Origin of the sequence: Streptomyces sp. NPDC048171 (assembly GCF_043202655.1) — a bacterium.
In the GTDB taxonomy this organism is placed as follows: Bacteria; Actinomycetota; Actinomycetes; order Streptomycetales; family Streptomycetaceae; genus Streptomyces.
Window position 1 is genome coordinate 137,626 of the sequence record NZ_JBIDAU010000004.1, and the last position, 228,104, is coordinate 365,729.

Consider the following 228,104-nt stretch of genomic DNA (forward strand, 5'->3'; position numbering starts at 1 on the left):
TGGGGTGGCGCGTCAGGGTGGGCGCGCCAAGCGGGGCGTCGGGATGGGCGCGCTGGGGTGGCGCGTCAGGGTGGGCGCGCCAAGCGGGGCGTCGGGATGGGCGCGCTGGGGTGGCGCGTCAGGGTGGGCGCGCCAAGCGGGGCGTCGGGACTGGCGTGCCGGAGTGGGGCGTCGGGATGGGCGCGCTGGGGTGGCGCGTCAGGGCAGGCGTGGGAAGCGGGCCTGGAGGGTCCAGATCGCCGGGTTGTCCGCCAGGTCCTCGTGCATGTCGGTCAGGTCGGCGAGCAGATCGTGCAGGAAGTCCCGGGACTCCCGGCGCAGTTCGGTGTGGGAGAAGGACAGCGGGGGTTCGTCCGCCGGCATCCAGTCCGCCTCGATGTCGACCCAGCCGAAGCGGCGCTCGAAGAGCAGGCGGTCCGTGGACTCGGTGAAGTCCAGCTCCGCCCGCTGCGGCCGGGCCGCCCGGGAGCCCGCCGGGTCCCGGTCGACGCGCTCCACGATGTCGCAGAGCGCCCAGGCGAAGTCGAGCACCGGCACCCATCCCCAGGCTGTGGACAGCTCCCGGTCGGCCTTGGTGTCGGCCAGATAGACGTCCCCGCAGAACAGGTCGTGCCGCAGCGCGCGGACGTCCGCCCGCCGGTAGTCCGTCTGCGGCGGGTCGGGGAAGCGGGTGGAGAGGGCGTAGCCGATGTCGAGCACGCAGGTGATGGTGTCACGCCCGACCGGATAGGTTGCCCACGTGATCCTCACCCCCTTGCGGCCCGGCCCCGACCACGACATCCCCGGCCCCCTCCTCACCGAGCTGACCGCCCTCTACGCCGCCCACCGCGACTTCCACGCGCTCAGCGGCGACTTCCCCGACCCGGACGACGTCCGGCCGGAGCAGGTGGCGGCGGCGCTGGCAGACGAGCTGGCGCGACCGGGCGCCGAGGTGCTGCTCGCCAGGGACGCGGGCCGGCTGACCGGCGTCGCGATCACACTCGCCCGGCATCCCGACCCGGCCGATCCGGACCCCTGGATCGGGCTGCTGATGGTGGACGCGGGCCTGCGGCGCCGGGGATACGGCAGGCGGCTCGCGTCGCTCGTCGAGGAACGGCTCCGGGCCACCGGCCGCACCGCCGTACGGCTCGCCGTGCTCGACTCCGACCCCGGGGCCCTCGCCTTCTGGACCGCCCTCGGCTACACGGCCGTCGACCACCGCCCCGACCTGGAGCGCGGCCGTCCCTGCACGGTGCTGCGCAAGGAGTTCGACAGCGACGTGCCGCGCACCCCGCGCCGCGCCGCCCGGGTCGCCGTGCTCGACCCCGAGGGCGCGGTGTTCCTCCTGCGCTACGACAACATCGAGGTCGGCGTGCACTGGGCGATGCCCGGCGGCGGACTGGACGCGGACGAGAGCCCGCGCGAGGGCGCCCTGCGCGAGGTGCGCGAGGAGACCGGCTGGCACGACCTGGAGCCCGGCCCGCTGCTCTGCACCTGGGAACACGACTTCACCCACCTGAGCGTCGGCCCCGTCCGCCAGCACGAGCACATCTACGTCACCCGCGCCCCGCGCCGCGAACCCACCGGCCCCCACCTCGCCGCCGCACACGCCGCCGACGGCATCCTCGAATGGCGCTGGTGGAGCCGGGCCGAACTGGCCCAGGCCCCCGAACCGCTCTGGCCTCCGGACCTGGCCCTGCTGCTCGACACCTTCGAGGGGTGAGACCGCGGGGACGGCGGTGCCTCACGGGCGGTCCGGCCGGCCGTCCCCGTAGAGCCAGTCGTCCCAGATCTCCGTGAAGTCCTCGTCCGGCGCCGACTTCTCCACGTAGGCCGTGAAGTCCTCGGTGTCCGCGTTGCCGTGGCGGTGCGCGCCGGCCCAGCCCCGCAGCAGGGCCAGGAAGGCGTCGTCGCCGACCTTCTGGCGGATCTTGTGCAGGACCATTGCGCCGCGCTGGTAGACGGGGCTCGCGGAGATGTGCTCGGCGTCGGGCGGGTCGGCGGGCGGGAACGCCCAGATCGAGTCGTTCGCGTCCTCGTCGTCGTAGTAGGAGCCGTCGTAGAGCGCGTCGAAGGTCTGCTGGGCGGTGTCGCCGCCCTCGTCCTCCTCCCACAGCCACTCGGCGTAGGTGGCGAAGCCCTCGCTGAGCCACATGTCCCGCCAGGTCTTCGGGCTGACCGAGTTCCCGTACCACTGGTGGGCGAGTTCGTGGACGAGGAGGACCTGGCTGGGGGCGCCGGGGAAGTAGGGCCGGTTCTGGGTCTCCAGCGCGTATCCGGCGTCCTCGACGCGGTCGACGATCGCGCCGGTGGAGGAGAAGGGGTACGGGCCGAAGTTCTCCTCGCCCCACTCCACCACCTCGGGAATCCGCGCCAGCACCTTGCGGCTCGCGTCGGACTGCTGCGGGTCGACGGCCGTGTACACCGGCAGACCGGCGTCGGTGGTGGAGCGGTCGGTCTCCCACTCGCCGACGGCGACCGTGGCCACGTGGCTCGACATCGGCTCGGCCGTGTGCCAGGTGAACGTCGTACGGCCGCCACGGGTCCGCTCGTCCCGCAGTTCCCCGTTGGAGACCACGCCGAATCCCTCCGGCACGGTCACGGCGAGGTCGTACGTCGCCTTGTCCGAGGGGTGGTGGCTGCCGGGGAACCACGCCATGGAGCCGACCGGCTGGCCGAGCGCCACCGCGCCGTCGGCGGTGGGCAGCCAGCCCTCCTCGGAGTCGTCGGGGTCGATCACCGTCTGAGGTTCGCCGGAGTAGCGGACGCTCACCCGGAACGTCTCCCCGTCGCGCAGCTCGTCGGCCGGGCGGACGGTCAGCTCCTGCCCGGCCCGGTTGAAGCGGGCCTCCCGGCCCTCGACCGTGACCTCCTCGACGTCCAGGCCCTTGAGGTCGAGGTCGAAGGCCGACAGGTCCCGGGTGGCGCGGGCGGTGATCGTCGCGGTGCCGGCGAGGTGCTCGTCGTCGGGCTCGTAGGCCAGCTTCAGGTCGTAGTGGCCGACGTCGTAGCCGCCGTTGCCCGCCTTCGGGAAGTACGGATCGCGCACGCCCGAACCACCGGGACCGCCGTCCACCGCGCCGCCACCGCTGCACGCCGCGAGGACGGTGACGGTGGCGGCGGCTATGAGGGGACGGGAGATGCGCACGTCGTGATCCTATGCGGCGTTTCACGTGAAACGCCCGTTGGGACCGGGTGCCGGGGCCCTACGGGCAGCCCCGCTGCCTTCTGGGTCCTGGGACTAGTTCAGGGCCTCGGCGCCGGCCCGCGCGAACTTCTCGTCCAGGGTGCCGGACGGGGCGCCCGCGACACCGATCCCGGCGATCGGTGCCTTGCCGGCCGTGACCGGGACGCCGCCGCCCAGGAACAGGGTGCCCGGGATGTCCTTCAGGTTCGGGGCGCTCTCCAGGCGGCCCTCCAGCTCGCTGGTGGGGGCGTTCCAGGAGACCGAGGTGAACGCCTTCTTCTCGGCCGACTCGTAGGACTGCGGGCCGGCGCCGTCACCGCGCATGGTGAGGATCGTGTTGCCGTTGCGGTCGACGACCGCCACCGTGATCCGCTGGCCCTCCTTCTTCGCGGCCTTCAGCGCGGCCTGCGCGGCCTCGGTGGCGGCGTCGATCGTCAGGTGCGTGGAGGTCGTGGTGGAGCGCGACCCGGCCGAGGCGGGGGCGGCGGACGCGGCGGAGTCCCGGCCGCTCTCCGGAGCGGAGGCGTTCGCGGTCACCGTGCCGAAGGTGCCGGCGGCGACGGCGGCGAGCACGGCGCCTCCGGTGGCGATGCGGGCGCGTCGGGAGAGGGTCTTCTTCATGGCGGTCTGCTCCTCGGGATCGGACGGGGGTCGGACGGGATCGGGCGCTGTGCTGCGTCCCTCTCTCCACCCTCCGTCCCGCCGCCCCGGTGCCCGGTCGCCGTTCCGGCTGCTCCCGGACGGCGGAACGGGCGAGGCCGGGGTCGTCCGATCGGTTGACCCGGACACCCCCCGCACAGGGCACCATGGGTGTGTTCGGGCAGCTCAGCGACCTCCTGCGGCACGTTGGGGGACACGAACCCGGACACGGACCGGACAAAGGACCGGTCACGGACCGGACCCGACGCGGCCAGGAGGCGGAAGGAGGCGGGCGGATGCCGAAGCCGTACGACCCCGACACCCGGTGGCTCGGTGCCGTCATGCACGCGGCGTTCCTCCTGCTGCTCGGCGGCGCCCTCGCCCGCTTCCTGCTGCGCCACCCCGGCGAGCCCCGCACCCCGTGGATCCTCGCCCTGTCCCTCGCGCTGGCCCTGCTGCACCTGCTCGGGCCGGTCCTGAGCGGGCCCGGAGAGCGGCCCACGGGGCGGCGCGTGGCCTGGCTGGGCCTGGTGGTCGCGGTGTGGATGGTGCTGGTCGTCCTCGCGCCCAGCTTCGCCTGGTGCGCGGTGCCCCTCTTCTACACCGGCCTGCGCACCCTGCCGCCCCGGGCGGCGCTGGTGCTGGTCGGCGTCCTGACGGTGTTCGTGGTCGCCGCGCAGCTCCGGCTCGCCGGGAGCTTCGATCCGAACCTGCTGCTGGCCCCGCCCGCCGTCGCCGCCATCGCCACCGCCGTGTTCCTGCACACCGAACGGCAGACCGCCCGGCAGCGCGCCCTGATCGACGACCTGATCCGCACCCGCCGCGAACTCGCCGCCTCCGAGCGCCGCGAGGGCACCCTCGCCGAACGCCAGCGGCTGTCCATGGAGATCCACGACAGCCTCGCGCAGGGCCTGTCCAGCCAGCGGATGCTGCTCCAGGCCGCCGAGCGGGTCTGGGAGTCCGACCCGGACAAGGCCCGCGCCCACGTCAAGGGCGCCGCCTCCGTCGCCGAGCACAACCTCGCCGAGGCCCGCCGCTTCGTCCACGACCTCGCCCCGGCCGACCTCGCCCGGGGCGGCGGCCTCGAGGCGGCGCTGCGCGCACTGGCCGCGCGGGAGTCCGGCGACGACCTCACCGTGCGCGTCCACGTCGACGACGGCGCCCGCGTCCCGCCGCTGCCCGACCGCGTCCAGTCGGCCCTGCTGCGCATCGCGCAGGGCGCCCTGGCCAACGTCCGGGAGCACGCGGGCGCGTCCACCGCCGCGCTCAGCCTCACCCTCCTCGACGACCAGGCCGTGCTGGACGTCACCGACGACGGCCACGGCTTCGAACCGGCCGTCCTGCCCGACGCCCCCGCCGGAGTGCGGGGCCACGGACTGCCCGCGATGCGCGCCCGGCTGCGCCAGCTCGGTGGCACCCTGACCGTCGAGTCCGCGCCCGGCGAGGGCACCGTCCTGTCCGCCGCCGTCCCCCTGGACCCGCCCCGCACCGACCCGGCCGACGCCCAGGAGGCACCCCGATGACCGACCCGGCAGCCGGCGCTCCCGCCCCCGTGCGCATCCTGGTCTGCGACGACCACGTCGTCGTACGGGCCGGGCTCCTCGCCCTGCTCGACAGCGCCCCCGGCATCGAGGTGGTCGGCGAGGCAGGCACCGGCGAGGAGGCGCTCGCGCTCGCCGGACGGCTGGCGCCGGACGTGGTGCTGATGGACCTCCAGCTCGGCGAGGGCATCGACGGCGTGGAGACCACCCGTCGCCTCACCACAGCCCCGGCGGCCGGCTCCGGCGGCCGCACACCGCACGTACTCGTCCTGACCACGTACGACACCGACGCCGACATCACCCGCGCCATTGAGGCCGGCGCCACCGGCTACCTGCTGAAGGCGGAGCGCCCCGAGGAACTGTTCGCCGCGATCCACGCCGCCGCCCAGGGGCGTACGGCGCTGTCGGGGCCGGTCGCCAGCCGGGTCATGGCCAACATGCGGCGCCCGAGGCCCTCCCTCACCGACCGCGAGCGCGACATCCTGGCGCAGCTCGCCACCGGTCTCGGCAACCGGGAGATCGCCCGCGCCCTGTTCATCAGCGAGGCCACGGTCAAGACCCATCTGCGCCGGATCTACGACAAACTCGGCGTCGACACCCGCGCGGGCGCGGTCGCCGTGGCCAAGGAGCAGCGCCTGCTGCCGTGACGCGGACGCCGGAACAAGCCGACCGGCCGCCCGGACACGCCGAAGGCCCCCCGGCCGGACGTCCGGGGGGCCTTCGTACGGAACTGCTCGGCGGGCGAACGTCAGACGTTCACGCCGAAGTCCTGGGCGATGCCGACCAGGCCCGAGGCGTAGCCCTGGCCGACGGCGCGGAACTTCCACTCGGCGCCGTTGCGGTACAGCTCGCCGAAGACCATGGCGGTCTCGGTGGCGGCGTCCTCGGACAGGTCGTAGCGGGCGATCTCGGCGCCGCCGGCCTGGTTGAGGATGCGGATGTAGGCGTTGCGGACCTGGCCGAAGTTCTGCGAGCGGTTCTCCGCGTCGTAGATCGAGACCGGGAAGACGATCTTCTCGATGTCGGCCGGCAGACCCGCCAGGTTGACGTTGATCGCCTCGTCGTCGCCGGCGCCCTCGCCGGTGCGGTTGTCACCGGTGTGGACGATGGTGTTGTCCGGCGTCTGCTTGTTGTTGAAGAAGACGAAGTGGCCGTCGGAGTAGACCTTGCCCTGCGTATTGACCGCGATCGCGGACGCGTCGAGGTCGAAGTCGGTGCCGGTGGTGGTACGGACGTCCCAGCCGAGGCCCACGGTGACCTCGGTCAGGCCCGGAGCCTCCTTGGTGAGCGAGACGTTGCCACCCTTGGACAGGCTTACAGCCATTGTTGGGAGTCCCTTCCCTCGTTTACGTACGGCAAGAAAGCTACAGCTACCCCCATGAACGTCGAGGGGGGTACGTAAGGTTCCAGCTCTCTTTACTTTCTTTACCGAGTGCGGGACCGAGGATATTCGGGTGACGTGACCCGCTCGGGGGCGGGAACATGGACGGCATGTCCGGTCCCCATGTCATCCGCGGTTCCGTCTCCCTTCCCGAGGCCGAGCTGGTCTGGCGCTTCTCGCGTTCCTCGGGGCCGGGCGGCCAGCACGTCAACACCACCGACACGGCGGTCGAGCTGCGTTTCGACCTGGCGCGGACCGAGGCCCTGCCGGAGGTGTGGAAGCGGCGGGCGCTGGAACGGCTGGCCGGGCGCCTGTCCGACGGCGTCCTCAGCGTCCGCGCCTCCGAGCACCGCTCCCAGTGGCGCAACCGCGAGACCGCCGCGGTGCGCCTGGCGGCGCTGCTCGCCGAGGCCACCGCGCCCCCGCCGAAGCAGCGTCGCCCCACCCGCATCCCACGCGGCATCAACGAACGCCGTCTGCGCGAGAAGAAGCAGCGCGCCCAGACCAAGCGGGGGCGCTCCGCGCGGGACTGGGACTGAGCGGCGCGGGGGTTCCCGTCCTGCCTGTCCGCGGGTTCGTCGTGGCTGGTCGCGCGGTTCCCCGCGCCCCTTTCGGGCCGCGCGGTTCCCCGCGTTCCTTTCGGGGCGTGTTCCGCGGTGTTCAGTCCAGCTCCAGTACGCCCACCGTCTCGCCCTCGCTCGTCTCCCCGTTGGGGCGAAAGCCCAGGCCCAGGTAGAAGCCCTCGGGGCCGTTCGGGCCCGGATGCCAGGTCACCCAGCACTCCTTGCCGCCGCGACGGCGGATCTCCTCCACCACCGACTCCACGGCGAAGCGGCCGTAGCCGCGGCCCTGTTCACCGGCCGCGATGTTCAGCCGCCACAGGCCCGAGCGCAGGACGCTGCCGTCCTCGTACCAGTCGATGTCGAGGAAGGCCATCAGGAAGCCGACCGGACGGTCGCCGTCCACGATCAGCCGGGGCCAGGCGACGCCGTGGTGGACGTACGCCTCGGCGAGGGACTTCACCACCGGGTCCACGGCGAACTCCTGCTCCGGGCGCACCCGGATGCCGGTGGCGGCCTCGAAGTTCGCGGAAGTGATCGTCTCCAGGCGGAGACCGGCGTGCGTCGTCATGGGCGCACCCTAGGCAGGCGGCGCGAGGGCGGGCGAGTGAATTGCGGCTCAGCCCAACTGCCGGTACCGGCCCCGGAAGTACGTCAGCGGCCCCCCGTCCGCGCTCGGCAGGGCGGCGGTCAGCACCCGGCCGATGACCAGCACGTGGTCCCCGGCCGGCACCCGCTGCTCGGTGCGGCACTCCAGGGTGGCCAGCGCGCCCCCGGCCAGCGGCGCCCCGGTCGCCCCGCCCCGCACGTAGGGGATGTCGGCGAAGAGGAGGCGGTCGCTGATCCTGCCCTTCATCGCGAAGCGGCCGGCGATGTGCCGCTGGCTCTCGGAGAGCACGGAGACCGCCCACAAGGGCTGCTCGTCGAGCAGGTCGTCCATGCGGGAGCCGGTCCGCAGGCTGACCAGGACCAGCGGCGGGTCCAGGGAGACCGACATGAAGGCCGTGGCCGTCATCCCGACGTCCTCGCCGCCCGGCGCCAGCGGGTCGTCGGCGTCGAGCGGCGGCTCCTGGGCGGTCACCAAGACCACGCCCGAGGCCAGCCGGGACATGGCGGCACGGAATTCCTCGTTGCTCACCCCCTCAGCATGCCCGGCGGCGGGCGACGGCAACGGGAGCGCGGGGGACGCGTGGGACGTGAGAGAGGGAGTATTCGGCACGCCTTCACGCTAATCTCCGGACTCTCGGCCGGACATCGGACCCCGGTCCGAACCGGGACCTAGGACCACGGACGGAGACGTGCGCATAGCCACAAAATTTGCGTTCAGTAAACGCACAGGGAAAACGCAGAAACTCCACTCAATTGTTCATCTTCCGCTGTGACTTGAGTCACAAGGGGCGGTAATTGTTGACCCTGTGTACCGAGTGGGGAGCGCGCTGTGATTCAGTGGCGGGGAACCTGCAAGGGCACCATCAGTAAGGGCGCCGGAGAGATCCCTTGATTCGCTGCGAGGTCTCGGGGGGAGGGCGAGCATGGAGACCGAGTCGGAGCCCTACGTCCGTCTTGCGTCCCTGCGGCAACTGCACCAGGCCATGGCCGACATGAACAAGGCCCGCAGCCTGGCCGACACCCTGCAGGCCGTCGCCGACGGCGTCGTCCAGGCCCTGGGGTACGAGCTGGCCTGCGTCAACCTGGTCCGTCCCGACGGCGATCTCGTCGTCGCCGCCTTCGCCGGCAACCCGGCCGCCGAGGCCCTCATCACCGGCCGCTCGGGCTCCCGCGACTCCTGGGACCGGCGGCTGAACATGGGCGAGCAGTGGGGCGACCTGATCTTCATACCGCACACCGAGGGCTGGATCCTCGACGACGACGACGTCCCGCAGTGGTACACCGACGGACCCGCGCCCCGCTTCGAGGACGAGTGGCACCCCTCGGACCGCCTCTTCGCCCCGATGTACGCGCCGGGCCCGCAGGGCGGCGGCAACAGCGGCGAGCTGATCGGCGTCCTGTCCGTGGACCGGCCGCGCAACGGCCGCCGCCCCGGCGCCTGGGGCCGCGAGGCTTTGCAGATGTACGCCTTCCAGGCCGCCATAGCCATCAGCAACGCCCGGCTCCGCTCCAACATGCAGCGCGCCCTGGTCCGCCTGGAGCGCGACCAGCAGGCGCTCAGGGCCAGCGAGGAGAGCTTCCGCCAGGCCTTCGAGTACGCCCCCTCCGGCATGGCCATCGCCGAGATGGGCGGCGACCAGCACGGCCGGATCCTGCGCACCAACGACGCGCTCTGCCGCCTGCTGGGCCGCCCCGCCTCCGCGATGCGCCGTTACGCCTTCTCCGACCTCGTCCACCCCGAGGACATCGGCACCCTGCTGCGCACCTCCGCCGAGGGCGGCCGGGCCGAGCTGCGCCTCGGCCGCCGCGACGGCACCTACGTCTGGGTCTCGCTGCGCAACAGTGTTGTCGCCGACGCCGCCGACGGGCCGCGTTTCCTGCTCACCCACGTCGAGGACATCGAGGAACGCAAGCGCCGCGAGCTCCAGCTCGCCCACCGCGCCTCCCACGACTCCCTCACCGGACTGCCCAACTCCGCCGAACTGCGCTCCCGCCTGGCCGCCCGGCTCTGCCAGCGCCCGCAGTCCTCGCACGCGGCGATCGCCGACGCGATGGACGCCGCCTACGGGCATCCCGCCGTCTTCGACTCCGGCGGCCACACCTTCGACTTCAGCGCGCCCGCCGAGCCGTACGGGGCCTACGACCACCATGTGCACGCCGTCGCCCCCGAGGACGGCCGCGACGACGGCACCAAGGGCCTCGCGGTCCTCTTCTGCGACCTGGACGGCTTCAAGTCGATCAACGACCGTTTCGGGCACAACGCGGGCGACGCCGTGCTCATCGAGGTCGCCCGCCGGCTCGGCGGCGGCGTCCGCGACGGAGACACGGTGGCCCGGCTCGGCGGCGACGAGTTCGTGATCCTCGCCAACGGCCTCGGCCGCGCCGACGCCGAGGACCTCGCCGTACGCCTGCGCAACGAGATCATCCAGCCGATCCGGGCCGAGGGCCGGGCCGTCCGCGTGGGCGCCAGTTTCGGCATCGGATGGGCACACTGCGGGATGACGGCGGACGAGGTGTTGAAGTCTGCTGACGAACGGATGTACGTCGAGAAACGATCTCGTCCCAAACAGCACCGCCGAGCCGGATGATCACCAGGTCAGCGCGCTGATGCGGTCTGAGTCACCCGTTTGGGCCAGCCCGAGCGGGTAGGCTCGCCATCTCACACCTGTACCGCAACGCACCGCATCTGGTTAGGAGACCAAGGGATGACGCCCGGCAGCAACGGCGCGAGCACGCCCGAGGACGACGACCCCTTCGGCTATCTCTACGCCGACGGGCAGGCCAACGGGGCCCAGCCGCCGTCCGGTGGCTACGGCTACCCGAACTCCGTCAACCGGGTGCGTCCCGTCGGTACACGGCAGTACGGGGCGCCACAGCAGCACCAGGGCACCCAGACCGCCGCCTTCGGCCAGGCCGCCCCGCCCCAGCAGGGTGCCTACGGCCAGCCGCAGGGCGCCTACGGTCAGCCGAACGCGCACTACGCCGCGCCGGAGACGCTCCCCGGCGGCGGTGGCGGTTCTCACACCGGCTCGCCGCAGTCCGGGCACGGCGGGGGCGGGGGACGCCGCGGCCCCAACACCAAGGGTCTGCTGATCGGCGCGGTCGCCGTGGTCGCCGCCGTCGTGATTGGCATCGCCGTCGCGATGACGAGCAGCGGCTCGGACGACGACAAGGGCGACGAAGCGTCGGGCGGCGACCCCACCGCCGGCCAGTCCCAGACCACCGAACCGAGCGCGTCCGCGAGCGACGGCGGTGAGGAAGAGGAGGTCAAGCTGCCCTCCATCGACGCCAAGGCGATGCGGCTGGGCGGTTCCGCCTCCCTCGCGTCGGACGTCGAGGGCGCGCAGAACGAGGGCGGCGTCTACGTCGCGAACCTCAACCAGCCCGGCGCCTCGGTCACCTGGACCGTCGACGGCATCCCGGAGGACGGCCTCTACACCCTCTTCACCGGGTACAGCGCCGCCGGCGAGGACCAGTCGATGACCCTCACGGTCAACGGCAAGGAGTTCGGGAGCAAGCTCAACCTGGGCAACTTCACCGGCGCCAAGGACGGCGAGTTCGACAAGGGCTGGACCAAGACCTACGCCTGGCCCACCCTGAACAAGGGCACCAACACGATCACGCTCTCCTGCGCCGACGGCGACAAGTGCAACGTCCTGCTGGACCAGTTCTCCCTGAAGAAGGGCCAGGTCAAGGACTAGGGCAGGCGGCTCACGCCGCCCCCGCCTCCGCCGTCACCGCGACCCCCCGCCCGACCATCTCCTCGTACGCCGCCCGGTCGAACTCGCCGGCCACCGGTGCGAGGACCGTCGCCGCCGACAGGGCGACCGCGCGGGCCAGCCGGTCCGGCCAGGGCAGGTGCTCGACCAGGCCGGAGAGCAGGCCCGCGACCGCCGAGTCGCCCGCGCCGGTCGGGTTGCCGTGCACGTGGGCCGGCGGCGCGGCCCGCCAGCGGCCCTCCGGGGTCACCGCGAGCAGCCCCTCCGCGCCCAGCGACGCGATCACCGAGCGGGCGCCGCGGCGCCGGGCCGCCTGGGTGGCCCGCAGCGGCTCGTGCGAACCGGTCAGCTCGGCCAGTTCGTCGGCGTTCGGCTTGATCAGGTCCGGCCGGGCGGCGACGCCCCGCCGCAACGGCTCCCCGCTGGTGTCGAGCAGCACCGGCACGCCCGCGGCGCGAGCGGACCGCACCAGACCGGCATAGGCGCCCACCGGGACGCCCGGCGGCAGGCTGCCGCACAACGCCACCGCGGAGGCACCGCCGAGCAGCTCCTCGTACGTGTCCTGGAAGGCGTTCCACTCGGCGGGGGCGACGGCCGGGCCCGGCTCGTTGAGCTGGGTGGTGTCGCCGGTGCGTTCGTCGACGACGGCGATGGTGCGCCGGGTGGCCCCGGCGACGGGCACCAGCGCGTCGGTCACCCCGGGCACGCCGGACAGCCCGTCGCGTACGGCGCCGCCGGTGGTGCCGCCCGCGAAACCGGTGACCGTCACCTCGTGCCCGAGGGCGGCCAGCACCCGGGCCACGTTCAGCCCCTTGCCCCCGGCCCGCTCCGTCACGTCGCTGACCCGGTGGGACGCGTGCGGCCGCAGGGACCGGACCCGGTAGGTGATGTCGAGAGCGGTGTTGAGCGTGACGGTGAGGATCACCGGTACCGACCTCCCCCGATCGCCTCCGGCCGTCTGTCCCGGAGATGTTTTCCGAAGACACGATCATGCCAAACGGACGGCGGTCGGCCCAGTCCCCCCGTCGGATCAGCCCAGTTGGGGCTCGACCACCCAGGCGCCGTGCCGCATCACGCCCCGCACGTCGAAGGCGTCGTCCAGCACCACCAGGTCGGCGTTCTTGCCGGGCTCCAGGGAGCCGATCCGGTCGGAGAGGCCGAGCAGCCGGGCCGGGTTGGCGGAGATCGCCGCGACGACGTCCCCGACGGGCAGCCCGTCGACCGTCACCGCCCGCTTGAAGGCGCGGTCCAGGGTGAGCGTGGAGCCCGCGATCGAGCCGCCCTCCACCAGCCGGGCCACCCCGTCCGCGACCTCGACCTCCATCGGGCCGAGCAGATAGCGGCCGTCGCCGAAGCCGGCCGCGTCCATCGCGTCCGTGATGAAGGCGACCCGGTCCGCGCCCGCGTGGTGGAAGGCCAGCTGGAGCGAGGCCGGGTGCAGGTGCGTGCCGTCGTTGATCAGCTCGACGGTGATCCGCTCGTCCTCGAGGAGCGCCGCGATCGGGCCGGGGGAGCGGTGACCGAGCGGCGGCATCGCGTTGAAGAGGTGCGTGGCGACCGTGGCGCCCGCGTCGATGGCCTGGACCGTCTGCTCGTACGTCGCGTCCGTGTGCCCGACCGCCGCGATCACGCCGTGCTCCGCGAGCAGCCGTACGGAGTCCAGACCGCCCGGCAGCTCGGTGGCCAGCGTGACCATCTTCGCGTGCCCGTGGGCGGCGTCGACCAGCTTGCGGACCTCGGCCGGGTCGGGGTCGCGCAGCAGCTGCTCGTCGTGCGCGCCCTTGCGGCACGGGGAGATGAAGGGCCCCTCGAAGTGGATGCCGGCGATGTCACCCTGCTGCGCCAGCTCGGCGAGCACCCCGGCGCGCCGGGCCAGGAAGTCCAGGTCGCCGGTGACGGCGGAGGCGACCACCGTGGTGGTGCCGTGGCGGCGGTGGGTCTCGACGCCCTTGAGGATGTCCTCGGGCGTGCCGCCGGTGAAGGAGGCGCCGCCGCCGCCGTGGTTGTGGATGTCGACGAAGCCGGGCACCACCCAGTGCCCCGACAGGTCGAGGACTTCCGCGCCGGGGGGCGCCGTGTCCGCGATCCGGGTGCCGTCGACGATCACGCGGCCGTCGTCCACGGTCCCGGTGGGCAGTACCACCCGGGCACCGGCGAGAACCTTGCTTGGGGCCATCAGGTGGTTACCTCCGGGGGAGTCGCGGTCGTGGGGGTGGTGCCGGTCGGTTCGGTGGCGAGCAGGTCCCAGGCGAGCAGCCCGGCACCCAGGCAGCCGGCTGTGTCCCCCAGCGCCGCGGGGACGATCTCCGGCAGCTTCTGGAAGGTGACGCGCCGCCGCACGGCGTCCCGCAGCGGTGTGAACAAGGTTTCCCCCGCCTCGGCGAGGCCGCCACCGATGATCAGGACGCGCGGGTCCAGCAGAGTGAGCGCGGTGACCAGCCCGTCGGCCAGCGCGTCCACGGCGTCCTGCCAGACCGCGAGCGCGCGGGCGTCGCCCGACTCGACGGCCTTGGCACAGTCGGCGGCGTCCGCGGCCGGGTCGCCGCAGGCCTCGGCCCACGCCTGGCTGACCGCCGACGCGGACGCGAACCGCTCCAGGCAGCCGCGCTGCCCGCACGGGCAGGGGATGCCGCCGGGCCGTACGACGACGTGGCCGATCTCGCCCGCGAAGCCGTGCGCGCCGGACTCCACCCTGCCGTCGATGCCGATGGCGCCCGCGATGCCGGTGCCCAGCGGCACGAACAGGAACCGGTCGGCGCCCCGCCCGGCCCCGATCCGCCCCTCGGCCAGCCCGCCGGCCCGCACGTCGTGGCCGAGGGCGACGGGGACGGCGCCGAGCCGGTCGCCGAGCAGGGAACGCAGGGGTACGTCGCGCCAGCCGAGGTTGGCCGCGTACACGGCGGTGCCGTGCTCCTCGTCGATGATGCCGGGGACGGCGACGCCGGCCGCGCGGGCGGGCTCGCCGAACCGGTCGGCGCCGTGGGCGCGCAGTTCGGCGGCGAAGTCGAGGATGCCCGCGACCACCGCCTCGGGTCCGCGCTCGCGGCCGGTGGCCCGGCGGGCCCGGTGCAGCAGCTCGCCCCCGGACCCGACGAGGGCGGCCTTCATCCCGGTGCCGCCCACATCGAGGGCGATGACATGTCTCACGGGGACAGTGTGGCCCGTTGACCCGGGAGAGGTCTAGTCCACTGCCGTGGTGTAGACCTTAATCCGTTAAACGAACAGGCACAGGGTTGGGGATTCAGGGTGCAGCGGCGTAGGACAGGAACGATCGCGGTGGTGTCCGCACTGGGCGTGACGGCGGTCCTCGGCGGCTGCGGCCTCACCGGCGACTCCGGCGAGGTGACCCTGAAGCTGGTCGCCGCCGACTACGGCGACGGCAAGGACAACAGCTCCCGGAACTACTGGGACGAGCTGGTCAAGTCCTACGAGGCCAAGAACCCCGACGTGCACGTGGAGGTGGACGTCTACTCCTGGAACGACGTCGACCGGAAGGTCCGGGAGATGGTCGACGCCGGTGAGGCGCCCGACATGGCGCAGATCGGCGCCTACTCCGACTACGCGGACAAGGACCTGCTCTACGCGGCCGACGACGTGCTCTCGATCCCGGTCCAGGCCGGCTTCGTCTCCCAGCTCGCGGGCGCCGGCCAGGTCAACGGGGTCCAGTACGGACTGCCCTTCGCGGCCTCCACCCGCGTGCTCTTCTACAACAAGACCCTCTTCGCCGAGGCCGGCGTCACCCCGCCCAAGTCCTGGGACGACCTCGCCGACGCCGCCGAGGCGCTCGACGCGAAGGGCGTGAAATACCCGTACGCCCTGCCGCTGGGCGCCGAGGAGGCGCAGGCGGAGACCATGCAGTGGATGCTCAGCGGCGGGGGCGGCTACACCGACGACCTCGGCACCTACTCCGTCGACTCGCCGCAGAACGTCACCACGTTCACCTGGCTGCGGGACGAACTGGTCGCCAAGGGCCTCACCGGCCCCGTCGCCCCCGGCAAGCTCAACCGCGCCGACGCGTTCGCCGCGTTCGCCAACGGTGACGTCGGCATGCTCAACGGCCACCCCTCGCTGATGAAGATGGCCTCCGACAAGGGCGTGAAGTACGGCATGGTGACGACCCCCGGCGCCGACGGCGAGAGCCAGAACACGCTGGGTGTCTCCGACTGGATGACGGCCTTCAAGAAGAACGGCCACCAGGAGGAGATCGGCGACTTCCTCGACTTCGTCTACAGCGACGAGAACGTCCTCGACTTCTCCCGCCAGTACGACCTGCTGCCGGTGACCACCTCCGCCTCCCAGGCCATGAGCACCGCGGCCGAGGACAAGGACCTCAAGCCGTTCCTGGACGAACTGCTGCTCTCCGAGCTGTACCCGGTCGGCAAGACCTCCTGGGCCTCGGTCAGCGCGGACGTCAAGAAGCGGATCGGCCAGGCGGTCGCCCCCGGCGGCAGCCCCCAGGAGGTGCTCGCACAGATACAAGGGACCGCGATGCGGGTGGGCAGCGCGGAGTAGGACCTTCGCAGCGGGCTCTCCCGGGCCGCGCTGTCGGTGCGGGGCGCTACGGTGCCGTACATGGACCTGGGAGAGCTGGCCGAGCGGGAGCGCGGCATCCTCGCACTGGAGCGCCGCGGCTTCCCCGGCCCCGGCGCGAAGGAACGCGCGATCCGCGAGGAACTGGGCCTGGCCCCGGTCCGCTACTACCAGCTCCTCAACGCCCTCCTTGACGACCCCCGCGCCCTGGCCGCCGACCCGGTCACGGTCAACCGCCTCCGCCGGATACGGGAGTCCCGCCGCGCGGAGCGGTGAGGCGGCGGCGAGGTTGCCGTCCGCGTCGGCGGGATAGGTTCGCGGTATGGGCAGCCACCAGGACTCCACCCGTGCCGACTCCCGTGCCGACTCGCCGGACCACCTGCCGACCCCCTCGACGGCGGCCGGACGCGCGGGGCTCGACGCGCTCCTCGCCGACCCCGGCCGCGCGGTGATCGCGCTGGACTTCGACGGCACGCTGGCCCCGATCGTCGCCGACCCCGACCGGGCGCGGGCCCACCCGGACGCCGTCCCGGCGCTCGCGGCCCTCGCCCCGAAGGTCGCCGGCGTCGCGGTGATCACCGGCCGCCCGGCCGAGGTCGCCGTCCGGCACGGCGGCTTCGCGGACGTTCCCGGCCTCGACCACCTCGTCGTCCTCGGCCACTACGGCGCCGAGCGCTGGGACGCCGCCACCGGCACCCTCACCACGCCCGAACCGCATCCCGGCGTCGCCGCCGTCCGCGCTGAGCTGCCGGCCCTGCTGGAGCGGTCCGGGGCGGGGGAGGGCACCTGGACCGAGGAGAAGGGCCACGCGGTCGCCGTCCACACCCGCCGCGCCCCCGACCCGCAGGCCGCCTTCGACGTCCTGCGCGTCCCCCTCACCGACCTGGCCTCCCGGCACGGCCTGATCGTCGAACCGGGCCGCATGGTCCTCGAACTGCGCCCACCCGGCATGGACAAGGGCGCCGCGCTACGGGCGTACGCCCACGACACGAACGCCGCGTCCGTCCTCTACGCCGGCGACGACCTCGGCGACCTCCCCGCCTTCGCGGCGGTCGACGTACTCCGCACCGAAGGCACCCCGGGCCTCCTGGTGTGCAGCGGCAGCGACGAGGTCCCGGACCTCAGGAAACGGGCCGACGTGGTGGTCGACGGCCCGGAGGGAGTGGTGAACCTGCTGCGAGCCCTGGCATCCGCATAGCTGCGGGCAGTCGTGCCTCCCCCAGTGCCTGAACGGCCTGGGAGGTACCCCCAGGGGCGGCACGGGTGGGCGCAGGCGGCACCCCGCTACGCCGGGCCACGAACACCCACCCCCCCAGCACCAGCGCCGGGCACCACCCATCAAGACCTCAGCGCATCCAACTGCTCAAGAAACCACCGCGCCGGAGGCAGCGCCGTACCCGCCGCCGCCAGCCGCTCCGAGCGCTCGGCACGCTCCGCCGCGGGGACGGACAGCGCGGTGTGCAGGGCCTCGGCCGTCCCGGACACGTCGTACGGGTTCACCACCACCGCGTCCTCGCCCAGCTCCTCGTACGCCCCCGCCTCCCGCGACAACACCAGCACGCACCCCTCGTCGGAGACGACCGGCACCTCCTTCGCGACCAGGTTCATCCCGTCCCGCACGGGGTTGACGAGGGCCACGTCGGCCAGCCGGTACGCCGCCAGCGACCGCGCGAAGTCGTCCTTCACGTGCAGCACGACCGGCGTCCAGTCCGCCGTGCCGAACTCCGCGTTGACCGCGTCCGCGACCCGCTGCACCTCGGCCGTGTAGTCGCGGTACACGGCGAGATCCTGCCGCGAGGGGTAGGCGAACGCGACGTGCACCACCCGCTCGCGCCACTCGGGCCGCGTCGCCAGCAGCTCCCGGTACGCCAGCAGCCCGCGCACGATGTTCTTGGACAGCTCGGTCCGGTCCACCCGCACGATCGTGCGGCGGCCCTCGCCGATCTCCTCCCGCAGGGCCGCCATCCGTTCGTCCACGTCCGCCTCGTGCGACCGCTTCCCCAGGAAGTCCGCGTCCGCCCCGAGCCCGTGCACACCGGTCTCCGTACCGCCGAGCCCGCCCACCAGGGCGTCGCAGCACGCGGTGAACGCGTCGGCCCAGCGCCGGGTGAGGAACCCGAGCCGGTCGGCGCCGAGCATGCCGCGCAGCACCTGCTCGGCGATGTCGTCCGGCAGCAGCCGGAAGTAGTCGACCGGCGCCCACGGCGTGTGCGAGAAGTGACCGATCCGGAGGTCCGGCCGCAGCTCGCGCAGCATGCCCGGCACGAGCGTCAGGTGGTAGTCCTGCACGATCGCGACCGCGCCCTCGGCGGCCTCCTCGGCCAGCGCCTCTGCGAAGGCCCGGTTGTACGCCTCGTAGGAGGCCCACTGCCGCCGGAACTCCGCGTCGAAGACCGGCTCCACGGGCGTCTGGTAGAGCATGTGGTGCACGAACCACAGCACCGAGTTGGCGATCCCGTTGTACGCGTCCGCGTGCACGTCCGCCGGCACGTCCAGCATCCGCACGCCGTCCTCGCCGACCCCGCGCCGCACCGCCTCGCGGTCGCCGTCGCCGAGCGCCGAGCACACCCACAGCGCCCCCGCGTCCGGGCCGATCGACGACAGCCCGGAGACCAGGCCGCCGCCCCCGCGTTTCGCGTGCAGCGACCCGTCCTCACGCACCTCGTACGAGACCGGCCCCCGATTGGAGGCGACCAGCACCTGAGCAGCACCGAAGCTTGAAGCCATACGCCTCAACCTAGCCCGGCCCCGAAATGCTCAAACGTGGTCGCACACCACAGCGGTGCCGATCACGCCACCCGCCGCTCCGCGTACTCCGCGATCTCCCTCATCGGCGGCCGTTCCTCCGTGTCCACGGCGTGGGTGCGGGGCTCGAAGCCCGAGGGGCCGCGTTCGAACTGGGTGAGCGTCGGGCGGACCAGGTGGCCGCGGGCCAGGCGGAGCTGGGCGGTGCGGTAGATCGCGGCGGACATGCGGCCCAGGGCCTGGCCGTCCTGGTGGTGGTGGCGCCGGACGCCGACGTCGACCTGGGCGAGGGCGTCCAGGCCGACCAGGTGCAGGGCGTCCACCAGCATGCCCAGCTCGACGCCGTAGCCGACGGGGAAGGGGAGCCGTTCCAGCAGGGAGCGGCGGGCCGCGTACTCGCCGCCGAGCGGCTGCACGAAGCCGGCCAGCAGCGGCCAGTGCAGGTTGAGAAGCGGGCGGGCCACCAGCTCGGTGACCCGGCCGCCCTGACCGGGAGTGGTGCCGAGGGGACGGTCGTACATCGCCTTGACGAGCTGCACGTCCGGTTCCGTGAGCAGCGGCCCGACGATCCCGGAGACGAAGTCGGCGGAGAACTCGCGCAGGTCGGCGTCGACGAAGCAGACGATGTCGCCGCCGGTGACCAGCAGCGAACGCCACAGCACCTCGCCCTTGCCCGGCACCGCCGGGACCCGCGGCAGGATCGCGTCGCGGTGCACGACGCGCGCGCCCGCCGCCGCGGCCACCGCCGACGTACGGTCGCTCGACCCGGAGTCCACGACCACGATCTCGTCGACGAGCGGAGCCCGGTCCATCAGCTCGCGGCGGATCACCGTGACGATCTCGCCGACCGTCGCCTCCTCGTCGAGGGCCGGGAGCACCACGCTGACCGTCTGCCCGGTGGCCTGTTTGGCGGCCAGCAGCTGCCGGATCGGCCGGTCCCCGGCGGACCAGGAACGCGCGCTCAGCCAGCGCTCGACTTCTTCCAGCACGGTCCCAGGGCTCCTTCGTGATCCGTTGTGATCCATCTCGCGGTACGGACGACTATCTCAACCGTCCTGGCCTTCGGTTACAGTCTTGAACAACGCGCAGGACCACCGCATGCCGGGGTCACCGCGCGTACCGCGAAGGACAACAACTTCATACCGCTCATCCAGAGGGGCAGAGGGAAACGGCCCGATGAAGCCCCGGCAACCCTCCAGTCGGTTCTTGTCACACAGACGTGGCGAGGCTCCCGACTAGGGAAGGTGCCAAATCCGTCTCACGGCGAGATGCGTCGTGAGAAAGATGAGGAGAAAGGGCCTCGCCTCCATGGCTGTGCAGACTGCCGAAACCCCCACGAACTCCACCGACGGCACCGTCGACCTCGGCCCCGCCGCCGCGCTGAGCTGCCGCGAGTGCGGCCACCGCGTCCCCCTCGGCCCGCTCTTCGCCTGCCAGGAGTGTTTCGGCCCGCTGGAGATCGCCTACGACTTCTCGGCCTACGACACCGAGGAGCTGCGCAAGCGGATCGAAGCGGGCCCCGCGAACATCTGGCGCTACGCCCCCCTGCTGCCCGTCCCCGCCGACGTGGCCGACAAGCCGAACATCAACCCGGGCTGGACCAAGCTGGTCAAGGCCGACAACCTGGCCCGCGAGCTGGGCGTCACCGGCGGTCTCTACGTCAAGGACGACTCCGGCAACCCGACGCACTCCTTCAAGGACCGCGTCGTCGCCCAGGCCCTGGAGGCCGCCCGCGCCTTCGGCTTCACCACCCTCTCCTGCTCCTCCACCGGCAACCTGGCCGGCGCCGTCGGCGCAGCCGCCGCCCGGGCCGGCTTCCGCTCCTGCGTGTTCATCCCGCACGACCTGGAGCAGGGCAAGGTCGTCATGGCCGCCGTCTACGGCGGTGAGCTGGTCGGCATCCAGGGCAACTACGACGACGTGAACCGTTTCTGCTCCGAGCTGATCGGCGACCCGGCCGGCGAGGGCTGGGGCTTCGTCAACGTCAATCTGCGGCCGTACTACGCCGAGGGCTCCAAGACCCTCGCGTACGAGATCTGCGAGCAGCTCGGCTGGCGGCTGCCGGACCAGATCGTCGTCCCGATCGCCTCCGGCTCCCAGCTCACGAAGATCGACAAGGGGCTCCAGGAGCTGATCAAGCTCGGTCTGGTCGAGGACAAGCCGTACAAGATCTTCGGCGCCCAGGCCGAGGGCTGCTCGCCGGTCTCCACGGCGTACAAGGCCGGCCACGACGTGGTGCGCCCGCAGAAGCCGGACACCATCGCCAAGTCGCTGGCCATCGGCAACCCCGCCGACGGCCCCTACGTCCTGGACATCGCGCGCCGCACGGGCGGTGCGGTGGAGGACGTCACCGACGAGCAGGTCGTGGACGCGATCAAGCTGCTCGCCCGGACCGAGGGCATCTTCGCGGAGACCGCCGGTGGTGTGACGGTGGGGGTGACGAAGAAGCTGGTCGAGAGCGGGGTCCTCGACCCCTCTCTGACCACCGTCGTCCTCAATACCGGCGACGGTCTGAAGACGTTGGACGCGGTTGCGGGCACCGGGCTGACCGCGACCATTCGTCCCAACCTGGATTCGTTCCGCGAGGCCGGGCTCGCGTAAGACAGCTTGTACGTCGTCTGCGGGCGCGGTGGGGGCTGGTCGCGCAGTTCCCCGCGCCCCTGGGTAAGTCATCCCGACCGGAGGTCAAAGTGAGCGTCACCGTCCGCATCCCCACCATCCTGCGCACCTACACCGGCGGCAAGGCCGAGGTCGACGCCCAGGGGGCCAACCTGGGCGAGGTCATCTCCGACCTGGAGAAGAACCACACCGGCATCGCCGCCCGCGTCCTGGACGACCAGGGCAAGCTGCGCCGCTTCGTCAACGTCTACGTCAACGACGACGACGTCCGCTTCGAGCAGGGCCTGGAGACCGCCACCCCGGACGGCGCGGGCGTCTCCATCATCCCGGCGGTCGCCGGCGGCTGATCCGCCTTTTCGTTACCGCAGGTAATCGTGGTGACGCAGAGTTCATCGAATTGCCCCCTCCGTGAGAGAAGCGGAGGGGGCAATTCCATTGGATTGAGCGCGGTAGAGTTGGGGAACGCGCTCCCGATCAAGACATCGGGAACCTTGAATTCCTGCCGCCCACCCGACAAGAAGTAGCCAAAGTGTGGGTGTGTTTCGCGGCTTTTGTGACTTTTGTGTGCCCCGACTTGACCCACATTCAGGGGAAAGCTCGTCATATTCCGGACCGGGTACGTCCAGATTTCTCGTCCGATTGACCTGTTGCAGACGGCAGTTGGACAGATACATTCAGCCGCGGTCGACGCGTTCCGGCGCACGCCCCCAGTCGTGGGGGGCGAGGTCTGACCCGGGTTCGCGAAGTGCGGATCTGTGCAAGGGCCAGTAATAGGGGAGTTAGGCATGGCTCAGGGCACCGTCAAGTGGTTCAACGCGGAGAAGGGGTACGGCTTCATCGCGGTCGACGGTGGTGCGGATGTTTTCGTCCACTACAGCGCGATTCAGATGGACGGCTACCGCACCCTCGAAGAAGGCCAGCGGGTCGAGTTCGAGATCTCGCAGGGTCAGAAGGGCCCGCAGGCCGACATGGTTCGCCTCAGCGCCTGAGACGTTCGGCCACCGCAAGTAAACGGTTCTTCTCCGAAGGGCCCGCACCTCCCCGGAGGTGCGGGCCCTTCGGCCTGCCCGGGACCCGGGCGCGCTCGGTGTTCGCGGGTGGCGGAGAGGGCGGCCGGATCCCCCGGAGGCGCTTGCACTCGATGGGGTCGAGTGCTAATCATTGGCGTTAGCACTCTGAAGGTGAGAGTGACAACGAAGGACCGGGTCGGTGAGGCCCGCAGGCCGGGTGGGGAAGGAACCACGAGGCAGGCGAGCCGTCCGTCGCGGGCGCGGGCGCGGTCCGAAGGAATCACCCCCAGTCCTGGAGGGACCACTTCACATGGCCAAGATCATCGCGTTCGACGAGGAGGCACGGCGCGGCCTCGAGCGCGGCATGAACCAGCTCGCGGACGCCGTCAAGGTGACGCTCGGCCCCAAGGGTCGCAACGTCGTCCTCGAGAAGAAGTGGGGCGCCCCCACGATCACCAACGATGGTGTCTCCATCGCCAAGGAGATCGAGCTCGAGGACCCGTACGAGAAGATCGGCGCCGAGCTGGTCAAGGAAGTCGCCAAGAAGACGGACGACGTCGCCGGTGACGGTACGACCACCGCGACCGTTCTCGCCCAGGCCCTGGTCAAGGAAGGCCTGCGCAACGTCGCGGCCGGCGCCAACCCGATGGCCCTGAAGCGCGGCATCGAGAAGGCCGTCGAGGCCGTCTCCGCCGCCCTGCTCGAGCAGGCGAAGGACGTCGAGACCAAGGAGCAGATCGCCTCCACGGCCTCCATCTCCGCCGCCGACACCCAGATCGGCGAGCTCATCGCCGAGGCCATGGACAAGGTCGGCAAGGAAGGCGTCATCACCGTCGAGGAGTCCCAGACCTTCGGTCTGGAGCTGGAGCTCACCGAGGGTATGCGCTTCGACAAGGGCTACATCTCGGCGTACTTCGCCACCGACATGGAGCGTATGGAGGCGTCGCTCGACGACCCGTACATCCTGATCGCCAACTCCAAGATCGGCAACGTCAAGGACCTGCTGCCGCTCCTGGAGAAGGTCATGCAGTCGGGCAAGCCGCTGCTGATCATCGCCGAGGACGTCGAGGGCGAGGCCCTGTCGACCCTGGTGGTCAACAAGATCCGCGGCACCTTCAAGTCCGTCGCCGTCAAGGCCCCGGGCTTCGGCGACCGCCGCAAGGCCATGCTCGGCGACATCGCCATCCTCACGGGCGGCGAGGTCATCTCCGAGGAGGTCGGCCTCAAGCTGGAGAACGCGTCCCTGGACCTCCTGGGCCGCGCCCGCAAGGTCGTCATCACCAAGGACGAGACCACCATCGTCGACGGCGCCGGCTCGACCGACCAGGTCAACGGCCGCGTCAACCAGATCCGCGCCGAGATCGAGAACAGCGACTCGGACTACGACCGCGAGAAGCTCCAGGAGCGCCTGGCGAAGCTGGCCGGCGGCGTGGCCGTCATCAAGGCCGGTGCCGCCACCGAGGTCGAGCTCAAGGAGCGCAAGCACCGCATCGAGGACGCCGTTCGCAACGCGAAGGCGGCCGTCGAGGAGGGCATCGTCGCCGGTGGTGGCGTGGCCCTGCTCCAGGCCTCCCAGGTCTTCGAGAAGCTGGAGCTGACGGGTGACGAGGCGACCGGCGCCAACGCCGTGAAGCTCGCCCTGGAGGCCCCGCTGAAGCAGATCGCCGTCAACGGTGGTCTCGAGGGCGGCGTCGTCGTCGAGAAGGTGCGCAACCTCCAGGTCGGACACGGCCTGAACGCCGCCTCCGGCGAGTACGTCGACATGATCGCCGAGGGCATCATCGACCCGGCGAAGGTGACCCGTTCCGCGCTGCAGAACGCCGCCTCCATCGCCGCGCTGTTCCTCACCACCGAGGCCGTCATCGCCGACAAGCCGGAGAAGGCCGCCGCGGCCGGTGCTCCGGGCGGCATGCCGGGCGGTGACATGGACTTCTGATCGACCGGTTCCGGTTGATCGAGCGTCCCGCACGAACCGAGGGCGGCACTCCCCGAACGGGGGGTGCCGCCCTCGGCGTTGTCCGGGGTGTGGGCCGGATCACCTCCCGGCGGATGCGGTGGGCGGAATGAGGGCTGGTGGATGTGGGGTTCACGTTGGGAGAGTGTCCATGCACACGCACATACCACCCGGTACCCCCCCCGCCAAGGAGCCCCCACGTGACCGTCACCCCCGTCGAGGCCGCCTCCCGCGCCGCCCAGCTCCTCGCCCGCCCGGCCGCCATCAACGGACTCACCGTGCCGAACCGCATCGCGATGGCGCCGATGACCCGGATGTTCTCCCCGGGCGGTGTCCCCGGTGAGGACGTGGTGTCGTACTACTCCCGCCGGGCCGCCGCCGGAGTCGGCCTGATCGTCACCGAGGGGACGTACGTCGGCCACGACTCCGCCGGGCAGAGCAGCCGGGTGCCGCGGTTCCACGGCGAGGAGCAGCTCGCCGGGTGGGCGAAGGCCGCCGAGGCGGTGCACGCGGCGGGCGGCACGATCATGCCCCAGCTGTGGCACATCGGCATGGTGCGCAAGGCGGGCCAGCCGCCCTTCGCGGACGCCCCCGCCGTCGGCCCGTCCGGGCTGCGCATCGGCGAGGACGAGGTCACCGGCACGGCCATGACCCGGCGCGACCTGGACGACGTCATCGGCGCCTTCGCCCAGGCCGCCGCGGACGCCGAGCGCATCGGCTTCGACGGCGTGGAGATCCACGGCGCCCACGGCTACCTCGTCGACCAGTTCCTGTGGTCCGGCACCAACCGCCGCACCGACGCCTACGGCGGCGACCCCGTGGCCCGGACGAAGTTCGCCGCCGAGATCGTGGCCGCCGTGCGGGAGAAGGTCTCGCCGGAGTTCCCCGTGATCTTCCGCTACTCGCAGTGGAAGCAGGAGGCCTACGACGCCCGCCTCGCCGAGACCCCCGAGGAGCTGGAGGCGATCCTCGCCCCGCTCGCCTCGGCCGGTGTCGACGCCTTCCACGCCTCCACCCGCCGCTACTGGCTGCCCGAGTTCGACGGCTCCGACCTCAACCTCGCCGGCTGGACCAAGAAGCTGACCGGCAGGACCACCATCACCGTCGGCTCGGTCGGCCTCGACGGCGACTTCACCAAGGCGTTCCTGGGCGAGGGCGCGCCCGTCGGCAGCCTCGACAACCTCCTCGACCGCCTGGAGCGCGAGGAGTTCGACCTCGTCGCCGTCGGCCGCGCGCTGCTCCAGGACCCGCTGTGGGCCGAGAAGGTCCTCGCCGGACGCTTCGACAGCCTCGCCCCCTACGACGCGGCGTCGCTGAAGACCCTCAGCTGACCCTCCCCGCCCGCGGTGCGCACCACGGCGTAGGGTCCGTGGAATGACGATCCCTGGACCCGTGGAGTCAGCGGAACCCGTGGTGCGCACGACCGCCGGTGCGGTGCGCGGGCGCGCGGAGGACGGGCTGACCGTCTTCCGCGGCATCCCCTTCGCCGAACCCCCGGTGGGCGAGGGCCGGTTCGCCGCCCCGCGCCCCGCCCGCCCCTGGGACGGCACACGCGACGCGTACGCCTTCGGCCCGCCGCCCCCGCAGGAACTCGGCATCGCGAGCCCGGCCGCTTCGCTTCCCCAGGGCGACGACTGGCTGACGGTCAACGTCTGGACGCCGGAGCCCGATCCGGCCGCCCGCCGCCCGGTGATGGTCTGGATCCACGGCGGCGCCTACAAACTCGGCCACTCCGGAAGCCCCGGCTACGACGCCCGCCGCATCGCCGCCGACGGCGACCTCGTCGTCGTCACCCTCAACTACCGCCTCGGCATGGAGGGTTTCGCCCACATCGAGGGCGCCCCCGCCAACCGGGGTCTGCTCGACCAGGTGGCCGCGCTGGAGTGGGTGCGGGACAACATCACCGCGTTCGGCGGCGATCCGGGCCGGGTCACCGTCTTCGGGGAGTCCGCGGGCGCCGGATCCGTGGCCGCGCTGCTCGCCATGCCGAGCGCCGCCGGACTCTTCGGGCGGGCCATCGCCCAGAGCGTGACGGGCACCTTCTTCTCGCCGGAGCTCGCCCGGGACCTCGGCGCCGCCCTCGGCGCCGAGGCCGGTCTGCGGCCCACCGTCGCCGACCTGGGCACCGTCCCTCCCGAGCAGCTCGTCAAGGCCGGTCAGGCCCTCGCCCCGAAGATGCCCGGCCGCGTCGACCGCTGGGGACGGGCCGCGCCCACCGTCACCCCGTACGCCCCGGTCGTCGACGGGGAGGTCCTGCCGGTCATGCCCTGGCGGGCACTGGCCTCCGGCGCCTCCCGCGACGTCGACCTGATCGTCGGTCACAACCGCGACGAGAACCGCCTGTTCTCCATGATGGCGGGCAAGCTCGGCATGATCGGCGAGGAACGGGCGCGCGCCGCCCTGCGCCTGTACGCGCCGGGCGGCGAGGCGGCCTACCGCGCGGCGTTCCCCGACGCCTCCGCGAACGACCTCTACGAACGCGTCCAGACGGACTGGCTGTTCGGCATGCCCTCCCTCCACCTGGCCGAGGCGCATCTCGCGGGCGGGGGCCGCGCCCACGTCTACGAGCTGACCTGGCCCGCCCCGGCAGCCGACGGCGCCCTCGGCGCCTGCCACGCCCTGGACGTCCCGCTGCTCTTCGGCACCTTCGGGGCCGACCTGGGGATCCTCTTCTTCGACGGCGCGGAACCGTCGCCGGAGGCGCTGGCCCTGTCGGACCGTTTCCGCTCCTCCTGGACGGCGTTCGCCCGCACCGGCGACCCCGGCTGGCCTGCGTACGACACGGAGCGGCGCCTGGTCCAGGTCCTCGACGCCGAGCCGGTCGTCGCGCCCTACCCGGGGGAGACCTCCCGACGCCTCTGGGAGGGCCACGAGTTCACGCCGCTGCCCCTCGTGGGACGGGGCGTGTGAGCGCCGGACGCGCACTGCGCCCGCTCCTGCTGCTCGCGCCCCTGGCGCTGCTCGTCGCGGGCTGCGGGGTGGCCGAGCCCTCCGAGGAGAGGGCGACGGACGAGGCCCGCGAGGTGGCCAGGACGGTGGGCGAACGGCTCTACGGCCAGCGTCCGCGCACGGCCGACGAGGCGGGGCGCGAGGCCGCCGGTATGGAGGGGGTGGAGGTGATGCGGGTCGACGGCACCTCGTCCCAGGACGGGGACGGCCTCGAACTGGTCGTCCGCACGTCCGGCACGGCGTTCAACTCGACCTTCGACATCGAGGAGGTCACCGTACGGCGGTGCTTCGCGGTCCGCGTGGCACCCTGGTCCGAGTGGCGCGAGAAGCCCCGTGACGTGGACTGCCCGGACAGCCTTCCCCTGGTCTTCGGCCCGCCTCCCGAGCCGCCCCGGCTGCCCGAACGGGAACTGCGCGCGAAGCTGCCCCGGGTGCCGGAGGGCGGCCGCGCGGACGAGGCGGAGGTACGCCGTGTGATCGCCGCGCTGGACATGGACCCGGAGATCCGCAGCGAGGTGAAGGCGGAGGACGGACGGGTCGGCGTACTCCTGCTGGTGCCGGGCGACGGTTTCGGCCCGCAGGACTGCCTCCTCGCCCGCGTGGGCCCCGGCGAGAGGGAGGTGTGGGTGCCGCCCCGGATCCAGCGGATGCGCGGGGAGGCCGGCTGCACGGTGTCCAACGCCCTGCACCCGGCTCCGCCGCCGCACTGAACGCCCGACGCCGGGTCAGGACGCCTTGAGGGCGCCTATGAAGGCGGTCCAGGCGGCGGTTCGGAAGCGGAGGGTTGGTCCGTCGGGGGTCTTGGGCGGCTTCGTCCAGAACCACCCACAACATCGGCTCTGTTGGATCGTCCAGCAGGCGCGTCCGCTCCATTCGGGCCGACCCCAGCGACTCGATCACCTCGTCCGGCGCGGTGGGCTGGTACGCGCGGCAGACGGCTCGCGTGTAAGCGGACGTCTGCAGCAGGCCCGGGACGAGCAAGGGGGCGTACTCCCTGATCTCCGTGGCCGTCGCCTCCGCCTCCGCCGCCTGCCCGCACGGGTCGGTGACGGTGGCGGCGACGGACGAGGTGATGCGGGCCCGGCTGCGACGCACGAACCACGAGAGCGCGCGGGGCTGGATATTGCCTCGCCCAAGTGGCCGGCCGCTGGCAGGCTGCGCGGGTGGATCACGCAGAGGCGTTGCTCATCGGTGGACGAGCCGGTGTCGGCAAGACGACGGTGGGGTGGGAGGTCTCGGCGCTGCTGCGCTCCGCGGCCGTCGCTCACGCGATCATCGACGGCGACTTCATGGGGGAGGTGCATCCCGCCCCGGAGGGAGACCCGCACCGCGCGGAGATCACCGAGACCAACCTGACCGCCGTGTGGGCCAACTTCGCCCGGCGCGGATACCGGCGCCTCCTCTACACGAACACCCTGAGCGTGCTGCCGGAGGCGGCGGGCATGTTCGAACGTGCCCTGGGGAGTGGAGTACGCGTCACACGAGTCCTGCTCACCGCCTCCGACGCCACCGCCCGCGAACGGCTGGTGGGCCGCGAACGCGGCTCGGAACTGGAGCACGAGTTGGAAGGAAGTATCCGCAAGGCACGGCTCCTGGACCAGCGGGCTCCCGATGACACCGTGCGCGTGGCGACGGACGGGCGGCTTGTCGTCGACATCGCCCGGGAGGTGGTGGCCGCCACCGGTTGGGCGGCCGTCAGCTCCCCGTGAGTGGCGGCCAGCCCCGCAGGGCGATGTCCGCCACCTGCCGCAGGTCGTCCTGGGCGGCGCCGCCGGCCGCCTGGACGGCGATGCCGTTGGCGACGGTCATCAGGTAGCGGGCGAGGAGGGCCGGGTCGGTGCCGGGGGGCAGGTCGCCCTCGTCGACGGCGCGGTGGAACCGGTCCCGGAGCCGGTCGACGCCCCCGTTGCGCCAGTCGGCGAGCAGGTCGCGGGCGGCCCGGGCGGACTCGCCGGCGGCGAGGGAACCCTGGACGCCGAGGCAGCCGCTCGGGCGGCCCGGGCTGGTGGTGGTGCGCACCGAGCCGTTCAGGAAGGCGGTGGCGACCTCGCGGGCGGTCGGCTCGTCCAGGGCGCGTGCCAGGTAGGAGGCGGGGCCCTCCTCGTAGCGCTCCAGGGCCTTGCGGAACAGGGTCTCCTTGTTGCCGAAGGCCGCGTACATGCTGGTGCGCGTGATGCCCATGGCGTCGGTGAGGTCGGTGAGGCTGGCGCCCTCGTAGCCGTGCTCCCAGAAGACCCGCATCGCGCGCTCCAGCGCCTCGTCGGCGTCGAAGCCCCGCGGCCGGCCGACCGGCGCCTTCTTCCGGCCCCTCTCCGTGGCATCCATGGCATCGAGCATACCTCTTCTGTACCGATCGGTTTTGAAGTGCTACGGTCGCTGTTCAGTACCGATCGGTACTTAAATTGACGGAGGTCATTCCCATGGGGCAGTTCGACGGCAAGACCGCGGTGATCACCGGCGGCAGCAGCGGGATCGGTCTGGCCACCGCCGTGCGGCTGGCGGCGGACGGGGCGCACGTGTTCATTACCGGGCGGCGGAAGGCCGAGCTGGACGCCGCCGTGGAGACGATCGGCGCGGAGCGGGCGACCGCGGTGGTGGGGGACATCGCCGACCAGGCCGACCTGGACCGGCTCTACGAAGCGGTGCGCGCCCGTGGCCGGGGGCTCGACGTGCTCTTCGCGAACGCGGGGTCCGGCGCCTTCGCGACCCTGGAGGAGACCACCGAGGAGCACTACGACCAGATCTTCGGGGTCAATGTGCGCGGCACCGTCTTCACCGTGCAGAAGGCGCTGCCGCTGCTCAACGACGGCGCGTCCGTCGTCGTCAACACCTCGGTCCGCGCCGACGACGGGGTCGAGGCGTTCGGCACCTACGCGGCGACCAAGGCGGCGGTCCGTTCGTACGTCCGGACCTGGGCGAACGAGCTGAAGGGGCGGGGCGTGCGGGTCAACGCCGTCTCCCCGGGCACCATCGCGACCCCCGCGGCCGATGCCGTGGCCGCCGGCACCCCGGACCCGGAGGCGACCAAGGCGCGGTTCGCCGCGGGGGTCCCCCTCGGCCGGGTGGGGCGCCCCGAGGAGGTCGCCGAGGTGGTCGCCTTCCTCGCCTCCGCGCGCAGCAGCTTCGTACTCGGCGTCAACTGGCACGTGGACGGCGGCGAGAACCAGCTCTGAGCCGGCGGGTCAGTCCCGGTCCGGCACCACGATCCGTTCGACCGCCGCCGTCACCAGCCGGTCGCGCTCCTCCTCGGTGAACACGTCCGGGAGGGTGAGCTGTTCGACGATCAGCCAGTTCAGGGCGAGGTAGAGCAGCTTGACGGCCATGGCGTCGCCGGGAAGGCCGGAGCACTCGTGGTACGCGACGTTGGCGGCGACGTCCTCGCGGATGCGCTCGGTCAGGACCGCGCGCAGGCCGGGGCGCCGGGTGGCTTCGAGGCGCAGTTCGAGCAGCGCGAGGTAGCCGGAGCGGAAGGAGGAGATGCGGTCGACGAGTTCGCGCATCAGCCGGACGTAGGTGTCACGGTCGTTCCCGGCCGCGCGCTGGCGGGCGATCGTCTCCTCGTCCGGGTGGAGACGCTCGTAGACGCGGGCGCCGGTCTGGGTGAGCAGGTCGTCCCGGTTGGCGAAGTAGTTGGACGCGGTGCCGGCCGGGACGGCGGCCTCGCTGTCCACCGCCCGGAAGGTCAGGCCCCGAGCGCCCTGCGCGGCCAGTACCTCGATGGCGGCGTCGACGAGGGCGGCGCGCCGCAGGTCGTTCCGTCTGACCACCTCAGAGGCCGCCCATCGGTTCGATGTCGACCCGCACCGGCGTGCCCCACACCCGCAGCACCTCGTAGTCCGTGAACTCGTGGACGAGCCGGTACGCCATGGCCGCGCGCGGGGCGCGCAGTTGGGCCGCGATGTACAGCTCGGCCTCGCGGCGGTCGCGGCGCGGGGTGCCGCACAGCTGCCACGCCTGCCCGTTCCACAGCTCGGGCAGCCAGCGCTGCTGGGGCTGCGGACGGTCGCCCCGCACCCCGTAGCGGGACTGGACCGGCTCGGTGGGCCGGGCCGGGAGGGGGCCGCCGTTGTACTCGGCGCGGCGGGCGCTGCGGCGGCGGGTCTCGCACAGCAGGCAGCGGTCGGGGGCGGCCTCGTCGACGGGTCCCGTCGGATGCTCCGGGCAGCGGGTGCTGGGGGCCGCCGTCGCGACGCTCTCCTCCAGCAGGTCCAGCGCGCGCTTCACGTCCGCGCGGACCTCGTGCAGCTTGGCGTCCGGGGTGTCACCGGTCAGGGCCTCGCCGTGCTCACCGAGGAGGCGCAGGGCGCGGCCCAGGGCGGTCAGCTGGGCGTGGTTCATGTCCTTCAGAATCGCACACGCCGCCGACGGTCCCGGACCGCAGGCCCCGGCGTCGGTCAGCCGTTCGCCGCCGTCAGCGCTGCCCGCAGGTGGCCGTCGGAGTCCGCCAGGAGGCGGGCCGCGGTCGGGCCGTCCACGTCGGCGAGGAGGACCAGGATCGCGTGCTTGACCTCGCCGTCGGTGGCGGTCAGCGCGCGCTCGATGTCGGCGTCGGCGGCGCCGGTGGCGAGCGCGACGATCCGGCGTGAGCGGGCGCGCAGCTTCTCGTTGGACGCGCGCACGTCCACCATCAGGTTCCCGTACGTCTTGCCGAGCCGGACCATGGTGATCGTCGACAGCATGTTGAGGACGAGCTTCTGCGCCGTGCCGGCCTTCAGGCGGGTCGACCCGGTGATCAGCTCGGGTCCGGTGACGACCTCGATGCCGTGCTCGGCGGCGGCGGCCAGGGCGCTGCCCTCGTTGCAGGCCAGCCCCACGGTCAGGGCGCCCACCGCGCGGGCGTGCTCGACGGCGCCGACGGCGTACGGGGTGCGGCCGGAGGCGGAGACGCCGACCACCGCGTCGTCGGCGGTGAGCCCGAGGGCCTCCAGGTCGGCACGGGCCAGCTCGGGCGAGTCCTCGGCGCCCTCGACGGAGGTGACCATGGCGTCCGGGCCGCCCGCGATCAGGCCGACGACCTGTCCCGGGGCGGTGTTGAAGGTGGGCGGGCACTCCGAGGCGTCCAGCACCCCGAGCCGTCCGGCGGTCCCGGCGCCCGCGTAGATCAGCCGCCCGCCGCGCGCCATCCGGGCGGCCACGGCGTCGATCGCACCGGCGATCTCCGGCAGCCGCGCGGCCACGGCGGCGGCGACGGTGGCGTCCTCGCCGTTCATCGTCCGCGCGATGTCGAGCGTGGGCAGCCGATCGATCTCGGCCAGCTCGGGCCGGAACGCCTCGGTGGCGAGGGTCTCCAACTGAGAACGGAGATCGGGGTGATGGGGGGTTGCAGTCATCAGGAAACGGCTCTTTCCAACGTCGGTCTCTGTATTGCCCCAGGGGCGCGGGGAACTGCGCGACCAGCCACAACGACGCGCGGCCGCGAACGGCGATTGCCCCTACGGTCTCCCGCGGAGCGCCCCGTGCCGATGGGCCAGCGCTTCATAGGACGCCGCCAAAGCCGGCGCCGCCGAGTCGTACGTCCGCTGCGCCACCCCCACGAACAGACAGTCCACCACCAGCAGCTGACTCGTCCGGGAGGACATCGCCGCCGGCCGCAGCTCGCTCTCCCGCGACGTCGACGTGGTCAGCACGTGGTCGGCGTACTGCGTGACGGGGCTGTCGGGACGGCCGGTGATGGCGACGGTCGTCGCGCCGCGTTCGAAGGCGGCCCGCAGCGGTTCGATGACGTCCCCGGTCGACCCGGAGTGGGTGATCGCGAGGGCGACGTCCCCGGTGCGCAGCTGCACCGCGTTGGTCACGGCGAGGTGCGGGTCGTTGTGGGCGTGGGCTATCAGCCCTATGCGCAGGAGTTTCTGGGTGAGATCCTGGGCGACCAGGCCGGAGGCGCCGATGCCGTACACGTCGGTGCGGCGGGCGGCCGCCAGCGCGGCGACGGCCGCGCCGAGCTGGCCGGTGTCCAGCCCGGCGGCGGTGTCGGCGAGGGTCTGCTGTTCGTCGTAGGCCAGCTTGGCGACGACGTCGGCGATCGGGTCGTCCACCGCGATGTCCGTCGTGATGGCGGGCGCGCGGCCGGACTGCTGCTGGGCGGCGAGCCCGGCCAGCGCGAGGCGCAGGTCGCGGTAGCCGGGGTAGCCGAGCAGCCGGGCGGTGCGGACGACGGTGGCCTCGCTGGTGCCGGTCAGCTCGGCGAGACCGGTGACCGTGAGGGCGGCGCAGCCGGCCGGGTCGCCGGCGACGGCCTCGGCGACCCGCTGCATGGAGCGGGTCATCGACGGCGCCAGGGTGCGCACCTTGGCCGCGAGGGCGGCGGGCGCGGGCGGCGCGGTCCCGCCGCCGGTGGCGCGGCGGCCCCCGGAGGCGTTCGCGAAAGTTTCCTTCACTTCATCGGTCACTCATGAAAGATATTTTCGTTTCGGTCCGCGGGTCAAGAGTGCGCACAATGGGTGCATGGACCCCATCAGCCCCCTGGAGCAGGTGCTGCACGCCGCGCGCGCCCTCGTACTCGCCGATCTCGTGGCGGGCGAGGTCGCCGAGCCGGACGTCGTGTCGCTGGTCGAGGAGTCCGTCGTGCAGCGGCGCTGGTGGGTCGAGCAGTGGCCCGAGGGCGCGGAGTTCGTGGCCGGGCTGGTCGCGCAGGACGTGCAGGACGCCCTGCTGGAGCGGTACGGCCGCTGGCCGCTCTGCCCGGTCTGCGGCTCCGGCGACCCGCACGCACTGGACGTCGAGCCGGAACTGGGTCCCGACCCGCACTGGGTGTGCGGCAAGGCGGGCGTGAAGGTCGCCGCGGTCGGTTCGCTGGGCGGCGCCACCGGCGGCTCGGCGCAGTGAGGACGTACCGGTGACCGTCTACATCGACCCGCCGACCTGGCCGGGCCACGGCCGCATGTGGTCGCACCTGGTCAGCGACGTCTCCTACGCCGAACTGCACGAGTTCGCCGCGACGCTGGGCGTGCCGCGCCGCGCCTTCGAACGCGACCACTACGACGTCCCCGCCCAGCGGTACGCCGACGCGGTGTCCGCCGGGGCGCTGGAGGTCAGCAGCCGCGAGGTGGTGCGACTGCTGCACGGGGCGGGGCTGCGGCGCCGCAAGGGCTCGGGGACCGGCTCCGGCGCCGGGGCTCAGCCGCGCAGCTCGTAGGCGAGTTGCCCCTCGTCGCCCTCGTCGCCTGCGACCCGGGTGAAGCCGGCGCGGGTGATCACTGCCTGGGAGGCGACGTTGGCGGGCTCGGTCGTCGCGAACACCGCCGTCACCTCGTCCCGCGCCAGCGCCCAAGCGGACAGCGCGCGCAGCGCCTCGGTGGCGTAGCCGTGGCCGCGGGCCGCCTCGACGAGGTCGTAGCCGACCTCCACCCGCCCGTCCTCGTCCGGCGGCCCGTGGAACCCCATACCGCCCACCGCGCACCCGTCCTCCGTGCGCACCAGCACGAAGACACCCCACTCCGGCCGGTGCGCGCCCGCCTCGTACGCCTTGAGCAGCATTCCGGCGGCGTCCCGGGTGCCCTGGAAGGGTCCGGTGCCGGCCCACTCGAACCCGCCGTCGCCGCCCGCGGCGAGGTCGGTGGCGGCGGCCGGGGTGACGCCCTGGAGGGTGAGCCGTTCGGCCGGGATCACCAGGTTGTTGCGCCAGCGCCACTCGGTGACCGGGGCACGTCCGGGCAGGTCGCCGCGGCCGGTGGCCCACAGCAGGGTGCGCCAGGGGTCGGTGCCGGGCTGGACGTGCGGGAAGAGCCGGGCGAGGACGTCCGCGCACAGCCGGGCCGGCGGCTCGTAGGCCAGTCCGAGCCCTTCGGCGATGTCGTGGGTGTGCAGGAACACCTCGGCGATCCCCATCGAGGCGAAGCCCTCGCGGTTCGCGCTGCGGTACGGGTACGGGTGGAAGGCGCGGACCTCGCGCGGGGTGGTGCGCAGGGTCGCGGCGAGCAGCGCGCAGGTCGTCTCGATCACATGGAGCACGCCCTCGTTGTCGGTGCCCTCGTCGTAGGTGATCTCGAAGGGGACGTACGCGTCGGTGGCGCGTCCGGCCAACTGCCCCGCGTAGGCGATGAGATCGCCCGCGACGTGCTCCGCCGTGTACCGGCAGCTCCACTCCAGCCGGCCCGCCCGCGCCGTCTCCCAGTCCCGGTCGACCGCCGTCCGCAGCAGCGCGACGGCGCTCGCGACGGCTTCCTCCACCTGTTCCCCACCCATGGTCCGCATGCCGGGCAGGCTAAGCGTCCGGGGCGTCCCCGAGCGACAGCATTTCCAGCTCGCCGGTGATGTTGTGGCGGGCGGTCGTCTCCCACTCCCGGCGGCCGTGCGGGGTGTGGAACAGCCGGGGCAGGCCGAGCAGCTGCCGCAGGACCGCGGCTCGGCCCTCGCGGAAGGCGTCGTTCGGCACGAAGTGGTACTCCTCGCGCACGGCGACCGTGTAGGCCGCGTACACCGACGGCGGCGAGGCGAGCACCGCCAGGTCCGCGTCGCACAGCACCTGTCCGTCGCGGTCGTCGCCGGCGGGGGCGTGCGTGACGGTGAGGCGGACCAGCCGGGCCACTTCGGCGGTGCGCTCCGCCGGGACCCCGGCCTCGGCCAGGGCGCGCTCGGCGAGCCGGGCCGAGCGCTCCTCGTTCTCGGAGCGCTCGGGGAGGTAGACCGCGTCGTGGAACCAGGCCGCGAGCCGGACGGCGGCCAAGTCGTCGGCGTGCTCGGCCAGTACGTCGACGTGGTCCAGTACGGCGGTCAGGTGCGCGAGCGTGTGGTACCGCCGGTGCGGCTCCTGCCAGCGGGCGAGCAGACGGTCGGCGTACGGCGCCGGGTCGGGGGCGGAACCGGGGGCGGCGGCTTCCTCCAGGGCACGGGCGAAGCGGGAGCGCAGGGCGTCGAGGTCGGCCATGTGCCCATTCTTCCAGCGGTAGCTCTGGTGATAACCTCTAACTCAATCTTGACGATGAAGCGGCGTTGAAGTGACGTTGAAGCGACGTCGCAGCGGAGAGGCGGCGGACCATGCCCGAGGCGCGCACCGGGACCCCGCGCGAGCGCTACCGCACCCAGGTGCGCGCGGAGATCAAGGAACACGCGTGGGAGCAGATCGCCACGGCGGGCGCCTCCGCGCTCTCGCTGAACGCGATCGCCAAGCGGATGGGCATGAGCGGGCCCGCGCTCTACCGGTACTTCGCCGGGCGCGACGAGCTGATCACCGAACTGGTCCGGGACGCCTACCGCAGCCTCGCCGACGACTTCAAGGCGGCCGCCGGCTCCGGCGCCGACCTCGCCGGACTGGCGCACACCCTGCGCACCTGGGCCCTCGCCGACCCCCAGCGCTACTTCCTCGTCTTCGGCACCCCCGTCCCCGGCTACCACGCCCCCGACGACATCACCGGGATCGCCGCCGAGACCATGGCGGTCATCCTCGACGCCTGCGCCGCACTGCCGTCGGACGGCCCCGCCACCGACTTCGACACGCACGTCGACGGCCACCGGCAGTGGGCGGGCGGCCATCCGGCCCCCGCCGCGGCCCTGCACCGCGCCCTCGCCTTCTGGACCCGCGTGCACGGCGCCCTCTCGCTCGAACTCGCCGGACACTTCACCGGCATGGGCTTCGACCCCGCCCTGCTCTTCGCCGCCGAGGTCGACGACCTGTCGGGACGCTGACCGCGAGCCCCGCCCGGCCCTAACGTGGGGCCCATGACGACTCCTGCCGACGTGAACGACGTACGCGACCCCGAGCTGCCCGGGCGGCTGCTGACCATCGAGCGGGACGCACTGGTGCCCCTGCTGCGGGCGCGCGCGGACGCGGACTTCGCACTGCCCGTGGCCGCGTGTCCGCGCTGGACCGTGCGCGACGTGCTGGCGCACTGCTCCAGCGCGCTCGTCCGGGTGGTGGAAGGCCGCTTCGAGGACGGCGTCTTCTCCCCCGAGTCCAACGACCGCGACATCGCCGAACGCGCGGACTGGAGCAACGCCCGTGTCGTGGACGAGCTGGAGCGCGGCATGACCGAGGCCGGTCCGGTGATCGGCGGCGCGGGCGGCAAGCTGGACGGGATCGCGCTGGGGGAGTGGGTGCACGCGGGTGACGTGCGCACGGCCCTGGGCGAGCCGGGCGCGTACGCCGGGCCCGGCCTGCCCGCCGCCCTCGCGCTGCTCGCCACCCTCACCCGCGACCGCGGCCACGTGCCGCTCCACGCCGACCTCGACGACGTGGACGAGCCCCTGAAGCTCGGCGCGGTGAGCGGTGAGCGGCCCCCGGGCCGGTTCATCGGCGACGCCGCCACCCTCGTACGGCTGTACGCGGGCCGGCTGCCGGGCGACGCGGCCGGATACGAGCTGGCCGGGGTGGAAGCGGCGGAGCTGAATCTCTTCGGTGACTGAGGGGGCGCCCCGGCCTGCCGTCTGGGCGTAGTCTTGGATTGGACTAGACCTGTAGCAGGCCGACGAATGGGGTCCCATGAGCAAGCGTGCAGTCCTGGAGGTGATCGCCCTCGACGTCGAGGACGCGGTCGCCGCCCAGGCCGGAGGCGCGGATCGCCTCGAACTGGTCACCGACATGGCGGCCGACGGACTCACCCCGTCGGCCGAGACCGTCGCCGCGATCCGTGCCGCCGTCGACATCGACCTGCGGGTGATGCTGCGCCTCGCGGACGGATTCGCCGCCGGGGACGTCGAACGGCTGACGCGGCTCGCCGGGCGGATGCGGGAGGCCGGGGCGACGGAGTTCGTGCTCGGGTTCCTCGACCCGGACGGGGACGTGGACCTCCACGCGGTGGAGCGGATCGCGGGCGTGCTGCACGGGTGCCGGTGGACCTTCCACCGGGCGATCGACCGCGCCGCGAACCGCGACGCCCTGCGCAAGCAGCTCGGGGACTTCTCGGGCCTTGACACCTACCTCACGGCCGGCGCGGCCGGCGGCGTGGACGAGGGCATGACCGTCCTGCTCGCCGAGGCGCGGCGGCGGGGCGAGCCGGGCTACGAGCAGCAGCTCCTCGTCGGCGGCGGCCTGCGCCTCGAGCACGTTCCGGGGCTCCTTGCGGCGGGGATCGACGCGTTCCACATCGGCGGCGCGGCGCGGCCCTCCGGGTGGGCGGGGCCGGTGTCGGCGGACGCGGTTCGGGAGTGGCGCCGGGTGTTGGGAGACTAATCCCCCCCCAGCTGCGGGCAGTCGTGCCGCTGGGGCGGCACGGGTGGGCGCAGCGGCCCCGGCAAGCGCCGGGCCGCGTCACCCACCCCCGGGCACGCTAACCAAGCTGCGCCGGCAGCTCCGTCGCATGCGTCACGATCAGCCCCGACACCGCACGCGTCAGCGCCACGTACAGCCTCCGCAGCCCCGTCCGCTCGTCCGGCTCGCCGTCCACCACCGCCCGCGGCTCGTCCAGCACCACGTAGTCGTACTCCAGGCCCTTGGCCAGCGAGGCCGGCACCAGGGTCAGCCGCGTGGCGTGGGTGGTCTCCTCGCCCGGCCCGACGTACCCGATGCCCGCCGCGTCGAGCGCCGCCGCCAGCTCCGGCACCCGCGCGTCCGCCGCGATCAGGCCGACGGAGCCCTCGCGGGAGAGCAGCTCACCGCAGGCCGCCAGCGCTCCGGCCGTCCCCGCGGGCGTCGTACGGATGTCGAAGAAGCCCGGGTTCTCGCGGATCGACGCGACCGGCGTCAGGCTCGGCGCGATGTGCGGCAGCAGCCGGGAGGCGTACGCGATGACGTCCGTCGGCACGCGGAAACCGGCCGTCAGCTCCTCCACCACGGCCTCGCCCTTGCCCAGGTGCCCCAGCGCCTCGGCCCAGCTCCGCGTCGCCCACGGCGTGGTGCCCTGCGCCAGGTCGCCGAGGACGGTCGCCGAGCCGGTGGTGCAGCGCCGGCCCACCGCGCGGTACTGCATCGGGGAGAGGTCCTGCGCCTCGTCGAGGACCACGTGCCCGAGCGAGTGGGTGCGCTCGACCAGGTCGGTCGCCTCGTCGATCAGCACGGCGTCCGCGGGCGACCACCTGGCGGACTTCACCGAGCGGGCCGGCTTCACCCACAGCACCGCCTTCTGCTCGTCCGCGGAGAGGACCCCCGTGGCGTGCTCGGCGAGGAAGTCCGCGTCGGAGAGGAGACGCAGGACCAGCTTGGCCGGGTCGACCGGCGGCCAGACCGCCTTCACCGCGGCCTTCACGGCGGAGTTGCGCGCCACCGCGTTCTGCACCCGGTCGTCCGGCGCCTCGCCCGCCCGCTCCATCTGCACCAGCACGAGGTGCGCGATGCGCTGCGGCAGCGCCTCGCGCGCGGCGCCGTAGCGGATGTCGCGGGCGAGCAGCTCGCGGACGATCTCCTCCAGCTCGTACGCGGCCACCCGCCAGCGCCGTGAGCCGCGCACCACGACGATCCCCTCGGCGGGCGGGGAGACGTGCGCGTAGAGGGCCCGGCGCAGCACCTCCGCCATCCGCGCGTCCCCCTTGACCACCGCCGTCGCCGCCTCGTCCGCACCGCGCACCTCGACGTGGCCGACCAGGTCCTCGACGGTGGCCTGGCGGACCGTCAGCTCGCCGAGGGCCGGGAGCACCTGCTCGATGTAGTGCAGGAAGGACCTGTTCGGCCCGATGACCAGCGTGCCGGTGCGGGCCAGACGCTCGCGGTGGGCGTACAGGAGGTAGGCGACCCGGTGCAGGCCGACGGCGGTCTTGCCGGTGCCGGGGCCTCCCTGCACGCAGACCGAGCCGGTCAGCCCTGCGCGCACGATCTCGTCCTGCTCGGGCTGGATCGTCGCGACGATGTCCCGCATCGGCCCGACGCGCGGCCGCTCGATCTCCTGCTGGAGCAGCTTGCTGGTGGTGGCCGCCTCGGCCGGGTCGGACAGGTGCTCGTCCTCGTACGCCGTGAGGTCCCCGCCGGTGTAGCCGAAGCGGCGGCGCAGCGAGACGTCCAGCGGGTCCTTCTTCGACGCCCGGTAGAACGGCTGAGAGACCGGCGCCCGCCAGTCGATCACCATCGGGTCGCCGTCCGCGTCGTGCACGTGCCGGCGCCCCACGTAGAAGCGCTCGCCCTCCGCGCCCTCCGCCTGCTGGGCACCGGGAGCGTGCAGGTAGTCGAGCCGGCCGAAGAACAGCGGGGTCTCGCTGAGGTCGGCCAGCGCCTTGATGCGGTCCTCGATCTGGCTCTCCAGGACCGCGGCGTTGACCCAGTTCGCGGTCACGTCGGAGATGTCGAGGGACTCCACGTCCTCGCGCATGGCGCGCAGGGCGGAGCGCGAGGCGGCCAGGTGGGCGCGTTCGCGGGAGAGGGGGTCGGGCGCGGGGTCGTCGTGGACGGGCGTGGACAAGGCGGTGCCTCCGGGTGACCTGCGGTGCGGTGGGCGCGGGCGCGCGCGGGAAGCCGACCGGTTTCCAACCGGACGACGGCACTCCGTGAGGGAGGCGGGCAAGAGCGGAGATTTTAGGGGAGGAGGCGGCGGGCGGGCCAACGCTTTTTCACCCGCCGGTGTCATCCCCCGCTCGCCCCCTGGTGTGGTGTCATCCCGCTCGACCCCTAGGGGACGAGCCCTCCGACCTGAGGGGCACCCGTCCCCCGGGAGGTGTACGCGGGGGCGGGGCGGGTTCGGTCCCGAGACCGATGCCGGTCGGGGCCGCGCGGTCGCACCATGGAGACATGAGCGCAGCAACCATGTACCCCGCCCCGGCACCGGTCCGTGCGTCCGGTGCCACGCCCGTGGCCGGCAGCCACCGGCACCGGCTCGGCGACGCCGTGCGCGCCGTGCGGGTGTTCGCGGGCGCCGCCTTCGACGTGGTGATCCTCGGTGAGTACGGCGAGGAGGCCGGCGTCCGCCGCCGCTGACCCCGGGCCGCCGGACTTGGAAAGGCCCCTCAGCCCCTCAGCCCCCTCAGACCCCCTCGCCGAGCACCTCGTCCGCGTCCATGATCCGGTACGCGTAGCCCTGTTCCGCCAGGAAGCGCTGGCGGTGGGCGGCGAAGTCCTGGTCGAGGGTGTCGCGGGCGACGACCGAGTAGAAGTGCGCCTGGTGACCGTCGGCCTTCGGACGCAGCACCCGGCCGAGCCGCTGCGCCTCCTCCTGCCGGGAGCCGAAGGTGCCCGACACCTGGACGGCGACCGTAGCCTCCGGCAGGTCGATCGAGAAGTTCGCGACCTTGGAGACGACGAGCACGCTGATCTCGCCCCGCCGGAAGGAGTCGAAGAGCTTCTCCCGCTGGGCGTTGGACGTCTCGCCCTTGATGACCGGCGCGCCCAGGTGCTCGCCCAGTTCGTCGAGCTGGTCGATGTACTGGCCGATGACGAGGATCTGCTGCCCGGCGAAGCGCCGCACGATCGCCTCCGTCACCTTCCGCTTGGTGTCGGTCGTCGCGCAGAAGCGGTACTTCTCCTCCGTCTCGGCGGTGGCGTACGCCAGCCGCTCGGAGTCGGTGAGGTTGACCCGGACCTCCACGCAGTCGGCGGGCGCGATGTAGCCCTGCGCCTCGATCTCCTTCCACGGCGCGTCGAACCGCTTCGGTCCGATGAGGGAGAAGACGTCGGACTCGCGGCCGTCCTCGCGCACGAGGGTCGCGGTCAGACCGAGCCGCCGCCGGGCCTGGAGGTCGGCGGTGAACTTGAAGACCGGCGCCGGCAGCAGGTGCACCTCGTCGTAGACGATCAGCCCCCAGTCCCGGGAGTCGAACAGCTCCAGGTGCGGGTAGACGCCCTTCCGCCGGGTCGTCAGCACCTGGTACGTGGCGATGGTGACCGGCCGGATCTCCTTCCTCGTGCCGCTGTACTCGCCGATCTCGTCCTCGGTCAGCGACGTGCGCTTCACCAGCTCGTGCTTCCACTGCCGGGCGGAGACGGTGTTCGTGACCAGGATCAGCGTCGTCGACTTGGCCTGGGCCATCGCACCGGCCCCGACCAGCGTCTTGCCCGCACCGCAGGGGAGGACGACGACACCGCTGCCGCCGTGCCAGAAGTTCTCCACCGCCTGCTTCTGGTACGGGCGCAGCGCCCAGCCGTCCTCCGCCAGCTCGATCGGGTGCGCCTCGCCGTCGACGTACCCGGCGAGGTCCTCGGCGGGCCAGCCGAGCTTGAGCAGCGTCTGCTTGATCTGCCCGCGCTCGGAGGGGTGCACGGCGACCGTGTCGGGGTCGATGCGGGCGCCGACCAGCGGCGCGATCCGCTTCGACTTCAGGACCTCCTCCAGCACCGGCCGGTCGGTCGTCGTCAGGACGAGGCCGTGCGCCGGGTGCTTGGAGAGGGTGAGGCGGCCGTAGCGGTCCATCGTCTCGGCGATGTCGACGAGCAGCGCGTGCGGCACGGGGTAGCGGCTGTACTCGACGAGGGCGTCCACGACCTGCTCGGCGTCGTGGCCGGCCGCCCGCGCGTTCCACAGGCCCAGCGGCGTCACCCGGTAGGTGTGGATGTGCTCGGGCGCCCGCTCCAGCTCGGCGAACGGCGCGATGGCCCGACGGCAGTCACCGGCCCGCTCGTGGTCGACCTCCAGGAGCAGGGTCTTGTCGGACTGGACGATCAGCGGACCATTCACGGGCGGCACCCTTTCGCGCGTAGGCCGACGGCGACTGGACGGATCGGCCAAACGTCCAGTGTGCCTGATCGCGCCGCCGGACTACTTGAGACCGATGTTGTTGATCAGCGGCCCCTCGATGGTGACGCCCTCGGTGACCAGCGGCTCCACGCCGGTGACCGGCAGCGGGAGCGGCAGCGCGGCGGCCTTGGGGGCGAGCGCGCCGAGCAGCGCCGCGGCGGTGATCAGGGCGGCCACGGAGACGGCGACGGCGGAACGGGCGGTGGAGCGGAGGGGTTCGGCGGTCTTGGGACGCATGAGGAGCCTTCCGGAGCGAGGGGGAGGAGAGGGAGAGCGGGAGTGGGGAGGTGATCCGGAGCGGGCCGGGCCCAGGGGGACTGGGAGCCCGGCCCGCCGGAAGGGGACGTGACGGATCAGCGGGCGGTCAGAGGGTGAGGCCCCCACCGAGGTCGATGCCGACCGCGGCGGCCTCGGCGGCGAACGCCGCGATCAGGGTCGCGGTGGAGGCCAGGACGGTGGCGACTCGGCGAACGGCAGTACGCATCGGGTTCTTCCTTTCGGTTTCGGTGCAGGACACCCCGTGGCTGCCCGACCGCCGAAAGATCGATGCGGTTTATGAAAAAAGCTCCCTCTCAGGTGCGAATCACCCGGCGTGGCGTGCATGAACCGGCGCGTACGCCCGAAAGAGGGCGTGTCACGTCGCGTCGTCGGCCAGTTCCGCCACGCCCGTCACGCGGTGCAGCGGGTAGGTGCGCACCTCGTCCGCCGTGTGGTCGTACGCCGTGACGAAGCCGCCCTCCACCCGGATCGGGGCGATCACGCGCTGGCTGGCGGAGCCCTCTGCGTTCACGTAGCCGATCCACAGCGCCTCGCCGGTCAGCACCGCCGCCTGCATGGTCGCGAGCGTCTCGGCGGCGCCCGTGCGGGGCAGCTCGCCGCCCGCCGCACCGCCCTCGCCGTCCCCGGGGCCCGGCTTGCGCGGGGCCGTGGACGCCAGGTCGCCCGCCCGGACGGCGCGGATCGCGGCGGCCAGCAGGGTGTCGTCGGGCGCCGGCGGACCGTCCGGGACCGGCTCCGGCGCCGCCCGCGGCGGGGTGCGGCGGGCGTCGGCCCGCGCGATCACTACATCGCCCGCGGCGGACTCGGCGGCCGGCGCGAACCCCATCGCGCGCAGCCCCTCGAGCAGCGCCGCCGGCTCGGCCTGCGCGGCCAGCACGGTCGGCGCGAGGCGACGCAGACCCAGCCCTGCGCCCCGCCGGTCGGCGAGGATCTCGTCCAGCGTCGCGTCGTCGTCGCAGCGCACGTACGCCGAGGCCACGCCCACCCGCAGCCGCCCGTGCCGCCGGGCCACGTCGTCGATCAGGTACGTCAGGGGCTGCGGCACCGGCGTGCGGGAGTGCCGGGCCAGGAAGGTGTGCAGCTCGGCGGCGGTCTGCCCGGCGTCCAGCGCACGGCGCACCGAGCCCGGCGTGAACCGGTAGACGGTCGCCCCGCCCTTGGACTCCACGTCCGCGAGCACCCCCAGCAGGTCGGCCAGCTCACGCTCCAGCGGCCCCGGCGCCACCGCCGTCAGGTCGGCCTGGAGCAGCACGTGGTCCAGCGGCTCCGGGAGGAGCGGCGCGAGCAGCCGGGCGGCGGTCGCGGCGGCGGCGGCCCGTTCGCCGGGGGCCGGGGGAGCCGGGGGCGCGGGCGTGCGGTGGTGGACGGGGAGCTTGTCGCCGGGGCCCTCGGGATCCTTCGCCGGGTGCGGCGGCTCGGGCGCCCCGATCAGGGCCCGCCCCGGCGCGGCCAGCGCGCCGCGGCCGGTGACGCCCAGCAGCTCGGCCTCGGACAGCGTCCACCGGGCGAGCCGGGTCCGCAGGTCGTCCTCCCGCCGGTCCCGCTCGGGTCCGCGCAGCGGGCGCTCCCAGCGCAGCCGGGCCAGCACCGACTCCTCGGTGGGCGAGGCCCCCTCGGGCAGGCCCGCCAGCAGGGCCAGCACCCGGTGCCGTACCTCCGGCGCCGCCGAACGGTCCAGGTTCGGGCCCAGCGCGGAGAGGGTCCGGTCCTTCGCGTCCCGCCCGCCGACCACACCCGGCGTCCGGGTCGCCGTCAGCCACGTCTGCGCGAGGTCCGCCCAGCGCTCGGCGGGCGGCAGCTCCCGCCACTCGTCGTACGCCGGGGTCGGCGCGTACCGCTCGTCGGCCTCGCCGTCGGAGGCGATCAGCCCGGCCGCGTAGGCGAGTTCCAGCCAGAAGGCGGCGACCGGCTCGGGCAGGTCCAGGGCGACGGCGGTGCGCTTGAGGTCGCGCACGCTCAGCCCGCCGGCCCGGAGCACCGTCGGGCCGCCCTCGTCCCACTCCTTCAGCAGCTCGGTCACGGTCGCCAGCGCCGCGAGGGCCTGCCCGGCCGCGGTGGCGTCCACAACCTGTGGACGGTGCGTGGCGGCGGCCTCCACCGCGGGCGGGGCCGGTTCGGGCGTCCGGTGCGCGCGGCCCGCGCGCAGGTGCAGGGCGACCTCGCGGGGCAGGACGACCGTGCCGGGCGCGGTGGGCAGCAGCAGGCCGCGGTCGAGGAGCGCGCGCAGGTGCGCCGCCGGGTCGTGGGTGACCTGCCCGTACGGGGGTCCCCACACCAGCCGGGCCAGCACCTCCCGCGACTCCTCGGGCAGTCCGGCCAGGAGGGCCGTCATCCGGCGCCGGTCGGCGAACAGGGTGCCGAGCGCGGTCACCGCGGACACCGAGTCGTGGGTCGAGGGCAGGCCGGCGGTGGTCAGGATCTCCTGGATCCGCCCCGGCGACATCCCGGCGGTCGCCTCCCGCACGGTGGGCCCGAGACCCGTGGGGGACGGGTGCTGCGGGGAGGGCGCGAGCAGCTCACGGGCGGTGCGCACCAGCCGCAGCCGGTCGTCGGCGCCCCACACCAGGGCCTGCTCACGCAGCAGGGCGACGGCCCGGGGCAGCGCCGCGGCGACGGCCGGGTCCTCGTCGTCCCCCGCCATCAGACCGAGCAGCTCGCCGTACGGCGCCGGGTCCGACGCCACGGCCAGCGCCTCCGCCGTCTGGAGCGCGAATCGGTCGAGACGCTCCAGCGCCCGCACGACCGAGGCCCGGGTGCCGGCCCGGGTGGCGAGCTGCGTCAGGTCGGTGGGCACGGGAGTGATCAGGTCGGGACGGCTGCGCAGGAGGGCGGCCAGCGAGACGTCGTCCCGGACACGGAGCGCCTCCGCGAGGGACCGGGGGGCCGCGGACTTCTCCTCGGTGCTCATCCGGTCCACGTTAGCGGGTGGCGGTGACGGTGGGGGGTCGCGTGCGCCGGTGCCGTGCGCGGGGTGTCCGCCGCCCACGGGAGGATTCGGTACCGTCGTCCGACGGGCTGCCACAACACACCGCCCCGGAGGGGACCGTGGGGATCGAGAGCGACCAGGTCGTCTACGAGTATCTGAGCCGCGTCGGCGACGTGGCCCAGCAGCGGCAGCTGCCGTCGGCCGCGCGCATGCGGCTGGTCTCCGAGCTGCGCAACGAGATCGACCGGCACCGGGCCAGGACCACCGTGGACAGTCCCGCCGCCGTCCGGCGCATCCTGGACCGGCTCGGCAGCCCCGACGACCTCGTCGACGCGGCGGGCGGCACGAGCGGGGTCCGCCCGTCGCCGGTGCCGTCGCCGACCGCGGTGCCCGAGCAGCGGGACACGGACCCCCGCGGGGCCGAGCGCCGCAAGGGCCTGCGGCGGAAGGCGCCCGCACCCCCGCCCGAACAGCCGGCCGCCGCCCCACCCCATGTGGCGAGCGCGGCGGAGCTGGGAGGCGGCGGCCGCGGTCCGCAGCCGGACTGGTGGCGGGTGGAGGGCGGCCCGTTCGGCGCCATGGGCGACAGCGTGCCCGGGTTCGTCGGCGGGGTGGAGATCCCGGAGCTGCTCAAGCCGCCGCCGAAGCCGGAGGACGAGGCGGGGAAGGACGGGGCGGGGAAGAAGGACGCCACCGCCGCGAAGCCCGCCGCGGTGGAGCAGGTCGTGGAGCCGGTCCCGGCCGGAAGGAAGCGGAGGCTGCTCCGCCTGGCCCGGCCCCGGCCCGAGGGCGGCTGGAACAACCCCCTGCTGCTCGCCGCCGGGCTCCTGGTCGTCGGCGCCGTCCTCGGCAACCTCGTCGCCCTGGGCCTGGGCTGGCTGATCGCCTACCTGTCACGCCGCCTGACCGCGGCCCAGTCCAAGTGGGCGGTTCTGGGCCTGCCCGGCACGGTCGCCGCCGCCGGTGTGGTCTGGCTGTGGGGCCGCACGGAGGGCCGCTGGGGCGACCCGATCGCCGAGGGCCACATGAACGACGCGGTCACCGAGACCTGGCCCTGGGTCCTGCGCGGCGCCGCCGTCGCCACGGCCCTGTACCTGCTCTGGCACTCCCGCCGCCCGCGCGGCTGAACCCTCCCCGCGAAAGGCGCCGGGCACGCCTCCCGGCCCCGCGGCGCGGATCGCACGGGCCCGGTGCGCCTGCTGGGCGGCTTGGGTGGATGACCGGGGTCTGGTGCGTCTGCTGGGCGGCTTGGGTGGATGGCCTGGGTCTGGTGCGTCTGCTGGGCGGCTTGGGTGGATGGCCTGGGTCTGGTGCGTCTGCTGGGCGGCTTGGGTGGATGACCGGGGCCCAGTGCGTCTGCCGGGCGGCTCGGGCGGATCGCCTGGGCCCGGTGCGTCTGCCTGGGTGGCCCGGGCGGATCGCCTGGGCCGGGGCGGTGCCCTTCGGGCGGCCGGAGTGGGGGCGTCCCGGGTCGTTTCAGGCGGCGGTGGCCGCGTGGTCGCGTGGGGCTTCAGCGCCCGGCCCGGCCGGGCCCGGTGCGGGCACGTCCCGCGGCCGGCCCACCCCGGCCAGGGGCCCGGCCGGCGCCGTCGAGGGGACCTGCACAATGGGGCCCATGGCCTCCACCACCCGCACCGCCCCCACCGTCGGCTTCGATCTCGACATGACGCTGATCGACTCGCGGCCCGGCATCCGGGCCTGCTACCTGGCGCTGAGCGAGCGGACGGGGACGTACGTCGACGCCGACCTGGCCGTGACCCGGCTCGGGCCGCCGCTCGTGGAGGAGCTGGCCAACTGGTTCCCGGCCGAGGAGATCGCCGCCACCGCCGACCTCTACCGGGAGATGTACCCGTCCTACGCGATCGGGCCGACGCTCGCGCTGCCCGGCGCCCGGGAGGCCGTCGCCGCCGTACGCGCGGCCGGCGGGCGGACGCTCGTCGTCACCGCCAAGTACGAACCCAACGCCAAGCTGCACCTGGCGCACCTCGGCATCGAGCCGGACGCCGTGGTGGGCAACCTGTGGGCCGAGCAGAAGGCCGTCGCGCTGCGCGAGCACGGCGCGGACGTCTACGTCGGCGACCACGTCGGCGACGTCCGCGGAGCCCGGGCCGCGGGCGCCCGCTCCGTGGCGGTGGCCAGCGGCCCGTGCGGTGCCGAGGAGCTGCGCGCGGCCGGCGCGGACGTGGTCCTCGCCGACCTGACTCAGTTCCCGGAGTGGCTCGCGGGCTTCGGAGACGGCGAGGGTGACGGGGCGGCCGCCGCGCGGGCCTGACGGCGCCCGGCCGCGATCGACTGGAACACCCCCGCCCCGGCGATCAGGAAGCCCACGCCCATCAGCATGCTCAGGCCGAACATGTAGGTGGGGAACGGCGTCGTCCCCAGCAGCAGCGGGGCCACGGTGACCAGAGTGGCCACCGTACCGACGAAGAAGACGATCGCACCGGCTCGGATCAGTCGGTCACCGGGCGCGGCGGAATTCGATTGGGTTTGTTCACGCACTCGACCAGGGTAGTTCCCAGCCCTGGGGAACAACCGAGGGACGTCTTGTCAGCCGCCCCAGGACCATTAGCCTTGGTACCGGCGGGTCAGGGCGACCCGCCCAAGTGCTATCAAGAGCCGTTTCCGAGCAGTTTTCCGAGCAATTTCCCGACGAGCACGAGGACGAGGACAGACGTGCCTACCGGCAAGGTCAAGTGGTTCAACAGCGAGAAGGGCTTCGGCTTTCTCTCCCGCGACGACGGCGGTGACGTCTTCGTGCACTCCTCGGTCCTTCCCGCCGGAGTCGAGGCGCTGAAGCCCGGCCAGCGCGTGGAGTTCGGCGTCGTCGCCGGGCAGCGCGGCGACCAGGCCCTGTCCCTGACCCTGCTGGACCCGGCCCCGTCGGTCGCGGCCGCGCAGCGCAAGAAGCCCGACGAGCTGGCCTCCATCGTCCAGGACCTGACGACCCTCCTGGAGAACATCACCCCGATGCTGGAGCGGGGCCGCTATCCCGAGAAGACCGCCGGCAAGAAGATCGCCGGCCTGCTCCGCGCCGTCGCCGACCAGCTCGACGTCTGACCCCGCCCGCCCCTCAGGGGAACGCCAGCGCGTCCGGGCCGAGGGCCGGCACCAGTCCCTCGGCCGCCGCGCGCGTCAGCAGGCCCCGGATCGCCGCGTAGCCGGCCTCGCCGAGGTCGGCCGTGAACTCGTTGACGTACAGCCCGATGTGCTGGTCGGCGACGGCCGGGTCCATCTCCTGCGCGTGCTCCATGACGTAGGGCCGGGAGGCCTCCGGGTCGTCCCAGGCCGCGCGGACCGAGGCGCGGACCGCGTCGGCCAGCCGGGTCAGGGTCTCGGCGCCCAGCGCCCGGCGGGCGATGATCGCGCCGAGCGGGATCGGCAGCCCGGTGGTCAGCTCCCAGTGCTCGCCCATGTCGGCGAGCTTGTGCAGCCCGTAGTTCCGGTACGTGAAGCGCGCCTCGTGGATCACGAGTCCCGCGTCGACCTTCCCGTCCCGCACGGCCGGCATGATCTCGTGGAACGGCATGACCACGATCTCGCCGACCCCGCCGGGCACGGTGTCGGCCGCCCAGAGCCGGAACAGCAGGTACGCCGTCGACGTCTCGCTGGGCACCGCGACCGTGCGCCCGCGCAGGTCCGCGTCCGCCTCCCGGGTCAGCACCAGCGGCCCGCAGCCCCGGCCCAGGGCGCCGCCGCAGGGCAGCAGGGCGTACTCGTCGAGGACGTACGGCAGCACGGCGTACGACACCTTCAGCACGTCCAGCTCGCCGCGTTCGGCCATGCCGTTGGTGATGTCGATGTCCGCGAACGTCACGTCGAGGGCGGGCGCGCCCGGCACCCGGCCGTGGGCGAGGGCGTCGAAGACGAAGGTGTCGTTCGGGCAGGGCGAGTAGGCGATCCGGAGGGGCTCAGCGGTCGAGCCGGTCGCGTCGGTCGTGTCGGTCGTGTCGGTCATGATGGGTTCCAACTCCTGAGGACGGGTGCGAGCTTCCCGAAGGCGTCCGTCAGCGCCGCGAGGGCCTCGCCGATGCGCCAGGCGGCGCGGTCGCGGGGGCCGACCGGGTTGGAGACGGCGCGCAGTTCCAGTACCGGCACCCCGTGCGCGGCGGCGGCCTCGGCGACGCCGAAGCCCTCCATCGCCTCGGCCAGCGCGTCCGGGTGGCGGGCGCGCAGCAGCGCGGCGCGTTCGGCGGTGCCGGTGACGGTGGACCCGGTCAGGACGGTGCCGGGGCGGGCGCCGGTCGCGGCGGCGGTGGCGCGTACCAGGGCGGGCGGCGGGTGGTGGGTGACGGTGCCGAAGCCGAGGTCGGTGACCGGCAGGAAGCCGTCGGCGGTCTCCGCGCCCAGGTCGGCGGCGGTGATCGCGTCGGCGACGACGAGCGAGCCGACCGGTGCGTGGGGCGGGAAGCCGCCGCCGATGCCGGCCGAGACGACCAGGCCGTAGGGGGCGCCGTCGAGCGCCGCGGCGGTCAGGGCGGCGGCGGTGGAGGCGGCGGCGAGAGCGGGGCCGACCCCCGCGGCCAGCAGGTCCGGGCCGCCGTCCGGGAGGCGGTGCAGGACCGCGCCGGGGAGGGCCGTCTCGGCGGCCGGCGCCGGGAACGCCCGTGCCACCGCGTCCCGTTCGGCGGGGACCGCGGTGGCCACGAGAACGCGCGTGGAGGACGTGGTCAGTCGTCCTTCTTCAGCTTGAAGGACCACAGACCGGTGGCCGCCTCGCTGTCGTCCTTGCCGTCGCCGGCCTTGATGGTGACCAGCGTGGAGTCGCCCTGGGCGCCGTACTGGGCGTTGAAGAACACGCTGCCCGGGACCGTCCGGTAGGTGTTGTCCGTGTCGTCGGTGAGCTGCTGACCGTTCATCAGGATCGTCCAGCGCTCGTCGGCGACGTCCGGGTCGACGCCGAAGCGGACCGTGTCGTCGGCGTTGACCGAGATGGACTTGACTTTGTCGTTCTGCAGGCACTCCTGGATCTCGGCGGTCTCCAGGGTCTTGCCGTGCCCGCCGCACTCGGCCTCGGAGCTGACCGAGTCACTGCCGACCGTGACCGTGGCCATGGGCGTGGGCTTGTCACAGGCGGACAGCAGGAGCAGTCCGGCGGATACCGCGCCGGCGGCGGCGACGGCGCGGCGGCGCCGCACAGCGCCGTGTCCGAGGGCGGCAGTGCCGCGGAGCAACGTGGTCATGGGCGAAGGCTATCTGGCGCCCGCGGCCCGTCCCCCACCTGGGTACGGCGTGGCGTGATCACGCCACCCTGGGTCGGCTCGGCCCGCCGTGCCGCGCCGAGCCGACCAGACCCCGTACGGTCGTCAGCCACCCGGCGGCGATGATCGCGGCGCCCACCGACAGGCCCAGCGTGCCGTTGAGGGGCAGCACGATGCCGACCGCGCCGCCGAGCACCCAGGAGACCTGGAGCAGCGTCTCCGAGCGGGCGAACGCCGAGGTGCGGACGAGTTCCGGCACGTCCCGCTGGATCAGCGCGTCCAGGGACAGCTTGGCCAGCGCCTGCGCGAACCCCGCGACCGCCGCCAGACACGCCACCAGGACGGCGCTGAAGAACACCGCGGCCGTGACCGCCGCGCCCAGCACGATCGCGACCACCGTCACGATGATGATCTCCGGCGCCCGGGACCGCAGCCACGCCCCGACCGCCGTGCCCAGCGCGTTGCCCGCGCCGGCCGCGACGCCCACGATCCCCAGGGACACGGCCGCGCTCTGCCCGGACAGCGGGTGCACCCGCAGCAGGAAGGCCAGGAAGAAGATCAGGAAGCCGGTCAGGCAGCGGATGGCGGCGTTGGCGGCCAGCGCGTGCGTCACCGCCGGGCCGACCGTGCGCAGCCCCGGCCGCTTGCTCCGCTTGCGCAGCGGACCGTGCAGATGGTTCTCGTCGGCGGCGAGCAGGGCGCGGGCCTCGCCGCGCGCCGAGTCCACCGTGTGCGGCAGCGTGAACGACAGCACGGTGCCCGCCACGAAGATCACGAACGCGCCGTACAGCGGCCAGCGCGGCCCGACCTGCTGGAGCCCCGCCCCGATCGGCGCGGCCACACCGGTGGCGAGCAGCCCGCACAGCGTGACCCGCGAGTTCGCCTTGACCAGGGAGAAACGGGGTGGCAGCAGCCGTGGTACCACCGCGCTTCTGACCACGCCGTACGCCTTCGAGGCGACCAGCACGCCGAGCGCGGCGGGGTACATCTCGATGCTGCCGGTGATGACCGCCCCCGACAGCACCAGCGCGAGCAGCGCCCGCGCGGCCATCGCGCACGCCATCGCCGCGCGGCGCCCGTGCGGCACCCGGTCCAGGAGCGGGCCGATCACCGGGGCGAGCAGCGTGAACGGCGCCATGGTGATGGCCAGGTACAGCGCCACCCGGCCGCGCGCCTCGTCGGTGGGGACGGAGAAGAAGACGGTGGAGGCGAGGGCGACGGTGATCATGACGTCCCCGGCGCCGTTCACCCCGTGCAGCTCGATCAGTTTGCCGAGGCCCGACTCGCCGGCCCCGTGCGCGTGCGTCGCTTTCCGGATACCGCGCGCGGTCCCGGTCACCGGAAGGCGAAGGGCGCGGCCGAGCGCGCGGAACCGCGGGCCGGGGCCACGCCTCCGGCCCCCGCCCTTGAACTCCGTCCGTGCGGCTGCCACCCCGTCATAGTGCCCCGAGAGCGGGGGCTATAGCGTCCCATCGGCACGGATGGCGGTGATCGAGTCGGGTGACACGGACGCCGGAGGCGGGCGGGAAGAGCGGACCTTACCCCGCCGAAACTCCCGTCGGTGTAGGCCCAGCGCACATGAGCAGGTAGCGTGCCTAGCGCGCCGTGGCGAACGTTCTCGGCCGCGCGCCTCACGGCCATCCCGCAGAATGGATGACGTAGGTGTGCCCGAGCGCGATCGGGCGCGGACGTCGACGCGGTCCACAGGTCCGCTCCGTCCGCCCCTCGCAGGCAGCGGCGCACTCGTGAGACGGCGTATGGAGAGAAGCGATACCTGTGAGCGCAGCGACAACGCGAAGCCGCACCCCTGACCGCCTGTGCGCCGAGGCCCTCGACCTCGCCCGCGCCGCAGCCGAGGAGGCCGCCGCCCCCGGCGTCGTCGGCGAGCACGAGGGCCTGGTGTCGGAGGGCGACCGGGTCGTCACCCACTACTTCGCCTGCAAGGAGATGGGGTACCGCGGCTGGCGCTGGGCCGTGACCGTGGCCCGCGCCTCCCGCGCCAAGATCGTCACGGTGGACGAGGCGGTGCTGCTGCCCGGCCCCGACGCGCTGCTGGCGCCTGAGTGGGTGCCGTGGAGCGAGCGGCTGCGGCCCGGCGACATGGGCCCCGGCGACCTGCTGCCCACCGACGCGGAGGACCTGCGTCTGGAGCCCGGCTGGAGCGGCGAGGACGAGCCGCCGCCGAACTCCGTCGTCTCCCACGAGATGGCCGACCTGGTCGAGGCCGAGGACGCGGAGGTGACCGCCGGACCGCCCGCCGAGCTGACCACCGTGCCGGCCCGCGGCACCATCTCGGCGGTCGCCGAGGAACTGGGTCTGCGCCGCACGCGGGTCCTGTCCCGGTACGGGCTGCACGTCGCCGCCGACCGCTGGGAGGACGGCTACGGGCCGAAGACGCCGATGGCCCAGGCGGCCCCCGCGTCCTGCGTCAGCTGCGGCTTCCTGGCCCGGATCGGTGGCTCGCTCGGGCAGGCCTTCGGGGTGTGCGCCAACGAGTTCTCGCCCGCGGACGGGCACGTCGTGTCGCTGGCCTACGGGTGTGGGGGGCACTCCGAGGCGGCGGTGATGCCGAAGCCGCCGCGGGTGGCTCCGCCGGTGATCGACGAGACGCGGGTGGATCCGTTCCCGCTGCGGCCGGCCTCGGACTCGGGGTCCGTCTCCCTGGCGGAGGACGAGGCGTCGGCGGAGCTGGGGCATTCGTAGGTTGCCTCCTCGGCGGGTGGGCCGGTGCGGGTCCGTCGTGGCTCGCGTCCCCGGGGGCTGCGCCCCCGGACCCCCCATCGGCCTTGACGGCCTCGTCCTCAAACGCCGGACGGGCTGAATGATGCGGCCGGGCTGGATGGTGCCGCTCGGCCGCATGACGGCGCCCGAGCGGGATGACTGCGCCCCGGCCGGGTGGTGGCGGCCGCGCCGGATGATGCTGCCCGGGCCGGATGGTCGCGGTCGGGCTGGATGGTGGCGCCTGGGCCGGATTGTGGCGCCTGGGCCGGATGGTGGCGGTCGGGCTGGATGGTGGCGCCTGGGCCGGATGGTGGCGGTCGGGCTGGATGGTGCTGCCTGGCCGGATGATGCCGCCTGGGCCGGATCGTGGCGGCCGGGCCGGATGGTGCCGCCCGCGCCGGATCGTGACGGCCGGGCCGGATCGTGACGGCCGGGCCGGATGGTGGCGGCCGGGCCGGGTGGTGGCGCCCGGGCCGGATGGTGGCAGTCGGGACGGAGGAATGCCGGGCCGGTGAGGGAGGCTCCTCGCGGTACCTTCGTGGTCCGTCGATGAGGAGAGTCACCGTGAGCATGTTCGTGCAGCCTGCCGCCGAGGGGGCCGATCCGTTCGGCACGGGACGTCTTCGGCGCGGGGTGCTGGACGCCTGGGCGACGAGCCCGGCCCGGTTCCGTGAGGACGCCAACGCCGAGGAGGACCTCGTCCTCGGCGGCTACCGCGACCGGCTGGTCGTCGAGCTGGCGCAGAACGCCGCCGACGCCGCCGCCCGGTCCGGCGTGCCGGGGCGGCTCCGGCTGACCCTGCGCGACGGCGTCCTCGTCGCCGCCAACACCGGCGCCCCGCTGGACGCGACCGGCGTCGAGTCGCTGTCCACGCTGCGCGCCTCCGCCAAGCGGGACGCCGGGGACAGCGCCGTCGGCCGGTTCGGGGTCGGCTTCGCCGCCGTCCTGGCCGTCACCGACGAGCCCGCCGTCGTCAGCCGCCACGGCGGAGTCCGCTGGTCCCTGGCCGAGGCCCGCGACCTGGCCGCCGACACCGCCGGGCACAGCCCCGGCCTGGGCGACGAGATCCGGCGGCGCGACGGGCACGTCCCGCTGCTGCGGCTGCCGTTCTCCGCCGAGGGCAGCGCCCCCGGCCCGTACGACACGGCCGTCATCCTCCCGCTGCGCGACACGGCCGCCGCCGACCTCGCCGAACGGCTCCTGCACGCCGTGGACGACGCCCTGCTGCTCGCCCTGCCGGGCCTGGCGGAGGTCGTGGTGGAGGTCGCGGACGACGTCCGCACGCTGTCCCGCCGCACCGAGGGCGCCCTCACCGTCGTCGAGGACTCCCGCGAGGGCACCACCCGCTGGCGCACCGCCGCCGCGCACGGCCCGCTCACCCCCGACCTGCTCGCCGACCGGCCGGTCGAGGAGCGGCTGCGCCCGCACTGGTCCGTGACCTGGGCGGTGCCGGTCGACGCCGACGGCGCCCCGGCCCGGCCCCGCACCAGCCCCGTGGTGCACGCGCCCACGCCCAGCGACGAGCCGCTCGGCGTGCCCGCCCTGCTCATCGCCTCCTTCCCGCTGGACTCCACCCGCCGGCACGCCGCGCCCGGCCCGCTGACCGGCTTCCTGACCGAGCGGGCCGCCGACGCCTACGCCGGGCTGCTCGCCGACTGGCGCCCGGTCACCGCCGGTCTCATCGACCTCGTGCCCGGCCCGCTGGGCAAGGGGGAGCTGGACGGCGCGCTGCGCCAGGCGATCCTCGAACGGCTGCCGCGCACCGCCTTCCTGCCGCCCGCCGCCGGACCGGCCGAGGACGACCCCGACCTGCCCGACTCCCTGCGGCCCCGCGACGCCGAGGTGGTGGAGGGCGCCGGCGCCGACACCGTGCGGGTCCTCGCCGAGGTGCTGCCGACCCTGCTGCCCGCCGGCCTCGAACGCCGGGTGGAGCTGCGCACGCTCGGCGTCGCCCGGGTGCCGCTGACCGACGCGATCGACCGGCTGGCCGGTCTGGAGAAGGACCCGGGCTGGTGGCACCGGCTCTACGACAGCCTCGCCGGCGTCGATCCCGACCGGCTCTCGGGGCTGCCGGTACCGCTGGCCGGGGGCGCCTCCCAGGGCTTCGGGACGGGGGCGGTGCGGACCACCATCGGGCCCCGGCAGGTGCTGCTGCCGTCCCCGGAGGCCGCCTCCCTCGACCCGGAGGTGCTCACCCGCCTCGGCCTGAAGATCGCCCATCCGGACGCCGCCCATCCGCTCCTGGAGAAGCTCGGCGCCCTCCCGGCCACCCCGCGTGCCGTGCTCACCACCCCGCAGGTCCGGGCCGCCGTGGCCGCCTCGCTGGAGGACGACGGCGGCGCGAACTGGGAGGAGGACGCCCTCGACGCCGAGGAACTGGCCGACACCGTCCTCGGCCTGGTCCGCGACGCCGGGCTCGACGCCGGGGACGAGCCCTGGCTGGGCGCGCTCGCCCTGCCCGACGAGGACGGCGAACTCTCCCCGGCGGGCGAACTCGTCTTCCCCGGCGGCCCGTTCGCGCGGGTCATGCGCGAGGACGAGGTCGCCGCCGTGGACGCGGAACTGGCCGAGAAGTGGGGGGAGGACGCGCTGGCCGCCTGCGGTGTGCTCGTCACCTTCGCCCTCGTCCGCGCCACCGACGTCGTCCTCGACCCGGACGAACTGGACCCCCGCGAGGGGGACTTCGCCGAACCCGACGACGCCGGGCTGCTGGACGCCGTGGACGTGTGGAGCGAGGACGTCCTGGACCGCTTCCCGGACACGCCCGTGCCGCCGGTCGCCACCGAGATCGTCGCCGTGCGAGACCTGGACCTGGTGGACGACGACCGGTGGCCCGAGGCGCTCGCCCTGCTGTCCCGGCCGCCCCTGCGGGACGCGCTCGTCCAGCCGGTCCGCGTGCTGCTGCCCGACGGCACCCACGAGGTCGTACGGCCGTACACCGCGTGGTGGCTGCGCGGGCACCCGGTGCTCGGCGGGCGGCGCCCGGCCGGACTGCGCGCGGCGGGCTCCGACCCGCTGCTGCGCGGCCTGTACGACGAGGCCGACGCCTCCGGCTTCGAGGACGAGCAGGTCCTGCGGGCGCTGGGCGTACGCACCTCGGTCGCCGCGCTCCTCGACGAGCCCGGCGGCGCGGCCGAACTCCTCGACCGCCTCGCCGACCCCGGCCGCCCGGTCACGGCCGCCCAACTGCACGCCCTGTACGGCGCGCTGGCCGACCTTGACCCGGATCAGGTCACCCTGCCGGACGACGTGCGGGCCGTGGTCGACGGCGAGGTGCGCGTGGTGGACGCCGCCGACGCGGTCGTGGTCGACTCGCCGGACCTGCTGCCCTTCACCTCGGGCGTGCCGCTGCTGCCGGTACGGCCGGCCCGGGCCGCCGAACTGGCGGAGCTGTTCCAGGTGCGGCGGCTGAGCGAGTCCGTCACCGGGCACGTGGACTCCGAGGGCACCGAGCACGACGTGCCGGAGCCGGTGCGGGTGCTGCTCGGGGCGCGGACCCCGGCGTCGTACGTGGAGCACGGGGAACTGGTCGTCGACGGTGTGGAGATCGACTGGCGGCTGACCGACGACGGGGCGCTGCACGCGGCGACGCTGGAGGGGGTCGCCGCGGGGCTGGCCTGGGCGGCGGGGCAGTGGCCGCGGCGGTTCGAGGTCGCGGCCCTGCTGGAGGACGAGTCCCGCACGGAGGAGCTGGCCAGGGACCGCTGGTTCGACTGACGGCTCCGGACCAGCCGGGGGCGCGGTGGGCGCCCCGCAGGGGCGCGGGGAACTGCGCGACCAGCCACGACGGCGGGGTGGCGGGCAGAGACCGTCACACGGGGAAGCGGCGGTCCACCCACCGCCACACGAGCTCCAGCACCGCCGCGCCCCCCACCGCCACGCCGACGGCAGTCCACGGCATCGTCATCCCCACCAGCTTCAGGGCGAAGAAGTCCTGGAGCCACGGGACCGCCAGGACCACCAGGAAGGCCGCGCCCATCGTCGCGACCAGCAGGACGCGCCACCACGTGTAGGGGCGGGCGATGATCGCGAGTACCCACATCGAGATCAGGAACAGCGTCAGCGTCGCCGCGCTGGTCTCCGCGTCCAGGGCGCCCGGGCCGCTGTAGTGGTGACGGGCGATCAGGTACGTCGCGAAGGTCGCCGCGCCCGCCACCACGCCGCCCGGGATCGCGTACCGCATCACCCGCCGGACGAAGTGGGGCCTGGCCCGCTCCTTGTTGGGGGCCAGGGCGAGGAAGAAGGCGGGGACGCCGATGGTGAGGGTGGAGAGCAGGGTCAGGTGCCGGGGCAGGAACGGGTACTCGACCTGCGAGCAGACCACCAGGATCGCCAGCAGCACCGAGTAGACGGTCTTCACCAGGAACAGCGTCGCGACCCGGGTGATGTTGCCGATGACCCGGCGGCCCTCGGCGACCACCGACGGCAGCGTGGCGAAGCTGTTGTTGAGCAGCACGATCTGCGCCACCGCCCGGGTCGCCTCCGAGCCGGATCCCATCGCCACGCCGATGTCGGCGTCCTTGAGCGCGAGGACGTCGTTGACGCCGTCGCCGGTCATCGCGACGGTGTGGCCGTGCGCCTGGAGGGCGCCCACCATGTCCCGCTTCTGCTGCGGGGTGACGCGGCCGAAGACCGTGCCGTCGTCCAGCGCCCCGGCCATCGCCTCCCGGTCGGCGGGCAGCCGGCGGGCGTCGACGGTGGTGCCGGACAGGCCGAGCTTGGCGGCGACCGCGCCCACGGACACCGCGTTGTCGCCGGAGATGACCTTGGCGCGGACGTCCTGCTCGGCGAAGTAGCGCAGCGTGTCGGCGGCGTCCGGGCGCAGCCGCTGCTCCAGGACGACCAGGGCGGTCGGCGCGACGTCCTCGGCGACGGCGGGGTCGGTCAGGGCGCGGGAGGCGCGGGCGAGGAGGAGGACCCGCAGGCCCTGCTCGTTGAGGCGTCCGGTCTCGGCGAGGGCGGGGTCGTCCTCGGTCAGCAGCACGTCCGGCGCGCCGAGCAGCCAGGTGCCCGAGGCGCCGTCGGGCCCGCTGAACGCGGCGCCGCCGTACTTGCGGGCGGAGGAGAAGGGCAGGGCGTCGGTGCGCTGCCACTCGCCGTTCGCCGGGTAGGCCTCGATGACGGCCCGGAGCGAGGCGTTGGGGCGCGGGTCGGCCGCGCCGAGGGCGCCGAGCACCGTGCGCACGTACGCCTCGTCGGCGCCGTCGAGGAGGCGCAGACCGGTGACGTCCATGCCGCCCTCGGTGAGGGTGCCGGTCTTGTCCAGGCAGACGGTGTCGACGCGGGCCAGGCCCTCGATGGCGGGCAGTTCCTGGACGAGGCACTGCTTGCGGCCGAGCCGGACGACGCCGATCGCGAAGGCGACGGAGGTGAGCAGGACCAGGCCCTCGGGGACCATCGGGACGATGCCGCCGACGGTGCGCGCGATCGAGTCGTCCAGCTCGTTGTCCTTGGCGAGCAGCTGGCTGAGGATCAGGCCGAGGGCGGTCGGGACCATCATCCACGTGACGTACTTGAGGATCGTGGAGATCCCGGAGCGCAGCTCGGACTGGACCAGGGTGAAGCGGCTGGCCTCCTCGGCGAGCTGCGCGGCGTACGCCTCCCGGCCGACCTTGGTCGCCTGGAAGGCGCCGCCGCCCGCGACCACGAAGCTGCCGGACATCACCGGGTCGCCGGGCCGCTTGACGACCGGGTCGGCCTCGCCGGTCAGCAGCGACTCGTCGATCTCCAGACCGTCGGCCTCGACCACCACGCCGTCGACGACGACCTTGTCGCCGGGCCCGGTCTCGATGACGTCGTCCAGCACGATCCCCGAGGTGCTGATCTCGGTGGCCGTCCCGTCCCGGCGCACGGTCGGCCGTGCCTCGCCGATCAGGGCGAGCGAGTCGAGGGTCTTCTTGGCCCGCCACTCCTGGACGATGCCGATGCCGGTGTTGGCGAGGATCACGAAGCCGAAGAGGCTGTCCTGGATGGGGGCGACGACCAGCATGATCACCCAGAGCACGCCGATGATCGCGTTGAACCGGGTGAACACGTTGGCGCGCACGATGTCGGCGACCGAGCGGCTGCTGCGCACCGGTACGTCGTTGACCTGGCCGCGTGCGGTCCGTTCGGCGACCTCGGCCGCCGTCAGCCCGGTCGCCGGCGTGCGGGCGGGACCCGGGTGCGCGGGGTCGAGCCGGTCGTCGGCGTCGAGATGCGTCATGGGCTCGACGGTACGTGCGGATTCGGGGCTTCACCGGCTCAAAACGGCAAAGATCCGACCTGGGGAGGACGGGGTGGTCCGGCCGGTGCTGCCCCGGTACTACGCGTCGTCCCGTGCCGCCCGCCGCAGGGCGGCCTCGCGGCCCCGGACGTACCAGATGCCGATCAGGCCGAGTCCGGCTCCGGCCAGGCAGGTCCACACCCACCAGGTGTGGCCGCGGTCGTCGAACCAGCCGTAGAACGGGAGCTGAGCCAGGAAGAGGACGAACCACAGGACGGTGCCGCCGACGATGGTCGGAACCACGGGGCCCTCCAGGGGCTCCGGTGCCTCGCGCGTGGGTGTCCACTTCTTCATGCGTACAGCTTACGAGGAGCGGGCGAACGGGTTGTCGGCGCGGCATTCTCGGGGTCTACGCGCGGAGATAGCGATCTCCGGCTCATACGTTCATACTGAACCCGTTTGTCTCTGACCACTTTCTTTCGTAGAAAACTCCAAGCGCAGAAACACCGACAAGGCCGTGGGGGAACCTGCTGTTGGTGATGAGGTCTCCGCATGCCCACCTCGGCCTCCGCCAAGGTCCCCCCGTCCCCCGAGTCGCCGGAGGACCGGCGGCCCCCGCAGAACGGCCTCGACCGCTACTTCAAGATCTCCGAGCGCGGCAGCACGCTGCCCCGTGAGATCCGCGGCGGCTTCGCCACCTTCTTCGCGATGGCGTACATCATCGTGCTGAACCCGATCATCCTGGGCAGCGCGAAGGACATGTACGGCAACCAGCTCGACAACGGTCAGCTGGTCACCGCGACCGCGCTCACGGCCGCGTTCACCACGCTGCTGATGGGCGTCATCGGCAACGTCCCGATCGCGCTGGCCGCCGGTCTCGGTGTGAACTCCGTCGTCGCCCTCCAGCTCGCCCCGCGGATGTCCTGGCCGGACGCCATGGGCATGGTGGTGCTGGCCGGTTTCGTCGTCATGGTGCTGGTCGCCACCGGTCTGCGCGAGCGCGTGATGAGCGCCGTGCCCTACGGCCTGCGCAAGGCCATCGCCATCGGTATCGGCCTGTTCATCATGCTGATCGGTCTCGTCGACTCCGGCTTCGTGACCCGGATGCCGGACGCCGCGCAGACCACCGTCCCGCTCCAGCTGGGCACCGGCGGCCACCTGGAGGGCTGGCCGGTGCTGGTCTTCGTCCTCGGTGTGCTGCTGACCCTCGCGCTGATCGTCCGCAAGACCCCCGGCGCCATCCTGATCTCGATCGTCGTGATGACCGTGGTCGCGGTGATCATCAACGCGATCGCCGACATCCCCTCCTGGGGTCTGACCACGCCGGAGTGGCCGGGCAACCCCGTCGCCACGCCCGACTTCGGGCTGGTCGGCGAGGTCAGCCTGTTCGGCGGGTTCGAGAAGGTCGGTGCCCTGACCGGTGTGCTGTTCGTCTTCACCGTGCTGCTGTCGTGCTTCTTCGACGCGATGGGCACGATCATGGGCGTCAGCGACGAGGCCAAGCTGACCGACGGCGAGGGCCAGATGCCCGGCATCAACAAGGTCCTGTTCGTGGACGGCATCGCGGTCGCCGCGGGCGGCGCCAGCTCCGCCTCGGCCACCACCTGCTTCGTGGAGTCCACGGCCGGCGTCGGCGAGGGCGCCCGTACCGGCTTCGCGAACATCGTCACGGGCGGGCTCTTCGCCCTGGCGCTGTTCCTCACCCCGGTCGCCACGATGGTCCCGTCCCAGGCGGCCACCCCGGCGCTGGTGGCGGTCGGCTTCCTGATCCTGGCCGGGTCGGTCCGGGAGATCGACTGGTCCGACTTCACCATCGCGATCCCGGCCTTCGTGACGATGCTGATGATGCCGTTCACGTACTCGATCACCAACGGCATCGGCATGGGCTTCATCACCTTCTCGGTGCTGCGCCTGGCGGCCGGACGGGGCCGCGAGGTCCCGGTCACGATGTACGTGGTGTCGGCGGTCTTCGCCTTCTACTACCTGATGCCGGCCCTCGGTCTGACCTGACCGGGTGGATTCGCCGGCGGGGCTCAGGTGACCCCGTAGAACCGTTCCGTCTCCTCCACGGCGGACTGGAACCGCTCGTCGAAGTCATCCCGAATGAGCGTCCGGACGACATAGTCCTGGACGCTCATTCCCCTTTTCGCCGCATGGTGCCGGAGCCGTTCGAGCAGCTCCCCGTCCATCCGCAGGCTGAGCACGCTGGTCCCCATGCGGTCGAGGGTCGCCCCCGCCTACCGGGTGATGCGCCGATTTCCGGAAACGACTCACTCGTACGGGTGAACCGCGGGTTTCGGTGGCGTGCGCCACGGGCACGCGGGCGCATGTGCGGTGGTATTTCGCGAGACTAATGAGTTAGGCTAAGGAACATGCCGGACCTCAAGCATGGCGACGACGCCGCCGCCGTGAACTCCCTGCGCTCCGCCGTGATGCGGTTGTCCCGTCGGCTCAAGCACCAGCGGGTCGACGAGTCGCTCAGCCCGACCGAGATGTCGGTGCTCGGCACCCTCTCCCTCTGCGGCAGCGCGACCCCGGGCGAGCTCGCCCGCAAGGAACACGTCCAGCCGCCCTCGATGACCCGCATCGTGGCGCTGCTGGAGGCGAAGGGACTGGTCCGTCTCGAGCCGCATCCCGAGGACCGGCGGCAGAAGGTCGTGACGCAGACCGAGCAGGCCGTGGTGATGCTCGAGGAGAGCCGCCGCAAGCGGAACGCGTTCCTGGCCACGCTGGTCGAGGGACTCGACGAGGACGAGTGGGCGAAACTGCGCGCCGCCGCCCCCGTGCTGGAGAAGCTCGCCCACAAGTAAGCAGTTCTCGCGAGGAGGCGAACCCTTTTGAGTACGGGATCCGGAGCAGCTTCCGCCCCCGCACCTGACGGCCACGACGACCCGACCGCCCCCGACACCCCCCGCACGTCCCGGACCTCGATGTTCGCCTCCCTGAAGGTCAGGAACTACCGCCTGTTCTTCATGGGCCAGGTCGTCTCCAACATCGGCACCTGGATGCAGCGCATCGCCCAGGACTGGCTGGTGCTCAGCCTCACCGGCTCCTCGGCGGCCGTGGGCATCACGACGGCCCTCCAGTTCCTGCCGATGCTCCTCTTCGGCCTCTACGGCGGGGTCCTCGTCGACCGCCTGCGCAAGCGCCCCACGCTGCTGGTCACCCAGTCCGCGATGGCCGTCACCGCGCTCTTCCTCGCCGTCCTCACCCTGACCGGCCACGTCCAGGTCTGGCACGTGTACGTCGCCGCCTTCGCGATGGGCCTGGCGACCGTGGTCGACAACCCGGCGCGGCAGTCCTTCGTCTCCGAGCTGGTCGGCCGGGACCAGCTCCAGAACGCGGTCAGCCTCAACTCGGCCAACTTCCAGTCCGCCCGGCTGGTCGGCCCCGCCGTCGCCGGCCTCATGATCACCGGAGTGGGCACCGGCTGGGCGTTCCTCGCCAACGGCCTCTCCTTCGTCGCGCCGCTCAGCTGCCTGCTGCTGATGCGCGCCCGCGACCTGCACGCCGTCCAGCGCGCCCCGCGCGGCAAGGGACAGCTGCGCGAGGGCCTGCACTACGTCGCCGGACGACCCGAGCTGATCTGGACCATCACGCTGGTCGGGTTCATCGGCACCTTCGGCTTCAACTTCCCGGTCTTCCTGTCCGCCTTCGCCGACGACGTCTTCGACGCGGGCGCCGGGGCCTACAGCCTCTTCAACACCCTCATGGCCGTCGGCTCCCTGGCCGGCGCCCTGCTCGCCGCCCGGCGCGGCACGGCCCGGCTGCGGGTCCTGATCGCGGCGGCGGTGGCCTTCGGCGCCCTGGAGATCGTGGCGGCGACGGCACCGGGGCTGTGGCTCTTCGCCCTGCTCATGATCCCCATCGGTGTCTTCAGCATGACGGTCAACGTCACCGCCAACACCAGCATCCAGATGTCCACCGACCCGGCCATGCGGGGCCGCGTCATGGCCCTGTACATGATGGTCTTCCTCGGCGGCTCCCCGGTCGGCGCCCCGATCGTCGGCTGGGTCACCGACACCTACGGCGCCCGGGTGGGCTTCGCCGCGGGCGGCGCGGTGGCCGCCACCGCCGCGGTCGTCATCGGCCTGGTCCTGGCCCGCGTGGGCAACCTGCGCCTCTCGGTCGGCTGGCACCGGGGGCACCCGCAGGTGCGGTTCGTGCCGCGGGAGCGGCGGGAGGCGCTGGCGCCGGCGGCGTAACCGGCGTCCGGGTCAGTCGCGGGGAAGTCGTTGCAGACTGTGGCCCATGAGACTCTTCGCCGCCGTGCTTCCCCCCGAGGACGTCACCGCCGCCCTCGCCGTCGAGGTGGACGGGCTGCGGAGGCTGCCCGGGGCGGACGGGCTGCGGTGGACCGGGCGGCCCGGGTGGCACTTCACGCTCGCGTTCTACGGGGAAGTGGACGACGCTCTCGTGCCGGAGCTGTCGGAGCGGCTGGCGCGGGCCGCGCACCGTACCGAACCCTTCGGGCTGGCGCTACGCGGCGGCGGGCACTTCGGGCACGGGCGGGCCCTGTGGGTGGGGGCGGAGGGTGACCTCGCGACGCTGCGGCTGCTCGCCGAGCGGGCGGAGTCGGCGGGGCGCAAGGCGGGCGTCGCGCCGGGGGAGCACCGGCGTTACAAGCCCCACCTGACACTGGCCCGCAGCCGTGCGGCGCACGACGTGCGGCCCCACCTCGCGGTGCTGGACGGCTTCACCGGTCCGGCCTGGACCGTGACGGAGCTGGTCCTGGTCCGCAGCCGGCTGCCGAAGTCCGGCGTGCCGGGGGAGCAGCCCCGCTACGAGGCGGTCGGCCGCAGTCCGCTCGGTGCCTCCGGTTAGGCTCACAGGCGTGGACCCGAAGACCCGTAACCGGATCATGGCCGGTGTACTCGTGCTGATGCTCGTGGTGGTGGCGGTGGCGGCGGCGCTGGGCTGACCGGCCGCCGCCCCGCTCACCCCGCTACCAGGCGAACGCCTCCGGGGACGGCCCCGGACCCGGGAAGATCTCGTCAAGACCGGCCAGCAGCTCGTCCGACAGCTCCAGCTCGACGGCGCGCAGCGCCGAGTCGAGCTGCTCGGCGGTGCGCGGACCCACGATCGGGCCGGTCACGCCGGGCCGGGTCAGCAGCCAGGCCAGGGCGGCCTCGCCGGGTGCGACGCCGTGCTTGTCGAGCAGGTCCTCGTAGGCCTGGATCCGCGCCCGGCCCGCCGGGTCGGCCAGGGTGTCGGCGGCCCGCCCCGAGGCCCGCCGTCCGCCCTGCACCTCCTTCTTGAGCACGCCGCCGAGCAGCCCGCCGTGCAGCGGCGACCAGGGGATGACCCCGAGGCCGTACTCCTGCGCGGCCGGGATCACCTCCATCTCGGCCCGGCGCTCGGCCAGGTTGTACAGGCACTGCTCGCTGACCAGGCCGATGGTGCCGCCGCGCCGGGCGGCGGTCTCGTTGGCCTGGGCGATCTTGTACCCGGGGAAGTTCGACGACCCCGCGTACAGCACCTTGCCCTGCTGGACCAGGACGTCGATCGCCTGCCAGATCTCGTCGAAGCCGGTGGCGCGGTCGACGTGGTGGAACTGGTACAGGTCGATGTGGTCCGTGCGCAGCCGCTTGAGGCTGGCGTCGACCGCCCGCCGGATGTTCACCGCGGACAGCTTGTCGTGGTTGGGCCACGCCTCGCCGTCGGCGGCCATGTTGCCGTACACCTTGGTGGCGAGGACGGTCCGGTCGCGCCGGTCGCCGCCCTTCGCGAACCAGTTGCCGATGATCTCCTCGGTACGGCCCTTGTTCTCGCCCCAGCCGTACACGTTGGCGGTGTCGAAGAAATTCAGACCGGCGTCCAGCGCCGCGTCCATGATGGCGTGGCTGTCGGCCTCGTCGGTCTGCGGACCGAAGTTCATGGTCCCGAGGACGAGCCTGCTGACCTTGAGTCCTGTGCGTCCCAGCTGCGTGTACTCCATGGTCTCCAGCCAACGACCTGGAGTGCGCTCCAGGCAAGTGATCTCAGCCGTCCCGGTCGCGCAGCACCGCCCGGGCGGGGAACGTCACGGAGAGCAGGCCCAGGGCCACCACGACCGCCGCGAACGTGGCGTACAGCAGCGGCGGGACGTGCGGGGACTCGCCCGTCAGGCCGCGCATCATCGGGGTCAGCGTGATCATGGCGATCGCGGTGCCCAGGGCCACGCCCGCCACCGACACCAGCAGGGACTCCCAGCGGAGCATGCGCAGCACCTGGCGGCGGGTGGAGCCGACGAGGCGGAGCGCGGTCAGTTCGCGGCGCCGGTCGAGGACCGTCATCACCAGGGTGTTGACGGCGGCGACGGCGGCGAAGCCGCCCAGGACGGCGGCCATCATGTAGTTGGCCCAGGCGCCGAGTTCACGCTCGACGTTCCGTGCGAGGGCGTAGCCCGAGGCGTCGGTGACCTCCCCGAGGGCGGCGAGGTCGCCGGCCTCGCCGCCGCTCACCAGCAGCGTGCTGTCGAAGACCGAGGTGACGTGGCCGGCCAGGGAGGCGCGGTCCATGGTCACCGCGGCCAGGCCCAGGCCGCGGCCGTAGACCGCGACGACTTCCGGGCGGGCCCGGGTGCCGTCGGGGAGGTAGAGCGGCAGTGCGTCGCCGACCTCCACGTCCGCCGCGTCGGCGAGCGTCCTGTCGACCGCGATCCGGCCCGCACCCACGCGGTCCAGGCTGCCGCTGCGCACGTCGAGGTCCTGCACCTCGGCGAGCTGGGCGCCGGAGCCCGAGATGCCCTGGGCCGCCGACGCCTGGAGCGACGTCTCGCCGCCGCCCCGGACGGGGACCAGCACCTGGGTGTCCAGCAGGCCCACCGCCGCCTCGACGCCGGGGGCGAGGGCGGCCCGGCCGGCGGCGTCGGCGGGCAGCCCCGCCGGATCGGTGACGACGTGGTCGGCGGTGAGGCCGGCGCGGAGCTGGTCCTCGGCGGTGCGGCTCTCGCTCGTGTGCATGAAGACCAGCGTCGAGGCGAAGGCCATCGCCATCACGATCGGGGTGAGCGCGGACGCCAGCCGGCGGGCGTTGGTGCGGGAGTTGGCGGCGGCCAGCGCGGCCGGCGCGCCGCCGCCGCGCAGCAGCAGGCCGAAGAGCGCGGCGCACAGCCGGGCCACCACCGGGCCGAGCAGGGCGACGGCCAGCATGAAGAGCATGATGACGCCCAAGGAGGCGTTGGCGGCGTCGCCACCGGCGGCGGAGGCGGCGACGCCCGCCAGGACCGCCGCGCCGGCCAGGGCGCCCAGCCCGAGGACGGTACGGACGACGCCCGGCCGCAGCCGCTCCACCGAGGCCTCGGCGAGTGCCTGCCCCGGCTTGATCCTCGCGGGCCTGCGCCCGGCCGCCCAGCCCGCGCCGAGCGCCGTGAGCAGCCCGGCACCGACGGCGGCGGCCGGCGGGAGCCACGAGACGTGCAGCTCGACCGCCTCCGGAATCGCCCCGCGGTCCTTCAACTGCCCGAACCACCAGTTCGCCAGCGCGATCCCCGGCAGGCAGCCGAGCAGCCCGGCGAGCGGCGCGACGAGCAGTGCCTCGGTGGCGACCGCGCGGCGGATCTGCCGCGGGGTGGCGCCGACGGCGCGCAGCAGCGCGAACTCGCGGCCGCGCTGGCCGACGGAGAGGGCGACGGTCCCGGCCGCGGTGAAGACGGCGACCAGGGTGGCGACGCCGCCGAAGGAGCCGCCGAGTCCGGTGAGGGTCTCCTTGGCGTACGCCAGGCCGTGGTCCTCGACCTCGCCCCGGTCGTCGCCGGTGCGGACCAGCGCGTCGGAGCCGGCCAGGGCCTTGCCGACGGCCGCGGCGAGGGCGTCCGGGCCGGTGCCGTCCTCGGCGAGTACGGCGATGGCGTCGGCCTTGCCGGGGTGTCCGGCCAGCACGGGTGCCTCGGTGTCGGCGAACCAGGCGGTGGCACCGCCACCGGCCCTCGCGCCGGTCCCCGCGGTGTCGCCCGGCCCGGCCTCGGCCAGCCCGGAGACCCGGAAGCCGGCGCGTCCGGCGGCCGTTTCGAGCGCGACGGAGTCGCCCACGCCGGCCTTCGCGGCACGGGCCGCGGCGGCGTCGAGCACCACCTCGCCCGCGCCGGGTGCGGCGCCCTCGGTCAACGAGGTGCCGGTGAAGGCGTGCGAGCCCCAGCCGTGGCCGGTGAGCCCCGCGCCGCCGGGGCCCGCACCCTGCCGCACCGGGAAGGTGAAGTCCGGCACCGCGGACGCGACCCCCGGCGCCCGGGCGGCCTTCGCGGCGAGCCCCGCGTCCACGCGGGCGGTGTCCGGCAGCGGGAACGCGCTCTCCTCCGGGCCGTCGATGGTGTCGGCGACGAGGCGCGCGGACTGGTCGGCCGCCGCGACCACCGGGGCGTTCGCGTACCGCTCGGCCGGCACCGAGGCGCGGACGCCGCTCTCCAGCAGGACGCCGCAGGCCGTGACGATCAGCGCCGACATCATCAGCGCGACGAACGTGCCCGCGAACGAGGCGGGTTTGAAGCGCACGGCCGCGCGCGCCAGGCCGTTCGGGGCGAGGCTCCTCATGCCGCCACCCCCGCCATCACGTCCGCCCGCCCGGACCGGGCGGTGAGCGTGGTCATGCGTGCCGCGATCCGTTCCGCCGAACCGCGCTCCAGGCTGTCGGCGAACCTGCCGTCGGCGAGGAAGAGCACGCGGTCGGCCCAGGCGGCCGCGACCGGGTCGTGGGTGACCATGACGACGGTGGCACCGAGGGCGTCCACCGCGTGCCGGAGCAGGCCGAGGACCTCGGTGGCGGTGCCGGTGTCGAGGGCGCCGGTGGGCTCGTCGGCGAAGACCACGTCCGGGGTGGTGACCAGGGCGCGGGCGACGGCCACGCGCTGCTGCTGGCCGCCGGAGAGTTCACCGGGCCGGCGCCGGGCCTTGTCGGCCAGCCCGACCTGGGCGAGCACGGCGGCCGCGCGGCTCCGGTCCCGGCGCTGCCCGGCGAGGCGCAGGGGGAGCAGGACGTTCTGCTCCACGGTCAGCGACGGCAGCAGGTTGAACGCCTGGAAGACGAAGCCGAGGCGGCTGCGGCGCAGCTCGGTCAGCTCGTTCTCGCTCATGCCGGTGATCTCCGTACCGCCGAGGCGCACGGAACCCGCCGACGGCCGGTCCAGGCCGGCGGCGCACTGGAGGAAGGTGGACTTGCCGGACCCGGACGGCCCCATGACCGCGGTGAAGGTGGCGCGCGGGAGGGCGAGGTCGATGCCCCCGAGCGCGTGCACGGTGCCCGCGCCCCGCCCGTACTCCCGCCGGACACCGCGTAGTTCGACGGCGAGACCGGGCGTCCCCTCGGCCGGAGCCTCCGGCCGGTCGTCCGCTTTCCGCCGCTTGCCGCCGCGTAGCCTCATGGTCCTTCTCTCCCTCGTCCGTCCACTGTTCCGACGGGATGGAGAGTGCGGCTTCGGCTGCGCCCCGGGCGTCATACCGGGGAGCCAATGTGGGGGTGCTACTGGGGTAGGGGGTGGCGGAGGAGGGGCGAGGCGGGGGACCGGGACCGGCGGGGTCACTCGCCCGGCGCCACCAGCCCCGACTCGTAGGCGAAGACGACCGCCTGGGCGCGGTCGCGCAGGTCGAGCTTGGTGAGGACGCGGCTCACATGGGTCTTCACGGTCTGCTCGGCCAGGACCAGCGTCTGGGCGATCTCCGTGTTGGAACGGCCGCGGGCCACCAGGGTGAGGACCTCGGTCTCGCGTTCCGTGAGGGCCTTCAGGCGCAGCGCGGGCTTGCCCCGGGCGGCGGGGCGCTGCCGGGCGAAGTCCGCGATCAGGCGGCGCGTCACCGAGGGGGCGAGCAGCGCGTCGCCCGAGGCCACGACGCGTACCGCCGCGATGAGGTCGGCGGGCGGCGCGTCCTTCAGCAGGAAGCCGCTCGCGCCCGCCCGCAGCGCCTCGTACACGTAGTCGTCGACGTCGAAGGTGGTCAGCATCAGGACGCGCGGCCGGTGGGTCACGCCCGGCGGGGGCGACAGGAGGCGGCGTGCGGCCTCCAGGCCGTCCATCTCGGGCATGCGGACGTCCATCAGCACGACGTCGGGCCGGGTGCGCCGGCTCAGCTCGACGCCCTGCGCGCCGTCGGGCGCCTCACCCACCACGTCGATGTCGGCCTGCGCGGCCAGCAGTGCGGCGAAACCGGCCCGCACCATGGCCTGGTCGTCGACGATCACGACGCGCGTGGTCATGTGAAGTCCTCTTCAGTCAGGGGGAGTTGGGCGGCGATCCGGAACCCGCCGTCCGGCAGCGGCCCCACATCGAGGGTGCCGCCGATGATCCGGACCCGTTCGCGCATGCCGACCAGGCCGTGCCCGGTGCCGCCCGCCTCGAGCGGCGCGGCGGGCGGCTTCGGCGGCGGCCCGTTGACGACCAGGACGGTGAGCCGGTCACCGCCGTCCGCGACCGGCTCCGGCACCGACAGCGACACCCGCGTCGCGGCGCCCGGCGCGTGCCGTACGACGTTCGCGAGGGCCTCCTGGACGATCCGGTACGCCGAGAGGCCCACCGCCTCCGGCACTTCGGCGTCGCAGGGGGTGAACTCCACCGGTCCGACCGTCCTCGCGGTCGCCTCCACCAGCTGCGCGATCTGCGGGAGACCCGGCTGGGGCACCAGCTCGCCGTGCGCCTCCTCGTTGCGCAGCACGCCGAGGAGCCGTCGCATCTCGCCGAGCGACTCCCGGGCGGTCGCCGCGATGGACGTGAACTCCTCCCGCACGTCCGGCGGCAGCGCCGCGAGGCGGTACTCCGCGGTGTCCGCCTGCACCGTGATGACGGACATGTGGTGCGCCACCACGTCGTGCAGCTCGCGCGCGATGCGGGCACGTTCCTCCAGGAGCGTCCGCCGTCCCCGCTCGGCCTCGCTGATCGTCTCCTGCTCGGCCAGCCTGCGCTGCACCTCCTGCCGCTCGCGCAGCACACCGCCCAGCAGGAGCGCGACGCCCCCGAGGATGGTGAGCAACAGGCCCTTGGCGCCGAAGCCGTGGGGCGCCGCGAAGCCCAGGCCGACGTTGGCCGCCGCCGTCGCCAGCCACACCAGCAGCAGCGTCCGGCGCCGCTCGCGCAGGCCCAGGGCGAGGCAGAGGCCGATGTACCCGACGATCCCCATGGGCGGGAACGGCCACAAGAGGCGCGCTTCGAAGTCGACGGTGAGCAGGGCCAGCGCCCCGGCCACGTCCGCGGCGAAGACCACGTACCAGGCCCGCAGCGGGCGTACGACGGCGAGCAGCAGCGGCGCCGCCTGTGCGACGGCCAGCGCGCTCGCGAGGCCGCCGCCCAGACCGTAGTCGGCGGTGAGGACCACGATGGTGGTGGGCAGCAGGGCGACGGACAGCACGAACGCCACGGCCCACGGCAGCAGCCGCACCCACCGCCGCGAAGCCCCCGCGAGCAGCGCACGAGGGCGACCCTCCTCGACTGAGGTCATGGGCGCCAGCCTATGTGCGGGTCGGGGGCGCGGCGTCACCCTGCGGAGCCAGATCGGCAGTGATACCCCGGTAGGGGGTGGGGCCGGGTGACCGCGGCGGTCTACGCGGTGGACTACGCGGCGGCGGAGTAGGGCCCGCCGAGACCCCACCCCTCGTCCATCGCCTCGGCGAACGCCGCCGCGATCCGGTGCTCGCCGCTCTCGTTCGGGTGGGTGCCGTCGTACGTGTCCGCGTGGAACTCGTACTCCGCGGGCGGCGGGACGAGCAGCAGGGAGGAGCGCGGTTCGTCGAGGTCGGCGACGGTCTTGGCGAGGAGTTCGTTGAAGCGGTGGACCTGCCCGGCGAAGGCGGGGTCGGTGTCCACCCGGATGTTGTGCAGCACCGGCATCACGGCCACGCGCACACGAGGGTTGGCCGAGCGGGCCTCGGCGACGAAGGCGCGGACGTTGTCGGCGGTCTGCTCCGCGTTCGTGTAGAAGCCGAGGTCGATCAGGCCCAGGGAGACCAGGAGCACGTCCGCGCGGTACTCCCGTACCGTCTCGGCGATCAGCGGCGTCATGTGGTGCCAGCCCTCGCCCCAGCCGGCCAGATGGGCGCGGGGGAAGGCGGGTTCGGCGTAGGCGTACGAGGTGGGGGCGTCCGTCACCTGGTCGTGCAGCGTCTCGCGCGGGCCGACGCAGGTGAAGGGGCGGCCGTACGTGTCGCACAGGTGCTGCCACAGCCGGTAGCGCCACGTGTGTTCGCCGGCGCTTCCGATCGTCATGGAGTCACCGACGAACATGAACCTGAGCATCCGCTCATCATGGACGATCGGTCCGGCCGGCGCGACGTGAGCCCGGCCACCCCGGGGTGTGAGCCCGGCCACCCAGGGTGACCGTCCGCGTGAACGCCCGCGCGGGATGGCAGGCTTGGCGCATGCGCCGACCCCTCGCCCTCCTCGCCGCGGCCCTCCTCGTGGGCGCGTTCGCCGTGCCCGCCTCCGCAGCCGACGGCGTCCCCGGGAGCGACGGGTTCACGATCAAGGACCCGCGCATCACCGAGTCCAGCGGCCTCGCCGCCTCCCGCCTCCACCCGGGCGTCTACTGGACGCACAACGACCAGGACAACGGGCCCTACCTGTACGCCGTCGACGGCGCCACGGGCGAGACCGTCGCCCGCGTCGCCCTCTCCGGCGTCGGCAAGCCCCGCGACGTCGAGGCGATCGCGGTCGGGCCGGGCAACAGGATCTTCGTCGGCGACATCGGCGACAACCTCGGCGGCACCTGGCCGTACGTGTGGATCTACGAGCTGCCCGAGCCGAAGGAACTGAAGGACCAGACCGTCAAGGCGACCCAGTACGTCGTCAAGTACGAGGACGGCGCCCGGGACGCGGAGTCGATGGCCGTGCACCCGAAGACCGGCCGGGTCTACCTCATCGACAAGAACGAGGACGGCGGGCACCTCTACGAGGGCCCGGCGAAGCTCTCCGCCTCCGGCACCAACGTCTTCAGGCCCACCGTGCCCGTCGACCTGTGGGCCACCGACGCCGCGTTCTCCCCGGACGGGAAGTCGCTCGCCGTGCGCGGCTACCTCGGGGGCATCTGGTACGACTGGAACGGCGGGAGGATCCAGCGCAAGGACCGGATCAGCGTGCCCCTCGGGCAGGGCGAGTCCGTCACCTACACCACCGACGGCGCGAAGCTGCTGCTGGGCATGGAGGGCGCGAGCAGCCCCGTCCGGGCCCAGGACGCGCCCGGCGCCGGCTCCTCGGGCGGGGGCGGTTCGGACGCCTCTGGCGGGGGTGACCCCGACTCCGGCGTCCCCGGCGGGGACACGCTCAAGGTCGGGGCGGCCGGGCTGGTCGTCGCGTGCCTCGCGCTGTTCGGACTACGACGGCTGTTCCGGCGGCGCTGAGCAGTCGGAGTCGGTGTCCGCGGCGGGGACCGGTGCCGCGCTCCGGGCGGCCACGAAGACCTCGAGACCGTCCAGGATGCGCTGAAGACCGAACTCGAAGTGGTCGAAGCCGGGGCCGAAGGTGTCCTCCGACAGCCCGGCGAGGACGGGGTAGCGCCCGCTGGTCATGGCCTTCACCATCATGGGTTCCTGCGCCGCCCAGAACTGCGCGTCGGTGAGCCCCGAAGTGCGCTCGGCCTCCTCCGCGTAGACCTGGGTGCGGGCGGCCCCGATGACGTACCCGTCGACCAGGAGGATGGCCGACAGCAGCTCGGGGTCGGTCAGCCCCATCGGCTTGATCCGGGTGAGCACCTTCTCCATGCCGTCCATAGCGCCCGGGCCGAGGATCGGGCGGGAATTGTTGACCTCCAGCAGCCAGGTGTGGCGGCGGTAGAGGGCGAGCGTGGCGTGTCCGAGGGCGTGCAGCGCCGAGCGCCAGTCGCCGTCGCCGAGGTCGGCGGGGTTCTCCGAGGGGCGCTGCACACGGTCCAGCATCAGGTCGAGCAGCTCGCTCTTGCCGGGGACGTAGCGGTAGAGGGACATCGTGCCGGTGCCCAGCTCGGTGGCGATGCGGCGCATCGAGACGGCGCCGAGCCCCTCCCGGTCCGCGACCTCGACGGCGGCCTCCACGATCCGCTCCAGCGTCAGGCCGGGCTTGGGCCCCCGGCTGGGGCGCGGGCCGGTGTCCCACAACAGTTCGAGGGTGCGGGCGATGTCGCCGCTGCCGCTGGTCTCCGTGCCACTCGCCATGGGGTCAGTCTAGGGCTGCGGAAAAAAACTGGGTACGGCGTACGCGTAATCGGGTACGGTGTACCCAGTTGGCGAGTGAGAGGGGGACCCATGAGCGACGGACACGCGGTTCGCGCCGAGGGCCTGGAGAAGCGCTACGGCGACAAGTACGCCCTCGACGGCTTCGACCTGGCCGTCCGCGAGGGCACCGTGCACGGCCTGCTCGGGCCGAACGGCGCGGGCAAGACCACGGCGGTACGCATCCTGTCCACGCTGCTCCGGCTGGACGGGGGCCGGGCCGAGGTGGCCGGCCTCGACGTCGTCCGGCAGCCGCGCGAGGTGCGCGCCCGGATCGGCCTGACCGGCCAGTACGCGGCGCTGGACGAGGTGCTCACCGGCCGGCAGAACCTGGAGATGTTCGGGCGCCTGTTCCACCTCGGCGGCCGCCGGGCCCGAGCCCGCGCCGTCGAGCTGCTGGACCAGTTCGACCTGACCGACGCCGCCGACCGGGGAGTCGGCAAGTACAGCGGCGGCATGCGGCGCCGCCTGGACCTCGCCGCGTCGATGATCCTCGCCCCGGCCGTCCTGTTCCTGGACGAGCCGACGACCGGCCTCGATCCCCGCAGCCGGGGCGAGGTCTGGGAATCGGTGCGGGCCCTGGTGGCGGACGGCACGACCGTGCTGCTGACCACGCAGTACCTGGAGGAGGCCGACAAGCTGGCCTCCCGCATCACCGTCATCGACCAGGGCCGGTCCATCGCCGACGACACCCCGGACGGCCTGAAGAACCTGGTCGGCGGCGACCGCGTCGAGGTCGTGGTCGCCGAACGGGCCGACCTGGCACGGGCCGTGAAGGTGGTCGCCCGGGTCTGCGAGGGCGAGCCCGAGGCCGACGAGGAGACGCTGCGCGTGCACGCCCCGGTCGCCGACCGGGTGTCCGCGCTGACGGAGGTGGCGCGCACCCTCCAGGACGAGGGCGTCGCCGTGGAGGACATCGGGCTGCGCAGGCCGAGCCTCGACGACGTGTTCCTGCGCCTGACCGGGCACCGCTCGGATCACACAGATCGCTCGGATCGCTCGGACCGCACTGACCGTGCGGAGAAGGAGACGGTGGCGGCATGAGCGCCCTCGACCTGACGACTGGGGAGACCGGCGGTCGCGGGCGGCTGTACTGGCTGCTCGCCGACTGCGGCAACCTCGTCCGCCGCGGCCTGCTCCACTACCAGCGCCAGCCCGTCAACATCGCCTGGCAGCTGGGCTTCCCGATCATCTCCGTCCTCCTGTACGGCTACGTCTTCGGCAGCGCGATGACGGTGCCGGGCGGCGGGGACTACAAGGACTTCCTGATGCCGGGCATGTTCGTGATGACCATGGCGTTCGGCTTCATCAACACCGCGACGCTCGTCGTCCACGACTCCACCAAGGGCGTCATCGACCGCTTCCGCTCCATGCCGATGGCCTCCTCCGCGGTGGTGGCCGGACGCGGCGTCACCGACCTGCTGGCCGCCTGCGCCGAGTTGGCCATCATGATGCTGACGGCGATGGCCATGGGCTGGCGTCCGGACGGCGGCTGGGGCTTCGTCGCCGCGTTCGGGCTGCTGCTGTGGCTGCGGTTCGCGCTGATCTGGATCGGCGTGTGGCTGGGCCTGCTCGTCCCCAACCCGGAGGCGGCGGGCGGCCTGTTCGCGGTGGCGTTCCCGCTGACGATGATCTCCAGCATCTTCGTCGCCCCGCAGCTCATGCCCGACTGGCTGGGCTGGCTGGCCGCCTGGAACCCGATCTCCTCCACGTCGGCGGCCGCCCGCGACCTGTTCGGCACCCCGGTCGGCGCCGGCGACACCTGGGTCGAGCAGCACGCGCTGCTGATGGCGGTCGTGTGGCCGGTGATCCTGACGGCGGTCTTCCTGCCGCTGGCGGTACGGCGGTTCCAGCGGCTGAGCCGGTAGGCACCGGCGGAGTGCGGTCCCTCGGCGGGCCGGGGGTGGAGACCGGGAACGCGGCGGATCTCCACCCCCGGCTCCACCCGTGGGTCCAGGTGTTGCGAGACCCGGCCGAGCAGCCTTGAGGGCATGACAACGACCGAGTGGATCACCGACATCGTCCTCGTCCTCGTCGTCTTCCGGCAGCTGCGGGAAGCCCCGCTGGACCGCAAGACCTTCCTGATCCCGCTGGGGATCGTGGCCTTCGTGGCGTACTCGTACCTGGACTCCGTGCCGACCGCGGGGAACGACCTGGTGCTGATCGCGGCCCTGACGGCCGTGGGCGCCGCGCTCGGCGTCGCGGGCGGCGTGTACACCCGGATCCGGGCACTCGACGGACACCTCGTGATCAAGGCGGGCGCCGTGTCGGCGATCCTGTGGGTGCTGGGCATGGGCGCCCGCATGGGCTTCCAGGTCTGGGCCGAACACGGCGGCGGCGCCGCCGACGTCGCCCGGTTCAGCGTCGCCCACCACATCACGAGCGACCAGGCATGGGTGACGGCGTTCGTGATGATGGCGGTCACCGAGGTGGTCACGCGGGTGGCCACGATCTACCTGCGCAGCCGCGCGCGGGCCGGGTCGGTCTCCCCGGCCGCGCCCGTCCTCGACGGTACGGCCTGACCGTGCGCTATGTTCGGCCCGTGTCCGCCACCCAGAGCACCCCGTCCCCGGACCCGGGGACGGGACCGCGGCCGGTCCGGGTGCCGGTCCCCGGTCAGGACCCGCGCGCCCAGTGGGGCCTGACCCTCGCGGTCATCGCCGTAGGAGCCCTCACGATCCGGCCCATGGGGCTCAGCGGCCAGGGCCTGGCGGTCGCCGTACTCTTCGTGCTCAACTCCGCGGCACTGCTGGCCCGGGGCCTGCCCGAGCACCGCGTCCCTCCGCGCGCCGCGCTCGTCTGGCTCACGCTCGGCATCGCCGCGGCGGCCGCCCTGATCGGTGCCAGTGCCGGCGGTACGGGCTACCTGTTCGCCTACTTCCTCGCCGGGCACCTCGGATACCGGCTCGGAACCGGGCGGGCGCTCACCCTCGCGGCGCTGTGCTCCCTGCTCTGCGCCGGTGTCCTGTACTTCCACCTCGGGCCCGGACACGAGCAGTTGCCCTGGGCGGTCGGTCTCACCACCGGCGTCCCGGTCGTGATCGGCATCATCAACCGCAGTCAGCGCCAGGCCGTCCGTTCGGCGCTCTCGGCGGCCGAGTCGGCGGAACGCGCCGCCCGAGCGGAGGCCCGGACCGCCGTTCTGACCGAGCGCGGCCGGATCGCCCGGGACGTGCACGACGTCCTCGCGCACTCCCTCGCCGGGATCAACATGCAGCTGGAACTGGCCGACGCCCTGCTCGACACCGGTGACCTGGAGAAGGTCCGGGAGGCCAACGACAAGGCCCACGGACTGGTCAAGGAGAGCCTGAAGCAGGCCCAGTGGACCGTGCACGCGCTGCGTGAGGACGCGCTGCCGCTGCTGGAGAGCCTGACCGCGATGGTCGAATCGGCGGGCCACCACGACGCCCTCACGGTCACCGGAACCGTCCGCGAGGTGCCGGCCCAGGTGACCCAGAACCTGCTGAGGATCGCCCAGGAGGCCCTGACCAACGCCGCCCGGCACGCGCCCGGCGGACGGGTCGGCGTGGAGCTGACGTTCACCGCCGCGTCGGTCACACTGCGGATCCGCAACGGGCGTGCCACCCGTACGGCGTCCCCGGGAGCCGGCAGCGGCATGGGCCTGATCGGAATGCGTGAACGGGTCGCTCTGCTGGGCGGGAGCGTCGCCGCCGGACCGGTCACCGAGGGACGGGACGAGGGCGGCTGGCAGGTGAAGGCAGTGATTCCAGGATGAGTGAGCAACCACGATGAGTGAACAGGCCGAGAGCAAGGAGCGGTTGAGAGTGGTCGTCGCGGACGACCAGGCCGCCGTACGGGAGCCGCTCGCCGCGGTGCTCGGGCTGGCCGAGGACATCGACGTCGTCGCGGCGGCCGCGGACGGCGGCGAAGTACTGGCGGCCGTCGCCGCCGGACCGGTCGACGTGGTGCTGATGGACCTGCGCATGCCCGTGATGGACGGCATCGAGGCCACGCGCCGCCTGACCGAGGAGCATCCGGAGGTGGCGGTGGTCGTCCTGACCACCTTCGCCGACGACGAGTCGATCCTGGGCGCGCTCGGCGCGGGGGCCCGCGGATACCTCACCAAGAACGCGGGACGGCAGGACATCACCCGGGCCATCCGCGCCGCGGGCGCGGGCCAGTCCGTCCTCGACCGAGAGGTCCAGAACCGGCTGCTGGCGACGGCCAGGGCCAAGGCGCCCACTCCGGGACCCGCCGGACAGCCCCTGCCGGACGACCTCACACCCCGCGAACGCGAGGTCCTCGCCCTGATCGGCCAGGGCCTGTCCAACCGGGGCATCGCCGAGAAGCTCTTCATCAGCGAGGCCACGGTCAAGACCCACATCAACAACCTGTTCGCCAAGTCCCACATCCACGACCGCGCCGACGCGGTCCGCCGCGCCATCGGGGCGGGGCTGGCCTGAGGCGGGTCGGGATCGGGCTGGGTGAGGGCCCGGGCCGTGACTACTGGGGGCATCCGATGGCCACTTACAGCCCCAACTTTCCGGCCAGCAACACGATCGTGCGGATGCACGGAGGGCGCCCGGCGGATGTTCCGCCGGGCGCCCTCAGTCGTCGTACGCGCTCGAGAAGCCGTTACAGCTTGTCGATCACGTAGTCCACGCACTTCGTGAGCGCCTCGACGTCCGCCGGGTCGATCGCCGGGAACATCGCCACGCGCAGCTGGTTGCGGCCGAGCTTGCGGTACGGCTCGGTGTCGACGACGCCGTTGGCGCGCAGCACCTTGGCGACGGCGGCGGCGTCGATGTCGTCGGCGAAGTCGATGGTGCCGATGACCTGCGAGCGCTTCGCCGGGTCGGAGACGAACGGGGTGGCGTACTTGGACTCGTCGGCCCAGGTGTACAGGCGGGTCGAGGAGTCCTTGGTGCGGCCGGTGGTGAAGTCCAGGCCGCCCTGGCCGTTCATCCAGTCCAGCTGCTCGCCCAGCAGGAAGAGCGTGGCGAGGGCCGGGGTGTTGTACGTCTGGTTCTTGCGGGAGTTGTCGATCGCCGTCGGCAGGGAGAAGAACTCCGGGACGTGGCGGCCGGACGCGTGGATCCGCTCGGCGCGCTCGATCGCGGCCGGGGAGAAGACGCCGATCCACAGGCCGCCGTCGGAGGCGAAGGACTTCTGCGGGGCGAAGTAGTAGACGTCGGTCTCGGTGATGTCGACCGGCAGACCGCCGGCGCCGGACGTCGCGTCGACCAGCACCAGGGAGCCCTCGTCGGCTCCGGCGACCCGCTTGACGGGCATGGCGACGCCGGTCGAGGTCTCGTTGTGGGTGAACGCGTACACGTCCACACCGGCCTCGGCGTGCGCCTCGGGGTGGGTGCCCGGGTCGGAGGAGACGACGGTCGGCTCGGCCAGCCAGGGCGCGAGCTTCGCGGCCTTGGCGAACTTGGACGAGAACTCGCCGAAGCTCAGGTGCTGCGACCGGTTCTCGATCAGGCCGTGCGTCGCGACGTCCCAGAACGCGGTGGAGCCGCCGTTGCCGAGGATCACCTCGTAGCCGTCGGGGAGCCGGAACAGCTCGCGGATGCCCTCGCGGACCTTGCCGACCAGGTTCTTGACCGGAGCCTGTCGGTGGGAGGTGCCGAGGAGGGACGTACCGGTGGCGGCCAGGGCGTCCAGCGCCTCCACCCGCACCTTGGAGGGACCCGCGCCGAATCGACCGTCCGCGGGCTTGATGTCAGCAGGAATCTGGATCTCAGCCACGTGCCGGAGGGTATCCCGTCGGCCAAACCGGGCGAAGCCATGTCCGTCCGATGAGACGAGATCTCCGCCTGGCGGACCTGTACGGAACGACGAGAGCCCATGCTGGAGGACATGACCGATCTGGAGGCAGCACTGCGCAGGGCCGTCCGCGGCGAGGTCGGGTTCGACGTCACCTCCCGCGCGCTGACGACGATGGACGCGTCCAACTACCGGAGGGTCCCGCTCGGCGTGGTGGCGCCCAGAGACGCCGACGACGTGGCGGCCGTGCTGGAGGTGTGCCGGGAGCACCGGGTGCCGGTCGTCGCGCGGGGCGGCGGCACGTCGATCGCCGGGCAGGCGACCGGCGCGGGCGTGGTGGTGGACTTCACCCGGCACATGAACCGGCTGGTCTCCCTCGACGCGGAGGCTCGGACGGCCGTGGTCCAGCCGGGCCTGGTCCTCGATCGCCTCCAGGACGCCGCCGCCCCGCACGGCCTGCGCTTCGGCCCCGACCCCTCCACCCACAGCCGGTGCACGCTCGGCGGCATGATCGGCAACAACTCGTGCGGCTCCCACTCGGTGGCGTGGGGCACGACGGCCGACAGCGTGCGCGAGCTGACGGTGCTCACCGCGCGCGGGAAGCGGCTCCGGCTCGGGCAGGAGTGGTCCGGCGCGCCGGACGGCCTGCGCGACCTCGTGGACGGCGGCCTGGCACGTCTGCGCACCGGCTTCCCCGACCTCCCCCGCCGCATCTCCGGCTACGCGCTGGACGCGCTGCTGCCGGAGCGGGGCGCGGACGTCGCCCGCTCCTTCTGCGGCTCCGAGGGCACGCTGGGCGTCCTGACCGAGGCGTCCGTACGACTGGTCGAGGCGCCGCGCGCGCGTGCGCTGGCGGTGCTGGGCTACGCCGACGAGGCCGGCGCGGCGGAGGCGGCGGCCGGGCTGCTGCCGTACGGTCCGCTGACCGTGGAGGGCATGGCGGCCGACCTGGTGCCGTCCACGGAGGGGCTGCCGCGGGGCGGGGCCTGGCTGTTCGCGGAGACCGGCGGCGACTCGGAGGCGGAGGCCCGCACGCGTGCGGAGGCGCTCGTGCGGGCGGCGGACGTCGTCGACGCGCGCGTGGTGACCGACCCGGCCGGGCAGCGGGTGCTGTGGCGCATCCGGGAGGACGCGAGCGGCACGGCGACGCGGATGCCGGACGGTTCGGAGGCGTGGCCCGGCTGGGAGGACTGCGCGGTGCCCCCGGCCCGCCTCGGCGCCTACCTGCGGGACTTCAGGGCGCTGCTGACCTCGCACGGGCTGCGCGGCACACCGTACGGCCACTTCGGCGACGGCTGCATCCACGTGCGCATCGACTTCGACCTGCTGACGGACGCGGGCGTCGCGCGCTTCCGCCGCTTCTCGGAGGAGCTGGCGGACGTCGTCGTGGCGCACGGGGGCTCGCTCTCCGGCGAACACGGGGACGGGCAGGCGCGGGCGGAACTGCTGCCGCGGATGTACGGGGAGGAGACGGTGGCGCTCTTCGAACGGGCCAAGGCGGTCTGGGACCCGGACGACCTCCTCAACCCCGGCATGCTGGTCCGTCCGGCGCCGCTCGACGCGAACCTCCGCTTCTCCGTCCTGCCGCGCGAGCCGGTGGACGTGGCGTTCGGCTACCCGTCCGACGGCGGTGACTTCTCGGCGGCGGTACGGCGCTGCGTGGGGGTCGCCAAATGCCGTACGACGTCGGCGGCCGGCTCGTCCGTCATGTGCCCGTCCTTCCGCGCGACCGGGGAGGAGGAGCACTCCACCCGCGGGCGCGCCCGCCTGCTGCACGAGATGCTCGCGGGCGAGCTGGTGACGGACGGCTGGCGGTCGACGGAGGTCCGCGACGCGCTCGACCTGTGCCTGTCCTGCAAGGGCTGCCGCTCCGACTGCCCGGTCGAGGTCGACATGGCCACGTACAAGGCGGAGTTCCTGCACCACCACTACGCGGGGCGCCGCCGCCCCGCCGCCCACTACGCGATGGGCAGGCTGCCGGTGTGGCTGCGCTGGGCGGCACGGGTGCGGGTGGCGCCGGTCGTCAACGCGCTCGCGTCGGTTGCCCCGTTGGCGGCGGTGGCGAAACGCCTGGGCGGGATCGCGGGGGAGCGTGAGCTGCCCCGCCTGGCCCGGGAGCCGTTCACCCGCTGGTGGCGCAGGCGTCCTGCGGTTCCGGCCCGCTCCGGCGATCTGGTGGTCCTCTGGCCCGACACCTTCACCGAGCACCTGTCACCGTCCGTGGGCCGGGCGGCCGTACGGGTGCTGGAGGCGGCGGGACTGCGGGTGGCGCTGCCGCCGACGCTCCGGGGACGCGGCCCGGTGGGCGACGGCACGTCCAAGTCGACGGCGGCGCTGTTGTCGACCCGCCGGGGCCGGGTCTGCTGCGGCCTGACCTACGTGTCGACGGGCCAACTGGACCAGGCCCGCGCGGTGATGCGACGCACGCTGGACCTGATGGCCCCGGTACTGGAGACGTCGGCACCGGTCGTCGTCCTGGAACCGAGCTGCGCCGCCGCCCTGCGCACGGACCTCCCGGAACTGCTCCACGAAGACCCCCGGGCGGCTCGGCTCGCCGCCCGTGTACTGACCTTCGCGGAGGCCCTGGAACGCCACGCCCCCCACTGGACCCCGCCTGCCGTGGACCGCCCGGTCACCGGCCAGACCCACTGCCACCAGCACGCGGTCCTGGGCGACGCCCCCGACCGCCGTCTTCGCGAGGCAGCGGGCCTGACCGGCGAGCTGACCGGCGGCTGCTGCGGCCTCGCGGGCAACTTCGGCTTCGAGAAGGGCCACTACGAGGTCTCGGCCGCCTGCGCGGAGGACCAGTTGCTGCCGGCGGTGCGGCAGGCCCCCCAGGACGCGGTGGTCCTGGCGGACGGCTTCTCGTGCCGGACGCAGTTGGAGCAGTTGGCGGGGGTGCGGGGGCGGCATCTGGCGGAGGTGCTGGCGGAGGGGCTGGGAGAGGAGTGACGGCGCGGGGCCTCGGTCCGCCACCCGGCGGGTGATCGGAACCGCGTGCGGCCGCGGGTGCGTGATCATCCGTATGGACGGTTCGGATGATCAGGACGGCACCCCGCGGCGGCGCGTCGGCAGGCGGACGTGGCTGATCGGCGGTGTCGCCGGTGCCGTCGCGGTGGGAGTGGTCGTGGGCGTGCTGGTCGTCGGCGGGGAGCCGGCGGGCGTCGCCGCGCCGTACGCGTGCCGGACCTCGGGGGAGGGCGCCGCGCCCGCCACCGCGGCCGCGTCGGGACGGCCCGCGTCGGAGAGCACCGCGCCCGCCACGAAGCGCCCCGCCCCCAAGGACACCGCCCCGAAGGACACCGTGCCCCCGGCCGACTTCGACGGAGACGGCAACCCCGACCTCGCCCTCGGCTCCGGCGGCAGTGTCGAGGGCGGGAGCGGCGGCGGGAGCATCGAGGTCGCCTACGGGGCGGGGGACGGGACCCGGGTCGGGCGCTGCCAGTACCTCACGCAGGACGACCCCGGGATACCCGGAAACAACCGCGACGAGGCGTTCTTCGGGACGGACGTCGTGGCGCGGGACTTCGACGGAGACGGGTACACCGACCTCGCCACCGCCGTCTTCGACTGGAAGCCGAGCGTGATCATCGCGTGGGGGTCGGCGGACGGGCTGGCCGGCGCCACGCGCGTGCCCGGCACCGACAGCACCCACGTCGCCTGGGACAACGACCCCCTCCTGGACGAGCAGCTCGCCGCCGGTGACTTCGACGGGGACCGGCATCCCGACCTGGTCTTCGGGCTAGGTTCCGACAAGGGCCTGCTCAAGGGCCCCTTCCGGCGCGACGGCACCCCGGCCGGGACGGACCGCGTCCCCGCCCCGCGCAGGCCCGCGCCGGAGGTCGGCAACGCCAACTACGGCGACCTCGTGGCCGGCGACCTCGACGGCGACGGCATCGACGACCTGGTGAGCTTCCACAACGCCGATCCGGACCCCGAGGGCCCCTGGTCCGAGCAGGTCAGACCCGTGAGCTACCTGCACGGCGGCCGGGACGGCTTCACGCAGCCGCGGGGCGTCCGCCTCCCCGACGCCGGGACGGGTGCCGTCGGCGACGTGGACGGCGACGGCTTCGGCGACCTCGTCCTCACCCCCCGGGGAGGCGACGCGAGCCGCAGCTCGGTGACGGTCGTGTACGGCTCGGAGTCCGGGCCGGGCGGGCGGACGACGACCGTCGACCGCGACACCCCGGGCGTGCCCGGCGAGGAGCCCCAGGACGAGGACGCCGCCCTCGCCCCCCTCGACGTCGGCGACGTCAACGGCGACGGGTACGCGGACGTGGTCGCCGGCGCGCCCCGGTGGGACATCTACGGGAAGCCCGGCCCCGAGCAGGTGCTTTTCCTGGCAGGCGGGCCGGACGGACTCGGCGGCGCCGGCGCCCGCCTCTTCGACGGCTCCGGCTTCGGCACCGACCCGGACGGCAGGGCCGACTTCGGCACCTCCCTCGGCCTCACCGACCTGGACGGCGACGGCCACGCGGACCTCGTGGTGACCGCTCCGGGCAGTGACACGATCGACGGCGCCGCGTGGGTGCTCCCCGGTACGGCCGAGGGACCCGCGACCGAGGGCGTGGTCCGGCTGTCCGCGGACACCTTCGACGACACGGAGGGGCTGGGCCTGCTGATGGGGGGTGCGGGGATCGCCCGCTAGGCCATCAGGTCGTCCGTCCCGGCGCCCACGATCTAGGACCTGATCCGACCTACATGCCTCGTAGCGTGGTCTCACCGACGGAGCAGGAACACCGGAAGACGGAGACGGACCATGCCCTTCGAAGAGACCCTCACCGGCGCCCCGACCACCCACGACGCGGCCGCCACCGGCGAGCGCGCCGATCTGCTGGAGATGCTGGCCAAGCACCGGCACTTCCTCCGCTTTACCACCCGTGACCTCACCGACGAGCAGGCCGGCCTGCGGACCACCGCCAGTGAGCTGTGCCTCGGCGGTCTGATCAAGCACGTGACCTCGGTGGAGCGGGGCTGGGCGGACTTCATCCTGGAAGGCCCGTCCGCGATGGGGGACTTCACGTCCATGACCGAGGCCGACTGGGCCCAGCGGGCCGACGAGTTCCGGATGCTGCCCAACGACACGCTGGCCGGTGTGCTGGCCGACTACGCCGAGACCGCCCGCAGGACCGACGAGCTGGTCGCCACCCTGCCCGACCTGGGGGCCACGCAGCCGCTGCCGAAGGCCCCCTGGTTCGAGGCCGACGCGCACTGGTCGGCCCGCCGGGTGCTGATGCACGTCATCGCCGAGACCGCCCAGCACGCCGGCCACGCCGACATCATCCGGGAGTCCCTGGACGGCGCCAAGAGCATGGGCTGACCTGCGGGCCCTCCCGCACGGTCACTTCACGAAGCGGTACTTCAGGTGCGTGGCCAGGGGCGTCTCGACCGCGCCGAGCTGTTCGAGGTCGCGCCGCCCCGCGTCGCCCAGCCCCTCGAAGAGGCGCAGCCCGCCGCCGAGGAGGACGGGCACCACGTGGAGCTGGAGTTCGTCGACGAGCCCGGCCGCGAGGTACTGCCGTACCGTGTCCGCGCCGCCCCCGATGTCCACGTTCCGGTCCCCGGCGGCGGCCCTGGCCCGCTCCAGAGCGCTGTGGATGCCCTCGGTGACGAAGTGGAAGGTGGTGCCGCCCTCCTTCACCAGGGTGGGGCGGGGGCGGTGGGTGAGGACGAAGACCGGGGTGCGGAAGGGCGGGTTGTCGCCCCAGAACTCCTCGCCCAGGTCGTACATCGTGCGGCCCATCACCACGGCCCCGGTGGCGTCGAACCACTCGCGGACCAGCTCGGAGTCGCGGTTCTCGTCCCCGCCGGTCATGCCCTGGCGCTCCCGCCAGCTCGCCAGGGTGTGGATCCAGTCGAAGATGCGCTCGGCGCCGTCGCCCCCGGGGTTGTCGCCGGAGACGTTCGGGCCGGCGACGTAGCCGTCGAGGGTGATGGCCAGGTCCGCTGTGACGGTCGCGGTCATGAGGGTGCCTCCTCGGGTGGGGTGTACTGCCTTCACCCGTGCGTCGATCGGGAGCCCCCGCTTTCGACACCGCCCGCGAAGATTCCTCAGGGCGTGGTCTCGCCCCGCGCCAGCGGACCGCACACCGGCTGGCTGTCCTCGGGCAGCTCGTCGGGGCGGCACCAGCGGGCCTCCAGGATCTCGAAGGGGTCGAGACGCAGCTCGCCGCCCAGCAGCCGGGCCTCGTACGCCACCTCCAGGCGGGTGCGCAGGCCGCTGTTGAGCATGACCAGGCGGCCCACCTCCACGTCGAGGGCGGTCTCCTCCTTCACCTCGCGGACGACCGTCTCCCGGAAGTCCTCGCCCTTGCGCGCGAAGCCGCTCGGCAGACCCCACTGGCGGCCCGGCGGCCACATCCGGTGCTTCAGGAGCAGGACCCGCCCCTCGTCGTCGCGCACGACGCCGGTCACGCCGACGACGTACTTGGTGTGCAGGAGCCACATCACACGGCTCTGAACCGGGCGCAGCAGGCGCCAGAGGCGGGCAACGAGTCGTCTCACGGTGCGGACGCTACCCCCTCGCCGAAAAGGCCCTCCGGGCGAGTCCGCCCACATGCCGGAAGTCCGTTGACAGCGGCCCTCCCCTCTCGCGACAGTTGCTTGACGGGGCCATGCGCCTGACCTAGTCCATTGCTCTGCACCGTGACGTACAGTGTGATGCACCGTCGAGCGTCCAGCCTCCTCCCCAGATCCACTCCCGAACGACCCGGAGTCACCGTGAGCACCCCCAGCACCCCGTCCCCCGCCGCCGCTCCCGTGGCCGGCGCGGAGGCGGCGCCCGCCACCGGCCATCAGTCCGCGCCGGGCGGGCGACGGGGTTCCCTCGGCCCGGTCGGCCTGGTCCTCGCCGGCGGCCTCTCCGTGCAGTTCGGCGCGGCGCTGGCGGTGACCCTGATGCCCCGGGCCGGTGCGCTCGGTGTGGTGACCCTGCGGCTGGCCGTCGCCGCCGTCGTGCTGCTGCTGATCTGCCGGCCCCGGCTGCGCGGGCACTCCCGCGCCGACTGGGGCACGGTCGTGGTCTTCGGCATCGCCATGGCCGGCATGAACGGCCTCTTCTACCAGGCCGTCGACCGCATCCCCCTCGGCCCCGCCGTCACCCTGGAGGTGCTCGGCCCGCTCGCACTGTCCGTCGTCGCCTCCCGCCGCGCGGTCAACCTGGTCTGGGCGGCGCTCGCCCTGGCCGGCGTCTTCCTCCTCGGTGGCGGCGGCTTCGAGAGCCTCGACCCGGCCGGTGCCGCCTTCGCGCTCGGGGCGGGCGCGATGTGGGCGGCGTACATCGTCTTCAGCGCCCGCACCGGGCGCCGCTTCCCGCAGGCCGACGGGCTGGCGCTCGCGATGGCGGTCGGCGCGCTGCTGTTCCTGCCGCTGGGCATCGCCGAGTCGGGCGGCAAGCTCCTGGACCCGGTCACCATCGCGCTGGGCGCCGGGGTCGCCCTGCTCTCCTCGGTCCTCCCCTACACCCTCGAACTCCTCGCCCTGCGCCGCCTGCCAGCCCCCACCTTCGCCATCCTGATGAGCCTGGAACCCGCCATCGCCGCCACGGCCGGCTTCCTCATCCTCGACCAGGCCCTCTCCGCCACCCAGTCCGCGGCCATCGCCCTGGTCATCGCGGCCAGCATGGGCGCGGTGCGGACCCAGGTGGGGCGCGGGCGGAAGGTGAAGGCGGTCCCGGATCTGCCGTAGCCGTAGCCGGGTGTCTGCCGTGCACATTGCTCGGGCGGATGCGGCCGCGTTTTCAGTGGAGCTCGCCGCGCCGGCCACCGCGTGACGCGGTGACCGCAGGAGCGCGTAGGGCGTGTCGCGAGGCCATGCGATCCCCAGTACCGCGACCCGACCCTGTCCCCCGGGCGCACCCGTCGGCAGCGGCAGCACATAGGCTGCGGACCTGGTCATCTCATCGGGATCATGGGGAGGAAACCGATGAATCACACGGCCGAGGTCTTCCAGCCCTTGCAGCACGACGACCCGCGCGTGGTGGGCGGTTACCGGCTCGCCGCCCGGCTCGGAGCGGGCGGCATGGGCCGGGTCTACCTTTCGCACACCCGGGGCGGCCGCCCGGTGGCCATCAAAGTCGTCCGGTCCGAACTGGCCGACGATCCGGCCTTCCGGCGGCGTTTCGGCCGCGAGATCACGTCGGCCCGGAAGGTGAAGGGTGCCTACACCGCCGAGGTGATCGACGCCGACGCGGGCGGCACCACGCCGTGGATGGCCACGCTGTACGTGCCGGGCCCGGCGCTGTCGGACGTCGTCGCCCGTAGCGGGCCGCTGCCGGTGCCGGCGGTGCTGTGGCTGATGGCGGGGGTCGCCGAGGCGCTGCAGGCCGTCCACGGTGCGGGCATCGTGCACCGGGACCTGAAGCCGTCGAACGTGCTGCTCGCCTCGGACGGCCCCCGCGTCATCGACTTCGGCATCTCGGTCGCCGCCGACAGCACCGCGCACACCGCCACGGGCACCACCATGGGCACGCCTCAGTACATGGCACCCGAGCAGGCGTCCGGGCGGGACGTCACGGCGGCGACCGACATCTTCTCGCTCGGCCAGACCGCCGCGTTCGCCGCACTGGGAGAACCGCTCTACGGGGACGGGCCCGCGGTCAGCGTGCTGTACCGGATCGTCCACTCCGAGCCCGACCTGTCCGGGCTGCCCCAGCAGCTCCGCCCGCTGATGGCCCGCTGCATGGCCGCCGACCCCGGGGAGCGGGCCACCGCGGCGGAGGTCGTCGAGTGGTGCCGGCGCGAGCTGGGGCGGGACGCCGAGGCAGGGGTGGGGCCGGCCGTCTGGCGCGAGGTCGCCGGGTCGGAGGTGACCGTGCCTCCTCCCGTGCCGGTTCCGGCGGCGGCGCCCACCGCGGAGTACACGGGTCCCTGGACCGCGCCGCAGCCGACGGTTGCCGCGCAGCGGCATGCGGCCGCGCAGTGGCCGAACGCGGCACAGTGGCCCGGCCCCGGGCACCTTCCCGCCGGCCCGTACGGCACGAGCGCGATGCGACGGCAGGCCGGGCCGGAGGAGCAGAGGCGCCGCAGGAGGCGCGCCGGCCTGATCGCGGCCGCCGGGCTGGCCGCGGTCGGGCTCATGGCCACGGCGGCGTACACCGTCCTCGACGGGGCGTGGGACGCCGTCCGGGACCGCGCCCGGGACACGACGGCGTCCGCCTCCGGGACACCCGGCACGGGGGAGGAGGCGGCGAAGGCCGGGGGCGCGGCGTCCGGATCGGCGGACGCGGAGACGACCGGTCCGGGGGCTGCCGCGTCCGACGGGCAGGGAGCGGCGGCCGACGGCCCCACGGCCGATCCCGCGGTGCCCAGGGCCCACGCCTACGGGCCTCAGTGGCTGGACGGCAAGAACTCGCTCAGCATCGGTACCGGGACGACGAGCGACGATCGCAAGGAGGACATCCGCTTCGCCTGCAGGCAGACCAGCTGCGCCCTGGAGAGTGACACCAGCGTCTTCAGCCTGCTGTACGGCGATCCGGGCGCCACGTACGAGGACTGCCGCGCCCGACTCGCCGACGAGGCCGACACCAACGGCCACCGTCTCCCACTGGCCGCCGCCGCGGCCGGAAGCGAGATCTGCGTCAAGCACCGCAACGGAGACATCGTGCTGCTCGTCGTCCAGGTGAAGTCGACGGCGATGCCGGACAGCGGCTTCGTCACCGCGGACATGACGGTCTGGCGCGCGGACTGACGTACGGGCACCGCACGGAGAAGGCCGGAGAAGGGCTGACGCCCCTCGCCACAGGGGCGTCCCACTGCCGAAAAATCATGCAAGCGCGCTTGATTGTTAATCCGGCCCCTGCCATGCTCCCCCCACACCACGCCGCACACCACCGTGCCCGAGGGGAGCGATCGTGTCCGACCCGACGCCCGTGATCGACGATCTGCGCGAGGAGAGTGAGGAACTCGACGCGCTGGTGGCCCGGTTGGGGCCCGGTGAGTGGCGGATCGCCAGCCCGGCGCCCGGCTGGACGGTCGCGCACCAGATCGCGCATCTGGCCTGGACCGACCGCGCCGCCCTGCTCGCCGTCACCGATGAGGACGGCTTCCGGGGACTGGTGGAGCAGGCCCTCGCCGCGCCCGACCGGTACGTCGACGACGGTGCCGAGGAGGGCGCGCGGCAGGATCCGGACGAGTTGCTGGCCGTGTGGCGGGGCGGCCGGACCGCTCTCGACGAGGCACTGCGCGCCGCCGCACCCGGCGCCCGCTTCCCCTGGTACGGCCCGCCCATGGCCGCCGCCTCCATGGCCACCGCCCGCCTGATGGAGACCTGGGCGCACGGCCTGGACATCGCGGACGCGATCGGCGTCGTGCGACCGCCCTCCGACCGCCTCCGGCACATCGCCCGTATCGGCGTCCGCGCCCGGGACTTCGCCTACGCCGCCCACGGACTCACCCCGCCCGCCGAGCAGTTCCGCGTCGAACTCACCGGCCCGGGCGGCGATCTCTGGGCGTACGGCCCCGAGGACGCCCCGCAGCGCGTCACCGGCCCCGCGCTCGACTTCTGCCTGCTCGCCACCCAGCGCGCCCACCGCGCCGACCTCGCCCTCACCGCCGACGGCCCGGACGCCGACCGATGGCTGGACATCGCCCAGGCCTTCGCCGGGCCACCGGGAGCCGGGCGGCGGCCCAAGGGGGCGAAGGGGGCGGCACAGTGAGCGTGCTGCGCGTCGGCAACGCCTCCGGCTTCTACGGCGACCGCTTCGACGCCATGCGCGAGATGCTCACCGACGGCCCCCTCGACGTCCTCACCGGCGACTACCTCGCCGAGCTGACCATGCTCATCCTGGGCCGCGACCGGCTCAAGAACCCGGACGCCGGGTACGCCCGCACCTTCCTGCGCCAACTGGAGGAGTGCCTCGGGCTCGCCCACGACCGGGGCGTCAGGATCGTCAGCAACGCCGGCGGACTCAACCCCGCCGGACTCGCCGACGCCGTCCGCACCCTCGCCGACGGCCTCGGCATCCCCGTACGGGTCGCGCACGTCGAGGGCGACGACCTCACCGCCGCCCACCCGGGGGCCCTGGCCGCGCACGCCTACCTCGGCGGCTTCGGCATCGCGGAGTGCCTGCGCGCGGGCGCCGACGTCGTCGTCACCGGGCGCGTCACCGACGCCGCCCTGGTCACCGGGCCCGCCGCCGCGCACTTCGGCTGGGCCCCCACGGAGTGGGACCGGCTCGCGGGCGCGGTCGTCGCCGGGCACCTGCTGGAGTGCGGGGCGCAGACGACCGGCGGCAACTACGCGTTCTTCCAGGACGGCGACGTACGGCGGCCCGGCTTCCCGCTCGCCGAGATCCACGCCGACGGCACCTCGGTCATCACCAAGCACGACGGCACCGGCGGCTTCGTCGACACCGGCACCGTCACCGCCCAACTGCTGTACGAGACGGGCGCCGCCCGGTACGCGGGACCCGACGTCACCGCCCGCCTGGACACCGTACGGCTCACCCAGGACGGCCCCGACCGCGTCCGCGTCGCGGGGGTGCGGGGCGAGGCGCCGCCGCCCACCCTCAAGGTCGGCCTCAACCGCCTCGGCGGCTTCCGCAACGAGGTCACGTTCGTGCTCACCGGCCTCGACGTCGAGGCCAAGGCGGCCTTGGTGCGCGCCCAGTTGGAGCCCTCGCTCGGCAAGGCCGCCGACGTCCGCTGGGAGCTGGTCCGCACCGACCGGCCCGACGCGCCGACCGAGGAGAGCGCCAGCGCCCTGCTCCGGCTCGTCGTCCGGGACGCCGACCAGCAGGTCGTGGGGCGGGCGCTGAGCGGCGCCGCCGTCGAACTGGCCCTCGCCAGCTACCCCGGCTTCCACGTGCTGGCGCCCCCAGGGAAGGGCGCGCCCTACGGGGTCTTCGAGGCCACCCACGTCCCACGGAGCACGGTCGATCACGTGGCGGTCCTCCACGACGGGCGCCGGGTCCCCGTGCCGGGCGCCCAGGACACCGCCGTACTGACGGACGTGGCGGAACCGCCCCCGCCGCGGCCGCTCCCACCGGGTCCCGTCCGCAGCGCCCCCCTCGGCCTCGTCGCCGGCGCCCGCAGCGGCGACAAGGGCGGGAACGCCAACGTCGGCGTCTGGGCGCGCACCGACGACGCCTGGCGCTGGCTCGCCCACGAACTCACCGCCGACCGCTTCCGGGAGCTGCTCCCCGAGACCCGCGACCTGCCCGTCACCCGGCACCCGCTGCCCAACCTGCGCGCCCTCAACTTCGTCGTCGAGGGCATCCTCGGCGAGGGCGTCGCCGCCCAGCACCGTTTCGACCCGCAGGCCAAGGCCCTCGGCGAATGGCTGCGCGCCCGCCACCTGGACATCCCGGAGGCCCTGCTGTGACCGCCGTCCCGCCGTATCCCCCGGAGGTCCTGCCGTGACCGTCCTCGCCTCCGCCCTCGACCCCGCCGCCCCCGACCACCGCGCGCACCGCGAGGCCATGCTCGCGAAACTCGCCGACCTGGACGCCGAACACGCCAAGGCGCTGGCGGGCGGCGGCGAGAAGTACGTGGCCCGGCACCGGGGGCGCGGCAAGCTCCTCGCCCGCGAGCGCATCGAGCTGCTCCTCGACCCCGACACGCCCTTCCTGGAGCTGTCCCCGCTGGCCGCCTGGGGGAGCGAGTACACGGTCGGCGCCTCCCTCGTCACCGGCATCGGCGTCGTCGAGGGCGTCGAGTGCCTGATCACCGCCAACGACCCCACCGTGCGCGGCGGCGCCAGCAACCCCTGGTCGCTGAAGAAGGCCCTGCGCGCCAACGACATCGCGCTCGCCAACCGGCTGCCCTGCATCAGCCTGGTGGAGTCCGGCGGCGCCGACCTGCCCTCCCAGAAGGAGATCTTCATCCCCGGCGGCGCGATCTTCCGGGACCTCACCCGGCTGTCGGCGGCCGGCATCCCGACGATCGCCGTCGTCTTCGGCAACTCGACGGCCGGGGGCGCCTACATCCCCGGCATGTCCGACCACGTCATCATGGTCAAGGAGCGCGCCAAGGTGTTCCTCGGCGGGCCGCCCCTGGTCAAGATGGCCACCGGCGAGGAGAGCGACGACGAGTCGCTGGGCGGCGCCGAGATGCACGCCCGCACCTCGGGCCTCGCCGACCACTTCGCCCTGGACGAGCCCGACGCCCTCCGTCAGGCCCGCCGCGTCGTCGCCCGCCTCAACCACCGCAAGGCGTACGCCGATCCGGCACCGGCCGAGCCGCCCAAGTACGACCCGGAGGAACTCCTCGGCATCGTCCCCGGCGACCTCAAGGCCCCCTTCGACCCGCGCGAGGTCATCGCCCGGATCGTCGACGCCTCCGACTTCGACGAGTTCAAGCCGCTGTACGGGACGAGCCTGACCACCGGCTGGGCGAGCCTGCACGGCTATCCGGTCGGCATCCTCGCCAACGCCCGAGGGGTGCTGTTCAGCGAGGAGTCACAGAAGGCCGCCCAGTTCATCCAGCTCGCCAACCAGCGCGACATCCCGCTCCTCTTCCTGCACAACACCACCGGCTACATGGTCGGCAGGGAGTACGAGCAGGGCGGCATCATCAAGCACGGCGCCATGATGATCAACGCGGTCTCCAACTCCCGCGTCCCGCACCTGTCCGTCCTCATGGGCGCCTCCTACGGCGCCGGCCACTACGGCATGTGCGGCCGCGCCTACGACCCGCGTTTCCTCTTCGCCTGGCCCAGCGCCAAGTCCGCCGTCATGGGGCCGCAGCAGCTCGCCGGCGTCCTCTCCATCGTCGCCCGCCAGTCCGCCGCCGCGAAGGGACAGCCGTACGACGACGAGGGCGACGCCGCCCTGCGCGCCATGGTGGAGCAGCAGATCGAGTCCGAGTCGCTGCCCAAGTTCCTCTCCGGGCGGCTCTACGACGACGGCGTCATCGACCCGCGCGACACCCGCACCGTCCTCGGCCTGTGCCTGTCCGCCCTCCACACCGCCCCCTACGAGGGCGCGCGCGGCGGCTTCGGCGTCTTCCGGATGTGAGGGAACCCACTGTGGCCACCACTGTGACAAGCGAGGGAAACACCGTGATCGGTACCGTCCTCGTCGCCAACCGCGGCGAGATTGCCTGCCGGATCTTCCGCACCTGCCGCGAGTCGGGGATCCGGACCGTCGCCGTGCACTCGGACGCCGACGAGAACGCCCTCCACGCGCGCGTGGCCGACGCGGCCGTACGCCTGCCGGGCACCTCCTCCGCCGACACGTACCTGCGCGGCGACCTGATCGTGAAGGCCGCGCTCGCCGCCGGCGCCGACGCCGTCCACCCCGGCTACGGCTTCCTCTCCGAGAACGCCGGCTTCGCCCGCGCCGTCCTCGACGCCGGGCTGACCTGGATCGGGCCGCCGCCGGAGGCCATCGAGGCGATGGCGTCCAAGACCCGCGCCAAGGAACTGATGGGCATCGCCCCCCTGGGCGAGGTCACCGAGGCCGACCTGCCCGTGCTGGTGAAGGCCGCGGCGGGCGGCGGCGGACGCGGCATGCGCGTCGTACGGCGCCTCGCCGACCTGGACGCCGAACTGACCGCCGCCCGCGCGGAGGCGGCGAGCGCCTTCGGCGACGGCGAGGTCTTCGTGGAGCCGTACGTCGAGGACGGCCGCCACGTCGAGGTGCAGATCCTCGCCGACACCCACGGCACGGTCTGGGCGCTCGGCACCCGTGACTGCTCCCTCCAGCGCCGCCACCAGAAGGTGATCGAGGAGGCCCCGGCACCGGACCTCACCCAGGAGATCGAGCGCGAACTCCACGACCTCGCCGTACGCGCCGCCCGCGCCGTCGACTACGCAGGCGCCGGAACGGTCGAGTTCCTCGTCGCCGGGGGGAAGGCCCACTTCCTGGAGATGAACACCCGCCTCCAGGTCGAACACCCCGTCACGGAGGCGGTCTTCGACGTCGACCTCGTCGCCCTCCAACTCCGCGTCGCCGAGGGCCACGCCCTCGAGAACGACCCCCCACGCGCGCGTGGCCACGCCGTCGAGGCCCGCCTGTACGCCGAGGATCCCGCACAGGGCTGGGCCCCGCAGACCGGCCGCCTGCACCGCCTCACCGTGCCCGACGGCATCCGCCTGGACACCGGCTACACCGACGGCGACGACATCGGCGTCCACTACGACCCGATGCTCGCCAAGACCGTCGCCCACGCACCCACCCGCGCGGAGGCCGTCCGCCGCCTCGCCGGAGCCCTGGAACGGGCGGCGATCCACGGCCCGGTCACCAACCGCGACCTCCTCGTCCGCTCCCTGCGCCACGAGGAGTTCACCTCCGCCCGCATGGACACCGGCTTCTACGACCGCCACCTGGCCGCACTCACCGAGCCCGCCCCCGACCCCCTCGCCCCGCTCGCCGCCGCCCTCGCCGACGCGAGCGCCCACCCGGGCCGCTTCGGCGGCTGGCGCAACCTGCCCTCGCAGCCGCAGGTCAAGCGCTACCTCCTCGCCGGCGAGGAACACGAGGTCCGCTACCACCACACCCGCACCGGCCTCACGGCGGACGGCGTACGGGTCGTCCACGCCGACGCCCGCCTGGTCGTCCTCGAGACCGACGGCGTACGACGCCGCTACGAGGTCGCCCGCTACGGCGACCGCGTCCACGTCAACACCACCGCCCTCACCGTCCCGCCCCGCTTCCCCGACCCCACCGCCCAGCACGCCCCCGGCTCCCTCCTCGCCCCCATGCCCGGCACGGTCGTCCGCGTCGCGGAGGGCCTCACGGAGGGCTCCGCGGTGGAGGCGGGCCAGCCCCTCCTCTGGCTGGAGGCGATGAAGATGGAACACCGCATCACGGCCCCCACGACGGGCACGCTCACGGACCTGCGAGTCGGACCCGGGCAACAGGTCACGGTGGGCTCTCTCCTGGCGGTAGTGGAAGAGACCCATGGGGCGCGGGGAACTGCGCGATCAGCCACAACGAAGCCCGCACCCGAAGGAGCACAGTGATGACCACCCTCCTCGAACCGGATGAGCACAAGTCCCTCCGCGAAGCGGTCTCGGCCTTCGCCCGCAGCCACCCCCGCGCCACCGCCCCCGCCGAGAGCCGGCACTTCTGGCAGGAGGCCGGCAAGCTCGGCTACATCGGCGTGAGCCTGCCGGAGGCGTACGGAGGCGGGGGCGGCGGTGTCACGGAACTCTCCCTCGTCCTCGAAGAGATGGGCGCCGCCGGCAATCCCCTGCTCATGATGATCGTCTCCCCGGCGATATGCGGCACCGTCATCGCCCGCTTCGGCACCGACGAACAGAAGCGGACCTGGCTCCCTGGCATAGCCGACGGCACCCGCCTCATGGCCTTCGGCATCACCGAACCCGACGCCGGCTCCAACAGCCACCGCATCACCACCACCGCACGCCGCGACGGCGCCACCGGCGACTGGCTCCTCACCGGCCGCAAGGTCTTCATCAGCGGCGTCGACATCGCCGACGCCACCCTCATCGTCGGCCGCACCGAGACTGTGTCTACTAAAGAGGGCCGCACCGGCAACCTCAAGCCCTGCCTGTTCATCGTCCCCCGAGACACCCCCGGCTTCGAGCGACGGCAGCTCGACATGGAACTGCACGCCACCGAGAAGCAGTTCGAGCTGACCCTCGACGACGTACGGCTGCCCGCCGACGCGCTCGTCGGCGACGAGGACGCGGGCCTCCTCCAGCTCTTCGCCGGCCTCAACCCCGAGCGCATCATGACGGCGGCCTTCGGCATCGGCATCGGCCGCTACGCCCTCGCCCGCGCCCTCGACTACGCCCGCCAACGCACCGTCTGGAAGACCCCCATCGGCGCCCACCAGGCCATCGCCCACCCCCTCGCCCAGGCCCACATCGACCTCGAACTCTCCCGCCTGATGACGCAGAAGGCCGCGCACCTCTACGACGCCGGTGACGACATGGGCGCGGGCGAGGCCGCCAACATGGCCAAGTACGCGGCCGGGGAGGCCTGCGTGAAGGCCGTCGACCAGGCCGTCCACACCCTCGGCGGCAACGGCCTCACGCGCGAGTTCGGCCTCGCCTCGCTGATCACGGCGGCGCGGGTCGCCCGAATCGCCCCGGTGAGCAGGGAGATGATCCTCAACTACGTCTCCCACCAGACCCTCGGTCTGCCCAAGTCCTATTAGGCACTTCGGGGCCGCGCCCCACGTCGTACGAGCCGCCTTGGAGGAACCGTGTTCCGCAGCCAGTACGCCGACGTCCCACCCGTCGACCTGCCCATCCACGAGGCCGTGCTCGGCCGGGCCGCCGCCTTCGGGAGCGCACCGGCGCTGATCGACGGCACCGACGGCACCACCCTCACCTACGAGCAGGTGGACCGGTTCCACCGGCGCGTCGCCGCCGCCCTCGCGGAGGCCGGGGTCCGCAAGGGCGATGTCCTCGCCCTGCACAGCCCCAACACCGTCGCCTTCCCGCTCGCCTTCTACGCCGCCACCCGCGCGGGCGCCTCCGTGACCACGGTGCACCCGCTGGCCACGGCGGAGGAGTTCGCCAAGCAGCTTGGCGACGCGCGGGCCCGCTGGATCGTCACCGTCTCACCGCTGCTCGACACCGCCCGCCGGGCCGCCGAACTCGCGGGCGGCGTCCAGGAGATCCTGGTGTGCGACAGCGCGCCCGGCCACCGCTCCCTGATCGACATGCTGGCCTCGACCGCCCCCGAACCCCGGATCGCGATCGACCCCGCCGAGGACGTCGCCGCGCTGCCTTACTCCTCCGGCACCACCGGCACCCCCAAGGGCGTGATGCTCACCCACCGCCAGATCGCCACCAACCTCGCCCAGCTCGAACCGCTGATGCCGGCCGCCCCCGGCGACCGCGTCCTCGCCGTGCTGCCCTTCTTCCACATCTACGGCCTCACCGCCCTGATGAACGCCCCGCTGCGGCTCGGCGCCACCGTCGTCGTCCTGCCCCGCTTCGACCTGGAGCAGTTCCTCGCCGCCATCCAGAACCACCGCATAACCGGCCTCTACGTCGCCCCGCCGATCGTCCTGGCCCTCGCCAAGCACCCCCTGGTCGCCGAGTACGACCTCTCGTCCCTCAAGTACATCGTCAGCGCCGCCGCCCCCCTGGACGCCCAGCTCGCCGCCGCCTGCTCCCGGCGGCTCGGCCTGCCGCCGGTGGGCCAGGCGTACGGCATGACCGAACTCTCGCCGGGCACCCACGTCGTCCCCCTGGACGCCATGGCCGACGCGCCGCCCGGCAGCGTCGGCAAGCTGATCGCCGGGACCGAGATGCGCATCGTCTCCCTCACCGACCCCGGCAAGGACCTGCCCCCCGGCGAGTCCGGCGAGATACTCATCCGCGGCCCCCAGATCATGAAGGGCTACCTGGGCCGCCCCGACGCCACCGCCGCCCTGATCGACGAGGACGGCTGGCTGCACACCGGCGACGTCGGACACGCCGACTCCGACGGCTGGCTCTTCGTCGTCGACCGCGTCAAGGAACTGATCAAGTACAAGGGCTTCCAGGTGGCCCCCGCCGAACTGGAGGCCCTCCTGCTCACCCACCCCGGCGTCGCCGACGCCGCCGTCGTCGGCGCGTACAACGACGACGGCAACGAAGTCCCGCACGCCTACGTCGTGCGCCAGCCCACCGCACCCGGTCTCTCGGAGGGCGAGATCATGATGTACGTCGCCGAACGCGTCGCCCCCTACAAACGCGTCCGCGAGGTCACCTTCATCGACGCCGTGCCCAGGGCCGCCAGCGGCAAGATCCTGCGCCGGGAACTGCGAGGCACCGTATGACCCTGGTCGCCCGCACCCGCGAACGCGGCGTCGAGACCCTCACCCTCGACTCCCCGCACAACCGCAACGCCCTCTCCGCCGCCCTCGTCGGCGACCTGGCCGCCGCCCTCACCGACGCCGGCGACGACACCGGTGTGCGCGCCGTCGTCCTCACCCACACCGGCACCACCTTCAGCGCCGGTGCCGACCTGCGCGACCCGCCGGACCCGGACGCGCTGGTCGGGCTCTTCCGGCAGATCGCCGAGCTGCCCAAACCGGTCGTCGCCCGCGTCACCGGCCACGTCCGCGCGGGCGGCCTCGGCCTCCTCGCCGCCTGCGACATCTCGGCCGCCTCCCACCAGGCCACCTTCGCCTTCACCGAGGTCCGCATCGGCGTCGCGCCCGCCGTCATCTCCCTCACCCTGCTGCCGCGCACCGACCCCCGCGCCCTCGCCCGCTACTACCTCACCGGCGAGCGCTTCGACGCCGCCGAGGCCGCCCGCACCGGCCTGGTCACGGCGGCGGGCGACGACGTGGACGCCGTACTCGCGCCCGTCCTCGACGGTGTGCGCCGTGCCTCCCCGCAGGGCCTGGCCGAGACGAAGCGGCTGCTCACGGCTAGGGTGCTGGAGGCCTTCGACCGGGACGCGGCCGACCTGACCGCGCTCTCGGCCCGGCTGTTCGCCTCCCCGCAGGCCCGCGAGGGGATGACGGCCTTCCTCGAACGACGGGATCCGGAATGGGTGGTGTGAGCGGCGCCGCGAACACGGCCGACCGCGCGGAGCGCGTGCCGAAGCAGGACCGCAGCCGGGCCACCCGGCAGCGGCTCCTCGAAGCCGCCGTCGCCTGCCTCGCCGAACGCGGCTGGGCGGGCTCCACGGTCTCCGTCGTCGCCGAACACGCCGGCGTCTCCCGCGGCGCCGCCCAGCACCACTTCCCGACCCGTGAGGACCTCTTCACCGCGGCCGTGGAGTACGTCGCCGAGGAGCGCTCCCTCGCGCTGCGCGCCCTGTTCCCCGAGGGTGCGGCGGCCGGTGACCGCCGGGCCGTGGTCGCCGCGCTGGTCGGCCTCTACACCGGCCCGCTCTTCCGGGCCGCCCTCCACCTGTGGGTGGCCGCCTCCAACGAGGAGCAGCTGCGCGGCCGGGTCACCGAGCTGGAGGCCCGCGTCGGCCGCGAGAGCCACCGCATCGCCGTCGACCTCCTCGGCGCCGACGAGACCCGCCCCGGCGCCCGGGAGACCGTCCAGGGCCTCCTCGACATGGCCCGCGGCCTGGGCCTCGCCAACCTCCTCACCGACGACCGGGCGCGGCGGGAACGGGTGGTCGACCAGTGGGCGGGGCTCCTCGCCGCCGAGCTGGACTGACGCAGGTCACGGAGCGAGCCGCTCCACCCGCCAGCTCCCGTCCGCCTCGGCCACGTACCGCAGCCGGTCGTGCAGCCGGTTCTCCCGCCCCTGCCAGAACTCGACCTCCCGCGGCGCCACCCGGAAGCCGCCCCAGTGCGGCGGCACCGGCACCTGCCCGCCCGCCGGGTGGCGTCCGGCCAGCTCCGCGTACGCGGCGTCCAGACCCTCCCGGCCGGCCACCACCGACGACTGCGCGCTGGCCCACGCCCCCAGCTGGGAGCCGTGCGGCCGGCTCCGGAAGTACGCGGCGGTCTCGTCCCGCCCGGTACGCCGCGCCACGCCCGTCACGATCACCTGCCGGGCCATCGGATGCCAGGGGAAGAGCAGCGAGACGTACGGGTTCGAGCCCAGCTCGCGGCCCTTGCGGGAGTCGTAGTTGGTGTAGAAGACGAAGCCCTGCTCGTCGAAGTGCTTCAGCAGCACCGTGCGGGAGCTGGGCCGCCCCTCGGCGTCGGCGGTGGAGACGACCATCGCGTTCGGCTCGAACAGTCCGCCCTCCATGGCGGCCTGCCTGAACCAGCGCGCGAACTGCTCGACGGGGCCGGCGGCCAGCTCGGACTCGGACAGCCCCTCGGCCCGGTACTGCTTGCGCATCGAGGCGAGATCGAAGGGGACGGCATCGCGGTCGGTCACACCGGCCATCCTGCCGTATCCGCGGTGTCCTTCGTCACTGAGTGGCACTGAGTGCCGCAACCCCTCCCCACGTCTGGCACTCGGAGATATCGTGCTGGTCCCGGCGCGGTTGGACGAACGGCCGTACGGGGCATCACAGGGGTGACCGCAGAACGAGGACCGCGAGTCGTGCGCACGACCGTGGATCCGGTGGACCCGATGAAGCCGACGGGTCGGTCACCACACATCTACGTCACGAGGAGCCGCCTGATGTCCGACTTCGTACCCGGGCTAGAGGGAGTCGTCGCGTTCGAGACGGAGATCGCCGAACCCGACAAGGAGGGCGGCGCCCTCCGCTACCGCGGCGTCGACATCGAGGACCTGGTCGGCCACGTGTCCTACGGGAACGTCTGGGGCCTCCTCGTCGACGGCGCCTTCAACCCCGGCCTCCCGCCCGCCGAGCCCTTCCCGATTCCGGTCCACTCCGGCGACATCCGCGTGGACGTCCAGTCCGCGCTCGCCATGCTCGCGCCGGTCTGGGGCCTCAAACCCCTCCTGGACATCGACGCCGAGCAGGCCCGCGCCGACCTCGCCCGCGCCGCCGTGATGGCCCTCTCCTACGTCGCCCAGTCGGCCCGCGGCCAGGGCCTGCCCATGGTCCCGCAGCGCGAGATCGACAAGGCCCAGTCCGTCGTCGAACGCTTCATGATCCGCTGGCGCGGCGAGCCCGACCCCAAGCACGTCGCCGCCGTCGACGCCTACTGGACCTCGGCCGCCGAGCACGGCATGAACGCCTCCACCTTCACCGCCCGCGTCATCGCCTCCACCGGCGCCGACGTGGCCGCCGCCCTCTCCGGCGCCGTGGGAGCCATGTCGGGCCCGCTGCACGGCGGCGCCCCCTCCCGCGTCCTCGGCATGATCGAGGAGATCGAGCGCACCGGCGACGCCGAGGCGTACGTCAAGAAGACACTCGACGCGGGCGAACGCCTGATGGGCTTCGGCCACCGCGTCTACCGCGCCGAGGACCCCCGCGCCCGCGTCCTGCGCCGCACCGCCCGCGAGCTGGGCGCCCCGCGTTACGAGGTCGCCGAGGCCCTGGAGAAGGCCGCCCTCGCCGAACTCCACGCCCGCCGCCCGGACCGCGTCCTGGCCACCAACGTCGAGTTCTGGGCCGCCATCATGCTGGACTTCGCCGAGGTCCCGGCCCACATGTTCACCTCGATGTTCACCTGCGCCCGCACGGCCGGCTGGTCCGCCCACATCCTCGAACAGAAGCGCACCGGCCGCCTGGTCCGCCCCTCGGCCCGCTACGTCGGCCCGGGCCCCCGCGACCCGCACACCATCGAGGGCTCCGAAACCCTCACGCCCTGACCACCCCCGAAACGCAGGCGACCCGCGAGTCTGGTTCCTCCAGCGGAGGAGCCGGCCGGACGTACCGGCGACTCGCGGGTCGGGTGACTGCGTTGGTTTGGCCGGCTGCGTGCGTCTCGCACACGCTGGTCCGGCACCGCACAAGATGTGGTGACGGGCCGCTAGCCCGCAGCCACCTCACGCGTCCGGTTGTCATACATTCGCCGGATCACCTCCTTTCGGTGTGGGGCCCACACTAGGAACCGCTCGGCCCCGGATCAATCGGTTTTTCGACCGGATTCCCCAGTGATCACCCATGGACGCGTCTTCGCTGGTCACCTACCGTTTCGCCCATGGAGGACTTCGAGCCGTGCGGGCCCGGGCTGCGGATCGCGGCCGTCGAGGGGGACGTGATGGTCCAGGAGTGGCGGTACGTGCACAACGAGATCGTGCCGCCCGCCGCGATGACCCCGGACGAGGCGCGGGAGCGCGTGCGGCGGTACCGGCTGGAGAACGCCTACCTCGGGGACACGCTCGCCGGCTGCTCCACGGTGCGGCCGCCGGAGGGGGAGGAGCGGGTGGCCACCGTGATCGCGCGGGTGCTGCCCGCGTTCCGGGGGCGCGGCATCGGTACCGCGCTCTACGAGGCGGGTCTCGCGCACGCGCGGGGGCTCGGCGCCCGGGCGGTGGAGACCGTGGTGCTGGCGGCGAACGCCGACGGGTTGCGGTTCGCCGCGGGGCGTGGGTTCGTGGAACGGGAGCGGTACGTCCTGGACGGCGAGCGGGACGAGTGGGTCGATCTGAGACTTGCCGACCCCGCGTCGGGACCGTCATGACGGGGGCGTATGCCGAGTTTCCGCAGTACAACGATTTCCGCAATCTTGTGGGAACCCGGTGTGTGCTGCATCACGTTCGAGTTGAATGAAGGCCAGTGAGCGAACCGACGTACCGTACGGCGGACGCAGCCTGCAGGGGGTCCAGGTGAGTGCTTCCCGGCGTAGTGGGACCACCGACGAGCTGGGGCCGGACGAGCCGGAGCAGCCCGAGCGGGACGGCGCGGACCTGTTGGCCGCGCTCCTCGACGGGATGGACGCGGCCCTGTGCGCCTTCGACGCGGACGGCGTGGTCACCCACTGGAACCGCGAGGCGGAGCGGATCCTGGGCTGGAGCGCGGCCGAGGCCGTGGGCCGGCAGGGCTTCGCCGGGTGGGCCGTGCGCAGCGCGGACGCCGGTGAGGTGGAGGACCGGCTGCTGTCCGCGATGCATGCGCCGGGGCGGCAGGTGAACGAGTTCGCGCTGCTGACCAAGGACGGTGGGCGGGTGCTGGTGCGCACCCAGTCCGCGGCCGTGCGCGGCGCCGACGGGAAGCCCGCGGGGGTGTACTGCGCGTTCAGCGAGGTGCACGCGCAGATCGACCTGGAGCGGTCCATCGCGCTGAGCGAGGCGCTGCTGGAGGACGCGAGCTGGGGTGTCGTCCTGGTGGACGCGGACCTGCGCCCCGCCGTCGTCAACGCGCACGCCGCACGCGCGCTGGGCGCCGGGCGGACCTCGGTGCTGGGGCGGCCGCTCGGCGATCTGCTCGTGCAGGGCGTGGAAGACCTGGAGAACGCGCTGACGCACGTCCTGGCGGAGGGCGCGCCGCCCGGACCCGCCGAGGTGTGGGTGGGGCTGCGGACGCCGGAGGGGGAGCGGCGGCGGTGCTGGCGCAGCGGGTTCGTGCGGCTGGCGTCGCCGCTCGCGGAGGAGCCGGTGCCGCTGGGCGTGGGCTGGCTGTTCCAGGACATCACCGAGGCCAAGCAGGCCGAGCAGGAGGCGGCGCTGCTGCGGTTCCGGGCCAATCAGCTGCACCGGGCGGCGCGGGCGGCGGCGGAGTGCGAGGACCCGGCGGAGGCGGCGGTGGTCCACCTGGACTTCGCGCTCGCCGGTTTCGCCGACCACGCGCTGATCGACCGGCTGGCGGGCGGGGCCGCGGACACCGACGCGGCGGTGCCGGTCCGGCTGGTGCGGGTGGCGGCCACGCCGTCCGGTGCGCCGGGACCGAGCGTGCCGTCGGGGACGGCCGGGATGCCGGTGCGCTACGGCGAGGGGCATCCGGCGGTGAGCTGTGTGGAGCGGGCGGGCTCGGTGCGGGCCAGCGCCGGTGCGCGGGCGGTGCCGCCCGAGAAGGTGCGGGACTGGGCGGTGGCCCGGCAGTGGCCGGCGGACACGGTGCACGGCCTGTGCGCGGTGCTGCGCAGCCGGGGCCGGACGCTGGGCGTGGTGACGTTCCTGCGGGGCGCTGGGCGGAGCGCGTTCGAGCGGTCCGACGCGATGTACGCGGAGGACGTGGCCGTCCGGATCGCGTCCGCGCTGGATCTGGCCGGTGCGGTGGAGAAGCGGTAGCGGGGTGCCCGCGCGGGCCGGCTCAGCGCTGGTAGAAGATCCGGTCCCGGTACTGGTCGAGGACGCGCGTGTTCCAGTCGTGGCCGCCGTCCACGTTGCCGGAGCGCAGCAGCGGGGGCTCGATGCCGAGGTCGGCGAGGGCGCCGGCCGCGGTGGCCATCATGGCCTGCATGAGGGCGCTGGTGACGACCGTGGAGGCGGGTGCGAAGGGCGCCGGGACGGTGTCGAGGGTGAGTTCCGCGTCCCCGACGGCGATCTTCGAGTCGAGCACGATGTCGCAGTGGTCCTTGAGGAAGGTGCCGGAGCCGTGCCGGGAGGTCGTCTCGGACGCGTACGCCACCGAGGTCACGCCGATGGTGCGGACACCGAGGGCGCGGGCTTTCATGGCCATCTCGACGGGCAGGGCGTTGCGCCCGGACAGGGAGATGATCACCAAGGCGTCGCCCTCGCGCAGCGGGGAGGAGTCCAGGACGACGCTCGCGAGGCCGTCGACGCGTTCCAGGGCGGAGCCGAGCGTGGCGGGCATCACGTCGACGCCGACGACGCCGGGCACGGTGAGCAGGTTCATCAGGGCGAGTCCGCCGGCGCGGTAGACGACGTCCTGGGCGGCGAGGGAGGAGTGGCCGGCGCCGAAGGCGAAGAGCCGTCCACCGCGCTGGACGGTGTCGGCGAGCAGGCTCCCGGCCGCCTCGACGCTGTCCGCCTCCTCGTCGCGGACGCGGCGCAGGAGGTCGATCGCCGCGTCGAGGAACTGCCCGGACGGCTTGCGGTCGCTCATGCGGGACCCCTTCGGTGTGCCTGTGTCGCGGATCACGGTGCGGTCTGGACCAGTGCGGTGTCAATACGGCGTGGCGGGGCCGCGCGGGTCCGGCTTCGCACCGCGAGGCACGGTTGTCAGTGGTATGCGTCAGAATTGAATCCAGGGCCAGCGCACGCGCCGGTGGCCGCGGCCTCCGGCAATCTCATCAAGGGGCACGAATGTCCGGACTGATCGACACCACGGAGATGTACCTCCGCACCATCCTGGAGCTGGAGGAGGAAGGTGTGGTCCCGATGCGCGCCCGGATCGCCGAGCGGCTCGATCAGAGCGGCCCGACGGTCAGTCAGACGGTGGCGCGGATGGAGCGCGACGGCCTGGTGTCCGTGGCGGCCGACCGGCATCTGGAGCTGACCGACGAGGGCCGGCGGCTGGCGACGCGCGTGATGCGCAAGCACCGGCTCGCCGAGTGCCTGCTCGTCGACGTGATCGGCCTGGAGTGGGAGCAGGTGCACGCCGAGGCGTGTCGCTGGGAGCACGTGATGAGCGAGGCCGTCGAGCGGCGCGTGCTGGAGCTGCTGCGCCACCCGACGGAGTCGCCGTACGGGAACCCGATCCCGGGTCTGGAGGAGCTGGGCGAGGCCGACGGCGCCGACCCGTTTCTGGACGAGGGCATGGTCTCGCTGGCCGACCTCGACCCGGGGACGGAGGGCAAGACGGTCGTCGTGCGCCGTATCGGTGAGCCGATCCAGACGGACGCGCAGCTGATGTACACGCTGCGCCGGGCGGGTGTGCAGCCCGGTTCGGTGGTGAGCGTGACCGAGTCGGCGGGTGGCGTGCTGGTGGGCAGCGGTGGCGAGGCCGCCGAGCTGGAGTCGGACACCGCCTCCCACGTGTTCGTCGCCAAGCGCTGAGTCCGCCGGGGGCGGGGAGGTGCGCCGGCGCACGGATCCCGTCGTTTCGGGTTCCAGTGCGCCGAATCGCAGCGCCCGGACGCTTCGCGTGCAAGGCTGTGCCGTGAGGCATATGACGTAGGGGGCTCTTGGCCGCGCGTGACAGCGATGTCGCCCGGTCGGGGAGGGGGCGGGACATGCCGGAGAGACGGAGAGGGCCCCGGCGCCGTGCGGCGCCGGGGCCTGTCCTCCCCTGTGCTGACCCGGAGCCCCGAGCTCTCAGGGTCAATCCCCACGGACCGTTTTCCCCGAGCGGCCCGCCTCCCGTTGAAGATCTCCCCTGAGCAGCGGCGATCAATCCCCGAGGGGTGTCACTCGAATGAGGGGTGTTGCTGGGCGAGACGCCTCTTTCGAATAGGTATTCGATACTCTGCGGACAGGTACGGCAAGGCACGGCAGGCAGGACACGGTTCCGAGTGGAGCTTGGGGGTGCCAGGACCAATGGCGCGGCGCATCGACGTAACCGGCGCGGGCGGCGTACGCCTCGCCGCGTGGGAGTTCGGCGACCCTCCCAAGACCAACCGGACACACGGCCCGGGCGACCAGCCCGGCGTGCTCTTACTGCACGGCCTGATGGGCCGCGCCTCGCACTGGGCCCCCACGGCCCGCTGGCTCGCCGCCCGCCATCGGGCCGTCGCCCTCGACCAGCGCGGTCACGGCCGCAGCGACAAGCCCCCGCACGGCTCCTACACCCGGGAGGCCTACGTCGACGACGTCGAGGCCGCCCTGGAGCAGCTCGGCCTCGGCCCGGCCGTCCTGATCGGCCACGCCATGGGCGCGCTGACCGCCTGGCAGCTCGCCGCCAAACGCCCCGACCTGGTCCGCGGCCTGATCATCTGCGACATGCGGGCCTCCGCCCTCGGCGCGGCCTCGCAGCACACCTGGACCGAGTGGTTCCGCGCCTGGCCGGTCCCCTTCGCCACGCTCGCCGACGTCCGCAAGTGGTTCGGCGAGGACGACCCGTGGGTGGAGCGGCCCAACTCGGCCCGCGGCGAGTTCTACGCCGAGGTGATGGCCGAGTCCCCGGACGGCTGGCGCCCCGTCTTCGAACCGCAGCAGATGCTCAGGACCCGCGAGACCTGGGTCTACGACGCCCACTGGGAGGAGCTGGCGCAGGTGCGCTGCCCGACCCTGGTGGTGCGCGGCCTCGACGGCGAGCTGGGCCGCGCCGAGGCCCAGGAGATGGTCCGCGTGCTGCCCGGCGGCCAGTACGCGGAGGTCGCCGACGCCGGCCACCTCGTCCACTACGACCAGCCGGAGGCGTGGCGGGCGGCCATCGAGCCGTTCCTGGACACGCTCAGGCCGAGCTGACCTCCGCCCCGCCCCCGGGACCGTCACCCCTTGCTGACCGCCGTGAGGATCTCAGGCAGCCGCTCCGCCGTGCGCGGTGCCGCCAGCCGCAGCCCGAGCAGCGTCAGCGCGGCGCCGTACACCGTCCCCACCGGCAGCAGCAGCCAGCCCAGGCCCGCGGCGCCCTCGCTCACGTTCAGCCAGACGGTCAGCGCGATCACGGGCGCGCACAGCAGGGCCGCGCCCACCATGCCGCCGAAGATCGAGATCCAGGCCAGCCCCACCTGACCGGGGGCGACGTTCTTGTACCCCTCCTGCGGGATGGAGTACGGGAAGCGCGCCGAGGTCCACGCGCCGGTCGCCAGCATCGCGCCGAGCAGCGCGAAGGACAGCCCCAGCGTCTCGGGCAGGGCGGCCCAGTCGTCGAGCATCGCCGTGGTCAGGACGGTCACGAGGGTGGCGTACGGCAGGGTGATCAGCAGCAGCGCCAGCGCGCGGGCCCGCAGCTCGACGTAGGCATCCCGCGTCGACGAGATCGTCATCGCGACCATCCAGAACGCGGACGTGTCCTGTCCGAACTGGTTGTACATCTGGATGCCGAGCATCCCCGCGGCGAAGCAGGCGAAGTAGACCGAACCCGTGCCCTGCCAGGCGTTGAACACCGGCACGATCAGGCCGATGGCCAGCGAGGTCACCCAGGCCGCCTTGGTCTTGGGATCGCGCCACACGTAGCGCAGCGTGCGCTCCATCGTCGTACCGGTGCGGCCCGCGGGCAGCAGCCGGGCGAGCCCCGACGAGCCGCGCTCGCGCACCGGCCGGGTGTCGCTCTGGATGGTGGAGCCGTCCGGCGTGGTCATCAGCCGCGTCAGATGGCGGGCCCACACCCACAGCAGCAGCACCAGGGCCGCCGCGGTCAGCGCGAGCTGCGCGAGGGCGGTGCCGTACGCGCCGTCGCTCGCCGCGTCCATCGCGCCGACCGCCGACGCGGGCGGCACCCAGCGCAGCACGTCGGCCGCCGGGTCGAGCTGTTCGAGCCCGGAGGAGCCCAGCCGCTGTGCGCCGAAGTTGACCAGCTGTGCGCCGACCGCGACGACCAGACCGCTCAGCACCGCCAGGTCGCGCCCCTTGCGGCTGGTCAGCAGCCGTACGTTGGCCGCGGCGACGGCCCGCGCCAGGGTCACGCACACCAGCAGCGCGAGCACCGCCGCCACGACGCCGACGGCGTACGCCGCCCCGCCGTGCGCGACCGCGGCCACGGACCCGGCGAACATGCACAGCGTGAACAGCGGCCCGATGCCCACCAGCGACGACGTCAGCAGGGCCCGGACCAGCGGTCGGGGCCGCAGCGGCAGCATCACCAGCCGGGTCGGGTCGAGCGTCTCGTCGCCGCCCGGGAAGAACAGCGGCATCACGGCCCAGCCGAGTCCCAGCACGGCCGCCAGCAGGACGACCAGCGACTCCACGTGCGCGTGCCCGCGCAGCGCGATCAGGCCGATCAGCTGGAGCGCGGCGAAGAGCAGGACGGCGACGGCCGACGCGATGTACGCGGCCCGCCGTCCGCCGGACTGCCGCAGTCCGTTGCGCAGCAGGGAGAGTTTCAGCCGCACGAAGACGGCGGTGACAGAGGTGGGCGCGGCCGGTGCGGCGGACGTGCCGGACGTGACGAGCGGGGTCTCCGTGTTCATCGGGACCCGCCGCCCAGCCAGTCCAGGTCGGAACCGGCGTCCCGGCCCCCGGCGCCGACGAGTTCGAGGAACGCCTGCTGCAACGAGGCCGCCTCGCCGCGCACCTCGGCGAGCGTGCCGGTGGCGCGGATGCGGCCTGCGGCCATGACGGCCACCCAGTCGCACAGCGACTCCACCAGCTCCATCACGTGGGAGGAGAAGACGACGGTGGCGCCGGAGGAGGTGTAGCGCTCCAGGACGCCCCGGATGGTCTGCGCGGAGACCGGGTCGACGCCCTCGAACGGCTCGTCCAGGAAGAGGACTTCCGGGTTGTGCAGCAGGGCGGCCGCGAGCCCGATCTTCTTCCGCATGCCGGTCGAGTAGTCGACGACCAGCTTGTGCTGGGCGCCGGTCAGGTCGAGCACGTCCAGCAGCTGCGTGGCCCGCTTGTCGACCTCGTCACCGGGAAGCCCGCGCAACCGGCCGGTGTAGCCGAGCAGTTCCCGGCCCGACAGCCGTTCGAACAGCCGCAGCCCCTCGGGCAGCACCCCGATCCTGGCCTTGACCTCGACCGGATCGCGCCACACGTCGCGCCCGACCACCTCGACCGACCCCTGATCGGGCCGCAGCAGCCCGGTCACCATGGAGAGGGTGGTGGTCTTCCCGGCCCCGTTCGGCCCGACCAGCCCGATGAACTTGCCCGCCGGCAAATCCAGATCGACCCCACCCACGGCAATCTGCTGCCCGAACCGCTTCCAGAGCCCCCGCACCCGCACGGCACTGTCACTCACCACGTCTCCCTCCGTCGACTTCGAACCCTACGGGGGGAGAGCGCCCCCGAAGGGGCGCGGGGAACTGCGCGATCAGCCAACGGCCACCCGCAGCCGCCCACGGGACAGCGGCCCGGCAGACGAGAAGGCGCCCTAACGATCCCGCCCGCACGCATACGCCAGCGGCGACGCCAACTCCTCCACATCCGGCAACCACCGATTCGCCGGCGTGGGCCGGCACGCCCACTGCACCGCCCCCCACGTCCCCACCCGCGTGGGCGGCGCCGCCACGTACGCCCCCTCCCCGAGTACCCGCAGATCAAGCGCCCGGGGCGCCCATCCCAACCGCCGTACCAGGTCCGGCACCTTCACCCCCGCGCCCGGCAGAACGAAGAACCGCATCCGCCGGTCCGGCGTCAGCGTCACCGGCCCCAGCGTCAGCTCCATCCGCTCCATCCGGGCCAGCGCCAGGAACCCCGCGGTCTCGGGCACGTCGACGGCGTCGAACGTCCGCCCCGTGGGCAGCAGGATCGACGCCGTCGGCTGCTTCTGCCACATCCGGCGGGCCGCGGTCGCGCTGCCCGTCGCCTGCTCCGCCCAGTCCTCGCGCGCCGGGTGCGCGCCCGGGGCGGCGCACGCCGGGTCCGCGCAGGAGCAGCGCTGCACCCCGTCGGCGGCCACCAGCCAGGTACCGGGAAACACGTCCCAGTGGCGCTCCTCGGCGTAGCGAACGGCGGTCTCCAGCAGCGATGTGCCGCGCTGCTGCGGGATCTGGGCGGCATCGGCGGCCTGGATGGTCTCTTCCACGTGGAACACAACTCCCGTGCTCACCCCGGGTTACGGGGGTCGAGTGCGCGGGGGAGGGGCATCGATTCCGCATCCGGGGCGCACGGGCGCATACGTGGGGGCGCGCAGGAGGATTCGCCGCGGGAGCTGGGTAGCCACGTCTGGGGCCGGCACCGTCCGTTACCCCGACAATCCTCGTAAGCAGTGCAAGCTTCGCAAGTCTCGCATTGTCGGCACATCGACTGGGCATTGATCTTCACGGCCGGATCCGCTTCGTCCCACGATCCGCCGGGACAGCATCGAGACCGCAAGAGACCGCATGGGGGTTACGCCATGGCCGCAAGGCCTCTCGTCGCGCGGCAGCCGAACGAACGACTGCAGGCGCTCATTCAGGAAGCGGGCTGCTCGAACGCGGGCCTCGCCCGCCGGGTCAACGTGTGCGGGGTCGAGCACGGTCTCGACCTGCGGTACGACAAGACCTCGGTGGCCCGCTGGCTGCGCGGACAGCAACCGCGGGGCCGGGCACCGGCGATCATCGCCGAGGCGCTCGGCCGCAAGCTCGGCCGCACGGTCACGATCGACGAGATCGGCATGGCCAACGGCAAGAACCTCGCGTCCGGCGTCGGCCTCCAGTTCTCGCCGACGGTGCTGGGAGCCATCGAGCAGGTCTGCGAGCTGTGGCGCAGCGACGTGGGGCGCCGGGACTTCCTGTCCGGTTCGTCCGTCGCCGCCTCCGCGCTCGTCGAACCCAGCCGGGACTGGCTGATTTCCGCCCCCGACTCGCAGGTGTCGCGCTCGGCCGGGCCGCGGGTGGGGCCGTCCGACGTGGCGGCCGTGCGGGCGATGACACAGGCGCTGACGGACCTGGACCACCAGTACGGCAGCGGCCACGTCCGGCCGGTGCTCGTGCACTACCTGAACAGCGTGGTCTCCGGGCTGCTGGCGGGCTCCTACCGGGAGGCGGTCGGGCGCGAACTGTTCGCCACGGTCGCCCGGTTGACCGAGCTGGCCGGATACATGGCCGTCGACACCGGCCAACCGGGCCTCGCCCAGCGGTACTACATCCAGTCGCTGCGGCTCGCACAGGCGGCCGGCGACCGCGGCTACGGCGGTTACGTGCTGGCCGCGTCCATGAGCCACCTGGCCGCACAGCTGGGAAACCCGCGCGAGATCGCGCAGTTGGCGCGGGCTGCGCAGGAGGGCGCGCGCGGCCGGGTGACGCCCCGCGCGGAGTCGATGTTCCACGCCGCCGAGGCCCGCGGGCACGCGCTCCTGGGCGACGTACGGTCGGCGCACGAGGCGGCCGGGCGGGCGGTCGGCGCGATGGAGGCGGCCGATCCGGCCTCCGGCGACGACCCGGTGTGGATCAGGCACTTCGACGAGGCGTACCTCGCCGACGAGTTGGCGCACTGTCACCGGGACCTCGGCCAGGCCGACGCGGCGGCGCGCTACGCGCGGCAGTCCCTGGACGGTCACCCCGAGTCGCGGGCGCGCAGGCGGGCCATCGGTCATGTGCTCTTGGCCACGGCGCAGGTGCAGCAGCGGGAGATCGAACAGGCCTGCAACACCGCGACGAAGGCCGTGGAGATCCTGGGGACCCTGCGCTCCAACCGGGGCGCCGAGTACCTGGAGGACTTCCAGGCCCGGTTGGAGCCCTACCGGGATGAAGCCGTGGTCAGGGAGTTCGGGGCGCGGCTGGATCTGCAGGCCGCCGCGTGAACGGACGGGCCGCGGACACGTGAACACGCGTGAAACCACGGGGTGGTGATCGCGAAGGAACATGAACAGCGTGCCGCGGCCCGGTTTTGTTACTGCCGTCACAGGGAAAGAGCTGTCGCCCCATGCGGCGTGGCAGTGGGCTCGGGGGACCCGGTAGCGTGAGCCGACGATTCCGAAGGTCCCCCATTCGTAGGAGTCCCGGTGACGCAGAGTGGACAGGGCGAGGAGCCCTCGGCGCGGCAAGCGCACGAAGGCATCGTGCTGCCCTCGGACGGTGGCGAGCCCTTGCTGCCCGGCATGACCGGCGGCTCCGCCGGCCCGTCGGCCGGCGGGCCCGTGCCCGCCTCGGCGCCACCCGGCGGCCAGGCGTGGGACCGGCCCTGGGGCCCCGAGCAGCAGAGCCCGCACTCCGGCCAGGGCTGGTCCACCCCGGCCGACGCCCAGCCCTGGGGCACCCCGGAGCAGCAGGTCCCCCAGCCGCCTGCGCGGCCCTCGGAGCCGCACGCCTGGCCACCCGCACAGACCGGACCGGAGCAGCCGCAGACGCACGGAGCCCTGCCGCCCCCGGCCGGTGCGGGCCCCGGCCCGCTCCCCCCGGAGGGCGCGCAAGCCCCGGCGTACGGCACCCCGGCCGGCGGTCCGTCCTACGGCGACCAGGCCGCCTACGGGAACCAGTCCTACGGCGATCAGTCCTACGGCGCGCAGTCGCCGTACGCGCAGCCGCAGCCCCACCAGCAGCCCGGACCGCAGCCCCACCAGGGCCAGGCGTTCCCGCCGCTGCCGCCCGCCGACGAGGGCGCGACCCAGTTCATACCGCCGGTCGCCGCATCCGCCGACGAGGGTGCCACGCAGTACATACCGCACATACCGCCCGTGGGTCCGGGGGCGCTGCCGCCGGAGAGACCCGCGCAGTCGCAGGCCGAGTCGACGCAGTTCCTCGGCCGCGCACCGCAGTACCCCGAGCAGCCCGCGGCCGGACACCAGCCGGCTCCCGCCGCCCACCCCGCCGCCCACCCCGACGCCCAGGCCACGCAGTACATCGCGCCCGTGCCCGGCGGTCCCGCCGGTGCCCCCTACGGCGCCGCGCCCGGCGGTGACGAGGGCCGGCAGCCGCCCGCCGAGTTCGACAACCTCTTCCGCAGCGCCCCCGGCGCCGACGGCCCGGCCTCCGCCACGCAGCAGATGCCCCGCTTCGACGAGCCGCAGCCGCACCAGGCGGCGGGCCAGTCGATGTACGCCCCCCAGGGCCCGGGCGGCGGCGGTGGTGGCGGCAGGCGGCGCGGGAACGGCGACGGCGGCCGGGGCGGCGGTGGCCGTTCGCGCGTGCCGCTCATCGCGGCCGTCGGCGTGGCCATCGCCGTCGTCGGGGTCGGCGCCGGGGCGATGATGGCCGGCGGGGGAGGCGGCGACGAGAAGAGCGAGAACCAGCCGGTCTCCGCCACGGCCCCGGCCTCCGAGTCCGCGTCGGCCTCCGCCCCGGCGTCCGCCGACCCGGTCCGGCAGCAGGCCGTGGAGCTGGACAAGCTGCTCGCCGAGAGCGGCACCGGCCGGACCACCGTGATCAACGCCGTCGGCGACGTGAAGTCCTGCGACAACCTGCCCCAGGCGGCCAAGGACCTGCGCGAGGCCGCCAAGCAGCGCACCGGGCTGGTCGAGAGCCTCGCCGAGCTGTCCGTGGACAAGCTGCCCCAGCACACCGAGCTGACCACCGCCCTCAACAAGGCGTGGCAGGCCTCGGCGTCGGCCGACAACCACTACGCGGCCTGGGCCGACCAGACGGCCGGCAAGAAGGGCTGCAAGAAGGGCACGGCCCGCACCACCAGCCACACGCAGGCCGGGAACCGGGCCAGCGGCACGGCGAGCAAGGAGAAGGCCACGGCCGCCGGGCTGTGGAACAAGATCGCCAAGCAGTACGGCCTGACGGAGCGCGGGCCCACCCAGCTGTGATCCGGCGGGCGGGCCGGACCCCCGGCCCACTCAGGTCACGTCGGCGCTCTGCAGGACGCGGGTGGTGTCCACGGCCTCCTGGCGGGCCGAGACCAGGCGGCCCTCCCGCACCACCTGGAGGGTGACCTCGGCGTTGACCAGGCGCGGGAAGCCGACGGAGGCCAGTTTGTCGGCGAAGGTCCACTGGAGGGACGGCGTGAGCCCGCCCGTGCCGACCTTCAGCCCGCCGTCGAGGGCGCGCCGGACGGAGTCGGCGCTCACCTCGCCGTCGCCGAGCGAGGCGACGATCTCACTGAGCACGGTGTACGCGATCCAGGTGGTCTGCACCCCGGCGTCCGCCGCGTCGACGTCGTTGTCGCCGAACGCCTCCTCCTTGATCACCTTCTTCATCCCGCTCCAGGCGGGGTCGCTCACCGACGGGTACCAGCCGGTGACGTACGCCCCCTCGTAGGGCCCGGACGGCCCGCCGCTCGCGTTGATCGTGCTCTGGTCGACGCTGCCGAGCACGGTCGCGGTGCGTACCTCGGGGTGGTCCTCGCGGGCCCGGCGGAAGGAGTCCATGAAGGTGCCGGTGCGGTCCCCGAGGACGGGCACCACGCATCCCGGGTCCGCGGAGCCGGTGGCCGTCCGCTCCAGCGCCCGCTGGGACTGTCCGCCGTACTCCGTGGCGTCCTCCGCCGCCCGCTGGTCCTGGGCCCGCTCGTGCCCGCCCGAGGTCAGGCCCGAGTCGAGCAGCACCGGCAGCTGGTCGCCGGCGATCGTGTCGGGGCGCACCAGCGTGACCGGCCCGCAGGGGCCGGCCAGCGCGCTGCCGAGGCCGGCCAGCAGCGCGGGCTGTCCTCCGTTGACCGGGTACGACAGCGGGCTGGTGAACTCCGCGTTCGTGATGCCGTAGCCGCCGATGTACGGGATGCCGGCGCCCTCGAGGACGGGGAAGAACGAGTCGGCGTGCTGGCTGTAGGAGCCGACGACGGCGACCGCGTTCTCCTTGACGGCGCGGCGCGCGCACTTCGCGGCGGTCACGCTGTCGTTGTGGTCGTTGCAGGTGAGCACGTTGAGCTCGCGGCCGTCGAGGCCGCCCCGGTCGTTGATCCAGCGGGCGTAGGCCTGGGCGAGGGCGGGCATGCCGGGTTTGTTGGTCGCGCCGGTGTCCTGCGGCGCCCAGGTCATCACGGTGATCGGGTCGTCCCCGGAGCCCCCCGTGGCACCGGGGACGACGCCGCAGCCGACGGCGAGCGACGCGCATGCCACCAGCGCGCCCGCGGACAGGGCACCGGTGCGGGTGGCCCGGAAGCGGCGGCGGAGGCCGCCGGGGTGTGCGCTGCGGATGGGTCGCCTGCCGGTCATGTACCCGCACGATTCCCTCACGCGGCCAACCTGGAAGTGACTTGCGGTCAACGCGTGGTGACGCGGAGGTGAATTGCGGGGGCCGGTGGGGCGCCCGTGAGGAGGAACGTACGATCGATGACCGTGCAAGGTTCGGAGAAGTCTTCCCGTCGCGGCCGTCGCTCCTCCACCATGGGCGGCATGCCACTCAACGACATGCCGTGGTGGCGCTGGCGCAGTCAGGTGCGCTCCGCGCTGCACATGCTCTCCGCGCCCGCCTTCCAGCGTGACGTCTGGCTGGCCGGGGCCGACGGCTACGGCGACGTCACCGACGCGGTGTACCGGCTGGTGGAGGACACCTGGCTGGACCACTGGTCCGCCGAGAAGTACGTCGGCACGGTCTTCCGCGACTCGCAGGAGGCGGCGCTCGTGGACACCGCCGTGCTGCGGGTCCTGCGGATCATGCACCAGGTGGGACCGGACGCGGCGGTGAACGCCTACCTCGACCACCCGGACTGGCCGGAGGCGGTACGGGCCGCTCGCGACGCGCATGTGCGGCTGGCCGCCAGCGACGGCGAGGACCCGGACACCGAGCCGCGCTCGCTGGAACTGCTGCAGATCATGACGCGGGCGGTCTGAGGCGGGTCCGGGGCGGGTCCGGGGCGGTCCGCCTGACGGGACGGCGCTCGGGCCGGTGGGCCGGATATGGGACCCTGTCCTGCATGAACGAGCAGTCCTCCGCCGCCGTGCCCTCGGCCGCCGCCCCGGCCGACCAGTACGTCCTCACCCTGTCCTGCCCCGACAAGCAGGGCATCGTGCACGCCGTGTCGAGCTACCTGTTCATGACCGGCTGCAACATCGAGGACAGCCAGCAGTTCGGCGACCACGACACGGGTCTGTTCTTCATGCGGGTCCACTTCTCGGCCGACGCCCCGGTGACCGTGGACAAGCTGCGCGCCAGCTTCACGGCGATCGGCGACGCCTTCCACATGGACTGGCAGATCAACCGGGCCGACGAGAAGATGCGCATCGTGCTCATGGTCAGCAGGTTCGGGCACTGCCTGAACGACCTGCTGTTCCGGGCCCGGATCGGGGCGCTGCCGGTGGAGATCGCGGCGGTGGTGTCCAATCACACCGATTTCGCGGAGCTGGTGGGGTCCTATGACATCCCCTTCCACCACATTCCCGTGACGAAGGACACCAAGGCTGAGGCCGAGGCCCGGGTTCTGGAGATCGTGCGCGAGGAGAACGTCGAACTCGTCGTGCTGGCCCGCTACATGCAGGTCCTCTCCGACGACCTGTGCAAGCAGCTCAGCGGCCGGATCATCAACATCCACCACTCCTTCCTGCCGAGCTTCAAGGGCGCGAAGCCGTACCACCAGGCGCACGCGCGGGGCGTGAAGCTGATCGGCGCGACCGCGCACTACGTGACGGCCGACCTGGACGAGGGGCCGATCATCGAGCAGGAGGTCGAGCGGGTCGGCCACGACGTCACGCCGGACCAGTTGGTCGCGGTGGGCCGGGACGTGGAGTGCCAGGCGCTGGCGCGGGCCGTGAAGTGGCACGCGGAGCGGAGGATTCTGCTGAACGGGCGCCGGACGGTCGTCTTCGCCTAGCGGGGCCGGGGGTTCCGTCGCGGGTGCGGGTGCGGGTGATCGGTGGCCGGTCGCGCACTTCCCCGCGCCCCTGAAGGGGCGCCCGCCGCACGTACCTCGAGGGGCGCGGGGAACTGCGCGAGCAACCACCCACGCACCCGCACCCGCCGACGAACCCGCGACCCGCCCCTACATCCTGCTCAGGCTCGCCGCGGCGAACAGCACGTCCCTGATCGCCTCCCGGTCCCCCAGCTGCCCGGCCGCCGCATCCGCCGGCGGCACATGGCCCGCCGCCAGCCGGCAGAACTCCACACCGTCCAGGGCGACATGAGCCACCTCGTGATCGGCGGAGCCCACCGCGCCGGGGGAGTCGAGCGGGATCAGCCACTCACCGCCGCCCGAACCCTCGATCTCCAGCCGCAGGCTGCGCCCGGGCTCTCCAGCGGGGACCAGGTGCGGGCGGACGCCGGGCGTGGCCAGACCGGCCCGGCGCCGGGCCGCCAGCGCACCCGGCAGCATCCGGGCCGCGAGGTCGATCATGCGGTTGAGATGGCGCGCGGCGGGCGGCTCGTACGGATAGTCCACCGCCTCGGCGATGTCCTCCGCGTGGACCCAGCACTCGAACGCCCGGTCCAGCATCGCGTCCCGCAGGGGCAGTTCGAAGTCGCCGTACGAGACCGGCATCCCGCCCGCGTCCCCGGTGAACGACGTGGTCCGCACGATGCCGTGGCTCTGCTCCCGCCAGGGCGCCCGTACCAGGCGGGTGGGCGGATAGTGCGAGGCCCGCCAGTACGCCTCGGTGCGGGCGGCCGGTACGCGGCTGGGCGCGGTGACGTCGCCCATCGGGTCGGCGAGGCCCAGGGCGACGGCGACCGTGCCGTCCACCGTCAGCAGGTGGGCGAGGACCCCGGCGACCGTGGTGCGACGGCTCGCGGGGCCGTCGGCCTCGAACCAGCGCAGCCGGACCGGCGTGTGCCAGTCGGCGTCCCCGATGTCCTGGAGCAGCGCGTCCAGCCGTGCGGTCTCGGCGTCGTACGGGGTGGCCCACTCGGGCACCGGGATGCGCGGCGGGCGCCGCTCCAGGCAGCCGTCCAGGACGCGGGTGCGCAGGGCGGGGTCCAGGTCGAGGCTCTCGGGGCGCTGGAGCAGCGTGACGGCCTCGCGCAGCCGCAGGGCCTCGTCGGCGCAGGTGGCGCAGTCCCCGATGTGCTCCTCGACGGCCGCGGCCTCCTCGGCCGAGCAGGCGGCCAGGGCCCACGCACCGAGCAGCGACGTCAGCACGTGATGCTCCAGCACGGCCGGCACCACGTCGGGCAGCGCCCGGCCACCGTCCTCGACGGACATCCGGGGCGACGGTATCCGCGGCCCACTGCCGTCCCCCTCACCGGAACCACCGGAACCACCGGGTACCCCGGTCCCGCCGAGTCCGGCGGCACCACCGGGGGCGCCGGAACCGCCCAGGTCGCCGAGGCCGCCGGACCTGCCCCCCACCGTGTCCTCGTCGGGCTCGTCGTGCTCCTCGTGGGCCGTCATGCCGCACCCCCGTATCCCGGCGGAGCCCCGGGCGGCTGTGAGGCGGTGCCCGCGTCGCGGGCGGTGGACAGGAGCTGGAGGCCCAGGCGCAGGCGGCGGCGGGCCTCGTCCTCCGTGACGCCGAGGTCGGCGGCGGTCTGGCGGTAGTCCCGGCGCTGGAAGTAGGCCAGCTCCAGGGCGGCGCGCAGCGGGGCCGGCATGGACTGGACGATGTAGTCGGCGCGGGCGGCGACCGAGGCGTGGCGCACCTTGAGCTCCAGCTCCTCGGCGGTGCCCGGGCCGCCGCGGGCGAGGGCGGCCGTCTCGGTGGCCCGCAGCCGCTGGACGGCGAAACGGTGGGTCAGCGTGGCGACCCAGGTGCGCAGCGGCCCCTGCCGGGGGTCGTAGGCGTCGGGGTGCTCCCAGACGTGGGCGAACACGTCGCGTGTGATGCGGTCGGCGGCCCGTTCGTCGTCGAGCACGCGGTGTGCCAGACCGTGCACGAGCGAGGCGAACCGGTCGTACAGCTCGCCCAGGGCGGCGGCCTCGCCGCGGGCGAGTCGCTGCTGCATCTTGCGGTCCCAGCGCATCGGCACGTCCCTTTTCGCCATGCGGCCCTCCACCCCCTGTTCCCTCCGCCGTCCAGCCTGCGGCCGTTCTCTCCCCGAATGTAGTCGGCACGTCCGACAGCGCACGCCCCTTTGTGGCAATGCGCGCCCCCGGCTCGCCACGGGTGATATGGGGTTCTACGGGTTCTACTACCCTCGACTGTGGACCGAATCCGATCGAGAAAGATCGGAAGAGACCGAACAGGATCGAAACAGTCGGAAACAAGCCTCTTCTGATCGGGCCCCGTTTCCGGGCAGGTGTTTGCGGGAACGGCCGCTGGGCAGGCGCGCGGCCAGAAGCGAAGGCACGGCTTCCGTTTCGGGTGAATCCAGACGATCCGGCGAATGAAGGGCATGGTGGTGACGTTCAATGTGACCGGCGGCGAGCAGGGCCAGTGGGCCGTGCTCCAGGTGTCGGGCGAACTGGATCTGGTGACGTCACCGGTGCTGCGGCAGCGCGTGCACGACGAGGTCGCCGAGGGGCGGCACAGCCTCGTCCTGGACCTTTCCGAGGTCCTGTTCTGCGATTCCAGCGGCGTCGGGGTGCTCATCGCCTCCCGGCGGCTCATCCGCTCCTGCCAGGGCCGGCTGCGCCTGATACTGCCGGCGCAGGGAGCCGCCGACGGCTCCCACGTCAACCGCGTCCTCGGCGCGCTGGGGGTGCGCCGGCTCTTCGACTGCCACCCCGACCTCGCCTCGGCGACCGGGGACGAGCCGCGGCCCTTGTCCGCGTAACCCCCCGTCCGCGTAACCCCCTGTTCGCGTAACCCCCTGTCCGCGTAAGTCGTGCCCGCGGCGGCGCCCGGCGTCGTACGCTCCGGGCGAGACGCACCCGACACCGACGTGAGGCGGCCGGAAGAACCATGGTCAACAGCGAGTACGAACGCAGGATCGCCGCGCGGTTCAGCATCTTCGACCAGGACGGCAACGGCTACATCGACCGTTCGGACTTCAGCGGGGCGGCCAAGGCGCTGCTCGCCGAGTTCGGCGTCGCGGCCCGGTCCGACAAGGGGCAGGCCCTCTACGGAGGCGCGGAGGCCCTCTGGCAGGGGCTCGCGGGCATCGCCGACCGGGACGGCGACCAGCGCATCACCCGTGAGGAATTCGTCACCGGGGCGGTCAAGCGCCTGCGGGACAAGCCGGAGCGCTTCGCCGAGATCGCCCGCCCCTTCCTGCACGCCGCGCTGTACGTCGCCGACGCGGACGGCGACGGATCCGCCACCGTCGCGGAGACCGCGCGCCTGCTCACCGCGCTCGGCGTGCCCGAGGACACCGCGCGTGAGGTCGCCGGCGGTCTCGACGCGGACGACGACGACAAGGTGGGCGAGGCGGAGATCGTCCCGGCCTTCGCGCAGTACTTCACCGTGCCCGAGTAAGCGGCCCGGTGCGCACCCCGGTCGGCAACGGATGTCGCGGATCGTGGCAGAGCGGTGTCACTGAGCGTCGATATCGGGTTGTGTCCCCCGTGTCACCCGTAACGGACCGGAGTCGGTGCCACGCTCCGGTACCTTGTGTGGGATGCGAGTGGTCGCGAGCGCCAGCCGTGCCGGAGCAGCCCCAGGGGCGGCTCCGGAACCGGCGGTGCGCGCCTTGCCCCGCAGGGCGGAAAGGCCGTCGGCCGCCGCCTGTTCGACTCCCCGGAATGCGCGTCGCACAGTATGCCGCACGGGTACTCCTTCGCGCTGGAATATGCCCGAAGCGCTTGTTGGGGTGACTGTACGTCAACCATGCTGTCCCACAACGGAATCACGGTCCGTGATCCCGTCCCCGGCCGTTGATCTGGCCATGCTGAGAATGGCTACGATCGTGGCCCACGTGAGGCGCGAGCCTTTGTGTCCGCCGGTTCGGATGGTGTGAGCGGTGCAGATGCTTCAAGTGCAGCTGGAGGTCCGGCCCGACCCCTCGGAAGTGGGACGTGCCCGGCGGTGGGCGCGCTCACGGCTCGCCGGGTCGGCGATACGGGCCGACGAGTCACTCGCCGAGACGCTGGTCCTGCTCGTCTCCGAGCTGGTCACCAACGCCGTGGTGCACACGGGCCGTTCGGCCGTGCTGCGGCTGGTGCTGCCGGAGGCCGCGCCCGGCGGGCCGGGGGAGCCGGGCGAACCCGAGGGCGCCACCGTCCGACTCGAGGTGGACGACGCCAGCGACCTTGCCCCGGTGCCCCGTTGTGTGGACGGCGAGGCGACGGGCGGCCGGGGTCTCGCCCTCGTCGACGGGCTCGCCGACCGCTGGGGCTGGAGCCGCGAGGGCACCGGCAAGCGCATCTGGTGCGAACTGGACCGCTGCGCCGAAGGCGAGGAGACCGCCCCGGCGTGCGGGAGCGGAGGCGGCGCGGTGGCGTACGAGGGGTACGCCTACGAGGTCGTCTAGCGGCCCTCGGTGACGCGGCAGTGCGCCGGGCGTGCTTCCGTGCGCGTCCCCGGCGAACGCGGACGCAAGGGATGAAACAGCCCTGTCTGGTTGACGGATCGTGACCGCTTCCTCACGCTTGTGGACAACGATTCGCCGCGAGGGGACGACGAGGGCCAGGTGAAGGGGTCCTCGACGAGTGTGGGTCGTGTTCGGCGGCGGTTCCCCCGGGGGTGACGGGAGCCGGGCGGGAGCGCCGGAGTCGGGTGGTGGCGCGCGATGCCGCGCTCGGGGCGACAGCGCCGCGCCGCCGGCCGGCACATCTCCGTACGCCCCTCACTCGCGCGCTCATTCTCCACAGGCTGTGGACAACTCCGCCCGGAAGGTCCTCCGGTACCCGGTCGGTGTGACCCCCAGTGCCGCCTGGAGGTGCTGCCGCATCGACTGGGCCGTGCCGAACCCCGAATCCCGGGCCACCTGGTCGACGGAGAGGGCGGTGGACTCCAGCAGGTGCCGGGCCCGTTCCACCCGCTGCCGGGTGAGCCACTGGCCCGGACTGACGCCGACCTCCTCGCGGAAGCGGCGGGTGAAGGTGCGTACCGACATCGACTCCTGGGCGGCCATGTCCCGCAGCTGGATCGGCTCGCCCAGGCGGCCGAGCGCCCAGGCGCGGGCACCGGTGGTCGAGGACTGCTGCGGATCGGGCACCGGCCGCTCGATGTACTGCGCCTGCCCGCCGTCCCGGTGCGGCGGTACGACGGTGCGGCGGGCCACCTCGTTGGCGACCGCCGTGCCGTGGTCCCGGCGCACGATGTGCACGCACAGGTCGATGCCGGCCGCGACCCCGGCCGAGGTGAGCACGTCGCCGTCGTCGACGAACAGCACGTCGGCGTCCACCCTGATCTGCGGGAACAGTCGCTGGAAGTGCTCGGCGGAGGACCAGTGCGTGGTCGCCGGACGGCCGTCCAGATACCCGGCGGCGGCCAGCACGAACCCGCCCGTGCAGATCGCGACGAGCCGGGTGCCGGGCCGGATCAGCTCCAGCGCGGCGGCCAGTTCCCCGGTCAGCACCCCGTCCTCGTACACCGGACCCAGTTCGTAGGACGCGGGGACGACGACCGTGTCGGCGGTGGCCAGCGCCTCGGGCCCGTTCTCGACCAGGATCGCGAAGTCGGCGTCCGTCTCGACCGGGCCCGGCGGGCGGACCGAGCAGGTCACCACCTCGTACAGCGGACGCCTCCGCTCGTCGCGGGCGAGGCCGAAGATGCGCTGCGCGATGCCCAGTTCGAAGGGGAGCAGACCGTCCAGGGCCAGGACGACGACACGGTGCGGGCGGGGCGGGCTGTCGGGCGTCATGGCCCGATCCTAGCCAACACTGACCTTCGGGCCACTCGTTCGGACGGTTCCGCTGCCCGAAGCTCAATGACGTGACCCAGACAACCGACGCCGCCGCAGCATCCGTACACCGGCCGGAGCCCGCCGGGCCGCGCCGCCGCCCGCGCATCCACCGCGCCTGGTGGGTCGCCGCCGTCACCTTCGTGACGATCATCGGCGCCGCCGCCTTCCGCTCCCTCCCCGGCATCCTCATCGACCCGCTGCACGAGGACTTCGGCTGGTCGCGCGGCACGATCGGCGCGGCCGTCTCCGTCAACCTCGCGCTCTACGGGCTGACCGCGCCCTTCGCCGCCGCGCTCATGGACCGCTTCGGCATCCGGCGGGTGGTCGCCGTCGCCCTCGCCGTGATCGCGCTCGGCTCCGGACTGACGGTGTGGATGGAGTCCGCCTGGCAGCTCATCCTCTGCTGGGGCCTGCTGGTCGGTCTCGGCTCCGGTTCCATGGCCCTGGCCTTCGCCGCCACCGTCACCAACCGCTGGTTCACCGAGCGGCGCGGCCTGGTCACCGGCGTCCTCACCGCCGCCTCCGCCTCCGGGCAGCTGATCTTCCTGCCGCTGCTGTCCTGGATCGTCGAGACGTACGACTGGCGCCCGGCGGCCGTCACCGTCGCCCTCGCCGCGCTCGCCGTCATCCCCTTCGTCTGGCTCCTCCTGCACGACCACCCGGCCGACGTCGGCCAGAAGCCGTACGGAGCCGAGGAGTTCGTAGAGAAGCCCGCGCCCGTCCCCGGCGCCGCCCGCCGTGCGCTCACGGTGCTGTTCTCCGCCGTCCGCACCGGCCCCTTCTGGCTCCTCGCCGGGACCTTCGCGATCTGCGGCGCCTCCACCAACGGCCTGATCCAGACCCACTTCGTGCCCGCCTCGCACGACCACGGCATGCCGCTGACGGCCGCCGCCTCGCTGCTCGCGGTCATCGGGGTGTTCGACGTGGTCGGCACGATCGCCTCCGGCTGGTTCACCGACCGCTTCGAGCCGCGCCGTCTGCTGGCCGTGTACTACGCCCTGCGCGGCGTCTCCCTCCTCTTCCTCCCCATCCTGCTGGCGCCCACCGTGCACCCCCCGATGATCTTCTTCATCGTCTTCTACGGCCTCGACTGGGTCGCCACCGTCCCGCCCACCCTCGCCCTGTGCCGCGAGCACTACGGCGAGGACAGCGCGATCGTCTTCGGCTGGGTGCTCGCCTCCCACCAGGTGGGCGCCGCCCTCGTCGCCTTCCTCGGCGGCGTGGCCCGCGACACCTTCGGCTCCTACGACGTGGTCTGGTACGCCTCCGGCGCCCTCTGCGCGGCGGCGGCCCTGATGGCCCTGGTGATCCGGCGACGGCCGACTGCGGTGGCCGCGGGGGGCTGAGCGGTCGTGGGGTGCGGGCATGGGCTGGGGAGAAGCGGGGGAGGCCGGCAAGCGTCGGTGGCCGCCCGGCCCTCACTCCTCAGCCGGGCAGCCGGGACACCCGGTCCGCCTCGCGCTTCGTCACCGCCTTGGCGATGCGTTCCGCGTCGATCGCCAGTTCGCGGAGCATGCCGCTGATCGGGTTGGTGAAGCCCGTGAAGTACAGGCCGGGGGCGTCGGGCGGGGTGCCGGCGCCGCGTGCGAGCGGTCTGCCGCGGTCGTCGAGGACGTCGAGGTGGCCGACCAGGCCCTCCAGGCCCCGCCGGTACCCTGTGGCCGCGATCACCGCGTCGGGGGCGAGGCGGGTGCCGTCGGCCAGGAGGATCTTGCCGTCCTCGAAGCCGTCCACCGCGGCGACGACCTCCACCCGGCCGCCGCGCACCGCGTCGATCAGGCCCACGTCCTGCACCGGGATGGCACCCTCGGCCACCCGGCTGTAGAGCCCGGTGCCGGGCCGCGGCAGCCCCTGTGCCGACAGGTCGGGCACGCTGATCCGGGCCAGCGGACGGGCGAGCCGGTCCACCAGCGCGACCGGCAGCCGCCGGCACAGGACGCCGGTGTACTGGGCCGCCCACCCGGCGGTCGAGCGGCGGACGATGTGCGGCGCCGTGCGCACGGCGAGCCGGACCCGGGAGGCGCCGCCCTCCACCAGGTCCACGGCTATCTCGGCACCGGTGTTGCCGACCCCGACGACCAGGACGTCCCGGCCCGCGTACGGGGTCGCGTCGCGGTACTCGGAGGCGTGCCGGAACTCGCCGGTGTACGTGTCCCGGCCGGGCCAGTCCGGCACGCGCGGGGTGTGGTTGAAGCCGGTGGCGACCACGACCGCGGCCCCGGTCAGCTCGCGTCCTCCGGAGGCGTGCAGCAGCCAGCCGCCGCCGGACGCCCGCTCGACGCGGAAGACCTCCACACCGGTGACGATCTCCAGCTGGTGGTACTCGACGTACTTCTCCAGGTAGCGCACGACGTCGTCGCGGGACACCCACCGCCCGAACCTGCGCGGCATCGCGAGGCCGGGCAGCGCGGACAGGCGCCGGGTGGTGTGCAGCCGCAGCCGGTCGTAGTGGCGCCGCCACGAGTCGCCGACGTGTTCGGCGCGCTCCAGGACCACCGCCCGCAGCCCGCGGGCGCGTAGTGCCTGGGCGACGGCGAGGCCGCCGGGACCCGCGCCTATGACGTACACGGGGCGGTCCGCGGGGTGTGCGGGCTGCGGTTCAGCGGACGCTGTGGAGTCGGCCATGCGGCGAGCGTAATCGCGCTCCGGGTTGATGGGTCTCGGTCAAGACCGGAATCGGTTGCGGATCGGTCACGACCGCCGCGGGTCCGCTTCAATGGCCGGATGGCCCACACACGTACGAACGCCCTCGACCCCTCTCCGACCGAACCCCGCGGACACGGTCTGCGCCTGCGCTCCTGGGACCCGGACTCCGACGCCGACGTGGAGGCGTGGCTCCGCGGCTGCCTGGACCCCGAGTTCCAGCGCTGGAACACCCCGCTCAAGCTGTGGACCGACCTCGCGGGGGCCCGCGAGTCGATGCGCGCCCGGGCCCGGGACGAGGCGGACGGCAGATCGGTGTCCTTCCGCGTCACGGACGCGGAGAGCGGGGCGACGCTGGGGCACATGGGCGTCAACGAGATCAGCCGCCCGATGAAGGTGGCCCGGGTCGGCTACTGGGTGCTCCCCGAGGCCCGCGGCCGGGGCGTCGCCGTCCGCTCCCTGCTGCTCGCCTCGCGCTGGGCCTTCGCCGAACTCGGCCTGCACCGCCTGGAACTGGGCCACGCGGTGGGCCACGACGCCTCCTGCCGCATCGCGGAGAAGTGCGGCTACCCCGGCGAGGGCACGCTGCGCGAGGCCATGTTCCAGACCGGCCGCCACGACCGTTTCCGCGACGTACACCTCCACGCCCGTATCGCCACGGACGCGGAACCGCCGGCACCGGCGTCACGCTGACGGACGCCGGACGCGGGGCAGGCGAGCCGCTCCGTGGGGGAGCCCGGGGCGCGCCTCACGCCCGCGGCGGCTTCGGCGTTCTGCGCCTGTAGGCGCCGAGGGGGTCCTGCGGCGGCTTCGGCGTCCCCCGCCTGCCGTGGGCGGGGGTATCCCGCGGCCACGGCCGCTCCGGCGCGCCGTGCCTGTAGTCGCCGGGGCGTCTCGGGGCTCGTGCCTGCGGGGCGCCGAGGGGGTCCCGCGGCGGCTTCGGCGTCCCGCGCGTGCCGTGGGCGGGGGTATCCCGCGGCCACGGCCGCTCCGGCGCCCCGTGCCTGCAGTTGTCGGGGCGTCCCCGGGGCTCGTGCCTGCGGTCGGTCCGGCGCCCCGCCGCACACGCCGGCCCGGCCCCCGCTCACGGCCACAGCAGCCGCTGATGCCAGCCCGCCTCGTCCTCCGTGCGCCGGTAGGCGAGGCGTACGTGGCGTCTGTGGGGCTCGCCCTGGAAGAACTCCACCTCGTGCGGGCGGAGGCGGTACAGGGTCCAGGTCGGGGCGGGGGCCGTCGGTTGGCGGGCGGCGCGCTGCCAGGCCGCCTCCGAGGCGCGGGTCAGCTCGTCCGGCGAGTCCAGCTCCGCGCTCTGCCTGCCGGTGAGGGCCGCCGCCAGCGCGCCGGTCGACCGCGCGTGCAGGTCGGCCATCGCCTCCTCGGCCGGGGCCGCGGCGACCGGGCCTCGCACCCGCACCTGGCGGCCCAGCACCGGCCAGTAGAAGGCGAGCGCGGCATACGGGCGCCCGGCCAGCTGGCGGCCCTTGCGGCTGTCGGCGTGCGTGGCGAAGGACCAGCCGCCCGCGTCCGCGCCGTGCAGCATCACGATGCGTACGTCGGGCAGCCCGTCGGCGTCGGACGTCGCCAGCGACACGGTGTGCGGCTCGGTCTGGCCGGCGGCCACCGCCTCCGCGAACCAGCGCGCGAACAGGTCCACGGGGTCGCCGGGAGCGCCGGACGGGTCGAAGGGCGGCAGCTCGGTGACCGCGGGGTCCCACACCCGCAGCGACCGCAGCAGCTCGTGGACGCTCGTCACACCGAGCCGAGGTCGGAGGAGACCCAGCGCTCGGGCCGCATCCGCACGATGACCTGCTCGCCGTGGTTCGCCGAGGCGAAGGCGACGTAGCCGTCGACCTTCTCGGCGGGGAGGTAGCGGGCGGAGATCTCCCGCAGGTTCTCCTCGGTGGCGGGGACCGTGTCCACGACCGGCCCCTCCACGGACACGTAACGGATGGTGGGCTCCAGCCGGTCGACCATCAGCGAGAACCGGCCGGCGGCGCGGATCCGCTGGTTCTTGCGGCTGTCGAGCCCGGTCATGATCCACACGTCGCCGCCAGGTTCGTACTGGTACCAGATCGGCACGGTCAGCGGAGCGCGGCCGGCTTCCGCGTCGACCGCGAGCGCGGCGATGTGCGGTTCGGCCAGGAACTTCTCACGCTCTTCGCGGGTCAGGGCCATCGTGGTCTCCTCCAGCGGTTACGGGCGTCGGCGTTGAGCACAACACCGGCCGGGTGCGGGGCTGTTCCCCGATCCTGGCCGTCGCGGGGCCGAACTGCGAGGCGTCGTTCGTCGTGTCGGTGCGGCCTGGCGCGGAGGGCGCCTGGCGCGGGACACGGTCGCCGAGTTCGGGCGGGCGGTCGGCGGGCGGGGCTGGTGGGGTGGTGCCGGAGGCGCGGCGAAGTGGTGGAGCGGTGGAGCTGACGGGCCTGGTACCTGGTACCCGGCGTACTGCCCGGCGTACTGCTTCCTGCTACTTCGTGGGCTTCTTGCCGGTGACGCCCAGGTACATCAACAGCGCCAGATTCGGCTTGAGTTCGGCCTGCTTGACGCCCCAGGAGGAGAAGCCCTTCTGGTGGGAGGCGACGGCCGCGAGCATCACGACCAGGGAACCCGCGATCGCCGCGGGGTTCACGTCCTTGTCGACCTTGCCCTTGGCCTGGAGGTCGGCGACGGAGTCCGCGAGGGAGGAGTTCACCGAGTTGAGGATCTTCATACGGATCTTGGAGAAACGTTTATCCCCTTCGGCCGCACCGAGATCGATCACGCGGAGAATCGCGTCGTTCTTCCGCCAGAACTCCATGAATCCGTCGACGAGTTCCTGCGCCGTGTGCCAGCCGGCCTTGCCGACCCACGAACGGCCCGCCGTCAGCCCGGCCAGCGAAGTGGTCTCGGCGGCCACGGTCTCGGCGATCTCCAGAACGGCGCCCTCGACGTCCGGGAAGTACTGGTAGAAGGTCGCGGGCGAGGTGCCGGCCTTGCGGGCGACATCGATGACTTTGACATCGCGATAGGGGGAGGAGCTGAGCATTTCGCTGAGGCAGTCGAGCAGTTTCTGCCGGGTCGCCTGCCCACGTCGACCGGCCACGCGGCCGTCGACGGTACGCACTTGTCCTGTCATGCCGTCAGCTTACCGACGGGCGTTCCGAGCGCGATTCGGCCGACTGCAAATGGGGTGCGAGGGCCCGAGAGGCCCTTTGGGCCGAGAGATGCTGGTGCGCCGGTCTGCGCGGTGCGGGCGACGCGGCTACGTTGACGGCATGGCTGAAAACGGGGCATCCGAGAAGAGGGCGACAGCCCGTCCGTCAGACCGCCCGGAGGGCACCGACCGCCCGGAGGGCGCAGACCGCCCGGAGGGCACCCCCTGCTGGGTGGAGGCCCAGCTCTCCGACGTCGAGGCGGGCAGGCGCTTCTACGGCGAGCTGTTCGGCTGGACCTTCGAGGAGACGACGGAGTCACTGCGGGCCTCCCTGGACGGTGAGCCCGTCGCCGGTCTCGTCCGCAAGTCGGACGGCCGGATGCCCACCGTCTGGACCGTGTACTTCCACACCCCGGACGCCCGCGCGCTCGCCGCGCGGATCCGGGAGTCCGGCGGTCAGGTCGTCACCCCGCCCCACGAGGTCGGCGACCTGGGCACCAGCGCCCTCGCCGCCGATCCCGAGGGTGCCGTCTTCGCGCTCTGGGAGCCGGACGGCCACCCCGGCTTCGGGCGCCGGCACGAGCCCGGCACCTTCGCCTGGGCCGAGCTGTACGCCCGCGACACCGACGCCGCGAACGCCTTCTACGGCGACCTGTTCCGTGACGCCCTCTTCGGCCCCGACGCCGACCCCGACTTCGGCCGCGCCCCGGTCTCCGGCGTCTTCCCCGCCGAGATGCCACCGCACTTCCTCGTCCACTTCCTGGTCCAGGAAGTCGAGGCCGCCCTCGGGACGGTGGCCCGGCTCGGCGGCCGGGTGCGGGTCCCGCCCTTCGAGACGTCGTACGGGAGGGCGGCGGTGGTCTCGGACGGCCAGGGGGCGTCGTTCGCGCTGCTCCAGCGCTGAGCGGGGGCCCGGCGGCGGAGTCCCGGCGCCCGGGATATGGCGAGACACCCCGATTGTCCCCAGGTTCGCCACCAGCGCCTCGGGCAGGAAGAATCGGGGTGCGTGGCGCCACGCAGGTGCGGTGGTGAGACGCTGCACTTCGGTCGCGTACATAAGTGGGTGGCGCGGCCCGTACGGGGAGGTGGGCAGGCAAGTGGTGGATCAGCTGATGCAGCACGATCCGCGGCGGATCGGGCCGTTCGAGGTGCTGGGCCGGCTCGGGGCCGGCGGCATGGGGCTGGTCTTCCTCGCGCGCTCGGCGTCCGGGCGGCGCGTGGCGATCAAGACGGTGCGCACGGAACTGGCGGAGGACCAGCTGTTCCGCGTCCGTTTCACGCGCGAGGTGGAGGCGGCCCGCGCGGTCTCCGGCTTCTACACGGCGGCCGTGGTCGACGCCGACCCGCGCGCCGCGGTGCCGTGGCTGGCCACCGCGTACGTCCCCGCACCCTCCCTCGAGGAGATAGTGAACGAGTGCGGGCCGCTCCCGGCCCAGGCGGTGCGCTGGCTGGCGGCGGGCGTCGCGGAGGCGCTCCAGTCGATCCACGGCGCGGGCCTGGTCCACCGCGACCTGAAGCCCTCCAACGTCCTCGTCGTCGAGGACGGCCCCCGCGTGATCGACTTCGGCATCGCGTCCGGCGTCTCGAACACACGTCTGACCATGACGAACGTCGCCGTCGGCACCCCCGCCTACATGTCCCCGGAGCAGGCGAAGGACTCCCGCAGCGTCACCGGCGCCAGCGACGTGTTCTCGCTCGGCTCGATGCTGGTCTTCGCCGCCACCGGGCACCCGCCGTTCCACGGGGCCAACCCGGTCGAGACCGTCTTCATGCTGCTGCGCGAGGGCCCCGACCTCGAAGGACTCCCGGACGAGCTGCGTCCGCTCATCGAGTCCTGCATGCAGATGGAGGCCACCGGCCGCCCCAACCCCGCCGACCTCCAGGCCCAGCTCGCCCCGCACCTGTTCGGCTCCGGCTCCGACGACAGCGGTACGGCGTCGGCGTGGCTGCCCGAGCGTGCGGTGGGTCTGATCGAGAGCCGCCGGGGTGGCCGCCCCGCCGCCCGCCCCGCCCCCTCCGGCGGACGCGGACCGGGCCCGTCCGGCGCCCGCCCGGCCGTTCCGGCGCCCCAGCTGCCGCCGCCGCCCGCGCACGACCCCGTCGTACCGGCGCCGCCCACCCGCGGACCGTCCGTCCCGGCGCCCGTCGGCGCGCCCGACGCCGGACCGGTCCGGCTGGCCGGCGGGCAGGTGCCCATCGGCCCCGGACCGCGCGTCGCCGACATGCGCGCCGCCGCCGTCGCGGCACCCCCGCCGGAGTCCGCCCTCACCGCCTCCTGGTCCCGGGTGCGCCCCGGCGTCAACGGCGTCGACCCCGCGCTGCCGGCCGCCCCGCCCGTGCCCACCGCGCCGCCCGAGGCGTCACCGGCCGGCTGGCGCCCCTGGCGCTTCCGCATGTCCAACGACGTCTGGGGCACCCCCCGCGTCGCCGAGGACCTCGTCTACGTCACCTCCTTCGAGGTGCACGCCCTGGACGTGGCCACCGGACGCCGCCGCTTCAAGACCCGGGACGTCGCCTGGTCGATGGCGGTCGCGGACGGCCGTATCCACGCCTCCGACGGCCCGACCCTGTTCGCCCTCGACGCCCGCGAGGGCGGCGACCTCTGGCGCGTCCAGACCGACGCCTGGGTGTACTCCCTCCAGGCCGACCGCGGCACGGTCGTCACCGCCACCCGCGGCGGCGGCGTCCAGGGGTGGGAGGCGTCCGGCGGCCAGAAGCTCTGGGAGATCACCGGCGCCCAGACCGACTTCGAGTCCCCGGAGGCCGGCGCCGCCCTCCACGACGGCACGGTGTACGTCTGGCAGGACGCCCGGCTGCGCGCCCTGGACGCGCGCACCGGCGACGAGAGATGGTCGTACCCGATCGGCGACGCGGCCTCCTGCGGCGGCGTCCCCGTCCGCGTCACCCAGGCACCCGACGGCTACGTCTACGTCGCGGCCGGCACCCGGGTCCTCGCCCTCGAGGTCACCTCCGGCCACGTCCGCTGGCACTTCGAGGCCCCCGCGGTCTTCCTCGCCCCGCCCGCCTTCGTCCCCGGCCCCGCGGTGACCGGCGGCGGCGTCTACCTCGCCGACTACCTCGGCACGGTGTACGCCCTCGACGCCACCGACGGCCGCGACCGCTGGCGCATCGCGACGGAGGCCCGCTCCTCGACCGACCCCGTCCTGGTCGCCGCGGGCCACGTGCACGTGGGCAGCGGCAAGGGCCTCTACACCCTGGACGCGGTCACCGGCACCCCCAAGTGGCGCTTCCAGGCGGGCGGCGACATCGTGGGCGCCCCCGCGGTCGCCGAGGGCCGGATCCACTTCGGCTCCACGGACCACCTGCTGTACACCCTGAAGGCCGACGACGGCCGCCTGCGCTGGAAGCTGGCGACCGGCGGCGAGATCACCGGCTCCCCCGTCGTCCGCGACGGCATCGTCTACGCCTGCAGCAAGGACCGCTGCGTCTACGCCCTCGACGCGGAGAAGGGGACGGGGACGGCCCGGACCACCTGATCCGGGGCGCGCTCAGGCCGGCTTGCGCCAGACGGAGATGTGCTTGCCGGAGTTCTGGACGAACGGCGACCCGTCCCAGTCCGCGACCCGGCGCTCCAGTTCGAGCCCCGCGATCCGGGCCATCAGGTCCAGCTCGGCCGGCCAGGCGTACCGGTGCCGGGAGTTGTCGCGGCGGTACTGGCCGGTGCTCTCGTCGCGGGTGAAGTGGTTCGAGACGAGCATCTGCCCGACCAGGTCGAAGGTGTCGAAACCGAGGTGCCGGTCGGACACGTCGAACGGCACCGCGACCTGACCGGGCGGCAGGCGCCGCAGCGGGGGCACCTCCAGCTCGATGACGAACCGGCCGCCGGGGCGCAGATGGCGTGCGGCGTTGCGGAAGCACTCGACCTGCTCGTCCTGGGTGAGCAGGTTGGAGATCGTGTTGTAGACGAGGTAGACCAGGGCGAATTCGCCGGGGACGACGGTCTTCGCCATGTCCCCGATGCTCACCGGGAGGGTGTCCTCGTCGGCCTTGCACCGCAGCACGGCGGCCATGTGCTCGGACAGTTCGATGCCGGCGACCGGCACGCCGCGTTCACTGAGCGGGACGCCCACGCGGCCGGTTCCGATGGCGAATTCGAGGGCGCGGCCGTCTCCGGCGAGCCCGGCGAGGAAGTCGAGAGTCGGTGCGAGGGCGGCGGCCGAGGAGTTCTCGGCCTCCTCGGCGTCGTAGCGGTCGGCGGTCGCGCGGCTCCACAGCTCACTGCTCGTCACGGGCGGCCACTCTGCCAAGTCGCGGCGCGCGCTGTCGACGCATTTTCAACGACCACGGCCGCGGCGGCTCCCCTCCGCGCCGCCGCGGCCGCTCCCCGTGTGGAGAAGGTCTACTCGCCGTCCCGCTTCAGGGCGGGCGGGGTGGGCATGTTGTTGTCCATCGTCTTGATGGCGTCCTTGGCCGGCGGCGCCGGCATGTTGTTGTCCTGCGTGGTGACGGTCTCGTCCGCGGCCGGCGGCGCGGGCATGTTGTTGTCCTGCGGAGTGGCGACCGCTTCTTCCTTCTTGTCGCTCATCTGCTTGCTCCTCTGCGAAGTCGAACGAGTGAGGAAAGCCCGTCCGGTAGCTCCCCCGAGGGCCACCGGACGGGCGTTCGGAGCCGCACACTAACCCGTCGGCTCGCTGGTCACCCGTCTGCCCCCCGACGCGACGGCGTGACAGGAACGAGCGTGACGCAGGGCGATAAACGAATGCTGAACGGCCCTGCTGTCCCGCCTCAGGCCGCCGTCGCGGGCTTCAACAGCGCTCGTACGGCGTCCGCCTCCGGAGAGCCGTTTGCCTCGTAGAGGTTGAGCGCCTCGCGCCAGCACGCCTGTCCCCGGTCCACCTCGCCGAGACCGCTCAGGGAATGCCCGAGGAGTTTCAGGACGTTGCCGCGCATCTGGTCACCGCCGATGCAGCCAAGGGCCAGGGCCTGTTCGGCGTGCTGTGCGGCCGGACCGGGGCGGTGGGCCGCCAGGTGGGTCTCGGCGATCCTGAAGTGGGTGGTGCCCGCCCACAGCCGCTGCCTGTGGTCCACGAAGATGGTCAGGGCCTGCGAGAACTGCGCGAGAGCGTCGATGTGACGGCCGGCCGTCACGTAGGCGACACCGAGGGCGTAGTGACCGTTGGCCAGGCGCATGGTGCTGCCGACCTGCACGTGCACGGCAAGGCCGTTCTGCGCGAACTCGATGGCCTTGGCGGTGTTGCCCATCCCCATGTAGGCACGGGAGAGGTTGCACAGGGCGGTCGCCTCGCACAGGCCATTGCCGGCGGCCCGGAATCCCTCGATGGCTTGGTCGAAGAACACCTTGCCGTCCGAGTAGCGGTGTTGATGCAGGGCGATGAGACCGCAGTCCTGCGCAGCCCAGCTCGCGGCGGTGGGGTCCGCCGCGGCAGACGCCCGCTCCATGGCGAGACGCGCCTCTTCCGAGGCCTGCTGGATACGGCCCGACACCAGCAGGAACCCGGTGAGCGCGATACGCGCCCTGCCCTCCGCGCGGGTGTCCCGCACGGCCTGCGTCGCTTCGCGCATGGCCACGGCCGTCGCCTCGTACTGCCGGGAATTGGCGCCCGACTCCGCCAGATCCCGCGCCGCCCACAGGAGATCGACGGCACGGCGCAGCCTCGCCGTGCCCGCGGCCTGGCGTACACACGCCAGCAGGGCCGACGACTCCGTGTACAGCCAGTCCAGCGCCGCCGGGCCGTCGGCGAAGCGAAGGCCGGGATACTTGGTCACCTCCAAGTGGTCCACCAGCCGATCCCCGGGCCGCTCGATCGCGTACACCCCCGCGGCCGTCGCCAGATAGAAGTCCAGCAACCGCGACAACGCCGCCCCCCGCTCGCTCGGCGGATGCTCGTCCCGTTCCGCGCAGGCACGCGCGTAGAGGCGGACCAGGTCGTGGAAGCGGTAGCGGCCCGGGGCCGCCGATTCCAGGAGGGACGTGTCGACGAGGGACTCCAGGAGGTCCTCCGTGTCCTCCACGGGGAGGTCCAGCACCGCCGCCGCGGCCGCCAGGGAGATGTCCGGGCCGTCGGCCAGGCCGAGGAGGCGGAAGGCGCGGGCCTGGGCGCGCTCCAGCTGGCCGTAGCCCAGCTCGAAGGTGGCCTTGACGGCCAGGTCGCCGGCCTGGAGTTCGTCCAGCCGACGGCGCTCGTCCGCCAGCTTCGCCGCGAGGACCGAGACCGTCCAGGTGCGGCGGGCCGCGAGCCGGGACGCCGCGATGCGGATGGCGAGGGGCAGGAAGCCGCACGCGCCGACCACGTCGAGGGCCGCCTCCCGCTCCGAGGCCACCCGTTCCCGGCCCACGATCTTCGTGAAGAGGGCCAGCGCCTCCTCCGGGGACATCACGTCCAGGTCGACCAGCTGCGCCCCGGCGAGATCCACCATCCGCACCCGCGCCGTCACCAGCGCCGCGCAGCCCTCCGTGCCGGGGAGCAGCGGCCGTACCTGCGCGGCGTCACGGGCGTTGTCGAGGAGGACGAGGACGCGGCGCCCGTCCAGCACGGAGCGGTAGAGGGCGGCGCGCTCCTCCAGGGAGTCGGGGATGGCCGAGTCGGCCGTACCGAGGGCGCGGAGGAACGAGCCCAGCACCGTCTCCGGCTCCGCCGCCCGCGCGCCCGCACCCTGGAGGTCGACGTACAGCTGCCCGTCCGGGAAGGCGGCCCGCGCCTGGTGGGCGACGTGCACGGCGAGGGTGGTCTTGCCGACGCCGCCGATGCCCGCCAGCGCGGAGACCGCCATCACGCGGCCGGAGTTCCCGCCCCCGTCCCCGGAGGCGGAGGACAGTACGTCGCTCAGCTCGCGCACGAAGGCGGCCCGGCCCGTGAAGTCCGGCACCGTGGCCGGGAGTTGCGCCGGACGCACGGGGGACGACACCGTCTCCGCGGCCGGTGCCGACGGTTCGGCGAGGCCGGGGTCGGCCTGGAGGATGCGCTGCTGGAGCTCCTGGAGGCCGGGGCGGGGGTCGACGCCGAGTTCGTCGGCGAGCAGGCGCCGCGTGTCCGCGTAGACCGCGAGGGCCTCCGCCTGGCGGCCGCTGCGGTACAGGGCCAGCATCAGCAGCTCGCGCAGGCGCTCCCGCAGCGGGTGCTCCGCCGTGAGCGCCGTCAGCTCCGACACCGCCTCCGCGTGGCAGCCCTGCTCCAGGTCCATGTCCAGGCAGGTTTCGAGGAGTTGCAGCCGCCACTCCTCCAGGCGGACGCGCTGCGCCTCCGCGTAGGGTCCCGGAACGCCCGCCAGCACCTCGCCGTCCCACAGCGCGAGCGCACGGCGCAGGGTGTCACGGGCGTGGCACAGGTCCCCCGCGCTGCGCGCTTTCTCGGCGTCGACGGCCAGGTCCTGGGCCGTCGCGAGGTCCAGCGCCCCCTCGGCGAGACCCCGTACGGCGTACCCGCCGGACTCGCTCACCAGGACCCCCGGGTCCAGGATCTTTCGCAGCCGGGACGCGTACGTCCGCACCGCCGCCAGCGCCTGCGACGGCGGTTCCTCGCCCCACAGGGCGTCGATCAGTTCGGCCGCCGTCGCCGTGCGGCCCTCGCGGAGCAGCAGCGCGGCCAGCAGCGCGCGCTGCTGCGGGGAGCCGGTGGCCAGCGCCCCCTCGCCCCGCCAGGCCCGCACCGGTCCGAGCACGCCGAACCGGAGCGCGGCCGACCCGTCCGGTTCCGCCGGGGTTCCGGGACGCCGCTGCTCCGGAACCCGCGGTCCACCGTCCATGCCGTCGTCCCCCTAGACATCCTGAGCAACCAGGCCAGTTTGCCTTGTTCATGCCGACCACGTCAGCCGTGGGAGACGCCGATCACAAGGTTCTCACCTGCTGCCCGACCCCTTCCCCTCCAGCTCCACCCGCACCGTCAGCAATCCCGTCCCCACCCCCATCGCCCGTACCGCCAGGCTGTTGAGACGAGGGAGCCGGCGCAGGCGGGCGAGTGGGTCGTCGTCGGGGAGGAGGTGGGCCGTTCCCCGGTGCCAGCGGCCGCGGATGCGTACCCGGACGCGCGGGTCGGCACGGATGTTGCGGACGTACTGGGACCGTTCGCCGAATTCCGAGACCAGCCAGAAGTCGTCGCCGACCCGGCGTCCGCCGACCGGTGTGCGGCGGGGGAGGCCGGAGACGCGGCCGGCGGTCTCGAGGAGGGTCTGGCCGGGCAGTCTGCGTACGACGGTGTTGAGGCGGCGCTGGAAGGCCGTGACGGCCCGGTACTTCTTCTCGGCGCCGGCTTGCTCGGGGGACATCGACATCGTTCGTTCACGCTCCCGTTCGTTGTGTCTCCATGTTCCCGGAAAACCTCAGGGGGACGGGGGCGTGGCGGATGGACGGACGGTGTGGGTGTGCGTGTCGTGACGTGGAACCTGTGGTGGCGGTTCGGGGGGTGGGCGGAGCGGCAGAAGGGGATCCTCGCCGTGCTGCGGGAGTTGCGGCCCGACGTGGTGGGGCTGCAGGAGGTGTGGTGCGACGGCGAGGGGGAGAACGTGGCCGGGTGGCTGGCGCGTGAACTCGGCCTGCACTGGGCCTGGGCGGCCTCCCCGGCGCCCGGACGGTGGCAGCGGCGGATCGGGGACGACACCGTCGGCATCGGCACCGCGGTGCTCAGCCGCCGGCCCGTGGTGGAGAGCGCGGTGCTGCGGCTGCCCGCACCCGCCGAACTCGACGACGGGCGGCAGGCGTTGTACGTCCGTCTGGACGGGCCCGGCCACCAGGTCCCGTTCTTCACCGTGCACCTCAACTCGGGCGCCGGCGCCTCCGAGGTGCGGCGCGCGCAGGTGGCCGCCTTGGTGGACTTCGTCGCCGAGCACCGGCACGGCACCGCCTTCCCGCCCGTCGTCACCGGCGACTTCAACGCCGCCCCCGGCTCGCCCGAGGTCCGTGCGCTGCGGACGGCGGGGCTCCACGACGCCTGGGACCACGCCGCCCCGGGGCTGCCGTCCGCGACCCGGCTCCCGGCGGACCCCGGCACGGACCCCGGGGGGCCTGGGGCCCGGATCGACCACGTGCACGTGGGCCCGCCCGGACCCGGCGGTCTCGGCCGGGTCCGGGCGGTACGGCGGGCCGGCGACCGCCCCGTGGCCGGCGTCCGTCCCTCGGATCACGCGGCGGTCGTCGCCGACCTCGACGAATGAGAGGGGTCAGCGCCCCAGGAACACCGGGTTGGTGAACGCCGCCAGCGCCCCCGGCAGCGGACCGGCAGCCGCCTCGTGCCGTACCTCGGCCCGTACGTACGCCGCGTACGAGGCGGTCGTCCGCCACTCCACGACGCCCGCACCGGACACCGGCAGCGGGTCGCCGGTGAACAGCACCCCCTGGTCGGTGACGAGGCGGACCGTGCAGCGCGGGGCGCCCGTCACCTCCAGGCGGACGGTGACCGGGGTGTCCGGGTCCACGCGCAGCCGCTCTCCGATCCCGGCGTGCTTCCCCCGGCCGCCGGACGCGGTGAAGGCCAGCGACAGCCGCGACGACTCGGCGACGTAGGACCGGCCGGCCCTGATGCCCTCCTGGATCGCCTCCCGCGTCAGGTCGGCGGCGAGGACGACGGTCTGCGGGCGGCCGATGACGTCGGGGGAGCGGTGGGAGTCGCTGCTGCCCATCGCCGGGATCCAGTCCCGGCCGCCGTCCCGTCCCTCCCGCACCGAGGCGACCAGCATGCCGTCCCAGTCGGCGAGCGCCACCTCGTCGTCGGGCGTGTAGGCGCCGTTCCACACCTCGATCGCGTCGGCCTCGCCGAAGCCGAACTTCCAGTTGCAGCCGATGCAGGTGGCGTGCGGGTGGGCCGGGACGACCAGGCCGCCCGCACGGCGGATCTGCCGGGCGAAACGGCCGAAGCGGTTGTCCCGGGCCCGGTAGCGCCAGTCGACGAAGGTGCCGGGGTCGGTGCCGAGGGCGACGACGTGGCCGTTGCGGGTCGTCACCTCCTCGCCGAGCAGGATCAGCAGGTCGTCCCCGGCGAGGTCCGCCCAGTGCGCGTGCGCGGAGTGGGTGTTGTGCTCGGAGGAGTTGATGAAGTCCAGGCCCGCCGCACGGGCCAGCTCCGCGATCTCGGCGAGGGTGTAGCGGCCGTCGGAGTACTCGGAGTGCAGGTGGCAGTCGCCCCGGTACCAGGCGCGGCCCCGCCCCCGGGCCCGCTCGGGCGGGTACACCGGACGAGGGGTCTCGTCCTGCTCGCCGTACGTCAGCGTGATCGTGATCTCGTACGACAGGCCCTGCGGGGCGACCGTGTACGGGCCGAGGGCGACGTGCCAGGTGCCCGGCCGGATCCGTCCCGGGAGGTACCCGGGTGTCGCGTCGTCGGCCCGGACGAAGAACTCCGTGCGCGCCCCGCCGGACCAGCCCCGGAAGCCCCGGCCGCCCAGCTCGGTGCCGCGCTCGTCGAAGAGGCCGATGTCAAGGGCGTTGCCCTGGGTGCCGGCCGGGACGGTGGGACGGTCGTAGGTGTAGGCGACGTGTATCTCGCGCACCCCGGACGGGACTTCGACGGGGACGTGGACGAAGTCGGGGGAGCCGGGTGGCAGGGTGCCGCGCACGGTCCTCCTCCGTTCTTCCCGCGGTGCCGCTGTGGCGAAGCTCACGCTTCCCAACGTAAGCGCGGCGGCGGCTCCCGTCACGAACACCGCGCGTCTGCCGATCCCGGCGTGGTCGTCCTCGCACATGCTGCTGCTCCCTGTGTCGTCACGGTCATGACATCGGTGGTGCAGGGGTTGGTGCGTGCAACCCTCGTATTGAGCCGTGAACTCCCGGGCAAGGAAAGGGGTTCGGGGTGTGGAGTGCCGGGAACCGCGCGGTGGGCCGGCGGGACGGTGAACCCGCCCTGATCACGGCGCTCGTATGCTCGAAGGATGACGACTTCCGCGACCTCCGGAACCGGACCCGCCGACCAGGCCGGCCCCACCGAGAACTCCCTGCGTCGCGCCCTCAAACGCGCCCGGGACGGCGTCGCCCTGGACGTGTCCGAGGCCGCCGTGCTGCTCCAGGCGCGCGGCGAGCACCTCGACGCCCTGACCGCGTCCGCCGCCCGGGTCCGGGACGCGGGCCTGGAGGCGGCCGGGCGGCCCGGCGTCATCACGTACTCGAAGAGCGTCTTCGTCCCGCTGACCCGGCTGTGCCGGGACAAGTGCCACTACTGCACCTTCGTCACCGTCCCCGGCAAGCTGCGCCGGGCGGGGCACGGGATGTTCATGTCGCCGGACGAGGTGCTGGACATCGCGCGCAAGGGCGCCGCGCTCGGCTGCAAGGAAGCCCTCATCACGCTCGGCGACAAGCCCGAGGACCGCTGGCCCGAGGCCCGGGAGTGGCTCGACGCGCACGGGTACGACGACACGATCGCGTACGTCCGCGCCATCTCGATCCGCATCCTGGAGGAGACGGGCCTGCTCCCGCACCTCAACCCCGGCGTGATGTCCTGGACGGACTTCCAGCGGCTCAAGCCGGTGGCGCCGTCCATGGGCATGATGCTGGAGACGACGGCGACCCGCCTGTGGTCCGAGCCCGGCGGCCCGCACCACGGCTCCCCCGACAAGGAGCCCGCCGTACGGCTGAGGGTCCTGGAGGACGCCGGCCGTTCCTCGGTCCCCTTCACCTCGGGCCTGCTCATCGGCATCGGCGAGACCTACGAGGAGCGCGCGGAGTCGCTGTTCGCGCTGCGCAAGGTCTCCCGCGCCTACCACGGCATCCAGGAACTGATCATCCAGAACTTCCGCGCCAAGCCCGACACGGCGATGCGCGGCATGCCCGACGCGGAACTGGACGAGCTGGTCGCCACGGTGGCCGTGGCCCGGCACATCATGGGCCCGTCCGCCTGCCTCCAGGCCCCGCCGAACCTGGTGGACGCCGAGTACGAGCGGCTGATCGGCGCCGGCATCGACGACTGGGGCGGGGTCTCCCCGCTCACCATCGACCACGTCAACCCCGAGCGCCCCTGGCCGCAGATCGACGAACTCGCCGCGAAGTCACGGTCGGTGGGCTTCGAGTTGCGGGAACGTCTCTGCGTCTACCCGGAGTTCGTCCAGCGCGGCGAGCCCTGGCTGGACCCGAGGCTGCGCCCGCACGTGGCGGCCCTCGCCGACCCGGCGACGGGGCTCGCGCTGCCGGACGCACCGGTCGAGGGGCGCCCCTGGCAGGAACCGGACGAGGCGTTCACCGCCTCGGGCCGCACCGACCTGCACACCGCCATCGACACCGAGGGCCGCACCTCGGACCGCCGCGAGGACTTCGACGAGGTGTACGGCGACTGGGCCGCCCTGCGCGAGGCCGCCGCGCCCGGCATGGTCCCCGAGCGCATCGACACCGACGTGCGGGCGGCGCTCGCCACGGCGGCCGACGACCCGACGCGGCTGACGGACGACGAGGCGCTGGCCCTGCTGCACGCCGACGGCCCGGCGCTGGACGCCCTGTGCCGGGTGGCCGACGACGTCCGGAAGTCCGCGGTGGGCGACGACGTCACGTACATCGTCACCCGCAACATCAACTTCACCAACGTCTGCTACACCGGCTGCCGTTTCTGCGCCTTCGCCCAGCGCCGCACCGACGCCGACGCCTACACGCTCTCCCTGGACCAGGTCGCCGACCGCGCCGAGCAGGCGTGGGACGTGGGCGCGGTGGAGGTCTGCATGCAGGGCGGCATCCACCCGGACCTGCCGGGCACGGCCTACTTCGACATCGCGAGGGCGGTGAAGGCCCGGGTCCCCGGCATGCACGTGCACGCCTTCTCGCCGATGGAGGTCGTCAACGGCGCGACCCGCACCGGTATGTCGATCCGCGAGTGGCTGAGCGCGGCCAAGGAGGCGGGCCTGGACTCGATCCCGGGCACGGCGGCGGAGATCCTCGACGACGAGGTCCGCTGGATCCTCACCAAGGGCAAGCTGCCGGCGGCCACCTGGATCGAGGTGATCGAGACGGCCCACCAACTGGGCCTGCGTTCCTCCTCGACCATGATGTACGGCCACGTCGACCAGCCCCGTCACTGGCTGGGGCACCTGCGCACCCTGGCCGGCATCCAGCAGCGCACCGGCGGCTTCACGGAGTTCGTGACGCTCCCCTTCATCCACACCAACGCGCCGGTGTACCTGGCGGGCATCGCGCGGCCCGGACCGACCGTCCGCGACAACCGCGCGGTGACGGCGATGGCCCGCCTCCTTCTCCACCCGCACATCCCCAACATCCAGACAAGCTGGGTCAAACTGGGCACGGAGGGTGCGGCGGAGATGCTCCGCTCCGGCGCGAACGATGTCGGCGGCACCCTCATGGAGGAGACGATCTCCCGCATGGCGGGCTCCTCCTACGGGTCGTACAAGTCGGTCAAGGACCTGATCGCGGTCGCGGACGCGGCGGGCCGCCCGGCGAAGCCCCGGACCACGCTGTACGGGCCGGTGCCCGAGGAGCGGCAGCGGGCGGCGCGGGACTCGGACGGGCACCTGCCTCAGCTGCTGCCGGTGCTGGACTGAGACGCGGGCGGGCGGGGGCCCGGCGGGCGCGCAGTACGATGATCTGGCCCCAGGTGTGCCGGGGTCCCGTAGATGATCGCTGAGGAGATGCGTGCCCGTGCCTGCCCGACTTCCCTCATGGGCGTGGGTCTCCGGTCTGACCGTGGGCGCGATCGCGGCGGTGACCTTCCTGGCCGTGCAGGCGGACCAGGGGCCCCATCCCACCGCCGCGGCGACCAAGCCGGCTCCCACGGCGTCCGCGGGCCAGGACCCGGCGCCGAAGGAGACCGCGCCGGCCCGGGTGCCGGACGGCTCCGGCACCGGGCGACGGGTCGTGTACTCGGTCGACCAGAAGCGGGTCTGGCTGGTCGACGCCAGCGACGCCACCCGGCGGACGTTCACGGTGTGGCCCGGCACGGTCGACCCCGATCCGGGCACCTACACCGTCAGCAGCCGAGTCGAGGGTGCCACGACCGGCTCCGACGGGGTGGAGATCGAGCAGATCGTCTATTTCGCCCAGGAGGACGGCGTCTCGGTCGCCTTCTCCAACGCCGTCGACGGCTCCTCGCCGCCCCCGCCCGCCTCCGGCGCGAAGACGGGCGGCATACGGCTCCACAAGGCCGACGGGACGGCCGTCTGGGGCTTCGCGACGACCGGCACGAAGGTCACGGTCGTCGGCTAGCCTCGCCGCCACCGGAGGGCAGGTGCGCGACGACCAGTACGACGGCGCTGATCAGGAACACCCGCAGTGCCGCGTCCAGCCCGTTCCAGTCCGCCGACTGCCACATGGCGAACCACTCACCGCCGATCCCGATGAACCCGGCCCCGAAGAGCAGCATCAGCATGAGGGTGCCGTACGTGGTCAGCCGCCGCGCGGTGGCGTCGTTCCGGCGTATCCACAGCCAGGTCGCGCCGATCAGCACGAGGGCGGCCACGGTCTCCCACGCGATGATCGCGACGTACGCCGCGTCCTGGAGACCCTTGCTGGTGATCGCCCGCCACATCAGGTCGTCGTCCTTGAACGTGGTGTCCATCGCGAGGACGTGACGCACGAAGTCCCGGTTCGTCCCGAAGTCGGTGATGTTGCCGAACGCGACGAGGGCGATGTAGAGGGCGAGGACGCCGGTGAGGACGGTGGCCGCGAGGCCCAGGGGTCGGGGGTGTCTGGTGATGGTCATGGCCCCACCCTTCCCCATGCCGCTCGTGCTCAGCCGACCAGGAGGTCCGCCTTGAGCCGGCGCAGCTCGCGCGCGTCCATACCCAGGGCCTTCTTCTCGTACCCGGCGAACGAGCCGTAGGCGTCCTCGACTTCGGCGAAACCGGAGTTCAAGTAGGAGGCGCGCACGTCGAGCATCGGCTTGTAGACCGCGGCCTGCTCGGCGGGCATGGCGGCCAGGGCGGCGGCGTTGGCCTCGGCGCGGTAGTCGTTGGAGGCGAGGTAGTCCGCCATGACCGTCTCGCGCGGCACGCCGAGCGCGGTGAGCAGGGCGGCGCTCGCCCAGCCGGTGCGGTCCTTGCCCGCGGTGCAGTGGTAGAGGGTGCCGTCGGCGTCCCGGACCAGCCCGGCGAACACGGTGGAGTACGCGCCCTTCGCGCTCTCCCCGCTGACCATCGCCTTCTCACCGTCGATCATCATCTGCTCGGCCTCGGCGGCCGTCTCCGGCATGGAGAACACGGGGGAGTCGGCGCCGAGTACGTCCGCCACGACGTACCGCACGCCCTTGGGGAGGCGGTCCGGGGCGGAGGTGCGCTCGGAGGCGGTGCGCAGGTCGTAGTCGACGCGGATGCCGAGCCGCTTCAGCTTCGCCAGGTCGGCGTCGGTGAGCTTGTCGAGGGAGTCGGTGCGGTACACCGCGCCCATCCGCACCCACTGCCCGTCGCCGGTGCGGTAGCCGCCCGCGTCGCGGAAGTTGACCGTGCCCTCCAGCCGGATCAGCCGGTCGGCAAGCCGCAGCCGCTGGCCCCGGTCCGGAACCAGGTCGAACCACTGCCGGTCGGCGGCGGGCAGCCCCCGCACGGTGACCTTGCCGGTGGCGCCGCCCACGGCGACGGTACGGCCGTTCGCCCGGACGGCGACCTCGCGGACCCCCGGCGCCCTCCAGGCGATCTCGTACGTGCCGTCGTCCCGCGCGGTCACCTCGGCGGCGGTGAACGGTATCTGCCGCGCCGAGTGACCGGCGTGCGTCTGGTGCGCTGCGGGCGCGGCCGTTGCGGCCGGGGCGGCGACACCGGCGAGGAGCGCGGCGGCCGACAGGACGCAGGCCAGGCTGACACGTGTCTTGTTGTTCGTCATGGCCGGGATCGTTCAACGCCCGGACGGTCGCGCCGCTAACGGATCATGAACTAGGCCCGTCGGGTGGCCGTCGTGACGGTGTGCACGAACGCGGTCCAGGAGGCGCCGGTGAAGGTGAGGTTGGCGGCGGTGGGGTTCTTGGAGTCGCGGACGTGGATGGTGGGGGTGGTCGGGGGTATCGCGATCTCGACGCAGTCGGGCTCGTCGCTGCCGCTGTAGCTGCTCTTGAACCACTTCAGCGCAGAGGTCATGTCTGTTCTCCCCATACCTTTTCGATGAAGTCCCGCGACTCACGGGGCGAGAGCGCCTGTGCCCGGATCCTTCCATAGCGCATCTCCAAGGTCTGCACGTCCTTGGGGTTGCTCACGACCCGGCTGTGCAATTGGGCCGCCGTGTAACCGACTGTGCTGCCGTTCCGGAGCTTCAGCACTCGGAACGAACCGCTCAGGCCCGTGTGGTCTTCACGATCGGTCGGCATGACCTGGATCTCGACGTGCCGCAACTTGCCGATCTCCAGCAGATGTTCTAGCTGTCGACGCAGTACCGCCCTGCCGCCGACGGGCCGGCGCAGCGCCACCTCCTCCTGTACGAAGGTGATCATCGGCCTCGGTACCCGATCGAAAACGGCCTTCCGTGCCATACGGGCGGCGACGTGACGTTCGATCTCTTCCTCCGCGTAGGCGGGTTGCTGGGTCTCGTACAGGGCCTGTGCGTATTCCGGCGTTTGGAGGAGCCCATGAATCTGAAGGCTGGCATACGCACCCAACTCGACCGCCTCGTCCTCCAGCCTGGCCAGATCCCGCACCTTCTTCGGGTACCGGGCCTTCTCCACGTCCTCCTTCATCGAGGCGAGCTTGCCGCCCGCGCCGAGGACGTCGTCGGCGTTGTCCAGGAAGTCCGGCTTGGGGATGCGCCGCCCGCGTTCGACCGACGAGACCAGGTCCTCGCCGTACCCGATCGCGGCGCCCAGCTCCGGCTGAGTCATCCCGGCGGCCTCGCGCCACATCTTGACCTGCCGCCCGACCGTCCTGAGTACGGCCTCGGACTCCTCGTCCTCCATGTCTTCCCCTCCCGAACGGTCACCCTCAGTGTCGAGTTCGTCACCGGACAGAGTAGGGACGGACGACCACGCTGGGTGACGTGTTCCGGAATTCGGCCACCGGTCGCGTCCGGCCGGGTCCCGCGTACCCACAACCTGGTCGGGCCGAGGCTTACGCCCGGCCCAACTGGCCCTTCCAGCGCAGAATCCGGCTCGACCCATGAAGACTCAGGACGGAATCATGGACGAATGACGTCGGCCGAAGCAGCAGCACTCGCCTTGCAGGACCAAGCAGCCCTGTGGAGGACGCGCGAGGCCGGTGCGGCCGATGTCGTCTCCAGCGCCTGTGATGCGCTCGTCGCCGGTCTCGACAGCCCCGCCCTGCGCATACTGGCCGCCTGCACACGCGCGGAGGCGGACTACGACGTCCACGATCTTCTTCCTCCCGCACTCGAGGAACTGGGTCTCGTCCTCCACCCGGCGGGCAGCCGTGCCGCACAGGAGGCCGGCGTACGAGCCCTTGCCACCCGCACGCTGGCCGGCGAGCTGACACCGCGCGAACTGGCCTTCCGGATCCACCAGCGCTTCGGACACGACCTGCCGTTGACCGAACGTCTCGCTGAGCTGGACGACGAGTACGACTACCTCGGACTCGGCGACGGGACACCGGCCCAGGTCGACGCCGACGTTCTGGCAGAAGCGCGGCGGATCACCGCGGCCGTCCGCCCCGTGCCATGACGTGAACGTTTCCACACCGTTCCGCCCCTGAAGCGACCGTCCACCTTCGAATAAAGTGCTGGGCGTCGTACGTACGGACCATGTCGATGCCGAGGGGAGGTCCGGGTGGGCGCGACAGCCGGTGCCGTCTGGGGGCGTGCCGAGCAGCAGGACTTCCGCAGCCGGGTGCGCGGGACGCTGCTCGGTGTGGCCGTCGGGGACGCGTTCGGCGCGCCCGTCGACGGGCTGGACCTCGACGGGATCCGGGAGGAGCACGGCGCGGAGGGCCTCACCGACCTGGCCCCGGCCTACGGCAGGCGCGGCGCGGTCACCCACCTCACCCAGCTCAGCCTGTTCTCCGTGGACGGGCTGATACGGGCCCAGGTACGGCGGGACACCGGCGCCTGGCACCCGCCGACCGACCTGCACCGGGCCTACCGGCGCTGGGCCGCGACCCAGCGCGACTGGGGGCCCGACCTGCGGCGCAAGGACGACGGGTGGCTGGCCCACGAGGAGTGGCTGTACGTCCGCCGGGACGCACCCAAGGCGCTGCTGCTCGGGCTCGGGGACGAGACGATGGGGACGCCGGAGGCGCCCAAGAACCCCGGCGAGCGCGGAGCCGAGGCGGCCGCCCGGTCGGCGCCCTTCGGCCTGCTCGTCGGCTGGGAGCCGCAGCTGGTCGCGCAGCTCGCCGTGGAGTGCGCGGCACAGACCCACGGCCACCCCACCGGGTACCTCGCGGCGGGCGCGTACGCCGTGATCGTGCACGGGCTGGCGCGCGGGGAGAGTCTGGACGCTGCGGTCCAGCGCGCGCTCGCGCTGCTCGTCGCCCGGCCGGGGCACCCGCCCGTGACCGAGGCGCTCCAGCACGCGCTGGGCGCGGTACGGCAGGGGCTGCCGACCCCGGCGCGGGTCACCGAGCTGATCGGCGAGGGCACGGCGGAGGGCCTCGTCGCCGCCGCGGTGTACTGCGCCCTGGTCGGCGAGGACGTACGGCACGGACTGCGGCTCGCCGTGAACCACGACGGCCCCTCCGCCGCGACCGGCGCCCTCACCGGCGGCCTGCTCGGCGCGCTGCACGGCGAGACGGCCCTCCCCCCGGCCTGGCTGGCCGAGCTGGAGGGCCGGGCCACGCTCCTCGAACTCGCCGACGACTTCGCCATGGAGATGACCCAGGGCCCGGCCCTGCACGGCCCGGCGGGCTCGTCCCCGGGCTGGCTGGCCCGCTATCCGCGTGCCTAGAAACGCGAAGGGCCCCGCGCGGTAGACAGACCTGCGCGGAGCCCTCGGCCGGCTGGTTCGGGCGTCAGCCGCCCACGTACCAGCTGAAGCCGCCGCTCGACGCGGCCACGATCATCAGCACGACGAAGAGCAGTACGTCGACGATGCCGAGCGCGATGGCGGCCTTCGCCATGCCGGCGCCGCCCTTCGCCCCGGCCTGCCGCAGGCCGACGGCACCGAAGACGATGGCCAGCGGGCCGAGCACGATGTTCAGGATGAAGATGCCGACGACGCCGCACGCGAGCCCGGCGACGGCAAGTCCGTTGGTACGCGAGCCTGCGGCCGACGCGCTGTTGCTGAAGTTGGTCATCGCTCTCTCCCCACCTCGGGTCCGGCTTCTGTGAGCTCCCGTATGCCCCGGCTTCCGCCGAACAGACAGCATGCGCACACACTTTCGGTAGCGGACCGGGTGGGTCGCCCTCCACGCTCGTCGCGATCGCCGTCCCCAGGGCACACCGCCCCCCACCCCGCTAGCGTGGCCGCATGGGTATCAGCATTCACACCACCGTCCTCCCGCACGACGACCCGGACGCGTCGCTGGTGTTCTACCGCGACGTGCTCGGGTTCGAGGTCCGGCAGGACGTGGGGCAGGGCGCGATGCGCTGGATCACCGTCGGGCCCGCCGGGCAGCCGGACATCTCGCTGCTGCTGGCGCCGCCCGCCGCCGACCCCGGCATCACCGAGGCCGAGCGCCGGACCATCGCCGAGATGATGGCCAAGGGCACCTACGGGTGGCTGCTGCTCGCCACCAAAGACCTCGACGGCACCTTCGAGAAGCTGCGCGCCGGGAACGCCGAGATCGTCCAGGAGCCGACCGAGCAGCCGTACGGCATCCGGGACTGCGCCTTCCGCGACCCGGCCGGCAACCAGATCCGTATCCAGGAAGTGCACTGAGCCCGACGCCTCCGGCCGGCGCCCGTCGTCGCGGGTACCGGCCGGAGACGGAGACTTTCGCGCCGGGCTAGTCGCCCACCTTGCTGCCCGTCTTCGCGTCGCCCACGCCGGGCGCCGGTGTGGGGATCGCGGCCGTCGCGCCGGACACGTCGCCGTCGTCGTCGGTGTTGACGCGCTCGATGATCGCCATCCGCTCCGGGGTGTCCTCCGGCTTCAGGTAGCCGATCACGATGTACAGGACCAGCGAGACCGCCAGCGGGATGGAGACCTGGTACTCCAGCGGCACCCCGCCGTCCACGTTCCAGCTGATCGGGTAGTTGACCAGCCAGAAGGCGAGCAGCCCGAGCCCCCAGCTGGTGAGCGCGGCGGTCGGTCCCGAGCGGCGGAAGGGCCGCAGCAGACCGAGCATCATCGGGATCGCGATCGGGCCCATCAGCCCGGCGACCCACTTGATGACGACCGTGATGATGTCCTTGAACGTCGGCGAGTCGACCTGGGTCGCCACCGCCATCGACAGCCCGAGGAAGACCACCGTCGTGAGCCGGGCCGCCAGCAGTCCCGCGCGCTGCCCCCACTCCCGCGCCCGCGACGACAGCACGGGGGCCACGTCCCGGGTGAACACGGCCGCGATGGCGTTGGCGTCCGAGGAGCACATGGCCATGGTGTGCGAGAAGAAGCCGACGATGACCAGGCCGAGCAGTCCGTGCGGCAGCAACTGCTCGGTCATCAGCGCGTACGAGTCGGAACCGTCCGGCTTCTGGGACTCCACCAGCAGCGGAGACATCCACATCGGGAAGAACAGCACCAGCGGCCAGACCAGCCAGAGCACCGCCGACAGCCGCGCCGACCGGGTGGCCTCGTGGGCGTTGCGGGTGGCCATGTAGCGCTGGGCCTGGTTGAGCATGCCGCCGTTGTACTCGAAGAGCTTGATGAAGAGGAAGGCCAGCAGGAACACCGTTCCGTACGGGCCGACCAGCGGCTTTCCGTGACCCTGGAGGGCGGGTTCGTCCCAGACGCCGAAGAAGCCGCCGTAGTCGCCCAGCTTCATCACCACGGCCACGAACATCGCCACACCGGCCAGCAACTGGATGATGAACTGGCCCAGCTCGGTCAGCGCGTCCGCCCACAGGCCGCCGATCGTGCAGTAGATGCCCGTGATGACGCCGGTGATCAGGATGCCCTGGTTGAGGCTGATGCCGGTGAAGACGGACAGCAGGGTGGCGATGGCCGCCCACTTCGCGGCCACGTCCACGATCTTCAGCAGCATGCCGGACCAGGCCAGCGCCTGCTGGGTGGGCAGGTTGTACCGGTTCTTCAGGTACTCCAGCGGCGAGGCCACGTGCAGCCGTGAGCGCAGCCGGTTGATGCGCGGCGCGAACAGCTTGGAGCCGATGGCGATGCCGAGCGCGATGGGGAACGACCACGTCACGAACGAGGTGACGCCGTAGGTGTAGGCGATGCCGGCGTAGCCGGTGAACATCACCGCGCTGTAGCCGGACATGTGGTGCGAGATGCCGGACAGCCACCAGGGCATCTTGCCCCCGGCCGTGAAGAAGTCGCTCACGTCGTCCACGCGTTTGTGCGACCACACGCCGATCGCCACCATGACGGCGAAGTAGCCGATGAGCACGGACCAGTCGAGACCGTTCATGTGCCCCCTTCCGGGGTCCGCCTTGTGAACTCCGCTCAGCTGGTTGGCACTTCGCACGAGCGGGGTAGGGGCGGGTAGGGGCGAGGCAGGGCGCGAAGTGCCCGCTCATCGTGGTTGCGTCGACGCGGGCACGACAAGGAAGAGGGAGGTCAAGAGCGAGTAAAAATGTTCGGCTTACTGACCTCGGTTCACCTACATGAACGCCGAGAGGTTCATCCCCAGAGGCTTACCTCAGCTCCTCCGGGCACGGTGTGCCCCGCTGAAGTCCGTACGGCGCGGCCAGCCGGTACGTGCCCGCCTCGGGGGCGAGCAGCAGCGTCCACTTGTCGCCCTCGGCGGTCTCCTCGGTCTCCGTCACGCAGCCGTTCACGTTGTCGTACGTCTTCGGCGTGCCCTCGGGGCTGTTCTTGGAGCTCTCCGTCTCCTGCGGCGGCTGGAGCTTGTTGCCCTCGGCGTCCACCAGGCTCAGCCACGGCGAGTACGGCACCCGGACCAGGATCCGGCCCGGCTCCTTCACGTCGATCGTCCACTCGCCCTGCTCGGCGCGCTGGACCTCCGCGTTGGGCTCCGCCAGCGGGGTCGGGTTGGTCACCTGGAAGAGCTGCCAGTTGGCGTCGCCCCAGATCTGCTTCAGGAACGGCAGGCCCCGCTGGACCAGCTCCCGCTCCCGCTCGCCGCCGTCCCCGTCCGGCTCGTCCTTCGGCAGCACCACGAAGTGCACCGCCCAGCGCTGCAGCCACTCGTGGTAGTTCGCCGAGTTGAGCGTGTCGTCGTAGAAGAGGGGGTTGCGTTCCATGTCGGCCTGACGGTTCCAGCCGCGGGCCAGGTTCACGTACGGCGCCAGCGCCGAGGCCTCACGGTGGGAGCGGGCCGGGACGACCTCGACCCGGCCGCGTTCGGCGCCGACCTCCTGGAGTTCGTTGACCAGCGGCGCCAACTCCCGCGCCCACGAGGCGGCCGGCGTCGTGTGAACGACGTCGTCGGCCGACTTGAAGCCGATCCAGACCACGAAGCCGACGAGCGAGACCACCAGCGCGTACCACTTGCGCGACTTCGGCACCGTGAACGGCAGCGCCGCCACCAGTGCCACCCCGGCGAAGAGCATCGCCAGACGCGTGATGTTGGAGCCGATCTGCGAGCTGATCACCCAGACCAGCAGCACGGCCAGGCCGTAGACCGCCGAGGTGATCCGCACGGTGGTCCAGGTGCGCGGCACGAACGCGTAGACCAGGCCCGCGTAGAGGACCGGCAGGGCCGCCGATCCGAAGGACATCGGCTGGGTGCCGGAGAAGGGGAACAGCCAGGCCGACAGCGCCACGACCGCCGCCGGGGCCAGCCCCAGCGACCAGGCGCCCGGCCGCCGCTTCTGGAGGAACAGCGCGACCGCCACCAGGCCCACGAACAGGCCCGAGACCGGCGACGCCATCGTGGACAGCGCGGCCAGCGGCGCCGCGCACAGCCCCTTGGCCCAGCGCTCGTAGCGCCAGCGGTAGGGCCAGCAGAAGACCGCGGCGACCGCGCCGAGACCGAACATCATGCCCAGGCCGAAGGTCACCCGGCCCGACGCGGCGTTGCCCAGCAGCCCGAACAGCCCCGCCAGCGAGGCCCACAACGGATTGCGCACCACGCGGCTGCGGATCAGGATCATCGTCAGCAGGCCCGCCGACACCGTGCCCGCGATCATCATCGTGGTCCGCACGCCGAGCACCGACATCAGGTACGGCGAGACCACGCTGTACGACACCGGGTGCATGCCGCCGTACCAGGCGAGGTTGTACGCCGAGTCCGGGTGCCGGCCGACGAACTCCGACCACGCGTCCTGTGCCGCGAGATCGCCGCCGCTGTTCGCGAACGTGAAGAACCAGACGACGTGGAGGATGCCGGCCAGGACGGTCACGGACAGCACGGGGTGGCGCAGCATGCGCTCGCGCACGGCGTGGAAGGCGGCGTTCATCGGGGACGGCGCCTGCGGGCGGTCCTCGTGGGGCCCTTGCGCGTCCGTGTGTCCGGGGTCACGGCCGTCGTCCTCCGCGCGCGGCGCGGGTACGCGTGGTCGCGGACCGGCTCCCGGGTCCGAATCGGCGTCGTCGGCGCGTGTCGGCTCCGCAGTGGCCACCTGAAGGCACTCCCCGTGTCCCGTCTTCTGCTTTGGGCCGTGTCCCGTTCCGGCGACCGGCGACCTGCCCCGTTTCGTGACGCTAGCACGCACGCCCGCACCGTGGCTTCCTCACTTTCGGCGCCCCACGCGAACGCCCCCGCGGCCGGTCGGCCACGGGGGCGTTGGGCGTCGGTCCGGCCCGTGCGGGCCCGTGGACTCAGCCCACGCGGGTGAGCTTGTCCGTGAAGCCGGGCTCGGCGAGGTCGTCCTGGAGGGCGACCGGCACCTTCACCGCGCCGCTGCTGCCGCCGTCGCCGACCGCGAGGGTGCCGACCTTCGTCCCGGCCTTCGCCGTGTGCGGCACCTCGTCCGCCTTGAACGTCAGTTTCACGGTCAGGCCCGCCCAGCCGACCGCCTTGACGTCCTGCGTGGCGATGACCGGCGTGCGGCCGCCGAGACCGTCGTCGACGTACCCGACGACGCTGCCCTTCTTCACGATCGTCGACGACTCCAAGGTGTCCTGCGCGGCCCGGATCAGCTTGTCGCTGGAGTCCAGCGCGGCACCGAGGATGGTGTTGTCCGCGCCGCCCGCCGGCTGCCGCACCACGGCACCGACGATGGTCCGGGTCTCGCCGTCGACGTCCTTCTTGGCCGCGAAGACGAGGTTGCCGAGCGCGGAGGTGGTGGTGCCGGTCTTGATGCCGACGACGTCGTTGTGGCCGACCAGGTGGTTCCAGTTGGAGTGGTTGACGCCCTTGTAGTCGTCGTAGGACATCATCGCCGCGACCTCGCGGAACGCGGGCTCCGTCATCGCCGCCTTGGCCAGCTTCACCTGGTCCACGGCGGTGCTCACGGTGGTGTTGTTCAGGCCCGACGGGTCGGTGTACGTGGTGTTGGTCATGCCGAGGTCCTCGGCGGCGGCGTTCATCTTCTCGACGAACGCCTTCTCGGACCCCGCGTCCCAGCGGGCGAGCAGCCGCGCCACGTTGTTCGCGGACGCGATGAGGATGCTCTCGAGGGCCTCGCGCTGCGAGATCGAGTCGCCCGCGAACACGTTGACCGTCGACTCCTGGCCCGCCTGCGACTGGTCCTCGGCGGCCTGGTCGATCTTGATCTTCGGGCCTTCGGCGCCGCTCTTGAGCGGGTGCTCGCGCAGGATGACGTACGCGGTCATGACCTTGGCGACGCTCGCGATCGGTACGGGCTTCTGGTCGCCGGACGAGCCGAAGCTCCCGATGCCCTGCACGTCGAGCGCGGCCTGCCCGCTGGACGGCCACGGGATCTGCGGCTTGCCGCCCTCGAAGGTGAAGCTGTCCTCGGCCGTGAGGTCCAGGGTGGGCGCGGGCAGCGGGCGCATCGACTGCGCCACCGCGAAGACGATCAGCAGCAGGACGACCAGCGGCGTCCAGATCTTGACCCGGCGCACCGTCGTCCGCAGCGGGGTCTCCGGGGGCGGCGGGGTGTTGGTCAGCTCCGCCAGCAGGTCCAGCGGCGGCTTCGGCGGCAGCGGCTGCTGTGTCGTCCGCTCCGGACCGACCTGGGGTACGGCGGCGGTGGGGGCGTTGCGGGGAACGCGCGGCTGCTCGGTGGGCTCGGCAGGCTCGCCGGGTGCCTTCGGGGCGCCAGGCGGCTTGCGCGTCGCCGGGTCGTCGAGGTGGCGCAGCGCCACGAACTTGCTGGTCCGCTCGACGTCGCGCGGCTCGTCGGCCTTGCTCCCCTTGCCTTCCTCGTCTGCCTTGTCTTTGCTGCCCGCTTTGCGTGCCTTGTCGCCCTCGGCGTCCTTGGCGTTCTTGTCGGACTTCTTGGCGGCCGGGGCGACGTCGCCCAGCTTCAGCATCGTCGTGGGCTGGTCGACAGGGGGCTTGGCGGGCCGCGTCTGGAACACGGCGGTGGGCTGGTCGACCGGACGCGCGTCTTCCGCGGGGGCGTCGGAGGGCTTCTCGTCGGCCTCCGGGGCCTCCTCGGGGGCCTCGGCGTCCTTCTGGGCGCCCTCGGTGCCCTCGTCCCCCTCCGGGGCCTCCAGGCGCGCGTTGGCGGCGGCCCGCTCGTCCGCGGTCGCCACCCAGGCGGCCACGGCGTCCCGGAGGCGCCCGTCGCTGGGGGTGGCGTCGTCCCCGGAGTCGTCCCCGGAGTCGTCCCCGGCGTCGTCCTCCTCGGACGTGGCAGACGTAGCGGACGTATCCGGCTTCTCGGACTTCTCCGGCGTATCCGCTTCGTCGGAGCCGTCCGAGGCCTCGGAGGCGTCGGACGCTTCGCCCTCGTCGCCCTCGTCGGCGGACTCCGTCTCGGCGGCCGTCTCGGACGTTCCGGACGTCCCGGAGTCTTCGGCCTCCTCGGACGGCTCCTCGTCGGCGGACCTCGCTTCGTCCGCTGTGTCCGCCTCGTCCGACTCCGCTTCCGTCTCCGTCTCGCGGACCGACAGCACCCGGGTCGCCGTGTCGACGCCCCCACGTCGGCGCTCCGTGCCGTCGGACCCGGCGGACGCCGAGGACTTCGCGTCCTCCCGTGACACCGCCAGCCGCGGATCACGTGCCTCGCTCGCCTCGGTCCTGGCTTCGGGAACCGGACCCGCGCTCCCCGACGTCGGTTCTTCCGACGACTCGCGCTGCTTCGACCTGTCGGGGGACTCGCCCGCCACCGATGCCTCCTCCATGCGCCGCACGTGCCGTGCGCGCTGCCGATCCCGTACCGAAACCATTTACCAGTGTCCTGTGTACGGGGGGAACCCACGCGGAAGACGAGAACGACATACCTACTGGTTCCACTACAAACAGGTCACGCACCCTCGACAGACCAATGTGAGAGGGGTCACCCTGTCTCTCATCCACGCGGGGAGGCATGGATGGGCAGGAGCCGCAGAACACTTCCGGAGGAGCTTCTGCTGCTGGCGTTGGACCCGACCACGGGTACCACCGCACAGCCGCAGTCGCTCGACCTGGGTCTGGCCGGAGCGCAGCTGGTCGAGCTGGCGCTGGCCGGACGGATAGCCCCAGACGGGGATCGTATCGCCGTGGTGGCACCACGGCCGACAGGAGATCCAACACTGGACTGCGCGTTGGAGTTGCTGCGAAGGCGTGGCGCTCCCGTACGGGCGGTCAACTGGATTGGCGGGCCCCGCCTGGGGCTGCGCCAGACCTACCTCTCGCATCTGGAGCGATGCGGCATGGTGCATGCCGTGGAGGGCCAGATGTGCGGGGTGCTGCCGACGACTCGCTATCAGGCGACGGACACGGCGATCAGCAGGGAGATCAAGGCCCGGCTCGACTCGGCGATCCGCACCGGCGTTCCGCCGGACCCGCGGACCGCGGCGCTCGCCGCGCTGGCCCACGCGGTCGGTCTCGGCAAGCACCTCTACCCGGGCAACGAAGGACGTTCGTCGCGGTCCCGCCTGCGGGACCTCATCAGGCACGACCCCATGGGCGGTCTGGTGGCGCACGCGGTGATGGACGTACAGAACGGCGCGGGGGCGCAGCAACGCCGCGCTCCGGCCGCCCCGGCCGGCCGTCAGGCCGCCGGACCCGGTGGCAGGCCCGCTCCGGAACCCGCCCGAGGTGTTCCGGCGCAACCACGCCACGGATCCATGGCGCGTGCGGTGGCCCACTGAGCCGCACCGCACCGCAGTGACGCACACGCAGTACCGCACCGCCGCACCGCCAGTCCCCAAGCCCGGTCACGGGAGCCGCAGGTCCGCGCGGGGCGGCGGGACCGACCGCACGTCCGGCATGCCCGGACGGCGGCCCGGCCCGCCGCCCCGCGCGGCCATGTGTACGGGTGGCGTCCCGAACTGGCGTGTACGCGGCGCATATGGACCGTTTGCCAGCGGTAGAAACCACCTTGGTGGCAGTCTGCTCAGCAGCAGATACGCAAAGTGGCAAGTATGAGTCACGCAGCCGGAGGTGCACGTTCCGTGGCGTCGAGTGTCAATCCCACCGTAAGGCGGCGTCGGCTGGGCCAGGAGCTGCGCAGGCTCCGCGAGCTCAAGGGCATGACGGCCGAGGAGGTGGCGGAGCGGCTGCTGGTCTCGCAGTCGAAGATCAGCCGCCTGGAGAACGGCAGGCGCAGCATCAGCCAGCGCGACGTCCGTGACCTGTGCGGGGTGTACGAGGTCGAGGACCAGCGGATCGTCGACTCGCTGATGCAGATGGCCAAGGACTCGCGCCAGCAGGGCTGGTGGCACGCCTTCGGGGACATCCCGTACAGCGTCTACATCGGCCTGGAGACCGACGCGGAGTCGCTGCGGACCTATGAACCGCAGATCATCACCGGGCTGTTGCAGACCCGGGCGTACGCCGAGGCGCTCATCCAGGGTGCCCTTCCGGAGACGTCGGTCGCCGACATCGAGAAACGGGTGCAGGTCCGCATACGGCGCCAGGAGCGCATCTCCGCCCAGAACAACCCGCTGCGGCTGTGGGTGGTGCTGGACGAGGCCAGCCTGCGCCGCGTGGTGGGCGGCAGGCATGTGATGCGGGAGCAGTTGGAGCACGTCGCCGAGATGTCGCAGCTGCCGCACATCACCGTGCAGGTGCTGCCGTTCGACGTCGGGGCGCACCCCGGCATCAACGGGCAGTACTCGATCCTGGAGTTCGCCGACGCGGCCGACTCCAGCGTGGTCTACATCGAGGGCGTGACCAGCGACCTGTACCTGGAGAAGGCGCTGGATGTGCAGAAGTACACGGTGATGTACGAGCATCTGCGGGCGCAGGCGCTCAACGTGGAGCAGTCGCGCCAGCGCATCGAGGACGTGGCGAAGGAGTACGCACGCTGAGAAGGGGCGAATGTTACACCCCTGACTGGCGGTACTGGAAGACTCACCTGGAATATGCCATCCGGTCGGGTGAATGGCTGCTCCGTGCGGGGAGGTCAGCGAGTAGCGTCGATCACGCCAAAGATCACACGTCATTGGCGTAAACCGCACTCAGCAACTCGCCATCGGAGCAGACATGGCAATTCGTCAGGGCGCCCAGGAATCGTGGACCAAGTCCTCCTACTCCGGAGGGAACGGCGCGTGCGTCGAGGTCCGGTCACCCCTCGTGGCGGCGCTCGCCGTCCGTGACTCCAAGGTCCAGGAGGGCCCGGTCCTCGCCTTCCCCGCCGACGCGTGGAACGCGTTCGTGGGGTCGGTCAAGGAGTAACACCCCAGGGACGACTCCACGCACCGCCCGGCAGTACCGACGGCGGAGCCCTCTCGACCAGTTCGCCGACCTTGCCGAGAGGGCTCTGTCTCACCTCACCTCACCTCACCTCACCGGGAAGGCGATGTCGCACACCGGGTCCTCGGGACCCGCCGCCTCCCAGTCGGCGAAGTACACCTCGCGGCACGGTCCCGCCGCCGTCAGTCCCTGATCGGCGATCCACGCCTCCACCGCCTCGAACGCGGTCAGGATCTGCGGATGCGCGACCTGCGCCTTGGTGATCCGGGTGTAGGCCAGCCGCCCGGCCGGCTCCACCCGCACCCGCGTCTGCCAGGCCCGTCCGCGCTCCTCGCACCACGCCCGGGCCGCCGCCTCGTCGGCCACCGGGACGCACGACTCCGCCGGGCCGTCACTCTCCACGGACACCTCGGCGTGGTAGACGACGTACGGCGCCGCCGTCACCCCTCCGCAACCGCGGGCCGCCTCCTCCAGCCGCCCCAGCGAAGCGCCGATCCACGCCGGCAGTTCCGCCGCCAGAGTGTGCCGGGTTTCGCTGATCACCACCTGCTCGGGCACGTCCACCGTCTCGACCTCGAACCTCGCGTACATCTCGGAGCTCCTCCCCGACAGTCGTCCACGGAGGTGCTCGGTGAGCGTGCGCTGTCCGGCCACCCGGGCCTCCACGCCCGCCCAGTAGGCGTCGAGCAGGGCGGCGGCCCGGGGCCCGTCCGCGTGGACCACCTCCGCGACCTGCGCGAGCGGCATGTCCAACTGGCGCAGCAGCGCCACCAGCCGGGCACGTTCCGCCTGGCCGGCGCGGTAGTAGCGGTAGCCGGTGGCCTCGTCCACCCGGGCGGGCACCAGCAGGCCCATCCGGTCGTACAGCCTGAGGGCCTTGGCCGACAGCCGGGCCCGCTCGGCGAACGCCCCGATGGTCAGCAACCCGTCGTCGCGCGCGTCGTCCACGTCGTCATCCTCCGTCGCCGGACGGCTTCTCCGCCCGGCGACGAGGACGCTCGGGCCTGACCCAGGGGGAAGGTCAACCGGCCCGTCGGTCGTTCCGGTGTGCGGTCGCTCAGTCCGCCAGCCGGGCCTCCACAGCCGCCACGACCTCGGCCGCCTCCGGCTCGGTCTGCGGGGCGAACCGGGCGGCGACCTTGCCGTCCCGCCCGATCAGGAACTTCTCGAAGTTCCAGCGGATGTCCCCGCTGTGCCCCTCGGCGTCGGCGAAGCCGGTCAGGCGGTCGTAGAGCGGGTGGCGGTCGTCGCCGTTGACGTCGACCTTCCCGGTCATCGGGAAGGTGACGCCGTACGTCGCCGAGCAGAACTCGGCGATCTCCTCCGAGCTGCCGGGCTCCTGGCCCATGAACTGGTTGCAGGGCACGCCGAGGACGGTGAAGCCCTGGTCCGCGTACCGCTCGTGCAGCCGCTCCAGGCCGGCGTACTGCGGGGTCAGCCCGCACTTGGAGGCCACGTTGACCACCAGTACGACCCGGCCCGCGTACTGGGAGAGGTCGGCGGACCCGCCCTGGAGGGCGTCGATCCCGACGTCGAGGGGAAGGCCTTCACTGCTGCGCGCGTTCTCTGAGGTCGTCATGCCCGGATGCTAGCCCCGCCGGGTGACAGCTCCTCCGGCCGCCACCCCGCCTTCGGCCTCGCCGGCCACCCTCCCGGTGGCCGCCTCGGCGGGTGTTCACCCGGTGGCTGTCCCGACGGCTGCTTCTTCGGCTGCCGGCTCGGCGGGCGCTTCATCGGCTGGAGGCTCGGCGGGTGCCTCCTCGGCGGGCGCTTCCTCGGCTGGCGGCTCGGCGGGCGCTTCTTCGGCTGGCGGCTCGGCGGGCGCGTCCCCGGCTGCCGGCTCGGCGGGTGCCTCCCCGGCCGCCGCCTCGACCGGCGCATCCCCGGCCGCCGCCTCGGCGGGCAGGTCCCCGGCCGCCGCCTCGACCAGCACCTCCCCGGCCGCCGTCCGTGAGTACAGCACCGACCGGCCCGCCCGGCGGCGTTCCACCAGGCCGGCGTCCAGCAGCACCCGCAGATGCCGGCCGACCGAGCCGAGGGCCTGTCCGGTCACCCCCACCAGCTGGCTGGTGCTCATCGGGGAGCCCAGCAGGACCAGCACACCCGCGCGGGCCGGGCCGAGCAGCGCGCCGAGCGCCGCGGGGACGGTCCGCGCACCGTCGTCCGCGAGGGCACCCGTGCACGGGTAGACCACCGCGTACCGCTCCGGTTCCTCCCACGCCACCCAGCCCTGCCGCTGCGGGGTGACGGGCACCAGGACCAGCTCGGCCCCGGACAGGTCGCGCGGCGGGTACGGGTTCAGGTTGATCTGGAGGCGGCTGTCGCCGAGCCAGCGGGTGCCGGGCCGCAGCGCGTCGAGCACCGCCGCCCAGCCGCCCCGGCTGACCCGCGCCGTCCGCGCGACGACGTCCGCCTCCAGGACACGACGGCGCCGCTCCCAGTCCGGCCGTACCGACTCGGCCCAGACGTGCTCCAGCAGCGCGGCGGCGCGCTCGGGCAGGTCGTCCCGGTCCAGGGCTGCGGGCAGCACGCCCCCGAGGGACACGGCCAGATCGGCGCGGGCCACCTCGGGGCGGGTCGCCCGGACGCGTGCGACGCCCTCCTCGAAGGTCTCGCCCTCGCGCGGGGTGGGCGTGAGGAAGTCGGCGATCCACTCCCGGCCGAGGCCCGAACGGACCAGCAGCGCCGTCACGGGATCGTCCGCCAGCCGGCGCCGGTACGCGGGCAGCCGGGCGTCGAGCCAGGCCCGTTCGCCCGGGTGCGCGGCCGCCCCGGCGTGCAGCAGCTTCAGGCACGCGAAGGTCTCGGCCAAGGGCGAGACGACGAAACGGCTGCGCGCGAGGGTGTCGGCGTTGATCTGCCACCAGCCCATATGGCCCCTCCCACCGACTGTTCCCGCCGCCGACGTTTCGCACGGACGCGAAAGAGTAACGGCCGGTCACCGCGGCGGCCCAGACTCCCCCGCATGCCGGACAACCGCCGCACGAGCTACGCGGACCTCTTCCGCACCCCCGAGTTCAGCCCCCTCTTCCTCTCCTCCTCGGCCAACATCGCCGCCCAGACGGTGAGCGGACTGGCGCTCGGCACCCTGGTGTTCCGTGCGACGGGATCGCCGCTGCTGTCCGCGGTGAGCATGTTCGGCCCGGCACTGGCCCAGGTGCTGGGCGCCACCCTGTTCCTCTCCGGCGCCGACCGGCTCGCCCCGCGCACCACACTGGCGGCGCTCTCCCTGGTCTTCGCCGCCGCCACCGCCGCCCTCGCGCTGCCCGGCCTGCCCGTCTGGGCGATGCTCGCCATCGTCCTCGTCGAGGGACTGATCGCCTCCCTCGGCGGCGGCGTCCGCTGGGGCCTGCTGACCGAGATCCTCACCAAGGACGGCTACCTGACGGGGCGTTCGCTCTTCAACATGATGAGCGGCGTCGTGCAGATCGCCGGATACGCGGCCGGCGGCGTCCTGGTGGCCCTGCTGTCCCCGCGCCTGTGCCTGCTGCTCGCGGCCGGTCTGTACGCCACGGCGGCGGCCCTCGCGCTGCGGCTGACCCGCCGTCCGCCGCGCGCCACCGGCCGCCCCTCGGTACGCGCCACCTGGCGCGCCAACGCCCTGCTCTGGTCCGCCCGGCCGCGCCGCCACGTGCTGCTCGCCCTGTGGATCCCCAACGGCCTCGTCGTCGGCTGCGAGTCGCTGTACGTCTCCTACGACCCCCGCGCGGCCGGCACGCTGTTCGCCTGCGCCGCGCTGGGCATGCTCGCGGGGGACGTGACGGTCGGCCGGCTGCTCCCGGCCCGGCTGCGCCCGCGGCTCGGCGTCCCGCTGCTGGTGCTGCTGGCCGCGCCGTACCTCGCCCTGTTCCTGCACCCGCCGCTGCCGGTGACGGCCGCACTGGTCGCGCTGGCCTCCGTGGGCTTCGGCGCGAGCCTGGTGCAGCAGGAGCGCCTGGTCGCCCTGACCCCCGACGAACTCTCCGGGCACGTCCTCGGACTGCACTCCGCCGGGATGCTCACCCTCCAGGGCGTCTCCGCGACGCTGGCCGGCACGGTCGCCCAGTTCACCTCCCCGGCGACGGCGATGACCGTGCTGGCGGCGGGCTCGCTCACGGTGACCCTCGCGCTGACGGTGGCGAGCCGGCGCGGCGCGGCCGACGGGGGACTGCTGCCGAGGCCGGCCCGGGCGGCGTGAGCAGCCGTAACCGCGGGGAGGCCACTCGGCCTCGATCTGGTTAAGGCCCCCTGGGACAGTCCTGTGCGGCAGGACCTTTGCATAGTCTAAAGACTGGGTAGGGGCGCCTGAGGACAGGGAGAGGGCGGCTCTTGAGCGCCGTGCCACCGGAGTAGTCATGATCGTGAAGATGCCGTCGTCCGCCTCCGCGGCGCTGGCCTGGATGCCCCTCGCCGCCATGGCCGTCGTCGCCGTCGTGGACGTCACCGCCGGGCCCGGAGTGGGGTTCCTGCCACTGGTGTCGCTGGGACCGGCCTTCGCGGGGCTGGTCGGCGGCTGGCGGCGTACGGCGGTGATCGGGCTGGTCGCGCTGCTCCTGTGCGTGGGCCTCGGCGCCTACAACGACCTCCTCGACCGGCCCCGCGGCTACACCGCCATGGCGTCCGTCGCCGGCGTCACCGGCGCCGGTATCGCGGCGGCCGTGATGCGCTCGCGCCGGGAGGCGGAACTGGCCAGCGTCCGCTCGATCGCGGAGGTGGCCCAGCGGGTCCTGCTGCGCCCGGTACCGCTGACCGCGGGCCCGCTGCAGGCCGCCGTCTCGTACACCTCGGCGCTCGCCGAGGCCCGGATCGGCGGCGACCTGTACGAGGTGGTCGCCTCGCCGCACGGCGTCCGGGTGATCGTCGGCGACGTGCAGGGCAAGGGGCTGGACGCGGTGGAGACCGCTGCCCGCGTCCTCGGCGCCTTCCGGGAGGCGGCGTACGACGAGAGGGACCTGGTCGAGCTGGGCGAGCGGCTGGAACGCAGCGTCGCCCGCGACCTGGACGACGAGAAGTTCGTGACCGCGATACTCGCCGAGATCGGCGACGACCACCGGGTCGTCCTCCTCAACTACGGCCACCCGGCGCCGATGCTCGTCCGCGCCGACGGCACCGCCGACTTCCCGCAGCCGCCCGCCTACGCCCTCCCCCTGGGCCTGGCCGCACACGGCGGCCCCGGCCCGGACCCCTTCCCGGTGCCCTTCGGACCCGGCGACCAGCTGCTCCTCCACACCGACGGCGTCACCGAGGCCCGGGACGAGCGGGGCGGCTTCTACCCGCTCGCCGAGCGCGCCCACCTGCTGGACGACCCCGACGTGCACCGCGCCCTGGACGCCCTGCGCGAGGACCTCGTGCGGCACGCGGCGGGACCGCACCACGACGACGCGGCGATGCTGCTGCTGCGGTACCAGGGGCTCCAGGACCACCAAGGGAACGAAGGCTCCGGATGCGCCGCCGGGAGGCCCGGCGCAGACTGACCGGGTGAGCGGAACGCACACGAAGCGGGACCCGGACGCGCTCGGTGCCGGTCGCGCCGCCTCCCAGTCGCTGGCCCTGGCCGCGATGATGTTCGCGGTGGCGATGACCTTCATCGACCAGACCATCGTGTCGATCGCGGCCCCCGACATCGTCTCCGAACTCGGGCTCTCCTCCACCGGCATGCAGTGGGTCATCAACGCCTACCTGCTCTCCCTGGCCGCGTTCTTCGCCCTCGGCGGCCGGCTGGCCGACCTGTGGGGTCCGCGCCGGGTCGTTGTGGCGGGCACCCTGATCTTCGTCATCTCGTCGGTGCTGTGCGGCTGCGTGCCCTCCGGGGACTACGCGCTGACCTGGCTGATCATCTTCCGGGCCACCCAGGGCCTGGGCGCCGCGCTGCTCTTCCCGGCCGCGCTCGCCGTGGTCGTCGCGGTGTTCCCGGTGGAGCACCGGGGGCGCGCGCTCGCCCTCTTCTTCGGCATCACCGGCGCCCTCACCGCCGTGGGACCGCTGCTCGGCGGCTGGCTGATGGCCTGGACCTGGCGGGCGATCTTCTGGGTCAACGTCCCCGTCGCGATCATCGCGCTGATCCTGACGGTGCTGGCCCACATCCCCGACCGCCGCCGCGCGGAGACCCTGGACGTGAAGGGCGCCCTGCTGATCGTCGCCGGCATGGGCCTGAGCGTGCTCGGCTTCCAGCAGGCGGCCGCGTGGGGCTGGGACTCCGTGGCGACCTGGGCCTGCATCGTGGGCGGCCTGGCGATCCTGTACGTCTTCTGCCGCTACGAACTCCGCGCCCCCGGCCGCCCCTTGGTCAACCTCGCCGTCTTCCGCGACCGCGCCTTCACCGTGGACGCGCTGGTGCTCTTCTTCGCGATGCTGGCCTTCGTCCCGGTGTTCTTCTTCGCCTCGGTCTACGCCCAGGTCTCGCTGAGCGCCTCGCCCAACCAGGCCGCGCTGTACCTGCTGTACTTCTTCGCCGGGTTCGCCATCGCCTCCCAGTGGGGCGGCCGCATCCTCGACAAGCGGGGGGCGCGTCCGGCGCTGCGGATCGGGTGCGCGCTCGGCGCCGTCGGCTTCGCGCTGTGGGCGGGGAAACTGACGGACCTCTCGATGCACGACCAGTGGCCGTACGTCGCCCTGGCCGGTGCGGGCATCGGCTTCGTCCTGGCCCCCGCGTCGACGGACGCCGTCAACCGCGCGATCGACGCCTCGTACGGCGAGGTCACCGGCATCACCCAGACCGTCCGCAACTACGCGGCCAGCGTCGGCCTGGCCGTCTTCGGCACCATGCTGACGCACACCATGACCGACAACGTCGAGCAGACCCTGCGGGAGCGCGGCGTGGCACCGGACACCGAGCGCACCGTGGCCAGGCAGGTCACGGAGACGGTCACGGGCAACGCGGACGCCCGCGTACCCACCGGCGACGGCCCCGTCGCCACCGCGACACGGGACGCCATGTCCGCCGTACGCCTCGACTTCGCCGAGGCCAACCAGTGGGTCTTCTACGGCATGGCGGTCGTCCTCGCCATCGGGTACTTCTGCGCCCTGCGGCATCCCGGCGGCCGGGCCCCCGACGCCAACCAGCCCGAGGAGGGCGGGCGTCGAGCCGGACCGGCGTCCCGCTCGGAGTCGTAGCCGGCCGCCCTCGGGGCTAACTTCCCGGCGGGCGCGTGGCGTTGAGCCGGGCCGCACGGCGTGTCAGGTGGTCGCGCTCGGCGAGGTTGTCGGCCTTGAGGGCCGCCTCGGCGTACAGCCGGGCCGCCTTCGCCGGGTCGCCGTCCCGCTCGTGCAGGTACGCCGCCGCCGCCGTGTACCGGGGCAGCGAGGAGTCCACCGCCGCGAGCGCCGCCAGACCCGCCCGCGCACCGTCGGCCTCACCGACGGCCACCGCGCGGTTGAGCCGGACCACGGGGCTGTCGGTCAGGCGGGCCAACTCGTCGTACCACTCCACGATCTGCACCCAGTCCGTCTCCTCGGCGGTGGGCGCGTCGGCGTGCAGGGCGGCGACGGCCGCCTGGGCCTGGAACTCGCCCAGCCGGTCGCGGGCCAGCGCCGCCTGGAGGATCGCCACGCCCTCGGCGATCGACGCGGTGTCCCACCGGCCGCGGTCCTGCTCGGCGAGCGGCACAAGGCTGCCGTCGGGCCCGGTCCGCGCGGCGCGGCGCGCGTGGTGGAGCAGCATCAGCGCCAGCAGCCCCGCCACCTCGGGATGGTCGACGGCGGCCGCGAGCTGCCGGGTGAGCCGGATGGCCTCGGCGGCGAGGTCGACGTCGCCCGAGTAGCCCTCGTTGAACACCAGGTAGAGCACCCGCAGCACGGTCGCCACGTCGCCGGGCCGGTCGAACCGCACGCCGGAGACGGTGCGTTTGGCGCGGCTGATGCGCTGCGCCATGGTCGCCTCCGGCACCAGGTAGGCGCGGGCGATCTGACGGGTGGTGAGCCCGCCGACGGCGCGCAGGGTGAGCGCGACTGCCGACGACGGCGTCAACGAGGGGTGGGCGCACAGGAAGTAGAGCTGAAGCGTGTCGTCCACCGAGGACGCGGGGCCGGGCGCCGGCTCCTCGTCCACCCGGTCCTCGCGCCGGCGGCGGGCCGTGTCCGACCGGGTCGCGTCGAGGAACCGCCGCCAGGACACGGCGACCAGCCAGCCCTTCGGATCCCGCGGCGGGTCGTCCGGCCAGGCCCGGACCGCCTCCGTCAGGGCGTCCTGGACCGCGTCCTCGGCCGCCGCGAAGTCCGCTCCGCGGCGCACGAGGATGCCGAGCACGCTCGGCGTGAGGCTCCTCAGCAGGACCTCGTCCATCTCCCGGGTCACTCCGTGACGGTGGGCGGCTCGACCAGGAACGGGCGCAGCTCCAGCCACTCGTGGATCGGCTTCCCGCCCGCGCCGGGGGCGGCCGACAGCTCACCGGCCAGCTCGACGGCGCGCTCGTAGCTGTCGACGTCGATGATCATCCAGCCGGCGATGAGGTCCTTGGTCTCGGCGAACGGGCCGTCCGTGACCGGAGGGCGGCCCTCACCGTCGTACCGGACGAAGGTGCCCTCGGGGGCGAGCGCCTGACCGTCGACGAATTCGCCGGTCTTCTCCAGACGGTCCGCGAAGTCCCGCATGTACTGCACGTGCGCCGAGATCTCCTCGGGCGTCCACTGGTCCATCGGCACGTCGTTCACGGCGGCCGGGGCGCCCCGGTAGTGCTTGAGCAGCAGGTACTTGGCCATGGTGCGTCTCCTCGGTGCTGGTGCGGTCCATTGTGGCCGCGTTCACCCCGGGGACGGAGCGGGACCCGTGTTCTCGACATCGCCGTACGGAATTCCTCAGGGAATTTTTTTCCCGCTCCCGCCGGTGCTCCGACCTGCGCTTTCGCAATCCTGGCGCTGATTGGCGTCGCGTGGTGCCAGTAGGCGCCACTTGTTCCCTTGCATGTGGTGCCACAGTGGTGCCATGATGACGTCATCGACTTCAGCGGTACGTCGGAACCCACCGCACTTCTCGTCCCCAGTCACTCCAGCCTTCGAACGGGAGGGCCCCGTGCCTTCGACTGTCATGCCCACATCCGGCCAGGGTGCCGGCCCCGCGCCCGCCGCGATCTCCGCCGTCGGCCTGCGCAAGTCCTTCGGTGACAAGGTCGTCCTGGACGGCATCGACCTGCGCATCCCGGCCGGGTCGGTGTTCGCGCTGCTCGGGCCGAACGGGGCGGGAAAGACCACCGCCGTCAAGATCCTGTCCACCCTGATCACCGCCGACGGCGGCCAGGCCCAGGTCGGCGGCCACGACCTCGGCACCGACCCGCAGGCCGTGCGCGCCGCGATCGGCGTCACCGGTCAGTTCTCCGCCGTGGACGGGCTGATCACCGGCGAGGAGAACATGCTCCTGATGGCGGACCTGAACCACCTGTCCAAGGCCGAGGGGCGGCGGGTCGCCGCCGAACTGCTGGAGCGCTTCGACCTCGTCGAGGCCGCGAAGAAGCCCGCCTCCACCTACTCAGGCGGCATGAAGCGCCGCCTGGACATCGCCATGACCCTGGTGGGCAACCCGCGCATCATCTTCCTCGACGAGCCCACCACCGGCCTCGACCCCCGCTCCCGGCACAACATGTGGCGGATCATCCGCGCACTCGTCAACGGCGGCACCACCGTCTTCCTCACCACCCAGTACCTGGAGGAGGCCGACGAACTCGCCGACCGCATCGCCGTCCTCAACGACGGCCGGATCGCCGCCGAGGGCAGCGCCGACGAGCTCAAGCGCCTCATCCCGGGCGGCCACGTCCGCCTCCGCTTCACCGACCCCGCCGCCTACCGCGACGCCGCCGACGCCCTCCCCGACGCCGCCCGCGACGACGAGGCGCTCACCCTCCAGATCCCCAGCGACGGCAGCCAGCGCGAGCTGCGCACCGTCCTGGACCGGCTCGACGGGGCCGGCATCGAGGCCGACGAACTGACCGTGCACACCCCCGACCTCGACGACGTCTTCTTCGCCCTCACCGGCTCCACCACCGTCCCCGCCCAGGCCGACCAGTCCAAGGAGACCGTCCGATGAGCACCCTCGCCCTCACTCTGCGCGACTCGTCCACCATGCTCCGGCGGAACCTGCTGCACGCCCGCCGCTACCCGTCCCTCACCCTGAACCTGCTGCTCACCCCGGTCATGCTGCTCCTGCTCTTCGTCTACATCTTCGGCGACGTGATGAGCGCGGGCATGGGCGGCGGCGCGGACCGCGACGCCTACGTCGCCTACCTCGTCCCCGGGCTGATCCTGATGACCATCGGCAGCACCACGATCGGTACGGCCGTCTCCGTCTCCAACGACATGACCGAGGGCATCATCGCCCGCTTCCGCACCATGGCGATCCACCGCGGCTCGGTCCTCGTCGGGCACGTCATCGGCAGCGTGCTCCAGTCCATCCTGAGCGTCGTCTTCGTCGGCGTCGTCGCCCTCGCGATCGGGTTCCGTTCCACCGACGCCACGGCCCTGGAGTGGCTCGCCGCGTTCGGACTGGTGGCGGCCTTCTCCGTCGCCCTCACCTGGATCGCCGTCGGCATGGGCCTGATCAGCCCCAACGCCGAGGCCGCCAGCAACAACGCGCTGCCGCTGATCTTCCTGCCGCTCATCTCCAGCACCTTCGTGCCGATCGACGCGATGCCGGGCTGGTTCCAGCCGATCGCCGAGTACCAGCCCTTCACCCCGGCCATCGAGACCCTGCGCGGCCTGCTGCTCGGCACCGAGATCGGCCACAACGGATGGCTGGCCCTCGTCTGGTGCGTGGCGCTCACCGTGCTCGGCTACTTCTGGTCGAAGTCGGTCTTCGACCGCGACCCGAGGTAGTGCCGGAGCGGCCCCCGCTCCACCGTCCCAGGGCGGCGCACCCCGACACCGTGTCGGGGTGCGCCGCCTTTCTGGTGGCACAGCTGACGCCATAAAGGACTCGCACTGGCACCATGCGTGTGCCATAGTGGTGCCAACAAGGTGCACGGAATCTACAGGGGGGTCGGGCCATGGAATCGGTGACGGTGACGGTGACCGCGGACAGAGCGCCCGACCGGCCGCGGGAGCGGCCCGGTGCCCTCGCCGCCTTCGCCCGCTTCGTCCTGTGCGGCGGCGGGGTGGGACTGGCCTCCAGTGCCGCCGTGGCGGCCCTCGCCGCCTGGCTTCCCTGGGCCCTGGCCAACGCCGTGATCACCGTGGTCTCGACGCTCCTCGCCACCGAGCTGCACGCCCGCTTCACCTTCGGCGCCGGCGGGCGCGCGACCTGGCGCCAGCACACGCAGTCCGCCGGATCGGCGGCGGCCGCCTACGCGGCGACCTGCGCGGCGATGCTCGCCCTGCACCAGCTGGTGGCGGCGCCCGGCGCGGTCCTGGAGCAGATCGTCTACCTGTCCGCCTCCGCACTCGCCGGCGTCGCGCGCTTCGCCGTACTGCGCCTCGTCGTCTTCGCCCGTCGCGGTGCCGTCCCGCCGCCGGCCGGCGACCCCGGGGCCAGGGAGCGCCGGGCGCCCTCGGCCTGCCGGTACCAGAGGTGCGGGTCGGCGACGAGCGTCGCGGGGCCTGCCGCGACCCGGCGCGGGCGCGTCGCGGCGGCGTCCCGTGCCGCCCGTGGCAGGCACGCCATCAGGGAAGCGTCAAAGCCGTTCCGGTCGCCGTATGGAAGCCATCAACGGCGACCGGATCGGGCCGGGAAGGAGCTTTCCTCGATGTGTCAGTTCCCTGCCCGAACCTCTTAGGAGTTGCGATGGCCGACGTGGCCTTCGTCGTCACCACGATCGCGGTGTTCGCGTTGGTGGCTCTCGTCGCCAAGGGGGTGACGAAGCTGTGACCGCCGAGAACATCGTCGGCCTGGTCGTGGCCGTCGCCCTCCTGGGTTACCTCGTCCTCGCCCTGATCTACCCGGAGAGGTTCTGAGCACCACATGAGCCCCGTCCTCGCCGGCGTCCTCCAGCTGCTCGCGCTCGTCGCCGCGCTGGCGCTCGCCTACATACCCCTCGGCAACCACATGGCCCGGGTCTACTCGTCCGACAAGCACTGGCGCGTCGAGAAGTGGATCTACAAGGGCATCGGTGCCGACCCCGACCGGGAGATGCGCTGGCCCGCGTACCTGCGCGGCGTCCTCGCCTTCTCCCTCGCCGGCGTCCTCTTCCTCTACCTGCTCCAGCGGCTCCAGGGCGTCCTCCCCGGCTCCCTCGGCTTCGCGTCGATCGACCCGGACCAGGCGTTCAACACCGCCGTGTCCTTCGTGACCAACACCAACTGGCAGTCGTACTACGGCGAACAGGCCATGGGCCACGTCGTGCAGACCGCCGGCCTCGCCGTGCAGAACTTCGTCTCCGCCGCCGTCGGCATGGCCGTCGCCGTCGCCCTGGTGCGCGGCTTCGCCCGGTCCCGCACCGGTGAGCTGGGCAACTTCTGGGCGGACCTGGTGCGCGGTGTCGTCCGCGTCCTGGTGCCGATCGCCGCGGTCGCCGCCGTCGTCCTGGTCGCCTGCGGGGCCATCCAGAACTTCTCCGGCATCCACGAGGTCGGCCAGTTCCTCGGCGACCCCCAGCAGTGGAACGGCGGCGCGGTCGCCTCCCAGGAGGCCATCAAGGAGCTGGGCACCAACGGCGGCGGCTACTTCAACGCCAACTCCGCCCACCCCTTCGAGAACCCGACGCCCTTCTCGAACCTCTTCGAGATCTTCCTGATCCTGCTCATCCCGTTCTCCCTGACCCGGACCTTCGGCCTCATGGTCGGCTCGGTCCGCCAGGGCTACGCGATCCTCGGCACGATGGCCGCCATCTGGCTCGGCTTCACCGCCCTGATGATGTGGACCGAGTTCGCCCACCACGGACCCGCCCCGGAACTCGCGGGCGCGTCGATGGAGGGCAAGGAACTCCGCTTCGGCGTGGGCGCCTCGTCGATCTTCGCGGTGTCGACCACGCTGACCTCCACGGGCGCGGTGGACTCCTTCCACTCCTCGTTCACCGGACTCGGCGGCGGCATCACCATGCTCGGCATGATGCTGGGCGAGATCGCGCCCGGCGGCACCGGCTCCGGCCTCTACGGGATGCTGATCATGGCGGTCATCGCGGTGTTCATCGCCGGTCTGATGGTCGGCCGCACCCCCGAGTACCTGGGCAAGAAGATCGGCACCCGCGAGATCAAGTTCGCGGCCTGCTACATCCTCATCACGCCCGCCCTGGTGCTGGTCCTCACCGCCGCCGCCATGGCCCTGCCGACCCCGGGCAACTCGATGACCAACAGCGGGGCGCACGGATTCTCCGAGATCCTCTACGCCTACACCTCGGCCTCGAACAACAACGGCTCCGCCTTCGCCGGCCTGAACGCCGACACCCAGTGGTTCAACAGCACCCTCGGGCTGGCGATGCTGCTCGGCCGCTTCCTGCCGATGGTGTTCGTCCTGGCGCTCGCCGGCTCCCTCGCCCAGCAGAAGCCCGTACCCGCCTCCGCGGGCACCCTGCGCACCGAGAAACCGCTGTTCACCGGCCTGCTCGTCGGCGCCATCCTGATCATCACCGGTCTGACCTACTTCCCGGCGCTCGCCCTGGGCCCGCTCGCCGAAGGGCTGGCGGCATGAACACCGGCACCCCTGCCCACCACACCGACTCCCAGCGGCCCGACCCGCAGAAGCACGAGGACGCCATGTCCACAGCCACCCCGACCAGGGCGCCGCACAGCGACGCGCCCACCGGGCACACACCGGAGGAAGGCCGCGTCGGCGCGGGCCTGTTCGACCCCGGGCAGCTCGTCAGGTCGCTGCCCGACGCCTTCCGCAAGCTGGACCCGCGCGTGATGGTGAAGTCGCCCGTCATGTTCGTCGTCCTCGTCGGTTCCGTCCTGACGACCGTCTTCTCCTTCGCCGACCCCGGCGACTGGTTCGGCTGGACCATCAGCGCCTGGCTCTGGCTCACCGTGATCTTCGCCAACCTCGCGGAGGCCGTCGCCGAGGGCCGAGGCAAGGCGCAGGCCGACACCCTGCGCAGGGCCAAGACCGACACCGTCGCCCGCCGCCTGACGGACGGGCGCGAGGAGCAGGTGCCCGGCACCGGGCTGCGCGTCGGCGACCTCGTGGTCTGCGAGGCCGGCGACGTCATCCCCGGTGACGGCGACGTCGCCGAGGGCGTCGCCTCGGTGGACGAGTCGGCGATCACCGGCGAGTCCGCGCCCGTCATCCGCGAGTCCGGCGGCGACCGGTCCGCGGTCACCGGCGGCACCAAGGTGCTCTCCGACCGGATCGTCGTCCGGATCACGACGAAGCCGGGGGAGACCTTCATCGACCGGATGATCAACCTGGTGGAGGGCGCGGCCCGGCAGAAGACGCCGAACGAGATCGCGCTGAACATCCTGCTGGCCTCGCTGACCGTCGTCTTCCTGCTGGCCTGCGCCACCCTGCCGCCCCTCGCCGGCTACGCGGGCACCGACCTGACGATGGTCGTGCTGGTGGCGCTGCTGGTCTGCCTCATCCCGACCACCATCGGCGCCCTGCTCTCCGCGATCGGCATCGCGGGCATGGACCGCCTCGTGCAGCGCAACGTCCTGGCCATGTCGGGCCGCGCCGTCGAGGCCGCCGGCGACGTCTCCACCCTGCTGCTGGACAAGACCGGCACCATCACCCTCGGCAACCGGCAGGCCGCCGAGTTCGTGCCGGTCGGCGGCGCCACCGAGGCCCGGCTGGCGGACGCCGCCCAGCTCTCCTCGCTGGCCGACGAGACGCCCGAGGGCCGCTCCGTCGTCGTCCTGGCCAAGGAGCGGTACGGGCTGCGCGAGCGCGACCGGGGCGAGCTGGTGGGCGCGGAGTGGATCGAGTTCACCGCCCAGACCCGGATGTCCGGCGTGGACGTCGACGGCCGCAAGGTCCGCAAGGGCGCGGCCGGTTCGGTCACCGCCTGGGTCCGCGAACGCGGCGGCACGGTCGCCGAGGGCGCCGGCGAGGCCGCCGACCGCATCTCCGCGGCGGGCGGCACCCCGCTGCTGGTCGCCGTGGAGGACGGCGACGGCGCCCGCGTCCTCGGGGTGATCCACCTGAAGGACGTGGTCAAGCAGGGCATGCGGGAGCGGTTCGAGGAGCTGCGGCGCATGGGCATCAAGACCGTCATGATCACCGGTGACAACCCGCTGACCGCCAAGGCGATCGCCGAAGAGGCGGGCGTCGACGACTTCCTCGCGGAGGCCACGCCCGAGGACAAGATGGCCCTGATCAAGCGGGAGCAGGCCGGCGGCAAACTGGTCGCGATGACCGGCGACGGCACCAACGACGCGCCCGCGCTCGCGCAGGCCGACGTCGGAGTCGCGATGAACACGGGCACGTCGGCCGCCAAGGAGGCCGGCAACATGGTCGACCTCGACTCCAACCCGACCAAGCTCATCGAGATCGTCGAGATCGGCAAGCAACTCCTCATCACCCGCGGCGCCCTGACGACGTTCTCCATCGCCAACGACGTCGCCAAGTACTTCGCGATCATCCCGGCGCTGTTCGCGGCCGTCTACCCGGGCCTCGACAAGCTCAACATCATGCAGCTGTCCTCGCCGGACTCCGCGATCCTGTCCGCGGTGATCTTCAACGCGCTGGTCATCGTCGCGCTGGTGCCGCTCGCCCTCAAGGGCGTCCGCTACCGGCCGGTCAGCGCCGACCGGCTGCTCCGCCGAAACCTCGCCGTGTACGGCCTCGGCGGGCTGATCGCGCCCTTCATCGGCATCAAGGCCATCGACCTGCTCATCTCCCTCATCCCCGGGATCGGCTGACCGCCATGAACACCTCCCTCACCAACACCGCCCGGCTGCTCGGCGCGGGCCTGCGCGCCCTGCTCGTGCTGACCCTCGTCACCGGCGTCATCTACCCGCTGGCCGTCACCGGCGTCGCCCAGGGACTCTTCGCCGGCAAGGCGAACGGCTCCGAGACCGAGTCGCACGGCAAGGTCGTCGGCTCGTCCCTGATCGGCCAGGCGTACAACCTGCCGCTCAAGAAGGGCCAGGAGACCCCGGAGCCCGACCTCAAGTGGTTCCAGGGACGCCCGCAGAACGGCCTCGGCAGCAACAGCGTCAACACCCAGTACAAGCTCATCCTGTCCGGCGCCACCAACCGCTCCGCCGACAACGCCGAGCTGGTCCAGTGGGTCAAGGACGCCAAGGCCGCCGTCGTCAAGGACAACTCCGTGCCCGGCCACCCGGTCAACCCCTCGGACGTGCCCGCGGACGCCGTCACCTCCTCCGGCTCCGGCCTCGACCCGGCCATCTCCCCGCAGTACGCCGACCTCCAGGTCCACCGCGTCGCCGAGAGGAACGGCCTGCCCGCCGACCGGGTCCGGAAGCTGGTCGACGAGCACACCGAGGGCCGCACCCTCGGCTTCATGGGCGAGCCCCGCGTGAACGTGCTCGAACTCAACATCGCCCTCAAGGACCTCGCGGCGGCCGACCACTGATGGCGTTACGCGTACGCCGTCGGAGCCGGCTGCCCGGAACCCTCCCCGGGCAGCCGGCTCCCCCCGCACCGGACTCCGGCGCTCCGGCCTCTCTTCCCCCGCACGACAGGAAAGGGGCACAACGATGACCCGGGTGCTGGTCGTGGAGGACGACCCCCAGCTCGTCCGCGCACTCGTCCTCAACATGCGGGCCCGCCGCTACGGTGTGGACGCGGCGCCCGACGGCACCACGGCCCTGCGCCTGGCCCAGGCACGCCGGCCCGACGTCGTCGTCCTGGACCTCGGGCTGCCGGACATGGACGGCGTCCACGTCATCAGGACGCTGCGCGGCTGGACCCGCGTGCCGATCCTGGTGCTCTCGGCCCGCAGGGCTTCCGGCGAGAAGGTCGCCGCGCTCGACGCGGGCGCCGACGACTACATCACCAAGCCCTTCAGCATGGACGAACTCCTGGCCCGCCTGCGCGCCGCCGTCCGCCGCACCGAGACGGACCCCGTCGCCGAGACGACGCTGGTCACCACGGACGACTTCACCGTCGACCTGACCGCGAAGAAGGTCCGCCGCTCCGGCCGCGACATCCGCCTCACCCCGACGGAATGGCATCTGCTGGAGATCCTGGTCACCCACCCCGGCCGCCTCATCAGCCAGAAGCACCTGCTGCGCGAGGTCTGGGGCGAGACCCACGGCAACAAGACCAACTACCTGCGGGTCTACATGGCCCAACTGCGCCGCAAACTCGAGACCGATCCCTCCCACCCCCGCTACCTCGTCACCGAGGCCGGGATGGGCTACCGCTTCGAGGGGTGAGCGACTCCGTGAGGTTCCCGTCCATGAGGTTCCCGCTCCCCGCCGGCGACCGCGGCATGAAGCGCCTCTTCCACGCCCTCCTGGCCGCCGCGGCGGCCGTGTTCGCCGTCGGCCTCGTCACCGACGCGTTGTGGCTGCTCGGGATCGGCGCGTGGACGCTGATCGCGGCGCTGCTGGTCGAGCTGGTCCACCGGCCCTGAACCCCGGTGCGTCAGCGTCCCGTCAACATCGCCCGGGTCGCCGTCAGCGTCCCGTCAGGGACCGCCCCGGACGCGGGGCCACCGGGCATAGCGTCGATGACGAGCCCCGGCCCGCCTCCCCGTGGTCCGGGGCCCGGCCCCACCCCATCCACTCCACCCACCCACCCCACTCCAGCCCGCGCACGGCGCGGACTCCGGGAGGACCCGATGGCACAACTCCTGTACGGCGAGGACCCCGAGCCCCTCGAACTGTTCCCGGCCGGACCCCTGTACGTCCCGGTCCGGCCGGGCCCCTCCGGATGCACCACCCGGCTCTTCCGCACGCCGCTGGGCCGCCGCACGGCGGTGGCCTTCACCTCCGAGCGCAGGCTCGTCGCCACCCTCGGACCCGGCCAGGCGTGGATCCGCCTCGCCGAGCCCGCGCTGCGCGCGCTGACCGCGCCGCTCGGCGTCACCCGCGTCACGCTCGACCCGCAGTTCGCGGCTCCGGCAGCCGCCCCGGCAGCCGCGCCGGCCGGCGCCTTGGCCGTACGGCCGCCCGTCCCCGCACTGCGGCCGGCTGAGAGGGGTTGCCCGGCATGACCACCGTCCGCGTACCCGCGGCCCGCGCCGCCCGCGCCGACCTCTCGGTCTGGCCCGCGTCCACCACCGACCCCGCGCACGGCGACCTCTCCGTGGGCGGCGTCCCCCTCATGCGGATCGCCGACCGCTTCGGCACCCCGGTCTACGTCCTCGACGAGGCCGAGGTCCGCGAACGCTGCCGGACCTACGGGCACGCCTTCCCCGACGCCGAGATCCACTACGCGGCCAAGGCGTTCCTGTGCCGGGCCATGGCCCACTGGATGGACGAGGAGGGCCTCGGCCTGGACGTCTGCTCCGCCGGCGAACTGGAACTCGCCGTCACCACCGGCTTCCCGCCCGAGCGCATCGTCCTGCACGGCAACGCCAAGTCGCCGCGCGACCTCGACGCCGCCCTGCGCCTTGGCGTGGGCCGCATCGTCATCGACTCGCCGTCGGAGATCGCACGCCTGGCCGCCGCCGTGGGCCCCGACGGCCACCAGAAGGTGATGGTCCGTGTGATCCCCGGCATCGGCGCGGGCGGCCACGAGAAGATCCGGACCGGCACGGACGACCAGAAGTTCGGCCTGTCGATCTCCGACGGCTACGCGCAGCACGCCATCGCCCGCATACTCGACCAGCCGCAGCTGCGGCTCACGGGCCTGCACTGCCACCTGGGCTCCCAGATCACCGGCGTCAAGCCGTACCTGGTCGCCGTACGCCGCATGGTCGGCCTGATGATGCGGCTGCACGAGCAGCACGGCCTGGTCCTTCCCGAACTCGACCTCGGGGGCGGCCACGGCATCGCCTACCGCCCCGGCGAGCAGGCCCTGGACCTGACGACCCTGGCCCACCGGGTCCGCGCGGAACTGTCCGACGCGTGCGCCACGGCCGGCCTCCCCGTCCCCCGCCTGATCATCGAACCGGGGCGGGCCATCGCGGGCCCCGCGGGCATCGCCCTCTACCGCGTCCTGACCGTCAAGCACACCGGTGCCAAGGTCTTCGTGGCGGTGGACGGCGGAATGAGCGACAACCCCCGCCCGGCGCTGTACGGCGTCCGCTACGCCCCTGTGCTGGCCGGCCGCCACAGCACGGCGCCCCCGGCCAGGGTGACCGTGGTGGGCCGCCACTGCGAGGCGGGCGACGTGCTCGCCGCCGACGTGCAACTCCCCGGCGACGTACACCCCGGCGACCTGCTCGCCGTGCCCGTGGCCGGCGCGTACCACCTCTCCATGGCGTCGGCCTACAACCTCGTCGGCCGCCCCCCGGTCGCCGCGGTACGCGACGGCCACGCCCGGCTCCTGGTCCGACGGGAGTCGTTGGAGGACATCAGGGGCCGCGACGTGGGTCTGTGATGCGCCGTGTCCGCGCTGCGGTACGCCGACGGGGGCCGGGGACGACCCCGGCCCCCGTCGGGGCGTGTGCCAAGCCTAGAAATAATGCTTTCGGCCGCCCACGGCCCGCCCGGTCGCCCCGAGGATCCACAGGACCGCACCGACCACGATGAGGATTCCGCCGACCGTGGTCAGCAGTCCGACGCCGACAAGCAGGCCGATGATGAGCAGAATGAGCCCAATGAGAATCATTGCGAATCCGATCTGTCGAGTCTCCACGAGGCCCCGGGCCTCCTGACGGAAGGTCCGTGGAGCCGCTCGTTCGTCCATCTCGATACGGTGGAGGTTGTCTAGCGTTGCTCCCTCCGTGTGCCCGCCGATGACGGGCACATGCCCCGGAGAACGCACCGGGCCGGGAGAGGAGACGAAACGTGTGGCCGACGCTCCTGCTGCTCGCGGGTCTTGTCGTCGTCGGTGCCGGAATCCACGAGGCCGTGCTCCAGCGCCGCCTCCGCCGCGCGGGGACGCGCGCCGACGGCCTGGTGGTCCGCCACCACCGGAGCACCGGCACGAGGGGGGAGGGCGTCACCTTCACCGCGGTGGTCGAGTTCACCGACGCGCAGGGCCGTTCGCACCAGTTCCAGGCCAGGACCTCCGGCGTCGGACGCCTCCCCGTCGGCGGCCGGGCACCGGTGCGCTACCTTCCCGGCACCCCTGGCACGGCACGTGTGGACCTGACCGGGAAGCGGGTCGAGAGCGTCGTACTTCCGCTGGGGGCGGGCGGGTTGTTCGTCGTGGTGGCGATCTGGATGCTGCTCGGTGGGGGTTGAGGCGTCCCCTGTGAGCTCGCCCCCTGTCAGTGGCGGTAACTAGCCTCCGGACCATGGGTATTCAGGTGGACGTGGTGGCGGGCTGTCCGGTCAACGACGAGATGGAGCGCGTGCTCGGGCTGGCCGAGGCGGTCGGCGAGCCGGTCACGGTCACGTTCCTGTGGGAGGGCGGACGCGGTACGGAGCGTGCCGTACTGGTGCCCGCGGCCACGCTGGCGCTGTGGGAGCACTGGGCCCCCGCCGCATATCCGAGGGGCGAGGCCCCGGACGAGGGTGAGGCGGGAGGCGAGGGACCCGGGCCGGCCCACCCGGAGGAGTTCGGGCCGTTCACCCTCTTCCGCCGTCGCGTGGGAAGCCGTACGGCGGTCGCTCGCGCGGGCGTGGTCGTCGCCGAGCTGCTGCCTCCCGAGGAGGCGCACTGGCTGGAGGAGCGGTCCCGCGACGTCCGTCAGGGCTTCATGGATCCCGTGCAGAAGGCGGCGTTCGAGGAGTTCCTCGCGCGGCAGCCGCCGGTCGGTGAGCAGTGACGCGGTGGGATACGCGCGGCCGTAGCGCCTCCGCCCTTGCCGAGCGTCGCCGAGCGTTGCCGCTACCTATCGACTTACGATAGATTAACATCGTGATTCGATTGAAGGAGTGGCGATGGGAAAGCTGACCGTGCTCGCGCTGCGCGCCGTACTCGCGGCGCTGCTCGCCGGGTCGGTGTTCGTCCAGACGGTGATGGCGGCCCTGCTGGCCGCCGACCTGGACGGCGGCGACCTGGCGGACCGGCGCGTGCCGATCGTCGTGATCGTGGTCCTGGGCGTCCTGACGGTGGAAGCCGTCCTCCTGGCCACGTGGCGTCTGGTGACCATGGTGCGCAGGGGCACGGTGTTCTCCTCCGCCGCCTTCCGGTACGTGCACGTCGTGGTGGGCGCGTTCGCCGCCGCCGGGGTGCTCGTCTGCGCACTCGGCGTCGTACTCGCGCCGGGCGAGGCGGTGGCGCCGGGCGTCGTGCTCCTTCTCTGCGGCGTCGCCCTCGCGGCCTTCGGGGTCGCGCTCGTCGTCCTGGTGATGCGGGTGCTGCTCGCCCAGGCGGTCGCCCGCGACGCCGAGGCGTCGCAGATGCAGGCCGAGCTCAACGGGGTGATCTGATGGCCATCGTCGTCGACATCGACGTGATGCTGGCCCGCCGCAAGATGGCCGTGGGCGAGCTGGCCGAACGCGTGGGCATCACCCCCGCCAACCTGGCGGTCCTCAAGAACGGCCGCGCCAAGGCGGTGCGCCTGTCCACACTCGACGCGCTCTGCGAAGCACTCGACTGCCAGCCGGGAGACCTGCTCCGCTGGGAGGCCGACGACCGGGTGGACACGACCGTCCCGGAGCAGCCCCGATGAACGGCCTCGGAGCCACGGCCGAGGCCGACGTCCTGGTGGTCGGCGCGGGCCTGGCCGGCTTGTACACGGCCACACTCCTCGCCCGGCGGGGCCACGACGTGGTCCTGGCCGAACGCCGCGCCAGTCCCGCCTCCGCGATCCGCACCACCGGCATCTTCGTCCGCAAGACACTCGACGACTTCCCGCTCCCGCCCGACTGCCTCGGCCCACCGATCCGGCGCGTCCTGCTCTACCCCCCGAACCTGCGCCGCCCGGTCGGCCTGGTCAGCGGACGCGACGAGTACCGAGTGGGAGACATGGGCCCGCTGTACACGCAGGCGACCAAGGCCGCGGCGGCGTCCGGCGTACGCATAGCGCTGAGCACCCGCTACGTCGGCCGCACCGGCACCACGTTCCACCTCGCCGGACGCGAGGGCCCCACGACGCTGCGGGCACGCTTCGTCGTGGGAGCCGACGGTGCCCGCTCACGCGTCGCCCACGACCTGGGCCTCGACCGCAACCACCACCTGCTGGTCGGCGCGGAGGAGGTCTTCGCCCTGTCCGAAACCGGCGACGAGCCACCGACGTTCCACTGCGTACTCGACCCGTCCCACGCCCCCGGCTACCTGGCCTGGGTGGTCCACGACGGCCGGCACGCCCACGTCGGCGTCGCGGGCTACGCCGACCGCTTCCCCCACGGCCTGCGCCGCACCATGGAACGCTTCAGCGCCGCGGCCCCCGGCCTGAGGGGCGTGACCCGCCCCGACGCGGTGGAACGACGCGGCGGCCCGATCCCCGTCGGCGGCGTCCTCCGCCGGATCGGCTGCCCGGACGGCCTCCTCGTGGGCGACGCGGCCGGCGCGGTCTCGCCGCTCACCGCGGGCGGCCTGGACCCGTGCCTGCGCCTGTCGGAGCACGCGGCAAAGGTCCTGGACACGGCCCTGCGCACGGGGGACCGGCAGGCTCTGCGCACCTACGACGGAGCAGCCCTGCGCACCGACTTCCGCGGCCGCCTGATGCTCCGCAGGGCACTGTCCCAACTCCGCACCCCGGCAATGGCGGAGGCGGCCTTCCCCCTCCTCCGGAGCCGCTTCGGCAGAGCGGTCGCCGGCAGGATCCTCTTCGGCGACAGGTCGTTTCCTACGCCGGCGAGGGCCGAGGTCAGCGCCGGCGGTGGTCGGTCTTCACGGTGAAGGGGGCCGCAACGCTGACGACGCCGGTGAACATGTCGCCGGTCCGGTAGCTGTGGGCCGCCGCGGTCGAGGACGTAGGTACAGATCAGCGGCACATTCACGGAACGTGTCCCTGCATGCGTGCGGTTAGGGCAGGTCGCGGCGGACCAGCGCCCGAGCGAAGGGCTCCCCGGTGGCGCGCGCGTGGGCCATGCGTTCGCGTACCTCGCCGAGAGTGCGTGGGCGGTAGCCGGGGCCGCCGCAGCAGCTCTTGTGGAAGCGCACGCCGGCGTACAGCAGCACGGAGAGCGTGCGCCAGGCTGCGGTGTCCCGCCTCTTGGGTGCCGCGAAAGCGGAGCCGACGTGGATCAGTGGGTCGGCGCAGCGTGGACAGACCCGGTCGTGGTCGTAGTAGCCGGGGTAGGGCTGCTTGTACGAGGCCCGGCAGGGCAGGCAGACGTACGAGGTCTTTCCATGGGCCATGCGGGAAGGGTAGAGCGGCCACCGCTGCCGCGCCGCTCCTCGAACGCCCGGTATTGCAGGCTGACTTCGGACGGCTGGAGGTACGCACCCGTGCCGAGACCAGCCCAACGGAGACGAGCCGGTCGCCGCCCCCGCGCTACAGGGGTTCCCGTCCGTCCTGGTACAGCCACCGGCGCAAGAGGCGGCTCAGCAGCGGCATGACGGCGTAGGTGAGCAGTGGTGCCAGCACGACGGGGAAGACCAGCGTGCGCCACACCAGGGGCCACGTGTGGAAGTACTCGGCGACGAGCCCGTCGTAGAGCAGGGCGAAGGGGTAGACGGCGATGATCGTCACCAGGGACATCTTCCAGCGCGCCGGCGGCGGGGCCGAGCCGTCGGGGACGCTGAACCACGTCTCCAGGCCCGTGGTGGTCAGCCTCGGGTGGGCCGGGTGACCGGCGTTCCCGACCCGCTCCTGCCAGGCCGCCCGCTCGGGCGACGTCATCCACCGCTCCAGGCTGCGCGTGTCGGCGAAGCGGACCACGGCGTGGTATCGGTGATCGCCGCTCTCGGGCCGGAGCCAGGTCACTCCGCGATGGCCCGGGAACGCCGCGGCCGCGCGCTCCAGCCCGTGGGCCCACTGTTCGAACTCCGTCTCCCTGCCGGGCGTCACCTCCCAGGTGTACACCACGGTCACCGGCTCGGTGGATTCGGACGAAGGCTGACTCATGCCGCGAATCTAACTTTTGCGTCGCAAAAGCGCCCGTAAGAGAATCGACAGGTGTTGCCTTTTTGGAGGTGCGCGATGTCCGCTCCCGGCCCCGCTCTCAGCCACCAGGACACCACCGCGGCGGAACGAGGACCCCACCCCGTCCGCATCACCCTGTCGATCAACGGCACCGCGCACGACCTCGACGTCGAACCACGCGTCAGCCTCCTGGACGCGCTGCGGGAGCACCTGGACCTGACCGGCGCCAAGAAAGGCTGCGACCAGGGAACCTGCGGAGCCTGCACCGTGTGGGTCGAGGGCCGGCGCGTGCTCGCCTGCCTGACCCTGGCGGTGGCCTGCGAAGGCCGCGAGGTCACCACGATCGAAGGGCTCGCCCCGGAGGAGGATCCCCATCCCGTCCAGCGGGCCTTCGTCGAGCAGGACGCCTTCCAGTGCGGTTACTGCACGCCGGGCCAGATCATGTCCGCGGTGGCACTGCTGGAGGAAGGGCACACGACGGACGACGCCGAGATCAAGGAGTGGATGAGCGGCAACATCTGCCGCTGCGCCGCCTACCCGAACATCCGGGCCGCGATCCGCGCCGTCCGGGACCAGACGTAGGGAGCCTCCTCGTGCGGCCCATCACCTACCTCCGCGCGACCGACGCGGCGAACGCCGTCGAGGCCGTCACCACGGACCCCACCAGCGACTTCCTCGCCGGAGGCACCACCGAGGTCGACCTGCTCCGGCAGGAGGTGCTCCATCCTCGCCGCCTCGTCGACATCAACGACCTGCCGCTGACCGTCATCGAAGGCACCCCCGACGGCGGCCTCCGCATGGGCGCGCTGGCCAGGATGAGCGACGTCGCCGCCGCCCCCGTCGTACGCGACCGCTTCCCGATGATGGCCCAGGCACTGGAGTCCGGCGCCTCCCCGCAGCTGCGCAACATGGCGTCCATGGGCGGCAACCTGCTGCAACGAGTGCGCTGTTCGTACTTCCGCGACGGCGAATCCCCGTGCAACAAGCGGGACCCCGGCACCGGCTGCTCGGCCGTCGAGGGCTTCAGCCGCGGTCACGCCGTACTCGGCACCAGCGACCACTGCATCGCGACCCACCCCTCGGACGTGGCCGTGGCCCTGGTGGCCCTGGACGCCCGGGTGCACACCGTGGGGCCGAAGGGGGAGCGGACCTACGCCGTCGACGACTTCTTCCTCCTCCCCGGTGACTCACCGCACCTGGAGCACCCCATGGAGCACGGCGAGTTGATCACCGGCATCGACGTCCCCGCCACACCGGTGGCGCGCCAGTCGCTCTACCTCAAGATCCGGGACCGCGCGTCGTACGAGTTCGCCCTCGTCTCGGTGGCGGCCGCACTGTCCGTGGTGGACGGCACGATCGCGGACGTGCGCATGGCCCTCGGCGGTGTCGCCACCAAACCCTGGCGGGCCCGGCGGGCGGAGGACTTCCTCGTCGGCGCGGCCAACGACCCCGACTCCTACGCCATGGCCGCCCGCGTGGAGATGGCCGACGCCCGGCCCACCCCCATGAACGCCTTCAAGGTGGAACTCGCCCAGCGCGCGATCGTCCGCGCCCTGCGCACGCTCGGCGACGGCGGAGCGACCGGGGCGGCGTCCCACCTCGAGACCGGGGCGGCTTCCCACCCCGAGACCGGGAGCCCGTCATGACCGCGACCGTCCCCGCCGCGACCGTCCCCGCAGCGACGGGACAGCCCCTCGACCGCGTCGACGGCCTCGCCAAGGTCGGCGGACGCGCGCGGTACTCCGCCGAGATCCCCCTCCCGGACATGGCGTACGCGTGCGTCGTCGGCTCCCGCGTCGCCGCCGGGCGGGTCACCGGCATCGACACGAGTGCCGCACGGGCCGAGGAGGGCGTCCTGACCGTCCTCACCCACGAGACGCTGCCGAGGATCGCCGAGCAGCCCCCGCTCATCCCGTCCCTCGGCGGCACGGCGGCGCCCGGGCAGACCTTCTTCCCCATGCAGGACGACACCGTGCACTACGCGGGCCAGCAGATCGCGCTGGTCGTCGCCGACACCTGGGAGAGGGCCCAGCACGCGGCGCGGCTGGTGCGCGTCTCCTACGAGGAGACCCCGCCCGTCACCACCCTCGACCAGGGGCGCGAGTCGGCCTACGAACCCGAGCGCATCTTCGGCGGCTGGATACCGGGCCGCATGGAACGCGGGGACGTCGATGCCGGTCTGCGGGAAGCCGACGTCACGGTGGACGCCACGTACACCTACGCGGCCAACAACCACAACCCGCTCGAGGCGTCCTGCACCACGGCCCAGTGGGACGGTGACGAACTGCTGCTGTACGACGCCACTCAGGGCGTCAACGCCACCCAGATGACGGTCTCCCGCCTGCTCGGCGTCCCCATGTCGCGGATCCGGGTCATCGGGCACTTCGTGGGCGGCAGCTTCGGATCGAAGGCGATGATCCACGCCCATCCGACCCTCGCCGCGATGGCGGCACGTGCCGTCGGCAGGCCCGTCAAGCTCTTCCTCACCCGCGAGCAGATGTTCACCTCGGTCGGTCACCGCGAGGAACAGGAGCAGCGGATGACGCTCGGCGCGACCCGTGAGGGCCGCCTGACCGCCGTACGGCACCTGAAGCTGTCCCCGACCTCGCACTTCGACGACTGGGCGGAACCGTCCATCGGCACGTCCTCGCAGATCTACGCGTGCCCCCACTACGAGGGCGTCTACCGGCTGTTCCGTGCCAACACCATGACGCCCACCTTCATGCGCGCGCCGGGTGAGGCCAGCGGCATGCACGCCCTGGAGTGCTCGATGGACGAACTCGCGCACGAGCTGGGCCTGGACCCGATCGAGCTGAGACTGCGCAATCACACCGAGGTCGACGCCATGACGGGGCATCCCTGGTCCAGCAGCGGCCTGAGGGAGTGCTACGAGCGCGGGGCGGACCGCTTCGGCTGGGCCGGCCGTGATCCCCGCCCGGGTACCCGCAGGGAGGGCGACTGGCTGATCGGCACCGGCATGGCCACCGCGAGTTACCCGGTCGCTCCACTCGCCAATCCCCAGCGCGCCCGTGCTCGTCTGTACGCCGACGGAACCGCGATCGTCCAGGCGGCCACCCCCGAGTTCGGCACCGGCGTCGCCACGGCCATGACGCAGGTCGCGGCCGACGGTCTGGGGATCGGCGTGGACCGGTGCCGCTTCGAGAACGGTGACACCGACCTGCCCAGCATCGCGGCCGCGGTCGGCTCGGCCGGCGCCGGCATGATCAGCGCGGCCGTGCACAGCGCCGCCACCGCCCTGCGCCGGCAGCTCGTCGACAGCGCGGTGGCGGATCCCGGCTCGCCGCTGTACGGCGCGGACCCGGTCCGTGTGGTCGTGCGGGACGGCGTCATGAGCAGCGAGAACGCCTCCGAGTCGTACGCCGACCTGCTGCGGCGGACCCTTCGGCCGGACGCCGAGGCCGTGGGGCAGTGGAACCCACCTGCACACGACATCCCCTACGGGACGATGACGTTCGGTGCCCAGTTCGCCGAGGTCGCCGTGGACGCGGACCTGGGCGTCGTGCGGGTGCGGCGGATGACGGGGGCGTTCGCGCCCGGCCGGGTCCTCAACGCCAAGACGGCACGCAGCCAGCTGATGGGCGGCATGCTGTGGGGCCTCGGCCAAGCCCTGCTCGAGGCCAACCACATGGACCCGGACACCGGGCGCTGGGCCAACACGAGCCTCGGGGACTACCTCGTCGCCGTCAACGCGGACGCCCCCGACGTCGACGTCGAGCTGATCGAGGTCGAGGACGACGTCGTCAACCCCCTGGGTGTCAAGGGCGTCGGCGAGATCGGACAGGTCGGCGTCTCCGCCGCCATCGCCAACGCGGTGCACCACGCCACGGGAAGGCGGATCCGGAAGCTGCCGATCACGATCGAGGAACTCATCTGAGGACGCCCATGGACGCAGCGGACTCCGCCCGTACCGCCCGTGCATCGGATGCCCTGGATCTGGGGAACGATGTCACCCCGGCGCTGCGGGCCCTGTTGACCGACTCGGTCGTCGGTCTCGTCGTCTGGGACACCGACCTGCGGTGCGTATGGGTCAACGACGCTCTCGAACGCTATGACGGAATTCCCCGGGAACGGCGCCTGGGCCGGTCACCCAGGGACTCCCTGACCGGCGACACCGTTCAGCTGGAGTCCCTCGTACGCCGGGTGCTGGTCGACGGCCACTGCGTGACGGGCCGCGAGTACCGCGTTCCGCCGGCCGTGGGGAAGCGACGGGACCGTGCCTTCTCCGCCTCCTTCGTACGCCTGCACACCGCCGGCGGCCGCCCCATCGGTGTGTGCATGCTGATGCTGGTCGTCACCGACCGGCGGTGGGCCGGGGACCGCCTGGCGGTGGTGAGCGAGGCCGGCACACGCGTCGGCACCACGCTGGACGTCGCCCGCACGGCACAGGAACTGGCCGACTACACGGTGCCGTTGATCGCCGACTACGTGACCGTCGACCTCACGGAGGCGGTACGGCTCGGCGAGGAGCCGCTGGACCGGCTGGGCACCTCCCGCGGACGCGTCCCCAAATTCCGGCGGGCCGGCCTGGCCTCGGTCCACACCGGCGCCCCGGAGTCGCTGTGGTCGAACGGCGAGGTCGTGTACGTCCCCGAGACCTCACCGTTCACACAGGTGCTGTACACGGGCCGCCCCCTGCTGGAACCCGTGCTCGACACCGCGCGCGACACCTGGCTGGCCGAGGACCCGGCGCGGGCCTCGAAGATCCGCGAGTACGGCATGCACTCGCTGCTGATCCTCCCGATCCACGCCCGGGGCATCCTGCTGGGCGTGGCGGTCTTCGTACGCACGACGAACCCGACGCCTTTCGACGAGAACGACCAGCTCCTGGCCGAGGAGCTGGTGGCCCGCGCCGCACTGAGCCTGGACAACGCCCGCCGCTACACCCGGGAACGGAACACGGCCCTCGCCCTCCAGCGGAGCCTGCTGCCGCGACGGGTGCACGGCGGCACCGCCATGGAGGTGGCCGCCCGCTACCTTCCGGCGGAAGCCGAGGACAGCGTCGGCGGCGACTGGTTCGACGTCATCGGGCTGCCCGGCGGACGCCTGGCCCTCGTCGTGGGCGACGTGGTGGGACACGGCGTCACGGCGGCGGCGACCATGGGCAGACTGCGTACGGCCATCCGCACCCTCGCGGACCTCGACCTGCCTCCGGGGGAGCTGCTGACGCGGCTGGACCACACGTTCATCCGGCTGACCGAGGACGAGGAGGCAGCCGACGACGCGGAGATCCCGTCGATGGGCGCGACCTGCGTCTACGCCGTCTACGACCCCGCAGTCCGCAGGTGCGCGCTGGCGCTGGCCGGCCATCCCCCGCCGGCCGTCGTCCACCCGGACACCGGCGCCTCGTTCCCGGACCTGCCGCACGGAACTCCGCTCGGCCTCGGGATGCTGGAGTTCCCGTCCGCGGAGCTGGAACTGCCCGCGGGCAGCCTGCTCGCCCTGTTCAGCGACGGCCTCGTCGAGGACCGCCACCAGGACATCGACGTCGGCATGCGGAGAGTGGGCCGGGCTCTCACCCAGCCCGCCCCGTCCCTGGAGGACCTCAGCACGGCCGTGATCAACACACTGCCGACGGCGACGCCGGCCGACGACGTGACGCTGCTGCTGGCACGCGGGCTGTGACACTTCGTCGCGGGGTGGAGAACGTAGGTGCAGCCGAGACAGCAAACGTCCTCGCTCCGAAGAGCCGGGGCCACCTGCTGGGGTCAGATCCAGGTGACCTGGAGGACGTAGCCGCACTCAAACCGGGGGATGATCAGGAAGACGAACATGCCTCCGGGGACATCCACCGTCTCGCTCTTCGGCCCCGTTCCTTCGTACCTCGTGCCGTCGAGGTGGAGAGCTTCAGCGGCGCGGATCAGCTCGTCGGCTTTCTTCTCGACCTCGGCGATGAAGGCCGGCGGAGCTCCGCCGGCCACGTACTCCTCGCCAGGGTCGTACTCCCATCTCCAGGTCACCCGGACACCGCCTTGTACGCGGCGCGGATGATGTCGCCGGAGATCCGTACGTAGCGGCGGCTTTCTTCAAGAGTCTCGGCTGCGTTGGCCATGTACTCGGCACGGCGCAGCTCACGCGCCGCCTCGGGAAACCGCTCGATTTCGATGTTGGCCGCCCACGCGATCATGAAGAGCTGGAGGGGCTTGATGCTGCTCTGCTCGATGGCGGCGGCGACGGCCTTGCGCTGATCGGCGTCCATTTCGGGCAGCCGCTCCGGCGCGATGGCGGCAAGGGCAGCCCGGAGGGCCTCGGGGGTCCGCGCGGGGCGCGGGATCAGCTCTGTGCCGTGGTCGGGCTGTGTGCTCACGATGTCCTCCAAGGGATGCCCCGGCCAGCATATCCAGCCGGGGCACACGCATCAGATGTCGTCGTCCAGCCCCTCCTCGCGGCGGATCATCCGCCAGCTCCTGACACAGCGATCACACGATCTTCCGGCGGTTGTTTTCACCGGACTTGCGGGCCACCACCTCGTTCGGACGGCTGCGTGGACGGCCAGTTGGCCAGCCGGGCGCGGGCTTCCTGAGCAATGACCGGCCACGGGTCATCAACCAAACCCGCAACCGCCGACCGAGGCGAGTGCGGATGGTTTGCTACGAGCCTCCGCACGGCGTCATGCGGATCGTCGACCAGCCGTTGCAGCAGCTCAGGCGGGCAATGGCGTTTACTGGCCACCCGGTCTCGGACCCGCCAATCCGGATCCTTGATCAGCTCGGCCAGGATCTCTGACGGCACCGTCCTGTTATGCGCAGCCCAGACACGCATGTCGGGACGGTTGCGCACCAGGTCCCACCAGACTGCCAGCGGCATGGCTGCCCACGCCGAGCGGTTGTACTCCGCCGGGTCCTCGCTCTCCCGCAGCCGGATGAACTCCTCCACGGAGGTGATCTCGGGGAAACGGTCCGTCATGGCAGCCAGTAAGCCACGATGTCCAGGTCAGACGTCAAGCATCACCTGACGCCGAATCGTCAAGCATCATCTGAGACCAGACAGGGGCGCTTGCCTGCGTGGCTTCGTACGTGGGGGCCGTTGCTGTCCGTCCCGCAGAGTGAGGGAACCCCGCCCTGCCCACAGCCGTGCCGGTCCCTGCGCTGGTCCTCGGACCTCCGGAGGCCGAGGCACGCAGATATCAAGGGCCCGGAGCGTGATTGGTCTGGGGCCCTTTGGCGGCCGGCAGCACTTCGATGACGCCGCTTGATCCCATACTTCCTTGCGGACAGACTGCCCTCCATGGGATCCGTAGGCATCGCCTCCGACGCGCAGATCGCGAGCCTGCGATGAGTGCCGAGCTGCCCTTCTTCCGGTATCACCCGGACCCCCTGGCAAGCGGATCCATCCGCGCGTCTGCCGAGTCGTGCGCCTGCTGCGGCCGCAGCACTGGCTGGATCTACACGGCAACCTTCTACTCCGCGCAAGAGGTCAGCGGGCGCTTCTGCCCCTGGTGCATCGCAGACGGGAGCGCGGCTCAACGCTTCGCGGGTGAATTCACCGACTCCTACGGGCTCGACGGTGTGAGCGACGACGTGTTGCACGAGGTCACCCGCCGCACACCGGGGTTCCACGCTTGGCAAGATCCGCACTGGCTCGTCCACTGCCAAGACGCGGGTGCCTTCGTGGCCGAAGTCGGGTACACCGAGTTGGCGGAGCATCCCGAAGCTCTCGACCAGCTTCGGACCGACATGCGCATGGATGGTTGCCATGACGAAAGCCGGCTTGAGCGCCTCTTGACACGCCTCGGCGAGGGGATGACCGCCATGCTCTTCCGGTGCACCGTCTGCGGCGCCCACCTCGCCTACGCCGACGCATCCTGAAGATCGTCCGCCGGTGCGAGTCTGCGGCATCGGATGAGGGCGTAGGTGGCAGCGACCGCCCGCGTTGATGTCAGACGTGGATGTCAAAGGCCCCGGACCATGATCGGTCCGGGGCCTTTTGCCTGGTGCCCCCGGCAGGATTCGAACCTGCGACACCCGCTTTAGGAGAGCGGTGCTCTATCCCCTGAGCTACGAAGGCGGGCGGCCCGGCAGGGCTGGGCCGTCGCGGACAGTGTAGCGGGTGGGGTGGGGGAGGGGTGGTGGCGGGCGAGGTGGGGAGTGGGGGGTTCCGGGTGGGTGTCCGTGTCGCATGTGGGTGGTGCGTACGCATTTGTGTGCCTGATAACGGCGCGATAGGTGCCCCATATCGGCCGCCAGCACAGTGGAGCCCGATCTCGTTTCGAGGTGTCGAATCAACCCTGAGCCCCAGAGGTGAACGCCCATGAGTACGGACCCCAAGTCGGTTGTGCACGGGATTCTGGCCGAGGATCTGGAAGTGGAGCCGGCGGACATCACGGACGCGGCGCTGCTGCGGGACCTGGAGCTGGACTCGCTGGCCGTCGCCGAGCTGATCGTGCGGATCAAGGAGGAGACCGGCGTGGACCTCGCCGGTGAGGAGACGCGGATCGCGGATCTCAGCGTGGGGGAAGTCGTCTCGCTGGCCGGCGCGGGTCTGGAAGCGGCGTGACCGAGGGGCCCGTGGCCATCACCGGTGCGGGACTGGTGACGCCGGCCGGTACCGACGCCGACTCGACCTGGGAGGCGATGTGTGCCGCCGAGTCCCTGGAGAGCGGTGATCCGGAGCCGCTGGCCGGTACCGGGGCCTGGCACAGTCTGCGGGTGCCCGAGCTGCGGCCGGGGCAGCTGACCGGGCGCGGGACCGCCCGTACCGATCCGTTCATACGGTTCGCCCTCGCCGCCGTCGAGGAGGCGCTCACGCAGTCGCGACTCGATCCCGGCAGCTGGGACGGCAGCCGGGTGGGAGTAGTGGTGGGCAGCGCCTTCGGGGGTGTCACCACGCATGACGAGCAGCATCGGCGGATGGAGCGGCAGGGCGCGGGCATGGTCTCGCCGTACCTGCATCCGCGGGCCCTGATCAACATGGCCGCCGGGACCATCGGTGCGCGGTACGGGATCACCGGGCCGGGGCATACCGTGGCCGCCGCCTGTGCGTCGGGGGCCTCGGCGTTCGGGCTGGGCAAGATGCTGCTGGACGCCGGGGTCTGCGACACGGTTGTGGCCTGCGGCACCGACGCCGCCGTCACTCCCCTCGTCGTCTCCGGGTTCGCCCGCATGGGCGCGCTGTCCGAGCAGAAGGCGACCGACGCGTCCCGGCCGTTCGCCGCCGACCGCGACGGCTTCGTGATCTCGGAGGGCGCCGCGGCCGTCGTGATGGAGAAGCCGGCGAAGGCTCGCGCCCGCGGTGCCGAGGTGCTGGGGCGGCTGCTCGGGCACGCCGACACCTCCGACGCGCATCACCCGACCGCCCCCCGTCCGGACGGCGCGGGCGCCGCGGCCGCCGTCGAGCGGGCGCTGGCGGCGGCCCGCATGTCGGTGCGGGATGTGGACTCGGTCAATGCGCACGGCACCTCCACTCCGCAGAACGACCAGACCGAGGCCCGGCTCATCGCCCGCCTCTTCCCGCACGGTCCGGCCGTCACCGCCAACAAGGGCCTGCTGGGCCACACCCTCGGCGCGGCCGGCGCCATCGAGGCCGTACTGACCCTGCGCAGCCTGCGCACCGGCATCCTGCCGCCCATCGCGCACACCGAGCGGGCCGACTCCGGCCTGCCCGACCTCGACCTGGTCCTCGGCGGCCCGCGCCGGCACGGCGGGAGCGTCGCCGTGAGCACCTCCTTCGGCTTCGGCGGCAGCAACTGCGCGCTCGTACTCGACGCCGCCTGACCCCCCACCTACACAACTCGCGGTCGCACCGTCATGCCCTGACGTCGCCCGGGTGCGTACGGCCATTCCTGGAGAGTTCATGACGCAACGCGAAGAAGAGCTGGCCCGTGTCCTCTCCGGGCCCGAGTTCGCCACCATCCGACCCGACGACCTCAGCGTCCGCGACTACAGCCTGCTCACGCTGCGCCGGGCGCGGCTCCTCAACGGGGCCGGGTTCGCGGCGAACTCGCTGTGGCTGGGGCGCGGTGACAGCGACCGCTTCCCCGAGTTCCTGCGCACCATGGGCTGGATCGGGGCGTACGACCTGTCCCTGCTCAACGTCCTCGTCTCGCACCAGATCGCGGGCGACGCGCTCCTCAGCCACGCCGGTGCGGAGCAACTCGGCTCCTGGGCGGCGGAGATCGACTCCATGGAGCGGATGTACTGCTTCGCCGGGTCCGAACTGCTCGCCGGGTCCGATCTGAAGCAGGTGCGGACCGTCGCGACGTACGACCCCCGCGACCGCACCCTGGTGCTCGACACCCCGCGGCCCGCCGACAGCAAGGTGTGGACCGGCAACAGCCTGCACAGCGGCGACGTGGCCATGGTGCTGAGCCGGCTGGTGGTCGGCGGGCGGGACGAGGGGCACCACTGGCTGCGGGTTCCGCTGCGCGCGGACGGCCGGGTGCTGCCCGGGGTGCGGATCGGGCGGGCCGAGCCCAAGGGCGGCGTCACCGCCAACCAGACCGGTGTGCTGACCTTCAGCGGTCACCGGCTTCCGCTGTCCGCCCTGATGAACCGGTGGGCGTCGATCGACGAAGAGGGGAGGTACAGCTCTCCGTTGCCGCGTCACCGGCGGTTCGAGGAGTGTCTGGCCACCTTCACGCACGAGCGGCTCTTCCCCTCGGTGGGCGCGGCGTACGCGCAGCTGCTCGCCTGCGCCATCACCACCCGGTTCGCGGCCGTCAAGCAGACCTTCGGCCGGCCGCTGCTCGGCCACGAGCACTACCGCATGCGGCTGACCGCGGCCGTGGGCCGGTCGCTGGGTGCCCGGCACGCCATGGCCGCGCTGTCCGGCATCGCGGTGGCCCGCAGCGCGCAGGGGGCTCCGGCCCGCGACCAGGTGCTGCACGCCCTGATCTCCTGCGGGAAGTCCGGCTCGACCGGCGATGCCCGGACCACGCTCGCCGAGACGCGGGAGCTGTGCGGCGGGCTCGGCTACCACGACGCGAACCAGATCGCGCCCCTGCTGCACGACTACGAGATCGCCGTCACCTTCGGCGGCGACAACACCGTCCTCGGCTACCAGGCGACCCGGTTCGCCCTGCGCCACCGCGCGGACTTCGACAAGGTGCTCGACGAGGCGGCCGCCGGGGCCACGCGCCTGGACGCCGCCCGGGTGCTGCGGGCCGTCTGCTACGCCCTGCTCGACCGGGTGGAGCGGGACGGCGCCGGGGAGGCCAGCGCCCAGTGGAGCCGCGCCGTCCACCAGATGCTGGCCCTCGGCCACTGGGCCCGCGAGGCCGCGAACCCGTTGTCCGAGCGGCTGCTGGGGCAGTACGCGGCGGCCTGTGTGCTGGAGCACGCGCTGACCGGGCTGCGGGCCGGGATCCTCGACCAAGACGCGCTCCTCGGATTCGAGGCGGCCCGGCACGAGGCGGCCGGCGCGTCCCTCGACGCCGACGCGCTGCTGCGTGAACTGGCCGTGCCCGAGGGGCTGATCAGCGCGCCCATCGCCCACCCCGACTTCGCGGAACGGCACGCCGCCGTGGCCCACGCCGGGTCCGGTCAGCCCGCGCACCCGGCCTCCGCCGAAGCCGGCGGCCACGCCGCGCCCGACGGCCGGGGCGGCCACACAGCGCCCGACGGCCGGGAGCGCCACGCCGCCCCCGACGCCGGGGACGGCCACGCCGCCCACGCCACCCCCGGCGCCGTCCAGGCGGGAGTGCGCCCGTGAGCGCGTCGAACGACCGCGTCGGCGCCGTCGTCACCGGTCTGGGCACCTGTCTGCCGGAGACGGTCGTCACCAACGACGAGTTGTCCCGGCACCTGGACACCGACCACGCCTGGATCCACAGCCGCACCGGCATCGAACGCCGCCGCCGCGTGTCCGCCGGGACCACCACCGGGGACCTCGCCGTGACCGCCGGGGCCGCCGCCCTGAAGTCCGCCGGACGCGACGACTGCGACCTCGTACTCCTCGCGACCACGACACCGGACCGGCGCTGCCCCGCCACCGCCCCCCGGGTGGCGTCCCGGCTCGGGCTGCAGGCCGCCGCGTTCGACCTGTCCGCCGTGTGCTCCGGGTTCGTGTACGGGTTGTCCGTGGCCGACGCGATGATCACCGCGGGCACCTGCGAACGGGCCCTGGTCATCGGCGCGGACGTCTACTCGTCGATCGTCGACCCCGGCGACCGGGGCACGGCCGTCGTCTTCGGCGACGGGGCCGGCGCCGTGCTCCTGGAGCGCGGCCGGACCGGTGATCCGGGTGCGGTGCTCCACACCGAGCTCGGCAGCGACGGCACCGGCGACGACCTGATCACCATCCCGCCGGACGGCGACCACCTCACCATGCGGGGCAGCGACGTCTACGCCCGCGCCGTGACCACCATGACGGAGTCCGCGCGCTCCGTCGCCGCGCACGCGGGCTGGGACCTGGCCGACGTGGACGCCTTCGTCGGACACCAGGCGAACCTCCGCATCCTCACCTCGGTCGCCAAGCGCCTCGGCCTGCCCAGGGAGCGGGTGGTGTCGAACATCGCGGACGTCGCCAACACCGCCGCCGCCTCCATCCCCCTCGCGCTGGCCGACGCGGCCGCCGAGGGTCGTGTCGGTTCCGGCGACCGGCTGCTCCTGACCGCCTTCGGCGGCGGCCTCACCTGGGGTTCCGCCGCCGTCGTCTGGTCGGGCGCGGAACCCGTGCAGGACCAGCGGAGCTGACCGCATCGAGCGCACGAGAGGAAGGGACACCGTGGTGCCGAAGCTGCGGATCGCAGTGGTCGGCGGGGGCATCGGCGGACTCGCCGCCGCCCTCGCCCTGACCCGGAAGGGCCATGAGGTACGCGTCTTCGAGCAGGCGCCGGAACTCAGGGAATCGGGCGTGGGCATGCACCTGGGCCCCAACGGCAGCCGCATCCTGGAGCGCTGGGGCCTCGGCGAGCGGCTGCGCGCCCTCGGTGTACGGCCCAGCGGCATGGAGGTGCGGGACTGGGCGCACGGCGCCACCCTGGTGCGGCAGCCGATGGGCGAGGAGTGGCTGGCCGAGTTCGGGGCGCCGTACTACACGATCCACCGGGCCGACCTGCACACCATGCTCGCCGAGTCGCTGCCGTCCGGCGTGGTGCGGGCGGGGCACCGGCTCGAGCGGTTCACCGAGACCGGGCGGGAGGTCCGGCTGGAGTTCGCCGGCGGCGCCACCGCCGAGGCCGACGTGCTGATCGGCGCGGACGGGGCGCACTCCGTGGTGCGCCGCACGCTCGCCGGGCCCGACACGGCCGTCTTCTCCGGCCAGAGCGCCTTCCGCGGCATCGTCGCCCGCGACCAGGTCCCCGATCTGCCCGGCGACACCCTGCTGGTGTGGGCCGGACCCGACGCCCGCATGCTGGTCTACCCGGTGCGCGGCGGGGAGTTCCTCACCTTCGTCGCCGTCGTGCCCGACCCGCGCTGGCGGCTGGAGTCGTGGAGCGCCCCCGGCGAACTGGACGAACTCGCCGCCCTCTTCGACGGCTGGAACCCCGACGTCAAGTCGCTGGTCGCCGCGGTGCGGGAGACCCGCCGCTGGGCGCTGTACGACCGTGAGCCGCTGGCCCGCTGGAGCGCCGGGGCCGTCACCCTCCTCGGTGACGCGGCCCACCCGATGCTGCCCCACCACGGCCAGGGCGTCAGCCAGGCCGTCGAGGACGCGGCGGTCCTCGCGCACTGCCTGGACGCGCCGTCAGCCGCCGCGCCCTCGGCCCCCGCCGGGCGGCGCCTGATCGCGGACGCGCTGGACGCCTACGAGGGCGTCCGCAGGCCGCACACCACCCGGGTCCAGCTCGGCTCCCGGGGCGGCGGCTCGCAGCGGCTGCGGCCCGACGACGGCGGCGACGGCGGCGAGTCCGCCGGAACGATGTCCTCCCTCGTCCAGGACGTGTCCTGGATCCAGCGGCACGACGCCGAGGCCGACCTGCCGGACCTGCCGCGGACCCACTGAACCGGCTCCCGTGAACCCACCCCCGTAACCCACCCCCGTGAACCCACCCCGCGCGAGAGAACCAAGGAGAATCCATGTCGAACAGCAGCAACCTCGGCCGACGAAGGCTGATGACCACCACCCTCGGCACCGTCGCGGCCGTCGGCCTCGGCGCCGGCACCGGCCTCCTGGGAGCCGCCCCAGCCGGTGCCGCCGAGCGGCCGGCCGCCACCCCGTACCGCGGCCGCGGCGACGACTTCCCCGACGTACCCGGCATGCTCGGCGACCGTCGCGCCAACGAGCTCTGGTACATGTTCGACGAGACCACGCTCTACAACGTGGGACCGGAGCTGGAGCAGGCGTTCACCGACATCGAGACCGCGCTCGGCGACGGCTGGGAGCGGGCCATCTTCGACGCCTGGATGGCGATGGCGGCCACCAGCGACTACCCGAACAACTTCATCGAGTACGTCACCCCCATCAAGGGCCCGCTCGCCGTGCTCTCCAAGGCCCAGCTCGGCGTCTTCGACGACTACTACCGGCCGGGCAGCCACGGCGTCGTCAGCGCCTTCGCGGACTTCGCCCAGGGCGTGCTCTACGACCCCCGCCGCGAGCGCCCGGTGCACACCATGAACGGCAACCCGCCCCCCGGCTACCACATCTGGTACATCTTCATGCGCTCCATGATGCTGCTGGGCATCGACCGCCACCGCTGGGAGCGGATGGCCCCGGTCAACGCCATGGCGTGGGCGATCCAGGCCATCGCCAAGCCCACCCAGATGGAGGTCAAGGAGCCGCTGCCGCGCCAGGTCGTGGCCCGTGAGGCCGTCAAGTGGCTGCCGCGCGGCGTGCGTCAGCTCGACCGCGACTTCCTGTCCTACCCGCTCCCCGAAGGCATGAGCTGACCCACCCCGCCCCCGCGGACGGGACAGCCGTCGGGAGAGACAGGAGGAGAGATTCATGCGTACCGGAATCTGGCTGGTGGGTGCCCGCGGCTCGGTGGCCACGACGACCGTCGTCGGCGCCGCCGCGCTGCGCGCCGGACTGGTGCCGGCCACCGGCTGTGTGAGCACGCTCGAAGCCTTCGACGGCGTGCCGCTGCCCGGCTTCGACGACCTGGTCTTCGGCGGACACGACGTCGTCGCCACGAGCCTGGTCAAACGGGCCGAGCAGCTCGCCGACGCGGGCGTCGTGCCGCGTGGCCTGCCGGGCGTGCTGACCGCGGAACTGAACGCGGCCGACGCCGAGATCAGGCCCGCCCCACCGGGCACGGAGAGCGGCGACCAGGCGGCGGCCGCCGAGGCGCTCGTCGCCGACCTCACCGGATTCCGCGAACGCCTCGGTCTGGACCGGGTCGTCGTCGTGAACGTCTCCTCCACCCAGCCGCCCGCCGCGCCGCACCCGGCGCACGCCTCGGCGGCGGCGCTGCGGGAGGCGCTGGCGCGCGGTGAACGGCCGCTGCCCGTCAGCTCCCTGTACGCCTACGCGGCACTGCGGGCCGGCTGCGCCTTCGTCGACTTCACGCCGTCGACGGGGGCGCGCCTGCCCGCGCTGGACGAACTCGCCCGGGAGCGGGGCCTGCCGTACGCGGGCAGCGACGGCAAGACCGGGGAGACCCTGGTCAAGTCGGTGCTGGCGCCGATGTTCGCCCGCCGGGCGCTGCGGGTGCGGTCCTGGTCCGGCACCAACCTGCTCGGCGGCGGCGACGGCGCCACCCTCGCCGACCCGGAGCGCGTCGTCAGCAAGAACGCCTCCAAGGGGCTGGTGCTCGAGGCGGAGCTGGGCCACGAGGTGGACGGCGGCGTGCACATCCACCACGTCCCCGACCTCGGGGAGTGGAAGACCGCCTGGGACCACGTGACGTTCGAGGGCTTCCTCGGCGCGCGCATGACCCTCCAGTTCACGTGGCAGGGCTGCGACTCCTCGCTGGCCGCGCCGCTCGTCCTGGACCTGGCCCGGTTCACGGCCCTCGCGCACCGCGGGGGCGTCGCCGGGCCGGTGCCGGAGCTGGGCTTCTTCTTCAAGGACCCGGTCGGCAGCACCGAGCACGACCTGGCCGCGCAGTACGCGACGCTCGTCGAGTGGGCGCGCGCGGTGGGGGCGCCGGCGTGAGCTCCCTGCCGCGCTCGGTCTGCCATTTCGGCCCGTGTCCGCGAGCCGGCGCACCGACCGTGAACGTCGTCCCGATGGACGGCCCCCGGGACGCGCCCGTGCTGCTCGTCTCCGACCCGCGCGCGCCGCTGAGGGAGGCCGTCGCCGCGACGGAGGTCAAGGACCTGCTCCTCGGCCTGGCCGGGCTCACCGGAACCTGAATTTCCGCTCATGCTCACTCGATACGCGGCCGATAACGACGGCCCATAGCGTCACGAGTGCACACAAAATGACTGTGAACGGAGGCTCTGACAATGGCTGCGAATGCCGCGCGGTCGGCGCCGCGTTACGACGTGACGCTGAACCAGTCGGACGCGGAACTCGTCGAGGAAATAGCCTGGAAGCTCGCCACTCAGGCGACCGGGCGGCCCGACGACGCCGAATGGGTCGAGGCGGCCAGGAACGCCTGGCACGAATGGCCCGCGGACCTGCGCAAGAAACTCGCCGGATTCCGCCGGGACTCGGGACCGGACGGCGGGATGCTGCTGCGCGGGCTGCCGGTCGACTCGATGGGGCTGCCGCCGACCCCGGCGGTCAACGGCTCCGTGCAGCGCGAGCCCTCGCTGGGCGCCGCCGTGCTGCTGATGGTGGCGTGCGGACTGGGCGACCCCGGCGCGTTCCGGCCGGAGAAGAACGGGGCCCTCGTCCAGGACGTCGTCCCCGTGCCGGGGATGGAGGAGTTCCAGGGCAACGCCGGCTCGACCCTGCTGACGTTCCACAACGAGAACGCCTTCCACGAGCACCGCCCCGACTTCGTGATGCTGCTGTGCCTGCGGGCCGACCCCACGGGCCGGGCGGGCCTGCGCACCGCCTGCATCCGGCGGGTGCTCCCGCTGCTCTCCGACCGCACCGTGGACGCCCTGTGGGCACCGGAGTTCATCACCGCCCCGCCGCCGTCCTTCAACCTGAGCGGCCCCGGCGAGGCGGCGGGCCCCGTCCTCCTCGGCGACCCGTCGGACCCCGACCTCCGGGTGGACCTGGCCGCCACCGAACCGGTCACCGAACGCGCCGCCGAGGCCCTGCGGGAACTCCAGGCCCACTTCGACGCCACCGCGGCCACCCACCGCCTCGCCCCGGGCGAGCTGGCGATCGTCGACAACCGGGTCACCGTCCACGGCCGCACCGAGTTCACGCCCCGCTACGACGGCACCGACCGCTGGCTCCAGCGCACCTTCGTGCTGACCGACCTGCGCCGCTGCCGCGCGTTGCGCCCGGCCGACGGCTACGTGCTCGGAGACGCGCCACAGCCCGCCTGACCGGCGAAGCCCCCGCAGTGACACAGGAGTAGGAGTCCGATGACGAGCACGCAGACCAGGGAGCGGCCGCCCGCTCCGGACGCCGGGGCGAAGAGCGCGCCGGAACCCGGGCCGCCGTCCCCGCCCGCCCGGAAGGTCGGACTGCGCTCCCTGTTCCCGTATCTGCAGGGCTACTGGCCGACGCTGGGGATCGTCGCGGTGCTCTCGCTGGTGGTGACCCTCCTCACCCTCAGCCAGCCGGTGCTCACCCGCGACGTGCTCACCGACATCGAGGCGGACCGGCCGGTGGGCCGGCTGGTCGCCCTGCTCATCGGCGTCCTCGTCGTCGTGGCCGTGCTCGGCGGCGTCCGCGACTACCTGCTCCAGCGGGCCGCCGAGGGGCTGGTCCTGACCGCCCGGCGGCGGCTGGTGGCCCGGCTGCTGCGACTGCCGATCACCGAGTACGACCGGCGCCGCACCGGTGACATGCTCTCCCGCGTCGGCGCCGACACCACGATGCTGCGCGCGGTGGTCACCTCGGGCCTGTTCGACACCGTGACCAACGTCGTCATGGTCGGCGGCTCCGCGCTCATGATGTGCCTGATCGACCCCACCCTGTTCGCCGCCACCGCCCTCGGCCTCGGCCTCGGCGTCCTCGCCGTCGTCGGGCTCTCCCGCCGGGTGCGCGGCGCCTCCCGTGACGCCCAGGACCGGATCGGCGAGATGACGTCCGCCGTCGAGCGCGCCATCTCCGCCGTCCGCACGATCCGCGCCAGCGGCGCCGAGGAACGCGAGGGGCACGCCGTCGACGGCTACGCCAAGGAGGCGTACCACGCCGGTATGCGCATCGCCCGGCTCCAGGCGATGATCAACCCGATCACGTCCACCACCATCCAGGTCGCGTTCCTCGTGGTCCTCGGCCTGGGCGGCGCCCGGGTGGCCAGCGGCGCCATCCAGGTCGGCGACATGGTCGCCTTCGTGCTGTTCCTGTTCATGCTCTGGTTCCCGCTCGGCCGCGCCCTGACCGCCTACTCCCGGCTCCAGTCCGGGCTCGGTGCCCTTCAGCGCATCGAGGAGATGGTGGACCTGCCGCAGGAGACCGACAGCGCCGCCGCCACGGGGACGCTGACCGTGCGGGAGCGGACCCGGCCCGATGCGGAGACCGGCGCCGCACGGCCGCCCGCGATCGAGTTCGACCGGGTCAGCTTCGGCTACGACGACGGCGAGACGGTCCTGCGGAACGTGTCCCTCACCGTCCCCCGCGGCACCCGCACCGCCCTGGTCGGCCCCTCCGGCGCAGGCAAGTCCACGCTGCTGTCGCTGGTGGAACGGTTCTACGACGTCACCTCGGGCGTCGTCCGGGTCGGCGGCACCGACGTACGCGACCTGCCGCGCCGGGAGCTGCGGCAACGCCTCGGCTACGTCGAGCAGTCGGCGCCCGTCCTCGCCGGTACCGTCCGCGACAACCTGTCCCTGGCCGCGCCCGACGCCGACGACGACGCCATGCGGGAGGTGCTGCGCTCGGTCAACCTGCTGGGCGTCGTCGAGCGGGCGCCGCTCGGCCTGGACACCGAGGTCGGCGAGGGCGGCGTCCTGCTGTCCGGCGGCGAACGGCAGCGGCTCGCCCTGGCCCGCACCTTCCTCGCCGCGCCGCCGATCATGCTGCTCGACGAGGCGACCAGCAACCTCGACGCCCGCAACGAGGCCCTGATGCGGGAGGCCATCGGCACCGTCACCGCCGACCGCACGCTGCTCGTGGTCGCCCACCGGCTCTCCACCGTCGTGGACAGCGACCAGATCGTCGTCCTGGAACACGGCGAGGTCGTCGCCGCGGGCCGGCACGAGGAACTGACCGGCACCAGCCCCCTCTACCGCGAACTGGCCAGCCACCAGCTGCTCATCCAGTAACCCCCCCCACACGAAGGGGCCTCCCGGTGACTTCACCGGGAGGCCCCTTCGCGTGTGCCGCGGGCCGGTCAGCCCGCTGTCGCCAGGCACTGCCGGACCCGGTGCCGGGTCAGCTCCCAGGCGGCGTCGAGACGCACCGCCCGGGCCCGCGAGGCGTCGTCGGTGAAGCGCTGGTGGGCGCGGCGCTCGCGGTAGAGCAGCAGCGTAAGGTTCACCAGGAACGGCATCATCCCGTCCCGCTCGTCGGCGCGTTCGGCCACCGCCACCTCGATCCGGGCCCGGGCGCCCGGGACGTCCCCGAGCAGCATCCAGAGCTGGGCGAGGTCGAGGCAGGGCAGGTACAGGGCGCTGCTCGCCCAGTCGATCAGGACCTGCCGGCCCCGGCTGCGGACGACGTTGGCGAGCACCAGGTCGCCGTGGCCGAACTCGCGCGGGGTGCCGGACAGCTCGAGGAGTCGGAGCAGCGACGCCCAGTGCGCTTCGTCGAAGACGCCCTGGGCGTGCACGCCCTCCAGCATCCCCCGGTAGTCCACCGACCAGCCCTCGGCCAGCGCGGGGTGCCAGTGGCGCAGTCGCTCCACCGCCGCCAGCACCCCGTCCAGGTCCTCGCGGGCGACGGGCGTGACGGGGAAGCGGTCGGGCGCCAGCACCTCACCGGCGAGCCGCTCCATGACCAGCACGGCGCGCTCCTTGTCGGAGGCGAACCGCCGGGGCACCGGCACCGGCGGCGCCACCGCGTCGAACAGGTCGTAGGTGTCGATCTCGCGCAGGCACTGGCGCCGCCAGTCGGGGGTGCGCACCTTGGCCAGCGCCTCGACGCCGTCCAGCAAGCCGCCCACCACCAGGGAGGTGCGGCTGCGGTAGACGACCTCGCCGGGGGCGAAGCCGGGGCACACCTCCAGGGCCAGCCCGAGCAGGTGGCGGTCGTCGGGCGTCAGGGTCCCGGAGGCGGTCTCCGGCGCGGTTTCGGACTCGGTCTGCAAGGTGTTCTCCTTCACCGGCGCAGGAATTCGACGAGGCTCTTGTTCACCGCGTCCGGTGACTCCAGATAGCCGTAGTGCCCGCAGTCGGGCACCAGCTCGTACTCGGCGCCGGGGATCGCGTCGGCGACCTCCCGGCCCAGGTGGGGCGGGGCGATCAGGTCGTCCTGGAAGGCGATGACGCGGGTGGCGGCCCGGATGCCGCGGTAGGCCTCGCGCCGGTCGGGCATCATGCCGACCCCGAGCTGGGCCCGGTGCCCCGGCCCGGAGACCCGGGTCAGCTCCAGCACGTCGAGCCAGTCGCGGGCCTGCCGGTCGTTGTCGAGGGTGCGGGGCGAGAGGTTCTGCATGGCCTGCACGACCGCCTCGTAGGCGGCGGGCAGCCGGACCCCCTGGTCGTACAGCTCCATCTCCGCGCGGGTCATCGCCTCGCGCAGGGCGTCCGGGCGGGCCCGGGTCGCCATCAGCACCATCCGGTCCACGAGGTCGGGCCGGGACAGGGCCAGCTCCTGGGCGATGTGGGCGCCCATGGAGATGCCGGCCACCCGGCAGGGGCCCAGGCGGAGTTCCTCGACGAGGGCCGCGGTGTCGCCGACCAGGTCGTCGATGCCGAAGCCGCCCGGGCACTCCTCGCTCGGTGCGATGCCCCGGTTGTCGAAGCTGATCACGCGGTAGCCGGCGGCGACCAGGGCGGGCACCTGGTGCAGGTGCCAGGCCCGGCCGCTGCCGCCCGAGCCCATCACCAGCAGCACGGCCGGTGCCGAGCCGCCGCCTCCCGGCGGCGCGCTGTCGTAGTAGTTGATCCGGATGTCGTTGACGGTGATGACAGGCATGGCGTCAGGCGACCTCGGACGAGGGGTTCATGGCGGTGACTCCTTCGGTCGGAGGGGTTGCGGGAACCGCGGGATCTGCGGCCCGGTCCAGGCGTTCGGCCAGGGCCCGGCCGATGACGGCGAGGGCGGTGTCGGACTGCACGAGCCCGAGGTGGTCGGCGTCGACGCCGACCCGTTCGATCCGGCCCGTCACGTGCGGGCGCCAGGACTCGGCGCCGCGGCGGGCCAGCTTGTCGGCGTCCGCCCGTTCGGCGGCCAGTACCAGCACGTCGCCGTCGTAGGTACCGGGGCGGTGGCCGCGCATCAGGCCGGCGTTGTTCATGAACACCTGGAGGACCGCGCCCAGTTCGTCCTCGTCGAGGCGGCCCATCGGGTCGCCGGACGCGTTCAGGAACGCCCGGTAGCGGGCCGAGGGGAAGCGGCCGCCGGTGAGTTCCTCCTCGGTGACGGCGAACCCGGCGTCCCGGAGGTTGTGCGCGAACACCTCGGCCAGCGGGGTCTGGGCGCCCGATCCCGCCTGGCGCGGATAGGCGTCCAGGAAGGCCAGCAGCTCCACCTCCTCGCCACGGGCGCGCAGTTCGGCGGCCATGGCGAAGGCCACGTTGCCGCCGAGCGACCAGCCGAGCAGCCGGTACGGCCCCTCGGGCTGCGCCTCCTGGACCAGGTCGGCGTACTCGGCGGCCATCTCCTCCAGCGTGGCGGGCAGCGGGCCGTCGCCGTCGAGTCCCGCGGCCTGGATGCCGTAGACCGGGATGCCGGCGGGCAGATGGCGCACCAGGCCCGAGTAGCACCAGCTCATGCCGGAGCCGGGGTGGACGCAGAACACCGGACGCGCGGTGCCGGTGGCGCGCAGCGGGAGCAGGCGCTCCATCGGCTCCCGGCCGCCGCGCGCCGCGAGCCGCACCGCCAGGTCGGCGACGGTCGGCGCGGCGAACAGGTCGCGCACGCCCAGCTCCTCGCCCAGCTCGGCGCGGACCCGCTCCACGAGCCGGACGGCGAGCAGCGAGTGGCCGCCCAGGTCGAAGAAGCCGTCGTCCAGACCGACCAGCTCCAGGTCCAGGACCTCGGCGAAGAGCCGGCACAGGGTCTCCTCGCGCGGGGTGCGCGGCGAGCGGCCCTCGGCCGTGCGGTACTCGGGCGCCGGCAGGGCACGGTGGTCGAGCTTGCCGTTCGGGGTGAGCGGCAGCGCGTCCAGGACGACGAGGGCGGCGGGCACCATGTACTCGGGCAGGGTGGCGCGCAGCCGCTGCCGCAGCGCGGCGGTGTCCACGGCGGCACCGGCGTTAGGCACGACGTAGCCGACGAGACGGCGGTCGCCGGGCGTGTCCTCGCGGACCAGCACGGCCGCCTGCGCGACGCCGGACTCGCGTGCCGTCACCGCCTCGATCTCGGCCGGTTCGACGCGCATGCCGCGCAGCTTGACCTGGGTGTCGGTGCGGCCCAGGTACTCCAGGTCGCCGTCCGCGGTGTGCCGGACCAGGTCGCCGGTGCGGTACATCACGCTGCCCGCCGGACCGAAGGGGCTCGCCACGAAGCGGCCCGCGGTCAGCGAAGGCCGGCCGAGGTAGCCGCGGGCGAGGCCGGGGCCGCGCACGTACAGCTCGCCGGGCACGCCCGGCGGGACCGGCTGGAGGGCGCCGTCCAGGACGTATCCGGCGGTGTCGGCGATCGGGGTGCCGATCGGCGGGACGACCGCGCCCGACAGCGGGGCGCTCATGGTCGCGCAGACCGTGGTCTCCGTCGGCCCGTACGAGTTGCGCATCAGGCGTCCGGCGGACCAGCGTTCGACCAGTTCCGGCGGGCAGGTCTCGGCGGCGACCACCAGCGTCGTCCCGGCGGGCAACGCCCCCTCGGGGATGAGCTGGAGCACCGCGGGGGTGATCGCCGCGTGGGTGACCCGGTGGCGCACCGCCAGCTCCGCGAGGGCGGGTCCGGGGACGGTTCCGGGTTCGGCGACGACCAGGGCCGAACCGGTCAGCAGGCCCATCGCCAGTTCCCAGAACCCGCCGTCGAAGGCGGGGGACAGGTGGTGCAGGACGCGGCTTCCGGGTACGACGCCCAGCTGCGAGGTGAAGATGTCCAGCAGGGCGGGCAGGCCGGTGTGCGTCACGGTGACGCCCTTGGGGCGGCCGGTGGTGCCGGAGGTGTAGATGACGTACGCGGGGTGGCGCGGCAGCAGCGGCGCCAGCCGGTCGGCGTCCCGCAGGTCGCCCGGGTCCTCGTCGTCCGGGGTCCGCTGCGCCTCCTCGTCGAGCAGGAGCAGGGGCACGTCCGTGCCGGGGAGACCGGAGGCGACCTCGGCGGTGGTCAGGAGCGCGACCGGCGCCGCGTCCTCCAGGGTGCCGGCGATGCGCTCCGCCGGGTGGGCCGGGTCCAGCGGCAGGTAGGCGGCGCCGGTCTTGGCCACCGCGAGGACGGCGACGGGCAGTTCGACGGAGCGGGGCAGGGCCAGCGCGACCAGCCGCTCGGGGCCGGCGCCCCGCGCCACCAGCAGCCGCGCCAGCCGGTTGGCGCGGGCGTTGAGCCGCGCGTAGGTCAGGGACTCGTCGCCGAGGACCACCGCCTCGGCGTCGGGGCGCTCCCGCACGTGCCGCTCGAACAGGTCGGGCAGCATGGCCGGGGCGAGACCCTTCGCGGTGGCGTTCCAGTCCTCGACGACCCGGTGCCGCTCGCGCGGGCCGAGGACGTCGAGGCGGCTCAGCGGCCGGTCGGGGTGGGCGGCCGCGTCGGCGAGCACCCGCACGAAGCGGTCCACCAGCGCCTGCGCGGTCCCGTGGTCGAACAGGTCGGTCCGGAAGTCGAGGACGCCCGCGACCCCGTCGGGGGTGTTGTCCGCGGCCCGGCGTTCGGTCACCGAGAACCCGAGGTCGACCTTGGCCGCCGTCGCCGCCGAACCGCCCGCCCCGCTCACCGTCAGCCCGCCCGGCAGCGCCGGGGCGCCCTCGCCGTCCGCCCGGCGCGGAGCGGCGCTGCGGAGCGCGAGGACCACCTGGAAGAGGGGGTGGTGGGCGAGGGAGCGGGTGGGGTTGAGGGCTTCGACGAGGCGTTCGAAGGGGAGGTCCTGGTGGGCGTAGGCGGTGAGGTCGGTGTCGCGTACGCGGGTGAGGAGGTCGCGGAAGGTGGGGTTGCCGCTGGTGTCGGTGCGCAGGACGAGGGTGTTGACGAAGAAGCCGATGAGGTGGTCGGTGGCGTCGTCGGTGCGTCCGGCGATGGGGGTGCCGATGGGGATGTCGTCGCCGGCGCCGTGCCGGGTGAGGAGAGTGGCGAGCGCGGCCTGGAGCACCATGTAGAGGGTCGTGTCCGTGGCCCGCGCGAGGTCGGTCAGGCGGGTGTGCAGTTCGGCTGGGACGGTGAAGGTGACGCGGTCGCCGGTGTGGTCGGCGGTGGCGGGGCGCGGCCGGTCGGTGGGGAGGTCGAGCTGCTCGGGCAGGCCGGCCAGTTGCTGTTTCCAGTAGGTGAGTTGCTGTCCCGCGAGGCTGTCGGTGTCGGTGTCGTCGCCGAGCACGTCGCGCTGCCAGAGCGCGTAGTCGGCGTACTGGACGGGCAGTGGCTGCCAGGTGGGCGCTGTGCCCGTGCTGCGGGCGGTGTAGGCGGCGGTGAGGTCCTGGGCCAGGGGAGCCCGTGACCACGCGTCGCTGGCGATGTGGTGCACCAGCAGCAGCAGGACGTGCTCCTCCTCCGACAGCCGCAGCAGCCGCGCCCTTACGGGGATCTCCGCGCCCAGGTCGAAGGAGTGCCGGGCCGCCCGCGCGAGGTCGGCCTCGTACGCGGACTCGGTGGAGCCGGCCGTCTCGAAGACCAGCCGGACCTCCTCGGGGCGGTGCACCACCTGCCGGGCGCCGTGCTCGTCCTCGGCGAACGTCGTCCGCAGGCTCTCGTGCCGCCCGATCACGTCCAGCAGCGCCTCGCGCAGCGCGTCCGGGCGCAGCGGTCCGGACAGCCGCAGTGCGGTCGGGATGTTGTAGGTGGGGCTCGGCCCTTCCAGCAGGTGCAGGAACCACAGGCGCTGCTGGGCGTACGAGAGCGGGATCCGCTCGGGACGCGGCCCCGCCGTGAGCGCGGCGCGCGCCCGGCCGGCGTGGTCGAGCGTTCCGGCGAGCGCGGCCGGTGTCGGCGCCTCGAAGAACTGCCGGATCGACAGCTCGGCGCCCAGCGTGGTGCGGATCCGGCTGACCAGGCGGGTGGCGAGCAGGGAGTGCCCGCCGAGGCCGAAGAAGTCGTCGTCGACGCCGACGCTCGGCAGCGCCAGAACCTCCGCGTACAGGTCGCAGAGGATCTCCTCGCGCGGGGTGCGCGGCGCCCGGCCCGCCGTCCGGCCGATGTACGTGGGTGCGGGCAGCGCCGCCCGGTCCAGCTTGCCGTTCGGGCTCAGCGGCAGGGCGTCCAGCGTGACGAACGCCGACGGCATCATGAAGTCCGGCAGGGCGCGGGCCAGTCCGGCGTGGACGGCGGCCTCGTCCCAGCGGTCGCCGTCCGGCACGACGTACGCGACGAGGCGCTGGTCGCCCGGCTGGTCCTCGCGCAGCACGACCGCGGCCTGGCGCACACCGGGGCCGGCCGTGACGGCGGCCTCGATCTCGCCCAGCTCGATGCGGTACCCGCGCAGCTTGACCTGCCGGTCCGCCCGGCCCGCGAAGACCAGCTCGCCCGCCTCGGTCCAGTGCGCGAGGTCACCCGTGCGGTACATGCGGCTGCCGGGCGCGCCGAACGGGTCGGCCGGGAACCGCTCGGCGGTCAGCCCGCCCCGGCCCAGGTAGCCGCGCGCCAGCTGCACGCCCGCCAGGTACACCTCGCCGTCCAGGCCCGGCCCGACCGGCCGCAGCGCCGCGTCGAGGACGTACACCCGCACCCCCTCGTGCGGGGTGCCGATCGGCACCGGGCCCGACGGCACCGTGCGGTCGGGGTCGATCCAGTGCTCCAGGCAGTGTCCGGTGGCCTCGGTGGGGCCGTAGACGTTCACCACCGTCACGTCCGGCATGGTCTCCCGCCAGGGCGCCAGGACCTCGCCGCGCAGCTCCTCGCCGCCCAGCGTGATGGTGCCCGACGGCGACACGTCCTCGGGCATGGTGGTGAGCAGCGCCAGGTGGGACGGGGTGCCCTTCATGAACGTGGCCCGGCGGAAGCCGGGTTCGCTCACCGCGGTCTCGGCGAGCGCGCGCAGGTCCGTCAGCCGGACGCAGCCGCCGCTGATCAACGGGGCGTGCAGGGAGCCGACGCTCTGGTCGAAGGAGGCCGACGCCTGCATCACGGACAGCCCCGAGATGTCCGGCGCCTGCGAGGAGCGGCAGTGCCGGACGAACGCCGACAGCGCCCGGTGCTCGACGACGACACCCTTGGGGCGGCCGGTCGTGCCCGACGTGTAGATGACGTACGCCGGGTGCCCCGGCAGCAGCGGGCCCGAGCGGTCCGCGTCGGTGAGGCCGCCGCCGGAGTGCCGGGCCAGCGACCGGCCGGTGCCGGGGTCGTCCATCACGAACGTCAGCGGCCCGCAGCACTCCTCGCGGATCCGGGCGTCCACGTCGGAGGTGGTGAGGACGAGCGCCGGGTCGGAGTCCTCGATCATGTACCGGATCCGGTCCGGCGGGTACTCCGGGTCGATCGGCACGTAGAGGCCGCCCGCCTTGAGCACCGCCAGCAAGCCGACGACGAGTTCGGTGCGGCGCGGCACCGCGACCGCCACGGGCCGTTCCGGGCCGACGCCCAGCTCGACCAGGCGCCGGGCCAGCCGGTTGGCCGCCGCGTCCAGTTCGGCGTAGGTCAGCCGCCCGTCGGGGGCGATCAGCGCCGTCTTGCCGGGGGTGCGGGCCACCTGCTCCTCGAACAGGTCGGTGAACCGCTCGGCGGGCCGGACGTCGTCCGAGCCGCTCCACTTCTCCAGGACGGTGCCGCGCACCTCCGGGTCGAGCAGCGCGACCGCGCCGACCCGAGTCCCGGGGCTGTCCAGGATCGTGCGCAGCGCCCGGCGGAAGGCGGCGACCACGGCCTGGATCCGCTCCGCGTCGAAGACCTGGGGGAGATAGCCGAGCGAGAACCGCAGGGTCTCCCGGGGCAGGGCCAGCAGGCCCAGCGGGTAGTGCATCTGGTCCTTCGAGTGGACCTTGAGCACCGTGGGGAGGTCGGCGTCCGGCGCGGCGCCCGGCGGCCGGCCTCGGCTGGAGTTCAGCGGGTAGTTCTCGAACACCATGGCCGTGTCGAAGAGTTCGCCCGAGCCCGCCCAGCGCTGGATCTCCGCGAGCCCCACCCACTGGTGGTCGATGAGCCGGGCCTGTTCGCTCTGGGTACGGCGCAGGAAGTCCGCCAGCGTCTCGGCGGGCCGCAGCCGCACCCGCAGCGGCAGGGTGTTCATGAAGAGACCGACCATGGTGTCGACGCCGGGCAGCTCCGGCGGGCGGCCGCTGACCGTCACGCCGAACACCACGTCGTCCCGGCCGGTCAGGTGGGACAGCACCAGCCCCCAGGCGCCCTGGATCACGGTGTTCACCGTCAGCCCGTGCGACCGGGCGAACCGGGTCAGGGCGGCGCTCGCCGCCTCGTCCTCGGAGAAGTCGATCCGCTCGGGCGCCGCGGTGAGCGCACCCCGGTCCGGTGCCACGATGCTCGGCGTGTCGAACCCGGCGAACGCGTCCGTCCACGCCTCCTGGGCGGCGTCCCGGTCCCGGCCGCCGAGCCAGCCCAGGTAGTCGCGGTAGGGGCGCACCCGGGGCAGGGCCGTGGCGTCGCCGTGCACCGTGTACAGGGTCATCAGCTCGCGCAGCAGGATCGGCATCGACCAGCCGTCCAGCAGGATGTGGTGGAGCGTCATCAGCAGGCGGTGCCGGTCCGGGCCGAGCCGGACCAGGGTGAAGCGGATCAGCGGCGGCCGGGACAGGTCGAAACGCGTCCAGCGGTCCCGCTCGGCGATCCGCTCCGCCGCGGCCTCCCGCTCCGCCTCCGGTACGGCCGCCAGGTCCTCCTCGCCCCAGGGCAGGGCGACGTGGCGGGGGATGAGCTGCACCGGGCGCTTGAGGCCCTCGTGCCGGAAGGCGGCGCGCAGGTTGGCGTGCCGCTCCAGCAGCGCCTGCCCGGCCCGGCGCAGCCGCTCCGGGTCCGTGTTGCCCTCCAGCTCGATGAAGACCTGGACGTTGTAGGCGTCCAGTTCCTCGTCGTCGAAGAGGTTGTGGAACAGCATCCCCTCCTGGAGCGGGGACAGCGGCAGGATGTCTTCCAAGCCGGACTTGGCCATCAGAGGGAGCCCCATTCGCTCTCGAGTCGGGTGATGTCGTCCTCGCTGAGCGAGGTGAGGGAGACGTCCGAGGGGGTCAGACCGCTCGCCTCGGGCCGGCCGGCGTGCTCGACCAGCGCCTTCAGGGCCCGGAACCAGCCCTCGCCCAGGCGCCGCACCTCGGCCTCGGAGAGCACGGCGTCCGCGTACGTCCACACGCTGTGCAGCCGGGGTCCCGCCTCGGTGTCGTGGGCGCCCGCGACCAGTTCGACGGGGTGTGCGAGCGCCGTGTCCGGATGCTGGCCGGCGACCCCGCGCCCGAGCACGCTCCACGCCTCGGGTCCGGCGGCGCCGTCGGCGGCCCGCCCGCCGGTGTACCGGCCCAGGTAGTTGAAGCCGTACGCCGGCACCGGGAGCGCGGCGAACCGGTCCCGGGTGCGCGGGTTGAGGTGGCGCAGCAGGCCGAAGCCCACGCCGTCGCGCGGCACGGCCCGCAGCTGCTCCTTGACCCGCTTCAGGGCGCGGCCCGCGGCGGCCCCGCCGTCCCACACCTCGGGCCACTCCCACTCGTCGACCTCCGGGCGCAGCGGCACCGGGTGCATCGACGTGAACCAGCCCGTGGTGCGGGTGAGGTCGGCGCCCGGCACCAGGTGCTCGTGGCGGCCGTGGCTCTCCAGGTCCACCGTGACCGGCGTGCCCGCGCCGCCGCCCCGGGCGCGCCGCCAGTCGGCGACGGCCAGCCCGAACGCGGTGAGCAGCAGGTCGTTGATCTCGGCGCGGAACACCCCGGGGACCCAGGTGAGGAGGGCGTCGGTGGTGTCCGCGTCCAGGTCGAGGACGACCTGACCGGAGCGGGCGTGGGTGTCGCGGGCCGGGTCGAGGGCCGGGTCCGTCGGCTCGGCGGCCGGGCGGACCGCGTCCAGCCAGTGGTCCGTCTCGGCCTCCGTGGCGGCCGTGCCCGCGAGGTCCCGCAGCGCACCGGCCCACTGGCGCCAGTGCGTGCCGGCCGGGCTGAGCGGGCGGCCCTCGTAGGCGGCGGCCAGGTCCGGCATGAGCAGCCGCCAGCTGACGGCGTCCACGGCCAGGTGGTGGGCGACCAGGACCAGCAGCCCCGGCCGGCCGGGACCGCGGTCGACGTGGCAGGCGCGCAGCATCCGCCCGTCGGCGGGGTCCAGCCGGTCGCGTTCGGCGGCGGCCGCCTCGGCGACCACGGCGCGCAGCGCGTCGTCGTCGGCGTCCGGGGCCCGCAGGTGCGTGAGCAGGTCCGCGGCGTCCACCGTGCCGGGCTCGGGGACGGCCATGGACCAGTCCGCGGCGACCCGCAGCCGCAGCGAGTCGTGCCGGTCGACGACCGCCCCGAGGGCGGCCACCAGCCGCTCCTCGTCGAGGTCCGCGGGCACGGACACCACCACCGACTGGTTGAACGGGGCGACCGGGCCGCCCAGTCCGGCGAACCAGCCCATGATCGGCGTGGCCGGCACCGGCCCGCTCGCCGGCACCTCCTCGACCGCCCCGGCGTCCGTCTCCGGCTCGTCCGCGCCGTCCAGCGCCTCGGCGATGTGGGCGACGCTCTGGTGCTCGAACACGTCCCGCACCGAGAGCGTGAGCCCCTTCGCGCGGGCCCGGCTGACCAGCTGGATGGAGAGGATGCTGTCGCCGCCGAGGTCGAAGAAGCCGTCGTCGACACCGACCGCGTCGAGGCCCAGCGCCTCGGCGAACAGCGTGCACAGCAGCTCCTCGCGGGCCGTCGTCGGCGCCCGGCCGGTGCCGGCCGCCGCGTAGTCCGGCGCGGGCAGCCGCCCCCGGTCCAGTTTGCCGTTGCCCGTCAGCGGCAGCTCGGCCAGCCGGACGAACGCCGACGGCACCATGTAGTCGGGCAGCGACTCGCGCAGCGAGTCCCGCAGCTCCTCGTCCGCCGGCACGGGTCCGTCCCCGGCCACCAGGTAGGCGACCAGCCGCCGGTCGCCCGGCCGGTCCTCCCGTACGACCGCCACCGCCTCCGACACCCCCGGGTGCCGGGACAGGGCGGACTCGACCTCGCCCAGCTCCACCCGGAAGCCGCGGATCTTCACCTGGTCGTCGACGCGGCTGATGAACTCCAGGTCGCCGTGCCGGTTCCAGCGCACGATGTCGCCGGTGCGGTACATCCGCTCGCCCGGCCCCTCGAAGGGGTTGGCGACGAACCGGGACGCGCTCTGCCCGGGCCGGTTGAGATAGCCGCGCGCCAACTGCACCCCGGACACGTACAGCTCGCCCGGCACCCCGGCCGGCACCGGCTGCAGGTACGGGTCGAGGACCAGCATCCGGGTGTTGGGGAACGGGCGGCCGATGGTCAGCACGCCGTCCGCGAGGTCGTCCGGCGTCTCGACCCGCCACGTGGTGCAGCCGACGATCGTCTCCGTCGGACCGTACTCGTTGAGGACCCGCGCCCCCGGATGCGCCGCGAGCAGCGTCCGCACCGCGCGGCCGGTCAGCGACTCGCCGCCGAGGACCAGCTCCCCGTCCGGCACGCACACCCCGGGCAGCCCGGTGATCAGCGGCAGATGGCTGGGCGTCGCCTTGAGGAACGTCATCTGCGGCAGGTCCGCGGGCACGTCACCGTCCAGCGCCCGCTCGTGCAGCTCCTCCAGGTCCGCCAGGTGCACGCAGCCGCCGTTCAGCAGCGGCGCGAACAGGCCCGTCACGGTCAGGTCGAAGGAGAGCGGCGAGTGCAGCAGCGCGTTGCCCGCCACGCCCGGGTACAGCTCCGCCGAGACCGCGAGGTAGTTGAGCACCGGCTGGTGCTCGACGAGCACTCCCTTCGGCCGGCCCGTCGAGCCCGACGTGTAGATGATGTACGCCGCGTTCCACGGCGACAGCGGCTGCGTCCGGTCCTCGTCCGCCAGGTCGTGCGCGGGCTGCGCGGCGAGCCGTGCCGTCACGTCCGGATCGTCGAGGAGCAGCCGCGGCAGCTCGTGCGGGAACACCCCCGCCGGGACCGCCGACGTGGTCAGCGCGCACACCGGCGCCGCGTCCTCCGTCATCGTCGCGATCCGCTCCCGCGGGCTGCCCGGGTCGACCGGCAGGTACGCCGCGCCCGTCTTCAGCACCGCGAGCACCGCCACGCCCATCTCCACCGACGGCGGCAGCGAGATCGCCACCACCTGCTCCGGGCCCGCCCCGGACTCCGCGAGGAGGTGGGCCAGCCGGTTGGCGCGCGAGTTCAGCTCGGCGTACGTCAGCGTCGTCCCGTCCGCCGAGAACGCCGGGCGCCTCGGGGTCCTCGCCACCTGCTCCTCGAACAGCTCCGGCAGGGTTCCCTCGCGCTGCGGACGCGCCGTGTCGTTCCACTCCTGGAGCAACTGGCGCCGCTCGACCGGGTCCAGCAGGCCGATCCCGCCGATCGGCAGGTCCGGGTCGGCCGTGACCGAGCCCAGCACGCCGAGCAGCCGCGAGATCACGGACTCCGCCGTCTCCCGGTCGAACAGCTCCGTGCGGTACTCCAGCGAACCCCGCATCCCCGCGGGGCCGCCCGTCGCGTCGTGCCGCTCGCCGAAGGTCAGCGACAGGTCGAACTTCGCCACGCCGGTGCCGGCCGTCATCCGGGTCGCGTTCAGGAGCGCGCCACCGTCGCCGGACGCGGCCCGGCCGGTGCTCCGGTCCGCCGTGTTGTTGAACGTGATCATCACCTGGTACAGCGGGTGATGGGCCAGACTGCGCGCCGGGTTGACCGCCTCCACCAGCCGCTCGAACGACACCTCCTGGTGCGCGTACGCCGCCAGGTCGTCCTCCCGGACGCGGCCGAGCAGTTCGCGGAAGGTCGGGTTGCCGCCGGTGTCGGTGCGCAGCACCAGCGTGTTCACGAAGAACCCGACGAGATCCTCGGTGGCGGCGTCGTTCCGCCCGGCCACCGCCGTGCCGATCGGGATGTCCTCGCCCGCCCCGAGCCGCGTCAGCAGCGCCGCGAACGCGGCCTGGGTCACCATGAACAGGCTGGAGTGCGTGGCCCGCGCCAGCTCCGTCAGCCGCGCGTGCAGCGCCGCCGGCACCGTGAACGCGATGCGGTCGCCGGTGTACCCGGCGGTCGCGGGCCGCGGCCGGTCGGTGGGCAGCTCCAGCGCCTCGGGCAGCCCGGCCAGCGCGTCCTTCCAGTACGCCAGCTGCCGCCCGGCCACGCTCTCCGGGTCGGTCTCGTCGCCGAGGACGTCGCGCTGCCACAGCGCGTAGTCCGCGTACTGCACCGGCAGCGGCTCCCAGCCCGGCGCGTCCCCCGCGCAGCGCGCCGCGTACGCCGCCGTCAGGTCGCGGGCCAGCGGCGCCATCGACCAGCCGTCGCTGGCGATGTGGTGGATGAGCAGCAGCAGGACGTGATCCGTCTCCGAGACCCGGAACAACCGTGCCAGGAACGGGATGTCGCCGGTCAGGTCGAAGACGTGCCGGGCCGCCTCCGCGACCCGCTCCTCGACCTCCTCCGCGGTGACGTCGACGACGTCGAGACGCCGGGCGGCCGGATCGGCGGGCAGCACGATCTGCCGCGACCCGTCGTCGTCCGCCGCGAACACGGTCCGCAGACTCTCGTGCCGCTCCACCACGTCACCGATCGCCCGCTCCAGCGCCGCCCGGTCCACCGGACCGGACAGCCGCAGCGCCGTGGGCACGTTGTACGTCGCCGAAGGGCCCTCGAACTGGTGCAGGAACCACAACCGTTGCTGCGCCGGAGACAGCGGCACCCGCTCCGGACGCTCCTGGGCCACCAGCGGCGCCCGCGCACCCACCGCGCCGTCCAGCACCCCGGAGAGCCCGGCGATGGTCGGCGTCTCGAAGAACTGCCGCACGGACAACTCGACGCCCAGCGCCGTCCTGATCCTGCTCACCAGCCGGCTGGCGAGCAGCGAGTGCCCGCCCAGGTCGAAGAAGCCGTCGTCGATGCCGACCCGGGCGACGCCCAGCACATCGGCGAAGAGCGCGCAGAGGATCTCCTCGCGCGGACCCCGCGGCTCCCGGCCGGCCGGCTCACCGTCGTACTCCGGGACGGGCAGCGCCTTGCGGTCCAGCTTCCGGTTCGGCGTCAGCGGCAGCGCGTCCAGCACCACGAACGCCGTCGGCACCATGAACTCCGGCAGCCGTCCCCGCAGCCGCTCCCGCAGCTCCCGTGGGTCCGGCGCCGGACCCGCCGGGCCCGCCGGGACGACGTAGGCGACCAGCCGCCGGTCGCCCGGGCGGTCCTCGCGCACCGTCACCGCGGTCTCGGCGACCGCCGGGTGCCGGGCCAGCTCCGCCTCGATCTCCCCGAGTTCGATGCGGAACCCGCGCAGCTTGACCTGCTGGTCCACCCGGCTCAGATACCGCAGCGCGCCGTCCCTGCGACGGCACACCAGGTCACCCGTGCGGTACATCCGCGTACCGGCCGGACCGTACGGGTCGGCGGTGAACCGCTCCGACGTCAGCGCGGGACGCCGGTGGTAGCCCTGCGCCAACTGCTCCCCGGCCAGGTACAACTCGCCCGGCACCCCCACCGGGACCGGCCGCAGCGCCGCGTCCAGCACGTACGCCGACGTGTTGGCGAGCGGGCTGCCGATGACCGGCCCGGACTCGGCGACATCGGCGGCCGTGGCCCAGATCGTCACCTCCGTCGGACCGTAGAGGTTCGTCACGGAACGGGCCCGCTCCGTCAGCGTGCGCGCCAACTCGGTGGGCAGCGCCTCGCCGCCCACGAGAACGCGCACCCCGGCCAGTTCGTCCGCCGCCACGGCCGCCACACCCTGCCACAGGCTCGGCGTCGCCTGGACCATCGTGATCCCCGACGCGACGACGGTACGCAGCAGCGCCTGCGGGTCCTTCGCGGTCTCCTCGTCGGCGAGCACCAGCACCGCCCCGTGCAGCAGCGGCAGGAAGATCTCCAGGCCCGCGATGTCGAAGCCCACCGTCGTGACGGCGAGCAGCCGGTCACCGGCGGTGGGAGCGAACCGTCGGCCCATGTCCGCCAGGAAGTTCCCGAGCGCCGCACGCGGCACCACCACACCCTTGGGGCGTCCCGTGGAACCCGAGGTGTAGATCGTGTACGCCGGATGCGCGCCGAGGACCGGACCTCGCAGCTCGTCGGCGCCGAGGTCGTCGCCCGCGTACGCCGCCAGCTCCGCGTCCGCGACCGGCTCGGTCAGCGTGAGGGCCGGTCCGGCGTCGGCCAGCATGTACTCGACCCGGTCGGCCGGGTAGTGCGGGTCGATCGGCAGGAACGCCGCCCCGGACTTCAGCACCGCCAGCAGTGTCACGACCAGCTCCGCCGACCGGGGCAGCGCCACGGCGACCGACCCGCCCGGAGCCGCGCCCCGCGCGACGAGGTGCCGGGCCAGCCGGTTCGCCCGCGCGTTCAGCTGCCCGTACGACAGCCGCGCGCCGCCGAACTCCAGGGCCGTCGCGTCCGGCGACCGCCGCGCCTGCCGCTCGAACAGCCCGGCCACCGAGTCGGCGGGCGCCTCGGCGGCGGTGTCGTTCCACTCCTCAAGGACCAGCCGCCGCTCCGCCGCGTCCATGATCTCCAACTGCCCGACGGGCCGCCCCGGATGGGCCACCGCCGCCGCGAGCAGCCGCACCAGACGGTCGGCCAGGTCTCGCACGGTCTCCCGGTCGAAGAGCGCCGTGCTGTACGTGACACCGCCGCTCATGCCCTCACAGGCGTTGTCGGCGCCGAAGTGCTCGGCCAGCGCGAACGACAGGTCGAAGCGCGCCGAGACCGACTCGGACGCCACCACCTCGGCCGCGAGACCGGCGAACCGCTCCGCCTTCGCGCCCTGCGTGTTGTGCAGGGTGAGCATCGTCTGGAAGAGGGGGTGGTGGGCGAGGGAGCGGGTGGGGTTGAGGGCTTCGACGAGGCGTTCGAAGGGGAGGTCCTGGTGGGCGTAGGCGGTGAGGTCGGTGTCGCGTACGCGGGTGAGGAGGTCGCGGAAGGTGGGGTTGCCGCTGGTGTCGGTGCGCAGGACGAGGGTGTTGACGAAGAAGCCGATGAGGTGGTCGGTGGCGTCGTCGGTGCGTCCGGCGATGGGGGTGCCGATGGGGATGTCGTCGCCGGCGCCGTGCCGGGTGAGGAGAGTGGCGAGCGCGGCCTGGATCACCATGAACGCGGTCGTGTTGGTCGACCGGGCCAGTTCGGTCAGGCGGGTGTGCAGTTCGGCCGGGACGGTGAAGGTGACGCGGTCGCCGGTGTGGTCGGCGGTGGCGGGGCGCGGCCGGTCGGTGGGGAGGTCGAGCTGCTCGGGCAGGCCGGCCAGTTGCTGCTTCCAGTAGGCGAGTTGCTGTCCCGCGAGGCTGTCGGTGTCGGTGTCGTCGCCGAGGATCTCCTGCTGCCAGAGCGCGTAGTCGGCGTACTGGACGGGCAGTGGCTGCCAGGCGGGCGCGGTGCCCGTGCTGCGGGCGGTGTAGGCGGCGGTGAGGTCCTGGGCGAGCGGGGTGCGGGACCAGGCGTCGCTGGCGATGTGGTGCACCAGCAGCAGCAGGACGTGCTCCTCCTCCGACACCCGGAACAGCCGCACCCGCACGGGCAGGTCGGTCGTCAGGTCGAAGGGGTACGACGCGGCCTCCGCCACCCGGACGCCGACCTCCTCCGCGGCCACGTCGACCACCGCGAACGGCGTCGCGGCGACCTCCCCGGGCAGCACGACCTGGTGGGCGCCCTGCTCGTCCTCGGTGAAGACCGTCCGCAGGCTCTCGTGCCGGGCGATCAGGTCCCCGACCGCCGCGCGCAGGGCGTCGTGGTCGAGGGCGCCGGTGAGGCGGAGGGTGGTGGGGATGTTGTAGGTCGGGGTGGGCCCTTCGAGCTGGTGCAGGAACCAGAGGCGCTGCTGGGCGTAGGAGAGGGGGATCCGCTCGGGGCGGGGCTTCGCGGTGAGCGCGGTGCGGACGGTGCCCGACGTGTCGAGGGCACCGGCCAGGCCCGCCACGGTCGGCGTCTCGAACAACTGCCGGATCGGCAGCTCGACACCGAGGGTGGTACGGACCCGGCTGACCAGGCGGGTGGCGAGGAGCGAGTGCCCGCCGAGCGCGAAGAAGTCGTCGTCGATCGTCACGTCTCCCACCGCGAGGATCTCCGCGTAAAGGCCGCAGAGGATTTCTTCGCGGGGGGTGCGGGGGGTGCGTCCGGTGGTCGTGGTGGCGTAGGTGGGTGCGGGGAGGGCTTTGCGGTCGAGTTTGCCGTTGGGGGTGAGGGGGAGGGCGGTGAGGGTGACGTAGGCGGTGGGGCGCATGTAGTCGGGCAGGGCATGAGCCAGTGCGTCCCGGGTGGTGTTCTCGTCCCAGTCGGTGGCGACCACGTAGGCGACGAGGCGTTGGTCTCCGGGTTGGTCTTCGCGGAGTTGGACGGTGGCTTGGGTGATGCCGGGCTGTGCGGTGAGGGTGGTTTCGATTTCGCCGAGTTCGATGCGGTGGCCGCGGAGTTTGACTTGGTGGTCGGCGCGTCCGTCGTAGACGAGGTGGCCTTGGTGGTTCCAGTGGGCGAGGTCGCCGGAGCGGTACATGCGTGCGCCGGGGGAGCCGAACGGATTCGCGGTGAAACGCTCCGAGGTCAGCGCGGAACGCCCGAGGTAGCCGCGGGCCAGCTGTTCTCCGGCGAGGTACAGCTCTCCCGTGACACCGGGGGCCACAGGCCGCAGAGCTGAATCCAGCACATAGACCTGCGTGTTGGCGAAGGGCCGCCCGATGGGGATGGAGCCTTCCTCGGTGCCGTCGAGGTGGTGGTCGGTGATGTTGACGGTGGATTCGGTGGGCCCGTAAGCGTTGATGATCTGGACGTCGGGGTGCTCGGCCCGCCAACCCGCGAGGTGATCGGTGTGCAGTGCCTCTCCGCCGAGGATGAGGGTGTGGGAGGGCGAGGCGGTCTCGGGGAGGTTGGTGAGCAGGGGGAGGTGGCTGGGGGTGGCCTTGATGAGGCTCGGCTGTGTCGCCGTTTCTTCCAGACTGGTCAGGTGGACCGTCCCGCCGGCGGTGAGGGGTGTCCACAGGGCGGTGATGGTGAGGTCGAAGGCGAGGGGTGAGTGCAGGACGGTGACGCCGTTCATGGCGTCGTACGTCTTGCGGGCCCGGTGGAGGTAGGTGGCCAGGGCGTGGTGTTCGATGACGACGCCCTTGGGGCGGCCGGTGGAGCCGGAGGTGTAGATCATGTAGGCCGCGTGGCGCGGTGACCACGGGCTGCGGCACTCGGCGTCGGTGATCTGGCCGCTGGGCTGGTCGCTGTATGCGGCGGCCGGTATGGGCTCGGTGAGGGTCAGCGCGGGCCGGGCATCGGCCAGCATGTAGCTGATGCGCTCGGCCGGGTACTCCGGGTCGATGGGGAGGTAGGCGGCGCCGGTCTTCAGTACGGCCAGCATGCTGGTGATCGCGTCCAGTGACTTCGGCAGCGCGATCGCGGCGAAGTCCTCCGCTCCCAGGCCCTGTTCCAGCAGGTGCCGGGCGAGCTGGTTGGCGCGCGCGTCCAGCTCGGCGTAGGTCAGGGATCCGGAATCGCCCACCACCGCGACCGCGTCCGGCGTCCTTCCGGCCTGCTCGCTGATCAGTTGGTGCAGCGGCGTCCCGGGAAGCTCGGTCCGCTTCCCGTTCCATTCGACCAGGACCCGCTCCCGGTCGGCCGGGTCGAGGGTGTCCAGGTGGGCGACGGGCATGTCCGCGTCGGCGATCAGGGTCTCCAGGACGCGCAGCATCCGCAGGCCGAAGCCGCGGGCGTACTCCTCGTCGTAGAGGTCGGGGCGGTAGTCCACGCGGAAGGACAGTTCCGCGCCGCGCATCGTCGCGACGACGTTGACGGCGAAGTGCGTGCCGCCCTTGATGTCCGCCGAGGCCACCCGGAGCCGGTCGGGGTCGGAGGCGGCGGTGAGGGCGCCGTCCTCGACCGGGTAGTTCTGGAAGACCATGGCGGTGTCGAAGAGTTCGCCGTGTCCGGCCCAGCGCTGGATGTCGGCGAGTCCGGCCCACTGGTGGTCCAGGAGTCGGGCCTGTTCGGCCTGGAGGCGGCGGAAGAGGGCGCCCAGGGGTTCGGCGTGGTCGAGGCGGGCGCGGACGGGCAGGGTGTTGATGAACAGGCCGATCATCGATTCGACGCCGGGCAGCTCGGGCGGGCGGCCGGAGACGGTGGCGCCGAAGACGACGTCGTCGCGTCCGGTGGCCTGGGCCAGGGCGAGTGCCCAGGCACCCTGGACCACGGTGTTCATGGTCACGCCCTGGCCCCGCGCCCACGCCGCGAGCGCACCGCTGACCTCGGAGTCCACGGTGAACGACACCTGCTCGGGCGCGGTCGACGCCGCCGGTCCGGCCGGGGCGAGGAGGGTGGCCTCGTCGAGTCCGGCCAGCGACCCCTGCCAGGCGGTCCGGGCCGCGTCCCCGTCGCGGGCGTCGAGCCAGGCCAGGTAGTCGCGGTACGGGCGGACCCGGGGAAGCGCGGACGGGTCGCCGGAGGAGGCGTACAGCGCCATCAGCTCGCGCAGCAGGACCGGCATGGACCAGCCGTCGAGCACGATGTGGTGGTTGGTCATCACCAGGCGGACGCGCTCGGCGGAGAGGCGGATCGCCGTGAAGCGCAGCAGGGGCGGGCGGCCCAGGTCGAAGCGGCGGGCGCGGTCGGCGGCGGCGAGGCGGTCGGCCTCGGGGCCGCGCTCGTCCTCGGGCAGCGCGCTCAGGTCGGCGTCCTGCCACGGCAGGTCGACGTCGTGCAGGACGAGTTGGGCCCAGGCCCCGTTCTTGCGCTGCCGGAACCCGGCCCGCAGGTTGGCGTGCCGGCGCAGCAGGGCCTCGGCCGCCGCGCGCATCCGGGAGCCGTCGTACGGGCCCTCCAGGTCGAAGGCGACCTGGCCGACGTAGAGGTCGGGGCCCTCGGTGTGCAGCAGCCCGAGGAACACGAAGCCCTCTTGCAGCGGGGAGAGCGGAAGAATGTCCTCGATCTTGCTACGCGAACGAGACGGTTGCTGGCTCACTGCTCAATCTCCCACTCGGACTCAAGGTCGGACTCGAACTCCTCGATCTCGGACTGACTGAGCGAGTCGAGGGTGACGTCGGACGGCGTCAGGCCGCCCGCGCCGGAACGGCCGGCGTGCTCCACCAGGGCCTCCAGGGCCCGGAACCAGTGCTCGGCCAGGAGCCGGGCGTCGTGATCGGGGACCAGGCGGCGTGCGTACGTCCATTCCGCGCGCAGTCGGGGGCCGTCGGCTCCCTCGTGCACGACCGCGCTGATCTCCACCGCGTGTGCCATCGGCGCCGCCGGTCGCGAGGCGGCCAGTCCACCGCCGGTCACGGTCCACGGCTCCGGGGCGCCGGTGGCCGGGGTGACCCTTCGGCCCAAGTAGTTGAAGCCGAAGTCGGGCTCGGGCAGGCGCGCCAGCCGGGGCCCGGTGGTGGGGTTGACGTGGCGCAGCAGGCCGTAGCCGACGCCGTCGCCCGGCACGGCCCTCACCTGTTCCTTGACCTGCTTGAGGCCGTCCCGGAGCGCGTCGCCGTCCTGGTGCAGCCGCGCCCAGTCGGCGACGTCGGGGGCCAGCCGCACCGGGTGCAGGGCGGTGAACCAGCCGGCCGTGCGGCTGAGTTCGGCGCCGGGCACGGCGTCCTCGTGCCGTCCGTGGCTCTCCAGGTCGACCACGACGGGCGCGTCCGGGTCCTTACCGCGCCCGCGCCGCCAATCGGCGACGGCGAACGCGAAGGCCGTCAGCAGGACCTCGTTCACACCGGCGTTGACACTTCCCGGCACCTCGGTGAGAAGGGCCGCGGTCGTGTCGGACGGCAGATCGAGGCCGACGCGCCCTGCCTCGCCCTGGACGTCGCGCGCACGGTCCAGCCGCAGCGCGCCCGCCCCGGCGAGCGTGTGCTCCCAGTGGGCGGTCTCCGCCTCGACCCGGGGGTCGGTGGCGAGCCGTTCCAGCGAGGTGGCCCACTGCCGCCACGAGGTGCCCACGGGGGCCGGTGCGTCGCCCCGGTACGCCGTCGCGAGGTCCGGTACGACGATGCTCCACGTCACCGAGTCGACCACCAGGTGGTGGGCGACCAGGACCAGTACGCCGTCCCCGCCGGCCTCGCGGTCCACCAGCACCGCCTGGAGCATGCGGCCCTCGGCGGGTGCGAGGCGGTCCCGTGCGGCACGGGCCGCGTCCGTGACCAGGCCGTCGAAGTCGTCGGTGCCGGGCGCCCCGGTGACGACGCGGAGCACGTCCGCGGCCGGCACGCTGCCCGGAGGGCGCACCTCGGCGCTTCCGTCGGGGCGGACCAGGAGCCGCAGCGCGTCATGGTGGTCCAGCACCCTCTGGAGGGCACCGGCGAGCCGGTCGCCGTCCACCGCGGGCGGTACGGACACGACGACCGACTGGTTGAAGTCGTCGCCGTCCAGTCCGAGTTCGGCGACCCGGGCCATCACGGGCGTCAGCGGGACGGGGCCGTGCGGCGGTACTTCCTCGACCTCCGGCGCGGCGTTGCCGTCCCGCTCGGCCAGTGCCGCGGCCAGCTCGGCCGTCGACTGGTACTCGAAGACGTCGCGGACGGCGAGGGCCAGTCCGGCGGCGCGGGCCCGGCTGACGAGCTGGATGGACAGGATGCTGTCGCCGCCCAGGTCGAAGAACCCGTCGTCGATGCCCACCGCGGACACGCCCAGCACCTCGGCGAAGAGCGTGCACAGCAGCTCCTCGGCGGGGGTGCGGGCGGCCCGCCCGGTGGACGCCGCCGCGTAGTCGGGTGCGGGCAGCGCCTTGCGGTCCAGCTTGCCGTTGACGGTCAGCGGCAGCGCGTCGAGGACCACGAAGGCCGACGGCACCATGTAGTCGGGCAGCGCCTGGCGGGCGAAGGCGCGCAGCGCGTCTGGGTCCACCTCGCCGTCCCGGCCCTCGGCAGCCACCACGTAGCCGACGAGCCGCCGGTCGCCGGGCCGGTCCTCGCGGACGACGACGGCGGCCTGCGCCAGCTCCGGCCGGGTGGACAGCACCGTCTCGATCTCGCCCAGCTCCACCCGGAAGCCGCGGATCTTGACCTGGTCGTCCGCGCGGGCCAGGTACTCGAGTTCGCCCGCCGGGTTGTAGCGGACCAGGTCGCCGGTGCGGTACATCCGCTCGCCGGAACCGCCGTACGGGTCGGCGACGAACCGCTCGCAGGTCAGGTCGGAGCGGCCCAGGTAGCCGCGCGCCAGACCGGTCCCGGAGATGAACAGCTCGCCCGGCACCCCGGCGGGCACCGGCTGGAGGTACTGGTCGAGCACGTACGCCCGGGTGTTCCCCGTCGGACGGCCGACGGGCAGGCTGCCCCGGGCCGTGTACGGCGCCCCGACCTCGTGCTGCGTCACGCACAGCGTCGTCTCCGTCGGCCCGTACAGGTGGCGCAGCGCGGCGCGCGGGGCGTGCTCGAGAACCCGGGCGACCGCCGCCGGGGAGACCACGTCACCGCCGGTCAGCACCTCCCGTACTCCGGCGAAGCACTCCGGCGCCTCCTCGGCGATGACCCGGAAGAAGCCCGCGGTGAGGTGGATCGCGGTGATGTCGTGGGCGGCGATCAGGTCGGTGACGGCGGCCGCGTCCAGGTGTCCGGGCGGTGCCACGACGACCGTTCCGCCGGAGACCAGCGGCACCCACATCTCGTAGCAGGACACGTCGAACGCGTGCGGCGCGTGCAGCAGCACCCGCTCGTGCGCCTCCGGCCGCCAGCAGTGGTCGCGGACCAGGTCCACCACCCCGCGATGGGTGACCGCCACGCCCTTCGGCACCCCGGTGGACCCGGAGGTGTACATGACGTAGGCGAGGTCCTGCGGGCGCAGCCCCACGTCCGGTACGGCCTCGGCCTGTCCGGACCCGGGCGGGGCGCCGAACTCGTCGACCACCATGACCCGCGCGCCCAGCTCCCCGGCCCGCGCGGCCTCGGCCCGGTCGGCCAGGACGAGCGTCGCCGCGGTGTCCGCCACCACGTGCCGCATCCGGTCGAGGGGATACGTGTCGTGCAGCGGCACGTAGGCGCCGCCCGCGCGGCTGATGGCCAGGGTCGCCACCACATGGGCCAGGGACCGCTCCATCAGCATGACCACGGGCGTCCCCGGCCGCACACCCTGCTGCCGCAGCACCCGGGCCAGCCGACCGGCGCGCGCGTCGAGTTCGGCGTACGACACGGTCGTCCCGCCCTGCACCAGGGCCGGCGCGTCGGGCGTGCGGAGCGCCTGCGCCGCGAACAGCTCGGGCAGCGTCGCGTCCAGGGTCTCCAGCGCCTGCCCCGTCCCCTCGCCGAGCAGCCGGTGCCGTTCGGTTCCGCTCAGCACCGGTACGTGGGACAGCCGGACACCGGGATCGGCGACGACCGCCTCCAGGGTCCGCACGAACCGCTCCACCAGCGACCGGGCCGTCGAAAGGTCGAACAGGTCGGTCCGGAAGTCCAGCGCGCCCGTGAGCCCGGTGCTCCGGCCCTCACCGTCCCTGGTCTCGGCCAGCGCGAAGGCCAGGTCGACCTTGGCCGCACCGAGCCTGCTGCGCTCCACGCCGACCTTCAGCCCCGGCAGGGCGAGCGAGGCCTCCGGGTCCGCGTCGGCCGTGCTCAGGATGAGCATGACCTGGAAGAGCGGGTGGTGTGCCAGCGTCCGGACCGGGTTGAGCGCCTCGACCAGCCGCTCGAAGGGGAGATCCTGGTGGGCGTAGGCCGCCAGGTCGGCGCGGCGCGTGTGCTCCAGCAGCTCCCGGAAGGTGGGGTTGCCGCTGGTGTCGGTGCGCAGGACGAGCGTGTTGACGAAGAAGCCGACGAGGTTCTCCGTCGCGCCGTCCGTGCGGCCCGCGACCGGCGTGCCGATCGGGATGTCCTCGCCCGCGCCCAACCGGGTCAGCAGCGCGGCGAGCGCCGCCTGCACCACCATGAACGTGCTCGAGTGCGTGCTCCTGGCCAGCTCGGTCAGCCGCGCGTACAGACTCGCGTCGAGCGAGAACGCGACCCGGTCGCCGTCCTGGTCCGCCACCGCGGGGCGGGGCCGGTCGGTGGGCAGCTCCAACTGCTCGGGCAGCCCGGCCAGCCGCTCCTTCCAGTGCGCGAGCTGACGGCCGGCCGCACTGTCGGCGTCGGCCTCGTCCCCGAGGACCTCCCGCTGCCACAGCGCGTAGTCGGCGTACTGGACGGACAGCGGCTCCCAGGCAGGCGCGTCGCCCGCACACCGCGCCGTGTAGGCGGCGGCGAGGTCCTGCCCCAGCGGCGTGCGGGACCAGGCGTCGGTGGCGATGTGGTGGATGAGGAGCAGCAGCACGTGCTCCCGCTCCGAGATCCGGAACAGCGTCGCCCGCACCGGAATGCCCGCCGTGAGGTCGAACGCGTGGTGCACGGCTGTGGAGAGCCGCGCGTCCAGCTCCCCCTCTTCGGTGTCGACCACGACCAGCGGCAGCAGACCGGGCTCCCACGCCTGAACCACCTGCCGGGGCCCCTGCTCGTCCTCGGTGTAGGTCGTGCGCAGGCTCTCGTGCCGGGCGAGCAGGTCGTTGATCGCCGCGTGCAGGGCGTCCCGGTCGAGCGTGCCGGTGAGGCGGAGGGTGGTGGGGATGTTGTACGTCGCCGAGGGCCCTTCGAGCTGGTGCAGGAACCACAGGCGCTGCTGGGCGTAGGAGAGCGGGATCCGCTCGGGACGGGGCTTCGCCGTCAACGCGGCCCGCGCACCGTCGGCCTGGTCCAGTGCCCCCGACAGCCCGGCGATCGTCGGCGTCTCGAAGAACTGCCGCACGGACAGCTCGACGTGCAGTGCGGTGCGGGTGCGGCTGACGAGTCGGGTGGCGAGGAGGGAGTGTCCGCCTAGGTCGAAGAAGTTGTCGTCGATGGTGACGGTGTCGACGCCGAGTACTTCGGCGAAGAGGGTGCAGAGGATTTCTTCGCGGGGGGTGCGGGGGGCTCGTCCGGTGGAGGAGGCCGTGTAGTCGGGGGCGGGGAGGGCTTTGCGGTCGAGTTTGCCGTTGGGGGTGAGGGGGAGGGCGGTGAGGGTGACGTAGGCGGTGGGGCGCATGTAGTCGGGCAGGGCATGAGCCAGTGCGTCCCGGACGGTGTTCTCGTCCCACTCGGTGGCGACCACGTAGGCGACGAGGCGTTGGTCTCCCGCCTGGTCTTCGCGGAGTTGGACGGTGGCCTGGGTGATGCCGGGCTGTGCGGTGAGGGTGGCTTCGATCTCGCCGAGTTCGATGCGGTGGCCGCGGAGTTTGACTTGGTGGTCGGCGCGTCCGTCGTAGACGAGGTGGCCTTGGTGGTTCCAGTGGGCGAGGTCGCCGGAGCGGTACATGCGTGCGCCGGGGGTGGGGCTGTGCGGATTCGCGGTGAAACGCTCCGAGGTCAGCGCGGAACGCCCGAGGTAGCCGCGGGCCAGCTGTTCTCCGGCGAGGTACAGCTCTCCGGTGACGCCGGGGGGTACGGGGCGCAGGGCTGAGTCGAGGACGTAGACCTGGGTGTTGGCGAAGGGGCGTCCGATGGGAATGGAGCCGTCAGGTGTGTCTTCGTTGAGGTGGTGGTCGGTGATGTTGACGGTGGATTCGGTGGGTCCGTAGGCGTTGATGATCTGGACGTGGGGGTGCTGGTTGCGCCAGGCGGTGAGGTGGTCGGTGTGGAGGGCTTCGCCGCCGAGGATGAGGGTGTGGGAGGGCGAGGCGGTCTCGGGGAGGGTGGTGAGGAGGGGGAGGTGGCTGGGGGTGGCCTTGATGAGGGTCGGTTGGGTCGTCGTGTCTTCGAGGCTGGTGAGGTGGACGGTGCCGCCGGCGGTGAGGGGTGTCCACAGGGCGGTGATGGTGAGGTCGAAGGCGAGGGGGGAGTGCAGGACGGTGACGCCGTTCATGGCGCTGTAGGTGGTGCGGGCTCGGTGGAGGTAGGTGGCGAGGGCGTGGTGTTCGATGACGACGCCCTTGGGGCGGCCGGTGGAGCCGGAGGTGTAGATCATGTAGGCCGCGTGGCGCGGTGACCACGGGCTACGGCGCTCGGCGTCTGTAATCGTCGTGGTGGAGTGCCCGGCGTACCGCGCTGCGGGTATCGACTCGGTGAGGGTCAGGGCCGGTCGCGCGTCGTCGAGCATGTAGCTGATGCGCTCGGCCGGGTACTCCGGGTCGATGGGCAGGTAGGCGGCGCCGGTCTTCAGGACGGCCAGCATGCTGGTGATCGCGTCCAGCGACTTCGGCAGCGCGATCGCGACGAAGTCCTCCGCACCCAGGCCCTGTTCCAGCAGATGCCGGGCGAGCTGGTTGGCGCGTCCGTCCAGCTCGGCGTAGGTCAGGGACCCGCAATCGCACACCACGGCCACCGCGTCCGGTGTCCGCCCGGCCTGCTCGCTGATCAGTTGGTGCAGCGGCGTCCCGGGAAGCTCGGTGCGCGCTCCGTTCCACTCCACCAGGACCCGTTCCCGCTCGGCCGCGTCCATCAGGTCGATGGCGCCGATCGGCTGGTCCGGAGCCGTCGTGGCGGCCATCAGCACCCGGAGGAGCCGGTCCGCGATCGCCTGGGCGGAGCCTCGGTCGAGGAGCTCCGTGCTGAAGTCCAGTGCCGCGGCGATGCCTTGCGGTCGGCGGGACGCGTCGAAGGACTCCGCGAACCCGAACGAGAGGTCGAACTTGGAGGACGTCCGCTGGACCTCCCGGAGCGTCACGGCGAGCCCCGGAAGACCCGCGATGTCCTTCAACGCGCCCTCGTGGTCCGTGTTGTTGAAGGTCAGCAAGACCTGGAACAGCGGGTGATGGGACAACGTACGCGTCGGGTTCAGCGCCTCGACCAGCCGCTCGAAGGGCAGGTCCTGATGCGCGTAGGCGGCGAGGTCGGTGTCGCGCACGCGGTCGAGGAGCCGGCGGAAGGTCGGATCACCGGCCGTGTCCGTGCGGAGGACCAGCGTGTTGATGAAGAGCCCGATCAGGTCGTCGGCCGCGTCGTCCGTGCGCCCTGCGACGGGCGTGCCGATCGGGATGTCCTCACCGGCACCGAGACGCGTGAGCAGGACGGCGACCGCCGCCTGGATCACCATGAACGCACTGGTGTTGGTGGCCCGCGCCAGTTCCGTCAGCCGCTTGTGCAGCTCCGCGGGCACGGTGAACGGAACGCGGTCGCCCGAGTACCCCGCGACCGCCGGTCGGGGCCGGTCGGTGGGGAGATCGAGCTGCTCGGGCAGGCCGGCCAGTTGCTGCTTCCAGTAGGCGAGTTGCCGTCCCGCGAGGCTGTCGGCGTCGGTCTCGTCGCCGAGGATCTCCTGCTGCCAGAGCGCGTAGTCGGCGTACTGGACGGAGAGCGGAGCCCACCCGGGCGCCTCGCTCCGGACACGGGCCGCGTAGGCGGCGGTGAGGTCCTGGGCCAGGGGAGCCCGGGACCAGGCGTCGCTGGCGATGTGGTGGATGAGGAGCAGCAGCACGTGCTCCCGCTCCGACACCCGGAACAGCGAAGTGCGTGCGGGGAGTTCCTGCGCGAGATCGAAGCGGTGGCCGACGGCCTCGTCGAGCCGGACGCCGACCTCTTCCTCGGCCACGTCCACGACCGTGAAGGGCGTCGAGGCGGCCTCCACGGGCAGCACGATCTGATACGCGCCCTGCTCGTCCTCGGTGAAGACCGTCCGCAGGCTCT

Annotated in this window: 192 protein-coding genes, 1 tRNA gene, 3 pseudogenes and 1 riboswitch (1 of these 197 running past the window's edge); of the genes and pseudogenes, 111 read left to right on the plus strand and 85 right to left on the minus strand. The window is 73.1% G+C overall.

Annotated features, from left to right (window positions below; all coding sequences use genetic code 11):
• Positions 1–198: 198 nt before the first annotated feature.
• A complete protein-coding gene (locus ACGF3J_RS12405; protein ID WP_161331205.1) occupies positions 199–699 on the minus strand; it encodes a hypothetical protein in 501 nt (166 codons plus the stop codon).
• A gap of 40 nt (positions 700–739) precedes the next feature.
• Between ACGF3J_RS12405 and ACGF3J_RS12410 the strand changes: the two genes are divergently transcribed.
• The gene (locus ACGF3J_RS12410; RefSeq protein ID WP_161331204.1) at positions 740–1,702 is read left to right on the plus strand and encodes a GNAT family N-acetyltransferase; all 963 of its coding nucleotides are present in this window, start codon (positions 740–742) and stop codon (positions 1,700–1,702) included.
• 21 nt (positions 1,703–1,723) lie between these two features.
• On the opposite strand, the gene ACGF3J_RS12415 is transcribed toward ACGF3J_RS12410, so the two are convergent.
• Both ACGF3J_RS12415 and ACGF3J_RS12420 read right to left on the minus strand, forming a co-directional pair.
• On the minus strand, positions 1,724–3,127 hold the full coding sequence (locus ACGF3J_RS12415; RefSeq protein ID WP_393854100.1) for a M1 family metallopeptidase: 1,404 nt from the start codon (positions 3,125–3,127) through the stop codon (positions 1,724–1,726).
• 93 nt (positions 3,128–3,220) lie between these two features.
• Positions 3,221–3,787 (minus strand): heme-binding protein, encoded by a 567-nt coding sequence (locus ACGF3J_RS12420; RefSeq protein WP_393854101.1) that lies wholly within the window; start codon positions 3,785–3,787, stop codon positions 3,221–3,223.
• A 314-nt stretch (positions 3,788–4,101) separates the two neighbouring features.
• On the opposite strand from ACGF3J_RS12420, the gene ACGF3J_RS12425 reads away from it, so the two are divergent.
• Together ACGF3J_RS12425 and ACGF3J_RS12430 are read left to right on the plus strand one after the other, a co-directional pair.
• Complete coding sequence (locus tag ACGF3J_RS12425) at positions 4,102–5,328, plus strand: sensor histidine kinase (protein WP_393854102.1); 1,227 nt, start codon at positions 4,102–4,104, stop codon at positions 5,326–5,328.
• The gene (locus ACGF3J_RS12430; protein ID WP_161328104.1) at positions 5,325–5,993 is read left to right on the plus strand and encodes a response regulator transcription factor; all 669 of its coding nucleotides are present in this window, start codon (positions 5,325–5,327) and stop codon (positions 5,991–5,993) included. Before ACGF3J_RS12425 ends, ACGF3J_RS12430 begins: the two co-directional genes overlap by 4 nt.
• 101 nt (positions 5,994–6,094) lie before the next feature.
• Here the strand turns inward: ACGF3J_RS12430 and ACGF3J_RS12435 are convergent, their stop codons facing one another.
• Entirely contained in the window at positions 6,095–6,670 is a 576-nt protein-coding gene (locus ACGF3J_RS12435) for a TerD family protein (RefSeq protein ID WP_055417542.1), read from the minus strand.
• Positions 6,671–6,828: 158 nt separating this feature from the next.
• Here ACGF3J_RS12435 and arfB point away from each other — a divergent pair, with 158 nt between their 5' ends.
• On the plus strand, positions 6,829–7,266 hold the full coding sequence (gene arfB, locus ACGF3J_RS12440) for an alternative ribosome rescue aminoacyl-tRNA hydrolase ArfB (protein WP_393854103.1): 438 nt from the start codon (positions 6,829–6,831) through the stop codon (positions 7,264–7,266).
• 121 nt (positions 7,267–7,387) lie between these two features.
• On the opposite strand, the gene ACGF3J_RS12445 is transcribed toward arfB, so the two are convergent.
• Complete coding sequence (locus ACGF3J_RS12445) at positions 7,388–7,858, minus strand: GNAT family N-acetyltransferase (protein WP_161328102.1); 471 nt, start codon at positions 7,856–7,858, stop codon at positions 7,388–7,390.
• Positions 7,859–7,906: 48 nt separating this feature from the next.
• On the minus strand, positions 7,907–8,506 hold the full coding sequence (locus tag ACGF3J_RS12450) for a flavin reductase family protein (protein ID WP_373462974.1): 600 nt from the start codon (positions 8,504–8,506) through the stop codon (positions 7,907–7,909).
• A gap of 313 nt (positions 8,507–8,819) precedes the next feature.
• Here ACGF3J_RS12450 and cdgB point away from each other — a divergent pair, with 313 nt between their 5' ends.
• Positions 8,820–10,484, plus strand: a complete 1,665-nt coding sequence (gene cdgB, locus ACGF3J_RS12455) for a diguanylate cyclase CdgB (protein WP_161328101.1) — start codon at positions 8,820–8,822, stop codon at positions 10,482–10,484.
• 117 nt (positions 10,485–10,601) lie between these two features.
• A complete protein-coding gene (locus ACGF3J_RS12460; RefSeq protein ID WP_161328100.1) occupies positions 10,602–11,597 on the plus strand; it encodes a carbohydrate-binding protein in 996 nt (331 codons plus the stop codon).
• Between the two features lie 10 nt (positions 11,598–11,607).
• On the opposite strand, the gene ACGF3J_RS12465 is transcribed toward ACGF3J_RS12460, so the two are convergent.
• The 3 genes from ACGF3J_RS12465 to ACGF3J_RS12475 form a co-directional block, all read right to left on the minus strand.
• Positions 11,608–12,540: a 1-phosphofructokinase family hexose kinase gene (locus ACGF3J_RS12465; protein WP_393854104.1), complete on the minus strand. Its 933-nt coding sequence runs from the start codon at positions 12,538–12,540 to the stop codon at positions 11,608–11,610.
• Between the two features lie 105 nt (positions 12,541–12,645).
• Positions 12,646–13,791 (minus strand): N-acetylglucosamine-6-phosphate deacetylase, encoded by a 1,146-nt coding sequence (gene nagA, locus ACGF3J_RS12470; RefSeq protein ID WP_161325886.1) that lies wholly within the window; start codon positions 13,789–13,791, stop codon positions 12,646–12,648.
• Positions 13,791–14,723, minus strand: coding sequence for an ROK family protein (locus ACGF3J_RS12475; protein WP_202557354.1), 933 nt, complete (start codon positions 14,721–14,723; stop codon positions 13,791–13,793). Before ACGF3J_RS12475 ends, nagA begins: the two co-directional genes overlap by 1 nt.
• Before the next feature lie 138 nt (positions 14,724–14,861).
• Between ACGF3J_RS12475 and ACGF3J_RS12480 the strand changes: the two genes are divergently transcribed.
• From ACGF3J_RS12480 to otsB, 3 genes are read left to right on the plus strand one after another with little or no spacing between them, the layout of a single operon-like run.
• Positions 14,862–16,127 carry an extracellular solute-binding protein gene (locus ACGF3J_RS12480; RefSeq protein ID WP_346345920.1) on the plus strand — a complete coding sequence of 422 codons (1,266 nt, stop codon included), beginning with the start codon at positions 14,862–14,864 and terminating at the stop codon, positions 16,125–16,127.
• A 60-nt stretch (positions 16,128–16,187) separates the two neighbouring features.
• Complete coding sequence (locus ACGF3J_RS12485; protein ID WP_122619598.1) at positions 16,188–16,421, plus strand: DUF3263 domain-containing protein; 234 nt, start codon at positions 16,188–16,190, stop codon at positions 16,419–16,421.
• A gap of 46 nt (positions 16,422–16,467) precedes the next feature.
• Entirely contained in the window at positions 16,468–17,343 is an 876-nt protein-coding gene (gene otsB / locus ACGF3J_RS12490) for a trehalose-phosphatase (protein WP_161325889.1), read from the plus strand.
• 140 nt (positions 17,344–17,483) lie between these two features.
• Here the strand turns inward: otsB and ACGF3J_RS12495 are convergent, their stop codons facing one another.
• Both ACGF3J_RS12495 and ACGF3J_RS12500 read right to left on the minus strand, forming a co-directional pair.
• The gene (locus ACGF3J_RS12495; RefSeq protein ID WP_393854105.1) at positions 17,484–18,872 is read right to left on the minus strand and encodes a trehalose-6-phosphate synthase; all 1,389 of its coding nucleotides are present in this window, start codon (positions 18,870–18,872) and stop codon (positions 17,484–17,486) included.
• Between the two features lie 62 nt (positions 18,873–18,934).
• On the minus strand, positions 18,935–19,879 hold the full coding sequence (locus ACGF3J_RS12500; protein WP_161325891.1) for a glucosyl-3-phosphoglycerate synthase: 945 nt from the start codon (positions 19,877–19,879) through the stop codon (positions 18,935–18,937).
• Positions 19,880–20,033: 154 nt separating this feature from the next.
• Positions 20,034–20,181, plus strand: a riboswitch (SAM riboswitch).
• A gap of 17 nt (positions 20,182–20,198) precedes the next feature.
• Here ACGF3J_RS12500 and thrC point away from each other — a divergent pair.
• The 7 genes from thrC to ACGF3J_RS12535 all read left to right on the plus strand — a co-directional run bounded on the left by thrC (position 20,199) and on the right by ACGF3J_RS12535 (position 28,132).
• A complete protein-coding gene (thrC, locus tag ACGF3J_RS12505) occupies positions 20,199–21,491 on the plus strand; it encodes a threonine synthase (RefSeq protein WP_161325893.1) in 1,293 nt (430 codons plus the stop codon).
• Between the two features lie 89 nt (positions 21,492–21,580).
• Positions 21,581–21,856, plus strand: a complete 276-nt coding sequence (locus ACGF3J_RS12510; protein WP_064728532.1) for a MoaD/ThiS family protein — start codon at positions 21,581–21,583, stop codon at positions 21,854–21,856.
• 438 nt (positions 21,857–22,294) lie between these two features.
• Positions 22,295–22,498: a cold-shock protein gene (locus tag ACGF3J_RS12515; protein WP_004929928.1), complete on the plus strand. Its 204-nt coding sequence runs from the start codon at positions 22,295–22,297 to the stop codon at positions 22,496–22,498.
• A gap of 331 nt (positions 22,499–22,829) precedes the next feature.
• Positions 22,830–24,455, plus strand: coding sequence for a chaperonin GroEL (gene groL / locus ACGF3J_RS12520; protein ID WP_064728531.1), 1,626 nt, complete (start codon positions 22,830–22,832; stop codon positions 24,453–24,455).
• 218 nt (positions 24,456–24,673) lie between these two features.
• On the plus strand, positions 24,674–25,804 hold the full coding sequence (locus tag ACGF3J_RS12525; RefSeq protein ID WP_161328839.1) for an NADH:flavin oxidoreductase: 1,131 nt from the start codon (positions 24,674–24,676) through the stop codon (positions 25,802–25,804).
• A 43-nt stretch (positions 25,805–25,847) separates the two neighbouring features.
• Positions 25,848–27,383 (plus strand): carboxylesterase/lipase family protein, encoded by a 1,536-nt coding sequence (locus ACGF3J_RS12530; RefSeq protein WP_161328840.1) that lies wholly within the window; start codon positions 25,848–25,850, stop codon positions 27,381–27,383.
• Entirely contained in the window at positions 27,380–28,132 is a 753-nt protein-coding gene (locus ACGF3J_RS12535; protein ID WP_346346110.1) for a translation initiation factor IF-2, read from the plus strand. The genes ACGF3J_RS12530 and ACGF3J_RS12535 overlap by 4 nt, the downstream gene beginning before the upstream one ends.
• A gap of 15 nt (positions 28,133–28,147) precedes the next feature.
• Here the strand turns inward: ACGF3J_RS12535 and ACGF3J_RS12540 are convergent, their stop codons facing one another.
• On the minus strand, positions 28,148–28,270 hold the full coding sequence (locus ACGF3J_RS12540; protein WP_161328857.1) for a DUF397 domain-containing protein: 123 nt from the start codon (positions 28,268–28,270) through the stop codon (positions 28,148–28,150).
• A pseudogene (locus tag ACGF3J_RS12545) lies at positions 28,227–28,457 on the minus strand (Scr1 family TA system antitoxin-like transcriptional regulator); the annotation flags it as partial. The pseudogene ACGF3J_RS12545 and the gene ACGF3J_RS12540, both read right to left, overlap by 44 nt.
• Before the next feature lie 128 nt (positions 28,458–28,585).
• Here ACGF3J_RS12545 and ACGF3J_RS12550 point away from each other — a divergent pair.
• Positions 28,586–29,131: a hypothetical protein gene (locus tag ACGF3J_RS12550; protein ID WP_161328841.1), complete on the plus strand. Its 546-nt coding sequence runs from the start codon at positions 28,586–28,588 to the stop codon at positions 29,129–29,131.
• Here the strand turns inward: ACGF3J_RS12550 and ACGF3J_RS12555 are convergent.
• Positions 29,118–29,747, minus strand: coding sequence for a TetR/AcrR family transcriptional regulator (locus ACGF3J_RS12555; RefSeq protein WP_161328842.1), 630 nt, complete (start codon positions 29,745–29,747; stop codon positions 29,118–29,120). The genes ACGF3J_RS12550 and ACGF3J_RS12555 overlap by 14 nt on opposite strands.
• Before the next feature lie 95 nt (positions 29,748–29,842).
• Here ACGF3J_RS12555 and ACGF3J_RS12560 point away from each other — a divergent pair, with 95 nt between their 5' ends.
• A complete protein-coding gene (locus ACGF3J_RS12560) occupies positions 29,843–30,595 on the plus strand; it encodes an SDR family NAD(P)-dependent oxidoreductase (protein WP_161328843.1) in 753 nt (250 codons plus the stop codon).
• A gap of 9 nt (positions 30,596–30,604) precedes the next feature.
• Here ACGF3J_RS12560 and ACGF3J_RS12565 read toward each other — a convergent pair whose 3' ends face one another.
• From ACGF3J_RS12565 to ACGF3J_RS12580, 4 genes are all read right to left on the minus strand, one after another.
• On the minus strand, positions 30,605–31,189 hold the full coding sequence (locus tag ACGF3J_RS12565) for a TetR/AcrR family transcriptional regulator (RefSeq protein ID WP_161328844.1): 585 nt from the start codon (positions 31,187–31,189) through the stop codon (positions 30,605–30,607).
• Position 31,190: 1 nt separating this feature from the next.
• A complete protein-coding gene (locus ACGF3J_RS12570) occupies positions 31,191–31,760 on the minus strand; it encodes a hypothetical protein (RefSeq protein WP_125494151.1) in 570 nt (189 codons plus the stop codon).
• A gap of 56 nt (positions 31,761–31,816) precedes the next feature.
• Complete coding sequence (gene murQ / locus ACGF3J_RS12575) at positions 31,817–32,752, minus strand: N-acetylmuramic acid 6-phosphate etherase (RefSeq protein WP_161328845.1); 936 nt, start codon at positions 32,750–32,752, stop codon at positions 31,817–31,819.
• Between the two features lie 102 nt (positions 32,753–32,854).
• On the minus strand, positions 32,855–33,811 hold the full coding sequence (locus ACGF3J_RS12580; RefSeq protein WP_393854106.1) for a MurR/RpiR family transcriptional regulator: 957 nt from the start codon (positions 33,809–33,811) through the stop codon (positions 32,855–32,857).
• Positions 33,812–33,866: 55 nt separating this feature from the next.
• Here ACGF3J_RS12580 and ACGF3J_RS12585 point away from each other — a divergent pair, with 55 nt between their 5' ends.
• Together ACGF3J_RS12585 and ACGF3J_RS12590 are read left to right on the plus strand one after the other, a co-directional pair.
• Positions 33,867–34,247, plus strand: coding sequence for a hypothetical protein (locus ACGF3J_RS12585; protein ID WP_161328847.1), 381 nt, complete (start codon positions 33,867–33,869; stop codon positions 34,245–34,247).
• Between the two features lie 10 nt (positions 34,248–34,257).
• The gene (locus ACGF3J_RS12590; RefSeq protein ID WP_161328848.1) at positions 34,258–34,557 is read left to right on the plus strand and encodes a DUF4031 domain-containing protein; all 300 of its coding nucleotides are present in this window, start codon (positions 34,258–34,260) and stop codon (positions 34,555–34,557) included.
• On the opposite strand, the gene ACGF3J_RS12595 is transcribed toward ACGF3J_RS12590, so the two are convergent.
• Both ACGF3J_RS12595 and ACGF3J_RS12600 read right to left on the minus strand, forming a co-directional pair.
• Complete coding sequence (locus ACGF3J_RS12595) at positions 34,539–35,615, minus strand: GNAT family N-acetyltransferase (protein ID WP_202558105.1); 1,077 nt, start codon at positions 35,613–35,615, stop codon at positions 34,539–34,541. The two genes, ACGF3J_RS12590 and ACGF3J_RS12595, sit on opposite strands and share 19 nt — an antisense overlap.
• A gap of 10 nt (positions 35,616–35,625) precedes the next feature.
• Positions 35,626–36,288 (minus strand): hypothetical protein, encoded by a 663-nt coding sequence (locus ACGF3J_RS12600; protein ID WP_161328849.1) that lies wholly within the window; start codon positions 36,286–36,288, stop codon positions 35,626–35,628.
• Between the two features lie 110 nt (positions 36,289–36,398).
• On the opposite strand from ACGF3J_RS12600, the gene ACGF3J_RS12605 reads away from it, so the two are divergent.
• The 3 genes from ACGF3J_RS12605 to ACGF3J_RS12615 all read left to right on the plus strand — a co-directional run bounded on the left by ACGF3J_RS12605 (position 36,399) and on the right by ACGF3J_RS12615 (position 38,529).
• Entirely contained in the window at positions 36,399–37,046 is a 648-nt protein-coding gene (locus ACGF3J_RS12605; RefSeq protein ID WP_161328850.1) for a TetR/AcrR family transcriptional regulator, read from the plus strand.
• A 33-nt stretch (positions 37,047–37,079) separates the two neighbouring features.
• Entirely contained in the window at positions 37,080–37,763 is a 684-nt protein-coding gene (locus ACGF3J_RS12610; RefSeq protein WP_161328851.1) for a maleylpyruvate isomerase family mycothiol-dependent enzyme, read from the plus strand.
• A gap of 76 nt (positions 37,764–37,839) precedes the next feature.
• Positions 37,840–38,529 (plus strand): copper homeostasis protein CutC, encoded by a 690-nt coding sequence (locus ACGF3J_RS12615; RefSeq protein WP_161328852.1) that lies wholly within the window; start codon positions 37,840–37,842, stop codon positions 38,527–38,529.
• A 97-nt stretch (positions 38,530–38,626) separates the two neighbouring features.
• Here the strand turns inward: ACGF3J_RS12615 and ACGF3J_RS12620 are convergent, their stop codons facing one another.
• Positions 38,627–40,684 carry an ATP-binding domain-containing protein gene (locus tag ACGF3J_RS12620; RefSeq protein WP_161328853.1) on the minus strand — a complete coding sequence of 686 codons (2,058 nt, stop codon included), beginning with the start codon at positions 40,682–40,684 and terminating at the stop codon, positions 38,627–38,629.
• 326 nt (positions 40,685–41,010) lie between these two features.
• Between ACGF3J_RS12620 and ACGF3J_RS12625 the strand changes: the two genes are divergently transcribed.
• Positions 41,011–41,196 (plus strand): hypothetical protein, encoded by a 186-nt coding sequence (locus ACGF3J_RS12625; protein ID WP_163016220.1) that lies wholly within the window; start codon positions 41,011–41,013, stop codon positions 41,194–41,196.
• A gap of 46 nt (positions 41,197–41,242) precedes the next feature.
• On the opposite strand, the gene ACGF3J_RS12630 is transcribed toward ACGF3J_RS12625, so the two are convergent.
• The 3 genes from ACGF3J_RS12630 to ACGF3J_RS12640 form a co-directional block, all read right to left on the minus strand.
• On the minus strand, positions 41,243–42,889 hold the full coding sequence (locus ACGF3J_RS12630; protein WP_161328854.1) for a DNA repair helicase XPB: 1,647 nt from the start codon (positions 42,887–42,889) through the stop codon (positions 41,243–41,245).
• Between the two features lie 81 nt (positions 42,890–42,970).
• A complete protein-coding gene (locus ACGF3J_RS12635; protein WP_161328855.1) occupies positions 42,971–43,186 on the minus strand; it encodes a hypothetical protein in 216 nt (71 codons plus the stop codon).
• A 397-nt stretch (positions 43,187–43,583) separates the two neighbouring features.
• Positions 43,584–46,136, minus strand: a complete 2,553-nt coding sequence (locus ACGF3J_RS12640) for a helicase-associated domain-containing protein (RefSeq protein ID WP_393854107.1) — start codon at positions 46,134–46,136, stop codon at positions 43,584–43,586.
• A gap of 137 nt (positions 46,137–46,273) precedes the next feature.
• Here ACGF3J_RS12640 and ACGF3J_RS12645 point away from each other — a divergent pair, with 137 nt between their 5' ends.
• Positions 46,274–47,281, plus strand: a complete 1,008-nt coding sequence (locus ACGF3J_RS12645) for a hypothetical protein (RefSeq protein ID WP_393854108.1) — start codon at positions 46,274–46,276, stop codon at positions 47,279–47,281.
• 479 nt (positions 47,282–47,760) lie between these two features.
• A complete protein-coding gene (locus ACGF3J_RS12650; protein WP_393854109.1) occupies positions 47,761–48,426 on the plus strand; it encodes an HAD family hydrolase in 666 nt (221 codons plus the stop codon).
• On the opposite strand, the gene ACGF3J_RS12655 is transcribed toward ACGF3J_RS12650, so the two are convergent.
• Entirely contained in the window at positions 48,357–48,653 is a 297-nt protein-coding gene (locus tag ACGF3J_RS12655; protein ID WP_161326521.1) for a hypothetical protein, read from the minus strand. The two genes, ACGF3J_RS12650 and ACGF3J_RS12655, sit on opposite strands and share 70 nt — an antisense overlap.
• Before the next feature lie 174 nt (positions 48,654–48,827).
• On the opposite strand from ACGF3J_RS12655, the gene ACGF3J_RS12660 reads away from it, so the two are divergent.
• Positions 48,828–49,211 carry a cold-shock protein gene (locus ACGF3J_RS12660; protein WP_053132946.1) on the plus strand — a complete coding sequence of 128 codons (384 nt, stop codon included), beginning with the start codon at positions 48,828–48,830 and terminating at the stop codon, positions 49,209–49,211.
• A 13-nt stretch (positions 49,212–49,224) separates the two neighbouring features.
• Here ACGF3J_RS12660 and ACGF3J_RS12665 read toward each other — a convergent pair whose 3' ends face one another.
• Genes ACGF3J_RS12665 through ACGF3J_RS12680 form a run of 4 tightly spaced genes read right to left on the minus strand, consistent with a single transcriptional unit; the run spans position 49,225 to position 52,784 of the window.
• Entirely contained in the window at positions 49,225–50,109 is an 885-nt protein-coding gene (locus tag ACGF3J_RS12665) for a 1,4-dihydroxy-6-naphthoate synthase (protein ID WP_161326520.1), read from the minus strand.
• Entirely contained in the window at positions 50,106–50,852 is a 747-nt protein-coding gene (locus ACGF3J_RS12670) for a futalosine hydrolase (protein ID WP_393854110.1), read from the minus strand. Before ACGF3J_RS12670 ends, ACGF3J_RS12665 begins: the two co-directional genes overlap by 4 nt.
• Entirely contained in the window at positions 50,822–51,334 is a 513-nt protein-coding gene (locus tag ACGF3J_RS12675) for a DUF2771 domain-containing protein (RefSeq protein ID WP_202558572.1), read from the minus strand. The genes ACGF3J_RS12670 and ACGF3J_RS12675 overlap by 31 nt, the downstream gene beginning before the upstream one ends.
• 58 nt (positions 51,335–51,392) lie before the next feature.
• Positions 51,393–52,784, minus strand: a complete 1,392-nt coding sequence (locus ACGF3J_RS12680) for an MFS transporter (protein ID WP_161330589.1) — start codon at positions 52,782–52,784, stop codon at positions 51,393–51,395.
• Between the two features lie 344 nt (positions 52,785–53,128).
• Here ACGF3J_RS12680 and ACGF3J_RS12685 point away from each other — a divergent pair, with 344 nt between their 5' ends.
• Together ACGF3J_RS12685 and ACGF3J_RS12690 are read left to right on the plus strand one after the other, a co-directional pair.
• Complete coding sequence (locus ACGF3J_RS12685; RefSeq protein ID WP_161330590.1) at positions 53,129–54,055, plus strand: DUF3027 domain-containing protein; 927 nt, start codon at positions 53,129–53,131, stop codon at positions 54,053–54,055.
• A gap of 582 nt (positions 54,056–54,637) precedes the next feature.
• Entirely contained in the window at positions 54,638–57,790 is a 3,153-nt protein-coding gene (locus ACGF3J_RS12690; protein ID WP_161331935.1) for a sacsin N-terminal ATP-binding-like domain-containing protein, read from the plus strand.
• A gap of 94 nt (positions 57,791–57,884) precedes the next feature.
• On the opposite strand, the gene ACGF3J_RS12695 is transcribed toward ACGF3J_RS12690, so the two are convergent.
• Together ACGF3J_RS12695 and ACGF3J_RS12700 are read right to left on the minus strand one after the other, a co-directional pair.
• A complete protein-coding gene (locus ACGF3J_RS12695; protein ID WP_161331936.1) occupies positions 57,885–60,278 on the minus strand; it encodes an HAD-IC family P-type ATPase in 2,394 nt (797 codons plus the stop codon).
• Positions 60,279–60,377: 99 nt separating this feature from the next.
• Positions 60,378–60,632 (minus strand): DUF2530 domain-containing protein, encoded by a 255-nt coding sequence (locus ACGF3J_RS12700; protein ID WP_161331937.1) that lies wholly within the window; start codon positions 60,630–60,632, stop codon positions 60,378–60,380.
• A gap of 198 nt (positions 60,633–60,830) precedes the next feature.
• On the opposite strand from ACGF3J_RS12700, the gene ACGF3J_RS12705 reads away from it, so the two are divergent.
• On the plus strand, positions 60,831–62,288 hold the full coding sequence (locus tag ACGF3J_RS12705) for an NCS2 family permease (RefSeq protein WP_161331938.1): 1,458 nt from the start codon (positions 60,831–60,833) through the stop codon (positions 62,286–62,288).
• A 23-nt stretch (positions 62,289–62,311) separates the two neighbouring features.
• On the opposite strand, the gene ACGF3J_RS12710 is transcribed toward ACGF3J_RS12705, so the two are convergent.
• Complete coding sequence (locus ACGF3J_RS12710; protein WP_064728497.1) at positions 62,312–62,494, minus strand: ribbon-helix-helix protein, CopG family; 183 nt, start codon at positions 62,492–62,494, stop codon at positions 62,312–62,314.
• Between the two features lie 156 nt (positions 62,495–62,650).
• On the opposite strand from ACGF3J_RS12710, the gene ACGF3J_RS12715 reads away from it, so the two are divergent.
• Genes ACGF3J_RS12715 through thpR form a run of 3 tightly spaced genes read left to right on the plus strand, consistent with a single transcriptional unit; the run spans position 62,651 to position 65,102 of the window.
• Positions 62,651–63,088: a MarR family winged helix-turn-helix transcriptional regulator gene (locus tag ACGF3J_RS12715; RefSeq protein ID WP_114527826.1), complete on the plus strand. Its 438-nt coding sequence runs from the start codon at positions 62,651–62,653 to the stop codon at positions 63,086–63,088.
• A 27-nt stretch (positions 63,089–63,115) separates the two neighbouring features.
• Positions 63,116–64,483: an MFS transporter gene (locus ACGF3J_RS12720; protein ID WP_161331939.1), complete on the plus strand. Its 1,368-nt coding sequence runs from the start codon at positions 63,116–63,118 to the stop codon at positions 64,481–64,483.
• A gap of 46 nt (positions 64,484–64,529) precedes the next feature.
• Positions 64,530–65,102, plus strand: coding sequence for an RNA 2',3'-cyclic phosphodiesterase (gene thpR, locus ACGF3J_RS12725; RefSeq protein ID WP_161331940.1), 573 nt, complete (start codon positions 64,530–64,532; stop codon positions 65,100–65,102).
• Between the two features lie 121 nt (positions 65,103–65,223).
• On the opposite strand, the gene ACGF3J_RS12730 is transcribed toward thpR, so the two are convergent.
• From ACGF3J_RS12730 to ACGF3J_RS12755, 6 genes are all read right to left on the minus strand, one after another.
• A complete protein-coding gene (locus tag ACGF3J_RS12730; protein ID WP_161331941.1) occupies positions 65,224–66,216 on the minus strand; it encodes an aldo/keto reductase in 993 nt (330 codons plus the stop codon).
• A gap of 43 nt (positions 66,217–66,259) precedes the next feature.
• Positions 66,260–68,788 (minus strand): ABC transporter permease, encoded by a 2,529-nt coding sequence (locus ACGF3J_RS12735; RefSeq protein WP_393854111.1) that lies wholly within the window; start codon positions 68,786–68,788, stop codon positions 66,260–66,262.
• Complete coding sequence (locus tag ACGF3J_RS12740; RefSeq protein WP_161331340.1) at positions 68,785–69,615, minus strand: ABC transporter ATP-binding protein; 831 nt, start codon at positions 69,613–69,615, stop codon at positions 68,785–68,787. Before ACGF3J_RS12740 ends, ACGF3J_RS12735 begins: the two co-directional genes overlap by 4 nt.
• Before the next feature lie 155 nt (positions 69,616–69,770).
• Positions 69,771–70,445, minus strand: coding sequence for a response regulator transcription factor (locus tag ACGF3J_RS12745; protein WP_161331339.1), 675 nt, complete (start codon positions 70,443–70,445; stop codon positions 69,771–69,773).
• Positions 70,442–71,680 (minus strand): sensor histidine kinase, encoded by a 1,239-nt coding sequence (locus tag ACGF3J_RS12750; RefSeq protein WP_161331338.1) that lies wholly within the window; start codon positions 71,678–71,680, stop codon positions 70,442–70,444. Before ACGF3J_RS12750 ends, ACGF3J_RS12745 begins: the two co-directional genes overlap by 4 nt.
• Before the next feature lie 113 nt (positions 71,681–71,793).
• Entirely contained in the window at positions 71,794–72,474 is a 681-nt protein-coding gene (locus ACGF3J_RS12755) for a GDSL-type esterase/lipase family protein (protein ID WP_161331337.1), read from the minus strand.
• 122 nt (positions 72,475–72,596) lie between these two features.
• Here ACGF3J_RS12755 and ACGF3J_RS12760 point away from each other — a divergent pair, with 122 nt between their 5' ends.
• Positions 72,597–73,574: a WD40 repeat domain-containing protein gene (locus ACGF3J_RS12760; RefSeq protein WP_393854112.1), complete on the plus strand. Its 978-nt coding sequence runs from the start codon at positions 72,597–72,599 to the stop codon at positions 73,572–73,574.
• Here ACGF3J_RS12760 and ACGF3J_RS12765 read toward each other — a convergent pair.
• The gene (locus ACGF3J_RS12765) at positions 73,548–74,363 is read right to left on the minus strand and encodes a TetR/AcrR family transcriptional regulator (RefSeq protein WP_161331335.1); all 816 of its coding nucleotides are present in this window, start codon (positions 74,361–74,363) and stop codon (positions 73,548–73,550) included. The genes ACGF3J_RS12760 and ACGF3J_RS12765 overlap by 27 nt on opposite strands.
• 90 nt (positions 74,364–74,453) lie before the next feature.
• Between ACGF3J_RS12765 and ACGF3J_RS12770 the strand changes: the two genes are divergently transcribed.
• The 5 genes from ACGF3J_RS12770 (at position 74,454) to ACGF3J_RS12790 (ending at position 78,844) form a co-directional block, all read left to right on the plus strand.
• The gene (locus tag ACGF3J_RS12770) at positions 74,454–75,464 is read left to right on the plus strand and encodes an ATP-binding cassette domain-containing protein (protein WP_161331334.1); all 1,011 of its coding nucleotides are present in this window, start codon (positions 74,454–74,456) and stop codon (positions 75,462–75,464) included.
• The gene (locus ACGF3J_RS12775) at positions 75,461–76,288 is read left to right on the plus strand and encodes an ABC transporter permease (protein WP_161331333.1); all 828 of its coding nucleotides are present in this window, start codon (positions 75,461–75,463) and stop codon (positions 76,286–76,288) included. Before ACGF3J_RS12770 ends, ACGF3J_RS12775 begins: the two co-directional genes overlap by 4 nt.
• 123 nt (positions 76,289–76,411) lie before the next feature.
• Positions 76,412–76,942: a hypothetical protein gene (locus ACGF3J_RS12780; protein ID WP_161331332.1), complete on the plus strand. Its 531-nt coding sequence runs from the start codon at positions 76,412–76,414 to the stop codon at positions 76,940–76,942.
• Between the two features lie 2 nt (positions 76,943–76,944).
• A complete protein-coding gene (locus ACGF3J_RS12785; RefSeq protein ID WP_161331331.1) occupies positions 76,945–78,156 on the plus strand; it encodes a histidine kinase in 1,212 nt (403 codons plus the stop codon).
• Positions 78,157–78,169: 13 nt separating this feature from the next.
• A complete protein-coding gene (locus ACGF3J_RS12790; protein ID WP_161331330.1) occupies positions 78,170–78,844 on the plus strand; it encodes a response regulator transcription factor in 675 nt (224 codons plus the stop codon).
• A gap of 172 nt (positions 78,845–79,016) precedes the next feature.
• Here ACGF3J_RS12790 and serC read toward each other — a convergent pair whose 3' ends face one another.
• Positions 79,017–80,135 carry a phosphoserine transaminase gene (serC, locus tag ACGF3J_RS12795; protein WP_393854113.1) on the minus strand — a complete coding sequence of 373 codons (1,119 nt, stop codon included), beginning with the start codon at positions 80,133–80,135 and terminating at the stop codon, positions 79,017–79,019.
• 111 nt (positions 80,136–80,246) lie between these two features.
• Between serC and ACGF3J_RS12800 the strand changes: the two genes are divergently transcribed.
• The 3 genes from ACGF3J_RS12800 to ACGF3J_RS12810 all read left to right on the plus strand — a co-directional run bounded on the left by ACGF3J_RS12800 (position 80,247) and on the right by ACGF3J_RS12810 (position 85,473).
• The gene (locus ACGF3J_RS12800; protein ID WP_393854114.1) at positions 80,247–83,105 is read left to right on the plus strand and encodes an FAD-binding and (Fe-S)-binding domain-containing protein; all 2,859 of its coding nucleotides are present in this window, start codon (positions 80,247–80,249) and stop codon (positions 83,103–83,105) included.
• A 73-nt stretch (positions 83,106–83,178) separates the two neighbouring features.
• Complete coding sequence (locus ACGF3J_RS12805; RefSeq protein WP_393854115.1) at positions 83,179–84,801, plus strand: VCBS repeat-containing protein; 1,623 nt, start codon at positions 83,179–83,181, stop codon at positions 84,799–84,801.
• Positions 84,802–84,912: 111 nt separating this feature from the next.
• Complete coding sequence (locus tag ACGF3J_RS12810) at positions 84,913–85,473, plus strand: DinB family protein (RefSeq protein WP_393854116.1); 561 nt, start codon at positions 84,913–84,915, stop codon at positions 85,471–85,473.
• 21 nt (positions 85,474–85,494) lie between these two features.
• Here the strand turns inward: ACGF3J_RS12810 and ACGF3J_RS12815 are convergent, their stop codons facing one another.
• The gene (locus ACGF3J_RS12815; RefSeq protein WP_393854117.1) at positions 85,495–86,118 is read right to left on the minus strand and encodes a dihydrofolate reductase family protein; all 624 of its coding nucleotides are present in this window, start codon (positions 86,116–86,118) and stop codon (positions 85,495–85,497) included.
• Positions 86,119–86,204: 86 nt separating this feature from the next.
• The gene (locus tag ACGF3J_RS12820; protein WP_161331326.1) at positions 86,205–86,657 is read right to left on the minus strand and encodes an NUDIX domain-containing protein; all 453 of its coding nucleotides are present in this window, start codon (positions 86,655–86,657) and stop codon (positions 86,205–86,207) included.
• A 216-nt stretch (positions 86,658–86,873) separates the two neighbouring features.
• On the opposite strand from ACGF3J_RS12820, the gene ACGF3J_RS12825 reads away from it, so the two are divergent.
• The 10 genes from ACGF3J_RS12825 (at position 86,874) to ACGF3J_RS12870 (ending at position 100,181) form a co-directional block, all read left to right on the plus strand.
• A complete protein-coding gene (locus ACGF3J_RS12825; protein ID WP_161331325.1) occupies positions 86,874–87,839 on the plus strand; it encodes an EamA family transporter in 966 nt (321 codons plus the stop codon).
• Between the two features lie 237 nt (positions 87,840–88,076).
• Positions 88,077–89,840 carry a protein kinase gene (locus ACGF3J_RS12830; RefSeq protein ID WP_393854118.1) on the plus strand — a complete coding sequence of 588 codons (1,764 nt, stop codon included), beginning with the start codon at positions 88,077–88,079 and terminating at the stop codon, positions 89,838–89,840.
• 163 nt (positions 89,841–90,003) lie between these two features.
• Positions 90,004–90,807, plus strand: a complete 804-nt coding sequence (locus tag ACGF3J_RS12835; protein WP_393854119.1) for a TIGR03084 family metal-binding protein — start codon at positions 90,004–90,006, stop codon at positions 90,805–90,807.
• On the plus strand, positions 90,804–92,474 hold the full coding sequence (locus ACGF3J_RS12840) for an acyclic terpene utilization AtuA family protein (protein WP_393854120.1): 1,671 nt from the start codon (positions 90,804–90,806) through the stop codon (positions 92,472–92,474). Before ACGF3J_RS12835 ends, ACGF3J_RS12840 begins: the two co-directional genes overlap by 4 nt.
• Before the next feature lie 34 nt (positions 92,475–92,508).
• Positions 92,509–94,107: a carboxyl transferase domain-containing protein gene (locus ACGF3J_RS12845; RefSeq protein ID WP_161331321.1), complete on the plus strand. Its 1,599-nt coding sequence runs from the start codon at positions 92,509–92,511 to the stop codon at positions 94,105–94,107.
• Positions 94,108–94,151: 44 nt separating this feature from the next.
• Complete coding sequence (locus ACGF3J_RS12850) at positions 94,152–96,056, plus strand: biotin carboxylase N-terminal domain-containing protein (RefSeq protein WP_393854121.1); 1,905 nt, start codon at positions 94,152–94,154, stop codon at positions 96,054–96,056.
• Entirely contained in the window at positions 96,056–97,219 is a 1,164-nt protein-coding gene (locus tag ACGF3J_RS12855) for an acyl-CoA dehydrogenase family protein (RefSeq protein ID WP_393854122.1), read from the plus strand. Before ACGF3J_RS12850 ends, ACGF3J_RS12855 begins: the two co-directional genes overlap by 1 nt.
• 48 nt (positions 97,220–97,267) lie before the next feature.
• Positions 97,268–98,836 carry a 4-coumarate--CoA ligase family protein gene (locus ACGF3J_RS12860; RefSeq protein ID WP_161331318.1) on the plus strand — a complete coding sequence of 523 codons (1,569 nt, stop codon included), beginning with the start codon at positions 97,268–97,270 and terminating at the stop codon, positions 98,834–98,836.
• Positions 98,833–99,567 (plus strand): enoyl-CoA hydratase family protein, encoded by a 735-nt coding sequence (locus tag ACGF3J_RS12865; protein ID WP_161331317.1) that lies wholly within the window; start codon positions 98,833–98,835, stop codon positions 99,565–99,567. The genes ACGF3J_RS12860 and ACGF3J_RS12865 overlap by 4 nt, the downstream gene beginning before the upstream one ends.
• On the plus strand, positions 99,555–100,181 hold the full coding sequence (locus tag ACGF3J_RS12870; protein ID WP_161331316.1) for a TetR/AcrR family transcriptional regulator: 627 nt from the start codon (positions 99,555–99,557) through the stop codon (positions 100,179–100,181). Before ACGF3J_RS12865 ends, ACGF3J_RS12870 begins: the two co-directional genes overlap by 13 nt.
• A 6-nt stretch (positions 100,182–100,187) precedes the next feature.
• On the opposite strand, the gene pdxH is transcribed toward ACGF3J_RS12870, so the two are convergent.
• The gene (gene pdxH, locus ACGF3J_RS12875) at positions 100,188–100,865 is read right to left on the minus strand and encodes a pyridoxamine 5'-phosphate oxidase (RefSeq protein ID WP_202558770.1); all 678 of its coding nucleotides are present in this window, start codon (positions 100,863–100,865) and stop codon (positions 100,188–100,190) included.
• Between the two features lie 240 nt (positions 100,866–101,105).
• Between pdxH and ACGF3J_RS12880 the strand changes: the two genes are divergently transcribed.
• From ACGF3J_RS12880 to ACGF3J_RS12890, 3 genes are all read left to right on the plus strand, one after another.
• Positions 101,106–102,206, plus strand: coding sequence for a citrate synthase 2 (locus ACGF3J_RS12880; RefSeq protein WP_122619669.1), 1,101 nt, complete (start codon positions 101,106–101,108; stop codon positions 102,204–102,206).
• 332 nt (positions 102,207–102,538) lie between these two features.
• On the plus strand, positions 102,539–103,021 hold the full coding sequence (locus ACGF3J_RS12885; protein ID WP_161331314.1) for a GNAT family N-acetyltransferase: 483 nt from the start codon (positions 102,539–102,541) through the stop codon (positions 103,019–103,021).
• A 145-nt stretch (positions 103,022–103,166) separates the two neighbouring features.
• On the plus strand, positions 103,167–104,567 hold the full coding sequence (locus tag ACGF3J_RS12890; RefSeq protein ID WP_393854123.1) for a PAS domain-containing protein: 1,401 nt from the start codon (positions 103,167–103,169) through the stop codon (positions 104,565–104,567).
• A 22-nt stretch (positions 104,568–104,589) separates the two neighbouring features.
• Here the strand turns inward: ACGF3J_RS12890 and ACGF3J_RS12895 are convergent, their stop codons facing one another.
• The gene (locus tag ACGF3J_RS12895) at positions 104,590–105,345 is read right to left on the minus strand and encodes an SIS domain-containing protein (protein WP_161331312.1); all 756 of its coding nucleotides are present in this window, start codon (positions 105,343–105,345) and stop codon (positions 104,590–104,592) included.
• A 200-nt stretch (positions 105,346–105,545) separates the two neighbouring features.
• On the opposite strand from ACGF3J_RS12895, the gene ACGF3J_RS12900 reads away from it, so the two are divergent.
• Complete coding sequence (locus ACGF3J_RS12900) at positions 105,546–106,238, plus strand: metal-dependent transcriptional regulator (RefSeq protein WP_125494694.1); 693 nt, start codon at positions 105,546–105,548, stop codon at positions 106,236–106,238.
• Positions 106,239–106,718: 480 nt separating this feature from the next.
• Positions 106,719–107,588 carry an alpha/beta fold hydrolase gene (locus tag ACGF3J_RS12905; protein WP_393854179.1) on the plus strand — a complete coding sequence of 290 codons (870 nt, stop codon included), beginning with the start codon at positions 106,719–106,721 and terminating at the stop codon, positions 107,586–107,588.
• Between the two features lie 23 nt (positions 107,589–107,611).
• Here the strand turns inward: ACGF3J_RS12905 and ACGF3J_RS12910 are convergent, their stop codons facing one another.
• The 3 genes from ACGF3J_RS12910 to ACGF3J_RS12920 all read right to left on the minus strand — a co-directional run bounded on the left by ACGF3J_RS12910 (position 107,612) and on the right by ACGF3J_RS12920 (position 110,808).
• The gene (locus ACGF3J_RS12910) at positions 107,612–109,252 is read right to left on the minus strand and encodes a transporter (protein WP_161331311.1); all 1,641 of its coding nucleotides are present in this window, start codon (positions 109,250–109,252) and stop codon (positions 107,612–107,614) included.
• A complete protein-coding gene (locus tag ACGF3J_RS12915) occupies positions 109,249–110,025 on the minus strand; it encodes an ABC transporter ATP-binding protein (protein ID WP_161331310.1) in 777 nt (258 codons plus the stop codon). The genes ACGF3J_RS12910 and ACGF3J_RS12915 overlap by 4 nt, the downstream gene beginning before the upstream one ends.
• A gap of 129 nt (positions 110,026–110,154) precedes the next feature.
• Positions 110,155–110,808 (minus strand): bifunctional DNA primase/polymerase, encoded by a 654-nt coding sequence (locus tag ACGF3J_RS12920; RefSeq protein WP_346346265.1) that lies wholly within the window; start codon positions 110,806–110,808, stop codon positions 110,155–110,157.
• A gap of 312 nt (positions 110,809–111,120) precedes the next feature.
• Here ACGF3J_RS12920 and ACGF3J_RS12925 point away from each other — a divergent pair, with 312 nt between their 5' ends.
• On the plus strand, positions 111,121–112,506 hold the full coding sequence (locus ACGF3J_RS12925) for a transcriptional regulator (RefSeq protein ID WP_161331308.1): 1,386 nt from the start codon (positions 111,121–111,123) through the stop codon (positions 112,504–112,506).
• Positions 112,507–112,707: 201 nt separating this feature from the next.
• On the plus strand, positions 112,708–114,453 hold the full coding sequence (locus ACGF3J_RS12930) for a hypothetical protein (RefSeq protein ID WP_393854124.1): 1,746 nt from the start codon (positions 112,708–112,710) through the stop codon (positions 114,451–114,453).
• A 30-nt stretch (positions 114,454–114,483) separates the two neighbouring features.
• Here the strand turns inward: ACGF3J_RS12930 and ACGF3J_RS12935 are convergent, their stop codons facing one another.
• The gene (locus ACGF3J_RS12935; RefSeq protein ID WP_161329184.1) at positions 114,484–115,800 is read right to left on the minus strand and encodes an ABC transporter substrate-binding protein; all 1,317 of its coding nucleotides are present in this window, start codon (positions 115,798–115,800) and stop codon (positions 114,484–114,486) included.
• A gap of 117 nt (positions 115,801–115,917) precedes the next feature.
• Between ACGF3J_RS12935 and ACGF3J_RS12940 the strand changes: the two genes are divergently transcribed.
• Both ACGF3J_RS12940 and purU read left to right on the plus strand, forming a co-directional pair.
• Positions 115,918–116,418 carry a hypothetical protein gene (locus tag ACGF3J_RS12940; RefSeq protein ID WP_161329185.1) on the plus strand — a complete coding sequence of 167 codons (501 nt, stop codon included), beginning with the start codon at positions 115,918–115,920 and terminating at the stop codon, positions 116,416–116,418.
• Positions 116,419–116,501: 83 nt separating this feature from the next.
• A complete protein-coding gene (gene purU / locus ACGF3J_RS12945; RefSeq protein ID WP_161329186.1) occupies positions 116,502–117,395 on the plus strand; it encodes a formyltetrahydrofolate deformylase in 894 nt (297 codons plus the stop codon).
• Positions 117,396–117,563: 168 nt separating this feature from the next.
• Here purU and ACGF3J_RS12950 read toward each other — a convergent pair whose 3' ends face one another.
• Positions 117,564–118,907 (minus strand): maleylpyruvate isomerase N-terminal domain-containing protein, encoded by a 1,344-nt coding sequence (locus ACGF3J_RS12950; protein WP_237552553.1) that lies wholly within the window; start codon positions 118,905–118,907, stop codon positions 117,564–117,566.
• Complete coding sequence (locus ACGF3J_RS12955) at positions 118,904–119,497, minus strand: sigma-70 family RNA polymerase sigma factor (protein ID WP_161329187.1); 594 nt, start codon at positions 119,495–119,497, stop codon at positions 118,904–118,906. Before ACGF3J_RS12955 ends, ACGF3J_RS12950 begins: the two co-directional genes overlap by 4 nt.
• Positions 119,498–119,848: 351 nt before the next feature.
• Between ACGF3J_RS12955 and ACGF3J_RS12960 the strand changes: the two genes are divergently transcribed.
• The 3 genes from ACGF3J_RS12960 (at position 119,849) to ACGF3J_RS12970 (ending at position 121,864) form a co-directional block, all read left to right on the plus strand.
• A complete protein-coding gene (locus ACGF3J_RS12960) occupies positions 119,849–120,229 on the plus strand; it encodes an STAS domain-containing protein (protein WP_122619774.1) in 381 nt (126 codons plus the stop codon).
• 128 nt (positions 120,230–120,357) lie between these two features.
• Entirely contained in the window at positions 120,358–120,870 is a 513-nt protein-coding gene (locus ACGF3J_RS12965; protein ID WP_393854125.1) for an EF-hand domain-containing protein, read from the plus strand.
• Between the two features lie 499 nt (positions 120,871–121,369).
• Positions 121,370–121,864, plus strand: a complete 495-nt coding sequence (locus ACGF3J_RS12970) for an ATP-binding protein (protein ID WP_161329197.1) — start codon at positions 121,370–121,372, stop codon at positions 121,862–121,864.
• A 327-nt stretch (positions 121,865–122,191) separates the two neighbouring features.
• Here the strand turns inward: ACGF3J_RS12970 and ACGF3J_RS12975 are convergent, their stop codons facing one another.
• Positions 122,192–123,199: a GlxA family transcriptional regulator gene (locus tag ACGF3J_RS12975; protein WP_161329189.1), complete on the minus strand. Its 1,008-nt coding sequence runs from the start codon at positions 123,197–123,199 to the stop codon at positions 122,192–122,194.
• 71 nt (positions 123,200–123,270) lie between these two features.
• Between ACGF3J_RS12975 and ACGF3J_RS12980 the strand changes: the two genes are divergently transcribed.
• The gene (locus tag ACGF3J_RS12980; protein ID WP_161329190.1) at positions 123,271–124,587 is read left to right on the plus strand and encodes an MFS transporter; all 1,317 of its coding nucleotides are present in this window, start codon (positions 123,271–123,273) and stop codon (positions 124,585–124,587) included.
• Between the two features lie 79 nt (positions 124,588–124,666).
• Here the strand turns inward: ACGF3J_RS12980 and ACGF3J_RS12985 are convergent, their stop codons facing one another.
• Positions 124,667–125,866, minus strand: a complete 1,200-nt coding sequence (locus ACGF3J_RS12985) for an NAD(P)/FAD-dependent oxidoreductase (RefSeq protein ID WP_161329191.1) — start codon at positions 125,864–125,866, stop codon at positions 124,667–124,669.
• Between the two features lie 99 nt (positions 125,867–125,965).
• On the opposite strand from ACGF3J_RS12985, the gene ACGF3J_RS12990 reads away from it, so the two are divergent.
• Complete coding sequence (locus ACGF3J_RS12990) at positions 125,966–126,577, plus strand: GNAT family N-acetyltransferase (protein ID WP_161329192.1); 612 nt, start codon at positions 125,966–125,968, stop codon at positions 126,575–126,577.
• Between the two features lie 391 nt (positions 126,578–126,968).
• Here ACGF3J_RS12990 and ACGF3J_RS12995 read toward each other — a convergent pair whose 3' ends face one another.
• The 3 genes from ACGF3J_RS12995 to ACGF3J_RS13005 all read right to left on the minus strand — a co-directional run bounded on the left by ACGF3J_RS12995 (position 126,969) and on the right by ACGF3J_RS13005 (position 128,987).
• Positions 126,969–127,637 (minus strand): pyridoxal 5'-phosphate synthase, encoded by a 669-nt coding sequence (locus tag ACGF3J_RS12995; protein ID WP_161329193.1) that lies wholly within the window; start codon positions 127,635–127,637, stop codon positions 126,969–126,971.
• Complete coding sequence (locus tag ACGF3J_RS13000; RefSeq protein ID WP_161329194.1) at positions 127,634–128,059, minus strand: pyridoxamine 5'-phosphate oxidase family protein; 426 nt, start codon at positions 128,057–128,059, stop codon at positions 127,634–127,636. The genes ACGF3J_RS12995 and ACGF3J_RS13000 overlap by 4 nt, the downstream gene beginning before the upstream one ends.
• A gap of 292 nt (positions 128,060–128,351) precedes the next feature.
• Complete coding sequence (locus ACGF3J_RS13005) at positions 128,352–128,987, minus strand: TetR/AcrR family transcriptional regulator (protein ID WP_161329198.1); 636 nt, start codon at positions 128,985–128,987, stop codon at positions 128,352–128,354.
• Positions 128,988–129,138: 151 nt separating this feature from the next.
• Here ACGF3J_RS13005 and ACGF3J_RS13010 point away from each other — a divergent pair, with 151 nt between their 5' ends.
• Complete coding sequence (locus ACGF3J_RS13010) at positions 129,139–129,921, plus strand: VOC family protein (RefSeq protein WP_393854126.1); 783 nt, start codon at positions 129,139–129,141, stop codon at positions 129,919–129,921.
• A 193-nt stretch (positions 129,922–130,114) separates the two neighbouring features.
• The gene (locus ACGF3J_RS13015) at positions 130,115–132,514 is read left to right on the plus strand and encodes a PQQ-binding-like beta-propeller repeat protein (RefSeq protein WP_386934096.1); all 2,400 of its coding nucleotides are present in this window, start codon (positions 130,115–130,117) and stop codon (positions 132,512–132,514) included.
• A 12-nt stretch (positions 132,515–132,526) separates the two neighbouring features.
• Here ACGF3J_RS13015 and ACGF3J_RS13020 read toward each other — a convergent pair whose 3' ends face one another.
• The 4 genes from ACGF3J_RS13020 to ACGF3J_RS13035 form a co-directional block, all read right to left on the minus strand.
• The gene (locus ACGF3J_RS13020) at positions 132,527–133,267 is read right to left on the minus strand and encodes a class I SAM-dependent DNA methyltransferase (RefSeq protein ID WP_393854127.1); all 741 of its coding nucleotides are present in this window, start codon (positions 133,265–133,267) and stop codon (positions 132,527–132,529) included.
• Between the two features lie 110 nt (positions 133,268–133,377).
• Complete coding sequence (locus ACGF3J_RS13025) at positions 133,378–133,563, minus strand: hypothetical protein (RefSeq protein ID WP_393854128.1); 186 nt, start codon at positions 133,561–133,563, stop codon at positions 133,378–133,380.
• A gap of 200 nt (positions 133,564–133,763) precedes the next feature.
• Positions 133,764–136,742 carry a BTAD domain-containing putative transcriptional regulator gene (locus ACGF3J_RS13030; RefSeq protein ID WP_393854129.1) on the minus strand — a complete coding sequence of 993 codons (2,979 nt, stop codon included), beginning with the start codon at positions 136,740–136,742 and terminating at the stop codon, positions 133,764–133,766.
• A gap of 93 nt (positions 136,743–136,835) precedes the next feature.
• Positions 136,836–137,261, minus strand: coding sequence for a nitroreductase/quinone reductase family protein (locus tag ACGF3J_RS13035; RefSeq protein ID WP_161329554.1), 426 nt, complete (start codon positions 137,259–137,261; stop codon positions 136,836–136,838).
• 96 nt (positions 137,262–137,357) lie between these two features.
• On the opposite strand from ACGF3J_RS13035, the gene ACGF3J_RS13040 reads away from it, so the two are divergent.
• Complete coding sequence (locus tag ACGF3J_RS13040; protein ID WP_161329555.1) at positions 137,358–138,146, plus strand: endonuclease/exonuclease/phosphatase family protein; 789 nt, start codon at positions 137,358–137,360, stop codon at positions 138,144–138,146.
• Positions 138,147–138,152: 6 nt separating this feature from the next.
• Here the strand turns inward: ACGF3J_RS13040 and ACGF3J_RS13045 are convergent, their stop codons facing one another.
• A complete protein-coding gene (locus ACGF3J_RS13045) occupies positions 138,153–139,670 on the minus strand; it encodes a CehA/McbA family metallohydrolase (RefSeq protein ID WP_161329556.1) in 1,518 nt (505 codons plus the stop codon).
• Between the two features lie 186 nt (positions 139,671–139,856).
• On the opposite strand from ACGF3J_RS13045, the gene ACGF3J_RS13050 reads away from it, so the two are divergent.
• Positions 139,857–142,460: a bifunctional FO biosynthesis protein CofGH gene (locus ACGF3J_RS13050; RefSeq protein WP_161329557.1), complete on the plus strand. Its 2,604-nt coding sequence runs from the start codon at positions 139,857–139,859 to the stop codon at positions 142,458–142,460.
• A gap of 97 nt (positions 142,461–142,557) precedes the next feature.
• Positions 142,558–143,121 carry a hypothetical protein gene (locus ACGF3J_RS13055; RefSeq protein ID WP_161329558.1) on the plus strand — a complete coding sequence of 188 codons (564 nt, stop codon included), beginning with the start codon at positions 142,558–142,560 and terminating at the stop codon, positions 143,119–143,121.
• On the opposite strand, the gene ACGF3J_RS13060 is transcribed toward ACGF3J_RS13055, so the two are convergent.
• From ACGF3J_RS13060 to ACGF3J_RS13075, 4 genes are read right to left on the minus strand one after another with little or no spacing between them, the layout of a single operon-like run.
• On the minus strand, positions 143,105–143,617 hold the full coding sequence (locus ACGF3J_RS13060; protein ID WP_161329559.1) for a DUF2165 domain-containing protein: 513 nt from the start codon (positions 143,615–143,617) through the stop codon (positions 143,105–143,107). The genes ACGF3J_RS13055 and ACGF3J_RS13060 overlap by 17 nt on opposite strands.
• A 29-nt stretch (positions 143,618–143,646) precedes the next feature.
• A complete protein-coding gene (locus ACGF3J_RS13065) occupies positions 143,647–144,732 on the minus strand; it encodes a tyrosine-protein phosphatase (protein ID WP_161329560.1) in 1,086 nt (361 codons plus the stop codon).
• Between the two features lie 50 nt (positions 144,733–144,782).
• The gene (locus tag ACGF3J_RS13070) at positions 144,783–144,983 is read right to left on the minus strand and encodes a DUF397 domain-containing protein (RefSeq protein ID WP_161329561.1); all 201 of its coding nucleotides are present in this window, start codon (positions 144,981–144,983) and stop codon (positions 144,783–144,785) included.
• Positions 144,980–145,792, minus strand: a complete 813-nt coding sequence (locus ACGF3J_RS13075; RefSeq protein WP_161329562.1) for a helix-turn-helix transcriptional regulator — start codon at positions 145,790–145,792, stop codon at positions 144,980–144,982. Before ACGF3J_RS13075 ends, ACGF3J_RS13070 begins: the two co-directional genes overlap by 4 nt.
• A 228-nt stretch (positions 145,793–146,020) precedes the next feature.
• On the opposite strand from ACGF3J_RS13075, the gene ACGF3J_RS13080 reads away from it, so the two are divergent.
• The gene (locus tag ACGF3J_RS13080; protein WP_161329563.1) at positions 146,021–146,509 is read left to right on the plus strand and encodes a hypothetical protein; all 489 of its coding nucleotides are present in this window, start codon (positions 146,021–146,023) and stop codon (positions 146,507–146,509) included.
• A 105-nt stretch (positions 146,510–146,614) separates the two neighbouring features.
• Positions 146,615–147,730: an ADP-ribosylglycohydrolase family protein gene (locus ACGF3J_RS13085; RefSeq protein WP_161329564.1), complete on the plus strand. Its 1,116-nt coding sequence runs from the start codon at positions 146,615–146,617 to the stop codon at positions 147,728–147,730.
• 64 nt (positions 147,731–147,794) lie between these two features.
• Here ACGF3J_RS13085 and ACGF3J_RS13090 read toward each other — a convergent pair whose 3' ends face one another.
• The gene (locus ACGF3J_RS13090) at positions 147,795–148,079 is read right to left on the minus strand and encodes a DUF4190 domain-containing protein (protein ID WP_161329565.1); all 285 of its coding nucleotides are present in this window, start codon (positions 148,077–148,079) and stop codon (positions 147,795–147,797) included.
• 173 nt (positions 148,080–148,252) lie between these two features.
• On the opposite strand from ACGF3J_RS13090, the gene ACGF3J_RS13095 reads away from it, so the two are divergent.
• The gene (locus ACGF3J_RS13095) at positions 148,253–148,663 is read left to right on the plus strand and encodes a VOC family protein (protein ID WP_161329566.1); all 411 of its coding nucleotides are present in this window, start codon (positions 148,253–148,255) and stop codon (positions 148,661–148,663) included.
• A 67-nt stretch (positions 148,664–148,730) separates the two neighbouring features.
• On the opposite strand, the gene ACGF3J_RS13100 is transcribed toward ACGF3J_RS13095, so the two are convergent.
• From ACGF3J_RS13100 to ACGF3J_RS13110, 3 genes are all read right to left on the minus strand, one after another.
• Positions 148,731–150,314: a sodium:solute symporter family protein gene (locus ACGF3J_RS13100; protein ID WP_161329567.1), complete on the minus strand. Its 1,584-nt coding sequence runs from the start codon at positions 150,312–150,314 to the stop codon at positions 148,731–148,733.
• A 226-nt stretch (positions 150,315–150,540) separates the two neighbouring features.
• Positions 150,541–152,430, minus strand: a complete 1,890-nt coding sequence (locus ACGF3J_RS13105) for an MFS transporter (RefSeq protein WP_161329568.1) — start codon at positions 152,428–152,430, stop codon at positions 150,541–150,543.
• A gap of 199 nt (positions 152,431–152,629) precedes the next feature.
• Positions 152,630–155,110, minus strand: coding sequence for a D-alanyl-D-alanine carboxypeptidase (locus ACGF3J_RS13110; protein ID WP_202558329.1), 2,481 nt, complete (start codon positions 155,108–155,110; stop codon positions 152,630–152,632).
• Positions 155,111–155,254: 144 nt separating this feature from the next.
• Between ACGF3J_RS13110 and ACGF3J_RS13115 the strand changes: the two genes are divergently transcribed.
• The 3 genes from ACGF3J_RS13115 to ACGF3J_RS13125 all read left to right on the plus strand — a co-directional run bounded on the left by ACGF3J_RS13115 (position 155,255) and on the right by ACGF3J_RS13125 (position 157,544).
• Positions 155,255–156,016: a GPP34 family phosphoprotein gene (locus tag ACGF3J_RS13115; protein ID WP_161329570.1), complete on the plus strand. Its 762-nt coding sequence runs from the start codon at positions 155,255–155,257 to the stop codon at positions 156,014–156,016.
• Positions 156,017–156,319: 303 nt separating this feature from the next.
• On the plus strand, positions 156,320–157,177 hold the full coding sequence (locus tag ACGF3J_RS13120; RefSeq protein ID WP_161329571.1) for a helix-turn-helix transcriptional regulator: 858 nt from the start codon (positions 156,320–156,322) through the stop codon (positions 157,175–157,177).
• Between the two features lie 175 nt (positions 157,178–157,352).
• The gene (locus tag ACGF3J_RS13125; RefSeq protein ID WP_122619709.1) at positions 157,353–157,544 is read left to right on the plus strand and encodes a DUF397 domain-containing protein; all 192 of its coding nucleotides are present in this window, start codon (positions 157,353–157,355) and stop codon (positions 157,542–157,544) included.
• 105 nt (positions 157,545–157,649) lie between these two features.
• On the opposite strand, the gene ACGF3J_RS13130 is transcribed toward ACGF3J_RS13125, so the two are convergent.
• From ACGF3J_RS13130 to ACGF3J_RS13140, 3 genes and pseudogenes are all read right to left on the minus strand, one after another.
• Positions 157,650–158,510: a MerR family transcriptional regulator gene (locus ACGF3J_RS13130; protein WP_161329572.1), complete on the minus strand. Its 861-nt coding sequence runs from the start codon at positions 158,508–158,510 to the stop codon at positions 157,650–157,652.
• 109 nt (positions 158,511–158,619) lie between these two features.
• Complete coding sequence (locus tag ACGF3J_RS13135; protein ID WP_161329573.1) at positions 158,620–159,141, minus strand: glutathione peroxidase; 522 nt, start codon at positions 159,139–159,141, stop codon at positions 158,620–158,622.
• Between the two features lie 330 nt (positions 159,142–159,471).
• Positions 159,472–160,434, minus strand: a pseudogene (locus tag ACGF3J_RS13140) (ArsR family transcriptional regulator); the annotation flags it as partial.
• Positions 160,435–160,527: 93 nt separating this feature from the next.
• Here ACGF3J_RS13140 and ACGF3J_RS13145 point away from each other — a divergent pair.
• The 3 genes from ACGF3J_RS13145 (at position 160,528) to ACGF3J_RS13155 (ending at position 164,654) form a co-directional block, all read left to right on the plus strand.
• Positions 160,528–161,739: an MFS transporter gene (locus ACGF3J_RS13145; RefSeq protein WP_161329574.1), complete on the plus strand. Its 1,212-nt coding sequence runs from the start codon at positions 160,528–160,530 to the stop codon at positions 161,737–161,739.
• A 157-nt stretch (positions 161,740–161,896) separates the two neighbouring features.
• Positions 161,897–163,015: a PP2C family protein-serine/threonine phosphatase gene (locus ACGF3J_RS13150; RefSeq protein WP_237552590.1), complete on the plus strand. Its 1,119-nt coding sequence runs from the start codon at positions 161,897–161,899 to the stop codon at positions 163,013–163,015.
• 85 nt (positions 163,016–163,100) lie between these two features.
• Complete coding sequence (locus ACGF3J_RS13155) at positions 163,101–164,654, plus strand: MFS transporter (protein WP_161329597.1); 1,554 nt, start codon at positions 163,101–163,103, stop codon at positions 164,652–164,654.
• A gap of 16 nt (positions 164,655–164,670) precedes the next feature.
• Here the strand turns inward: ACGF3J_RS13155 and ACGF3J_RS13160 are convergent, their stop codons facing one another.
• Positions 164,671–165,822, minus strand: coding sequence for an RNA polymerase sigma factor (locus tag ACGF3J_RS13160; protein WP_161329599.1), 1,152 nt, complete (start codon positions 165,820–165,822; stop codon positions 164,671–164,673).
• A gap of 8 nt (positions 165,823–165,830) precedes the next feature.
• On the minus strand, positions 165,831–166,238 hold the full coding sequence (locus ACGF3J_RS13165) for a YciI family protein (RefSeq protein WP_161329575.1): 408 nt from the start codon (positions 166,236–166,238) through the stop codon (positions 165,831–165,833).
• 325 nt (positions 166,239–166,563) lie between these two features.
• On the opposite strand from ACGF3J_RS13165, the gene ACGF3J_RS13170 reads away from it, so the two are divergent.
• The 11 genes and pseudogenes from ACGF3J_RS13170 to lysA all read left to right on the plus strand — a co-directional run bounded on the left by ACGF3J_RS13170 (position 166,564) and on the right by lysA (position 176,847).
• The gene (locus tag ACGF3J_RS13170) at positions 166,564–167,556 is read left to right on the plus strand and encodes an ATP-binding cassette domain-containing protein (RefSeq protein ID WP_393854180.1); all 993 of its coding nucleotides are present in this window, start codon (positions 166,564–166,566) and stop codon (positions 167,554–167,556) included.
• Complete coding sequence (locus ACGF3J_RS13175) at positions 167,553–168,341, plus strand: ABC transporter permease (protein WP_393854130.1); 789 nt, start codon at positions 167,553–167,555, stop codon at positions 168,339–168,341. Before ACGF3J_RS13170 ends, ACGF3J_RS13175 begins: the two co-directional genes overlap by 4 nt.
• 170 nt (positions 168,342–168,511) lie before the next feature.
• Positions 168,512–168,988: pseudogene (locus ACGF3J_RS13180) on the plus strand (hypothetical protein); the annotation flags it as partial.
• 337 nt (positions 168,989–169,325) lie between these two features.
• Positions 169,326–169,415: a K(+)-transporting ATPase subunit F gene (kdpF, locus tag ACGF3J_RS13185; RefSeq protein ID WP_018533641.1), complete on the plus strand. Its 90-nt coding sequence runs from the start codon at positions 169,326–169,328 to the stop codon at positions 169,413–169,415.
• A 7-nt stretch (positions 169,416–169,422) separates the two neighbouring features.
• Complete coding sequence (gene kdpA, locus ACGF3J_RS13190) at positions 169,423–171,087, plus strand: potassium-transporting ATPase subunit KdpA (protein WP_161329577.1); 1,665 nt, start codon at positions 169,423–169,425, stop codon at positions 171,085–171,087.
• Between the two features lie 65 nt (positions 171,088–171,152).
• The gene (gene kdpB, locus ACGF3J_RS13195; RefSeq protein WP_161329601.1) at positions 171,153–173,252 is read left to right on the plus strand and encodes a potassium-transporting ATPase subunit KdpB; all 2,100 of its coding nucleotides are present in this window, start codon (positions 171,153–171,155) and stop codon (positions 173,250–173,252) included.
• Positions 173,253–173,257: 5 nt separating this feature from the next.
• Positions 173,258–173,929, plus strand: a complete 672-nt coding sequence (locus ACGF3J_RS13200) for a potassium-transporting ATPase subunit C (protein ID WP_161329578.1) — start codon at positions 173,258–173,260, stop codon at positions 173,927–173,929.
• Between the two features lie 124 nt (positions 173,930–174,053).
• Positions 174,054–174,734 (plus strand): response regulator, encoded by a 681-nt coding sequence (locus tag ACGF3J_RS13205; protein ID WP_161329579.1) that lies wholly within the window; start codon positions 174,054–174,056, stop codon positions 174,732–174,734.
• A gap of 23 nt (positions 174,735–174,757) precedes the next feature.
• Positions 174,758–174,934, plus strand: a complete 177-nt coding sequence (locus ACGF3J_RS13210; protein ID WP_161329580.1) for a hypothetical protein — start codon at positions 174,758–174,760, stop codon at positions 174,932–174,934.
• Positions 174,935–175,141: 207 nt separating this feature from the next.
• Positions 175,142–175,516, plus strand: coding sequence for an SAV_915 family protein (locus ACGF3J_RS13215; protein ID WP_161329581.1), 375 nt, complete (start codon positions 175,142–175,144; stop codon positions 175,514–175,516).
• Positions 175,513–176,847 carry a diaminopimelate decarboxylase gene (lysA, locus tag ACGF3J_RS13220; protein ID WP_393854131.1) on the plus strand — a complete coding sequence of 445 codons (1,335 nt, stop codon included), beginning with the start codon at positions 175,513–175,515 and terminating at the stop codon, positions 176,845–176,847. The genes ACGF3J_RS13215 and lysA overlap by 4 nt, the downstream gene beginning before the upstream one ends.
• Before the next feature lie 75 nt (positions 176,848–176,922).
• On the opposite strand, the gene ACGF3J_RS13225 is transcribed toward lysA, so the two are convergent.
• On the minus strand, positions 176,923–177,078 hold the full coding sequence (locus ACGF3J_RS13225) for a DUF6131 family protein (RefSeq protein WP_122619779.1): 156 nt from the start codon (positions 177,076–177,078) through the stop codon (positions 176,923–176,925).
• Positions 177,079–177,257: 179 nt separating this feature from the next.
• On the opposite strand from ACGF3J_RS13225, the gene ACGF3J_RS13230 reads away from it, so the two are divergent.
• The 5 genes from ACGF3J_RS13230 (at position 177,258) to ACGF3J_RS13250 (ending at position 180,204) form a co-directional block, all read left to right on the plus strand.
• On the plus strand, positions 177,258–177,656 hold the full coding sequence (locus tag ACGF3J_RS13230) for a DUF3592 domain-containing protein (RefSeq protein WP_161329583.1): 399 nt from the start codon (positions 177,258–177,260) through the stop codon (positions 177,654–177,656).
• 53 nt (positions 177,657–177,709) lie between these two features.
• Positions 177,710–178,183: a hypothetical protein gene (locus ACGF3J_RS13235; RefSeq protein WP_161329584.1), complete on the plus strand. Its 474-nt coding sequence runs from the start codon at positions 177,710–177,712 to the stop codon at positions 178,181–178,183.
• 115 nt (positions 178,184–178,298) lie between these two features.
• Positions 178,299–178,790: a DUF2975 domain-containing protein gene (locus tag ACGF3J_RS13240; RefSeq protein ID WP_161329585.1), complete on the plus strand. Its 492-nt coding sequence runs from the start codon at positions 178,299–178,301 to the stop codon at positions 178,788–178,790.
• Positions 178,790–179,032, plus strand: a complete 243-nt coding sequence (locus ACGF3J_RS13245; RefSeq protein ID WP_161329586.1) for a helix-turn-helix transcriptional regulator — start codon at positions 178,790–178,792, stop codon at positions 179,030–179,032. Before ACGF3J_RS13240 ends, ACGF3J_RS13245 begins: the two co-directional genes overlap by 1 nt.
• Positions 179,029–180,204, plus strand: a complete 1,176-nt coding sequence (locus ACGF3J_RS13250; protein WP_161329587.1) for an NAD(P)/FAD-dependent oxidoreductase — start codon at positions 179,029–179,031, stop codon at positions 180,202–180,204. The genes ACGF3J_RS13245 and ACGF3J_RS13250 overlap by 4 nt, the downstream gene beginning before the upstream one ends.
• Positions 180,205–180,330: 126 nt before the next feature.
• Here ACGF3J_RS13250 and ACGF3J_RS13255 read toward each other — a convergent pair whose 3' ends face one another.
• Both ACGF3J_RS13255 and ACGF3J_RS13260 read right to left on the minus strand, forming a co-directional pair.
• Complete coding sequence (locus tag ACGF3J_RS13255) at positions 180,331–180,666, minus strand: deoxyxylulose-5-phosphate synthase (RefSeq protein ID WP_393854132.1); 336 nt, start codon at positions 180,664–180,666, stop codon at positions 180,331–180,333.
• Between the two features lie 136 nt (positions 180,667–180,802).
• Complete coding sequence (locus tag ACGF3J_RS13260) at positions 180,803–181,375, minus strand: antibiotic biosynthesis monooxygenase (protein WP_393854133.1); 573 nt, start codon at positions 181,373–181,375, stop codon at positions 180,803–180,805.
• A 75-nt stretch (positions 181,376–181,450) separates the two neighbouring features.
• Between ACGF3J_RS13260 and ACGF3J_RS13265 the strand changes: the two genes are divergently transcribed.
• From ACGF3J_RS13265 to ACGF3J_RS13280, 4 genes are read left to right on the plus strand one after another with little or no spacing between them, the layout of a single operon-like run.
• Positions 181,451–181,975 (plus strand): (2Fe-2S)-binding protein, encoded by a 525-nt coding sequence (locus tag ACGF3J_RS13265; RefSeq protein WP_161329590.1) that lies wholly within the window; start codon positions 181,451–181,453, stop codon positions 181,973–181,975.
• An 11-nt stretch (positions 181,976–181,986) separates the two neighbouring features.
• Positions 181,987–183,039, plus strand: coding sequence for an FAD binding domain-containing protein (locus ACGF3J_RS13270; RefSeq protein WP_393854134.1), 1,053 nt, complete (start codon positions 181,987–181,989; stop codon positions 183,037–183,039).
• Positions 183,036–185,288 carry a xanthine dehydrogenase family protein molybdopterin-binding subunit gene (locus ACGF3J_RS13275; RefSeq protein ID WP_161329592.1) on the plus strand — a complete coding sequence of 751 codons (2,253 nt, stop codon included), beginning with the start codon at positions 183,036–183,038 and terminating at the stop codon, positions 185,286–185,288. The genes ACGF3J_RS13270 and ACGF3J_RS13275 overlap by 4 nt, the downstream gene beginning before the upstream one ends.
• Positions 185,289–185,296: 8 nt before the next feature.
• Positions 185,297–187,036 carry a SpoIIE family protein phosphatase gene (locus ACGF3J_RS13280; protein ID WP_161329593.1) on the plus strand — a complete coding sequence of 580 codons (1,740 nt, stop codon included), beginning with the start codon at positions 185,297–185,299 and terminating at the stop codon, positions 187,034–187,036.
• Between the two features lie 83 nt (positions 187,037–187,119).
• Here ACGF3J_RS13280 and ACGF3J_RS13285 read toward each other — a convergent pair whose 3' ends face one another.
• From ACGF3J_RS13285 to ACGF3J_RS13295, 3 genes are all read right to left on the minus strand, one after another.
• The gene (locus tag ACGF3J_RS13285) at positions 187,120–187,371 is read right to left on the minus strand and encodes a hypothetical protein (RefSeq protein WP_161329594.1); all 252 of its coding nucleotides are present in this window, start codon (positions 187,369–187,371) and stop codon (positions 187,120–187,122) included.
• Positions 187,368–187,718: a hypothetical protein gene (locus tag ACGF3J_RS13290; protein WP_114528109.1), complete on the minus strand. Its 351-nt coding sequence runs from the start codon at positions 187,716–187,718 to the stop codon at positions 187,368–187,370. Before ACGF3J_RS13290 ends, ACGF3J_RS13285 begins: the two co-directional genes overlap by 4 nt.
• 137 nt (positions 187,719–187,855) lie before the next feature.
• Positions 187,856–188,317, minus strand: coding sequence for a hypothetical protein (locus tag ACGF3J_RS13295; protein ID WP_161329595.1), 462 nt, complete (start codon positions 188,315–188,317; stop codon positions 187,856–187,858).
• 368 nt (positions 188,318–188,685) lie between these two features.
• Here ACGF3J_RS13295 and ACGF3J_RS13300 point away from each other — a divergent pair, with 368 nt between their 5' ends.
• The gene (locus ACGF3J_RS13300) at positions 188,686–189,219 is read left to right on the plus strand and encodes a CbrC family protein (RefSeq protein ID WP_161329596.1); all 534 of its coding nucleotides are present in this window, start codon (positions 188,686–188,688) and stop codon (positions 189,217–189,219) included.
• 123 nt (positions 189,220–189,342) lie between these two features.
• Here ACGF3J_RS13300 and ACGF3J_RS13305 read toward each other — a convergent pair.
• Positions 189,343–189,418, minus strand: a tRNA-Arg gene (locus ACGF3J_RS13305).
• A 243-nt stretch (positions 189,419–189,661) separates the two neighbouring features.
• Here ACGF3J_RS13305 and ACGF3J_RS13310 point away from each other — a divergent pair.
• From ACGF3J_RS13310 to ACGF3J_RS13355, 10 genes are all read left to right on the plus strand, one after another.
• Positions 189,662–189,907 (plus strand): phosphopantetheine-binding protein, encoded by a 246-nt coding sequence (locus ACGF3J_RS13310; RefSeq protein ID WP_122619752.1) that lies wholly within the window; start codon positions 189,662–189,664, stop codon positions 189,905–189,907.
• Positions 189,904–191,124: a beta-ketoacyl-[acyl-carrier-protein] synthase family protein gene (locus ACGF3J_RS13315; RefSeq protein ID WP_161328613.1), complete on the plus strand. Its 1,221-nt coding sequence runs from the start codon at positions 189,904–189,906 to the stop codon at positions 191,122–191,124. Before ACGF3J_RS13310 ends, ACGF3J_RS13315 begins: the two co-directional genes overlap by 4 nt.
• 79 nt (positions 191,125–191,203) lie before the next feature.
• Complete coding sequence (locus ACGF3J_RS13320) at positions 191,204–193,060, plus strand: acyl-CoA dehydrogenase family protein (RefSeq protein WP_393854135.1); 1,857 nt, start codon at positions 191,204–191,206, stop codon at positions 193,058–193,060.
• Positions 193,057–194,043, plus strand: coding sequence for a beta-ketoacyl-ACP synthase III (locus tag ACGF3J_RS13325; protein WP_161332206.1), 987 nt, complete (start codon positions 193,057–193,059; stop codon positions 194,041–194,043). Before ACGF3J_RS13320 ends, ACGF3J_RS13325 begins: the two co-directional genes overlap by 4 nt.
• Before the next feature lie 31 nt (positions 194,044–194,074).
• The gene (locus ACGF3J_RS13330; protein ID WP_161332207.1) at positions 194,075–195,295 is read left to right on the plus strand and encodes an FAD-dependent monooxygenase; all 1,221 of its coding nucleotides are present in this window, start codon (positions 194,075–194,077) and stop codon (positions 195,293–195,295) included.
• Positions 195,296–195,369: 74 nt separating this feature from the next.
• Complete coding sequence (locus ACGF3J_RS13335; RefSeq protein WP_161332208.1) at positions 195,370–196,179, plus strand: hypothetical protein; 810 nt, start codon at positions 195,370–195,372, stop codon at positions 196,177–196,179.
• Between the two features lie 55 nt (positions 196,180–196,234).
• The gene (locus ACGF3J_RS13340; protein WP_161332209.1) at positions 196,235–197,386 is read left to right on the plus strand and encodes an inositol-3-phosphate synthase; all 1,152 of its coding nucleotides are present in this window, start codon (positions 196,235–196,237) and stop codon (positions 197,384–197,386) included.
• A gap of 74 nt (positions 197,387–197,460) precedes the next feature.
• Positions 197,461–197,586, plus strand: a complete 126-nt coding sequence (locus ACGF3J_RS13345) for a hypothetical protein (protein ID WP_272924226.1) — start codon at positions 197,461–197,463, stop codon at positions 197,584–197,586.
• A 93-nt stretch (positions 197,587–197,679) separates the two neighbouring features.
• Positions 197,680–198,681, plus strand: a complete 1,002-nt coding sequence (locus ACGF3J_RS13350) for a clavaminate synthase family protein (RefSeq protein ID WP_161332210.1) — start codon at positions 197,680–197,682, stop codon at positions 198,679–198,681.
• A 39-nt stretch (positions 198,682–198,720) separates the two neighbouring features.
• Positions 198,721–200,568 carry an ABC transporter ATP-binding protein gene (locus tag ACGF3J_RS13355; protein ID WP_161332211.1) on the plus strand — a complete coding sequence of 616 codons (1,848 nt, stop codon included), beginning with the start codon at positions 198,721–198,723 and terminating at the stop codon, positions 200,566–200,568.
• 68 nt (positions 200,569–200,636) lie between these two features.
• Here ACGF3J_RS13355 and hasP read toward each other — a convergent pair whose 3' ends face one another.
• The 5 genes in view from hasP to ACGF3J_RS13380 are tightly spaced (at most 56 nt apart) and all read right to left on the minus strand, a layout consistent with a single transcriptional unit that may run on beyond the window.
• Positions 200,637–201,506, minus strand: a complete 870-nt coding sequence (hasP, locus tag ACGF3J_RS13360) for a 3-hydroxyasparagine phosphotransferase (protein WP_161332214.1) — start codon at positions 201,504–201,506, stop codon at positions 200,637–200,639.
• Between the two features lie 56 nt (positions 201,507–201,562).
• Entirely contained in the window at positions 201,563–202,381 is an 819-nt protein-coding gene (locus ACGF3J_RS13365) for an alpha/beta fold hydrolase (RefSeq protein WP_393854136.1), read from the minus strand.
• A 4-nt stretch (positions 202,382–202,385) separates the two neighbouring features.
• The gene (locus ACGF3J_RS13370) at positions 202,386–209,603 is read right to left on the minus strand and encodes an amino acid adenylation domain-containing protein (RefSeq protein WP_393854137.1); all 7,218 of its coding nucleotides are present in this window, start codon (positions 209,601–209,603) and stop codon (positions 202,386–202,388) included.
• Positions 209,603–220,516, minus strand: a complete 10,914-nt coding sequence (locus tag ACGF3J_RS13375) for an amino acid adenylation domain-containing protein (RefSeq protein WP_393854138.1) — start codon at positions 220,514–220,516, stop codon at positions 209,603–209,605. Before ACGF3J_RS13375 ends, ACGF3J_RS13370 begins: the two co-directional genes overlap by 1 nt.
• Positions 220,513–228,104, minus strand: the end of a protein-coding gene (locus ACGF3J_RS13380; RefSeq protein WP_393854139.1) for a non-ribosomal peptide synthase/polyketide synthase. Its footprint extends 14,266 nt past the window's final position; 7,592 of the gene's 21,858 nt are visible here — the last part of the coding sequence; the start codon falls outside the window, past its right edge; the stop codon is at positions 220,513–220,515. The genes ACGF3J_RS13375 and ACGF3J_RS13380 overlap by 4 nt, the downstream gene beginning before the upstream one ends.

What these genes read in the sequence shown, in the direction of transcription:
- ACGF3J_RS13345 (WP_272924226.1), top strand. Translation starts at nt 197,461, where the DNA reads ATGGACGGCCCCCGGGACGCGCCCGTGCTGCTCGTCTCCGACCCGCGC.
- ACGF3J_RS13320 (WP_393854135.1), top strand. Translation starts at nt 191,204, where the DNA reads ATGACGCAACGCGAAGAAGAGCTGGCCCGTGTCCTCTCCGGGCCCGAG.
- ACGF3J_RS13030 (WP_393854129.1), bottom strand. Translation starts at nt 136,742, where the DNA reads ATGGACGGTGGACCGCGGGTTCCGGAGCAGCGGCGTCCCGGAACCCCG.
- ACGF3J_RS13340 (WP_161332209.1), top strand. Translation starts at nt 196,235, where the DNA reads ATGCGTACCGGAATCTGGCTGGTGGGTGCCCGCGGCTCGGTGGCCACG.
- ACGF3J_RS12635 (WP_161328855.1), bottom strand. Translation starts at nt 43,186, where the DNA reads ATGCGTCCCAAGACCGCCGAACCCCTCCGCTCCACCGCCCGTTCCGCC.
- ACGF3J_RS12885 (WP_161331314.1), top strand. Translation starts at nt 102,539, where the DNA reads ATGGAGGACTTCGAGCCGTGCGGGCCCGGGCTGCGGATCGCGGCCGTC.
- ACGF3J_RS12460 (WP_161328100.1), top strand. Translation starts at nt 10,602, where the DNA reads ATGACGCCCGGCAGCAACGGCGCGAGCACGCCCGAGGACGACGACCCC.
- ACGF3J_RS13145 (WP_161329574.1), top strand. Translation starts at nt 160,528, where the DNA reads ATGCCGGACAACCGCCGCACGAGCTACGCGGACCTCTTCCGCACCCCC.
- ACGF3J_RS13155 (WP_161329597.1), top strand. Translation starts at nt 163,101, where the DNA reads ATGATGTTCGCGGTGGCGATGACCTTCATCGACCAGACCATCGTGTCG.
- ACGF3J_RS12905 (WP_393854179.1), top strand. Translation starts at nt 106,719, where the DNA reads ATGGCGCGGCGCATCGACGTAACCGGCGCGGGCGGCGTACGCCTCGCC.
- ACGF3J_RS12750 (WP_161331338.1), bottom strand. Translation starts at nt 71,680, where the DNA reads ATGACCTCAGTCGAGGAGGGTCGCCCTCGTGCGCTGCTCGCGGGGGCT.
- ACGF3J_RS13075 (WP_161329562.1), bottom strand. Translation starts at nt 145,792, where the DNA reads ATGGAGGACGAGGAGTCCGAGGCCGTACTCAGGACGGTCGGGCGGCAG.
- ACGF3J_RS13135 (WP_161329573.1), bottom strand. Translation starts at nt 159,141, where the DNA reads ATGACGACCTCAGAGAACGCGCGCAGCAGTGAAGGCCTTCCCCTCGAC.
- ACGF3J_RS13370 (WP_393854137.1), bottom strand. Translation starts at nt 209,603, where the DNA reads ATGGCCAAGTCCGGCTTGGAAGACATCCTGCCGCTGTCCCCGCTCCAG.
- ACGF3J_RS13080 (WP_161329563.1), top strand. Translation starts at nt 146,021, where the DNA reads ATGACGTCGGCCGAAGCAGCAGCACTCGCCTTGCAGGACCAAGCAGCC.
- ACGF3J_RS12445 (WP_161328102.1), bottom strand. Translation starts at nt 7,858, where the DNA reads ATGACGACGCACGCCGGTCTCCGCCTGGAGACGATCACTTCCGCGAAC.
- lysA (WP_393854131.1), top strand. Translation starts at nt 175,513, where the DNA reads ATGACCACCGTCCGCGTACCCGCGGCCCGCGCCGCCCGCGCCGACCTC.
- ACGF3J_RS13045 (WP_161329556.1), bottom strand. Translation starts at nt 139,670, where the DNA reads ATGTGCGAGGACGACCACGCCGGGATCGGCAGACGCGCGGTGTTCGTG.
- ACGF3J_RS13010 (WP_393854126.1), top strand. Translation starts at nt 129,139, where the DNA reads ATGGCTGAAAACGGGGCATCCGAGAAGAGGGCGACAGCCCGTCCGTCA.
- ACGF3J_RS12705 (WP_161331938.1), top strand. Translation starts at nt 60,831, where the DNA reads ATGCCCACCTCGGCCTCCGCCAAGGTCCCCCCGTCCCCCGAGTCGCCG.
- ACGF3J_RS13335 (WP_161332208.1), top strand. Translation starts at nt 195,370, where the DNA reads ATGTCGAACAGCAGCAACCTCGGCCGACGAAGGCTGATGACCACCACC.
- purU (WP_161329186.1), top strand. Translation starts at nt 116,502, where the DNA reads ATGAACGAGCAGTCCTCCGCCGCCGTGCCCTCGGCCGCCGCCCCGGCC.
- ACGF3J_RS12900 (WP_125494694.1), top strand. Translation starts at nt 105,546, where the DNA reads ATGTCCGGACTGATCGACACCACGGAGATGTACCTCCGCACCATCCTG.
- ACGF3J_RS13210 (WP_161329580.1), top strand. Translation starts at nt 174,758, where the DNA reads ATGAGGTTCCCGCTCCCCGCCGGCGACCGCGGCATGAAGCGCCTCTTC.
- ACGF3J_RS12950 (WP_237552553.1), bottom strand. Translation starts at nt 118,907, where the DNA reads ATGACGGCCCACGAGGAGCACGACGAGCCCGACGAGGACACGGTGGGG.
- ACGF3J_RS12610 (WP_161328851.1), top strand. Translation starts at nt 37,080, where the DNA reads ATGACGACTCCTGCCGACGTGAACGACGTACGCGACCCCGAGCTGCCC.
- ACGF3J_RS12940 (WP_161329185.1), top strand. Translation starts at nt 115,918, where the DNA reads ATGACCGTGCAAGGTTCGGAGAAGTCTTCCCGTCGCGGCCGTCGCTCC.
- ACGF3J_RS12665 (WP_161326520.1), bottom strand. Translation starts at nt 50,109, where the DNA reads ATGACCGACACGACCGACACGACCGACGCGACCGGCTCGACCGCTGAG.
- ACGF3J_RS12710 (WP_064728497.1), bottom strand. Translation starts at nt 62,494, where the DNA reads ATGGGGACCAGCGTGCTCAGCCTGCGGATGGACGGGGAGCTGCTCGAA.
- ACGF3J_RS12515 (WP_004929928.1), top strand. Translation starts at nt 22,295, where the DNA reads ATGGCTCAGGGCACCGTCAAGTGGTTCAACGCGGAGAAGGGGTACGGC.
- nagA (WP_161325886.1), bottom strand. Translation starts at nt 13,791, where the DNA reads ATGGCCCCAAGCAAGGTTCTCGCCGGTGCCCGGGTGGTACTGCCCACC.
- ACGF3J_RS13160 (WP_161329599.1), bottom strand. Translation starts at nt 165,822, where the DNA reads ATGGACGAGGTCCTGCTGAGGAGCCTCACGCCGAGCGTGCTCGGCATC.
- ACGF3J_RS13035 (WP_161329554.1), bottom strand. Translation starts at nt 137,261, where the DNA reads ATGTCCCCCGAGCAAGCCGGCGCCGAGAAGAAGTACCGGGCCGTCACG.
- ACGF3J_RS13000 (WP_161329194.1), bottom strand. Translation starts at nt 128,059, where the DNA reads ATGGCCCTGACCCGCGAAGAGCGTGAGAAGTTCCTGGCCGAACCGCAC.
- ACGF3J_RS12745 (WP_161331339.1), bottom strand. Translation starts at nt 70,445, where the DNA reads ATGACCACGCGCGTCGTGATCGTCGACGACCAGGCCATGGTGCGGGCC.
- ACGF3J_RS12615 (WP_161328852.1), top strand. Translation starts at nt 37,840, where the DNA reads ATGAGCAAGCGTGCAGTCCTGGAGGTGATCGCCCTCGACGTCGAGGAC.
- ACGF3J_RS13095 (WP_161329566.1), top strand. Translation starts at nt 148,253, where the DNA reads ATGGGTATCAGCATTCACACCACCGTCCTCCCGCACGACGACCCGGAC.
- thrC (WP_161325893.1), top strand. Translation starts at nt 20,199, where the DNA reads ATGGCTGTGCAGACTGCCGAAACCCCCACGAACTCCACCGACGGCACC.
- kdpA (WP_161329577.1), top strand. Translation starts at nt 169,423, where the DNA reads ATGAGCCCCGTCCTCGCCGGCGTCCTCCAGCTGCTCGCGCTCGTCGCC.
- ACGF3J_RS13260 (WP_393854133.1), bottom strand. Translation starts at nt 181,375, where the DNA reads ATGAGTCAGCCTTCGTCCGAATCCACCGAGCCGGTGACCGTGGTGTAC.
- ACGF3J_RS12955 (WP_161329187.1), bottom strand. Translation starts at nt 119,497, where the DNA reads ATGGCGAAAAGGGACGTGCCGATGCGCTGGGACCGCAAGATGCAGCAG.
- ACGF3J_RS12585 (WP_161328847.1), top strand. Translation starts at nt 33,867, where the DNA reads ATGGACCCCATCAGCCCCCTGGAGCAGGTGCTGCACGCCGCGCGCGCC.
- ACGF3J_RS12985 (WP_161329191.1), bottom strand. Translation starts at nt 125,866, where the DNA reads ATGGCCGACTCCACAGCGTCCGCTGAACCGCAGCCCGCACACCCCGCG.
- ACGF3J_RS13350 (WP_161332210.1), top strand. Translation starts at nt 197,680, where the DNA reads ATGGCTGCGAATGCCGCGCGGTCGGCGCCGCGTTACGACGTGACGCTG.
- ACGF3J_RS13235 (WP_161329584.1), top strand. Translation starts at nt 177,710, where the DNA reads ATGGGTATTCAGGTGGACGTGGTGGCGGGCTGTCCGGTCAACGACGAG.
- ACGF3J_RS13150 (WP_237552590.1), top strand. Translation starts at nt 161,897, where the DNA reads ATGATCGTGAAGATGCCGTCGTCCGCCTCCGCGGCGCTGGCCTGGATG.
- ACGF3J_RS13050 (WP_161329557.1), top strand. Translation starts at nt 139,857, where the DNA reads ATGACGACTTCCGCGACCTCCGGAACCGGACCCGCCGACCAGGCCGGC.
- ACGF3J_RS12430 (WP_161328104.1), top strand. Translation starts at nt 5,325, where the DNA reads ATGACCGACCCGGCAGCCGGCGCTCCCGCCCCCGTGCGCATCCTGGTC.
- ACGF3J_RS12700 (WP_161331937.1), bottom strand. Translation starts at nt 60,632, where the DNA reads ATGAAGAAGTGGACACCCACGCGCGAGGCACCGGAGCCCCTGGAGGGC.
- ACGF3J_RS13170 (WP_393854180.1), top strand. Translation starts at nt 166,564, where the DNA reads ATGCCCACATCCGGCCAGGGTGCCGGCCCCGCGCCCGCCGCGATCTCC.
- ACGF3J_RS12775 (WP_161331333.1), top strand. Translation starts at nt 75,461, where the DNA reads ATGAGCGCCCTCGACCTGACGACTGGGGAGACCGGCGGTCGCGGGCGG.
- ACGF3J_RS13065 (WP_161329560.1), bottom strand. Translation starts at nt 144,732, where the DNA reads ATGACGAACAACAAGACACGTGTCAGCCTGGCCTGCGTCCTGTCGGCC.
- ACGF3J_RS12740 (WP_161331340.1), bottom strand. Translation starts at nt 69,615, where the DNA reads ATGAGGCTACGCGGCGGCAAGCGGCGGAAAGCGGACGACCGGCCGGAG.
- murQ (WP_161328845.1), bottom strand. Translation starts at nt 32,752, where the DNA reads ATGACTGCAACCCCCCATCACCCCGATCTCCGTTCTCAGTTGGAGACC.
- ACGF3J_RS13365 (WP_393854136.1), bottom strand. Translation starts at nt 202,381, where the DNA reads ATGCCTGTCATCACCGTCAACGACATCCGGATCAACTACTACGACAGC.
- ACGF3J_RS12870 (WP_161331316.1), top strand. Translation starts at nt 99,555, where the DNA reads ATGGGTGGTGTGAGCGGCGCCGCGAACACGGCCGACCGCGCGGAGCGC.
- ACGF3J_RS12595 (WP_202558105.1), bottom strand. Translation starts at nt 35,615, where the DNA reads ATGCGGACCATGGGTGGGGAACAGGTGGAGGAAGCCGTCGCGAGCGCC.
- ACGF3J_RS13115 (WP_161329570.1), top strand. Translation starts at nt 155,255, where the DNA reads ATGGGCAGGAGCCGCAGAACACTTCCGGAGGAGCTTCTGCTGCTGGCG.
- ACGF3J_RS12865 (WP_161331317.1), top strand. Translation starts at nt 98,833, where the DNA reads ATGACCCTGGTCGCCCGCACCCGCGAACGCGGCGTCGAGACCCTCACC.
- ACGF3J_RS13250 (WP_161329587.1), top strand. Translation starts at nt 179,029, where the DNA reads ATGAACGGCCTCGGAGCCACGGCCGAGGCCGACGTCCTGGTGGTCGGC.
- ACGF3J_RS12755 (WP_161331337.1), bottom strand. Translation starts at nt 72,474, where the DNA reads ATGCTCAGGTTCATGTTCGTCGGTGACTCCATGACGATCGGAAGCGCC.
- ACGF3J_RS13240 (WP_161329585.1), top strand. Translation starts at nt 178,299, where the DNA reads ATGGGAAAGCTGACCGTGCTCGCGCTGCGCGCCGTACTCGCGGCGCTG.
- ACGF3J_RS12770 (WP_161331334.1), top strand. Translation starts at nt 74,454, where the DNA reads ATGAGCGACGGACACGCGGTTCGCGCCGAGGGCCTGGAGAAGCGCTAC.
- ACGF3J_RS13265 (WP_161329590.1), top strand. Translation starts at nt 181,451, where the DNA reads ATGTCCGCTCCCGGCCCCGCTCTCAGCCACCAGGACACCACCGCGGCG.
- ACGF3J_RS12990 (WP_161329192.1), top strand. Translation starts at nt 125,966, where the DNA reads ATGGCCCACACACGTACGAACGCCCTCGACCCCTCTCCGACCGAACCC.
- ACGF3J_RS13225 (WP_122619779.1), bottom strand. Translation starts at nt 177,078, where the DNA reads ATGATTCTCATTGGGCTCATTCTGCTCATCATCGGCCTGCTTGTCGGC.
- ACGF3J_RS12780 (WP_161331332.1), top strand. Translation starts at nt 76,412, where the DNA reads ATGACAACGACCGAGTGGATCACCGACATCGTCCTCGTCCTCGTCGTC.
- ACGF3J_RS13245 (WP_161329586.1), top strand. Translation starts at nt 178,790, where the DNA reads ATGGCCATCGTCGTCGACATCGACGTGATGCTGGCCCGCCGCAAGATG.
- ACGF3J_RS12790 (WP_161331330.1), top strand. Translation starts at nt 78,170, where the DNA reads ATGAGTGAACAGGCCGAGAGCAAGGAGCGGTTGAGAGTGGTCGTCGCG.
- ACGF3J_RS12830 (WP_393854118.1), top strand. Translation starts at nt 88,077, where the DNA reads ATGAATCACACGGCCGAGGTCTTCCAGCCCTTGCAGCACGACGACCCG.
- ACGF3J_RS12695 (WP_161331936.1), bottom strand. Translation starts at nt 60,278, where the DNA reads ATGACGCATCTCGACGCCGACGACCGGCTCGACCCCGCGCACCCGGGT.
- ACGF3J_RS12935 (WP_161329184.1), bottom strand. Translation starts at nt 115,800, where the DNA reads ATGACCGGCAGGCGACCCATCCGCAGCGCACACCCCGGCGGCCTCCGC.
- ACGF3J_RS12600 (WP_161328849.1), bottom strand. Translation starts at nt 36,288, where the DNA reads ATGGCCGACCTCGACGCCCTGCGCTCCCGCTTCGCCCGTGCCCTGGAG.
- ACGF3J_RS13060 (WP_161329559.1), bottom strand. Translation starts at nt 143,617, where the DNA reads ATGACCATCACCAGACACCCCCGACCCCTGGGCCTCGCGGCCACCGTC.
- ACGF3J_RS13355 (WP_161332211.1), top strand. Translation starts at nt 198,721, where the DNA reads ATGACGAGCACGCAGACCAGGGAGCGGCCGCCCGCTCCGGACGCCGGG.
- ACGF3J_RS13090 (WP_161329565.1), bottom strand. Translation starts at nt 148,079, where the DNA reads ATGACCAACTTCAGCAACAGCGCGTCGGCCGCAGGCTCGCGTACCAAC.
- ACGF3J_RS12425 (WP_393854102.1), top strand. Translation starts at nt 4,102, where the DNA reads ATGCCGAAGCCGTACGACCCCGACACCCGGTGGCTCGGTGCCGTCATG.
- kdpB (WP_161329601.1), top strand. Translation starts at nt 171,153, where the DNA reads ATGTCCACAGCCACCCCGACCAGGGCGCCGCACAGCGACGCGCCCACC.
- ACGF3J_RS13070 (WP_161329561.1), bottom strand. Translation starts at nt 144,983, where the DNA reads ATGACCTCTGCGCTGAAGTGGTTCAAGAGCAGCTACAGCGGCAGCGAC.
- ACGF3J_RS12475 (WP_202557354.1), bottom strand. Translation starts at nt 14,723, where the DNA reads ATGAAGGCCGCCCTCGTCGGGTCCGGGGGCGAGCTGCTGCACCGGGCC.
- ACGF3J_RS13310 (WP_122619752.1), top strand. Translation starts at nt 189,662, where the DNA reads ATGAGTACGGACCCCAAGTCGGTTGTGCACGGGATTCTGGCCGAGGAT.
- ACGF3J_RS12960 (WP_122619774.1), top strand. Translation starts at nt 119,849, where the DNA reads ATGGTGGTGACGTTCAATGTGACCGGCGGCGAGCAGGGCCAGTGGGCC.
- ACGF3J_RS12965 (WP_393854125.1), top strand. Translation starts at nt 120,358, where the DNA reads ATGGTCAACAGCGAGTACGAACGCAGGATCGCCGCGCGGTTCAGCATC.
- thpR (WP_161331940.1), top strand. Translation starts at nt 64,530, where the DNA reads ATGAGACTCTTCGCCGCCGTGCTTCCCCCCGAGGACGTCACCGCCGCC.
- ACGF3J_RS12715 (WP_114527826.1), top strand. Translation starts at nt 62,651, where the DNA reads ATGCCGGACCTCAAGCATGGCGACGACGCCGCCGCCGTGAACTCCCTG.
- ACGF3J_RS12880 (WP_122619669.1), top strand. Translation starts at nt 101,106, where the DNA reads ATGTCCGACTTCGTACCCGGGCTAGAGGGAGTCGTCGCGTTCGAGACG.
- ACGF3J_RS12765 (WP_161331335.1), bottom strand. Translation starts at nt 74,363, where the DNA reads ATGGCGAGTGGCACGGAGACCAGCGGCAGCGGCGACATCGCCCGCACC.
- ACGF3J_RS13280 (WP_161329593.1), top strand. Translation starts at nt 185,297, where the DNA reads ATGGACGCAGCGGACTCCGCCCGTACCGCCCGTGCATCGGATGCCCTG.
- ACGF3J_RS12810 (WP_393854116.1), top strand. Translation starts at nt 84,913, where the DNA reads ATGCCCTTCGAAGAGACCCTCACCGGCGCCCCGACCACCCACGACGCG.
- ACGF3J_RS13295 (WP_161329595.1), bottom strand. Translation starts at nt 188,317, where the DNA reads ATGACGGACCGTTTCCCCGAGATCACCTCCGTGGAGGAGTTCATCCGG.
- ACGF3J_RS13300 (WP_161329596.1), top strand. Translation starts at nt 188,686, where the DNA reads ATGAGTGCCGAGCTGCCCTTCTTCCGGTATCACCCGGACCCCCTGGCA.
- ACGF3J_RS13025 (WP_393854128.1), bottom strand. Translation starts at nt 133,563, where the DNA reads ATGAGCGACAAGAAGGAAGAAGCGGTCGCCACTCCGCAGGACAACAAC.
- ACGF3J_RS12640 (WP_393854107.1), bottom strand. Translation starts at nt 46,136, where the DNA reads ATGAGCACCGAGGAGAAGTCCGCGGCCCCCCGGTCCCTCGCGGAGGCG.
- ACGF3J_RS12730 (WP_161331941.1), bottom strand. Translation starts at nt 66,216, where the DNA reads ATGGAGTACACGCAGCTGGGACGCACAGGACTCAAGGTCAGCAGGCTC.
- ACGF3J_RS13165 (WP_161329575.1), bottom strand. Translation starts at nt 166,238, where the DNA reads ATGGCCAAGTACCTGCTGCTCAAGCACTACCGGGGCGCCCCGGCCGCC.
- ACGF3J_RS12815 (WP_393854117.1), bottom strand. Translation starts at nt 86,118, where the DNA reads ATGACCGCGACCGTCACAGCGGACCTGGCCATCACCCTCGACGGCTAC.
- ACGF3J_RS13275 (WP_161329592.1), top strand. Translation starts at nt 183,036, where the DNA reads ATGACCGCGACCGTCCCCGCCGCGACCGTCCCCGCAGCGACGGGACAG.
- ACGF3J_RS12910 (WP_161331311.1), bottom strand. Translation starts at nt 109,252, where the DNA reads ATGAACACGGAGACCCCGCTCGTCACGTCCGGCACGTCCGCCGCACCG.
- ACGF3J_RS12570 (WP_125494151.1), bottom strand. Translation starts at nt 31,760, where the DNA reads ATGAACCACGCCCAGCTGACCGCCCTGGGCCGCGCCCTGCGCCTCCTC.
- ACGF3J_RS13205 (WP_161329579.1), top strand. Translation starts at nt 174,054, where the DNA reads ATGACCCGGGTGCTGGTCGTGGAGGACGACCCCCAGCTCGTCCGCGCA.
- groL (WP_064728531.1), top strand. Translation starts at nt 22,830, where the DNA reads ATGGCCAAGATCATCGCGTTCGACGAGGAGGCACGGCGCGGCCTCGAG.
- otsB (WP_161325889.1), top strand. Translation starts at nt 16,468, where the DNA reads ATGGGCAGCCACCAGGACTCCACCCGTGCCGACTCCCGTGCCGACTCG.
- ACGF3J_RS12675 (WP_202558572.1), bottom strand. Translation starts at nt 51,334, where the DNA reads ATGACCACGTTGCTCCGCGGCACTGCCGCCCTCGGACACGGCGCTGTG.
- ACGF3J_RS13215 (WP_161329581.1), top strand. Translation starts at nt 175,142, where the DNA reads ATGGCACAACTCCTGTACGGCGAGGACCCCGAGCCCCTCGAACTGTTC.
- ACGF3J_RS12855 (WP_393854122.1), top strand. Translation starts at nt 96,056, where the DNA reads ATGACCACCCTCCTCGAACCGGATGAGCACAAGTCCCTCCGCGAAGCG.
- ACGF3J_RS12625 (WP_163016220.1), top strand. Translation starts at nt 41,011, where the DNA reads ATGAGCGCAGCAACCATGTACCCCGCCCCGGCACCGGTCCGTGCGTCC.
- cdgB (WP_161328101.1), top strand. Translation starts at nt 8,820, where the DNA reads ATGGAGACCGAGTCGGAGCCCTACGTCCGTCTTGCGTCCCTGCGGCAA.
- ACGF3J_RS13200 (WP_161329578.1), top strand. Translation starts at nt 173,258, where the DNA reads ATGAACACCTCCCTCACCAACACCGCCCGGCTGCTCGGCGCGGGCCTG.
- ACGF3J_RS12560 (WP_161328843.1), top strand. Translation starts at nt 29,843, where the DNA reads ATGGGGCAGTTCGACGGCAAGACCGCGGTGATCACCGGCGGCAGCAGC.
- ACGF3J_RS12650 (WP_393854109.1), top strand. Translation starts at nt 47,761, where the DNA reads ATGGGGCCCATGGCCTCCACCACCCGCACCGCCCCCACCGTCGGCTTC.
- ACGF3J_RS12735 (WP_393854111.1), bottom strand. Translation starts at nt 68,788, where the DNA reads ATGAGGAGCCTCGCCCCGAACGGCCTGGCGCGCGCGGCCGTGCGCTTC.
- ACGF3J_RS12485 (WP_122619598.1), top strand. Translation starts at nt 16,188, where the DNA reads ATGGACCTGGGAGAGCTGGCCGAGCGGGAGCGCGGCATCCTCGCACTG.
- ACGF3J_RS12605 (WP_161328850.1), top strand. Translation starts at nt 36,399, where the DNA reads ATGCCCGAGGCGCGCACCGGGACCCCGCGCGAGCGCTACCGCACCCAG.
- ACGF3J_RS12975 (WP_161329189.1), bottom strand. Translation starts at nt 123,199, where the DNA reads ATGACGCCCGACAGCCCGCCCCGCCCGCACCGTGTCGTCGTCCTGGCC.
- ACGF3J_RS12925 (WP_161331308.1), top strand. Translation starts at nt 111,121, where the DNA reads ATGGCCGCAAGGCCTCTCGTCGCGCGGCAGCCGAACGAACGACTGCAG.
- ACGF3J_RS12760 (WP_393854112.1), top strand. Translation starts at nt 72,597, where the DNA reads ATGCGCCGACCCCTCGCCCTCCTCGCCGCGGCCCTCCTCGTGGGCGCG.
- ACGF3J_RS12420 (WP_393854101.1), bottom strand. Translation starts at nt 3,787, where the DNA reads ATGAAGAAGACCCTCTCCCGACGCGCCCGCATCGCCACCGGAGGCGCC.
- ACGF3J_RS13125 (WP_122619709.1), top strand. Translation starts at nt 157,353, where the DNA reads ATGGCAATTCGTCAGGGCGCCCAGGAATCGTGGACCAAGTCCTCCTAC.
- ACGF3J_RS12805 (WP_393854115.1), top strand. Translation starts at nt 83,179, where the DNA reads ATGGACGGTTCGGATGATCAGGACGGCACCCCGCGGCGGCGCGTCGGC.
- ACGF3J_RS12555 (WP_161328842.1), bottom strand. Translation starts at nt 29,747, where the DNA reads ATGGATGCCACGGAGAGGGGCCGGAAGAAGGCGCCGGTCGGCCGGCCG.
- ACGF3J_RS13175 (WP_393854130.1), top strand. Translation starts at nt 167,553, where the DNA reads ATGAGCACCCTCGCCCTCACTCTGCGCGACTCGTCCACCATGCTCCGG.
- ACGF3J_RS12435 (WP_055417542.1), bottom strand. Translation starts at nt 6,670, where the DNA reads ATGGCTGTAAGCCTGTCCAAGGGTGGCAACGTCTCGCTCACCAAGGAG.
- ACGF3J_RS13255 (WP_393854132.1), bottom strand. Translation starts at nt 180,666, where the DNA reads ATGGCCCATGGAAAGACCTCGTACGTCTGCCTGCCCTGCCGGGCCTCG.
- ACGF3J_RS12530 (WP_161328840.1), top strand. Translation starts at nt 25,848, where the DNA reads ATGACGATCCCTGGACCCGTGGAGTCAGCGGAACCCGTGGTGCGCACG.
- arfB (WP_393854103.1), top strand. Translation starts at nt 6,829, where the DNA reads ATGGACGGCATGTCCGGTCCCCATGTCATCCGCGGTTCCGTCTCCCTT.
- ACGF3J_RS12800 (WP_393854114.1), top strand. Translation starts at nt 80,247, where the DNA reads ATGACCGATCTGGAGGCAGCACTGCGCAGGGCCGTCCGCGGCGAGGTC.
- ACGF3J_RS13110 (WP_202558329.1), bottom strand. Translation starts at nt 155,110, where the DNA reads ATGGTTTCGGTACGGGATCGGCAGCGCGCACGGCACGTGCGGCGCATG.
- ACGF3J_RS12895 (WP_161331312.1), bottom strand. Translation starts at nt 105,345, where the DNA reads ATGAGCGACCGCAAGCCGTCCGGGCAGTTCCTCGACGCGGCGATCGAC.
- pdxH (WP_202558770.1), bottom strand. Translation starts at nt 100,865, where the DNA reads ATGGCCGGTGTGACCGACCGCGATGCCGTCCCCTTCGATCTCGCCTCG.
- ACGF3J_RS13100 (WP_161329567.1), bottom strand. Translation starts at nt 150,314, where the DNA reads ATGAACGGTCTCGACTGGTCCGTGCTCATCGGCTACTTCGCCGTCATG.
- ACGF3J_RS12495 (WP_393854105.1), bottom strand. Translation starts at nt 18,872, where the DNA reads ATGGCTTCAAGCTTCGGTGCTGCTCAGGTGCTGGTCGCCTCCAATCGG.